At 71.8% G+C, this 229,438-nt stretch carries 201 protein-coding genes, 1 tRNA gene, 2 rRNA genes and 3 pseudogenes; 129 read left to right on the forward strand and 78 right to left on the reverse strand.

The window, feature by feature from the left end; translation table 11 throughout:
* Positions 1–71 precede the first annotated feature (71 nt).
* From RKD23_RS29570 to RKD23_RS29585, 4 genes are all read left to right on the forward strand, one after another.
* Positions 72–3,194 (forward strand): 23S ribosomal RNA (locus tag RKD23_RS29570).
* Positions 3,195–3,298: 104 nt separating this feature from the next.
* Positions 3,299–3,415, forward strand: a 5S ribosomal RNA gene (rrf, locus tag RKD23_RS29575).
* A 181-nt stretch (positions 3,416–3,596) separates the two neighbouring features.
* Positions 3,597–4,826, forward strand: coding sequence for a hypothetical protein (locus tag RKD23_RS29580; RefSeq protein WP_424858361.1), 1,230 nt, complete (start codon positions 3,597–3,599; stop codon positions 4,824–4,826).
* Positions 4,718–5,527, forward strand: coding sequence for a hypothetical protein (locus RKD23_RS29585; RefSeq protein WP_424858362.1), 810 nt, complete (start codon positions 4,718–4,720; stop codon positions 5,525–5,527). Before RKD23_RS29580 ends, RKD23_RS29585 begins: the two co-directional genes overlap by 109 nt.
* An 85-nt stretch (positions 5,528–5,612) precedes the next feature.
* Here RKD23_RS29585 and RKD23_RS29590 read toward each other — a convergent pair whose 3' ends face one another.
* Positions 5,613–6,896 (reverse strand): DUF1015 domain-containing protein, encoded by a 1,284-nt coding sequence (locus tag RKD23_RS29590; protein WP_424856462.1) that lies wholly within the window; start codon positions 6,894–6,896, stop codon positions 5,613–5,615.
* A gap of 82 nt (positions 6,897–6,978) precedes the next feature.
* On the opposite strand from RKD23_RS29590, the gene RKD23_RS29595 reads away from it, so the two are divergent.
* The 4 genes from RKD23_RS29595 (at position 6,979) to RKD23_RS29610 (ending at position 11,149) form a co-directional block, all read left to right on the forward strand.
* Positions 6,979–8,004: an HAD hydrolase-like protein gene (locus tag RKD23_RS29595; protein ID WP_424856463.1), complete on the forward strand. Its 1,026-nt coding sequence runs from the start codon at positions 6,979–6,981 to the stop codon at positions 8,002–8,004.
* A gap of 198 nt (positions 8,005–8,202) precedes the next feature.
* Positions 8,203–9,246, forward strand: coding sequence for a FecCD family ABC transporter permease (locus tag RKD23_RS29600; RefSeq protein ID WP_424856464.1), 1,044 nt, complete (start codon positions 8,203–8,205; stop codon positions 9,244–9,246).
* Positions 9,243–10,304, forward strand: coding sequence for a FecCD family ABC transporter permease (locus RKD23_RS29605; protein ID WP_424856465.1), 1,062 nt, complete (start codon positions 9,243–9,245; stop codon positions 10,302–10,304). Before RKD23_RS29600 ends, RKD23_RS29605 begins: the two co-directional genes overlap by 4 nt.
* Positions 10,301–11,149, forward strand: a complete 849-nt coding sequence (locus RKD23_RS29610) for an ABC transporter ATP-binding protein (RefSeq protein WP_424856466.1) — start codon at positions 10,301–10,303, stop codon at positions 11,147–11,149. Before RKD23_RS29605 ends, RKD23_RS29610 begins: the two co-directional genes overlap by 4 nt.
* Here RKD23_RS29610 and RKD23_RS29615 read toward each other — a convergent pair.
* Positions 11,146–11,493, reverse strand: coding sequence for an SCP2 sterol-binding domain-containing protein (locus RKD23_RS29615; RefSeq protein WP_424856467.1), 348 nt, complete (start codon positions 11,491–11,493; stop codon positions 11,146–11,148). The genes RKD23_RS29610 and RKD23_RS29615 overlap by 4 nt on opposite strands.
* Before the next feature lie 42 nt (positions 11,494–11,535).
* Between RKD23_RS29615 and RKD23_RS29620 the strand changes: the two genes are divergently transcribed.
* From RKD23_RS29620 to RKD23_RS29640, 5 genes are all read left to right on the forward strand, one after another.
* The gene (locus RKD23_RS29620) at positions 11,536–11,820 is read left to right on the forward strand and encodes a hypothetical protein (protein ID WP_424856468.1); all 285 of its coding nucleotides are present in this window, start codon (positions 11,536–11,538) and stop codon (positions 11,818–11,820) included.
* Between the two features lie 7 nt (positions 11,821–11,827).
* A complete protein-coding gene (locus RKD23_RS29625; RefSeq protein WP_424856469.1) occupies positions 11,828–12,643 on the forward strand; it encodes a hemolysin in 816 nt (271 codons plus the stop codon).
* Positions 12,640–13,545, forward strand: coding sequence for an NAD kinase (locus tag RKD23_RS29630; protein ID WP_404042665.1), 906 nt, complete (start codon positions 12,640–12,642; stop codon positions 13,543–13,545). Before RKD23_RS29625 ends, RKD23_RS29630 begins: the two co-directional genes overlap by 4 nt.
* An 83-nt stretch (positions 13,546–13,628) precedes the next feature.
* Positions 13,629–15,350: a DNA repair protein RecN gene (gene recN, locus RKD23_RS29635; protein WP_424858363.1), complete on the forward strand. Its 1,722-nt coding sequence runs from the start codon at positions 13,629–13,631 to the stop codon at positions 15,348–15,350.
* A gap of 138 nt (positions 15,351–15,488) precedes the next feature.
* Positions 15,489–16,619: a glycosyltransferase family 4 protein gene (locus RKD23_RS29640; protein WP_424856470.1), complete on the forward strand. Its 1,131-nt coding sequence runs from the start codon at positions 15,489–15,491 to the stop codon at positions 16,617–16,619.
* Positions 16,620–16,626: 7 nt separating this feature from the next.
* On the opposite strand, the gene RKD23_RS29645 is transcribed toward RKD23_RS29640, so the two are convergent.
* Positions 16,627–18,270, reverse strand: coding sequence for a PucR family transcriptional regulator (locus tag RKD23_RS29645; RefSeq protein ID WP_424856471.1), 1,644 nt, complete (start codon positions 18,268–18,270; stop codon positions 16,627–16,629).
* A gap of 241 nt (positions 18,271–18,511) precedes the next feature.
* Here RKD23_RS29645 and RKD23_RS29650 point away from each other — a divergent pair, with 241 nt between their 5' ends.
* Entirely contained in the window at positions 18,512–20,020 is a 1,509-nt protein-coding gene (locus RKD23_RS29650; RefSeq protein WP_424856472.1) for an APC family permease, read from the forward strand.
* A 44-nt stretch (positions 20,021–20,064) separates the two neighbouring features.
* Positions 20,065–21,657 (forward strand): flavin monoamine oxidase family protein, encoded by a 1,593-nt coding sequence (locus RKD23_RS29655; protein ID WP_424856473.1) that lies wholly within the window; start codon positions 20,065–20,067, stop codon positions 21,655–21,657.
* A gap of 6 nt (positions 21,658–21,663) precedes the next feature.
* Here the strand turns inward: RKD23_RS29655 and RKD23_RS29660 are convergent, their stop codons facing one another.
* Together RKD23_RS29660 and RKD23_RS29665 are read right to left on the reverse strand one after the other, a co-directional pair.
* Complete coding sequence (locus RKD23_RS29660) at positions 21,664–23,046, reverse strand: FAD-binding protein (RefSeq protein WP_424856474.1); 1,383 nt, start codon at positions 23,044–23,046, stop codon at positions 21,664–21,666.
* An 88-nt stretch (positions 23,047–23,134) separates the two neighbouring features.
* On the reverse strand, positions 23,135–24,940 hold the full coding sequence (locus RKD23_RS29665; RefSeq protein ID WP_424858364.1) for a glycoside hydrolase family 15 protein: 1,806 nt from the start codon (positions 24,938–24,940) through the stop codon (positions 23,135–23,137).
* Positions 24,941–25,470: 530 nt separating this feature from the next.
* Between RKD23_RS29665 and RKD23_RS29670 the strand changes: the two genes are divergently transcribed.
* The 17 genes from RKD23_RS29670 to der all read left to right on the forward strand — a co-directional run bounded on the left by RKD23_RS29670 (position 25,471) and on the right by der (position 43,132).
* Complete coding sequence (locus RKD23_RS29670; RefSeq protein ID WP_424856475.1) at positions 25,471–27,120, forward strand: CTP synthase; 1,650 nt, start codon at positions 25,471–25,473, stop codon at positions 27,118–27,120.
* An 81-nt stretch (positions 27,121–27,201) separates the two neighbouring features.
* Positions 27,202–27,828 carry an NUDIX domain-containing protein gene (locus RKD23_RS29675; RefSeq protein ID WP_424856476.1) on the forward strand — a complete coding sequence of 209 codons (627 nt, stop codon included), beginning with the start codon at positions 27,202–27,204 and terminating at the stop codon, positions 27,826–27,828.
* A gap of 220 nt (positions 27,829–28,048) precedes the next feature.
* Complete coding sequence (locus RKD23_RS29680) at positions 28,049–30,106, forward strand: tetratricopeptide repeat protein (RefSeq protein ID WP_424856477.1); 2,058 nt, start codon at positions 28,049–28,051, stop codon at positions 30,104–30,106.
* Between the two features lie 130 nt (positions 30,107–30,236).
* Positions 30,237–31,361 (forward strand): alanine dehydrogenase, encoded by a 1,125-nt coding sequence (ald, locus tag RKD23_RS29685; protein ID WP_424856478.1) that lies wholly within the window; start codon positions 30,237–30,239, stop codon positions 31,359–31,361.
* Between the two features lie 413 nt (positions 31,362–31,774).
* A complete protein-coding gene (locus RKD23_RS29690) occupies positions 31,775–32,911 on the forward strand; it encodes a ParA family protein (protein ID WP_424856479.1) in 1,137 nt (378 codons plus the stop codon).
* Positions 32,896–33,474, forward strand: coding sequence for a hypothetical protein (locus tag RKD23_RS29695; RefSeq protein WP_424856480.1), 579 nt, complete (start codon positions 32,896–32,898; stop codon positions 33,472–33,474). The genes RKD23_RS29690 and RKD23_RS29695 overlap by 16 nt, the downstream gene beginning before the upstream one ends.
* Positions 33,475–33,492: 18 nt before the next feature.
* Positions 33,493–34,449, forward strand: a complete 957-nt coding sequence (locus tag RKD23_RS29700) for a segregation and condensation protein A (protein WP_424856481.1) — start codon at positions 33,493–33,495, stop codon at positions 34,447–34,449.
* Positions 34,446–35,099 (forward strand): SMC-Scp complex subunit ScpB, encoded by a 654-nt coding sequence (gene scpB, locus RKD23_RS29705; protein ID WP_424856482.1) that lies wholly within the window; start codon positions 34,446–34,448, stop codon positions 35,097–35,099. Before RKD23_RS29700 ends, scpB begins: the two co-directional genes overlap by 4 nt.
* On the forward strand, positions 35,099–36,214 hold the full coding sequence (locus RKD23_RS29710) for a pseudouridine synthase (protein ID WP_424856483.1): 1,116 nt from the start codon (positions 35,099–35,101) through the stop codon (positions 36,212–36,214). Before scpB ends, RKD23_RS29710 begins: the two co-directional genes overlap by 1 nt.
* A gap of 64 nt (positions 36,215–36,278) precedes the next feature.
* The gene (locus tag RKD23_RS29715) at positions 36,279–36,998 is read left to right on the forward strand and encodes an NUDIX domain-containing protein (protein ID WP_424858365.1); all 720 of its coding nucleotides are present in this window, start codon (positions 36,279–36,281) and stop codon (positions 36,996–36,998) included.
* Positions 36,995–38,023: an ADP-ribosylglycohydrolase family protein gene (locus RKD23_RS29720; protein WP_424856484.1), complete on the forward strand. Its 1,029-nt coding sequence runs from the start codon at positions 36,995–36,997 to the stop codon at positions 38,021–38,023. Before RKD23_RS29715 ends, RKD23_RS29720 begins: the two co-directional genes overlap by 4 nt.
* Positions 38,024–38,177: 154 nt before the next feature.
* Positions 38,178–38,588 carry a YidB family protein gene (locus RKD23_RS29725; RefSeq protein WP_424856485.1) on the forward strand — a complete coding sequence of 137 codons (411 nt, stop codon included), beginning with the start codon at positions 38,178–38,180 and terminating at the stop codon, positions 38,586–38,588.
* A 94-nt stretch (positions 38,589–38,682) separates the two neighbouring features.
* Positions 38,683–39,045, forward strand: a complete 363-nt coding sequence (gene aroH / locus RKD23_RS29730; protein WP_404042686.1) for a chorismate mutase — start codon at positions 38,683–38,685, stop codon at positions 39,043–39,045.
* The gene (locus RKD23_RS29735) at positions 39,042–40,127 is read left to right on the forward strand and encodes a prephenate dehydrogenase (protein WP_424856486.1); all 1,086 of its coding nucleotides are present in this window, start codon (positions 39,042–39,044) and stop codon (positions 40,125–40,127) included. The genes aroH and RKD23_RS29735 overlap by 4 nt, the downstream gene beginning before the upstream one ends.
* 89 nt (positions 40,128–40,216) lie before the next feature.
* Positions 40,217–40,912 carry a (d)CMP kinase gene (gene cmk / locus RKD23_RS29740; protein ID WP_424856487.1) on the forward strand — a complete coding sequence of 232 codons (696 nt, stop codon included), beginning with the start codon at positions 40,217–40,219 and terminating at the stop codon, positions 40,910–40,912.
* Positions 40,870–41,571, forward strand: coding sequence for a lysophospholipid acyltransferase family protein (locus tag RKD23_RS29745; protein ID WP_424856488.1), 702 nt, complete (start codon positions 40,870–40,872; stop codon positions 41,569–41,571). The genes cmk and RKD23_RS29745 overlap by 43 nt, the downstream gene beginning before the upstream one ends.
* Before the next feature lie 76 nt (positions 41,572–41,647).
* Complete coding sequence (gene der / locus RKD23_RS29750) at positions 41,648–43,132, forward strand: ribosome biogenesis GTPase Der (RefSeq protein ID WP_424856489.1); 1,485 nt, start codon at positions 41,648–41,650, stop codon at positions 43,130–43,132.
* A 52-nt stretch (positions 43,133–43,184) separates the two neighbouring features.
* On the opposite strand, the gene RKD23_RS29755 is transcribed toward der, so the two are convergent.
* Both RKD23_RS29755 and RKD23_RS29760 read right to left on the reverse strand, forming a co-directional pair.
* On the reverse strand, positions 43,185–43,565 hold the full coding sequence (locus RKD23_RS29755; protein WP_424856490.1) for a hypothetical protein: 381 nt from the start codon (positions 43,563–43,565) through the stop codon (positions 43,185–43,187).
* A 124-nt stretch (positions 43,566–43,689) separates the two neighbouring features.
* Positions 43,690–44,472, reverse strand: a complete 783-nt coding sequence (locus tag RKD23_RS29760) for a hypothetical protein (protein WP_424856491.1) — start codon at positions 44,470–44,472, stop codon at positions 43,690–43,692.
* Positions 44,473–44,978: 506 nt separating this feature from the next.
* On the opposite strand from RKD23_RS29760, the gene RKD23_RS29765 reads away from it, so the two are divergent.
* On the forward strand, positions 44,979–45,680 hold the full coding sequence (locus RKD23_RS29765; protein WP_424856493.1) for a transglycosylase family protein: 702 nt from the start codon (positions 44,979–44,981) through the stop codon (positions 45,678–45,680).
* Positions 45,681–45,803: 123 nt separating this feature from the next.
* Positions 45,804–46,442 (forward strand): transglycosylase family protein, encoded by a 639-nt coding sequence (locus RKD23_RS29770; protein WP_424856495.1) that lies wholly within the window; start codon positions 45,804–45,806, stop codon positions 46,440–46,442.
* Here RKD23_RS29770 and RKD23_RS29775 read toward each other — a convergent pair.
* From RKD23_RS29775 to RKD23_RS29785, 3 genes are read right to left on the reverse strand one after another with little or no spacing between them, the layout of a single operon-like run.
* Positions 46,339–47,049: an ATP-binding cassette domain-containing protein gene (locus RKD23_RS29775; protein WP_424856496.1), complete on the reverse strand. Its 711-nt coding sequence runs from the start codon at positions 47,047–47,049 to the stop codon at positions 46,339–46,341. The two genes, RKD23_RS29770 and RKD23_RS29775, sit on opposite strands and share 104 nt — an antisense overlap.
* A complete protein-coding gene (locus tag RKD23_RS29780; RefSeq protein ID WP_424858366.1) occupies positions 47,046–49,826 on the reverse strand; it encodes an ABC transporter permease subunit in 2,781 nt (926 codons plus the stop codon). The genes RKD23_RS29775 and RKD23_RS29780 overlap by 4 nt, the downstream gene beginning before the upstream one ends.
* A complete protein-coding gene (locus RKD23_RS29785; protein WP_424856497.1) occupies positions 49,826–50,275 on the reverse strand; it encodes a hypothetical protein in 450 nt (149 codons plus the stop codon). Before RKD23_RS29785 ends, RKD23_RS29780 begins: the two co-directional genes overlap by 1 nt.
* Positions 50,276–50,404: 129 nt before the next feature.
* Here RKD23_RS29785 and RKD23_RS29790 point away from each other — a divergent pair, with 129 nt between their 5' ends.
* From RKD23_RS29790 to RKD23_RS29800, 3 genes are read left to right on the forward strand one after another with little or no spacing between them, the layout of a single operon-like run.
* The gene (locus RKD23_RS29790) at positions 50,405–50,986 is read left to right on the forward strand and encodes a hypothetical protein (RefSeq protein WP_424856498.1); all 582 of its coding nucleotides are present in this window, start codon (positions 50,405–50,407) and stop codon (positions 50,984–50,986) included.
* Positions 50,955–52,247 (forward strand): ABC transporter substrate-binding protein, encoded by a 1,293-nt coding sequence (locus RKD23_RS29795; protein ID WP_424856499.1) that lies wholly within the window; start codon positions 50,955–50,957, stop codon positions 52,245–52,247. Before RKD23_RS29790 ends, RKD23_RS29795 begins: the two co-directional genes overlap by 32 nt.
* A 15-nt stretch (positions 52,248–52,262) precedes the next feature.
* Positions 52,263–53,306: a helix-turn-helix transcriptional regulator gene (locus RKD23_RS29800; RefSeq protein ID WP_424856500.1), complete on the forward strand. Its 1,044-nt coding sequence runs from the start codon at positions 52,263–52,265 to the stop codon at positions 53,304–53,306.
* Here RKD23_RS29800 and ctaD read toward each other — a convergent pair.
* A pseudogene (gene ctaD / locus RKD23_RS29805) lies at positions 53,194–54,876 on the reverse strand (cytochrome c oxidase subunit I); the annotation flags it as partial. The gene RKD23_RS29800 and the pseudogene ctaD overlap by 113 nt on opposite strands.
* 366 nt (positions 54,877–55,242) lie before the next feature.
* Between ctaD and RKD23_RS29810 the strand changes: the two are divergent.
* Positions 55,243–55,458: an I78 family peptidase inhibitor gene (locus RKD23_RS29810; RefSeq protein ID WP_404042702.1), complete on the forward strand. Its 216-nt coding sequence runs from the start codon at positions 55,243–55,245 to the stop codon at positions 55,456–55,458.
* A 105-nt stretch (positions 55,459–55,563) separates the two neighbouring features.
* On the opposite strand, the gene RKD23_RS29815 is transcribed toward RKD23_RS29810, so the two are convergent.
* Both RKD23_RS29815 and RKD23_RS29820 read right to left on the reverse strand, forming a co-directional pair.
* Entirely contained in the window at positions 55,564–56,598 is a 1,035-nt protein-coding gene (locus RKD23_RS29815; protein WP_424856501.1) for a phosphatase PAP2 family protein, read from the reverse strand.
* Between the two features lie 226 nt (positions 56,599–56,824).
* On the reverse strand, positions 56,825–58,033 hold the full coding sequence (locus RKD23_RS29820; RefSeq protein ID WP_424856502.1) for a mannosyltransferase family protein: 1,209 nt from the start codon (positions 58,031–58,033) through the stop codon (positions 56,825–56,827).
* A gap of 262 nt (positions 58,034–58,295) precedes the next feature.
* On the opposite strand from RKD23_RS29820, the gene RKD23_RS29825 reads away from it, so the two are divergent.
* A complete protein-coding gene (locus RKD23_RS29825; RefSeq protein ID WP_424856503.1) occupies positions 58,296–59,897 on the forward strand; it encodes an MFS transporter in 1,602 nt (533 codons plus the stop codon).
* A gap of 306 nt (positions 59,898–60,203) precedes the next feature.
* Positions 60,204–61,376: an acyl-CoA dehydrogenase family protein gene (locus RKD23_RS29830; RefSeq protein ID WP_424858367.1), complete on the forward strand. Its 1,173-nt coding sequence runs from the start codon at positions 60,204–60,206 to the stop codon at positions 61,374–61,376.
* Positions 61,377–61,430: 54 nt separating this feature from the next.
* Here the strand turns inward: RKD23_RS29830 and RKD23_RS29835 are convergent, their stop codons facing one another.
* A complete protein-coding gene (locus RKD23_RS29835; RefSeq protein ID WP_404042706.1) occupies positions 61,431–61,868 on the reverse strand; it encodes a cell division protein SepF in 438 nt (145 codons plus the stop codon).
* 348 nt (positions 61,869–62,216) lie between these two features.
* Here RKD23_RS29835 and RKD23_RS29840 point away from each other — a divergent pair, with 348 nt between their 5' ends.
* Positions 62,217–63,407, forward strand: a complete 1,191-nt coding sequence (locus RKD23_RS29840) for a DUF5685 family protein (RefSeq protein WP_424856504.1) — start codon at positions 62,217–62,219, stop codon at positions 63,405–63,407.
* A gap of 92 nt (positions 63,408–63,499) precedes the next feature.
* On the opposite strand, the gene RKD23_RS29845 is transcribed toward RKD23_RS29840, so the two are convergent.
* From RKD23_RS29845 to RKD23_RS29880, 8 genes are all read right to left on the reverse strand, one after another.
* Positions 63,500–64,582 carry a S1 family peptidase gene (locus tag RKD23_RS29845; RefSeq protein ID WP_424856505.1) on the reverse strand — a complete coding sequence of 361 codons (1,083 nt, stop codon included), beginning with the start codon at positions 64,580–64,582 and terminating at the stop codon, positions 63,500–63,502.
* Between the two features lie 381 nt (positions 64,583–64,963).
* Entirely contained in the window at positions 64,964–65,866 is a 903-nt protein-coding gene (locus RKD23_RS29850) for a S1 family peptidase (RefSeq protein ID WP_404042709.1), read from the reverse strand.
* A gap of 292 nt (positions 65,867–66,158) precedes the next feature.
* A complete protein-coding gene (locus RKD23_RS29855; RefSeq protein WP_424856506.1) occupies positions 66,159–66,995 on the reverse strand; it encodes a S1 family peptidase in 837 nt (278 codons plus the stop codon).
* Between the two features lie 225 nt (positions 66,996–67,220).
* On the reverse strand, positions 67,221–68,006 hold the full coding sequence (locus RKD23_RS29860) for a DUF1684 domain-containing protein (RefSeq protein WP_424856508.1): 786 nt from the start codon (positions 68,004–68,006) through the stop codon (positions 67,221–67,223).
* Entirely contained in the window at positions 68,003–68,755 is a 753-nt protein-coding gene (locus RKD23_RS29865) for an LLM class flavin-dependent oxidoreductase (RefSeq protein ID WP_424856509.1), read from the reverse strand. The genes RKD23_RS29860 and RKD23_RS29865 overlap by 4 nt, the downstream gene beginning before the upstream one ends.
* Before the next feature lie 2 nt (positions 68,756–68,757).
* The gene (locus RKD23_RS29870) at positions 68,758–69,519 is read right to left on the reverse strand and encodes an amino acid ABC transporter ATP-binding protein (RefSeq protein WP_424856510.1); all 762 of its coding nucleotides are present in this window, start codon (positions 69,517–69,519) and stop codon (positions 68,758–68,760) included.
* Between the two features lie 42 nt (positions 69,520–69,561).
* Positions 69,562–71,316, reverse strand: a complete 1,755-nt coding sequence (locus RKD23_RS29875; RefSeq protein WP_424856511.1) for an FAD/NAD(P)-binding protein — start codon at positions 71,314–71,316, stop codon at positions 69,562–69,564.
* Entirely contained in the window at positions 71,313–72,161 is an 849-nt protein-coding gene (locus tag RKD23_RS29880; protein WP_424856512.1) for an amino acid ABC transporter permease, read from the reverse strand. The genes RKD23_RS29875 and RKD23_RS29880 overlap by 4 nt, the downstream gene beginning before the upstream one ends.
* A gap of 385 nt (positions 72,162–72,546) precedes the next feature.
* On the opposite strand from RKD23_RS29880, the gene RKD23_RS29885 reads away from it, so the two are divergent.
* Positions 72,547–73,476, forward strand: a complete 930-nt coding sequence (locus tag RKD23_RS29885; RefSeq protein ID WP_424856513.1) for an ABC transporter substrate-binding protein — start codon at positions 72,547–72,549, stop codon at positions 73,474–73,476.
* Here RKD23_RS29885 and RKD23_RS29890 read toward each other — a convergent pair.
* Positions 73,466–74,536 (reverse strand): DUF3533 domain-containing protein, encoded by a 1,071-nt coding sequence (locus RKD23_RS29890; protein WP_424856514.1) that lies wholly within the window; start codon positions 74,534–74,536, stop codon positions 73,466–73,468. The two genes, RKD23_RS29885 and RKD23_RS29890, sit on opposite strands and share 11 nt — an antisense overlap.
* A gap of 145 nt (positions 74,537–74,681) precedes the next feature.
* On the opposite strand from RKD23_RS29890, the gene RKD23_RS29895 reads away from it, so the two are divergent.
* Both RKD23_RS29895 and RKD23_RS29900 read left to right on the forward strand, forming a co-directional pair.
* Positions 74,682–78,131 (forward strand): DNA polymerase III subunit alpha, encoded by a 3,450-nt coding sequence (locus RKD23_RS29895; RefSeq protein ID WP_424856515.1) that lies wholly within the window; start codon positions 74,682–74,684, stop codon positions 78,129–78,131.
* Positions 78,128–79,102 (forward strand): DNA polymerase Y family protein, encoded by a 975-nt coding sequence (locus tag RKD23_RS29900; RefSeq protein WP_424856516.1) that lies wholly within the window; start codon positions 78,128–78,130, stop codon positions 79,100–79,102. Before RKD23_RS29895 ends, RKD23_RS29900 begins: the two co-directional genes overlap by 4 nt.
* Before the next feature lie 93 nt (positions 79,103–79,195).
* Here the strand turns inward: RKD23_RS29900 and RKD23_RS29905 are convergent, their stop codons facing one another.
* Complete coding sequence (locus RKD23_RS29905; RefSeq protein WP_424856517.1) at positions 79,196–79,570, reverse strand: cupin domain-containing protein; 375 nt, start codon at positions 79,568–79,570, stop codon at positions 79,196–79,198.
* A 114-nt stretch (positions 79,571–79,684) separates the two neighbouring features.
* On the opposite strand from RKD23_RS29905, the gene RKD23_RS29910 reads away from it, so the two are divergent.
* On the forward strand, positions 79,685–80,131 hold the full coding sequence (locus tag RKD23_RS29910) for a MarR family winged helix-turn-helix transcriptional regulator (protein WP_424856518.1): 447 nt from the start codon (positions 79,685–79,687) through the stop codon (positions 80,129–80,131).
* Positions 80,132–80,283: 152 nt separating this feature from the next.
* Positions 80,284–81,156: an esterase/lipase family protein gene (locus RKD23_RS29915; protein WP_424856519.1), complete on the forward strand. Its 873-nt coding sequence runs from the start codon at positions 80,284–80,286 to the stop codon at positions 81,154–81,156.
* 56 nt (positions 81,157–81,212) lie between these two features.
* Here the strand turns inward: RKD23_RS29915 and RKD23_RS29920 are convergent, their stop codons facing one another.
* Entirely contained in the window at positions 81,213–82,229 is a 1,017-nt protein-coding gene (locus RKD23_RS29920; RefSeq protein WP_424856520.1) for a lytic polysaccharide monooxygenase, read from the reverse strand.
* A gap of 145 nt (positions 82,230–82,374) precedes the next feature.
* Between RKD23_RS29920 and RKD23_RS29925 the strand changes: the two genes are divergently transcribed.
* Positions 82,375–82,815 carry a GNAT family N-acetyltransferase gene (locus tag RKD23_RS29925; RefSeq protein ID WP_424856521.1) on the forward strand — a complete coding sequence of 147 codons (441 nt, stop codon included), beginning with the start codon at positions 82,375–82,377 and terminating at the stop codon, positions 82,813–82,815.
* Positions 82,816–82,822: 7 nt separating this feature from the next.
* Here RKD23_RS29925 and RKD23_RS29930 read toward each other — a convergent pair whose 3' ends face one another.
* On the reverse strand, positions 82,823–82,960 hold the full coding sequence (locus RKD23_RS29930) for a hypothetical protein (RefSeq protein ID WP_424856522.1): 138 nt from the start codon (positions 82,958–82,960) through the stop codon (positions 82,823–82,825).
* Positions 82,961–83,099: 139 nt separating this feature from the next.
* Here RKD23_RS29930 and RKD23_RS29935 point away from each other — a divergent pair, with 139 nt between their 5' ends.
* Positions 83,100–83,714, forward strand: coding sequence for a class I SAM-dependent methyltransferase (locus tag RKD23_RS29935; RefSeq protein ID WP_424856523.1), 615 nt, complete (start codon positions 83,100–83,102; stop codon positions 83,712–83,714).
* Positions 83,715–83,922: 208 nt separating this feature from the next.
* Here RKD23_RS29935 and RKD23_RS29940 read toward each other — a convergent pair whose 3' ends face one another.
* Both RKD23_RS29940 and RKD23_RS29945 read right to left on the reverse strand, forming a co-directional pair.
* Positions 83,923–84,426 (reverse strand): DUF402 domain-containing protein, encoded by a 504-nt coding sequence (locus RKD23_RS29940; protein ID WP_424856524.1) that lies wholly within the window; start codon positions 84,424–84,426, stop codon positions 83,923–83,925.
* Positions 84,407–85,339: an N-acetyltransferase family protein gene (locus RKD23_RS29945; protein ID WP_424856525.1), complete on the reverse strand. Its 933-nt coding sequence runs from the start codon at positions 85,337–85,339 to the stop codon at positions 84,407–84,409. Before RKD23_RS29945 ends, RKD23_RS29940 begins: the two co-directional genes overlap by 20 nt.
* A gap of 107 nt (positions 85,340–85,446) precedes the next feature.
* On the opposite strand from RKD23_RS29945, the gene RKD23_RS29950 reads away from it, so the two are divergent.
* Positions 85,447–85,818, forward strand: a complete 372-nt coding sequence (locus RKD23_RS29950) for a GntR family transcriptional regulator (RefSeq protein ID WP_424856526.1) — start codon at positions 85,447–85,449, stop codon at positions 85,816–85,818.
* Positions 85,819–85,931: 113 nt separating this feature from the next.
* Here RKD23_RS29950 and RKD23_RS29955 read toward each other — a convergent pair whose 3' ends face one another.
* From RKD23_RS29955 to RKD23_RS29970, 4 genes and pseudogenes are all read right to left on the reverse strand, one after another.
* On the reverse strand, positions 85,932–86,684 hold the full coding sequence (locus RKD23_RS29955; protein WP_424856527.1) for a DUF72 domain-containing protein: 753 nt from the start codon (positions 86,682–86,684) through the stop codon (positions 85,932–85,934).
* A 16-nt stretch (positions 86,685–86,700) separates the two neighbouring features.
* Positions 86,701–87,796: pseudogene (locus RKD23_RS29960) on the reverse strand (DUF5925 domain-containing protein).
* A gap of 198 nt (positions 87,797–87,994) precedes the next feature.
* On the reverse strand, positions 87,995–88,441 hold the full coding sequence (locus tag RKD23_RS29965; protein ID WP_424856528.1) for a hypothetical protein: 447 nt from the start codon (positions 88,439–88,441) through the stop codon (positions 87,995–87,997).
* Positions 88,442–88,614: 173 nt separating this feature from the next.
* Positions 88,615–89,823: a S8 family peptidase gene (locus tag RKD23_RS29970; protein ID WP_424856529.1), complete on the reverse strand. Its 1,209-nt coding sequence runs from the start codon at positions 89,821–89,823 to the stop codon at positions 88,615–88,617.
* Between the two features lie 244 nt (positions 89,824–90,067).
* Between RKD23_RS29970 and RKD23_RS29975 the strand changes: the two genes are divergently transcribed.
* A complete protein-coding gene (locus RKD23_RS29975; protein WP_424856530.1) occupies positions 90,068–90,871 on the forward strand; it encodes an SGNH/GDSL hydrolase family protein in 804 nt (267 codons plus the stop codon).
* Between the two features lie 7 nt (positions 90,872–90,878).
* On the opposite strand, the gene RKD23_RS29980 is transcribed toward RKD23_RS29975, so the two are convergent.
* The 4 genes from RKD23_RS29980 to RKD23_RS29995 all read right to left on the reverse strand — a co-directional run bounded on the left by RKD23_RS29980 (position 90,879) and on the right by RKD23_RS29995 (position 97,799).
* Positions 90,879–92,489, reverse strand: a complete 1,611-nt coding sequence (locus tag RKD23_RS29980; protein ID WP_424856531.1) for a protein kinase domain-containing protein — start codon at positions 92,487–92,489, stop codon at positions 90,879–90,881.
* 76 nt (positions 92,490–92,565) lie between these two features.
* Positions 92,566–94,038, reverse strand: coding sequence for a nickel transporter (locus tag RKD23_RS29985; protein WP_424858368.1), 1,473 nt, complete (start codon positions 94,036–94,038; stop codon positions 92,566–92,568).
* A gap of 831 nt (positions 94,039–94,869) precedes the next feature.
* Complete coding sequence (locus RKD23_RS29990) at positions 94,870–96,156, reverse strand: tetratricopeptide repeat protein (protein ID WP_424856532.1); 1,287 nt, start codon at positions 96,154–96,156, stop codon at positions 94,870–94,872.
* A 107-nt stretch (positions 96,157–96,263) separates the two neighbouring features.
* Positions 96,264–97,799, reverse strand: a complete 1,536-nt coding sequence (locus RKD23_RS29995; protein ID WP_424856533.1) for a DUF4331 domain-containing protein — start codon at positions 97,797–97,799, stop codon at positions 96,264–96,266.
* A gap of 227 nt (positions 97,800–98,026) precedes the next feature.
* On the opposite strand from RKD23_RS29995, the gene RKD23_RS30000 reads away from it, so the two are divergent.
* From RKD23_RS30000 to RKD23_RS30010, 3 genes are all read left to right on the forward strand, one after another.
* Positions 98,027–98,569, forward strand: a complete 543-nt coding sequence (locus tag RKD23_RS30000; protein WP_404042747.1) for a sigma-70 family RNA polymerase sigma factor — start codon at positions 98,027–98,029, stop codon at positions 98,567–98,569.
* The gene (locus tag RKD23_RS30005; RefSeq protein WP_424856534.1) at positions 98,566–99,402 is read left to right on the forward strand and encodes an anti-sigma factor; all 837 of its coding nucleotides are present in this window, start codon (positions 98,566–98,568) and stop codon (positions 99,400–99,402) included. The genes RKD23_RS30000 and RKD23_RS30005 overlap by 4 nt, the downstream gene beginning before the upstream one ends.
* A gap of 128 nt (positions 99,403–99,530) precedes the next feature.
* Positions 99,531–99,797 (forward strand): hypothetical protein, encoded by a 267-nt coding sequence (locus RKD23_RS30010; protein WP_424856535.1) that lies wholly within the window; start codon positions 99,531–99,533, stop codon positions 99,795–99,797.
* A 36-nt stretch (positions 99,798–99,833) separates the two neighbouring features.
* Here RKD23_RS30010 and RKD23_RS30015 read toward each other — a convergent pair whose 3' ends face one another.
* The 3 genes from RKD23_RS30015 to RKD23_RS30025 are packed head-to-tail and all read right to left on the reverse strand — an operon-like array spanning position 99,834 to position 102,800.
* Positions 99,834–101,030 carry a CaiB/BaiF CoA transferase family protein gene (locus RKD23_RS30015; protein ID WP_424856536.1) on the reverse strand — a complete coding sequence of 399 codons (1,197 nt, stop codon included), beginning with the start codon at positions 101,028–101,030 and terminating at the stop codon, positions 99,834–99,836.
* Positions 101,031–101,073: 43 nt separating this feature from the next.
* Entirely contained in the window at positions 101,074–101,847 is a 774-nt protein-coding gene (locus RKD23_RS30020; RefSeq protein ID WP_424856537.1) for an ABC transporter permease, read from the reverse strand.
* Complete coding sequence (locus tag RKD23_RS30025; protein WP_424856538.1) at positions 101,844–102,800, reverse strand: ATP-binding cassette domain-containing protein; 957 nt, start codon at positions 102,798–102,800, stop codon at positions 101,844–101,846. The genes RKD23_RS30020 and RKD23_RS30025 overlap by 4 nt, the downstream gene beginning before the upstream one ends.
* A 63-nt stretch (positions 102,801–102,863) precedes the next feature.
* Here RKD23_RS30025 and RKD23_RS30030 point away from each other — a divergent pair, with 63 nt between their 5' ends.
* Entirely contained in the window at positions 102,864–103,577 is a 714-nt protein-coding gene (locus tag RKD23_RS30030; protein ID WP_424856539.1) for a TetR/AcrR family transcriptional regulator, read from the forward strand.
* A 67-nt stretch (positions 103,578–103,644) separates the two neighbouring features.
* Here the strand turns inward: RKD23_RS30030 and RKD23_RS30035 are convergent, their stop codons facing one another.
* From RKD23_RS30035 to hmgA, 3 genes are all read right to left on the reverse strand, one after another.
* On the reverse strand, positions 103,645–104,790 hold the full coding sequence (locus RKD23_RS30035; RefSeq protein WP_424856540.1) for a type ISP restriction/modification enzyme: 1,146 nt from the start codon (positions 104,788–104,790) through the stop codon (positions 103,645–103,647).
* A 33-nt stretch (positions 104,791–104,823) separates the two neighbouring features.
* Complete coding sequence (locus tag RKD23_RS30040) at positions 104,824–105,573, reverse strand: GntR family transcriptional regulator (protein ID WP_424856541.1); 750 nt, start codon at positions 105,571–105,573, stop codon at positions 104,824–104,826.
* 84 nt (positions 105,574–105,657) lie between these two features.
* Positions 105,658–106,971: a homogentisate 1,2-dioxygenase gene (gene hmgA / locus RKD23_RS30045; RefSeq protein ID WP_424856542.1), complete on the reverse strand. Its 1,314-nt coding sequence runs from the start codon at positions 106,969–106,971 to the stop codon at positions 105,658–105,660.
* 179 nt (positions 106,972–107,150) lie between these two features.
* Here hmgA and RKD23_RS30050 point away from each other — a divergent pair, with 179 nt between their 5' ends.
* The 10 genes from RKD23_RS30050 to RKD23_RS30095 all read left to right on the forward strand — a co-directional run bounded on the left by RKD23_RS30050 (position 107,151) and on the right by RKD23_RS30095 (position 120,376).
* A complete protein-coding gene (locus RKD23_RS30050; protein ID WP_424856543.1) occupies positions 107,151–107,783 on the forward strand; it encodes a hypothetical protein in 633 nt (210 codons plus the stop codon).
* Positions 107,780–108,400, forward strand: coding sequence for a TetR family transcriptional regulator (locus RKD23_RS30055; protein ID WP_424856544.1), 621 nt, complete (start codon positions 107,780–107,782; stop codon positions 108,398–108,400). The genes RKD23_RS30050 and RKD23_RS30055 overlap by 4 nt, the downstream gene beginning before the upstream one ends.
* A gap of 111 nt (positions 108,401–108,511) precedes the next feature.
* Complete coding sequence (locus RKD23_RS30060) at positions 108,512–110,749, forward strand: molybdopterin oxidoreductase family protein (protein WP_424856545.1); 2,238 nt, start codon at positions 108,512–108,514, stop codon at positions 110,747–110,749.
* A 140-nt stretch (positions 110,750–110,889) separates the two neighbouring features.
* Positions 110,890–112,281 carry a CitMHS family transporter gene (locus RKD23_RS30065; RefSeq protein ID WP_424856546.1) on the forward strand — a complete coding sequence of 464 codons (1,392 nt, stop codon included), beginning with the start codon at positions 110,890–110,892 and terminating at the stop codon, positions 112,279–112,281.
* A 24-nt stretch (positions 112,282–112,305) separates the two neighbouring features.
* The gene (locus RKD23_RS30070) at positions 112,306–113,556 is read left to right on the forward strand and encodes an MFS transporter (RefSeq protein ID WP_424856547.1); all 1,251 of its coding nucleotides are present in this window, start codon (positions 112,306–112,308) and stop codon (positions 113,554–113,556) included.
* A gap of 111 nt (positions 113,557–113,667) precedes the next feature.
* Positions 113,668–114,291: a hypothetical protein gene (locus RKD23_RS30075; RefSeq protein ID WP_424858369.1), complete on the forward strand. Its 624-nt coding sequence runs from the start codon at positions 113,668–113,670 to the stop codon at positions 114,289–114,291.
* Positions 114,292–115,270: 979 nt separating this feature from the next.
* A complete protein-coding gene (locus RKD23_RS30080; RefSeq protein ID WP_424856548.1) occupies positions 115,271–116,158 on the forward strand; it encodes a class F sortase in 888 nt (295 codons plus the stop codon).
* 173 nt (positions 116,159–116,331) lie between these two features.
* A complete protein-coding gene (locus tag RKD23_RS30085; RefSeq protein ID WP_424856549.1) occupies positions 116,332–117,711 on the forward strand; it encodes an ABC transporter ATP-binding protein in 1,380 nt (459 codons plus the stop codon).
* 179 nt (positions 117,712–117,890) lie between these two features.
* Entirely contained in the window at positions 117,891–119,279 is a 1,389-nt protein-coding gene (locus RKD23_RS30090) for an aldehyde dehydrogenase family protein (RefSeq protein ID WP_424856550.1), read from the forward strand.
* A 14-nt stretch (positions 119,280–119,293) separates the two neighbouring features.
* Positions 119,294–120,376 (forward strand): Zn-dependent alcohol dehydrogenase, encoded by a 1,083-nt coding sequence (locus RKD23_RS30095; RefSeq protein ID WP_424856551.1) that lies wholly within the window; start codon positions 119,294–119,296, stop codon positions 120,374–120,376.
* A 100-nt stretch (positions 120,377–120,476) separates the two neighbouring features.
* Here RKD23_RS30095 and RKD23_RS30100 read toward each other — a convergent pair whose 3' ends face one another.
* From RKD23_RS30100 to RKD23_RS30110, 3 genes are read right to left on the reverse strand one after another with little or no spacing between them, the layout of a single operon-like run.
* Positions 120,477–121,400, reverse strand: coding sequence for a DMT family transporter (locus RKD23_RS30100; RefSeq protein WP_424856552.1), 924 nt, complete (start codon positions 121,398–121,400; stop codon positions 120,477–120,479).
* A complete protein-coding gene (locus RKD23_RS30105; RefSeq protein ID WP_424856553.1) occupies positions 121,397–122,107 on the reverse strand; it encodes an ArsR/SmtB family transcription factor in 711 nt (236 codons plus the stop codon). The genes RKD23_RS30100 and RKD23_RS30105 overlap by 4 nt, the downstream gene beginning before the upstream one ends.
* Positions 122,108–122,150: 43 nt before the next feature.
* Complete coding sequence (locus RKD23_RS30110) at positions 122,151–122,792, reverse strand: TetR/AcrR family transcriptional regulator (protein ID WP_424856554.1); 642 nt, start codon at positions 122,790–122,792, stop codon at positions 122,151–122,153.
* Positions 122,793–122,882: 90 nt separating this feature from the next.
* Here RKD23_RS30110 and RKD23_RS30115 point away from each other — a divergent pair, with 90 nt between their 5' ends.
* The 3 genes from RKD23_RS30115 to RKD23_RS30125 all read left to right on the forward strand — a co-directional run bounded on the left by RKD23_RS30115 (position 122,883) and on the right by RKD23_RS30125 (position 125,071).
* Entirely contained in the window at positions 122,883–124,034 is a 1,152-nt protein-coding gene (locus RKD23_RS30115; RefSeq protein WP_424858370.1) for an acyl-CoA dehydrogenase family protein, read from the forward strand.
* A gap of 70 nt (positions 124,035–124,104) precedes the next feature.
* Entirely contained in the window at positions 124,105–124,350 is a 246-nt protein-coding gene (locus RKD23_RS30120) for a YiaA/YiaB family inner membrane protein (protein ID WP_404042770.1), read from the forward strand.
* A 94-nt stretch (positions 124,351–124,444) separates the two neighbouring features.
* Positions 124,445–125,071 carry a TetR/AcrR family transcriptional regulator gene (locus RKD23_RS30125; protein ID WP_424856555.1) on the forward strand — a complete coding sequence of 209 codons (627 nt, stop codon included), beginning with the start codon at positions 124,445–124,447 and terminating at the stop codon, positions 125,069–125,071.
* A 23-nt stretch (positions 125,072–125,094) separates the two neighbouring features.
* Here the strand turns inward: RKD23_RS30125 and RKD23_RS30130 are convergent, their stop codons facing one another.
* Entirely contained in the window at positions 125,095–125,556 is a 462-nt protein-coding gene (locus RKD23_RS30130) for a MaoC family dehydratase (protein ID WP_404042772.1), read from the reverse strand.
* Positions 125,557–125,690: 134 nt separating this feature from the next.
* On the opposite strand from RKD23_RS30130, the gene soxR reads away from it, so the two are divergent.
* Together soxR and RKD23_RS30140 are read left to right on the forward strand one after the other, a co-directional pair.
* Entirely contained in the window at positions 125,691–126,212 is a 522-nt protein-coding gene (soxR, locus tag RKD23_RS30135; RefSeq protein ID WP_424856556.1) for a redox-sensitive transcriptional activator SoxR, read from the forward strand.
* Positions 126,213–126,587: 375 nt separating this feature from the next.
* Positions 126,588–127,322, forward strand: coding sequence for a hypothetical protein (locus RKD23_RS30140; RefSeq protein ID WP_424856557.1), 735 nt, complete (start codon positions 126,588–126,590; stop codon positions 127,320–127,322).
* Between the two features lie 541 nt (positions 127,323–127,863).
* Here RKD23_RS30140 and RKD23_RS30145 read toward each other — a convergent pair.
* A complete protein-coding gene (locus tag RKD23_RS30145; protein ID WP_424856558.1) occupies positions 127,864–128,466 on the reverse strand; it encodes a hypothetical protein in 603 nt (200 codons plus the stop codon).
* A gap of 268 nt (positions 128,467–128,734) precedes the next feature.
* On the opposite strand from RKD23_RS30145, the gene RKD23_RS30150 reads away from it, so the two are divergent.
* Entirely contained in the window at positions 128,735–131,521 is a 2,787-nt protein-coding gene (locus tag RKD23_RS30150) for a penicillin acylase family protein (RefSeq protein WP_424856559.1), read from the forward strand.
* 229 nt (positions 131,522–131,750) lie between these two features.
* Here RKD23_RS30150 and RKD23_RS30155 read toward each other — a convergent pair whose 3' ends face one another.
* Positions 131,751–133,001, reverse strand: coding sequence for an exo-beta-N-acetylmuramidase NamZ family protein (locus RKD23_RS30155; RefSeq protein ID WP_424856560.1), 1,251 nt, complete (start codon positions 132,999–133,001; stop codon positions 131,751–131,753).
* A gap of 202 nt (positions 133,002–133,203) precedes the next feature.
* On the opposite strand from RKD23_RS30155, the gene RKD23_RS30160 reads away from it, so the two are divergent.
* Together RKD23_RS30160 and RKD23_RS30165 are read left to right on the forward strand one after the other, a co-directional pair.
* Complete coding sequence (locus RKD23_RS30160) at positions 133,204–133,968, forward strand: SDR family oxidoreductase (protein WP_424856561.1); 765 nt, start codon at positions 133,204–133,206, stop codon at positions 133,966–133,968.
* A gap of 85 nt (positions 133,969–134,053) precedes the next feature.
* Positions 134,054–134,647 carry a TetR/AcrR family transcriptional regulator gene (locus tag RKD23_RS30165; RefSeq protein WP_404042779.1) on the forward strand — a complete coding sequence of 198 codons (594 nt, stop codon included), beginning with the start codon at positions 134,054–134,056 and terminating at the stop codon, positions 134,645–134,647.
* A 49-nt stretch (positions 134,648–134,696) separates the two neighbouring features.
* Here the strand turns inward: RKD23_RS30165 and RKD23_RS30170 are convergent, their stop codons facing one another.
* The 6 genes from RKD23_RS30170 to RKD23_RS30195 all read right to left on the reverse strand — a co-directional run bounded on the left by RKD23_RS30170 (position 134,697) and on the right by RKD23_RS30195 (position 139,914).
* Positions 134,697–135,911 (reverse strand): acyl-CoA dehydrogenase, encoded by a 1,215-nt coding sequence (locus tag RKD23_RS30170; protein ID WP_424856562.1) that lies wholly within the window; start codon positions 135,909–135,911, stop codon positions 134,697–134,699.
* 5 nt (positions 135,912–135,916) lie between these two features.
* On the reverse strand, positions 135,917–136,939 hold the full coding sequence (locus RKD23_RS30175) for a phosphotransferase family protein (protein ID WP_424856563.1): 1,023 nt from the start codon (positions 136,937–136,939) through the stop codon (positions 135,917–135,919).
* A gap of 764 nt (positions 136,940–137,703) precedes the next feature.
* Positions 137,704–138,027 (reverse strand): DUF202 domain-containing protein, encoded by a 324-nt coding sequence (locus RKD23_RS30180; RefSeq protein WP_424856564.1) that lies wholly within the window; start codon positions 138,025–138,027, stop codon positions 137,704–137,706.
* Positions 138,024–138,416, reverse strand: coding sequence for a YidH family protein (locus tag RKD23_RS30185; protein WP_424856565.1), 393 nt, complete (start codon positions 138,414–138,416; stop codon positions 138,024–138,026). Before RKD23_RS30185 ends, RKD23_RS30180 begins: the two co-directional genes overlap by 4 nt.
* A 10-nt stretch (positions 138,417–138,426) precedes the next feature.
* The gene (locus tag RKD23_RS30190; protein ID WP_424856566.1) at positions 138,427–138,936 is read right to left on the reverse strand and encodes an NUDIX domain-containing protein; all 510 of its coding nucleotides are present in this window, start codon (positions 138,934–138,936) and stop codon (positions 138,427–138,429) included.
* A gap of 87 nt (positions 138,937–139,023) precedes the next feature.
* On the reverse strand, positions 139,024–139,914 hold the full coding sequence (locus RKD23_RS30195; RefSeq protein WP_424856567.1) for a DMT family transporter: 891 nt from the start codon (positions 139,912–139,914) through the stop codon (positions 139,024–139,026).
* 365 nt (positions 139,915–140,279) lie between these two features.
* Between RKD23_RS30195 and RKD23_RS30200 the strand changes: the two genes are divergently transcribed.
* The 4 genes from RKD23_RS30200 (at position 140,280) to RKD23_RS30215 (ending at position 145,329) form a co-directional block, all read left to right on the forward strand.
* Complete coding sequence (locus RKD23_RS30200) at positions 140,280–141,230, forward strand: hypothetical protein (RefSeq protein WP_424856568.1); 951 nt, start codon at positions 140,280–140,282, stop codon at positions 141,228–141,230.
* 68 nt (positions 141,231–141,298) lie between these two features.
* Positions 141,299–142,843 carry an APC family permease gene (locus RKD23_RS30205; protein ID WP_424856569.1) on the forward strand — a complete coding sequence of 515 codons (1,545 nt, stop codon included), beginning with the start codon at positions 141,299–141,301 and terminating at the stop codon, positions 142,841–142,843.
* A gap of 1,099 nt (positions 142,844–143,942) precedes the next feature.
* Positions 143,943–144,677, forward strand: coding sequence for a molybdopterin-dependent oxidoreductase (locus RKD23_RS30210; RefSeq protein WP_424856570.1), 735 nt, complete (start codon positions 143,943–143,945; stop codon positions 144,675–144,677).
* Positions 144,661–145,329: a cytochrome b/b6 domain-containing protein gene (locus RKD23_RS30215; protein ID WP_424856571.1), complete on the forward strand. Its 669-nt coding sequence runs from the start codon at positions 144,661–144,663 to the stop codon at positions 145,327–145,329. The genes RKD23_RS30210 and RKD23_RS30215 overlap by 17 nt, the downstream gene beginning before the upstream one ends.
* 75 nt (positions 145,330–145,404) lie before the next feature.
* On the opposite strand, the gene RKD23_RS30220 is transcribed toward RKD23_RS30215, so the two are convergent.
* Both RKD23_RS30220 and RKD23_RS30225 read right to left on the reverse strand, forming a co-directional pair.
* A complete protein-coding gene (locus tag RKD23_RS30220) occupies positions 145,405–146,802 on the reverse strand; it encodes a gluconate:H+ symporter (RefSeq protein ID WP_424856572.1) in 1,398 nt (465 codons plus the stop codon).
* Between the two features lie 48 nt (positions 146,803–146,850).
* Positions 146,851–147,369, reverse strand: coding sequence for a gluconokinase (locus RKD23_RS30225; RefSeq protein ID WP_424856573.1), 519 nt, complete (start codon positions 147,367–147,369; stop codon positions 146,851–146,853).
* 149 nt (positions 147,370–147,518) lie between these two features.
* Here RKD23_RS30225 and RKD23_RS30230 point away from each other — a divergent pair, with 149 nt between their 5' ends.
* Positions 147,519–148,220 (forward strand): FadR/GntR family transcriptional regulator, encoded by a 702-nt coding sequence (locus RKD23_RS30230; RefSeq protein ID WP_424856574.1) that lies wholly within the window; start codon positions 147,519–147,521, stop codon positions 148,218–148,220.
* Positions 148,221–148,244: 24 nt separating this feature from the next.
* Here RKD23_RS30230 and RKD23_RS30235 read toward each other — a convergent pair whose 3' ends face one another.
* Both RKD23_RS30235 and RKD23_RS30240 read right to left on the reverse strand, forming a co-directional pair.
* A complete protein-coding gene (locus RKD23_RS30235) occupies positions 148,245–148,619 on the reverse strand; it encodes a YchJ family protein (RefSeq protein ID WP_424856575.1) in 375 nt (124 codons plus the stop codon).
* A 65-nt stretch (positions 148,620–148,684) separates the two neighbouring features.
* Positions 148,685–148,772 (reverse strand) — tRNA-Leu (locus tag RKD23_RS30240).
* A gap of 231 nt (positions 148,773–149,003) precedes the next feature.
* Here RKD23_RS30240 and RKD23_RS30245 point away from each other — a divergent pair.
* From RKD23_RS30245 to RKD23_RS30255, 3 genes are all read left to right on the forward strand, one after another.
* Complete coding sequence (locus RKD23_RS30245; protein ID WP_424856576.1) at positions 149,004–150,329, forward strand: M20/M25/M40 family metallo-hydrolase; 1,326 nt, start codon at positions 149,004–149,006, stop codon at positions 150,327–150,329.
* A gap of 155 nt (positions 150,330–150,484) precedes the next feature.
* On the forward strand, positions 150,485–150,718 hold the full coding sequence (chpH, locus tag RKD23_RS30250; protein ID WP_424856577.1) for a chaplin ChpH: 234 nt from the start codon (positions 150,485–150,487) through the stop codon (positions 150,716–150,718).
* A gap of 126 nt (positions 150,719–150,844) precedes the next feature.
* Positions 150,845–151,660, forward strand: a complete 816-nt coding sequence (locus RKD23_RS30255; RefSeq protein WP_424856578.1) for a chaplin — start codon at positions 150,845–150,847, stop codon at positions 151,658–151,660.
* A 76-nt stretch (positions 151,661–151,736) separates the two neighbouring features.
* On the opposite strand, the gene RKD23_RS30260 is transcribed toward RKD23_RS30255, so the two are convergent.
* On the reverse strand, positions 151,737–151,925 hold the full coding sequence (locus tag RKD23_RS30260) for a DUF5703 family protein (RefSeq protein ID WP_028422893.1): 189 nt from the start codon (positions 151,923–151,925) through the stop codon (positions 151,737–151,739).
* Between the two features lie 47 nt (positions 151,926–151,972).
* Between RKD23_RS30260 and RKD23_RS30265 the strand changes: the two genes are divergently transcribed.
* On the forward strand, positions 151,973–152,761 hold the full coding sequence (locus RKD23_RS30265; protein ID WP_424856579.1) for a hypothetical protein: 789 nt from the start codon (positions 151,973–151,975) through the stop codon (positions 152,759–152,761).
* Positions 152,762–152,851: 90 nt separating this feature from the next.
* Here RKD23_RS30265 and RKD23_RS30270 read toward each other — a convergent pair whose 3' ends face one another.
* Positions 152,852–155,017: a helix-hairpin-helix domain-containing protein gene (locus RKD23_RS30270; protein WP_424856580.1), complete on the reverse strand. Its 2,166-nt coding sequence runs from the start codon at positions 155,015–155,017 to the stop codon at positions 152,852–152,854.
* The gene (locus tag RKD23_RS30275; protein WP_424856581.1) at positions 155,014–156,000 is read right to left on the reverse strand and encodes an aldo/keto reductase; all 987 of its coding nucleotides are present in this window, start codon (positions 155,998–156,000) and stop codon (positions 155,014–155,016) included. The genes RKD23_RS30270 and RKD23_RS30275 overlap by 4 nt, the downstream gene beginning before the upstream one ends.
* A gap of 170 nt (positions 156,001–156,170) precedes the next feature.
* Between RKD23_RS30275 and RKD23_RS30280 the strand changes: the two genes are divergently transcribed.
* Both RKD23_RS30280 and RKD23_RS30285 read left to right on the forward strand, forming a co-directional pair.
* Positions 156,171–157,226, forward strand: coding sequence for an LLM class F420-dependent oxidoreductase (locus RKD23_RS30280; protein ID WP_424856582.1), 1,056 nt, complete (start codon positions 156,171–156,173; stop codon positions 157,224–157,226).
* Positions 157,227–157,468: 242 nt separating this feature from the next.
* Positions 157,469–158,257, forward strand: a complete 789-nt coding sequence (locus RKD23_RS30285; protein ID WP_424856583.1) for a ferritin-like domain-containing protein — start codon at positions 157,469–157,471, stop codon at positions 158,255–158,257.
* A gap of 13 nt (positions 158,258–158,270) precedes the next feature.
* Here the strand turns inward: RKD23_RS30285 and corA are convergent, their stop codons facing one another.
* Positions 158,271–159,266, reverse strand: coding sequence for a magnesium/cobalt transporter CorA (gene corA / locus RKD23_RS30290; protein ID WP_424856584.1), 996 nt, complete (start codon positions 159,264–159,266; stop codon positions 158,271–158,273).
* A gap of 62 nt (positions 159,267–159,328) precedes the next feature.
* Here corA and RKD23_RS30295 point away from each other — a divergent pair, with 62 nt between their 5' ends.
* The 5 genes from RKD23_RS30295 to RKD23_RS30315 all read left to right on the forward strand — a co-directional run bounded on the left by RKD23_RS30295 (position 159,329) and on the right by RKD23_RS30315 (position 163,929).
* On the forward strand, positions 159,329–160,015 hold the full coding sequence (locus RKD23_RS30295; protein WP_424856585.1) for a histidine phosphatase family protein: 687 nt from the start codon (positions 159,329–159,331) through the stop codon (positions 160,013–160,015).
* Between the two features lie 74 nt (positions 160,016–160,089).
* Entirely contained in the window at positions 160,090–160,680 is a 591-nt protein-coding gene (locus RKD23_RS30300) for a DUF3090 domain-containing protein (RefSeq protein WP_424856586.1), read from the forward strand.
* Positions 160,644–161,462 (forward strand): SCO1664 family protein, encoded by an 819-nt coding sequence (locus tag RKD23_RS30305; protein ID WP_424856587.1) that lies wholly within the window; start codon positions 160,644–160,646, stop codon positions 161,460–161,462. Before RKD23_RS30300 ends, RKD23_RS30305 begins: the two co-directional genes overlap by 37 nt.
* Before the next feature lie 92 nt (positions 161,463–161,554).
* Entirely contained in the window at positions 161,555–162,784 is a 1,230-nt protein-coding gene (gene mshC, locus RKD23_RS30310; protein ID WP_424856588.1) for a cysteine--1-D-myo-inosityl 2-amino-2-deoxy-alpha-D-glucopyranoside ligase, read from the forward strand.
* 191 nt (positions 162,785–162,975) lie between these two features.
* Positions 162,976–163,929, forward strand: a complete 954-nt coding sequence (locus RKD23_RS30315) for an SMP-30/gluconolactonase/LRE family protein (RefSeq protein WP_424856589.1) — start codon at positions 162,976–162,978, stop codon at positions 163,927–163,929.
* A gap of 66 nt (positions 163,930–163,995) precedes the next feature.
* Here RKD23_RS30315 and RKD23_RS30320 read toward each other — a convergent pair whose 3' ends face one another.
* A complete protein-coding gene (locus tag RKD23_RS30320; protein WP_424856590.1) occupies positions 163,996–164,970 on the reverse strand; it encodes a PAC2 family protein in 975 nt (324 codons plus the stop codon).
* A gap of 180 nt (positions 164,971–165,150) precedes the next feature.
* Between RKD23_RS30320 and RKD23_RS30325 the strand changes: the two genes are divergently transcribed.
* On the forward strand, positions 165,151–166,035 hold the full coding sequence (locus RKD23_RS30325) for a TIGR03620 family F420-dependent LLM class oxidoreductase (RefSeq protein WP_424856591.1): 885 nt from the start codon (positions 165,151–165,153) through the stop codon (positions 166,033–166,035).
* Positions 166,036–166,146: 111 nt separating this feature from the next.
* Here RKD23_RS30325 and RKD23_RS30330 read toward each other — a convergent pair whose 3' ends face one another.
* The 4 genes from RKD23_RS30330 to RKD23_RS30345 all read right to left on the reverse strand — a co-directional run bounded on the left by RKD23_RS30330 (position 166,147) and on the right by RKD23_RS30345 (position 171,278).
* The gene (locus RKD23_RS30330; protein WP_424856592.1) at positions 166,147–167,763 is read right to left on the reverse strand and encodes an FAD-dependent oxidoreductase; all 1,617 of its coding nucleotides are present in this window, start codon (positions 167,761–167,763) and stop codon (positions 166,147–166,149) included.
* 8 nt (positions 167,764–167,771) lie between these two features.
* Positions 167,772–169,307, reverse strand: coding sequence for a glycerol kinase GlpK (gene glpK / locus RKD23_RS30335; protein WP_424856593.1), 1,536 nt, complete (start codon positions 169,305–169,307; stop codon positions 167,772–167,774).
* A gap of 63 nt (positions 169,308–169,370) precedes the next feature.
* On the reverse strand, positions 169,371–170,165 hold the full coding sequence (locus tag RKD23_RS30340; protein ID WP_424856594.1) for an MIP/aquaporin family protein: 795 nt from the start codon (positions 170,163–170,165) through the stop codon (positions 169,371–169,373).
* 348 nt (positions 170,166–170,513) lie between these two features.
* Positions 170,514–171,278 carry an IclR family transcriptional regulator gene (locus tag RKD23_RS30345; RefSeq protein ID WP_424856595.1) on the reverse strand — a complete coding sequence of 255 codons (765 nt, stop codon included), beginning with the start codon at positions 171,276–171,278 and terminating at the stop codon, positions 170,514–170,516.
* Positions 171,279–171,643: 365 nt separating this feature from the next.
* Here RKD23_RS30345 and metH point away from each other — a divergent pair, with 365 nt between their 5' ends.
* From metH to RKD23_RS30365, 4 genes are all read left to right on the forward strand, one after another.
* The gene (metH, locus tag RKD23_RS30350; protein ID WP_424856596.1) at positions 171,644–175,159 is read left to right on the forward strand and encodes a methionine synthase; all 3,516 of its coding nucleotides are present in this window, start codon (positions 171,644–171,646) and stop codon (positions 175,157–175,159) included.
* 153 nt (positions 175,160–175,312) lie between these two features.
* A complete protein-coding gene (locus RKD23_RS30355) occupies positions 175,313–176,014 on the forward strand; it encodes an HAD family hydrolase (RefSeq protein ID WP_424856597.1) in 702 nt (233 codons plus the stop codon).
* A 435-nt stretch (positions 176,015–176,449) separates the two neighbouring features.
* Positions 176,450–178,054 carry an ABC transporter substrate-binding protein gene (locus tag RKD23_RS30360; protein WP_424856598.1) on the forward strand — a complete coding sequence of 535 codons (1,605 nt, stop codon included), beginning with the start codon at positions 176,450–176,452 and terminating at the stop codon, positions 178,052–178,054.
* A gap of 77 nt (positions 178,055–178,131) precedes the next feature.
* Positions 178,132–179,718 (forward strand): ABC transporter substrate-binding protein, encoded by a 1,587-nt coding sequence (locus tag RKD23_RS30365; protein ID WP_424856599.1) that lies wholly within the window; start codon positions 178,132–178,134, stop codon positions 179,716–179,718.
* Between the two features lie 82 nt (positions 179,719–179,800).
* Here the strand turns inward: RKD23_RS30365 and RKD23_RS30370 are convergent, their stop codons facing one another.
* A complete protein-coding gene (locus RKD23_RS30370) occupies positions 179,801–180,475 on the reverse strand; it encodes a response regulator transcription factor (protein WP_356689794.1) in 675 nt (224 codons plus the stop codon).
* A 14-nt stretch (positions 180,476–180,489) separates the two neighbouring features.
* Complete coding sequence (locus RKD23_RS30375; protein ID WP_424856600.1) at positions 180,490–181,452, reverse strand: RecB family exonuclease; 963 nt, start codon at positions 181,450–181,452, stop codon at positions 180,490–180,492.
* Positions 181,453–182,071: 619 nt separating this feature from the next.
* Between RKD23_RS30375 and RKD23_RS30380 the strand changes: the two genes are divergently transcribed.
* From RKD23_RS30380 to RKD23_RS30390, 3 genes are all read left to right on the forward strand, one after another.
* On the forward strand, positions 182,072–183,670 hold the full coding sequence (locus RKD23_RS30380; protein WP_424858371.1) for a site-2 protease family protein: 1,599 nt from the start codon (positions 182,072–182,074) through the stop codon (positions 183,668–183,670).
* Positions 183,671–183,708: 38 nt separating this feature from the next.
* Positions 183,709–184,611, forward strand: coding sequence for a tRNA (adenine-N1)-methyltransferase (locus RKD23_RS30385; protein WP_424856601.1), 903 nt, complete (start codon positions 183,709–183,711; stop codon positions 184,609–184,611).
* 227 nt (positions 184,612–184,838) lie between these two features.
* Positions 184,839–185,417 carry a hypothetical protein gene (locus RKD23_RS30390; protein WP_424856602.1) on the forward strand — a complete coding sequence of 193 codons (579 nt, stop codon included), beginning with the start codon at positions 184,839–184,841 and terminating at the stop codon, positions 185,415–185,417.
* Positions 185,418–185,475: 58 nt separating this feature from the next.
* Here RKD23_RS30390 and RKD23_RS30395 read toward each other — a convergent pair whose 3' ends face one another.
* The gene (locus RKD23_RS30395) at positions 185,476–185,781 is read right to left on the reverse strand and encodes a ferredoxin (RefSeq protein WP_424856603.1); all 306 of its coding nucleotides are present in this window, start codon (positions 185,779–185,781) and stop codon (positions 185,476–185,478) included.
* A 246-nt stretch (positions 185,782–186,027) separates the two neighbouring features.
* On the opposite strand from RKD23_RS30395, the gene arc reads away from it, so the two are divergent.
* The 6 genes from arc to prcA all read left to right on the forward strand — a co-directional run bounded on the left by arc (position 186,028) and on the right by prcA (position 192,199).
* On the forward strand, positions 186,028–187,794 hold the full coding sequence (arc, locus tag RKD23_RS30400; protein WP_404042860.1) for a proteasome ATPase: 1,767 nt from the start codon (positions 186,028–186,030) through the stop codon (positions 187,792–187,794).
* A gap of 246 nt (positions 187,795–188,040) precedes the next feature.
* Complete coding sequence (gene dop, locus RKD23_RS30405) at positions 188,041–189,552, forward strand: depupylase/deamidase Dop (protein ID WP_404042862.1); 1,512 nt, start codon at positions 188,041–188,043, stop codon at positions 189,550–189,552.
* Between the two features lie 187 nt (positions 189,553–189,739).
* Positions 189,740–189,958 (forward strand): ubiquitin-like protein Pup, encoded by a 219-nt coding sequence (locus tag RKD23_RS30410; protein WP_062154959.1) that lies wholly within the window; start codon positions 189,740–189,742, stop codon positions 189,956–189,958.
* Positions 189,959–190,359: 401 nt separating this feature from the next.
* Positions 190,360–190,593 carry an endonuclease VII domain-containing protein gene (locus RKD23_RS30415; RefSeq protein ID WP_424858372.1) on the forward strand — a complete coding sequence of 78 codons (234 nt, stop codon included), beginning with the start codon at positions 190,360–190,362 and terminating at the stop codon, positions 190,591–190,593.
* Positions 190,545–191,390 (forward strand): proteasome subunit beta, encoded by an 846-nt coding sequence (gene prcB / locus RKD23_RS30420; protein ID WP_424856604.1) that lies wholly within the window; start codon positions 190,545–190,547, stop codon positions 191,388–191,390. The genes RKD23_RS30415 and prcB overlap by 49 nt, the downstream gene beginning before the upstream one ends.
* 59 nt (positions 191,391–191,449) lie before the next feature.
* Entirely contained in the window at positions 191,450–192,199 is a 750-nt protein-coding gene (prcA, locus tag RKD23_RS30425; protein ID WP_424856605.1) for a proteasome subunit alpha, read from the forward strand.
* A gap of 89 nt (positions 192,200–192,288) precedes the next feature.
* On the opposite strand, the gene RKD23_RS30430 is transcribed toward prcA, so the two are convergent.
* Positions 192,289–193,347, reverse strand: a complete 1,059-nt coding sequence (locus tag RKD23_RS30430; RefSeq protein ID WP_424856606.1) for a LacI family DNA-binding transcriptional regulator — start codon at positions 193,345–193,347, stop codon at positions 192,289–192,291.
* Between the two features lie 53 nt (positions 193,348–193,400).
* On the opposite strand from RKD23_RS30430, the gene RKD23_RS30435 reads away from it, so the two are divergent.
* From RKD23_RS30435 to RKD23_RS30510, 16 genes are all read left to right on the forward strand, one after another.
* The gene (locus tag RKD23_RS30435; protein WP_424856607.1) at positions 193,401–194,660 is read left to right on the forward strand and encodes an MFS transporter; all 1,260 of its coding nucleotides are present in this window, start codon (positions 193,401–193,403) and stop codon (positions 194,658–194,660) included.
* A 9-nt stretch (positions 194,661–194,669) separates the two neighbouring features.
* Complete coding sequence (gene pafA / locus RKD23_RS30440; protein WP_194048080.1) at positions 194,670–196,031, forward strand: Pup--protein ligase; 1,362 nt, start codon at positions 194,670–194,672, stop codon at positions 196,029–196,031.
* Between the two features lie 130 nt (positions 196,032–196,161).
* Positions 196,162–197,166: an FKBP-type peptidyl-prolyl cis-trans isomerase gene (locus RKD23_RS30445; protein WP_424856608.1), complete on the forward strand. Its 1,005-nt coding sequence runs from the start codon at positions 196,162–196,164 to the stop codon at positions 197,164–197,166.
* An 89-nt stretch (positions 197,167–197,255) separates the two neighbouring features.
* Complete coding sequence (locus RKD23_RS30450) at positions 197,256–197,627, forward strand: FKBP-type peptidyl-prolyl cis-trans isomerase (protein WP_424856609.1); 372 nt, start codon at positions 197,256–197,258, stop codon at positions 197,625–197,627.
* A gap of 160 nt (positions 197,628–197,787) precedes the next feature.
* Complete coding sequence (locus tag RKD23_RS30455) at positions 197,788–198,789, forward strand: helix-turn-helix transcriptional regulator (RefSeq protein WP_424856610.1); 1,002 nt, start codon at positions 197,788–197,790, stop codon at positions 198,787–198,789.
* A gap of 18 nt (positions 198,790–198,807) precedes the next feature.
* Entirely contained in the window at positions 198,808–199,893 is a 1,086-nt protein-coding gene (locus tag RKD23_RS30460) for a helix-turn-helix transcriptional regulator (RefSeq protein WP_424856611.1), read from the forward strand.
* Positions 199,894–199,922: 29 nt separating this feature from the next.
* A complete protein-coding gene (locus RKD23_RS30465) occupies positions 199,923–200,183 on the forward strand; it encodes a hypothetical protein (protein WP_404042882.1) in 261 nt (86 codons plus the stop codon).
* A 66-nt stretch (positions 200,184–200,249) separates the two neighbouring features.
* On the forward strand, positions 200,250–200,444 hold the full coding sequence (locus RKD23_RS30470; protein ID WP_424856612.1) for a hypothetical protein: 195 nt from the start codon (positions 200,250–200,252) through the stop codon (positions 200,442–200,444).
* Positions 200,445–200,704: 260 nt separating this feature from the next.
* Positions 200,705–200,995, forward strand: coding sequence for a Sec-independent protein translocase subunit TatA (gene tatA / locus RKD23_RS30475; protein ID WP_424856613.1), 291 nt, complete (start codon positions 200,705–200,707; stop codon positions 200,993–200,995).
* A 47-nt stretch (positions 200,996–201,042) separates the two neighbouring features.
* Entirely contained in the window at positions 201,043–201,990 is a 948-nt protein-coding gene (gene tatC / locus RKD23_RS30480) for a twin-arginine translocase subunit TatC (RefSeq protein ID WP_424856614.1), read from the forward strand.
* A 164-nt stretch (positions 201,991–202,154) separates the two neighbouring features.
* A complete protein-coding gene (locus tag RKD23_RS30485) occupies positions 202,155–205,007 on the forward strand; it encodes a DEAD/DEAH box helicase (RefSeq protein ID WP_424856615.1) in 2,853 nt (950 codons plus the stop codon).
* A gap of 351 nt (positions 205,008–205,358) precedes the next feature.
* Entirely contained in the window at positions 205,359–206,996 is a 1,638-nt protein-coding gene (locus RKD23_RS30490) for a sensor histidine kinase (protein WP_424856616.1), read from the forward strand.
* Entirely contained in the window at positions 206,993–207,400 is a 408-nt protein-coding gene (locus RKD23_RS30495; protein ID WP_424856617.1) for a roadblock/LC7 domain-containing protein, read from the forward strand. The genes RKD23_RS30490 and RKD23_RS30495 overlap by 4 nt, the downstream gene beginning before the upstream one ends.
* Positions 207,397–207,801 (forward strand): DUF742 domain-containing protein, encoded by a 405-nt coding sequence (locus RKD23_RS30500; RefSeq protein ID WP_424856618.1) that lies wholly within the window; start codon positions 207,397–207,399, stop codon positions 207,799–207,801. Before RKD23_RS30495 ends, RKD23_RS30500 begins: the two co-directional genes overlap by 4 nt.
* A complete protein-coding gene (locus RKD23_RS30505) occupies positions 207,782–208,402 on the forward strand; it encodes a GTP-binding protein (protein ID WP_424856619.1) in 621 nt (206 codons plus the stop codon). Before RKD23_RS30500 ends, RKD23_RS30505 begins: the two co-directional genes overlap by 20 nt.
* Positions 208,403–208,447: 45 nt before the next feature.
* Positions 208,448–209,938 (forward strand): cytochrome P450, encoded by a 1,491-nt coding sequence (locus RKD23_RS30510; RefSeq protein ID WP_424856620.1) that lies wholly within the window; start codon positions 208,448–208,450, stop codon positions 209,936–209,938.
* On the opposite strand, the gene RKD23_RS30515 is transcribed toward RKD23_RS30510, so the two are convergent.
* Complete coding sequence (locus tag RKD23_RS30515; protein ID WP_424856621.1) at positions 209,932–210,909, reverse strand: RluA family pseudouridine synthase; 978 nt, start codon at positions 210,907–210,909, stop codon at positions 209,932–209,934. The two genes, RKD23_RS30510 and RKD23_RS30515, sit on opposite strands and share 7 nt — an antisense overlap.
* Before the next feature lie 89 nt (positions 210,910–210,998).
* Between RKD23_RS30515 and RKD23_RS30520 the strand changes: the two genes are divergently transcribed.
* Positions 210,999–211,580, forward strand: coding sequence for a GNAT family N-acetyltransferase (locus tag RKD23_RS30520; protein WP_424856622.1), 582 nt, complete (start codon positions 210,999–211,001; stop codon positions 211,578–211,580).
* Positions 211,581–211,650: 70 nt separating this feature from the next.
* On the opposite strand, the gene RKD23_RS30525 is transcribed toward RKD23_RS30520, so the two are convergent.
* Positions 211,651–212,499 carry a siderophore-interacting protein gene (locus RKD23_RS30525; protein ID WP_424856623.1) on the reverse strand — a complete coding sequence of 283 codons (849 nt, stop codon included), beginning with the start codon at positions 212,497–212,499 and terminating at the stop codon, positions 211,651–211,653.
* 97 nt (positions 212,500–212,596) lie between these two features.
* On the reverse strand, positions 212,597–213,526 hold the full coding sequence (locus RKD23_RS30530) for a 5'-3' exonuclease (protein ID WP_424858373.1): 930 nt from the start codon (positions 213,524–213,526) through the stop codon (positions 212,597–212,599).
* Positions 213,527–213,743: 217 nt separating this feature from the next.
* On the opposite strand from RKD23_RS30530, the gene RKD23_RS30535 reads away from it, so the two are divergent.
* From RKD23_RS30535 to RKD23_RS30550, 4 genes are all read left to right on the forward strand, one after another.
* The gene (locus tag RKD23_RS30535) at positions 213,744–214,820 is read left to right on the forward strand and encodes a quaternary amine ABC transporter ATP-binding protein (RefSeq protein ID WP_424856624.1); all 1,077 of its coding nucleotides are present in this window, start codon (positions 213,744–213,746) and stop codon (positions 214,818–214,820) included.
* Positions 214,813–216,618, forward strand: a complete 1,806-nt coding sequence (locus tag RKD23_RS30540; protein ID WP_424856625.1) for an ABC transporter permease/substrate binding protein — start codon at positions 214,813–214,815, stop codon at positions 216,616–216,618. The genes RKD23_RS30535 and RKD23_RS30540 overlap by 8 nt, the downstream gene beginning before the upstream one ends.
* A 428-nt stretch (positions 216,619–217,046) precedes the next feature.
* Positions 217,047–217,619: a helix-turn-helix domain-containing protein gene (locus RKD23_RS30545; protein WP_404042910.1), complete on the forward strand. Its 573-nt coding sequence runs from the start codon at positions 217,047–217,049 to the stop codon at positions 217,617–217,619.
* Complete coding sequence (locus RKD23_RS30550; protein WP_424856626.1) at positions 217,616–218,335, forward strand: helical backbone metal receptor; 720 nt, start codon at positions 217,616–217,618, stop codon at positions 218,333–218,335. The genes RKD23_RS30545 and RKD23_RS30550 overlap by 4 nt, the downstream gene beginning before the upstream one ends.
* Here the strand turns inward: RKD23_RS30550 and RKD23_RS30555 are convergent.
* The gene (locus RKD23_RS30555) at positions 218,262–219,425 is read right to left on the reverse strand and encodes a TDT family transporter (RefSeq protein ID WP_424856627.1); all 1,164 of its coding nucleotides are present in this window, start codon (positions 219,423–219,425) and stop codon (positions 218,262–218,264) included. The two genes, RKD23_RS30550 and RKD23_RS30555, sit on opposite strands and share 74 nt — an antisense overlap.
* A 71-nt stretch (positions 219,426–219,496) precedes the next feature.
* On the opposite strand from RKD23_RS30555, the gene RKD23_RS30560 reads away from it, so the two are divergent.
* Both RKD23_RS30560 and RKD23_RS30565 read left to right on the forward strand, forming a co-directional pair.
* Positions 219,497–220,432, forward strand: a complete 936-nt coding sequence (locus tag RKD23_RS30560; protein ID WP_424856628.1) for a LysR family transcriptional regulator — start codon at positions 219,497–219,499, stop codon at positions 220,430–220,432.
* A gap of 59 nt (positions 220,433–220,491) precedes the next feature.
* Positions 220,492–221,452, forward strand: a pseudogene (locus RKD23_RS30565) (aminoglycoside phosphotransferase family protein).
* On the opposite strand, the gene RKD23_RS30570 reads toward RKD23_RS30565, so the two are convergent.
* Together RKD23_RS30570 and RKD23_RS30575 are read right to left on the reverse strand one after the other, a co-directional pair.
* Positions 221,430–222,119 (reverse strand): gamma-glutamyl-gamma-aminobutyrate hydrolase family protein, encoded by a 690-nt coding sequence (locus tag RKD23_RS30570; protein ID WP_424856629.1) that lies wholly within the window; start codon positions 222,117–222,119, stop codon positions 221,430–221,432. The pseudogene RKD23_RS30565 and the gene RKD23_RS30570 sit on opposite strands and share 23 nt — an antisense overlap.
* A 51-nt stretch (positions 222,120–222,170) precedes the next feature.
* Positions 222,171–222,902 (reverse strand): FadR/GntR family transcriptional regulator, encoded by a 732-nt coding sequence (locus RKD23_RS30575; RefSeq protein ID WP_424856630.1) that lies wholly within the window; start codon positions 222,900–222,902, stop codon positions 222,171–222,173.
* Between the two features lie 86 nt (positions 222,903–222,988).
* On the opposite strand from RKD23_RS30575, the gene RKD23_RS30580 reads away from it, so the two are divergent.
* Genes RKD23_RS30580 through RKD23_RS30595 form a run of 4 tightly spaced genes read left to right on the forward strand, consistent with a single transcriptional unit; the run spans position 222,989 to position 227,459 of the window.
* Positions 222,989–224,347, forward strand: a complete 1,359-nt coding sequence (locus RKD23_RS30580) for a glutamine synthetase family protein (protein ID WP_424856631.1) — start codon at positions 222,989–222,991, stop codon at positions 224,345–224,347.
* A 9-nt stretch (positions 224,348–224,356) separates the two neighbouring features.
* The gene (locus RKD23_RS30585; RefSeq protein WP_424856632.1) at positions 224,357–225,724 is read left to right on the forward strand and encodes an aldehyde dehydrogenase family protein; all 1,368 of its coding nucleotides are present in this window, start codon (positions 224,357–224,359) and stop codon (positions 225,722–225,724) included.
* A complete protein-coding gene (locus RKD23_RS30590; protein ID WP_424856633.1) occupies positions 225,721–226,512 on the forward strand; it encodes a 3-oxoacyl-ACP reductase in 792 nt (263 codons plus the stop codon). The genes RKD23_RS30585 and RKD23_RS30590 overlap by 4 nt, the downstream gene beginning before the upstream one ends.
* A 41-nt stretch (positions 226,513–226,553) precedes the next feature.
* Entirely contained in the window at positions 226,554–227,459 is a 906-nt protein-coding gene (locus tag RKD23_RS30595) for a DUF2510 domain-containing protein (protein ID WP_424858374.1), read from the forward strand.
* A gap of 6 nt (positions 227,460–227,465) precedes the next feature.
* Here the strand turns inward: RKD23_RS30595 and RKD23_RS30600 are convergent, their stop codons facing one another.
* Complete coding sequence (locus RKD23_RS30600; protein WP_424856634.1) at positions 227,466–228,668, reverse strand: amino acid deaminase/aldolase; 1,203 nt, start codon at positions 228,666–228,668, stop codon at positions 227,466–227,468.
* Positions 228,669–229,438: the final 770 nt, after the last annotated feature.

A 229,438-nucleotide genomic window follows, 5' to 3' on the forward strand; every position in this document is an offset into this window, starting at 1 on the left:
CGGGATGTTGTCCCGGGGTGATGGGTGGTTGGTCGTTGTTTGAGAACTGCACAGTGGACGCGAGCATCTGTGGCCAAGTTTTTAAGGGCGCACGGTGGATGCCTTGGCACCAGGAACCGATGAAGGACGTGGGAGGCCACGATAGTCCCCGGGGAGTCGTCAACCAGGCTTTGATCCGGGGGTTTCCGAATGGGGAAACCCGGCAGTCGTCATGGGCTGTCACCCTTGCCTGAACACATAGGGCAAGTGGAGGGAACGAGGGGAAGTGAAACATCTCAGTACCCTCAGGAAGAGAAAACAACCGTGATTCCGGGAGTAGTGGCGAGCGAAACCGGATGAGGCCAAACCTACGACGTGTGAGACCCGGCAGGGGTTGCGTCGTGGGGGTTGTGGGATCTCTCTTCCACGGTCTGCCGGCCGTGGGACGAGTCAGAAACCGTTGATGTAGGCGAAGGACATGCGAAAGGTCCGGCGTAGAGGGTAAGACCCCCGTAGTCGAAACGTCAGCGGCTCGTTTGAGAGACACCCAAGTAGCACGGGGCCCGAGAAATCCCGTGTGAATCTGGCGGGACCACCCGCTAAGCCTAAATATTCCCTGGTGACCGATAGCGGATAGTACCGTGAGGGAATGGTGAAAAGTACCGCGGGAGCGGAGTGAAATAGTACCTGAAACCGTGTGCCTACAAGCCGTGGGAGCGTCGGGCAAGCACTTGTGCTTGCCTCGTGACTGCGTGCCTTTTGAAGAATGAGCCTGCGAGTTTGCGGTGTGTTGCGAGGTTAACCCGGGTGGGGAAGCCGTAGCGAAAGCGAGTCCGAATAGGGCGATTTTAGTAGCACGCTCAAGACCCGAAGCGGAGTGATCTAGCCATGGGCAGGTTGAAGCGGAGGTAAGACTTCGTGGAGGACCGAACCCACCAGGGTTGAAAACCTGGGGGATGACCTGTGGTTAGGGGTGAAAGGCCAATCAAACTCCGTGATAGCTGGTTCTCCCCGAAATGCATTTAGGTGCAGCGTCGTGTGTTTCTTGCCGGAGGTAGAGCACTGGATAGGCGATGGGCCCTACCGGGTTACTGACCTTAGCCAAACTCCGAATGCCGGTAAGTGAGAGCGCGGCAGTGAGACTGTGGGGGATAAGCTCCATGGTCGAGAGGGAAACAGCCCAGAGCATCGACTAAGGCCCCTAAGCGTACGCTAAGTGGGAAAGGATGTGGAGTCGCACAGACAACCAGGAGGTTGGCTTAGAAGCAGCCACCCTTGAAAGAGTGCGTAATAGCTCACTGGTCTAGTGATTCCGCGCCGACAATGTAGCGGGGCTCAAGCGTACCGCCGAAGTCGTGTCATTCCAGCATGTACTCCCAACGGAGGCTGGGATGGGTAGGGGAGCGTCGTCTGCCGGGTGAAGCAGCCGCGGAAGCGAGTTGTGGACGGTTGACGAGTGAGAATGCAGGCATGAGTAGCGATACAAACGTGAGAAACGTTTGCGCCGATTGACTAAGGGTTCCTGGGTCAAGCTGATCTGCCCAGGGTAAGTCGGGACCTAAGGCGAGGCCGACAGGCGTAGTCGATGGATAACCGGTTGATATTCCGGTACCCGCTGTGAAGCGTCAAACATCGAATCCAGTGATGCTAAGGCCGTGAAGCCGCCCTGGAGCCTTCGGGTGAAGGGGAGTGGTGGAGCCGCCGGCCCAAGTTGGTAGTAGGTGAGTGATGGGGTGACGCAGGAAGGTAGTCCATCCCGGGCGGTGGTTGTCCCGGGGTAAGGGTGTAGGACGCAAGGTAGGCAAATCCGCCTTGCACATAGTCTGAGACCTGATGCCGAGCCGATTGTGGTGAAGTGGATGATCCTATGCTGTCGAGAAAAGCCTCTAGCGAGTTTCATGGCGGCCCGTACCCTAAACCGACTCAGGTGGTCAGGTAGAGAATACCGAGGCGTTCGGGTGAACTATGGTTAAGGAACTCGGCAAAATGCCCCCGTAACTTCGGGAGAAGGGGGGCCATGTCTGGTGATCCGTTTTACACGGTGAGCTGGGTGTGGCCGCAGAGACCAGCGAGAAGCGACTGTTTACTAAAAACACAGGTCCGTGCGAAGCCGTAAGGCGATGTATACGGACTGACGCCTGCCCGGTGCTGGAACGTTAAGGGGACCGGTTAGTGACCTTTCGGGGTTGCGAAGCTGAGAACTTAAGCGCCAGTAAACGGCGGTGGTAACTATAACCATCCTAAGGTAGCGAAATTCCTTGTCGGGTAAGTTCCGACCTGCACGAATGGCGTAACGACTTCTCGACTGTCTCAACCATAGGCCCGGTGAAATTGCACTACGAGTAAAGATGCTCGTTTCGCGCAGCAGGACGGAAAGACCCCGGGACCTTTACTACAGTTTGATATTGGTGTTCGGTTCGGCTTGTGTAGGATAGCTGGGAGACTTTGAAGCTCACACGCCAGTGTGGGTGGAGTCGTCGTTGAAATACCAGTCTGGTCGTGCTGGATGTCTAACCTGGGTCCGTGATCCGGATCAGGGACAGTGTCTGATGGGTAGTTTAACTGGGGCGGTTGCCTCCCAAAGGGTAACGGAGGCGCCCAAAGGTTCCCTCAGCCTGGTTGGCAATCAGGTGTTGAGTGTAAGTGCACAAGGGAGCTTGACTGTGAGACCGACGGGTCGAGCAGGGACGAAAGTCGGGACTAGTGATCCGGCGGTGGCTTGTGGAAGCGCCGTCGCTCAACGGATAAAAGGTACCCCGGGGATAACAGGCTGATCTTCCCCAAGAGTCCATATCGACGGGATGGTTTGGCACCTCGATGTCGGCTCGTCGCATCCTGGGGCTGGAGTCGGTCCCAAGGGTTGGGCTGTTCGCCCATTAAAGCGGTACGCGAGCTGGGTTTAGAACGTCGTGAGACAGTTCGGTCCCTATCCGCTGTGCGCGTAGGAGTCTTGAGAAGGGCTGTCCCTAGTACGAGAGGACCGGGACGGACGAACCTCTGGTGTGCCAGTTGTTCTGCCAAGGGCATGGCTGGTTGGCTACGTTCGGGAGGGATAACCGCTGAAAGCATCTAAGCGGGAAGCCTGCTTCGAGATGAGGACTCCCACCCACTTGATGGGGTAAGGCTCCCAGTAGACGACTGGGTTGATAGGCCGGATATGGAAGCACGGTAACGTGTGGAGTTGACCGGTACTAATAGGCCGAGGGCTTGTCCTCAGTTGCTCGCGTCCACTGTGTTAGTTCTGAGGCAACGACTGTTGCCGGCTTTGAGCAGAACTCACAATTACAAAGTGTGCTTGTTCGCTCGAAACCATTAGGGTTTCGGTGGTCATAGCGTAGGGGAAACGCCCGGTTACATTCCGAACCCGGAAGCTAAGCCTTACAGCGCCGATGGTACTGCAGGGGGGACCCTGTGGGAGAGTAGGACGCCGCCGAACAATCTTTGGAAGGACCCCTGGTCCCAGCGTTCAGCTGGGACCAGGGGTCCTTTTGTTTTTACAATGCTTGCAGTACCTAAGACAGGAGTCACCATGTCCACCAACTCTCCCGACGACCGACCGGAGCGCGACCAGCGGCGCCGGGAGGGTGCGGACCGAGGTGACCGCGGGGGCTACCGCGGTGACCGTGGTGACCGCGGCGGGTTCCGTCGCGACGACCGTGGCGACCGTGGTGGGTTCCGCCGCGACGACAGCCGTGGTGACAGCCGTGGAGACAACCGCGGCGGCGGTTACGGCCGTCGTGACGACCGCGGTGGCGACCGAGGTGGCGACCGAGGTGGCTTCCGTCGGGACGACAACCGCGGGGACAGCCGTGGAGACAACCGCGGCGGTGGCTACGGCCGGCGCGACGACCGCCGGGACGACCGGCGTGACGGGGACCGGGGTGGGTTCCGCCCGTCGCACCAGCGTGACGACCGGGACCGTGGGCCGCGTCGTGACGACCGTGACCGGGACCGTGGTGGGTTCCAGCGGCGTGACGACCGCGGGGACCGTCCCGCCTTCCGTCGGGACGACCGCCGCGACGAGCGTCCCGCCTTCCGTCGTGATGACCGGCGCGACGACCGCCGTGACGACCGTCGGGACGACAGCCGTGGTGACAACCGCGGTGGTGGCTACGGCCGTCGTGACGACCGCGGTGGCGACCGTGGTGGCTTCCGTCGGGACGACAGCCGTGGTGACAACCGTGGCGGCGGCTACGGCCGTCGTGACGACCGTGACCGGGACCGCGGTGGGTTCCAGCGGCGTGACGACCGTGGTGAGCGCCCCGCTTTCCGTCGGGACGACCGGCGCGACGACCGCCGTGACGACCGGCGCGATGAGCGTCCTCCCTTCCGCCGTGACGATCGCGGGGACCGTCCTGCCTTCCGTCGGGACGACCGTCGTGACGAGCGTCCCCCCTTCCGCCGGGATGACCGACGCGACGATCGCCGCGATGACCGCCGTGACGATCGGCGTGATGGCGACCGTGGTGGGTTCCGTGGGCGTGACGACCGACGCGACGACCGTCGGGATGACCGGCGTGATGGCGACCGTGGTGGGTTCCGTGGCCGCGGGGGAGACGACCGTGGGGGCCGTGGTGGCTTCCGGGGTCGGGACGACCGTGGTGGGCGGCCCGGCGGTGACCGCGGTGGCTTCCGCGGGCGTGGCGGCGACGACCGACGCGGTGGCGACGACCGGCGTGGCGGGAGCCGGTTCCGTGACGAGCGGGACCGCGATCGCGACCGTGAGCCGATCAAGCGGCTGCCGATCCCCGAGGACGTCACCGGCGAGGAGATCGACAAGGACGTCAAGCAGGAGCTCCAGAGCCTGCCCAAGACGCTCGCGGACGACGTCGCCAGGAACCTGGTGATGGTCGCGCGGCTCATCGACGAGGACCCCGAGGGCGCGTACGGGTACTCCCGTGTGGCGCTGCGGCTGGCGTCGAGGGTCGCGGCCGTGCGTGAGGCGGCCGGGTTCGCGGCGTATGCCAACCAGAAGTACAGCGAGGCCCTCGCCGAGTTCCGGGCCGCGCGGCGGATGACCGGCACCGTGGAGCTGTGGCCGGTCATGGCCGACTGCGAGCGCGGGCTCGGCCGGCCGGAGAAGGCGCTGGACATGGCCGGTGCCCCCGAGGTGAACAAGCTCGACAAGGCCGGCCAGGTGGAGATGCGCCTCGTCGCGGCCGGTGCACGGCGGGACATGGACCAGATCGACGCGGCGATCGTGACGCTGCAGAGCCCGGAGCTGGCCTCCAACTCCGTCCAGCCCTGGACCGCGCGGCTGCGGTACGCCTATGCCGACGCGCTGCTGGCCGCCGGTCGTGAGGGCGAGGCGCGGGAGTGGTTCGCGAAGGCCGTGGAGGCCGACCGCGACGGCAGCACCGACGCGTCGGACCGGCTGGCGGAGCTGGACGGTGTCGAGTTCGTCGACGCGCTCGACGAGAGTGGTGCGGACGAGGCCGTGAGCAGCGCCGCCCCCGAGGCCGAGGAGAAGCAGGCCGAGGCCGAGGAGAAGAAGCCCGTCGTCGAGGCCGATGACGAGATCGTCGACGAGGCCCGCGACGAGGACTGACCTCGGCTGAGCGTCGTACACGAAGGGCGGGATCCCGAGATCGGGGTCCCGCCCTTTTCGTATGCCCTGTGTGCTTCGTACGACGTCAGATGTCGAGTGCCCGCAGGACCAGACCCGAGGCGGGCTTCGGGCCGAAGGACGTCGACTTGCGGGGCATCGTGACACCCTGGCGGGCAAGGTCGCGGACGACGTCCTCGCGGACGGGGTGCATGAGGACGGCCGTGCTGCCGGCGCGTTCGGCCTTGGCGACCGTGGCCGCCGTGTCGTGGATGTAGGCGATGCGGGCCGGGTCGTCCTCGGGGATGTGCCACAGGTGGGCGAGGAGCGTGGAGTGCAGGACCGTCGCGTCGAGGGTGCGCCAGGCGGCGGGGCGGTCGGCGGGGACCGTGCGGTCCAGCAGTGCCGGGTCCGGGCGGTCGATCAGGTGGAAGGCGCCGTCGCCGGCGAGCAGGAAGGCGTTGCCCTCGCAGGCCGCGTCCGCCAGGGTCTCCAATGCCCCGGGCAGGGGCAGGTCGAGGCGGCGTACGCGGAAGTGGCCGTCGAGCGCGGTCAGGGCGTCGGAGACCGGGAGGCCGTGCAGGAGGCGGTGGATGGCGCGGACCCGTAGCGGGTAGCGGGCGGTGTCGACCAGGAGGACCAGGCCGAGGTCCCAGGGGCTGGGGGAGGGGTGCTCGGCGCGCAGCCGGCGGTAGGTGGCCCAGCGGTGGTGGCCGTCGGCGATGAGGGCCTGGTGGTGGGCCAGGTCGTGCTGGACGAGGGCCAGGTCGGCCGGATCGGTGACGGACCACAGGCGGTGGCAGTAGCCGTCCTCGGTGGTGGTGGACAGCAGCGGGGGCTGTTCGGCGGTGCGCTCGATGACCTCGGCCGCCGAACCGTTGCCGCGGTAAGTCAGCAGCAGGGGTTCGAGGTTGGCCCAGGTGGCGCGCATCAGCGCGGCGCGGTCGGCGACGACGTGCGGCATGACGTCCTCGTGGGGCAGCACGATGCCCTCGGACGGGTCGGAGACGCGCAGGTTGCCGATCAGGCCGCGCTGGAGCATGCCGTCGGCGTGGCGCTGCTCGTACACGTACAGGGCGGGGTCGGGATCGGCGGTCAGGACGCCCTCGGCGAGCCAGCGGCGCAGGGTGTCGGCGGCCTGCTCGGTGCGGGCGCCGACGGTGCCGGCCTGGGGGAGGATCAGCCGGACGATGTTGTGCGGGTCCGCGTCCTGGAGGTGGTGCACCCCGTCGGGGCGTACGACGACGTCGTACGGCGGGGAGGTGACGGCGGCCAGACTGCCGACCCGGTCGGGGTCGTAGCGCAGGCCTCGGAACGGGGTGAGTTCCAGGCCTCGGGGCGCCGTTGCTTCCGAGTGACCTGCAGTGTTCATCAGGGCATCGTACGTGTCGGACGGGTGTCAGTGGCATGGGGGATGATCGGGGGAAAGGCGAGCGGACGAGGAGCGATGCGGAATGAGCCGGAGTGTCAGGACGAGGCCCGAGGGCAGTGGGCAGGCCCTGAGCGAGGCGTACGACACGGCGCTGCTCGACCTGGACGGGGTGGTGTACGCGGGCGGGAGCGCGATCGTGCACGCCGTGGAGTCGCTGGCGGTCGCCCGGGAGGGCGGGATGCGTCTGGCGTACGTCACCAACAACGCGCTGCGGACGCCGGACACCGTGGCCGGGCATCTGACCGAGCTGGGGATACCGACGGGCGCGGACGACGTCATCACCTCGGCGCAGGCGGTCGCGCGGCTGATCAGTGAGCAGGTGCCGGCGGGGTCGCGCGTGCTGGTGATCGGCGGCGAGGGGCTGCGGGTCGCGCTGCGGGAGCGGGGGCTCACGCCTGTGGAGAGCGCCGATGACGATCCGGCGGCCGTGGTGCAGGGCTATGGCGGGCCCGAGTTGGCGTGGGGGCGGTTCGCCGAGGCGTCGTACGCCGTGGCGCGCGGGGTGCCGTGGTTCGCGTCCAACACCGATCTGACGATTCCCAGCGGTCGGGGCATCGCGCCGGGGAACGGGGCGGCGGTGGAGGTCGTGCGGATAGCGACCGGGGCCGAGCCGCAGGTGGCGGGCAAGCCGCTGCCTCCGATGCACCGGGAGACCATTCTGCGCACGGGTGCCGAGCGGCCGCTGGTCGTCGGGGACCGGCTGGACACCGACATCGAGGGCGCGTTCAACGGCGAGGTGGACTCGCTGCTGGTGCTGACCGGCGTGACGGACGGGGCCCAGCTGCTGGCGGCGCCGCCGCAGCACCGGCCGACGTACGTCGACGCCGATCTGCGGGGGATGCTCACCGGGCAGCCGGAGGTCGTCGAGGCGGGCGGCGGCTTCCGGTGCGGGGGGTGGACCGCGACGGCTGGTGCCGAGCTGGAGCTGGAGGGTGACGGGGAGGCGTTGGACGGGCTGCGGGCTCTGTGCGCGGCGGCGTGGACGGCGGCCGGGGAAGGCTCCTGCGCACTGGACGGGGGCAAGGCGCTGGCACGGCTGGGGCTCTGAGGAGCGGTCAGAGGACGGGCGCCGAGCGGTCATCGGTGCGGTCAGTGGACGGGTGCCGAGCGGTCATCGGTGCGGTCGGAGGACGGGCGCCGAGCGGTCATCGGTGCGGTCAGAGGGCGTGTGCCGGGCGTCCGTCGGTGCGCGCGTGGGCATGGACGGGCATCGTCCAGGATGGGAGGGTAGGCTAACCTAACCTCCGTGTTGGTCGACAGTCCTCCAGAACCGCGCGCGGAAACCGCCTCCGCGCCCCCCGACCGCCGTGCGATACGCGCCGCCGGGCTTCTCGTCTCCGTCCTGATCCTGGCGTGCGTCGCGGTGGCGAGCCTTGCGATCGGGGCCAAGGAGCTGTCCCTGGGGCAGGTCTGGCACGGCCTGTTCCAGGCGTCCGGGACCTACGGTGACGTCGTTGTCGACGAGAGGCTGGCGCGGACGCTGCTCGGGCTGCTCGCCGGGGCCGCGCTGGGACTGGCCGGGGCCGTGCTGCAGGCGCTCACCCGCAATCCGCTGGCCGACCCCGGACTGCTCGGCATCAACGCCGGTGCGTCCGCGGCGGTGGTCACCGCGATCACCTTCCTCGGGGTGACGAGCCTGCAGGGCTATGTGTGGTTCGCGTTCTTCGGGGCCGCGGCGGTGGGGGTGCTGGTCTGGTTCCTCGGCGGCAGCCGGGGCGCCACGCCGGTGCGGCTCGCGCTCGCCGGCACCGCGCTCAGCGCGGCCCTGTACGGCTATCTCCAGGCCGTGATGATCGTCGACGAGGCGGCGCTGGGCAAGATGCGCTTCTGGACGGTCGGTTCGCTGAGCTCGGCGACCGACGAGACCATCACCCAGGTGCTGCCCTTCATCGCCGCCGGCGTGCTGCTCGCCCTCGGTCTGGCCCGCCCGCTGAACGCCATGGCCATGGGCGACGACACTGCCAAGGCCCTCGGCGCCCACCTGGGCCGCACCCGGGCGCTGTCGATGCTCGCCGCGACCATGCTGTGCGGGGCCGCGACGGCCGCCTGCGGGCCGATCGTCTTCGTCGGCCTGATGGTGCCGCACGTCGTGCGCTCCTTCACCGGCCCCGACCTGCGCTGGATCCTGCCGTACGCGGCGGTCCTGTCGCCCGTGCTGCTGCTCGGCGCCGATGTCGTCGGCCGTCTCGTGGCCCGGCCCGCCGAGCTCCAGGTCGGCATCGTCACCGCGATCGTCGGCGGCCCGGTCTTCATCTTTCTCGTACGACGGCGGAGGACGGCCCAGCTGTGAGTACCGCAGTGAAGAACCCGCGCGGCACCACACGGGCCCTGCGCACCCCCGGCGGGCTGTCCGTCCGCGTCGATGTGCGCGCGTTCGTCGTCGTCGTGCTGCTGCTGGCGGCCGCGCTGACCGCGAGCGTCCTGCTGATCGGCACGGGCGACTTCCCCATCTCCGCCGGGGACGTCGTCAAGACGCTGGCCGGGAACGGCAATGCGGGCCAGGAGTTCATCGTCAACCAGCTGCGGCTGCCGCGGGTTCTGGTCGGCCTGCTGGTCGGCGCCTCGCTCGGGCTCGGCGGGGCGCTGTTCCAGGCCGTGTCCCGCAACCCGCTGGGCAGCCCGGACGTGCTCGGACTCGGCCAAGGCGCGACGGCCGGCGCGCTCGTGGTGATCGTCCTGATGTCCGGCAGCGCCGGACAGGTCGCGGCCGGCGCGCTCGTCGGCGGCCTGGTCACCGGCCTCGCCATCTATCTGCTCGCCTGGAAGCGGGGCGTGCACGGCTACCGGCTGGTCCTGGTCGGCATCGGCGTCTCGGCCATCGCCACCGCCGTCAACGGCTATCTGCTCACCAAGGCCGACCTGGTCGACGCCTCCCGGGCGATCTTCTGGATGACCGGATCGCTCAGCGGCCGCGACTGGGAGCAGGTGGAGCCGCTGCTGTGGCTGTGCGCCGTACTCGTGCCGCTGATTCTCGCCAACGCGCGCGGGCTCCGGATGATGGAGATGGGTGACGACGTGTCCAACGCGCTCGGGGTGCGTGTCGAGCGGGTGCGGATGCTGCTGATGGTGGCCGCCGTGCTGCTCACCGCGTCCGCGACCGCCGCGGCCGGACCGGTCAGCTTCGTCGCGCTGACCGCGCCGCAGCTCGCCCGGCGCCTGACCCGCTCCCCGGGCCCGAACCTGCTGGCGTCCCTGTGCATGGGAGCCGCCCTGCTGGTCACCGCCGACTGGGGCTCGCAGCGGCTGTTCGGCGCCGACCAGCTGCCGGTGGGCGTGGTCACCGGTGTGCTCGGCGGCGTGTACCTGCTGTGGCTGCTGGTCACCGAGCGCCGGGCGGGGCGGATATGACGCCGGGGATGCGCAAGGCCGCGTACGAGAACACTTCGAGGAGCACTGTGAATCGCCTGTCCGCCGAGAACGTCACCCTCGCCTACGACCAGCGCGTCATCGCCGAGCGGCTGTCGGTGGAGATCCCCGACAACTCCTTCACGGTGATCGTCGGCCCGAACGCCTGCGGCAAGTCGACGCTGCTGCGGGCGCTGTCGCGGATGCTCAAGCCGACCCAGGGCCGGGTGCTGCTGGACGGGCAGGTCATCCAGTCGATGCCGGCGAAGAAGGTCGCGCGCACCCTCGGCCTGCTGCCCCAGTCGTCCGTGGCGCCCGACGGCATCACGGTCGCCGACCTGGTGGGCCGGGGCCGCTACCCGCACCAGGGCATCCTGCGGCAGTGGTCGGCCGAGGACGAGCGGATCGTCCAGGAGTCCATGGCGCACACCGGGGTCGCCGAGCTGGCCGACCGGTACGTCGACGAGCTGTCCGGCGGCCAGCGACAGCGCGTGTGGATCGCCATGGCGCTCGCCCAGCAGACGCCGCTGCTGCTGCTCGACGAGCCGACGACCTACCTCGACATCCAGCACCAGATCGACGTCCTCGACCTGTGCGCCGAGCTGCACGAGACGCAGGGCCGCACCCTGGTCGCCGTACTGCACGACCTCAACCACGCGGCCCGGTACGCCACGCATCTGATCGCCCTGAAGGGCGGCGAGGTCATCGCGCAGGGCGCCCCGAACGACGTCGTCACCGCCGAGCTGGTCGAGGAGGTCTTCTCCCTGCGCTGCCAGGTCATCGACGACCCGGAGACGGGCACACCTCTGGTGGTGCCGGCCGCGCGCAAGGCACGCGCCAGGGCTTAGAGGAGCTTCCTGAGCAGCAGCAGGTCGCGCACTCCCGCGTGCAGCTTGACCCGGCCCGAGCCCCACGCCCTGGCGAAGTGCAGCTCGCCGTCGACCAGGGCGACCAGGTCGTCGCCGGTCATGGCCAGCCGGATCTGGGCCTTGTCCGCGGGCGGGCCCTGGAGGGTGTCCCGGACGTGGATACGGCCGTCCGACATCCGGCCCACGAAGGTGGTGTCCAGGTCGGTGATGTGGCAGCTCACCGAGCGGTCCAGCGCGGCGGCCGCGCGGACGTCGCCCTCGGCGCTGCCCATGTGCTCCGAGAGCTTCTCGAGTGCGGCACGGCACTCCTCGATCGTCGCCATCGTCACCGACGGTACCGCAGCGATTCGGGGTAGCGTCGGGGCATGAACGACGCTGTTCCGGAGCCGGAGCTCGCTGACAGGGAGCCGGACCTCACTGAGGAGGACCCCTCCGCCCCGGCCCCCCTCGACGTCCCGCGCACCCCCACCGGCAACGCCGAGGTCGACGCGCAGCTGCAGCGGCTGGCCGACGCCGACCACCTCGCCACGGACGGACATCTTCAGGTGTACGAGGATGTACACCAGGGGCTGCGTGACGCGCTCACCGCGCTCGACGCCCGCCCGGGACCTCCGGCGCCCCCGTCGTCGTACCACCAGAGCAGGAGCTGAACCGAACGTGGCAGGAGTCGCACGCCGCCGTCTCGACGCCGAGTTGGTCCGCCGGAAGCTGGCGCGCTCGCGCGAGCACGCCAGCCAGCTGATCGCCGCGGGGCGGGTGACCGTCGGCAAGACCGTCGCGACCAAGCCGGCCACCCAGGTGGAGACGGCGGCGGCGATCGTCGTGCAGAGCGACGACAACGATCCCGAGTACGTGTCCCGGGGCGGGCACAAGCTCGCCGGGGCGCTGGAGGCCTTCGTGCCGCAGGGCCTGGTCGTCGAGGGCCGCCGGGCCCTGGACGCGGGCGCCTCCACCGGCGGCTTCACCGATGTGCTGCTGCGCGCCGGTGCCGCGCACGTCGTCGCCGTCGACGTCGGCTACGGGCAGCTCGCCTGGTCTCTGCAGAGCGATGAACGCGTCACCGTCAAGGACCGTACGAACGTACGCGAGTTGACGCTCGAGGCGATCGACGGAGAGCCGGTGGACCTTGTCGTGGGAGACCTGTCCTTCATTCCGCTCGGACTGGTGCTGCCCGCCCTCGTGAAGTGCGTGCGGGCGGACGCCGATCTGGTGATGATGGTCAAGCCGCAGTTCGAGGTGGGGAAGGAGCGGCTGGGCAGCGGGGGTGTCGTACGGAGTCCGCAGCTGCGGGCGGAGGCCGTGCGGGGCGTGGCCGAGAAGGCGTGGGAGCTGGGGCTCGGGGTGAAGGGCGTGACCGCCAGTCCGCTGCCCGGTCCTTCGGGGAACGTCGAGTACTTTCTGTGGCTGCGGGCCGGTGCCCCCGAACTGGACCCGGCCGATGTTGACCGTGCAGTGGCGGAGGGGCCGCGTTGACACCGAATCGAGCTCGTACTGTTTTCCTGCTGGCCCACACCGGGCGGCCGGCAGCCATCCGCAGCGCCGAGCTCGTGGTCAAGGGGCTGCTGCGGTCCGGGATCGGCGTACGGGTACTGGAGTACGAGGCACGCGATCTGCCGCTGCCGGACGAGGTGCAGCTGGTCAAGGAGGCGACACCGCAGTGCCTCGACGGGTGCGAGCTGCTGATCGTCCTCGGCGGTGACGGCACCCTGCTGCGCGGGGCGGAGTTCGCGCGGGCGTCCGGCGTGCCGATGCTCGGCGTCAACCTCGGGCGGGTCGGCTTCCTGGCGGAGGCCGAGCGGGACGACCTCGACAAGGTCGTCGACCGGGTGGTGTCGCGGTCGTACGAGGTCGAGGAGCGGATGACCGTCGATGTCGTCGTGCACAGCAACGGCGACATCGTGCACACCGACTGGGCGCTGAACGAGGCGGCCGTGCAGAAGGCCGGCGCGGAGAAGCTGCTCGAGGTCGTGCTGGAGATCGACGGGCGGCCGGTGACGGGGTTCGGGTGCGACGGGATCGTGCTGTCCACGCCGACCGGGTCGACCGCTTATGCCTTCTCCGCCGGGGGGCCTGTGGTGTGGCCCGAGGTGGAGGCGCTGCTGATGGTGCCGATCTCCGCGCATGCGCTGTTCGCGAAGCCGTTGGTGACCTCGCCGGATTCTGTGCTTGCTGTGGAGGTTCTGCCGCATATCCCGCCGGGGGTTCTGTGGTGTGACGGGCGGCGGACGGTCGAGTTGCCTCCGGGGGCTCGGGTGGAGGTGCGGAGGGGGGCTGTGCCGGTGCGGCTGGCCCGGCTGCATCACGCTTCGTTCACGGATCGGCTGGTGGCGAAGTTCGCGTTGCCCGTTTCCGGGTGGCGGGGGGCGCCTCACTAGCGGGGCGCTTAGCTCGGTCGGGTGACAGGGCGCCTCGCACAGAGCACTCCAGACCTCGTAAGGTCTTCACCGTGCTGGAAGAGATGCGGATACGGTCGCTCGGCGTCATCGACGACGCGGTTGTCGAGCTGTCGCCCGGGTTCACTGCCGTCACCGGTGAGACGGGTGCGGGCAAGACCATGGTGGTCACGAGCCTGGGGCTGTTGCTGGGCGGGCGGGCGGATCCGGCGCTGGTGCGGATCGGGGCCGAGAAGGCGGTCGTGGAGGGGCGGATCGCGCTGGACGCGGACGCCGCCGTGGCCGTGCGGGCCGAGGAGGCAGGCGCCGACCTCGACGACGGGGCGCTGCTGATCAGCCGTACCGTTTCGGCCGAGGGGCGCTCGCGGGCGCATCTCGGCGGGCGCAGCGTGCCTGTGGGCCTGCTGGCCGAGCTGGCCGACGAGCTGGTGGCCGTGCACGGGCAGACCGATCAGCAGGGGCTGCTGAAGCTGTCCCGGCAGCGGCAGGCGCTCGACCGGTACGCGGGGGACGCGGTCGCTGTGCCGCTTGCCAAGTACGCCGAGGCCTACCGCCGGCTGCGGGCCGTCTCCGCCGAGCTGGAGGAGATCGTCACGCGCGCGCGTGAGCGGGCGCAGGAAGCCGACCTGTTGCGCTACGGCCTCGACGAGATCGCGGGCGTGGAGCCGCGGGCCGGTGAGGACACGGAGCTGGCCGAGGAGGCGGAGCGGCTGGGGCACGCCGAGGCGCTGGCGTCCGCCGCCACGGCCGCGCACGCCGCTCTGGCGGGCAACCCTGAGGACCCGGAGGGTGTCGACGCCAGCACGCTGGTGGCGGGCGCGTACCGGGCGCTGGAGGCCGTACGGTCGCACGACCCGGCGCTGGGGGCGCTCGCCGACCGGATCGGGGAGATCGGGATTCTGCTGGGCGATGTGGCCGGGGAGCTGGCCGGGTACGCCGACGATCTGGACGCCGATCCGCTGCGGCTGGCCGCGGTGGAGGAGCGGCGGGCGGCGCTGACCGGGCTGACCCGGAAGTACGGCGAGAACATCACCGCCGTGCTGGCGTGGGCCGAGCAGAGTGCCGCGCGGCTGACCGAGCTGGACGGCGACGACGAGCGGATCGGGGAGCTGACCGCCGAGCGGGACGCGCTGCGCGTCGAACTGGGCGGGCTGGCGCAGGCGCTGACGGACGCGCGCACGGAGGCCGCCGAACGGTTCGCGGCCGCGGTGACGGCGGAGCTGGCCTCGCTGGCCATGCCGCACGCGCGGGTGTCCTTCGACATCCGGCAGACCGAGGACCCGGAGGGCGTGGAGGTCGGCGGGCGTACCGTCGCCTACGGGCCGGCCGGTGCCGACGAGGTCGAGCTGCTGCTGGCCCCGCACCCGGGGGCGCCAGCGCGGCCCATCGCCAAGGGCGCGTCGGGCGGTGAGCTGTCGCGCGTGATGCTGGCCGTGGAGGTCGTGTTCGCGGGGACGGACCCGGTGCCGACGTATCTCTTCGACGAGGTGGACGCCGGTGTCGGCGGCAAGGCGGCCGTGGAGATCGGGCGGCGGCTGGCGAAGCTGGCCCGGACCGCGCAGGTCGTGGTCGTCACCCATCTGCCGCAGGTGGCCGCGTTCGCCGACCGGCAGCTGCTGGTGGAGAAGACCGATGACGGGTCGGTGACCCGGTCCGGTGTGAAGGTGCTGGAGGGCGAGGACCGGGTCCGGGAGCTGTCGCGGATGCTGGCCGGGCAGGAGGACTCGGAGACGGCCCGGGCGCATGCCGAGGAGCTTCTGGCCACGGCTCGGGCGGATGCCGGGTAGACCTCGGTCGTTCACCCGTGTGGGTGAGGTTCCGGGGGGTCTCGGCCTGGGTTCCTGACGTCGCCGTCCCCGGAACACCCGTACGTCCTGGCATCCTTGGCCGTGTCTGTCCGTCCCCGAATCAGGAGCCCCGGCCACGTGAGCCACGTGAGCAGCCAGTCAGCGCCCGGACAGTCGCCGCTTCGCACCGTGCAGGTGCTCGGTGGCGGCAACGCCCGCAGCAGCGCGCATGTGCGGTCCCTGGCGTCCGGGCTCGTCGCGAGGGGCGTGCGTGTCACGGTGTGCGCCCCCTTCGAGGCCGCTCACACCTACGACTTCGCCGGGGCCGGCGCCGACCATGTGCACATCCCGCGCAGCAGCGACCCGGCGTCCGTGGCCGCGCTGCGGGCGGCCTGCGCGGATGCCGACCTGGTGCACGCGCACGGGCTGCACGCCTCGTTCCGGGCGGTGCTCGCGCTCAGCGGGCGGCGCACCCCGCTGGTGGTGACCTGGCACGGGCGGGCGCAGGCCGAGGGGGCGCGCGCGCACTTCCTGCGTCTGCTCGAGCGGCGGGTGGTGAAGACCGCTTCGGTGGTGCTCGGCACGACCTCAGACCTGGTGGACCGGGCCCGCTCGACCGGCGCCCGGGACGCCCGCCTGGCCGCGGTCGCGCTGTCCGGGCGGCGTACGGTGGTCGACCGCGACGAGTCGCACCGGCCCAAGCTGCGGGCCGAACTCGGCGCGACGGGGCGGCCGTTGCTGCTCGCGGTCGGCTCCCTGGACCGGCACCGCGGTTACGAGGTGCTGCTGGACGCGGCCCGCGCCTGGCGCACGCTGGACCCGGTGCCGCTGGTGGTCATCGCCGGCGAGGGCCCGCTGCGCCCGCTGCTGCAGGGGCGGATCGAGAGCGAGGGGCTCGCGGTGCGGCTGCTGGGCCGCCGCGACGACGTGCCCGAACTGCTCGCGGCCGCCGATGTGGCGCTGCTGCCGAGCAGTTGGGAGTCGCGCTCGGTGTTCGCCGAGGAGGCCCTGCACGCGCGTGTGCCGCTCGTCGCCACCGACGTCGGCGGCCTCCCCGACCTCGTCGGTGACGCGGCCGAACTCGTGCCCTACGGCGACGCGCACGCCCTCGACCGGACCGTCACCGGCCTCCTCGCCGACCCCGAGCGCCGCGAGGAGCTGCGGGAGCGGGGCGTACGGCAGGCGGCGACCTGGCCGACGGAGGACGAGACGGTGGCGCAAGTGCTCAGTGTGTACGACGAGTTGACGCAGGCGAGGCCGCTGATCTGAGGTCGCCCTAGCCCACGTGCCGCCTTGCTCTCAGGGCCAGGCTCAGCGCCAGCACCGTCTGCGGGTCGTCGAGGTCGGTGCCCAGCAGCTCGCCGATGCGGGCGAGGCGGTTGTAGAGGGTCTGCCGGTTGAGGTGCAGCTCGCGGGCGGTCTCCGCCTTGCGGCCCGCGTGGGCGAGGTAGGTCTCCAGGGTGGGCAGCAGCGGAGGCTTGGAGCGGCGGTCGTGGTCGTGGAGGGGGCCGATGGCCCGCTCCACGAAGGCGGCCAGGTCGGGATGGTCGCGCAGCCGCCACAGCAGCAGGTCGATGTCTAGGCGGCGGGCGTCGTACCAGGGCCGGTCGGCGAGGCCCTGCGCGGCGGCGGCGGTCTCCGCCGCGTGCCGCAGCCCCGCGGAGGCCGCCGCCCAGCCGCCGGCGACTCCGACGACGACCACCGGAGGCCGGGCCCCGGGGCGTTGCATCCCGGCCCGCTCCACGCCCGCCCGCAGCGCCGCCGCCACCCGGTCGGCGACCGCGGCCCGCTCCGATTCGGTGCGCAGCCCCAGCAGCAGCGGCACCCGGCCCTCCACCGGACGTACGCCCAGCAGCACCGGCACCCCCACCGAGGCCAGCTCCTCGGCGACCGCGCGCGCCAGCACGGCCCAGCCGCCGCCGGGGGACAAGCCGTCGCCGAGCCGCATCACGACGGGCAGCAGCGGTCCGGTGCCGGGCTTGAAGCCGAGGACGCGGGCCTGCGCGGGGGCGTCCTCGGCGGCGATCCGGCCCTCGGCGAGGTCGGTGAGGAAGTCGCCGCGTCCGCGCGCGGCCAGTTCCTCCTCCTGTCGGGCCTGCATCAGCACCACGGCCAGTATCCCGGCGGCCCGTTCGGCGGCGATCCGGTGCACCGGCGCGAGCGGCGCGCGCACCGGCAGCAGGACCAGCCGGGCGCGTACGGATCCGGTGCCGGGGCCGCCGCCGGGCACGTCCACCAGCACCGAACCGGCGGGCGGCGGCGTGTCCTTGTGCTGGCCGCGCAGCCCCTCCCACACCTGGAGCGGATCGGCGCCCTCGGGCCCGGCCCCGGCGGCGTACAGCAGACGGCCGTCGTAGGTCTCCAGGAAGACGGGGTTGTCGCCGAAGTCGGCCAGGATGCCGAGGACCTGGGGCACTCCGCCGCCGCCGAGGAGGGCCTGGGTGCAGCGGCGGTGCACCTCCTCGGCGCGTTGCAGCAGGGCGTAGTGGCCGTTGACGATCTCGGTGTGGACCTCCTCCGTGACCGTCACGAAGGGCACCTCGCGGTGCAGTTGGACCAGCGGAAGCCCTGCCGCGCGGGCCGTCTCGATCAGGGTGGCGGGCAACCGGCTGAAGCGCGGGCCGAGTTCGACGACGAGGGCGGCGATGCCCCGCTCGGCCAGTGTCCGCACGAACGCGCGCTGTTCGGCGGGGCGCGTGCCGAGGCCGTAGCCGGTGGTCAGCAGCAGTTCGCCGCCCTTGAGGAGGGAGGCGATGTTCGGCACCTCGCCGGCGTGCACCCACCGCACGGTCCGCTGCAGCCGGTCGGCGCCCGCGAGGACCTCGGGCAGACCGCTGCGCAGTCCGGGCAGCTCCAGCGCCCGCTGGACGGTGATGCCCGCGCCCTGGGTGTCGAATCGGTGGTCCGTGCGGCTTTCCATGCAGCGGACGCTACCCGCGCGCGCGTTCCGACGACATCTCCGCGCGGTTACGGCGACGATCACCGCGCCCCGCCGGTCGGCAATGCGTCGCCCCCGGCGCCCAATTGCACGACCGCGTGTCTGTTGTGGCGTGCGTCACCATGACGAAACACTGTCGCATCCGCAGGGAGACCCCTGTGTGATCTTCGGATTTCGTTGTGGCAGCACGCTGAGTATGCAGAAAATGAGGAGAGGGGCGGGAATGGCAGAAACTCCCACGCGAGAGGTCCATCGGCTCAAGGCGAATTCCGTGGGCCTGGTGGGTGTCGTCTTCATGGCGGTGGCGACCGCCGCGCCGATCACCGCCATGACCGGCAACCTGCCCATCGCGGTCGGCTTCGGCAACGGCACGGGCGCCCCGGCCGGCTATCTCTTCGCCACGCTCGTGCTGACGGTGTTCGCCGTCGGCTATGTCGCCATGGCCCGCCGCATCACCGCCGCGGGCGCCTTCTACGGCTACATCTCGCACGGCCTCGGCCGCATCGCCGGCATGGCGTCGGGGATGCTGGCCGTGCTGGCGTACATCGTGTTCGAGGCGTCCATCGTGGGCGTCTTCGCCTACTTCACCAAGACCACCGTGCACGACCAGCTCGGCGTAGACCTGCCCTGGGTGCTCTACGCGGCCGCGATGCTGCTGGTCACCGCGGTGCTGGCGTTCTTCGACATCAACCTCACCGCCAAGGCGCTCGGCGTGATGCTGATCGCCGAGATCGCCGTGCTCTTCGCCGTCGCCACCGCCGTACTGCTGCAAGGAGGCGGCCCCGACGGCATCCCCGTCGAGCCGATCAACCCCAAGAACGCCTTCACGGGCGCCTCCGCGGGTCTCGGGCTGTTCTTCGCCTTCTGGTCGTGGGTCGGCTTCGAGTCGACCGCGATGTACGGCGAGGAGTCCCGCGACCCCAAGCGGGTCATCCCGCGCGCCACTCTCATCTCGGTGGTCGGCGTCGGCCTCTTCTACATCTACGTCTCCTGGATGACCATCGCCGGCAACGGCCTGGACGGCGCGGTCAAGGTCTCCTCGGGCACGAGCCCCCTCGACCTGTTCTTCGACCCCGCGCACGCCTTCATCGGCGCCTGGGCGGTCGACGCCTTCCAGTGGCTGCTGATCACCGGCTCGTTCGCCTGCGGGATGGCCTTCCACCAGTGCGCGGCCCGCTATCTGTACGCCATCGGCCGCGAGGGCTTCCTGCACCCCGCGCTCGGCCGCACCCACCCCAAGCACGGGTCGCCGTACATCGCCTCCTTCGTGCAGTCCTGCATCGCGGTCGCGCTCGTCGTGGGCTTCTGGCTGAGCGGCCAGGACCCCTACATCCACCTGTACACGCTGCTGGCGATCCTCGGCACGATGGCGATCCTCATCGTGCAGACCCTGTGCTCCTTCGCCGTCATCGGCTACTTCCGCCGCAACCACCCCGAGGACCGGCACTGGTTCCGCACGTTCACCGCCCCGCTGCTCGGCGGGATCGGCATGACGGCGGTGGTGGTGCTGCTGGTGATCAACATGGACACCGCGGCCGGTGCGGCGGCCGACTCCTTCTTCTTCAAGGCCATCCCGTGGATCGTCGGCCTTGTCTTCTTCGGCGGCCTCGGCCTCGGCCTGTATCTGCGGGCCCGGCGGCCGGAGCGCTACGAGATCATCGGCCGGATCGTCCTGGAGGACGCGGCCGAACGCACGGACGACGACGTCACGGAGGCCCACGCCAACGCCTGACGAGTGCCCAGGAAGCCCACACCCCACGTCCGAGGAGCAGTCCTGTGTCCCGTACGCACTCCATGCACCTCCTGCGTTCCCTCGCCGCCGACCACGCGGCCGCCCGGCACCTCGGGGTGCCCGTCGCCGAGGCCCGGATGCGCCGTCGGTCGGTCCTGAAGGGGGCCGCGGCCCTCGCCGCTACCGCCACGGTGACGGCCGCGCCGCCCGCCGCGGCCGCGGCAAAGCCCCGTATCGCGGTCGTCGGCGCCGGTATCGCCGGACTGACCGCCGCCCTGACCCTGCACGACGCCGGTTACGCCTGCACCCTGTACGAGGCCCACCCCGACCGGGTCGGCGGCCGTATGTTCAGCCAGCGCGACCACTGGGCCTGGGGCCAGACCTCCGAGATCGGCGGCGAGCTGATCGACACCAGCCACAAGAAGATGCTGGAACTGTGCCGCCGCTTCTCCCTGCCCGTCGAGGACTTCCTCGGCGGCGGCCCCAACGGGGCCGAGGAAGTCCTGTGGTTCAACGGCACGTACTACCCGCGCGAACAGGCCGACGAGGACTTCAAGGCCGTCTACCAGGCCCTGCACCGCGATCTGCTGGAGGCCGGGGAGGTCAAGTGGAACCAGACCACACCCACCGGCACCGCACTCGACAACATGACCCTGTACGACTGGATCGAGTCACGCGTGCCGGGCGGCCACGCCTCCCCGCTGGGCCGGTGGTTCGACGTCGCCTACAACGTCGAGTACGGCGCCGACACCACCGACCAGTCCTCGCTGGCCCTGGTGCTGCTGATGGGCTACCAGACCAATCCCGGCAACTTCAACATCTGGGGCCTGTCCAACGAGCGCTACCACGTCGTCGGCGGCAACGACCGACTCCCGCACGCCATCGCCGACTTCCTGCCCGACGGCACCGTCCGTCACGGCTGGTCGCTGAACGCGGTGCGGGCCAACAGCGACGGCACCCAGACGCTCACCTTCACCGAATCGGGCGTCACCCGTACGGTGACCGCCGATCACACCGTCCTGTGCGTGCCGCTGCCGGTCCTGAAGCAACTCGACCTGAGCCGGGCCGGGTTCGACCCCCGGATGACCAGCCTGATCCGTGACGCCCGGATGGGGTACTGCACCAAGCTCAACATGCAGTTCTCCAGCCGCCCCTGGCGCGGCACCGGCGCGTGGCCGGGCGTCTCGGCGGGCGACTGCTTCACCGACAGCCGCGTCCAGCAGACCTGGGACACCACCAAGGTCCAGCCCGGCACCGGCGGCATCCTCATCCAGTACCACGGCGGCACCCGCGCCAAGTCCCTCGCCCCGGCAGGGCCGTTCAGCTTCGAGAGCGACCCGTACGTGGCGAAGCTGGCATCCACCTACACCAGGGACATCGACGCCTTCTTCCCCGGCACCTCGGCCGCCTTCACCGGCCGCGCCCAGCTGTCGGCGTGGCACCTCAACCCGTACGCCCAGGGCGCCTACTCCTACTGGCCGGTGGGCTACCTCCACCGCTACGCCGGCTACGAGGGCACCCCGCAGGGCAACATCCACATCGGCGGCGAGCACTGCTCCTACGACTTCCAGGGCTTCATGGAGGGCGGCGCCACCGAGGGCGAGCGTGCCGCGCGGGAGGTGATCGCCGCCGTCTGACCGGCTCTACGCCGGCTTGATGTTGTGGTTGAAGCGGAAGACGTTGTCCGGGTCGTACCTCCGCTTCAGCTCGCCCAGCCGCCGGGCGTTGTCGGCGCCGACCCCGGCCACCACCCGGTCGGCGCCCTCGTCGCCGATGAAGTTGAGATACACCGCCCCGGTGCTCCAGGGGCGGGCGTCGGCGCGTACGTCACGCACCCACTGGACGGCCCGCTCGTCGTCCGCCGGGTCCTCCCACAGCCCGAAGGGATGCACGCCCCAGGGCGCGTCCCGGTAGGGCACCGGATACTCGTGCGGCCCCTCGGCGATCGCGCCGCCCAGCGGGAACAGCGCGTGCATGCTGCCGGTCGGCACGGGCATGGACGCGGCCCGTGCGCAGTAGAGGTCCAGGTAGGCGTCCGGAGCGCCGGTCAGGTACTCCGCCGACCAGTAGTTACGGAACCCCGGCGGGTCGTCGATCATGCACTGGACATCGGCGTACGGCATCGCCCCGACGATCTCCGACTCGTGCGGCAGCGCCAGCAGCGGCTCGGCGATCTTGCGCATGTCGGCCTCGGTCCCGGCGTACGTCAGAAGGACGCCGCACAGCAGCGTGCCGACCAGGCGCGGGGGGACGAACTCCTCGGGCGGGCCGGTGAAGTAGATCAGGGCGCCGCTCGCCTCGTTCGGGCCGGCGGCGATCACATCGCGGTAGGTGCGTGCCGCCTCGGGGCCGTTCTCCGGCAGGTACAGCAGCAGGGCGATGGCGAAGTCGGGCAGTTCGTGCAGCCTCAGCGTGAGCGCGGTGGCCACACCGAAGTTGCCGCCGCCACCGTGCAGGCCCCAGAACAGCTCCGGGTTCTCGTCGGCGCTCGCCCGGACCCGCTCGCCGTCGGCGGTGACCAGTTCCACGCCCAGCAGGTTGTCGACCGCGAGCCCGCACCAGCGGTCCAGCCAGCCGCTGCCGCCGCCCAGCACGAACCCGCCGACTCCGGTGGTGGAGGCCCTGCCGCCGGTGGTGGCCAGGTGGTAGGGCTCGGTGGCGCGGTCCAGGTCGCTCATCGTGGCCCCGCCCGCGACCCGTACCGCCTCCGCGCCGGGATGGACGGTGACCGCCCGCATATGGCGCAGGTCCACCACCAGGCCGTTGTCGTTGAGCGCCGAGCCCGCCACGCTGTGGCCGCCGCCGCGCACGGCGATGTTCAGGTCCAGCTCCCGACCGAAGCGGACGGCCCGCACGACGTCGTCCTCGTCCACGCACTGCGCGATCACGGCCGGCCGTTTGTCGACCATCGAGTTGAACACGACCCGGGCCTCGTCGTAGCCCGGGTCGCCGGGGGCGAACACATCGCCCGACAGATCCTCGCGCAGCGCGGAGAGGGCCGCGCCCGCCTTCGAGAGGGAAGCCATGGCCGCCCCCTTTCCAGGAAGGGGGATTGATGCGTTTCCAGCCTAGGCGTGCGCGGCCTGCCCGGCGCGGCCGGTGAGGGGGGTTTGTTCAGCCGCCGTAGGCGCCCGAGGCGGTCAGCCGAAGCGCGGTGTCGATCAGCGGGACGTGGCTGAAGGCCTGCGGGAAGTTGCCGACCTGGCGCTGCAGACGCGGGTCCCACTCCTCGGCCAGCAGACCGAGGTCGTTGCGCAGCTCCAGCAGCTTCTCGAACAGCTGGCGGGCCTCGTCGACCCGGCCGATCATCGCCAGGTCGTCCGCCATCCAGAACGAGCACGCGAGGAACGCGCCCTCGTCGCCGGGCAGGCCGTCGACGCCCTCCGACTCGCCCTCGGTGGGGTAGCGCAGGATGAAGCCGTCCGGGGTGGACAGCTCGCGCTGGATCGCCTCGATCGTGCCGATGACGCGCTTGTCGTCCGGGGGCAGGAAGCCCATCTGCGGGATCAGCAGCAGACTCGCGTCCAGCTCCTTGGAGCCGTAGGACTGCGTGAAGGTGTTGCGCTCCTTGTCGTAGCCCTTCTCGCACACCTCGCGGTGGATGTCGTCGCGCAGTTCCTTCCAGCGCTCCAGCGGGCCGTCGGCGTCACCGGACTCGATCAGCTTGATCGTGCGGTCGACGGCGACCCACGCCATCACCTTGGAGTGCACGAAGTGCCGGCGCGGACCGCGCACCTCCCAGATGCCCTCGTCCGGCTCCTGCCAGTGCTTCTCCAGATAGCTGATCAGCTTCAGCTGGAGCAGCGAGGCGTAGTCGTTGCGCGCCAGACCCGTCATGTGGGCCAGGTGCAGGGCCTCGGTGACCTCGCCGTACACATCCAGCTGGAGCTGGTGCGCGGCGCCGTTGCCGACGCGGACCGGGGCGGAGTTCTCGTAGCCCGGCAGCCAGTCCAGCTCGGCCTCGCCCAGCTCGCGCTCACCGGCGATGCCGTACATGATCTGCAGGTTCTCCGGGTCGCCCGCGACCGCGCGCAGCAGCCACTCGCGCCAGGCGCGGGCCTCCTCGCGGTAGCCGGTGCGCAGCAGCGAGGACAGGGTGATCGCCGCGTCCCTGAGCCAGGTGTAGCGGTAGTCCCAGTTGCGCACGCCGCCGATGTCCTCCGGCAGGGAGGTCGTGGGCGCGGCGACGATGCCGCCGGTGGGGGCGTACGTCAGCGCCTTCAGCGTGATCAGGGAGCGGACCACTGGCTCGCGGTAGGGCCCGTGGTACGTGCAGTGCTCGACCCAGTCGCGCCAGAAGTCCTCGGTCGCCGTCAGCGACTGCTCCGGCTCCGGCAGCGGCGGCGCCTCCTTGTGCGAGGGCTGCCAGGAGATCGTGAACGCGATCCGGTCACCGGGAGCCACCGTGAAGTCGGAGTACGTGGTCAGCGAGTGGCCGTATGTCTCGGCCTCTGTGTCGAACCACACGGAGTCCGGGCCGGCGACGGCGACCGTGCGCTCGTCGTCGTGCTTGTGCACCCAGGGCACCACCCGGCCGTAGCTGAAGCGCATCCGCAGGGCCGACTGCATCGGCACCCGGCCGGAGACGCCCTCGACGATCCGGATCAGCTGCGGGGCGCCGTCACGCGGGGGCATGAAATCGGTCACCCGGACGGTGCCGCGCACGGTGTCCCACTCCGACTCCAGGATGAGCGAGTCACCGCGATAGGTGCGCCGGTCCGCGACGGGTGGCGCGGTGTCGGGGGCGTGCGCCGGTCCGATGCGCCAGAAGCCGTGCTCCTCGGTGCCCAGCAGACCGGCGAAGATGGCGTGCGAGTCGAAGCGGGGCAGGCACAGCCAGTCCACTGTGCCATCCCGGCAGACCAGGGCGGCGGTCTGCATGTCTCCGATGAGTGCGTAGTCTTCGATGCGCCCGGCCACGTGCAACTCCAGTCGAACGGCCACGTCACCCCATGTAGGGGCGGTCGCTGGTGCGGTCAAGGGGTCGTTGTAATGCGTCGATGAGCCGTGAGGCAGGACCGTCTCCCCGCCAGGGAAACGGCCGACGATTCTCTGCTCAACGAACTGACGAGCTCTTGTTGTTCCGGGGGGTACGGGCGTGGGTGGTGCCGTTTTTCCGGCCGGCTCGACAGCCAATGTCCGAGCAGGATACGACGCGCCCGGATGATCTGCGTGCGCCTCCGGGCAACCGGGCTGGGCCGAACGAGTGAGCCGCGGGTGAGCCTCGCGCGAGCGGCGTCGTCGCAGTTCGGACGGGTGTCCGGGCGTGTGCGGAGCGTGGCCGGAAGCCATGGGGTCGAGGCGCTGATACGCTGGTAGCCCGTGGACCGGTGGGCGTCCTTTCCCAGGACAACGCACCCCCGAACCGCAGCGACGGCACCCCCGGAGACCTCCGGCCCGGCAGCCGCACCGCACCTCCAGACAGCGACCACGGGAGCCCCCTCTTGGCCATGACGCCCAAATCCACGACGACCAAGCACATCTTCGTCACCGGGGGTGTCGCCTCCTCTCTCGGCAAGGGTCTGACGGCCTCCAGCCTGGGCATGCTGCTCAAGGCCCGGGGCCTGCGCGTCGTGATGCAGAAGCTCGACCCGTACCTGAACGTCGACCCGGGCACGATGAACCCGTTCCAGCACGGTGAGGTCTTCGTCACCAACGACGGTGCCGAGACCGACCTGGACATCGGCCACTACGAGCGCTTCCTCGACCGCGACCTGGACGGCTCCGCCAACGTCACCACGGGTCAGGTCTACAACACGGTGATCGCCAAGGAGCGCCGCGGCGAGTACCTGGGCGACACCGTCCAGGTCATCCCGCACATCACCAACGAGATCAAGCACCGCATCCGCCGCATGGCGACCGACGAGGTCGACGTCGTCATCACCGAGGTCGGCGGCACGGTCGGTGACATCGAGTCGCTGCCGTTCCTGGAGACCGTCCGCCAGGTCCGCCACGAGGTCGGCCGCGACAACGTCTTCGTGGTGCACATCTCGCTGCTGCCCTACATCGGCCCCTCCGGCGAGCTGAAGACCAAGCCGACCCAGCACTCGGTCGCCGCCCTGCGCAACATCGGCATCCAGCCCGACGCGATCGTGCTGCGCTGCGACCGCGAGGTGCCGACCGCGATCAAGCGCAAGATCTCGCTGATGTGCGACGTCGACGAGGCGGCCGTGGTGGCCTGCCCCGACGCGCGCTCCATCTACGACATCCCGAAGACCGTCCACGGCGAGGGCCTGGACGCCTACGCCGTGCGCAAGCTGGACCTGCCGTTCCGTGACGTGGACTGGACGACCTGGGACGACCTGCTCGACCGCGTCCACAAGCCCGAGCACGAGGTCACCCTCGCCCTCGTCGGCAAGTACATCGACCTGCCCGACGCCTACCTGTCGGTGACCGAGGCACTGCGCGCCGGCGGCTTCGCCAACCGCACCCGCGTCAAGATCAAGTGGGTCACCTCCGACGACTGCAAGACCCCGGCCGGTGCCCAGGCGCAGCTCTCCGACGTCGACGGCATCTGCATCCCCGGCGGCTTCGGCGACCGCGGTGTGCAGGGCAAGGTCGGCGCGATCCGCTACGCCCGCGAGAACAAGATCCCGCTGCTCGGCCTCTGCCTCGGCCTGCAGTGCATCGTGATCGAGGCCGCGCGTCACCTGGCCGACATCCCGGACGCCAACTCCACCGAGTTCGACCCGGCCACCGCCCACCCGGTCATCTCCACCATGGCCGAGCAGATGGACATCGTCGCCGGTGAGGGCGACATGGGCGGCACCATGCGCCTCGGCATGTACCCGGCCAAGCTGGCCGAGGGCTCGATCGTGCGCGAGGTCTACGACGGCAAGGAGTACGTCGAGGAGCGGCACCGCCACCGCTACGAGGTCAACAACGCCTACCGCGCGGAGCTGGAGAAGAAGGCGGGCATCCAGTTCTCCGGCACCTCCCCGGACGGCAAGCTGGTCGAGTACGTCGAGTACCCGCGTGAGGTCCACCCCTACCTGGTCGCCACGCAGGCGCACCCGGAGCTGCGCTCGCGCCCGACGCGGCCGCACCCGCTGTTCGCCGGGCTGGTGAAGGCAGCGGTCGAGCGGAAGACTGCTGAGTAACACACCGGTTGTACGGTTGCCGGGGTGCGTTCCTTCAACGGGACGCACCCCGGTTTCGTTTCCGCAGTTGAAAGGTCTGGCATGACGATCAAGGACACCCCCGCGGAGTGGGAGATCCGGGGCTCGGAGACGCCCTTCCGGGGCAACAAGACCTCCGTGCGCACGGATGAGGTGGTCATGCCCGACGGGACCGTGGTGCGGCGGGACTACCAGGTGCATCCCGGGTCCGTGGCCGTGCTCGCGCTCGACGAGCAGGACCGGGTGGTCGTGCTGCGCCAGTACCGGCATCCCGTACGGCAGAAGCTGTGGGAGATCCCGGCCGGGCTGCTGGACGTGCCCGGGGAGAACCCGCTGCACGCCGCCCAGCGGGAGCTGTACGAGGAGGCGCACGTCAAGGCGGAGACCTGGCGGGTGCTGGCCGATGTGTACACCACGCCCGGGGGGTGTGACGAGGCGGTCCGTATCTTCCTCGCCCGTGATCTTTCCGAGGCCGAGGGGGAGCGGTTCGAGGCGGAGCACGAGGAGATCGACCTGGAGCTGGATCGGGTGCCCTTGGCTGAGCTGGTGAGGGGCGTGCTGGCGGGGGAGCTGCACAACAACTGCCTGGTGGTGGGGGTGCTGTCGCTGGTCGCTGCTCGGCAGGGTGAGGGCTTGGATGCGCTGCGTCCTGCGGATGCGCCTTGGGAAGCGCGGCCGTTCGAGGTCTGATCGCCGTTGGGCCGAGGGTCGTCGGTTCTGGCTGCCGCGCCGTTGTCGCGCAGTTCCCCGCGCCCCTAAAACCACACTGTCCGTTGATCCGATCGGGGAGTCCTTCTCTGCGTCGGCCTGCCTCCTGCCCGGGATGTTGCAGAGCGTGAACTAGGCTCTGGAAACGCCCTGACCGGAGTCCCGGCGGGCCTGGGCGCGTGGTGGGACGGGAGTGTGGCCCGTGACGGATCAGGTGGTGGACACGGACGCGTCCGTCCTCGTCGAGGAGGGCCGGTTCCTTGGACGCACCCGGGAGTTGAAGGACCTGTGCGCCGACATCGGGCGGGCCGGTCTGGACACGCTCTCGGGGCGCAAGGCCCCCCGCGCGCGGGTGCTGTTGATCGCCGGGCGGCCCGGGTCGGGGCGGACCGCTCTCGCCGAGGAACTGGTGCGGCAGGTTGCGGACCGTTACGAGGACGGGGTGCTGCGGGCCCGGCTGAGCGAGCCCGACGGCACGCCCGTTCCGGTCGAGCGGGTGGCGCGGGAGCTGCTCACTGCCCTGGAGGTGCCGGTGCCGCCGGGGGCCGACGAGGACGAGGTGGCCCAGGTCCTGCGCGAGGCCCTCGCCGAGCGCAGGATGCTGATGCTGCTCGACGACGCCGCCGATGCCGGGCAGGTCGACGCGCTGCTGCCGGAGGCCCCGCAGTGTCTGGTCGTCGCGGTGTCCGGGGGGCCGCTGACCGGCATCTCGGACGTGCGGCCCTGCACGCTGGGCGGGCTGGACACCAAGTCGGCCGTGGAGCTGCTGTCCCGGCACACCGGCTCGGTGCGGATCACCGTCGATCCACGGGCCGCCGAGGGGCTGGTCGAGGAGTGCCAGGCGCAGCCGGCCGCGCTGCGGCTGGCCGGAGGCTGGCTCGCCGCCCGGCCGAAGGCCGCTGTCGCGGACCTCGCCAAGCATCTGCACGCCGAGGGCGATGACGCCGCCACCCCGCTCGCCCGGGTGTTCCGGCTCGCCTACACCTCGCTGCCCGCCCCGGCCGCCCGGATACTGCGACTGCTCTCCCTCGCCCCGGCCGGACTGGTCGACCCGCACACCGCCTCCGCGCTGGCCGGCTGCTCGGTCAGCGGCGCCCGGACCACGCTGGACGACTTCGTCGCGCTCGGTCTGCTGCACGCCGTGGACTCGCCGCTGCCGCAGTACGAGGTGCCGGCCTGTCTGCATCCGATGCTGAAGGCGCTCGCCGAGTCGCAGGACCGCCCCGCCGAGATCCAGCTGGCCCGCGCCCGGATGCTGGAGCGGACCGTACGGCTGCTGCAGTCCTGCCGGGCGATCACCGAGACCGACAGCCCGCAGGCCCGCGAGAAGCTGCTCGGCATGCCCCGCTCGCTGCGCTTCCCCAACCCTCGGGCGGCCGCCGAGTGGCTGCGCCTGCGCAGGCCCGCCCTGCTGGCCTCGGCGCGCCTCGTGGTCGCCGACGGAGAGCTGGACACCCTCGCCCGCCGGCTGCTGTCCCAGCTGGTGCGGGCCATGGTCGCGCACTGGGGCACCCAGGCGGCGGCCGCCGACCTGTACGGCGTGCACGGCCTGGTGCTGGACGTGGCTGAGCGGCGCGGGCTGCACCGCGAGCGGGCCGCCGCGCTGCTGAACCTGGCCGACCTGGACGCGCGGACCGGGCGGACAACCGAGGCTCTGGTGCGATATCGGACAGCTTTGGACGCCGGACGCAGAGCAAATGACCCGTACGCCACCGCTCGCGCAATGGAATCCGTAGGTGGTGCCCACCTGGAGCTCGGGGACTACGACCGGGCCGCCGACTGGTTCGGGCGGGCGCTGGCCCAGCGGCTGGCCCGTGAGGAGCGCGCGGACGCGGCCCGGCTGTACGGCCGTATCGCCACGGCGCACACCTACGCGGGCCGCTACGGGGAGGCGCTCAGGAGCTGGCGGGCGGCGATCGCCGGGTACCGCAAGGAGGGCGATGTCGCCGCCCAGGCACGGGCGTTGAGCGAGCTGGCCCGGGTGCAGGAGTACGCCGGGCGGCCCGAGGAGAGCCTGCGCACCTGCCAGGAGGCGGTGGAGTGGGCGCGGCGCGCGGAGGACGTACGGCTGCAGGCCGCGCTGCACCTGCGGACGGCCGACACCCTGGAGCACCTCGGGGACCCGGTGGCCGCCGCACTGCACCGCAGCACGGCCGAGCGCATGCTGGGGGAGGAGCTCCAGGAGGGCGATACCCCAGAGATCCTTTCGGAACAAGACGCTAACGCCTGCGAAATCCGCAGTGCATCCGCTGAAGATTGATGCAATGAAAGGCTAGACAGCGGGAACACCTTCATTAGACTGGCTCTGCCGCACGTTCTCCTGCGGTGTCTCCCGGTGTGCCCGTGGGTAGCCGGTATGTCGTGTTAATACCCCCTCTGAGCCAAGGACCGTGATCGACGTGAAGGTCGGCATCCCCCGCGAGGTCAAGAACAACGAGTTCCGGGTGGCCATCACCCCCGCCGGTGTGCACGAGCTGGTGCGCAACGGTCACCAGGTCGTCATCGAGCGGGGCGCCGGCCTCGGCTCCTCGATCCCGGACAGCGAGTACATCGCCGCCGGCGCCGAGATCCTGGACACCGCCGACGAGGTGTGGGCCACCGCCGACCTGCTGCTGAAGGTCAAGGAGCCCATCGCGGAGGAGTACCACCGCCTCCGCAAGGACCAGACGCTCTTCACCTACCTGCACCTGGCCGCCTCCAAGGAGTGCACGGACGCCCTGCTGGAGTCCGGCACCACGGCCATCGCCTACGAGACCGTCGAGCTGCCCAGCCGCGCGCTGCCGCTGCTGGCCCCGATGTCCGAGGTCGCGGGCCGTCTCGCCCCGCAGGTCGGCGCCTACCACCTGATGCGCTCGGCCGGCGGCCGCGGCGTGCTGCCCGGCGGTGTCCCGGGTGTCGTCCCGGCCAAGGCCGTCGTCATCGGCGGTGGCGTCTCCGGCTGGAACGCCGCGCAGATCGCCATCGGCATGGGCTTCGACGTGACCCTGCTCGACCGCGACATCAACAAGCTGCGCGAGGCCGACAAGATCTTCGGCACGAAGGTCAAGGCCGTCATGTCCAACGCCTTCGAGCTGGAGAAGGCCGTCCTGGACGCCGACCTCGTCATCGGTGCCGTCCTCATCCCGGGCGCCAAGGCCCCGAAGCTCGTCACCAACGAGCTCGTGTCCCGCATGAAGCCGGGAAGTGTCCTTGTCGACATCGCGATCGACCAGGGCGGCTGCTTCGAGGACTCGCGTCCGACGACCCACGCCGAGCCGACCTTCCAGGTCCACAACTCGGTCTTCTACTGCGTCGCCAACATGCCGGGCGCGGTGCCCAACACCTCCACCTACGCGCTCACCAACGCCACGCTGCCGTACATCGTGTCGCTGGCCAACAACGGCTGGGTCGAGGCGCTGCGCCGCGACGCCGCGCTCGCCAAGGGTCTGAACACCCATGACGGCAAGGTCGTTTACAAGGAGGTCGCCGAGGCCCACGGACTGGAGCACGTCGAGCTGGAGACCCTGCTCGGCTGACCTGCCGGCCGACGCGCTCGGCTAAGTCACCTTTTCGTAAAGGCGATACGTCAACAAGACGCGTCAACCACACGCACCCGGCCGGACCTTGCCCGACAAGGTCCGGCCGGATGTGTGTATGGTCACTTTGCGACTCTAGGTCAACTCGCCTCGAACGTAACCCTTGAACCGATTCGCACACCGGTGAAACCTGCTGTGCGACGGCCGTACGCCCTTGACAGAGGGATGTTTCATTGCCGACACATCCTGCCGGGTCCGGCGGATTGTGTTGCTGCGGACCACCGACACGCCATAGAGTCGCCAACCGTCGGCATGGTGCCACGCTGACCTTGTCTAGAAGTTTCCTGGTCACCAAGGAGGTAAGACGACTTGTGAATGAGTCGACATTTTCTCCCGGGGGTGGTCAACCAGGAATGCCTACGCGGGGCCAGGGCTCCACGGGGCTCGAGGCTGTCGGCTCCGTCGCTGTCCGAACCTTCGCAGCCCACCAGAGCCAGACCAGCCCCCACACGGCTCTGTCAGCACACCAGAGCATGGATGGCCATCACGTGAACGCCATGGCCGGCGACGGAAGTGGCGCGCCCCACAACCACTTCGCCGACTACGACGAACTGCCCGAGGGGCACTTCTACGACCCCGACGCCGAATACGAGCCGGACCCGGAGTACGCGGCCACGCTCGCACCCGACGCTGCCCGTCAGCGCCGGGAGCGCATCGGCCCGACCGGACGCCCGCTGCCGTACTTCCCGATCCCGGGCCCGCTGACCGATCACGGACCCGCCAAGATCATCGCGATGTGCAACCAGAAGGGCGGCGTCGGCAAGACCACGTCGACCATCAACCTGGGTGCCGCGCTCGCGGAGTACGGCCGCCGCGTGCTGCTCGTGGACTTCGACCCGCAGGGCGCGCTGTCGGTGGGTCTCGGCGTCAACCCGATGGAGCTCGACCTCACGGTCTACAACCTGCTCATGGAGCGGGGCATGTCGGCCGACGAGGTGCTCCTGAAGACGGCGGTCCCCAACATGGACCTGCTGCCCTCCAACATCGACCTGTCGGCCGCCGAGGTCCAGCTGGTCTCCGAGGTCGCGCGCGAGTCAACGCTGCAGCGGGCGCTCAAGCCGCTGATGGACGACTACGACTACATCGTGATCGACTGTCAGCCCTCGCTGGGCCTGCTCACGGTCAACGCGCTGACGGCCGCCCACAAGGTGATCGTCCCGCTGGAGTGCGAGTTCTTCGCGCTGCGCGGTGTCGCGCTGCTGACCGAGACCATCGAGAAGGTCCAGGAGCGGCTCAACCCGGAGCTGGAGCTCGACGGGATCCTCGCCACGATGTACGACTCGCGCACCGTGCACAGCCGTGAGGTGCTCGCGCGGGTCGTCGAGGCGTTCGACGACCACGTCTACCACACGGTCATCGGGCGCACGGTCCGCTTCCCGGAGACCACGGTCGCCGGTGAGCCGATCACCACGTACGCCTCCAACTCCGTCGGCGCCGCCGCCTACCGTCAGCTCGCCAGGGAGGTGCTCGCCCGGTGTCACGCCGAGTGAGTCTGCCGGGGGCCGACGAACTCTTCCGTACGACAGGCGGGATGGCGCTCCAGCCGTCCACTCCACGGCGGCCCGCGAACGGCGAGGCCCGGGTGCCGGCTCCCGCGGGGGAGAGCGACCCCGCTGCCGCCGCCGCGGAGGACGCGCCGCAGTCGGTGCCCGTACAGGGCGGCGACGGCGACGGGGCGGAGCATGTCGCGGCCGACGCGGAGCCGGCGGACGCCGGGGAGTCCCGCAGCCGGGCCGAGCGCTCGGCGCGGCGGCAGGCGACGCAGGAAGGTTCTGCCGCGGCTGCCGCCGGTGACGCCGCCGCTCCGCGCAAGCGGGGGCGGTCGGGCACCCGGCGGCCCAGCGGCCGCGAGCGGCACGACGAGAAGATCACCGTCTACGTGTCCGCCGAGGAACTCATGGATCTGGAGCACGCCCGTCTTGTGCTCCGCGGTGAGCACGGGCTGGCCGTCGACCGCGGGCGGATCGTCCGCGAGGCCGTCGCCGTAGTGCTCGCCGATCTGGAGACCCGCGGGGACGCCAGCATCCTCGTACGCCGGCTGCGGGGACGGTAGGGGTAGCCTGCGAGGGCTATGACCTCGAACGACGTTCCCCGCGGCCGTCGGCGCGCGCTGGGGCGCGGGCCGGGGGCCACGCCCGAGCCCGGACCGGAGGAGCCCACCGCTGCCGTCGAGGAGAGTGCGGCTGCTGTCGACGAGCCCACCGATTCCGTCGAGGACGACGGCGTCTTCAAGGTGCGACTCGCCAACTTCGAGGGACCCTTCGATCTGCTGCTCCAGCTGATCTCCCGGCACAAGCTGGACGTCACCGAGGTCGCGCTGTCCAAGGTCACCGACGAGTTCATGGCGCACATCCGGGCGATGGGCCCGGACTGGGACCTGGACCGCACGACCGAGTTCCTCGTCGTCGCCGCCACCCTGCTCGACCTCAAGGCGGCCCGGCTGCTGCCCGCCGCCGAGGTGGAGGACGAGGCCGACCTGGCGCTGCTGGAGGCGCGGGACCTGCTCTTCGCGCGGCTGTTGCAGTACCGGGCGTACAAACAGATCGCGCAGATCTTCGACCAGCGGCACGCCGAGGAGGCCCGGCGCCACCCGCGGACCGTCGGCCTGGAGCCGCAGCTCGCCGACCTGCTGCCCGAGGTCGTCATCAGCATCGGCGCGGAAGGGTTCGCCAGGCTCGCCGTGAAGGCGATGCAGCCCAAGCCCAAGCCGCAGGTGTACGTCGACCACATCCACGCGCCGCTGGTGAGCGTGCAGGAGCAGGCCGGGATCGTCGTCGCGCGGCTCAGGGAGCTGGGCGAGGCCAGCTTCCGGGCGCTGGTGGACGACACCGACGACACCCTGACCGTCGTAGCGCGGTTTCTGGCGCTGCTGGAGCTGTACCGGGAGAAGGCCGTCGCGCTGGAGCAGGAGGCGGCCCTCGGGGAGCTGCTGGTGCGCTGGACCGGCGGGGACGGGGACGAGACGCCGCGGGTGACCGACGAGTTCGACCGGCCGCCCGAGGAGCCGAAGGAGGAGAGCAAGCCGTGAGCGAGCCGACCGCGGAGGTCCCGACGGGGCCGCAGCCCGTCGCCGACCTCGACCTGAAACCGGCCCTGGAGGCCGTCCTGATGGTCGTGGACGAGCCCGCGAGCGAGGAGCACCTCGCGAAGATCCTCGAGCGGCCCCGGCGGAGCATCGCCGACGCGCTGCGCGAGCTGGCCGACGAGTACGTCCGGCAGGGCCGCGGCTTCGAACTGCGGTACGTGGCGGGCGGCTGGCGGTTCTACACCCGGCCCGAGTACGCCGCGGCCGTGGAGAAGCTCGTGCTGGAGGGGCAGACCGCCCGGCTCACCCAGGCGGCGCTGGAGACCCTCGCCGTCGTGGCGTACCGGCAGCCGGTCAGCCGCAGCAGGGTCTCCGCGGTGCGCGGAGTCAACTGCGACGGCGTGATGCGCACCCTCCTGCAGCGCGGTCTGGTCGAGGAGGCGGGCACGGAACCCGAAACAGGTGCGATCCTGTACGTGACGACGAACTACTTCCTGGAGCGGATGGGCCTGCGTGGTCTGGACGAGCTCCCGGAGCTCGCGCCCTTCCTCCCCGAGGCGGAGGCGATCGAGGCCGAGACGCTGGAAGGGGTCCCGTCGTTCGATCCGGACGCCCCGGATTCCGAGGACGCAGACGACAAGACGGAACTTTGATGCGAAGCAGCAGCGGCAGGAACAGCAGCGGAAACAACGGCGGGAGCCGTGGTGGCAACAGCGGCGGCCGCGGCGGGAGCAGCGGTGGCCGCGGTAACTACCGCGGCGCCGGTGGCAACCGCGACGACAAGCAGGGCGGCCGTCCGAAGAAGCCGCGCCCGGAGGAGCGGCGTTACGACGTGGGCCCCGGCGCCACCCAGGACGGCCCGAAGTCGGGCCGCGGCCCCTCGGCCCGCGGTGGCGCCAAGGGCGGTCCGAAGAGGCCCCAGCAGCGGGGCCGCAGCGTGCCGGCCACGTCCCGCGAGTACGAGACGCGGGCCGAGGAGCGCAACCGCGAGCGGTACGCGGGCAAGAAGGACGTCAAGCTGCCCAAGACCTTCCCCGGCGCCGAGCAGGAGGGCGAGCGGCTGCAGAAGGTCCTCGCGCGCGCGGGCTACGGCTCCCGGCGTGCCTGTGAGGAGCTGATCGACGAGGCCCGGGTCGAGGTCAACGGGCAGATCGTCACCGAGCAGGGCCTCAGGGTCGACCCGGAGAAGGACGAGATCAAGGTCGACGGCCTCACGGTCGCGACGCAGTCGTACCAGTTCTTCTCGCTGAACAAGCCCGCCGGTGTCGTCTCCACGATGGAGGACCCCGAGGGCCGCCAGTGCCTCGGCGACTACGTCACCAACCGTGAGACGCGGCTCTTCCACGTCGGCCGGCTCGACACCGAGACCGAGGGCGTCATCCTGCTCACCAACCACGGCGAGCTGGCCCACCGGCTGACCCACCCGAAGTACGGCGTGAAGAAGACCTACCTCGCGCACATCGTCGGCCCGATCCCGCGCGACCTGGGCAAGCAGCTCAAGGACGGCATCCAGCTGGAGGACGGCTACGCCCGCGCGGACCACTTCCGGGTCGTGGAGCAGACCGGCAAGAACTACCTGGTCGAGGTGACCCTGCACGAGGGCCGCAAGCACATCGTGCGCCGCATGCTCGCCGAGGCCGGCTTCCCGGTCGACAAGCTGGTGCGGGTCTCCTTCGGCCCGATCACCCTGGGCGACCAGAAGTCGGGCTGGCTGCGGCGGCTGTCCAACACCGAGGTCGGGATGCTGATGAAGGAAGTCGACCTCTAAGTCGTTTGCCCTCGGCCACCACCCCCTTTTATAGTCGGAGTGACTATTAAAGGGGGTGGTCGTCGTGGAGGGCTACGACAAGTACGCGTTCGAGCCGTTCGCCGTGACTGTCGACCTCGCGGTCCTGACGATCCGCGCCGGCGCCCTGCACGTCCTGCTCGTCGAGCGCGGACAGGAGCCGTACGCCGGCCGCTGGGCGCTGCCCGGCGGCTTTCTGCTGCCCGAGGAGTCGGCGGAGACCGCGGCCCGGCGGGAGCTGGCCGAGGAGACCGGGCTCGCGGACGTGTCCGGGCTGCACCTGGAGCAACTGCGCACCTACAGCGAACCCGGCCGTGACCCCCGTATGCGGGTCGTGTCGGTCGCGTTCACCGCGCTGCTGCCCGACGCGCCCGAGCCGCGCGGCGGCGGGGACGCGGCGCAGGCCCGCTGGGTGCCGTACGGCACGGCCGGGCCGCTCGCCTTCGACCACGACCGCATCCTGGCCGACGCCCACGACCGGGTCGGCGCCCAGCTGGAGCACGGGGCCGTCGCGACCGCGTTCTGCCCGTCCGAGTTCACCCTCGGCGAGCTCCAGCAGGTCTACGAGACCGTCTGGGGCACCGCGCTGGACCGGCCCAACTTCCGCCGCAAGGTGCTCGCCGCCCCCGGCTTCGTCGAGCCGGTACCGGGCGCGGCCCGGCTGACCGGAGGGCGGGGGAAACCGGCCGCCCTCTATCGCGCGGGCCCCGCGACCGCGCTGCATCCGCCTCTGCTCCGACCGTCCCGGGAAGGACGTCCCGCATGACCACGTACGAGAGGAAGCACGCCGCCACGGGGGCCCTGCTGGGGCTCGCGCTCGGGGACGCGCTCGGGTTCCCCACCGAGTTCAACGACGTCCCCTCGATCCTGGCCAAGTGCGGACCCTGGCGGGAGATGGAGCTGCCGACTCCCGCTTTCGTCACCGACGACACCCAGATGACCCTCGCCCTCGGCCGCGGGCTGCGCACCGCCATGGACCGCGGTTACCTCGCGCCCAAGCGGCTGGAGCGGCTGGAGCGGCCGGTGCGCGAGGAGTTCGTGGACTGGTACCAGTCGCCCGAGAACAACCGGGCGCCCGGCAACACCTGCCTGGTCGCCTGCGACCTGCTCAAGGCCGAGGGCCGGGTCTGGCAGGACGCCAGCCAGATCCACTCCAAGGGCTGCGGCGCCAACATGCGGGTCGCGCCGATCGGGCTCGCCCCCGGCCTGAGCGACGAGCAGCGCGCGGGCGCCGCCCAGCTCCAGGCGGCCCTCACCCACGGGCATCCGACCGCGCTCGCCGCGTCCGACCTCACCGCGCACGCCGTACGACTCCTCGCACAGGGCGCCGAGCCGACCGGGCTGGTCGGGCTGCTGCGGTCGTACGCACTGGACAACCGCACCCGGTATCACCACACCTGGCTGGGCGACCTGTGGACCCGGTCCCAGGACCCGAGCCCGGAGCACTTCATCGCGCACGGGTGGGACGACTGCCTCGCCGTGCTGGAGCGGCTCCAGGACGCGCTGCGCCACCCCTCGCCGGAGACGGACCCGTGCCTGGCCACCGGGGAGGGCTGGATCGCCGAGGAGGCGCTGGCGAGCGGGCTGCTGTGCTTCCTGCTCTTCGTCGACGAGCCGCTCACCGCGCTGCGCCGGGCCGCCTGCTCCTCCGGCGACTCCGACTCCATCGCCTGCCTGGCGGGCGCCTTCGCGGGGGCGTACCACGGGGCGGGGGCGTGGCCCGACGCGTGGGCGGACCGGATCGAGTACCACGGGGAGCTGGTGGCGCTGGGCGCGCTGTGGGATGCGTGAGTGAGGTCCGTAGGGGCTGAGCACGGCTGCCTTCTGCGGGCTGTCTTGGGCTGGTCGCGCAGTTCCCCGCGCCCCTTGAGGCGTTCCGGTGGCGGGGCGTCTGTATGCGGGTGACAGTGGCCCGGACGGGTCGGTTGCGCGGGAAGGCGGCACCATGACGGGCAAGGACCTCGACATCGGCGATCTGCTCGGCGGCATCCTCGGCGGGCGGGGCGGTACGGGCAGCGGTGGGCTGCTGGTGGGTGCCCTGCTGTCCACGCTCGGCGGCAAGGGAGGCAACCCCCTCGGCGGGCTGCTGGAGAAGCTTCAGGACGCGGGGCTGGGCGAGCAGGCGGGGTCCTGGGTCGGCAACGGTGACAACCTGTCCGTGACCGGCGACCAGCTGCGGCAGGCCCTCGGCGACGACACCCTCGGCAGCGTCGCCCGTGAGGCCGGTGTCACCCCGGACCAGGCGGCGGTCGACCTGGCCCAGGCGCTGCCCCCGGTGGTCGACAGGCTCACCCCCGAGGGCCGGGTGCCGCAGGCGGCCTCGCTGGAGGAGCTGATCCGGCGGCAGTCGCTGTGACGCCGTCTCAGGGGGCGGGCGGCGCGCGCCGCCCCTTCCCGCGCTGACTAGGCTGGTCGGGCGAAACAGCCGTACAGCAGCAAGGAGCAGTGCCGTGGCGGTACGAGCGGTCCGGGGGGCCGTGCAGTTGGAGCGGGACGAGGCCGGCCACATGGAGGAGCAGGTCTCGGCCCTGCTCACGGCCGTCCTGGAGCGCAACGGCCTGACCGCCGAGGACCTGATCAGCATCTGGTTCACGGCCACGCCCGACCTGCACAGCGACTTCCCGGCGGTCGCCGCCCGCAAGCTCGGCATCGTCGACGTGCCGCTGATCTGCGCCCAGGAGCTCGACATCGAGGGCGCCATGCCCCGCGTCGTCCGCGTGCTCGCGCACATCGAATCCGACCAGCCCCGCGCCGACATCGCACACGTCTACCTCGGTGCGGCGGCCGCCCTGCGCAAGGACATCGCCCAGTGAGGACCGCACTCGTCATCGGAACCGGGCTGATCGGCACCTCGGCCGCCCTGGCCCTCGCCCAGCGCGGTGTCGTCGTGCACCTCGCCGACCACGACCCCGAGCAGGCCCGCACCGCCGCCGCGCTCGGCGCCGGGACGGACGAGGCGCCCGAGGGGCCCGTCGACCTCGCGATCGTCGCCGCCCCGCCCGCCCATGTCGCCGGGGTCCTCGCGGACGCCATCCGGCGGGGCGTGGCCCGCGCCTACCTGGACGTGGCCAGCGTCAAGGGCGGACCGCGCCGCGAGCTGGAGGCGCTCGGCCTGGACCTCACGCCGTACATCGGCACGCACCCGATGTCCGGCCGCGAGAAGTCCGGCCCGCTCGCCGCCACCGGTGACCTCTTCGAGGGCCGCCCCTGGGTGCTCACCCCGACCCGGGACACCGACACCGAGGTGCTCAACCTCGCCCTGGAGCTGGTCTCGCACTGCCGGGCCGTCCCGGTCGTCATGGACGCCGACGCCCACGACCGTGCCGTGGCCCTCGTCTCCCACATGCCCCACCTGGTCTCCAGCATGGTCGCCGCCCGGCTGGAGAACGCCGAGGAGGCCGCCGTACGGCTGTGCGGGCAGGGCATCCGCGATGTGACGCGGATCGCCGCCTCCGACCCGCGGATGTGGATCGACATCCTCTCCGCGAACCCCGGGCCGGTCGCCGACCTGCTCGCGGACGTCTCCGCCGACCTCGACGAGACGGTCCGGGCCCTGCGCGCCCTGCAGTCCTCCGACGAGGACAAGCGGCGCGAGGGTGCGGCCGGCATCGAGGACGTGCTGCGGCGCGGCAACGCCGGGCAGGTCCGGGTCCCGGGCAAGCACGGCTCGGCGCCGCGGGTCTACGAGACCGTCGTCGTGCTCATCGACGACCAGCCCGGACAGCTGGCCCGGATCTTCGCCGACGCCGGACGGGCCGGGGTCAACATCGAGGACGTGCGCATCGAGCACGCCACCGGGCAGCAGGCCGGTCTGGTGCAGCTCATGGTCGAGCCGAAGGCCGCGCCCGTGCTCACCGCGGCGCTGCGCGAGCGGGGCTGGTCCATCCGGCAGTAAGGACCCCTCCTGCGGGCCGGTAACCTTGTGCGGGGCGCCCTCGCGTCCCGCACCCCACTCGCCACACCGCACCAGGAAGGTGTCCCTCCGTGGAAAACGGCGCCGCCCAGACTGTGTCGCCCGTGATCGTCGCCATCGACGGTCCCTCCGGCACGGGCAAGTCGAGCACGTCGAAGGCCGTCGCCGCGCAGCTCGGCCTGAGCTACCTGGACACCGGCGCCCAGTACCGGGCGATCACCTGGTGGATGGTGAACAACGGCATCGACATCGAGGACCCCACGGCGATCGCCGCGGTCGCGGGCAAGGCGGAGATCGTCTCCGGCACGGACCCCGACAAGCCGACGATCACCGTCGACGGCTACGACGTCTCCGGGCCGATCCGCACCCAGGAGGTCACCTCCAAGGTCAGCGCGGTCAGCGCGGTGCCCGAGGTGCGCGCCCGGATCACCGAGCTGCAGCGCTCCATCGCGGCCTCGGCGGAGTACGGCATCGTCGTCGAGGGCCGGGACATCGGCACGACCGTGCTGCCCGACGCCGACCTCAAGATCTTCCTGACCGCCTCGCCGGAGGCCCGCGCCGCCCGCCGCAGCGGTGAGCTGAAGGGCGCCGACGTGCACTCCACCCGCGAGGCGCTGCTCAAGCGGGACGCGGCCGACTCCAGCCGCAAGACCTCGCCGCTGGCCAAGGCGGACGACGCGGTCGAGGTCGACACCACCGACCTCACCCTGCAGCAGGTCATCGAGTGCGTCGTCACCCTCGTCGAGGAGAAGCGGGCCGGCAAGTGAGTCTCCCTTCGCAGGAGGGCCTGCCGTCGGAGCGGGGCGCCGAGGTCGGGCGCCGGATCGGCGTCGGCCTGATGTACGGGCTGTTCAGACCGAGGGTGCTGGGCTCCTGGAAGGTGCCCGCGACCGGGCCGGTGATCTTCGCGATCAACCACTCCCACAACCTCGACGGCCCGATGGTCATGGGCGTGGCGCCCCGGCCGACGCACTTCCTGATCAAGAAGGAGGCGTTCGTCGGCCCGCTGGACCCGTTCCTGACCGGGATCGGCCAGCTGAAGGTGGACCGCTCGGGCGCCGACCGCAAGGCGATCAGCCGGGCGCTGGGTGTGCTGGACGGCGGCGGCGTCCTCGGGATCTTCCCCGAGGGCACCCGCGGCGAGGGCGACTTCGCCTCGCTGCGCGCCGGGCTCGCCTACTTCGCGGTCCGCAGCGGGGCGCCGATCGTCCCGGTCGCGGTCCTGGGAAGCTCCGAGCGGCGCGGACGGTTGATAAAGGGGCTGCCCCCGCTGCGCAGCCGCATCGACGTCGTCTTCGGCGACCCGTTCGAGGCGGGCGACGGTTCGGGGCGGCGCACGCGCACGGCGCTGGACGAGGCGACCGAACGTATCCAGAAGCAGCTCACGCTCCACCTGGAAAACGCCAGGCGCCTGACCGGGCGCTGAGCGACACTGAGTAGTGGATCACCCCGAAGCGGGGCAATCCACCGATCACCACGATGAACGACGAGGTACGGACTTCATGAACGACCAGATCCAGCCCGGCGGCTCGGACCACTTCGAGCACGACCACGGGGCGCTCGGCGACGCCGAGTACGCGGAGTTCATGGAGCTCGCCGTGGAAGAGGGCTTCGACCTCGAGGACGTCGAGGGTGCCATCGAGGCGGCCGGGCACGGCCCGCTGCCGGTGCTCGCCGTCGTCGGCCGCCCCAATGTCGGCAAGTCGACCCTGGTGAACCGCATCATCGGCCGCCGCGAGGCCGTCGTCGAGGACAAGCCCGGTGTCACCCGCGACCGCGTCACCTACGAGGCCGAGTGGGCGGGCCGCCGCTTCAAGGTCGTCGACACCGGCGGCTGGGAGCAGGACGTCGCCGGCATCGACGCCTCGGTGGCCGCGCAGGCCGAGTTCGCGATCGAGGCGGCCGACGCGGTCGTCTTCGTCGTCGACGCCAAGGTCGGCGCCACCGACACCGACGAGGCGGTCGTACGGCTGCTGCGCAAGGCCGGCAAGCCCGTGGTGCTGTGCGCCAACAAGGTCGACGGCCCGAGCGGCGAGGCCGACGCCTCCTACCTGTGGTCCCTCGGCCTCGGCGAGCCGCACCCCGTCTCCGCGCTGCACGGCCGCGGCACCGGCGACATGCTGGACGCCGTCCTGGAGGCGCTGCCCGAGGCGCCCGAGACGAGCTTCGGCGGCGCCGGACTCGGCGGCCCGCGCCGTATCGCCCTCATCGGCCGCCCGAACGTCGGCAAGTCCTCGCTGCTGAACAAGGTGGCGGGCGAGGAGCGCGTCGTCGTCAACGAACTCGCGGGCACCACCCGTGACCCGGTCGACGAGCTGATCGAACTCGGCGGCGTCACCTGGAAGTTCGTCGACACGGCCGGTATCCGCAAGCGCGTCCACCTCCAGCAGGGCGCCGACTACTACGCCTCGCTGCGCACCGCGGCCGCCGTCGAGAAGGCCGAGGTGGCGGTCATCCTGATCGACGCCTCGGAGTCCATCTCGGTGCAGGACCAGCGCATCGTGACCATGGCCGTGGAGGCCGGGCGCGCGATCGTGCTGGCCTTCAACAAGTGGGACACCCTCGACGAGGAGCGCCGCTACTACCTGGAGCGGGAGATCGAGACCGAGCTCGGCCAGATCGCCTGGGCGCCCCGGGTGAACGTCTCGGCGCGCACCGGCCGGCACATGGAGAAGCTGGTCCCGGCGATCGAGACGGCCCTCGCGGGCTGGGAGACGCGTGTGCCGACCGGCCGCCTGAACGCCTTCCTCGGTGAGCTGGTCGCGGCCCACCCGCACCCGATCCGGGGCGGCAAGCAGCCGCGCATCCTCTTCGGCACTCAGGCCGGCACCAAGCCGCCGCGGTTCGTCCTCTTCGCCTCCGGCTTCATCGAGGCCGGCTATCGCCGCTTCATCGAGCGCCGTCTGCGCGAGGAGTTCGCCTTCGAGGGCACCCCGATCCACATCTCGGTGCGGGTGCGCGAGAAGCGCGGCCAGAAGAAGAAGTAGACAGCTGACGAAAAGGGGCGGCCCCTTCAGGGGCCGCCCCTTTTCGTTTCCGTCAGTTCCCGCGCGCCCCCGGCGGCAGCCCGGCCGGCACATGCGTCATCGTGCCGTGCTGCCCCAGCTGCCCGATCCGCTGCCACTGGGACTGCTGCTGCCCCGTGCCGCTGCGTGCGCTGCTCGCCCCCGCGCTGTAGGCGCTGTACGAGCCGCCGTACGACCCGCTGTACGCCCCCGGGTGCCGCGTGCCGAACGCCGTGAACCCCAGCTCCTCCTCCCCGCTGCGGTCACCCGGCAGCGAGCGGAACGTCTTGACGTACTCGGCGTACAGCTTGTCGTAGATCGGCGTGGCCGAGGGGCCACCCTGCGGCTCATGACTCGCTCGTGCAGAAGGGATGGGCGGGGGGACCTGGCGGCGGGGGACGTCGTATGAGTGCACGTAACTCCAAACGACGGGACACCCTCAAGGGATGCGCCCCAAAGGGGCGCGGGGAACGGCGCGACAAGCCACGACGAACCCGCAGCCGCCGAACAACAGGAAGCATCACCTCAGTAGGCGAGCCTCACGTCCCGGCCAGAGGCAACGCGGCAGCGACCAGCTTCCCGTTCGCCGCCGCCTTGTCCAGCGCGTCCCGCAGCAGATCCTCACGCGGCTGACGCCCGATGGACCCCACCGGCGCAGCGAACATGAGCACCTGCTGGTGCTTGTTGGCCGCGGTCCGCCACCCCTCCGTCACCTGCAACGGCTGATGCGCCTGCCACCAGGCCACCGGCTGCCCGCCGTTCGGCCCCGGCTGGAGCACCGCGTGCAGCTGGCCCATCGCCAGCAGAACCGACCAGCCGTGCTGCACCGGCGGCGTCGTGGTCAGCTCGGTGAGCGGCATGAACCCCTGCTCGATGAGCAGCGGCAGGAAGTCGTCCCCGACCGCGGTCGAGCCGGGCCGTACGATCGGACCGGTCGGCTCGACGACCAGCGCAGGGTGCAACTCCCCGGCGATCAGCACGAGTCCGCTGGTCACCCCGAGCACGGCCTGCTCGGGCACGACCTTCTCCGGGTCCAGGTCGACGGTGTCACCGCTGATCGACCGTACGGCACCGCGCAGTTGCTCCTCGGTGACCTGGACGACCTGCGAGGGCAGGCAGCTGGCGTGGGCGAAGGCGAGGACGGCGGTCTCGTCCCCGACGAACAGGACGGTGCTGGTGCGCTCGTGCTCGGAGTCGCCCGGGGTGCGGCAGGACGTGCAGTCGTAACTGCCGGGGGCGTTGTCTCCGGCGAGCAGCCGGTCTGCTTCTTCGTCGCCGATCTCGGCGCGTACCTCGTCGCTGAGGTCGAGCATGCGCGGCACGGGTGGCTCCCTAGAGATGCGGTGTGGTGAGGCCGGGCGGCCTCATGAAGGACACAACGGGCCAGCTGTGGCGGGAGTCACGCTGCTCCACGAACGGAATCGCACCGTCCGACGCGCAGGGTCACCTGCCGCACGGAATCGGCCACTCAATGTCAAGTAATCGGAAGTCAAAGGAACTTGATCGGGTGAGGTGGGTCACAGACGGTCAGGTGTGGTCGGTCGACAAATCGGGATATCCGCGAAACAAGCGGGTCATGCCAATGAGTTGATACCGGCGGTAACCCTGAACTGGCCTGGACCGACGGGCAGTTGGTTGATGTGAACTCGCCACGCTCCGTACATTCATCGGCCGTGTGCAACGAGCACCGCTCGGGCAAGTCCGCCGACCGCACAGGACCAGCTTTGCGTACGACCCCTCGGCGGACGGGGCGGAGCACGCGGAACGCGCCGATGCGCGGGAGCGTGCCCCGCTCTGGGGGACCCCGGGTCCGTAGAGAGGGATGCTCATGTCCGAATGTGCCGATACCACCACGCACGCCACCTCCTCCTCCCGTAAGGCGCGTACGACGGCGGCTCTCGCCGGGGCGGCCCTGCTCGCCCCGCTCGGCCTGCTGGCCGCGACCGGCGACGCCCATGCGGCGGACAGTGGCGTGTGGGACCGCATCGCCCAGTGCGAGAGCGGCGGAAACTGGCACATCAACACCGGGAACGGCTACTACGGCGGGCTGCAGTTCTCCGCCGGCACCTGGCGCGCCTACGGCGGCACCGCCTACGCCCCGACCGCGGACGGGGCCAGCCGCGAGCAGCAGATCGCCGTGGCCACCAAGGTCCAGCAGTCCCAGGGCTGGGGCGCCTGGCCGACCTGTTCGGCACGCGCCGGCGCGTACGGCGGCGCGCCGGCGGCCCCCGCGACGGGCGGGACGTCGAACACGCAGAGCAGCTCCGGCAGTCGGAGCAGCTCCAGCACGCAGAGCAGCCCGAGCACCCCCGAGGCGGCCCCCGCCGCGCCCGCCCAGGCGCCGGCGCGCACCTCCGGCCACACCGACCGCAGCTCCTCGCGCGGGGACTACACCGTCCGCCAGGGCGACACGCTCAGCGCCATCGCCGCCCGCAACGGCACCAGCTGGCAGGCGCTGTACGCCGCCAACAAGGCCGTCATCGGCGGCGATCCCGACCTGATCGTGCCGGGCCTGCGGCTCGACGTCTGACCCCTGCCCGCCCGGCCTTCTCTCGGCTACGAGGCCCCGCCCGGTCCGCCGACCGGGTGGGGCCGCTCGCGTGTCCGGCGCGGCCGGCCCGGCGGGGCGGGGCCCGCTGCCTAGCGTGGTTCGATGCCCGTCCCACGCCGTGTCCCGCTCGCCGCCCTCGCCGCGGCGCTCCTGACCGCTTTCGCTCCCGCGGGCGCGCACGCCGCGCCCCCGCCGCCCTCGCCCGGGGTCGCCACCACGCGTGTGCCGTACGCCTGCGCCCAGGACGAGTGGCCCTGGGGATGTATCGCCGAGTGCGAGAGCAGCGGGCGCTGGCACGTCAACACCGGCAACGGCTTCTACGGCGGACTGCAGTTCTGGCAGCCCACCTGGGTGGACTACGGCGGTCTGAAGTACGCGGCCCGCGCGGACCTCGCCACCCGCGCCGAGCAGATCGCGGTGGCCCGCAAGGTGCTGGCGCTGCAGGGCTGGGAGGCCTGGCCGGTGTGTTCCCGGCGCTACGGGCTGGCGGGCCGCATGCACACCGTGGAACGCGGCGACACGCTCTCCTCGATCGCCCGCACATACGGCGTCAAGGACGGCTGGCGAGGCATGTACGCGGCCAACAAAAAGGCGCTGGGCGACCGTCCGGACCTGCTGCGCATCGGCATGCTGCTGGTCATCCCGAAGGGCTCGACCCGGACGCCGGACCTGGCCGACCACGCCCCGGCGGTGTTCGGGCCGCCGCTTCCCCCCGTTCCCACTCGGAGGCCTCTCCGCTGAACGCGACCGCGCCCCGGCGCAGTTCGTGCACGAACACCGTCCTGGTGTGCAACGCGGGCGGCAGTCGCTGCTCGGCGACGACCACGCACGCGTCGAGCCCCGCCAGCAGCTCGTACGTACGGGCCGCGACCTGCGGCGCCATGCCCTGCGCGGGCTCGTCGAGCAGCAGCACGCGCGCGGGGGACAGCAGGGCGCGGGCGACCGCGAGCATCCGCTGCTCACCGCCGGACAGCGTGCCCGCGCGCCGGTCGAGGAGCGGGGCGAGCTGCGGGTAGGCCTCCAGGGCGGGGCCGTGGGCGCGGGCGGCGAGCTCCAGGTTCTCGCGGACCGTCAGCGAGCCGAACACCGCCTGCCGTTCGGGGACCAGGCGCAGCCCACGGCGTGCCCGCCGGTGCGCGGGCAGCCGGGTCACGTCGACGCCGTCCCATACGACCGCCCCGCCCGACAGCGGCACGGTTCCGGCCAGCGCCCGCAGCACCGTCGTACGGCCGGAGCCGTTGCGGCCGAGCAGGACGGTCAGGCCGGGGGAGGGGGCGGTCAGGGTGACGCCGTGCAGGGCCTCCAGCGGGCCGTAGTGCACGCGCGCGTGACGCAGGGCGAGGGTCATGCGCCCACCTCGCGCGCGTGCAGGACGCTTTCCGGCGGCCCCGTCGCGACGATCCGGCCGGCCGCCATCACATGGACGACGTCCGCGAGCCCCGCGACCAGGTCGAGGTCGTGCTCCACCACGAGCAGCGCGGTGCCGTCGGCGGCCAGGGCCGCGAGGATGCGGCTCAGCGCGGCGACCTCGGCGGAGTCCAGGCCGGCGGCGGGTTCGTCGAGCAGCAGCACCCGGGGATCGCCCGCGAGGGCACGGGCGAGTTCTACGCGCCTGAGGGTGCCGGTGGGCAGCCCGGCGGCGGGAAGGTCGCCCAGGGGGCCGAGCCCGAAGAGGGACAGGGCCCGGTCGGTCGCGCCCGCGCCGCCACGGCCCTGCTCGGCGCCGACCTGGACGTTCTCGCGGACCGTCATCGAGGGGAACACCGCGAGCTGCTGGAAGCCGCGGGCCACGCCGAGACGGGTGCGGGTGTGCGAGGGGAGGGCGGTGATGTCCCGGCCGTCCAGCAGGACACGCCCCTGGCTGGGCCGCAGCGTGCCGGCGAGACAGTCGAACAGGGTGCTCTTGCCTGCGCCGTTGGGGCCTACGACGGCGGTGACCTGCCCGGCGGCCGCGGTCAGGTTGACGCCGTCGAGCGCGGTGAAGCGGCCGTAGCGCGCGTGCAGGTCGTGGGTGGTGAGGACGGTGTTCCCACTCGCACCACCGGTGTGGCGTTCGCGGGCGGGTGCGGGTGGCCCTTGCGGGGGCTGAGCGCCGCCGGCGGCTTTCGCGTGCGTGCCGGCGGGCGATGGGGTGGCTGTCGCGGGCGTGCCGTGTGCGGGGCCCAGGGGTGGTGCGGTGGCGTTCAGGGGTCGTGCGGCGGTTTTCCCGGGCATGGCGCCACCCGGGCCCGAGGGGCGCCCGACGGCCCTTCGGGGCATGCCGTGTGCCACAGCCTCACGGAGGCGGTCCCGAACCCTCTCCCCGGACGGGGAGAGCCGCCCCGGTCGGCTCAGCCTCAGCCGAGACCCCGCAAGCCTCAGTGCCTCGAACACGCCGCCCGGGAAACGCCCCACCAGTACCGCGAGGACGCCGATCACAGCCGCTGCCACGCCGCCGCGGGTGCCTGCGTCGAGGCCGACGAGGAGGGCCGCGGCGGCGAGGGCGCCGAGGGTGCTCTCGGCGCCGAGGACGACGACCGCGGCGAACCACAGGAGGCCGCGGACGGGGTCGTAGGCGCTGGGGTCGAAGGCCCGCAGGCCCATGCCGAGCAGGCCACCGCCCAAGGCGGCCAGGGCGGCGCCCGCGACGAAGGCGAGCAGCTTCAGGGACGGTACGGGCACGCCCGCGGCCTGGGCGCCCGCCTCGTGGTCCCGCATGGCCGCGAGGGCGCGCCCGGTGCGGCCCCTGCGCAGGGCGTGCACCGACAGCAGCGCGGCCACGAGGAGCAGCAGCTCCAGGACGTAGTACGCGCGGTCCCCCTCGAAGCCGGCCGGGCGGCCCAGGGACAGCCCGTGCGTGGCGTACGGCTGGGCGAAGACGAAGCGGCTCACCCCGACGCCCACCGCGAAGGTGGCCAGCGCGAGCGCGAGGCCGTGGCGGCGGATCGCGGGCCGACCCGTGAGCAGGCCCAGCGGCGCGACCAGGAGCACGGCCGCCGCCAGCGCGGCCAGCTCCGGCAGCCGCGGCAGACCCGGGAAACGCCCTGCCGCGAGCAGCGCGGTGAACAGGGCGCCCAGACCGGCGTACGCCGCCTGGCCCAGGGAGATCTGGCCGCCGCGGCCGGTCACCACCACCAGCGACAGCAGCACCACCGCGAGCGCCGGCACCTGCACCGAGGTGTGCAGGTCCGAGCCCGCGAAGCCCAGCGGCAGCAGGAACAGCACGACGGCCACCGGCCAGGCACCCGGCGGCGTCGGGACCCGGGCCGTCGCCGTACGCGGCAGCGCGTCCCGCGCGCCGATCCCGGGCAGGACCAGGGCGGCGACCAGCAGCGCCACCACGAACAGGTTGGCGCCGACCGCCTGGAGCAGCGGCTCGCCCCAGCCGGAAGGGTGCAGCCGGGTCAGCTGGCTCTGCGCCACCCCGATGCCCAGCGCCACCACGACCGCCACCGGCAGGCTCCGCATCCGCGCGGCCACCGCGACCGCCATCACCTCCATCACCAGCAGCGGCAGGCCGTACGGGTCGAGGCGGACGTACGGCGCCAGCAGGACGCCCGTCAGGCCCGCGGTGAACGACCCGAACGCCCAGCCCGCCGCCGCGACCCGGTCGGCGTCGATGCCGGCAAGGACGGCGAGCCCCCGGTCGTCCACGACCGCGCGCAGCTCCCGTCCGAACCGCGTCCAGCGGGTCACCGCCCCCACCCCGGCCGCGAGCACGGCCACCACCGCGAGCTGCCCCCACGGGTCCGCCGACACCAGCTCGGGCGCGTCGTCCCGCGCGCCCTGCCCCCACAGCAGTGCCGCCCCGCCCACCAGCAGCACGAACACCCCGAGGGACGCCACCAGCGTCTGCGCCGGACCGCTGTCGAGGACCGACAGCGGCCGGAACACGAACCGCTCCAGGACCACCCCGATGCCCGGCGCCAGCACCAGCAGCGTCACCAGGGCCCCCAGCCACAGCGGCCACTGCCAGCCGACCACCGTCTGCCGCAGCGCGTACGCGCAGACCATCGCGATGGCGCCGTGCGCGAGGTTCAGCACGCCCGTCGCGCGGTACGTCACCACCAGCCCGATGCCGGTGAGCGCGGCCGCGGCGCCGACGGACAGACCCGCCAGGGTGAGGTCGTAGGTGAGCGAGGACATCAGGTGTCCGGCTCGCACACCGGGCAGGGGGCCAGTTCGCCGCGCCCGCGCTCGTCCACCGGCACGGCCCCCGCCTTGCCCGCCACCAGCGGGCAGTCCGCCCGGTGCACCAGGGTGCCGCCCGGGACCGTCACCAGCTCCGGCGCGACCGGGCGGGCCCCCGCCCCCGGCTCCTCCTCGGCCGGCTCGTCCGCCACCAGCAGCGCGTACAGCTCCTCCACGCGCGCGGCCGCGATCGCGTCCCGGCCGTGGGCCAGCAGCACGGCGGCCGCGACGATCAGGGCGGCTCCGGGGATCGTGCAGGAGGCGAGATACGGCAGCTGGCGTTCGGCGAACCGTTCGCCGGAGACGCCGTACCAGCCGATGACGCACAGCACCGCCCCGGCCGCGAGGGCGGCCCAGCCGGCCCACAGGACGGGGTGCGGGGTGCCCGCTCGTGACGTCCTCATCCTCGGCCTCCACACGTCCTGCGTCGGCGATCTGTCCAAGGCGGCCAATGGCTTGCACTATGCCTTGTGTCAGCTGACCCTGAAAGAACCGGGCGCGCACGCCCGGACCGACACCCGGTGGTGAGCCAGATGGTTCTCGGGAGCGACCTCATCAGGTGGGGCAGGCCACGACGGCGAGGCACCGCGCTGGCGGCCGCGCTGCTGCTGTTCCTGGCCCCGGCCCTCGCGGCGTGCAGCGACGACGAGGGCGGCGGCAGCCAGAGCGCGACCCCCGTGCCGACGCTCGACACCCCCACCGTGATCCCGTCCGTCAGCGAGCCCGAGGCCCAGCCGCGCCCGTCCGACCCGAAGGCGGCCGAGGCCGAGATCAGGGCCAACTGGCAGAAGTTCTTCGACCCGAAGACCCCGCTGAAGGACAAGCAGGCCGTCCTGGAGAACGGCGAGCAGATGGCCCCGGTCCTCCAGGCGTTCAACGGCGACGAACGCGGCGGAAAGGTCGGCGCGCAGGTCGAGAAGGTCGTCTTCACGTCGCCGACCGGCGCGAACGTGACGTACACCCTCACCCTGTCGGGGCAGACCGCGCTGCCCAACGCCTCCGGGACCGCGGTCGAGCAGGACGGCACCTGGAAGGTCTCCGTCAACACCCTGTGCGCGCTGGTGCAGCTGAGCCGGACCGGCAGTGCCTCCCAGTCGCCGATCCCGGGCTGCTGAGGCCGCCGTCGCGGCGCTGCTGACGCTCCTGGCCGCGGCCTGCGGCAGCCGGCTCCCGGAGAGCGACTTCGAGCACCGCGACCGGGGCACCTCCACCACGGCCGCGGCGCCGATCCGGGTCGGCGTCATCACCAGCGCCACCAGCCCGGTCGGCGGCACCGCCTTCACCGGCCCGCGCGACGGCGCCAAGGCCTTCTTCGACCGGCTGAACGCGCGCGGGGGCATCGACGGCCGCCGCGTCGAGGTGCGGGAGTGCGACGACGGCGGCAGCGGCGTCGGCAACAACGAGTGCGTGCACCGGCTGATCGACGAGGACCGGGTCGTCGCCCTGGTCGCCACCACCGCCCTCGACTACGCGGGCGCCTCCCGCGTCTCCCACGCGCGCGTGCCCGACATCGGCGGCCAGCCCATCGGCGCCGCCTACGACACCTGGCCGCACCTGTACGGCATCTACGGCAGCCTCGCGCCCCGCGACGGCACCCCGGGCTGGGACGGGCGGCTGTACGGCGGCACCGAGGTCTACCGCTACTTCAAGCGCGAGCACGGCGCGCGCACCGCCGCCGTCGTGTCGTACAACCAGGCCTCCTCCGCCGCCTACGCCCGGCTGATCGAACGGGGCCTGAAGGCCGAGGGCTACCGGGTCGTCACCGAGCAGGTCGACTTCGCGCTGCCCAACTTCCGTGCCGTCGCCGCCGATCTGAAGGAGCAGGGCGCCGACCTGGTCTTCGACGCCATCGACAGCCATGGCAACGCCCGACTGTGCGCGGCCCTGGACGACGTGGGCGCCCACCTGACCGCCAAGGTCACCAACGTGCAGAACTGGACCTCCACCGTCGCCGAGGACTACAAAGACGCGCCCCGCTGCCGCAACGCCCTGTGGGCGACCGGGTCCAGCCGCAACTTCGAGGACACGCACCAGGAAGCCGTACGGGAGTTCCGTGAGGCCACGGAAGGCCTCGACACGCATTCGCAGTGGCAGTTGGAGGGCTGGGCCGCCGCGAAGTGGTTCACGGACGCGGCCCGCGCCTGCGCGGAGAAAGGCATCACGCGCGCGTGCGTGGACGGCTTCATGCAGCGCAGCAGCGGCTACACCGCCGGCGGGCTGCTCCTGCCCGTGTCGTACGAGCGTCTCACCGAGCCGCCGAGGACCCGCCGGACCTGTCTGTCGGTCGCGCGCTGGCGGGACGGCGAGGGCTGGGTGTCCCAGGGGGACATGGACCGCACCTGCTTCCGGGTGCCGCAACTGCCGTACGAGCCCTGATGGACACTGTTGACCATGCTGGAGACCTCCGCCCGACTGCTGCGTCTGCTCTCGCTCCTCCAGGCCCACCGCGAGTGGTCCGGCCCCGAGCTGGCCGAACGGCTCGGCGTCACACCGCGGACCGTGCGCCGGGACGTGGACCGGCTGCGTGAGCTGGGCTACCCGGTGCACGCCAGCCCCGGCACCGGCGGCGGCTACCAGCTCGGGGTCGGCGCCGAACTGCCGCCGCTGCTCCTGGACGACGACGAGGCCGTCGCCGTGGCGGTCGGCCTGCGCACCGCCGCCGGGCAGGGCGTCGAGGGCATCGGCGAGTCCTCGGTGCGCGCGTTGGCCAAGCTGGAGCAGGTGCTCCCGCACCGGCTGCGCCGCCGGGTGAGCGCCCTGAACAGCTTCACCGTGCCGATGTTCCGGGACACCCGCCCCGACGCCGTCGACCCCGCGCTCCTGACCGAGCTGGCGGGCCTGTGCCGGGACGCCGAGCGGCTGCGCTTCGCGTACGAGGACCACGAGGGCGCCGCCACCCGCCGTACGGTCGAGCCGCACCGGCTGGTGTGCTCCGAGCGGCGCTGGTACCTGGTCGCCTGGGACCTGGACCGGGCGGACTGGCGCACCTTCCGCGTCGACCGCATCACGCCCAGGCCGCCGCACGGGCCCCGCTTCACCCCGCGCGAGCCGCCCGCCGACGACCTCGCCGCGTACGTCTCCCGGGGCGTCTCCACGCGCGTGTACGCCGCGCAGGCGGTGGTCCGGCTGCTGGTGCCCCTCGAGGAGGCGGCCCAGCACGTCTCGCCGTCGGCCGGGACGCTGGAAGCCGAGACCGAGCACACCTGCATCCTGCGCGCGGGCGCCGGGAGCCTCGACGTGATGGTGGTCCACGTGATGATGCTGGGCGTGGAGTTCGAGGTGCTGGAGCCGGCCGGCCTCACCGACGCGATCAGGAGGGGAAGGGACCTTTTGAGCCGTGCTCTTGAACGGGGTGACGCTGCTCCAGCGCCGCGTACTCCGGGTGATGCAGATCGAACGCCGGCGAGTCCGAGCGGACCCGGGGCAGCGTCGTGAAGTTGTGCCGCGGCGGCGGGCAGGAGGTCGCCCACTCCAGGGAACGGCCGTAGCCCCAGGGGTCGTCGACCTCGACCTTCGCGCCGTACTTCGCGGTCTTCCATACGTTGTAGAGGAACGGCAGCGTCGACAGGCCCAGCAGCAGCGAGCCGATGGTGGAGACGGTGTTCAGTGCGGTGAAGCCGTCCGCGGCGAGATAGTCCGGATAGCGGCGCGGCATGCCCTCCGCGCCCAGCCAGTGCTGCACCAGGAACGTGGTGTGGAAACCCACGAACAGCGTCCAGAACTGGATCTTTCCCAGCCGCTCGTCGAGCATCTTCCCGGTGAACTTGGGCCACCAGAAGAAGAACCCGCCGAAGATCGCGAAGACGACCGTGCCGAAGACGACGTAGTGGAAGTGCGCCACCACGAAGTACGAGTCGGTGACATGGAAGTCCATCGGCGGCGACGCCAGGATCACCCCGGTCAGCCCGCCGAACAGGAACGTCACCAGGAAGCCGGTCGCCCACAGCATCGGGGTCTCGAAGGACAGCGAGCCGCGCAGCATGGTGCCGGTCCAGTTGAAGAACTTCACGCCCGTCGGCACGGCGATCAGGAAGCTCATGAAGGAGAAGAACGGCAGCAGCACCGCGCCTGTGGCGAACATGTGGTGCGCCCACACCACCACCGAGAGACCGGTGATCGTCATCGTCGCGCCGACCAGGGCCGTGTAGCCGAAGATCGGCTTGCGGCTGAAGACCGGGATGATCTCGGTGATGATGCCGAAGAACGGCAGCGCGATGATGTACACCTCGGGATGTCCGAAGAACCAGAACAGGTGCTGCCACAGCAGCGATCCGCCGTTGGCGGCGTCGAAGACATGGCTGCCGAACCGCCGGTCGGCCTCCAGACACAGCAGCGCGGCCGCCAGCACCGGGAACGCCATCAGGATCAGGATCGACGTGAACAGCGTGTTCCAGGTGAAGATCGGCATCCGGAACATCGTCATGCCGGGTGCGCGCATCCCGATGATGGTGGCGAGGAAGTTCACCGCGCCGAGGATCGTGCCGAAGCCGGCCAGTGCGAGGCCCATGATCCACAGGTCGGGGCCGACACCGGGCGAGCGCTCCCAGCTGTTGAGCGGCGCATAGGCGAACCAGCCGAACGCCGCAGGGCCGTCGGGTGTCAGCAGCGACCCGAGCACGATCAGGCCGCCGAACAGGAACAGCCAGTACGAGAACATGTTCAGCCGCGGGAACGCCACGTCCGGGGCGCCGATCTGCAGCGGCATCAGCTCGTTGGCGAACCCGGCGAAGCTCGGCGTCGCGAACAGCAGCAGCATGATCGTGCCGTGCAGGGTGAACAGCTGGTTGAACTCCTGGTTCGTCATCAGCTGCAGACCCGGCCGGGCCAGTTCGGCGCGCATCAGCAGCGCCATCACCCCGCCGGCGAGGAAGAACAGGAACGACGTGATCAGATACAGATGGCCGATCTTCTTGTGGTCGGTCGTGGTCAGCCAGTCGACGATCAGCCGACCGCGCCGCCTGCGCCGTACGGATTCCGCCGTCGCCTGCACGGTCTGCGTCCCCATGACTCGCTCGCCCCTTCGCCTCGTCGCGCCCCGGGCCCGCCCGTCATGATGCTCGCTCCGGTGCGGGCTCCGACAGGGGGCGTACGCGCTCCCTGCCGAAAACGGAATGGAATGGGCCCCGCCCGCGGGACGGTCCTCCGGGCACTTGGGGCACTTTCCGCCGGGTAATTCCGAGGGCTGCGAAGACACGCGGGAATTGCGTTCGAATACCTGCGGAAGGCGTACGGAACCCCCCGTCCGTGTGACGGAGTTCGGACCAAACCCTTGTAGTGATCTTGTGACAGAAGCGTGACCGAGGAGGGACCGGCTACCCGGCGTGTCCGCTTCCGCCTTTCGTGGCCGGGGCTTTGCGCCTAGCGTGGCGGCATGGCACCGATACCGAAACCCGCCGCCGAACCCCACGACGACCCGGACGCCTACGTCGGCCTCGACGCCGCCGGTGCGGAGCGCCTCGCGCGCGAGCGGGGCTGGTCGACCGTCCGCTCGCTGCCGCCGGGGGCGATCATCACGATGGAGTACCGCCAGGGGCGGCTCAACTTCGAGGTCCGCGGCGGCCGGGTGGCCCGCGCCTGGAAGGGCTGACCGGCACGGAGAACGCCGAAGGCCCCGGTTCCCGTCAGGGACAACCGGGGCCTTCGCGATGCGGGGCGCGGTGTGCGTACCGTGCGCCCCGCAGTCCTGGGGCCGTCAGCCGCCGGTCAGCGGGCGGGCCGGTGAGCCGGCGCCGCGCGGGACGCGGTCGGAGTGCGGCGGGCGGCGGCTGCCGGTCGGGGTGACCGGCGTGCGCTCCGAGCGGACCGTGTGCGGGCCGGGGGCCAGGTACACGGGGTTGCGCGGGGTGTGGGCGGTCGCCGACGGGATCGTCTCGCGCACCGGCGTGGCGTCGCCGTCGTCCTCGCCGGACCGGACCGAGGCGAGCACCGGGGCGGGCGCGGGGACGGGGACCGGGCCGGTGCGGCGGGCGGTCCACCGGTCGCGCAGGTCCAGCAGGAACGACTCGGCGCGGGAGATCAGCGGCTCGAACCACGGCAGGGCCAGCAGGACCAGCAGACCCGCGGCCCAGCCCAGCAGGACGTCGCTGAGCCAGTGCGTACCGAGGTAGACCGTGGTCAGGCCGACGCTGAGGGACAGCACGGCCGACAGCGCAGACAGCCAGCGCCGGGTCCAGGGCGTGGAGGCCAGATAGGCGAGGATGCCCCAGGTGACGACCGCGTTCGCGGTGTGACCCGAGGGAAATATGTCGCTTCCGGCTTCGAGCCAGTGCCACATCTCGTTGGAGCCGACCTCGGTCGCGTAGTGCGGACCCGAGCGGCCGAGGCCGTACTTCACGGCGCCCACCGTGATGTTCAGCAGCAGTACGGCCATGCCGAAGGCGAGCAGCGGGCGCAGGGTGCGCTGCCGCCAGGAGCGCCAGCCGAGCCAGGCCGAGACCATCACGGCCGTCGGGCCGCGCTGGCCGAGGACCACCCAGTAGTCCAGGAACGCGTGGATCTCCGGCCACTGCTGGTACGGCCGGAAGAGCATGGCCTGCCAGTCGATCCGGACCAGCCAGGTCGTGGCCGCGACGGCGAGCACGATCGCTGCGTAGAAGGCCAGGGTCGCGCCGAAGAGCACCACACGGTGCCGCGTCATCCGCGGCACGTCGAGGACGGGCCGTTCGGGCTCGCGGTCCAGTCTGGCGAAGATCCGGTCGAGCCGGGTCGGCTTTGGTTCGGTACGCACTCAATCGACGTTACAGCGAGTGAGGGACTCATCTCGCGGAAGCGCAGGCTTCGTAATGACGATGTGATGTGGGATTCCTCTCAGGGGACGGTTTATTTCCACGGATTCCCTAATCGTGTGGGCCGCTTCCCTTCAATTCCTTTGATCATTCCGGTAACCGGTTTTGCGGTGCTTCCGAATTCGTTCACCAGGGCATGGTGCGGAATTCACCGGGAGTGCTGGGCCGTCACGGTGGACCGGAGCCGTTCAGCCAGAACGCCCCGTACACCGCCGAGGCCACCGCGACGGCCGTCAGCACCGCCGCCGACCTGCGCGGCCGCGCCCGCGCGAGGGCCAGGGCGAGCGGCAGCAGCAGCGGGAAGGCGGGCATCAGCAGCCGCGGTTTCGAGCCGAAGTAACTCGACGCGCACAGCGCGAGGGCCGTGACCACCCCCGCGTACACCAGCAGCGGCAGCGGCTGGCCCTGCCGTACGCAGACGACATACAGCCAGAGCACCAGGCCCACCCCGGCGATCAGGGCGAGGCCCGCGAGGGCGCCCGGAACCGACGTGAACTTGTCGGCGACGAAACGGGCGAAGGCGTAGCCGCCGTCGAAGCCGTTGCGCCAGCCCGCCTGGACGTCGAGATAACCGAACACGCCCTTGCCGGTGCGCCGGCCGACCCACAGCACGTAACCGGCGGCGCCCAGGGGCGCGAGGAGCAGAGCGAGGGCGCGCCGCCCCGCATGAGCGCCGGGCGTCGCACCCCCGCTTCCGGTACCTACGAAAGAGGTACGGCGCTCTCGTACGAGGCTCGCGAGGCCGGCCGCCCACACCGCCGCGACCACCGCGAGCCCGACCGGCCGGGTCAGTCCGGCCAGCGCGGCCAGCGTGCCCGCGGTGAGCCAGCGGCCGGTCAGCACGGCGTACAGCGACCAGGCGGCCAGGGCGGTGAACAGCGACTCGCTGTACGCCATCGACTGCACGATCCCGACCGGCAGCACCGCCCACACCAAGGCCGCGCACACCCCGGCCCGGCGGCCGTACACCTGGTCGGCGACCGCGAAGATCCCCCAGGCCGCGGCGAGCGAGGCCAGCAGGGACACCACCAGTCCGGCGTCGGCGTACGACAGCGGGCTCACCGCGTGCAGCCCCCGCTCCAGCCAAGGCAGCAGCGGGAAGAACGCCAGGTTGGAGTGGATGTCGCCGTTCGGCAGCCGCACCTCGTAGCCGTAGCCCAGCTCGGCCACACGCGTGTACCAGAGCGAGTCCCAGCGGGCGGTCAGCAGGGTGTGCGCGCTCTTGTCGCGCGCGGCGCTCCACGCGACCAGCGCGACCAGGCCCAGGGCGCGCACGGCGGCGTACCCGAGGAGGGCCGGGGCCGCCCGGCGCAGGGCCGAGGAGGCGCGGCCGAGGGCCGAGGAGGCCGGTGCCACACGCGTCTCAAGATCGGTCACGGGCTCGATTATCCGGTGTGTCCGCGACTGTCCCGACCGCGCTGACGTGGAACGGGGCATGCGGAGTGGCGTACGCCACATGGGTTCCGGGACACGGTGAGAGTTCCGCCACGCGACCGACGCGCGAACTCGCGTACGCTGACGGCTCACTCGCGTATCCGTTGCGCGGGCCGGAGCCGCCGCTCAAGCTCCGGCCGTCGGCACGGGGAGTCCCCACCCTGAGAGCCCGCCGAACGCGAGGGGACATCTGGGAGGTACGTACATGTCCGGGACGACCACGGCTGCCCAACGCGCGCGCCGTCGGGTGGCCGGGGCCGGTGCCAACCGCTGGGTCGTCCTGGTGGTCCTCTGCGTCAGCCTGCTGCTCGTCGCGGTCGACGCGACCGTGCTGCACGTGGCGGTGCCCGCCGTCACCGAGGACCTTCAGCCCGGCGCGATAGAGCTGCTCTGGATCGTCGACACCTACCCCTTGGTCTGCGCCTCGCTGCTGATCCTGTTCGGCACGCTCGGCGACCGCGTCGGCCGCAGACGCATCCTTCTTCTCGGCTACGCCCTCTTCGGCGTCGCCTCCGCGCTCGCCGCCTTCGCGCAGGATCCGCAGGTGCTGATCTTCGCGCGGGCGCTGCTCGGGGTCGGCGGCGCGATGATCATGCCGGCCACGCTGTCCATCCTGCGGCAGGTCTTCCCCGACCGGCGCGAGCGGGCGCTGGCCATCGGCATCTGGAGCGCGGTGGCCGCGGTCGGCGCGGCGGTCGGACCGCTGCTCGGCGGCTTTCTGCTGGAGCACTTCTGGTGGGGGTCGGTGTTCCTGGTGAACATCCCCCTGATGCTGGTCAGCCTGCCGGTCGGGCGGTTGCTGCTGCCCGAGTCGACGGGCGACGGGAACGGTCCCTGGGACGTGGTGGGCGCGCTGATGGCGGCCGCCGGCCTGTTCGGCACGGTGCTCGGCGTGAAGCGCCTCGGCGGCGGCGAGTCCGCGGGCAGCGTGTTCACCTTCGTGCCGCTGGTGGTGGGCGTGGTGCTGCTGGTGCTCTTCGTACGGCGGCAGCGGCGGCGGGCGCACCCTCTGGTGGACCTGCGGATGTTCGCGCGGCCGGCGTTCAGTACGTCGGTGGGGTGCATCGTCCTCGCGATGCTCGCGCTGGTCGGTCTGGAGCTGATCGCGGCGCAGTATCTCCAGCTGGTGCTGGGGCTCTCGCCGCTGGAGACCGGGCTGCGGCTGCTGCCGCTGACCATCGCGGCGATGGCGGCGGGCCTCTTCGGGGCGCGGATGCTGCGGCGGTTCGGGCCGCGGCGGATGGTGTGCGCCGGGTTCTGCCTGACCGCGGCGGCCGTGGTGCTGCTGACGGCGATGGGGAGCCAGGACGACACCGGGCTGCTGCTCGCCGGGTTCGTGCTGCTCGGGTTCGGGCTGGAGACGACCCTGTTCGGGGCGTACGAGTCGATGCTGAGCGAGGCGCCGGTGGAGCAGGCCGGCGGGGCCGCGGCGATCGGCGAGACCTCGTACCAGCTCGGGGCGGGCATCGGGATCGCGCTGCTCGGGACCGTGATGAACGCCGCCTACGCTCCTGGAGTGGCCTCCGTTCCCGGTGTGCCGGCGTCGGCGTCGGTGTCGGCGGGGCATTCGCTGGGGGAGGCGTACGCGGTGGCGGGGCGGCTGGGCGGGGAAGCGGGTGTCGCTCTGCGCCGGGTGGCCCGGGACTCCTTCGTGCACGGGCTGCATGTGACCCTGCTGGTCAGCGCGGGTCTGCTGTTGATGGGCGCCGCGATGGCGCTGCGCTTGCCGCGCGTCATGCAGTGCGAGGCCGTGGACGTTGAGTTGCCCGCACCTCGAGGCGTCGCGGAGTCCAGGGTGTCTGCCTGACCTTCTCCCACCCACGCACCGCCCGTCACCAGTCGGCCAAGAGGCCGGACCTTCCCGTGGGGCGCACCCACCGCCGGCGGCTGCCGCGCCGTGGGCTGTCTCTCGCGGGCTCTGCCGCCGTCGGGCTGATCTCTCCCTTCCTTGGTCCTTTCGGTGTCTGGCCCCTGGCCGTTCCGTCGGGGTGCTGTGGTTCTTTTCGCCGTCCGGGCAGGGTGGACGTCGTGTGTGGGGCGTCGTAGCGTCTGGGCGTCGAGTTTGTTAGCGGTGCTAGTTTCCTGTGTCGGAAGGTGAACCGTGTCTGCGAAGTTGCCCCCCTTTGACCCCGCCGATCCGCTGGGGATCGACGATCTGCTGGAGCCCGAGGACGTCGCGGTACGGGAGACCGTGCGGCGGTGGGCGGGGGAGCGGGTGCTGCCGTACGTCGCCGAGTGGTACGAGAAGGGGGAGCTGCCGCAGATCCGGGAACTCGCCCGGGAGCTGGGCGGCATCGGGGCGCTCGGGATGTCGCTGGAGGGCTACGGCTGTGCCGGGGCCTCGGCCGTGCAGTACGGGCTGGCCTGTCTGGAGCTGGAGGCCGCCGACTCGGGCATCCGGTCGCTGGTGTCGGTGCAGGGCTCCCTCGCCATGTACGCCATCCACCGGTTCGGCAGTGAGGAGCAGAAGCAGACCTGGCTGCCGCGCATGGCCGCCGGTGAGGTGATCGGCTGCTTCGGGCTCACCGAGCCGGACATCGGCTCCGACCCCGCCGCCATGCGCACGTACGCCAAGCGCGACGGCGGCGACTGGGTGCTCACCGGACGCAAGATGTGGATCACCAACGGCTCCGTCGCCGGGGTCGCGGTCGTGTGGGCGCAGACCGAGGACGGGATCCGCGGGTTCGTCGTGCCCACCGACACCCCCGGCTTCTCCGCGCCCGAGATCAAGCACAAGTGGTCGCTGCGGGCGTCCGTGACCAGCGAACTGGTCATGGACGAGGTACGGCTGCCCGCCGACGCCGTACTTCCGGAGGTCACCGGCCTGCGCGGGCCGCTGAGTTGTCTGTCCCACGCGCGCTACGGCATCGTCTGGGGCGCGATGGGAGCCGCGCGGTCCTGCTTCGAGACCGCTGTCGACTACGCGAAGTCGCGGGAGCAGTTCGGTCGGCCCATCGGCGGGTTCCAGCTCACCCAGGCCAAGCTCGCCGACATGGCGGTCGAACTGCACAAGGGGATTCTGCTCGCCCACCACCTGGGGCGACGCATGGACGCCGGCCGCCTGCGTCCCGAGCAGGTCAGCTTCGGCAAGCTCAACAACGTACGAGAAGCGATCGAGATCTGCCGTACGGCACGGACGATCCTCGGTGCCAACGGGATCTCCCTCGAATACCCCGTCATGCGGCACGCGACCAACCTCGAGTCGGTGCTCACCTACGAGGGCACCGTCGAGATGCACCAGCTCGTGCTGGGCAAGGCGCTCACCGGGCTGGACGCCTTCCGGTGAGGCGGTGACGCGCTGAACCCCGAGCGGGGGCAGGGCCGGTGGAGCGGCCCTGCCTCAGCTCTGGTTGAAGAAGCCGTCGGTGCGGTGCGCCGCCGGCTCGCCGTTGATGATCTCCGTGTTCGCGGGGGTCAGCAGGAACACCCGGGTGGACACGCGCTCGATGGAGCCGCGCAGCCCGAAGATCAGGCCGGCCGCGAAGTCGACGACGCGCTTGGCGTCGGCCGGCTCCATGGCCGTGAGGTTCATGATCACCGGGACGCCGTCCCGGAACAGCTCGCCGATGGCGCGGGCGTCCCGGAAGCTGTCCGGGGTGACCGTGCCGATCCGGCGGCCCTTCTCCTCGGCCGTGTCCGTGGCCACCTTCACCCGCGGGTCCGTGACCCAGGCGTCTGCGGAGTCGTTCCCCTCGTAGGTGTCGTCGTCGTAATAGCGCTCGTCATCGTTGTCGTCGACGAGGCCGAGCCACGCACTCGCCTTGCGCACCGATCCCATGGACGCCTCCTCTCACAGCGGTCTTCTTCTTCTGTCCTGCCATCCCTATGGTCATCCATGATGCGGACGGCGCGCCAAGTGGATAGACGCCGCGCGGGGGGTTTGTGACGGTACTGGTGCACAGCCGATCCGTCGAGAGCCCTGGTGTCCCAAGGGTCGTGACGCGTATGGCTGCTGACTGTGAGTGAAATATGATTCTTCACGGCACACGAGTGACAGACGGTGCGTACGGGTGAAAACGACTCTCCTGGGGAGGGTCCTACGACATGACGATCGGCCGATACGATCGAGCCACTCGGCTCGTTGTCGACGCCGCGTCAAAGGTCGCACGCATCACGGGGGATCGTCGTGTTCGGAATCGTCAGGCCGTGCCGCCATCGTCTCGGTGAACGGCTCAAGACCCAGTGGATGGCCCACTTGTGCGGGCTCTGCCTGGCGCTGCGCCGGGACCATGGGCAGTTCGCCCGGATCGTCACCAATTACGACGGTTTGCTCATCTCTGTCCTGACGGAGGCTCAGGCGCCGCGCGCGCAGGCCGAGGGCTGGCGCCGTACGGCCGGACCCTGCCCGTTGCGCGGGATGCGCACGGCGTCGGTGGCCCGGGGCGAGGGCGCCCGGCTCGCGGCCGCCGTCTCGCTGGTGCTCGCCTCCGCCAAGGTCCGCGACCACATGGCCGACGGGGACGGACTGCTCGCCCGCGCCCCGGTCGCGGTCGCCGCACGCCGGGTCGCCGAGAGCTGGGGCCGCGCCGGAGCGCGCAGCGGTTCCGCCGTCGGCTTCGACACCGGGGTGCTGGTCGAGGCCGTGGACCGGCAGCTCGGCCTGGAGGCCCTCGCCGGGCCCGGTACGCCGATCCTCACCGTCACCGAGCCCACCGAGACCGCCACCGCGGCCGCCTTCGCCCACACCGCCGTCCTCGCCGGCCGGCCCGGCAACGCCGTGCCGCTCGCCGAGGCGGGCCGGCTCTTCGGCCGGCTCGCGCATCTGCTGGACGCCGTGGAGGACCAGGCCGCCGACGCGCAGTCAGGGGCCTGGAACCCGCTCACCGCGACCGGGACCGCGCTGACCGAGGCCCGGCGCCTGGCCGACGACGCCGTGCACGGCATACGTCTGGCCCTGCGCGAGGTGGAGTTCACCGACGGCAAGCTGGCGCACCGGCTGCTGGTGCACGAGCTGCCCGCCGCCGTTGACCGCGCCTTCGGCACGGCCTCCTGCGCCCACGGCCCCTCCTTGTACGGCCCGCCGCCGTCGGGGCCGTACGGGCCGCCCGGCGGCCCCGGTGCGCCGCTGCCGCCCCAGCCGCCCCACCGCGACCGGCGCGGGCTGCTCGCCGGGTGCGCGGTGTGGATGGGGCTCGCCTGCACGTGCCAGATGTGCTGCGGGACGTACGAGGACCCCTGGACGCGGGAGCGGCGCGAGGCGCTGTGCAGCAACTGCGACTGCTCCGGGTGCGGGGACTGCTGCAACTGCTGCAGCTGCTGCGGCGAGGACGGCGGCTGCTGCGACGGCTGCGACTGCGGGTGCGACTGCGGCTGCTGAGGACCGGCGCGCCGGTGCGGGGGCCCGTGGAACGCCGAAGTCCCGCCCCTCGCGCGCGGGGCGGGACCTCGGACTCAGGTCGTGCGGGTGGTTCAGCCGATCTCGGTGCCGGTCGCCGAGAGGGCCTCGGTCACCGGCTGGAAGAAGGTCTCGCCGCCGGAGGTGCAGTCACCGCTGCCGCCGGAGGTGAGGCCGACGGCCTTGTCGCCGGAGAAGAGCGAACCGCCGCTGTCGCCGGGCTCGGCGCACACGTCGGTCTGGATCAGGCCGTTGACGATGTCGCCGTTGCCGTAGTTGACGGTGGCGTCCAGGCCGGTGACCTTGCCGGAGTGGACCTGGGTGGTGGAGCCGCTGCGGGTGACCTCCATGCCGACGGTGGCCTCGGCGGCGCCGGTGATCGCCTGCGCGGAGCCGTTGTAGAGGTTCACCTCGCTCGGGTGGTCCACCTCGGCGGTGTACTTCACCAGGCCGTAGTCGTCGCCGGGGAACTTGGACGTCTCGTTGGTGCCGATCTCGTTGCCGGACGAGTCCGACCAGGTGGTGATGGACTCGGTGCAGTGCCCCGCGGTCAGGAAGTACGGCTCGCCGCCCTTGACCACGTTGAAGCCGAGCGAGCAGCGGCCGCTGCCGTCGGTGATGGCGTCGCCGCCGGCGATGAAGGGCTTGAACTCACCCTTCGAGCGCTGGAGTTCGGCCGTCTGCCCGAGCCCCTTCACGACCTCGGTGAGCTTCGCCCACTCGGCGTCGGAGACGGTGCGGTCGGCGGTGACGACGACCTTGTTGGTGGTCGGGTCGGTGACCCAGGCCGTGCCCGGGATCGTGGCGTCCTGCGTGAGGGTGGTGCGGGCGCTTCTCAGCTCGGCGAGGGAGTTCTCGACGATCCGCGCCTTGGCCCCGGCCTCCTCGACCGTCTGGGCGGCGGCCGCGTCGAGGACGTTCACGACCAGGTTCTTCGCCTGTGCGTCGTAGTACGTGCCCGCCGCGTCGGCGCCGAGGTCCTGGCCGAGCAGTGAGGCGAGCTTTCCGGCCGCGGGCGCCGAGAGGGTCTTCGGCTGGGCGGTGTCGGGGGTTTCGCTCGCGTTCGCACTCTGGAAAGTGACGCCCGCGGCCACCAGTGCGGCGATACCCGCACCTGCCGCGGCGGCCCGCCGCCTGGGTATGCGTCGGTGCTTCAACTCGTGTCCTCCTGTGGGGGGTCGGTTCCGCAGGTTGTGGGGACCTGACGGACCGGAAGGCTTGGTTGACGGGCGCCTACTCTTCCGAACCTCACAGGGAGCACACAAGGTCGACTTCAGGACGCGCGTACAGCGGTGTCGAACGCTCCCGCGCACACAGCCGTTCGCTCGCACCCTTGGGAATTCGCACTGCAAATACTACGAGCGAGTAACCGCTAGGCGGAGCGTGACATCCGGCCGTGGCTCGAATTCGACGCTCCGGCAGCCGGGATCAGTCGGATCGGTCGGGATCAGTAGGGGCGGGCAAGAGCGAGCCCCCGCACGCGGGTTGCGTGCGGGGGCTCACAGGAAGAGGTGCGGGTGCGGGCGTTCGCCTCAGCCTTAGAAGACGCTCACGCCGTACGCGCTCAGCGCCTCCGTCACCGGCTGGAAGAACGTCGTGCCGCCGGAGCTGCAGTCACCGCTGCCGCCGGAGGTCAGGCCGTAGGCGATGCCGCTGTTGGAGTACAGCGGGCCGCCGGAGTCGCCCGGCTCGGCGCAGACCGTGGTCTGGATCATGCCGTAGACGATGTCGCCGCCGCCGTAGTTGACGGTCGCGTTGAGGGCGGTGACCCGGCCGCTGTGCGTGCCCGTGGTGGAGCCGCGGCGGTAGACCGTGGTGCCCACGCTCGGCGTCGCGGCGCTGGTGATGTCCACGCTGCCGACCGTGCCCGACTTGGTGACGGACGTGTTCGTGTAGCGCACGAGCCCGTAGTCGTTGGTCGGGAAGCTGGAGCCGGCCGTGGAGCCGAGCACCGTGGTGCGCGAGGAGTTGGAGTACCAGGTGCCCGCGCCGTCGGTGCAGTGGCCCGCGGTCAGGAAGTAGTACGTGCTGCCGCTGCGGACGTTGAAGCCCAGGGAGCAGCGCCAGCTGCTCGCGTAGATGGCGTCGCCGCCGGAGATCAGCTTGTTGAACGTGCCGGGCGTGCGCTTGACGCTGATCGCGCCGGCGTTGGCACCGGCCTGCCGCTTGATCTTCGCGAGCTCGGCCTGGGAGACCGTGCTGTCGACGGTCAGCAGCAGCTTGTGGTTCTTGGCGTCGACGGCCCACGCGGTGCCCGGCACATCGGCCTTGAGCACGGCGTTGCCCGCCTGGTTGAGCTGTGCGGCGCTGTACGTGGTGACGTCGGAGGCGTTCGCGCTGGGGATCGCGATCGCGGCCGCGGCCACGAGACCGGTCGTCACGGCGGTCAGCCGGGTCCGTCTCGAGATACCGCTGCGGGGGGTGGTGCGCTTGATCCTCACTTTTCGTTCCTCCACAAAGGAAGTCGGGGGCCCGCGTGGGGTCGGGGCCCGTGAGGCGCAGTCGGGGGCAGGTCCCGGATCCCGGGTATGCCGTGCTCCTGACAAGCGCTGTGGGGGAGTATTCGGCCGCACGGCCGAGCGGCGCAAGGGCGCCTTTCGGCCGTGCGGCTTTCAACTGTCCGCCGATCCACGCGCGTCCATCAGGTTCGACGCGGACGAACCGGACGTTCGGTGGAGCGGGAATGCGAGGGAGCGGGAATGCGAGGGTCGACCAGGACGCCCCGGTCCGGGCTCAGTAGATGCTGACGCGGTACGCGCTCAGCGCCTCGGGCACCGGCTGGTAGAAGGTCGTGCCGCCGGACCGGCAGTCGCCGCTGCCGCCGGAGGTGATGCCGAGCGCCTTGGTGCCGTCGTAGAGCGGACCGCCGGAGTCGCCGGGCTCGGCGCAGACCGTGGTCTGGATCATCCCGTGCACGGTGCCGCCGCCCTGGTAGCGCACGGTCACATTGAGGGCGGTGACGGTCCCGCCGTGGGTGCCGGTGGTGGAGCCGGTGCGCTTGACGCTCTCGCCGACGTACGCGTTGGCGGCGCTGTACCCGCCGGAGTGGCTGAGGCCGGTGTTGTCGTAGCGGACCAGGGCGTAGTCGTTGCCGGGGAAGTCGGCGCCGACGGTCGGGCCGATCAGGGTGCGGTGGGCGGAGTCGGTGTACCAGGTCTTGACCGACTTGCCGCAGTGACCTGCGGTGAGGAAGTAGTACGTGCCGCCGCTGACCACGTTGAAGCCGAGCGAACAGCGGTAGCCGCCGCCGTAGATGGCGTCTCCGGCGGACAGCAGCGGGCGGATGACGCCGGGGGTGCGCCTGACCTCGACCGCGTCGGCGGCCTTCTCGATGCGGGCGATCTCGGCCGCGGAGACGGTGCTGTCCGCGGTGACGACGACCTGTCCGGACGCCCGGTCGGTGTACCAGGCGGTGCCGCCCGGTGCGGCCGCGGCCACGGCACTCGCGGCCCGGGCGAGTTCGGCCGCGTCGTCGGCCGGAGCGGACGCGCCCGCGCTGGGCAGCCCGGCCAGGGTGGCGGCGACGAGTCCTGCGGCGACGGCGAGCAGTCGGATGCGCTGGGTTCTCACTGATCCTCCTCGTGGGAGCGGAAGGCCCCGGCAGGGTCGGGGGCCCGTGAGACGCTGTGGGGGTGGCGTGGCTCCTGACATGCGCCGCAGGGGAGAATGCCCGCCGACCGGCTCGCGCACAAGACCACCCGCAGAGGCGTCCGGCGGACGAACCCGTTTGCCGTACACACGCCACACGCGCCGACGGTACGGCCGCCGGCGCGCGTGTCGTTCGAGAAGCGGAGCTCAGACCAGGTTGCGCTCTCCCGCCTCCACGGCCACGTCCAAGGTGTTGCCCGGGGGTGGGAAGGGGCAGATGAAGTGGTCGGCGAAGGCGCACGGCGGCAGCAGCGCGCGGTTGAGGTCGACCGTCGTACGGCCCTCGGCGTCCGGCGCGGCGGGCCGCAGGAACCGGAAGCGGTAGCTGCTCACCCCGCTGGTGGCGTCGGCGAACACCGCCCACAGCGAGCCGTCCGCCTCGACGCTCACCTGGAGCGTGAACTCCTGCCCGTCCAGGGCGAACGACAGGTCACCGCCGAGCCCGAGCCCGCGCTCGCGCCCGTCCGCGTTCGCCACCCGCACCGTCCGGTCGGCGCCGTACGGCGTGAAACGCCCGGGCACCGCCCAGCGCGGGTCGTACGGCGTGGCCTCGATGCCCTGGAAGGCGCGGCGCGCCTCGGAGGCCGGGTCGAAGTCCCGTATGCCCCATATCCCTTCGCGCACCAGCACCACCAGGCGCCGCTCGCCGAGGGCAACCCGGGACGCGGCCGCCGGGCCGGAGTCGGCCGTGAGGCGCGCCTCGCCGGTGAAGGGCGCCCCGTCGAGGGTCAGCCCGTCCTCGGCGGCGGCGGTCAGCACCACCGCGTCCCCGTCGGCGCGCCAGAGCCCGGGAATGGCCGGAAGTCGACCGTCCGGATAGTCCTCCAGCCAGTGCGTGCCGGTCAGGGCGAGCGGCCCGTGAGGCGCCGACACCGTCTCCACACGGCGCTCGTGCCACTGCTTCCACTCGTCGAATGCGTCCGTCGTCGTCATGTGATCAACCTTTCCATGGAGTGCGACACGCTGGGCGCGGGATACGGCAGCCCCAGATGCTCGCGGAGCGTGCCGCCCGGGTAGAAGGTGCGGAACAGGCCGCGGTGCTGGAGCAGGGCGACCGTGCCGTTGACGAACCGCTCCAGATCGCTGCGCGGTTCGACCGGGGTGACATGGAAGCCGTCGGTGACGCCCTCGGCGTGCCAGCGTGCGATCAGCTCGGCCAGGTCGACGGGGCCGCCGCGGTAGAGGGGCCCGTGCGCGGTGTGCCGGGGGCCGCCCCCGCCGTGGCCGGGCTCGGCCGCGTGCTCGCCGCCGCCCAGGTCGATCCGCAGGCTCGCCAGCACGCGCACCGCGTCGGGATCACGCCCGGCCGCGGCCACCTCCCGGCGCAGCTCCTCGCGTACGGCCCCCGCCTGCGCCCGCCCGGCGGCCCGCACCAGCACCACGTCGGCGTACCGGACGGCGAGCCGTAAGTCGGCCTGGTCGAAGGTGACTTCGGCGACCCGCACGGCCGCGTCCGCCGTACGGCCGGACAGGCCCGGTCCCTCGACCCGTACGCCCGCCCGGCCGTGCGCCGGCCCCGGGACGGCGTCGCTGACCAGCCCGATCCGGGAGGTGAGCGCGAGCAGGCTGAGCGGGTCGTCGCCGGCGAGCGTCACGAAGTCGAGCCCGCCGCGCTCGGCGAGCAGGACCGCGTCCGGGCCGGGGTCGCCGTCGAGACCGGCGGCCAGATGCAACAGCCCCATGGTCACAGCACCTTCGACAGGAAGGCCCGGGTGCGTTCGTGCCGCGGCGCGTCGAGCACCTCACCCGGCGGGCCCTGTTCGACGATCCGCCCGGCGTCCATGAACACCACCGTGTCGGCGACCTCCCGGGCGAACCCGATCTCGTGCGTCACGACGATCATGGTGGTGCCCTGCCGGGCCAGCTCCTTGATGACGTCGAGGACCTCGCCGACGAGCTCGGGGTCGAGCGCGGAGGTCGGCTCGTCGAACAGCAGCAGCTTCGGCTCGAGGGCGAGCGCCCGGGCGATGGCCACCCGCTGCTGCTGTCCGCCGGACAACTGGCGCGGATAGACGTCGGCCTTGTCGGCGAGGCCCACCCGCTCCAGCAGCCCGCGCCCGGCCAGGACGGCGTCCTTGCGGGACCGCTTCAGCACCGACACCGGCGCCTCGACAACGTTCTCCAGCGCGGTGAGGTGCGGGAAGAGGTGGAAGTTCTGGAAGACGAAACCGATCCGGGTGCGCTGCCTCAGCACCTCGCGCTCGGGCAGTTCGTGCAGCCGGTTCCCCGCGCGGCGGTAGCCGATCAGCGCCCCGTCGACGCTGATCGCGCCTCGGTCCACCTTCTCCAGGTGGTTGATCGTGCGCAGCAGCGTGGACTTGCCCGAGCCGGAGGGGCCGAGGATCACCGTGACCTGCCCGGCGCCCACCGTGAGGTCGATGCCCTTGAGGACCTCCAGGGAGCCGAAGCTCTTGTGGACGGATCTGATGTCGACCATGACGGTCATCGCATGCATCCTTTGATTCCTGTGTGGGGGAAGTGACGTGGCCTACGCGGCGGCCCGGCCCGCGAGGTCCGCGAGGAAGGCCAGCGCCGCTCGCGCGGTGGCGTCGTTCTGCCGGAAGGCGGGGCCGCCGGTGCGCGGCCGGGTGAACGCGCCCGAGCCGCGGGCGTCGGTGTGCGGCCCGAGCGCGAACCGCCGCGGGTGCGGGCGCCCGGCGCGGTCCAGGACCCGCCCGTCGGCGGGGTCGACGGCCAGCAGCCCGTCCGGGGTGGCGGCGGCCCCGTCGGCGTACAGCTGCCGCAGCAGCGAATCCCGGGCCCGCTCCACGGTCGGCTGCGGCAGCCGCGCCTCGACCAGCGCACGGGCCTCGGTCCGCACTCCGGGCGCGGTCGGGCTGGACGCGCGGAACACCCCGTCCTCGGCGGCCACGGCCATGTCCGCGCCGACGAACCGCAGCACCCCGGCCCGTGACAGCGCGAGCATCTGCCGCAGTCGGGGCCCGGGCGGCCCGGAGGCGAGGTAGCTGAAGAACCCGTGCCACCAGCCGCCGATGTCGCCGAGCCGCACGAGCTGCCCGTAGACGGAGAGCAGGGCGAGGAAGACCGCCAAGTCGGGGCTGTGCTGCGGGTCATGACGTCTGGTCTGGTCACGCTCGATGTAGTCCCGTAGCCCCTCCTGGAGCGCCTCCCGCGAGGCGTACCGCACCCCGTCCAGCGGCCGGTCGAGGGCCGCCAGGTCCAGCCGGTCGGCCGGGTCGGGCACGGCGGACGCCACCAGCGCCGCCCGCTCGGCGGGGTCGGCGACGGCGTACTTCGCCTCGAAGTCGGGCCAGGGCAGGGCGGTGCGCCCGGGATGGGCGGTGAACAGCCGGTGGTAGTGCGCGAAGCCCAGCTCCTTCTCCACCAGCGGCCACACGTTCCGCCCGAAGTCGAACTCATCGGGCCGGGCGAGCAGTCGGTCGATCTCGGCCGGGCCCAGGAAACGCGGCAGCGGCGGGCGTTCGCCCGTCCAGTCGTAGCCGATCTTCGCGTGGTACGGCACTCCGCGCCGCGACCCGACGTACAGCACGGGCTCCTGCCCCGACGGCACATAGGTGTCGCCCTCGTGGCGTCCGCCGCGGCCCTCGGTGAGCAGCACCATCAGGTCCACGAAGGCCAGTCCGAAGCCGCGCACCAGGACGGGTTCACCGGCTTTCAACGCGGACAGGTCGCTGTCGGCGGTGAAGTCGGGCGGGAGGTGCACCAGCCCATGGGCCTTCGCGTACGCGGCCAACTCGCGCTGTTCGTCGTCGAGTTCGGCGTCGAGGTGGCCGAGCGTCAGGACGACGAGGTCGGCCGGGAGAGGCCGCGGACGGCCCTCCAACCACACCTGCTGGCGTCCCGCGTGCGAGCCGGTCACCCGCAGGGCGCGCCGCGGATGGTGATGAACCCGGATCCGCGGGGGCAGTCGCTCCACCGTACGGTCGTACACCCAGCGCAGATAGGCGCCCTGGAGCCGCCGGCCGGTGAAGGTGCGGCCCTCGATGCCGGCCCACTCGTGCAGAGTGGGCCCCGCGTGCACGGGCCCGGCCATGGTCACCGTGTCGTCGGTGAACAGGGTGACGTCCTCGGCGTGGGAGTTCATCCACAGCAGCGGCGACTGGGCCTCGCGCCAGATGCGGCCGGCGCCCGGCGGATGCGGATCGACGAGATGGATGTCCAGAGCCTGGGCGGCGTACAGCTCGGGCGCGTTGGCGGCGATCCGCTCCAGCAGACCGGTCCCCCGCGGACCGGCCCCGACGATCACCAGCGACGGCCTCATCGGGAGGTCTCCGAGCCGCGCGCGTAGTGCTTCTCGACGTAGTACTGGCCGATGGTCAGCACCGAGGTGACCACGGTGTACCAGAGGGTGGCGACCATCAGGAGCGGGATCACCTGGTAGGTGCGGTGGTAGATCAGCTGCACCGAGAACAGCAGGTCGCTGACCGCGATGACGCTGACGATGGAGGTGCCCTTCAGGGTGCCGATCAGCATGTTCCCGGCCGGCGGGACGATGGAGCGCATCGCCTGCGGCAGCACGATCCGCCGCCACCGCCGCCACCGGCTCAGACCCAGCGCCTGGGCGGCCTCGATCTGCCCGCGGTCGACGGAGAGGATGCCGCCGCGCACCACCTCGGCGGCGTACGCGGCCTCGTGCAGGGTCAGTCCGACGATCGCGACGGTGACCGGGCCGAGCAGGTCGACGGTCCGCACGCCGAGGACTTGCGGATACAGCGCCCCGATGTTGAACCACAGCAGCAGCTGCACCAGGATCGGGATCGACCGGAACAGCCAGACGTAGCCCCAACTCACCGCTCTCAGCACGGGGTTGGCGGACAACCGGAACGCGGCGAGCAGGGTGCCGAGGGCGAAGCCCAGCACCATGACGACCGCGGTCAGCCAGAGGGTGAGCCACAGTCCGCGCAGCACCGAGGCGGAGGTGAACCAGCGGGCGACGACGTCCCAGTGGAACGCGTCGTTGCGCAGAACGGAGTTGACGGCGAGGCCCAGCAGGGCGAGGACGACGACGGCCGCGGCCCACTGCCCGTACCGGCGTTGCGGCACGATCCGCGGTACGTCGGTGTCCTGGGGTATGTCAGGGGCTTTGGCGAGGGTGTCGGAAGACATGGGAAGGCTCCATGGCGCGATGGACGGATGCCTTCACACAGCGGGCGCGGGTCAGCCCCGCACCTCACGGCCGAGCCCCTCAGCAGGGCCGTTCGTCGAGATTACGGTCCCGATTCCCTTTCCTGTCAAGGGTGTCCAGAGTGTGAGCGGTACGTCTCACCGTGGTTGACGCGGCATCGGCGACCTGTTCCACTTGGCCCATGCATCCGCAGCAGTGGCTGGTCACGCGCTCCCACATCGACTTCGGTCGCGTGTGGTCCTGTTCTTGTTGAGCCGACCCCCTGCCTGCCCTGCCTGATCAGGGTCTCCACCCACGCCTTCACACGCGCACTCTCCCCTCGCCCTGCGCTTCTTCCGCCTTCGCTCCTGTAGGAGACCGCACATCATGCGTCGTACGACCGTGCGCGCCCACGCACGCCATTTCGCCCCGTTCGCCCTGATCACCTCGGCGGCCCTGCTGCTCACCGCATGCGGTGCGGACACCCCGGACCAGGGCCAGGACCACGTTCCCGCCGGGGACGTCGTCTCGGACATCGCGGTGGACCCGGCCGCCGCGAAACTCCTCCCCCCGGACGTCAAGAGCCTCACGGTGGCCGTGAGTGTCGGCGGCACCCCGCCCGGCACCACCTACCTGGACGACGGAAAGACCCTCACCGGCCAGGACGTCGACTTCACCAAGGCCGTCGCCCATGTCCTCGGCATCGAACTGAAGACCGAACAGGCCGGCTTCGAGGCGATCCTGCCCGCCCTGGACAGCGGCAAGTACGACTTCGGCGCCAGCAATTTCGGAGTGACCGACGAACGGCGCGAGACCATCGACTTCGTCACCTACATCAACGACGGCCAGGGCTTCGCCACGCGTGAGGACAGCGACTTGTCGAAGGTCACCGACCTGCGGCAACTGTGCGGCCTGAACGTGGCCACCGGCGCCGGCACCACCTTCGAGGCCACGCTGGAGGAGAACAGACACCTCTGCACGGACGCCGGTGAGAAGCCGTACAAGATCCAGACCTACAACGAGGCCGGCGCCATCTGGTCCTCCCTCCAACAGGGCCGCAGCGACGTGGTGATGTCCACCATCAACGGCCTGCGCTACGCCGTGGCCCACCAGGAGGGCCTGAAGTTCCTCAACGAGTTCCACCGCCTCGACGTCGGCTTCGCCTTCAAGAAGGGCACCAAGCTGGCGCCCGCCTTCCGGGCGGCGGTGAACAAGCTGATCGAGGACGGCACTTACGACAAGATCCTCAAGAAGTGGGGCACGACGGACTCGGCGATCACGAGGTCGGAGATCTCCCCGCCGGAGCTCAGGAGCTGACCTCGCCCGCCCGCGCCATGCTGCCGTCCGGGCCCGCACCGACGGGACCCGGTTCGGTGGCGCGGCGCCGGCGCAGGGCCGCGGCGAGCATCGTGACGACGATGCCGGCGAGGGCCCAGGCGCCCAGGACCAGCAGGGACGCGGTGGTGTCGTTGCCGCGGAAGTAGGCGATCGAGCGCGCGGCCCAGGTGCCCGCGCCCGGGGGCAGGGCCGGGCCGATGGCGTTCCAGAAGGGCGGGAGCATCGGCAGCGGGAAGGCGCCGCCCGCGCTCGGGTTGCCCGCGATGACCACGAGGAGGATCGCCAGGCCGATGCCGACGACGCCGAAGACGCCCTGGAGGGCGAGGGTGGCGGCGCCGACGGCGAAGGTGATCAGGGCGCCGAGCCACCACAGGGCGACCACGCCGCCGGGCAGGGCGTCCAGGATCGGCCCGACGATGACCGCGCCGCCGAGGCCGCCCACGATCGAGACCAGGGCCATCACCCCGAGCCTGATCGCCGCTCTCGTGGGGTTGGCCGGGCGGGCGCCGGTGCTGATCGCCAGGATCGAGGCGCAGAGATAGCCGCCCACGCACCAGCCGACCACCAGATAGAAGGAGGACAGACCGTCGAAGTCCTGCGGTGAGGCCGGGGCCACGTCGACCGTGCGGACCGCGCGGTTCTGGGTCTTCTCCAGGGCGGCGGTGAGGTTCTCCAGGGCGGTGGCGAGCACCGTGCCGCCGCCCGAGGCGACCAGGAGGGTGTCGGTGGTGCCGGCCGGGTTCACCACCAGGGCGCCGTCGATGTCCCGGTGCATGATCTGCTTCCGGGCCGTCGCCTCGTCCGCCACCGCACGCGGGTCCAGCGGCGAGCCGGGCAGCTGCTCCAGCCTGGCCACCGCCTGCCCGGCCGCCGCCCGCGGCGCCACCACCCCGAAGGGCACGTCCTTGGGCTTCGGATCGTGCAGCGCCCCCACATAGGAGGCGATGAACAGCAGCTGGAGGGCGATCACGCCGATCACCAGCAGCGTGGCCCGCGGCGTGACGGCGTCCCTCACCTCGGACAGGGTGCTCTGTGTCATGTCCCCAACGCTCCCGGGTGACGGCCGTTTGCGCAGGTGGGAGGCGCCCGAACGGCTGTCGTACATACGTTCGGGTTTTGGTCTATGGTGGGGGTGAGCAGGTTGGGAACGAATGTTCGACAGCGGTCGACAGCAGGAGGTGCGGATGCCGGGGTTCACGCATCTGCACACCGTCTCCGGGTTCTCCCTGCGCTACGGCGCCTCCCACCCGGAGCGGCTGGCCGAGCGTGCCTCGGAGCGGGGCATGGACGCCCTCGCCCTCACCGACCGCGACACCCTCGCCGGTACGGTCCGGTTCGCCAAGGCCTGCGTCAGGGCCGGCATCCGCCCCCTGTTCGGGGCCGACCTGGCGGTCGCCCGGCCCGAGACGGCCGCGCACGACGACTCCGTACGACGGGAGCGGCGGCGCACCCCCGTGCGCGGCGGCGCCTTCGTCGACGAGTCCGCCCCCCGCGTCACCTTCCTCGCCCGGGACGGCGCCCGCGGCTGGGCCGACCTGTGCCGGCTCGTCAGCGCCGCCCACACCGCCCCGGACACACCCCTGCTGACCTGGGCCGACAACCACGCCGACGGCCTCACCGTACTGCTCGGCCCCGACTCCGACGTCGGCCGCGCCCTCGCCGCGGGCCGCCCCGACCGCGCGGCCGTGCTGCTCGGCCCCTGGCGGGAGGTGTACGGCGACGCCCTGCGCCTGGAGGCCGTCTGGCACGGCCGCGAGGGCACCGGGCCCGGCTCCCTGCGGCTGGCCGCGCGCACCGTGGGCCTCGCCGCCGAGCAGGGGGTGCGGCCGGTCCTCAGCAACGCCGTGCGGTACGCCGACCCCGGCCTGGGCCCGGTCGCCGACGTGCTGGACGCCGCCCGCCGGCTGGTGCCCATCGACCCGGCCAAGGAGCTGGACTCCGGCGAGGCCTGGCTGAAGGACGCCGGGGCCATGCTGCACGCGGCCGAGCGGATCGTGGAGGCCGCGGGCTTCCGCCGGGACACGGCCCACCGGCTGCTGGAGCAGACCGCGGCCACGGCCGCCGAGTGCCTCGTCGACCCCGAGGACCACCTCGGCATGGGCAGCGTCCACTTCCCCGAACCGCACCTCGTCGGCGCGGGCCGCCGCACCGCCCAGCGGGCGCTCGCCTCCCGGGCTGCGGCCGGCATGGTGCTGCACGGCTACGCCGGCCGCCGGGAGTACTGGGAGCGGATGCACCACGAGCTGGACATCATCGCCCACCACGGCTTCGCTTCCTATTTCCTGACGGTCGCTCAGGTGGTGGACGACGTACGGGACATGGGCATCCGGGTCGCCGCGCGCGGCTCCGGTGCCGGGTCCCTCGTCAACCACCTCCTCGGCATCGCGCACGCCGACCCCGTCGAACACGGGCTGCTCATGGAGCGCTTCCTGTCCAAGGAGCGGCTGGTGCTGCCCGACATCGACATCGACGTGGAGTCCGCGCGCCGCCTGGAGGTCTACCGGGCGATCATCGGCCGCTTCGGCACCGAGCGGGTCGCCACCGTCGCCATGCCCGAGACCTACCGGGTGCGGCACGCCGTCCGGGACGTCGGCGCGGCCCTGTCCATGGACCCCGCCGAGATCGACCGGATCGCCAAGTCCTTCCCGCACATCCGCGCCCGCGACGCCCGCGCGGCCCTCGACGAACTGCCCGAGCTGAGGCAACTGGCCGGGGAGCGGGAGAAGTACGGCAGGCTGTGGGAGCTGGTCGAGGCGCTCGACGCGCTGCCGCGCGGGGTCGCCATGCACCCGTGCGGGGTGCTGCTGTCCGACGCCTCCCTGCTGACCCGTACGCCGGTCATGCCGACCAGCGGCGAGGGCTTTCCCATGTCCCAGTTCGACAAGGACGACGTGGAGGACCTCGGGCTGCTCAAGCTGGACGTGCTCGGTGTGCGGATGCAGTCGGCGATGGCGCACGCGGTCGCCGAGGTGGAGCGGGCCACGGGCACCAGGGTCGACCTGGACGCGGTGCCGCCGGGCGATCCGGCGACGTACCGGCTGATCCGGTCCACCGAGACGCTGGGCTGCTTCCAGATCGAGTCGCCGGGCCAGCGCGATCTGGTGGGGCGCCTGCAGCCTTCGACTTTTCATGACCTCGTGGTCGATATCTCGCTCTTCCGGCCCGGGCCGGTCGCCGCCGACATGGTGCGGCCGTTCATCGCGGCCCGGCACGGACGGGCGCCGGTGCGCTATCCGCACCCGGACCTTGAGGAGCCGCTGCGCGACACCTACGGGGTCGTCGTCTTCCACGAGCAGATCATCGACATCGTGGCGATCATGACCGGCTGCGGGCGCGGCGAGGCCGACCGGGTGCGGCGCGGGCTGTCCGACCCGGAGTCGCAGGGGCGGATCAAGGTGTGGTTCGCCCAGCACGCGGCGGCGCGCGGCTATGACGCGGAAACGATTCAGCGTACCTGGGAGATCATCGAGGCCTTCGGTTCCTACGGCTTCTGCAAGGCGCACGCGGTCGCCTTCGCCGTGCCGACCTATCAGTCGGCCTGGCTGAAGGCCCATCACCCGGCCGCCTTCTATGCCGGGCTGCTCACCCACGACCCCGGGATGTACCCCAAGCGGCTGCTGCTGGCGGACGCGCGGCGGCGCGGGGTGCCGGTGCTGCCGCTGGATGTGAACAAGTCGGGCGTTGCCCACCGTATCGAACTGGTGTCCGATGGCTGGGGTCTGCGGCTCGCCCTGTCCGATGTGCACGGCATCAGCGAGGCCGAGGCCGCCCGGATCGCCGACGGGCAGCCCTACGCCTCCCTGCTGGACTTCTGGGAGCGGGCCCGCCCGAGCCGCCCGGTGGCCGGACGGCTCGCGCAGGTCGGCGCGTTGGACTCCTTCGGCGCCAACCGGCGTGATCTGCAACTGCACTTGACCGAGCTGCACCGGGGCGCCCGTAGCAGAGGAGGAGCTCAACTGCCGCTGGCCGGAGGGCGCAAGACCGCGCCCGCCGGGCTGCCCGACCTGTCCGACGCCGAGAAGCTCAGCGCCGAGCTCGGTGTGCTCTCCATGGACGCCTCGCGCAACCTCATGGACGACCACCGCGCCTTCCTCGACGAGCTGGGCGTGGTCTCCGCGCGCCGGCTGCGCGAGGCCCGGCACGGCGAGACCGTGCTGGTCGCAGGAGCCAAGGCGGCCACCCAGACGCCGCCGATCCGGTCCGGCAAGCGGGTCATCTTCTCCACCCTCGACGACGGCACCGGCCTGGTCGACCTGGCCTTCTTCGACGACTCCCACGACGCCTGCGCCCACACCGTCTTCCACTCGTGGCTGCTGCTGGTGCGGGGGGTGGTGCAGCGGCGCGGGCCGCGCAGCCTCAGCGTGGTGGGCTCCGCCGCCTGGAACCTCGCCGAGCTGGTCGAACTGCGCGCCGAGGGCGGCCTCGACGAGGTCGCGGCCCGGCTGGCCGAGCCGGTGCCCGAGGCGGGTTCCGGGACGAGTGAGGGGGACCCGACCGGTGGGCGGCGTATCCATCTGCCGACCGGTTACGAGATGCATCCGTGGGCCGATCTGCGGCCCGCGGGGCAGGAGGCCTCACAAGGGCCTGCTGCGGCAAGGAAGTTGTGGCACCAGAGCCCTGGGAGTGCGGGATGACCATCCTCTGCGTACGTTTCCGGCTGCCGCCGATGTACGAGGCGGCCCTGCCGGGGCTGCTCGGACTGCTCGAGGAGTTCACGCCGGTCGTCGAGGCGCTGCCGCCGGACGGGGCACTGGCCGATCTGGGCGGCGCCGAACGCTACTTCGGGCGCAGCGCCGTCGAACTGGCCTCGGTGATCCGGGTGCGGGCGCTCGCGCTGCACGGCGTCGACTGTGTGATCGGCGCCGGGCCGAGCCCGATGCTCGCCCGTATGGCGCTGCGCGCGGCCCGGCCCGGGGTGACGTACGCGGTGCCCGAGGACGCGGACGCGATCCGGGAGTTCCTCGCCGGTCAGCCCGTCCTCGCGCTGCCCGGCGTGGGTCCGGCCACCGCCCGCACCCTGGACGAGTACGGTCTCGACACCCTCGGCCGGGTCGCCGGCGCGCCGCTGTCCACGCTGCAGCGTCTGGTCGGTGCCCGGGTGGGGCGTGAGCTGCACGAGAAGGCGAACGGGGTCGACCGTGGGCGGGTCGTCCCGAACGCCGTCTCACGCTCTCTCGCCGCCGAACGGCCGTTCTCCCGCGACGAGTTGGATCCCGACCGGCATCGGCGTGCGCTGCTGGCGGCCGCGGAGGAGCTCGGCGCCCGGCTGCGTGCCGTCGGCAAGGTGTGCCGCACGCTGACCCTCACCGTGCGGTACGCCGACCGGTCGGCCACCTCGCGGAGTTGCACGTTGAAGGAGGCGACCGCGCATTCGGCCGAGCTGACTCGGGTGGCTTACGGCATGTACGAGGCGCTGGGTCTTCAGCGGGCTCGGGTGCGGGCGGTCTCCTTGCGGGCGGAGGGGCTCGCGCCTGCCGAACAGGCCTCTCATCAGCTCATGTTCGATCCTGTGGACGAGAAGGTCCGGCGTATCGAGGAGGTCGCGGATCGGGCTCGGGCGAAGTTCGGGCCGCGGGCTGTGATGCCGGGGTCGTTGGCGGCGTAGCGCTTCGCCGTTCGCCGTGGGTGGGCCTGTTTGTCTTGCGGGTGCCCGCGCCGTCGTGGCTTGTCGCGCAGTTCCCCGCGCCCCCGAAAAAGCCTAGTTGGCCCAAGGGGGAGTGATGACTGTGCCGTCGGTCATCGTCGCCTCCAGGCCGATGGACGTCGTGACCCAGGTGATCGCCGTGTGGGCCGTCGGGTTCTCCACGGCCAGCGTCGCCCCGGGGTTGATGATCACGGTGTCACCCGCGGTGACGCGCTCGGTGACGTCGTCGAGGGTGATCAGCAGGTCGCCGATCAGCAGATGGAAGATCTCCTCGCGGTTGACGGTGTGGGCGGGGGCCTTCGTCCCCGCCGGGATCTCGCCGCGCCAGGCGCACAGCTCCTTGCTGCCGCTGAGCGGGGTGGCGTACGAGACGAAACGGGCGCCGTGGATCTCGTGGGTGACGGCGTCGGACGAACGGATCACGGGCAAGGGGAAACCTCCGGTCGGATGCGTAAGGGTGGCGCAAGGATGGTCAAGCGGCTTGACCATATGGATGATGGTCAAGGAGATTGACCAATACGTCAAGGGTGTTTCAATGACGGCGTGCAGAACTCCGACGCCATGGCCCTGTCCGTCGCCCTGCTCGCCGTCGCCGGTGAGCTGACCCAGCGCATCAACGACGGGGTCGTGGCGCGCGGCTTCGAGGGGATGCGGCCCGCGCACGGGTTCGCGTTCGTCCGGCTCGCACCCGACGGGGCGACGGTCACCGACCTAGCCGCACATCTCGGGGTGACCAAGCAGGCCGCGAGCCAGCTGGTCGACGAGATCGTGCGCAAGGGGTACGCCGAGCGGCGGCCGCATCCCGGGGACGCGCGGGCTCGCCTGATCGTGCTCACCGAGCGGGGGTGGGCGTGCACGCGTGCCGCCGAGGAGTCCGCCGCCGAGGTGGTGCGGGCCTGGGCCGGAGTGCTCGGCGAGGAGGAGCTGCGGGGGCTGTACGGCCGGCTGGCGCGGATCGCACCTCAAGGGCCCATTCGGCCCGTCTGGTGACGGCGTGTCGGTTAGCGCTGGAAGTTTTTACTGACGCGTAACTTCCATCTTTGACTACTCGTCCGTAACTTGACGAGTGAACAGCATCCCGTGATCCGGATCACAGGGCGTAAGGCAGTCGCCATTCCCTTGAGCCGCGAGGAGATCACCCGATGCTGCCCTGGAAACGCCTGCTCAGATCCCTCTCAGCCGTGCTGCTGACCGCAGCCGTCGCCACCGTTCCCGCTGCGACCGCCGCGACCGCCGCTCATGCCGAGAGCGCCACCAGCAGCGGCTGGAACGACTGGACCTGCAAGCCGTCCGCCGCCCACCCCCGGCCCGTCGTGCTGGTCCACGGCACGTTCGGCAACTCCGTCGACAACTGGCTCGGCCTCGCGCCCTATCTGACCGCGCGCGGCTACTGCGTCTTCTCCCTCGACTACGGCCAGTTGCCCGGCGTCCCGTTCTTCCACGGGCTCGGCCCGATCGACAAGTCCGCCGAGCAGCTCGACGCGTTCGTCGACCGGGTGCTCGACACCACCGGCGCCGCCGAGGCCGACCTCGTCGGTCACTCGCAGGGCGGCATGATGCCCCGCTACTACCTCAAGTTCCTGGGCGGGGCCGCCGAGGTGAACGCCCTGATCGGCATCGCGCCCGACAACCACGGCACCACCCTGAACGGCCTGACCAAGCTGCTGCCCTACTTCCCCGGCGCCGAGGACCTGTTGTCCATGGCCACCCCCGGGCTCGCCGACCAGGTCGCGGGGTCCGCCTTCCTGACCAAGCTCAACCAGGGCGGCGACACCGTGCCCGGCGTCCGCTACACCGTCATCGCCACCAAGTACGACGAGGTGGTCACGCCGTACAGCAGCGGCTGGCTGGAAGGTCCGAACGTACGCAATGTGCTGCTGCAGGACCTGTGTCCGCTGGACCTGTCCGAGCACCTGGCCATCGGGCTGCTCGACCGGATCACCTTCCACGAGGTGGCGGCCGCGCTCGACCCGGCACACGCCACCCCGTCCACCTGCGCGTCCGTGTTCAGTTGACGTGCGCCGGGGCCCGACCGGCCTGAGCCGCCGGTGGGGCCCCGGAAACCGGTCGGTCAGCGACCGTGCCGGGCACCGCTCGCCGAGCGCCGCCGGGCCGCGGTGAACAGCACCGCCGAGCCCAGCGCGAGGGTGGCCGCGCCGCCCATCGCGAGATACGCCGTGCGGGCGTCGCCGCCGGTCTCCGCGAGGTTCTGTCCGGCCGAAGCGGCCTTGGGCCGGTTGCCGCCGGCGTCCTGCGCAGCGGCGGGCTCGGCCGAGGTGTGCGCGTCCCCGTCGCCGTGGCCGTGGTTCTCCACCGTCGACTTTCCGGCGCCGTCCTCGATCTGCTCCTCGGAGGGCGCGGAGGCGGTCGGTGCGGGGGCGGTGGGGGCGGCCGAGTCGTTCGGGTCTGCCGGGGTTTCCTGTGTGGTGCCTCCGAAGTCGACGTCCGAGCAGGAGTAGAACGCCTCCGGGCTGTCCGAGCGCTGCCACACCGCGTACAGCACATGGCGGCCCGAACGCTCCGGCAGCGTGCCGGAGAAGGTGTAGAAGCCGCCCTGCGCGGCCGGGTTCGTGGCCGTCGCCACCGGGTTCGCCAGGTCCAGGTCACTCCAGGCCAGCGGCTTCGCCGGGTCGTGCCCCGCCTTCGTCAGATACACCTTGAAGGTGCCCCGGTGCGGGGCCGTCACCCGGTACTTGAACGTGTACGACCCCGCGCCGACGCTCGTCGCCGGCCAGTCCGCGCGGGCCAGGTCCAGGCCCTTGAACTCCTCGCTGTTCGCGCTGCACAGCTTGCCGTCGGGTATCAGCTCCTGGTGCCGGCCGGCCGCGTCGCCGATGCGGATGCCGTTCCAGTCGTACAGCGCCTGGGTGCCGCCCGCGGCGACGGCCGCCTTGCACGCCGCGGACCTCGGGCTCTCCGGCCCCTCCGCGTAACACTGCGACACCCGGCTGACCGGGTCGCCCATCGAGCCGTGCGCGACCGCGGGCGCGGCGGCCAGCGCGGTCAGGGCGAGCGGGGCGACACCGAGGGCGGTGACGGTGGCGGCGGCCTTGGCCTTCAGGCGTGCGGGCTTCGCGGATACGGGCATCGCGGATCTCCTCTAAGGTGGGGGCGGCGATCAGAAGCTAGCCGCACCGCGCCGCGAAATCGCCTGTTGAGAGGCGCTTTTGGAGATCCTTATGGTGCCTTTAAGGGAGTGCTCAGACTGCGATCAGGTCGGTAGCGTGCGCGCCATGACGCACGACGAGATCCGGCCCGCCGCGGCCGCCGACGCCGCGGCCGTGAAGGCCGTCACCGACGCCGCCTACCACCACTACATCGCACGCATCGGCGTGGTGCCGCAGCCCATGGAGGCGGACCACGCGGCGGACGTGGCCGCGGGGCGGGTGTTCGTCACCGGCGAGCCGGTCGTCGGGCTGGACGCGTACGACGACCATCTGTTCCTCGACAGCATCGCCGTCCACCCCGACGCCGCCGGACAGGGCGTGGGAGGACGGCTGCTGCGGTTCGTCGACGCACGCGCGCGTGCGCTGGGTCTGCCCGAGATCAGGCTCTACACGAACGCGATGATGTGGGAGAACCAGAAGATCTACCCGAAGTACGGGTACGAAGTCGTCGAGCGGCGGGTGGACGGGCCCTACGACCGGATCCACTACCGCAGGCGTCTGGACTGAGCGGGTCTCATGGGGCCTCCGGCCACCAGACGCGTGCGATGTCTTTTCGGACCTCGGGCCGCTCCGCGGGCAGGGTCTCGGCCTCCTCGCGGATCCGGCGGGAGTTCGGCTTCTTGAGGGGCTTCTGCACGGTCGCTCGGCGCATGGCTGCCTCCTTGAGTGCCTACCGTGTTCCGCGTTCTCACGGAGGTAGACGCTTTCGGTGAGAGTTCCTCATCGGGGCCGGTCTGTCAGTGGCGCCCGTCACCATCCGGACTGTCAGTGGCTGCTGACACTCTGGGGTCATGAATGACGACCGTGACCGCGCGAACGCGCCGCGTGTGGACTGGGACGCCGAGGCCGCGTCCTTCGACGACGACCCCGACCACGGCCTGCGGGACCCGGAGGTGCGCCGGGCCTGGGCCGGGCGGCTGCGCGGCTGGCTGCCCGAGGAACCCGGCGAGCTGCTCGACCTCGGCTGCGGCACCGGCAGCCTGTCGCTGCTCGCCGCCGAGCAGGGACACCGGGTGACCGGCGTCGACAGCTCCCCGGCCATGGTCGCCCGCGCCCGCGCCAAACTCGCCGGGCGTGACGCGGTGTTCCTGGTCGGTGACGCTGCCGCACCACCGGTCGGGGACCGGCGCTACGACGTCGTGCTCGTACGGCACGTGCTGTGGGCCCTGCCCGACCCCGGCCGCGCCCTGCGCCACTGGCGGGGGCTGCTGCGGCCGGGCGGCCGGCTGGTGCTGGTCGAGGGGGTGTGGGGGACCCTCACACCGGTCGGCATATCCGCCGACACGCTCACCGCCCTCCTCGCGCCGCTCGCCGCGCAGGTCCGTGTGGAGCGGCTGTCGCAGGACGCGGTGCTGTGGGGGAGGGCGGTGACGGACGAGCGGTACGCGGTGGTGGCGACGGCCTGAGCGGCCTCCGGCCGGCAGCGGCGGTCCCGAGCGCCTCGGGCGGGCAGTGACGGTCCGAGACGCCTCAGGCGGCAGTGATGGTCCGAGCGCCTCGGGCTGGCAGTGACAGTCCGAGACGCCTCACGCCGGCACCGACGGTCCGAGACGCCTCACGCCGGTACCGACGGTCCGAGACGCCTCACGCCGGCAGCGACGGCCTGAGACCGCCTCAGGCCAGCAGCGACTCCAGTCCGCCCTCGACGGTGGCGAACGCCTCCAGCTCGTCGAGGGCGGCCACCGCCGCGGCCGCGGCCTCCGGGTCCCGCTCGGCCAGACCGCTCTCGGCGAACTCGTCCTCGTCCAGGCGGCGTACGTCCGTGCCGTCGGCCGAGCGCCACAGGTCCAGGTCGAGATCCTCGACGACCAGCTCGTCGCCGGACAGCGTGGCCGGGCGGGTGATGTCGCAGTACCAGCCCTTCAGGGCACCTTGCGCGTCACGGACCTCCTTGACCGAGTACCAGCGGTCGCGCCAGTAGTGCTCGGTGAACACATCGCCGGGCTCGAAGCGTACGAAGCCGAAGTCGCGCACGCCCTCACCCGCCCAGGCCGCTCTGACGGAGACGCGGGTGCCGTCGTCGGACAGCAGCGTCGCCGCGTAGCGGATCTTCGTCCGGCCGGCCTTGAGGAGGACCACGTCCACCTCGCGTGCCGGTTCAGCCGAGTTCACGGACATGGCGCACCTCCGTCGCACAGACCTCGTACCCGAACCACTTGTTGATCGCCAGCATCGGCCCGTTGCCGGTGTCGTTGCCGGTGAACGCCTCCGTGTACCCGGCGGCGCGGGCGCGATGCAGGGAGTGGTTCTTGGCGAGCTTGGCCAGGCCCCGGCCGCGGTGGGCGCGGGCCGTGCCGGTCATGCCGCTGCCGTAGTGGCGGGAGCCGTCCGTGCGGGCCGCGGTGAAGGCGGCCGGACGGCCGTCGACGAGCGCCACGACGGTCAGCTCCAGGTCGGTGAGCGGGTGCCGCCACGTCTCCTCGAGCCAGGCCTCGTAGTCCGTCAACTCCGCTCCCGCGTCGCTCGGTTCGTCCGCGGTCGTCTCCGCGTCCAGCGCGAACAGGGGGCGCGGGTCGGCCGCGAAGTCGGCGCCCGTGCGCAGCTCGACGCCGGGCGGCGGGTCCTGCAGCGGCGGCAGGGTGCCGTGCGCGAGGTCCAGGCGCTGGAAGTGCGCGGAGCGGCTCGCGCGGTAGCCGTGCGCCTCGGCGAAGGCGCGGTTGCCGGGCGCGTCCAGGACCCAGGACAGCAGCCGGGTCGCGCCCTGCGCCGCCAGGTACTCCTCGGCGGCGCGGACCAGCAGCGTCCCCGCGCCGCGGTGGGTGCGCTCCGGGTGCACGTACACGTTGACGAAGGCCTGGCCCGGCTCGGGGGCCTCGTGGATGAGCCCCACCTGCGCCGAGCCGATGATCTCGCCGTCGGTGTCCTCGGCGACGAGCGGCCGGTAGCGGGCGTCCGGATGGAAGTGGGCCAGGTCGTAGGCGAGGGAGTCCGCGGTGATGAGGTGGAACGGCAGGGCGTGGTACCGGACGGCCGCGAAGCCCTCCAGGTCGGCACGGACGTCCGGCCGGATCTCGCGCACGATGACTGTCATGGGGCCGCACGTTACGTGCGCGGCGCACCTGTGTGCCGCTCATTTTCCGGGCCGCGCGCGAGGTCCGGCCGGTGCGGGAGGGCCGCCCCGTGCGGGACAATCGGCCTGTGACCTTGAAGATCCACATCGATGACAGCGCCGTACCGCCGTACGAGCAGGTGCGGGCGCAGATCTCCGAGCAGGCGCGGTCGGGGGTGCTGCCGGTGGGGTACCGGCTGCCGACTGTGCGGGGGCTCGCCGAGTCGCTGGGCCTCGCCGCGAACACCGTCGCCAAGGCCTACCGCGTGCTGGAGGGCGACGGGGTGATCGAGACGCGGGGCCGCAACGGCACGTTCGTCGCCGCGGCGGAGTCGGCCGCGTCCAGGGAACTGGCCTCGGAGGGCCGGACCTACGCGGAGCGGGCACGGCGGCTCGGCGTACCGGAGGAGGAGGCGCTGTCCGCGGTACGCGACGCCCTGCGGGCGGCCTACAGGGAGTAGAGCCTGACGGCGGCCTACGGGGAGTAGGGCCTGACGGCGGCCTACCGGGAGTAGAGCCCGGCGGCGGCCTACGGGGACCAGAGCCCGGCGCGGCAGGCAGAACAGCCCGGCGGTCACGGGGTGCGGGTCACCGTGCGGTCCAGTCGTCTCGCCGTCCTCGCGAACACCTTCGCGTCCTCCACCGCGGCCCCGTTGGGGTCGTTGTTGAAGTACACGTACACGTCCTCGGCGTCCGGCCAGGTGTGCGCGATCCGGTCGGCCCAGGTCTGCAGCGACTGTCTGCCGTAGCGCGGCCAGTCCTTCGCGCGCCCCTGATGGAAGCGCATGTACCCCCAGTCCGCCGTGCGCCACAGCGGAGCCACCGGCCGGGCGCGGACGTCGGCCCAGCACAGGGCGGCGCGCCGGGCCTGGAGAATCTCGCGCACCTCGGGCGTCCACCAGGAGTCGTGGCGTGGTTCGACCGCGACGCGGACCGAGGCCGGGAAGCAGGCCAGGCAGGCGTCGAGCAGGGCGGGGTCGGCCTTCAGGGTCGGCGGCAGTTGCAGCAGGACGGGGCCCAGCCGGTCGCCCAGCCCGGCCGCGTGGGTCAGTAGGCGGTCGACCGGCTCCGCGGGTTCCTTCAGCCGCTTGATGTGGGTGAGATAGCGGCTGGCCTTCACCGCGACCACGAAGTCCGGCGGGACGCGGTCGCGCCAGGCCTCGAAGGTCTCCCGGGACGGCAGCCGGTAGAAGGCGTTGTTGATCTCGACGGTGGCGAAATGGGCCGTGTACTCCTCCAGCCACCGCCGCACGGGCACGTCGGCCGGGTAGAGGAGGCCGCGCCAGTCCTTGTACTGCCAGCCCGACGTGCCGACGTACCAGGTCATGCCTCCATGAAAGCACTCACAGGTACAGGCCCGCGTCCGCGCCCTCCCGCGGCTCCGGCAGCGCGGTCGGGGACGCGCCCCGGCGCAGCGCGTACAGCTCGGCCAGGCTCGCCCCCTCGCGGCCGACGCCCTCCTCGGTGCCCAGCCAGGTCACCGACTCCTCGCGGGTCAGCCGGCCGACCTCGATGCGGGCCAGACAGCGGCCGGGCCGGACGACGGCGGGGTGCAGTCGCTCCAGGTCCTCGTTTGTGGTGACGCCCACCAGGACGTTGCGGCCCTGGCCGAGCAGGCCGTCGGTGAGGTTCAGCAGCCGGGACAGGGCCTGGCCCGCGGTGTGCTTGGCCTCGCCGCGGATCAGTTCGTCGCAGTCCTCCAGGAGCAGCAGCCGCCAGCGGCCCTTGCCGGTGGAGTCGTCCTCGCCGATCGCGATGTCCATGAGGTAGCCGACGTCGGAGAACAGCCGCTCGGGGTCGAGGACGCAGTCGACCTGGCACCAGTCGCGCCAGGACCGGGCGAGGGTGCGCAGCGCGGAGGTCTTGCCGGTGCCGGGCGGGCCGTGCAGGAGCAGCAGCCGGCCCGCGATGTCCTCCGGGGTCGTCTTCATCAGCCGGTCCATCGCGTCCGCCACCGGCGCGGTGTAGTTGGGGCGGACCTCGTCCCAGGTGCCCGCGGAGATCTGCCGGGTGGTGCGGTGCGGGCCGCGCCGGGGGGAGACGTACCAGAACCCCATCGTCACGTTCTCCGGCTGCGGTTCGGGCTCGTCCTCCGCGCCGTCGGTGGCCTTGTCCAGGATCTCGGCGGCCAGTTCGGCGTCTGGTCGCGGTGACGGTGACGTCGGCGCCGCGGTTCCAGCGGGAGATCAGCAGCGTCCAGCCGTCGCCCTCGGCGAGGGTCGCGCTGCGGTCGTCGTCGCGGGCCACGCGCAGCACCCGGGCGCCGGCGGGCAGCAGGGTCGCGCCGGACCGTACGCGGTCGATGTTCGCGGCGTGCGCGAACGGCTGCTCGCCCGTCGCGAAACGGCCGAGGAACAGCGCGTCGACGACGTCGGACGGGGAGTCGGAGTCGTCGACGTTGAGCCGGATCGGCAGGGCGTCCTGCGGGTGAGCTGACATGTCGCCATGATCTGCCACAACTGCCCGGTGTGCACCCGGTTTCCACCTGGTGGGTGCGCTGTCGGAGTAACCCTCGACGGGGAGACACGGGGCGGAACGCGGGGCATGGCGAGGGCGCCGCGCCGCGCCGCGCGGACGTACGGCACGTACGGGATGCCTTCGACTACCGGAACTCCGCCTGCACGGCGGATGACCACGTCATATGCCCCGTCGGCGCGCCCCGCGCCCGCGCAGCCGCCACAGCGGGACCGGCAGGAGCAGCAGGGCGCTGATCGCGGCGACGGCCACGATCCCGCCGCGCACCGACCACTGGTGCAGGGCCAGCAGGGTCTGGGCGACCAGTATGTCGAGGACGATCGCGCCGCCGAGGGCGGCGATCGCACGGCCCAGCGGATCGAGCGCGCGCAGCAGCCGGGCGAGGGCCAGGGCCGGTGCGGCGAGCAGGAAGAACAGGGTGAAGGGGCCGCGCAGCGGCGAGGTGGAGTCGGCCAGCGCGAGCAGCGTCCCGGTCCCCGCGGCGGCCGTGGCGGCGCCCACGAGCAGCACGAGCAGATCGCTCCCCGGTCCTGGTCCTGCCCCGGGTCCCGCCCGCTCGATGTCGGACGACGGCCACGTGCGGTCTCGCTTGTCAGAAAGGGGCTGCATGGGCGACGTTCCCCCCGAAGCGTCGGATGCCGGGCTTCAATGTCGCGCAGCCCGGAGCCGGGCGTCAAGACGCGCGGGACCCGTCGGCCCGGTTGCGCTCCCGGACCTGCGCGTGTTCCCCGAAGGCAGTGGGGGCCCCGGGGAACACGCAGGTCACAGCCGTCTCGCGGGTGTCACGGGACGATCTTCAGCAGCCGGTTGGGCGAACCGCTCCCGGGGCTGGTGACCTTGCCGGTGGTGGCGCCGTTCACCAGCGCCGTGGCGACCTGGGCCGGGGTGGCCGAGGTGTGGTTCGCGAGGTACACGGCCGCCGCGCCCGCGACGTGCGGGGTCGCCATCGAGGTGCCGGAGATGGTGTTGGTGGCGGTGTCGGAGGTGTTCCAGCCGGCCGTGATGGAGGAGCCGGGCGCAAACACGTCCAGCACCGAGCCGTAGTTGGAGTAGCTCGCGCGGGCGTCCGTGTTGGTCGTGGCGCCGACGGTGAGGGCCTCCGTGACGCGGGCCGGGGAGAAGGAGGAGGCGTTGGAGTTGCTGTTGCCCGCCGCGACCGCGTAGGTCACGCCGCCGGCTATGGAGTTGCGTACGGCCGTGTCGAGCGCGGTGGACACGCCGCCGCCCAGCGACAGGTTGGCGACGGAGGGGCCGCTGTGGTTCGCCGTCACCCAGTCGATGCCGGCGACGACGCCCGCGGTGGTGCCCGAGCCGCTGTTGTTCAGCACCCGCACCGCCACGATCCGCGCCCGCTTGGCGACACCGTACGTCGACCCCGCGATGGTGGTGGCCACGTGCGTGCCGTGGCCGTTGCCGTCGGAGGCGGTGGTGTCGCCGTCGACGGCGTCGTAGCCGTAGGAGGCCCGGCCGCTGATCTGGGCGTGGGTGATGCGCACCCCGGTGTCGATGACGTACGCCGTCACGCCGCTGCCCGCGGAGTCCGGGTAGGTGTAGGTGCCGGACAGCGGCAGGGACGTCTGGTCGATCCGGTCCAGGCCCCAAGGGGCGCCGCTCTGCGTGGTGTCGGCGGCCCGCACGACCCGGTCCTGTTCCACCGAGGCCACCGACGGGTCGGCCGCGAGCCGTCGTGCCTCGGCGGCGGAGAGGGTGGCGGCGTAGCCGTCGAGCGCGGCGCGGTACGTCCGCTTCACCGTGCCGCCGTACTTCTTGATCAGGCCTCTGCCGGAGGCCGAGGACGCCGTGAAGCCCGCGTCCTTCTTGAGCGTGACGATGTAGCTGTCCTTGACGGCGTCGGGCGAGCCGGCCGCCAGGACTCTGCCCTCGGCCGGGGCGGCCTGGGCGGGGAGGGCGGTCGACGCGCCGACGAGCGCCGCTGTCGCCAGACCGGTGAGGGCGGCGAGCCGGACCTTGTTGCTCCGCAGTCGTGCCATGACGAGGGAGTCCTCCTGCGTGGGGGGCGTGTTGTCGCTCACTCAGAAGCGTCGGCCAACAACCCAGTCGGGACAAGGGAGTTGACGGCATGTCAACGAACCTGACATGAGCACGCAATCGAACAGGTGGCGAAGTCTCCTCGAACTACTGAAAAGTCATCACCTTTCTTGGCATGGACACTTCCCGTCAACACGCGTAGTTGCTACGACAGTCATGGCAGAGATCCTGCTAAAGGGAGGTTGCATGAGACGTTCCCGAATTGTCGTCTTCGTCAGCTCGGTACTCCTCGCCGTCGGCACCGCCCTCACCGGGGCCGCCGCGGCGCAGGCGGCCGAGACCGCCGCCACCTCGTACGTGGCGCTCGGCGACTCCTACTCCTCCGGCGTCGGCACCGGCAGCTACATCAGCTCCAGTGGCGACTGCAAGCGCAGCACCAAGGCGTACCCGTACCTGTGGGCCGCCGCCAACTCGCCCTCGTCCTTCAGCTTCAACGCCTGCTCGGGCGCCCGCACGGACGACGTCCTCTCCGGCCAGCTCGGCCCGCTGAACTCCGGCACCGGTCTGGTCTCGATCAGCGTCGGCGGCAACGACGCCGGATTCGCCGACGTGATGACGACGTGTGTGCTCTCGTCCGACAGCGGCTGCATCGACCGCATCAACACCGCGAGGGCGTACGTCGACTCCACGCTGCCCGGCAAGCTCGACAGCGTGTACTCGGCGATCCGCACCCGTGCCCCCTCTGCACGGGTCGTCGTGCTCGGCTACCCGCGCTTCTACAAGCTGGGCACCACCTGCCTCGGCCTGTCGGAGACCAAGCGTTCCGCCATCAACGCCGCCTCCGACCATCTGAACAGCGCCATCGCCACCCGCGCCGCCGCACACGGCTTCGTCTTCGGCGACGTCCGCACCACCTTCACCGGCCATGAGCTCTGCTCCGGCAGCGCCTGGCTGAACAGCGTCAACTGGCTGAACATCGGCGAGTCCTACCACCCGACGGTCAACGGCCAGTCGGGCGGCTACCTGCCGGTCCTGAACAGCAACGACTGAGCCGTCATCAGGAAGGTGTCGCAGTAGGGGAGGCCCCGCCCGTCGGGGTCTCCCGCACACACGTCACCGAGAACGGCACGGAGTTGGACGAGGCCTCCACCGGCCCGCGCACCTCGACGCCGAGCGCGTCACGGTACGTGCCCTCCTCCGCGTACGTCGTCAGGACCACCGTGTCCCGCCCGGAGCGCGGGCCGCCCTCGGGCAGCGACAGCGTCTTCCAGCCGTCGCCCAGGACCTCACCCTTCACCGTCACCCAGCGGTAGTCCACCTGCGCCGGCAGCCGCCCCACCGTGAACGTCGCCGTGAACGCGGGCGCCTCCGTCTCCGCGGGCGGGCAGGTGCCCGAGTAGTCCGTCCGGGTGCCCACCACGTTCACCCGCACCGACTGCGGCGGCGGCGTGCTCGACGGGCTCGCGCTGCTCGTGCTCGGCGTGGGCGACGGCTCGTCGGTGTGCGACGGTTCGCGCGTCTCGCTCGGCGTCGGTGTCGGCGTCGGGGTCGGGGTGACGGCCGTCCGGCTCCGCGCACCGCCCCCCGCCGTCCCGCCGCCGTCGTCCTCCCGGTTCAGCAGGGCGTACGTCAGTCCCGCGAGCGCCAGCGCCAGCACGACCAGGCCCGCGACCAGCGCCAGGGCGGCCCGCCGGTTGCCGCGCCGGGACTCCTCCTCCGGCACGGGCGTCGTCGCCGTGCCCGCCGCGACGGGGTACACCGGCGTCGGCCGCTCGTCCTGCGGATGCCCCACGACCGTCGGGGCGAAGGGATCCGCCCCTACGACGCCCGCGCGCGGGGCGCCCCCGGCGCCCACGAGCCGCAGCTCCCGCTCCGCCTGCTCGGCCGACAGCCGCTCAGCCGGGTCCTTGCGCAGCAGCCCCGCGATCACCGGCGCGAGTGGCCCGGCCCGGTGCGGCGGCGGCAGTTCGTCGTCCACGATCGCGCGCAGCGTGCTCAGCGGCGTGTCCTGACGGAACGGAGAGTGCCCCTCGACCGCCGCGTACAGCAGCACCCCCAGCGACCACAGGTCCGACGCCGGGCCCGGCGTACGGCCCAGCGCCCGCTCCGGCGCCAGGAACTCCGGCGACCCGACGACCTCACCGGTCATGGTCAGCGCGGAACTGCCCTCGACCATGGCGATCCCGAAGTCGGTCAGCACCACCCGGCCGTCGTTCGCCAGCAGCACGTTGCCCGGCTTCACGTCCCGGTGCAGCACCCCCACCTCGTGCGCGGCGTGCAGCGCGGACAGCACCTCCGCCCCGATCCGCGCCGCTCGCTGTGGCGGCAACGGGCCCTCGGCGTCGAGGAGTTCGCCGAGGGTGATGCCCCGGATCAGCTCCATCACGATCCAGGGGCGGCCCTCCTGCGTCACCACGTCGTACACCGTCACCACATTGCGGTTGGCCACCCGGGCCGCCGCCCACGCCTCACGCTCCAGCCGCGCGTACAGCCGCTCCACGTCGACGGCCGGCAGTCCGGCGGGCGCGCGCACCTCCTTGACCGCGACCTCCCGGCGCAGCACCTCGTCGAGGGCCCGCCAGACCGTCCCCATCCCGCCCTCGCCGAGCGGGGACAGCAGCCGGTAGCGGCCCGCGATCACGCGCTCACCGCCCGGTGATCCAGACACGGGCACCTCCTCGTCGCAGCCGCGGGCGCCATGCCCCGTCCGATCCGGTCCCGTCTGATTTCTCCCCAAAAGTAGCTCAGCCGAATGCGGATGCCGCCCCCTTGAGCAGCAATCCGGCCCCGAGCAGCACCACCACCCCGGCCGACACCAGCGGCAGCGCCCCACGGGCCGCCACCACGAGCGGCCGCGCGGTCCAACGCGGCCGCCGCTCCAGCGCCCGTACGGCCCGCCCGCCGAGCCGTACGACGGCGAACCCGGCCGCGGTGAGGGTCAGCGCGAGCCCCGCCCCGTAGGCGACGACCAGCAGCAGCCCGAACCACGCGTGCCCGAGCGCGGCCGCGCCGACCAGCACGACGACCGCCGACGGACTGGGCACGAGCCCACCGGCGAAGCCGAGGAGGAGGGTTCCGCGGAGGGTGGGGGCGGTGTGGGTGTGTCCATGGTGCTGATGGTGATGGTGATGGTGATGGGGGTGCTGATGCCCGTGGTGATGGTGATGGTGATGCTCATGGTCGTGCGCACCCACGAGAACCGGGATGCGCTCCGGCGCTGCCTGAGCCTGACGCAGGGGCCGCCGAGCCCGCCACGCCTTGCGTACGAGGCTCAGCCCCGCCCCCGTCACCAGTGCGCCGCTCGCCAGGCCCAGCCAGGTGATCACCGACGGCGTGGCCGCGGAGCCGGCCGTGACGAGGAGGCCGAGGGCGATCACGCCGAGGGTGTGGGTGACGGTCACGGACGCGGCGAGGGGCAGGACGTCCCGCAGTCGGGCCCGCCCGCCACGGGCCGCCGCCGACGCGGCCATCAGCGTCTTTCCGTGGCCCGGCGCGAGCGCGTGCAGCGCGCCGAGACCGACGGCGACGAACAGAGCGAGCACCCCGAAGCCGAACGTGAGGTCCTGCCGCGCGACCAGGGAGTCCAGCGCGCGGGTGAACCGGTCGGCCCCGCGCGGCAGCACGGACGCGGCCGGAGGCGGCCCCTCCTGCGTCAGGGCCGGACCGCCGGGCCGGACGGACAGCGAGGCGGTGGAGGTGTCGGCAGGGGAGGACAGCAACTCATCGGGGTAGTCAGCCAGTTCACCGGAGACCGACGCACGCGGTACGTCCGACGCCGTGAGGGTCATCCGGTCGCCCCGCGCGGTCACCTCCCGCCACCCCGGCCCGGACGAGGCCCCCGCCGCCCGGAAACCGACGCGGAAGGGCGTGCCCTCCGGCAGCGGCGCCCTGAGCCGGCACTCCACCCGAAGCGTGTTCAGCCCCGCCTGCCCGGGCAGCACCCGCGCGTCACTCCCCGCCACGGCGAGGGCGACCCTACGGCCGTCCACCTCCACCTCACTGTCCCGCGCAGCCCGCACACACCGCCCCCGGGCCCACCCCGCCAGACCGCCCGCCCTCGCCATCTCCGGCCGGGCCTGGGTCGCCGGGATCTCCGCCAGGTCCTCGACATGTCCGACCCGCAGCTCGCCGGGGGCCGCGACGAGTCCGTCGTAGCGGTTCACGGTGAAGTTCCCGAGCGGGTGCGCGCTCGCGGTGCCGGAGGGCAGGAGGGCCAGCGCACAGGCCGCGGTGAGGGTGGCGACGGCGGTGGCGAGGGCGCGGGGGAGGGGGCTGGGTCTGCGGCGGGAGGCTTCTGGGGTGGCTTCCGTGCCGCGGGGGGTGCGGCGGGGCACCTCTCGGGCGGCGCCCGTGTCGCGGGGGGTCTCGCTGCCGCGGGGGGTCTCCGGGCCCGGGCCTGTGCCGCGGTGGGTTTCCGCGGTTGCTCCCGTGCCGCGGCGGAGCACCGGGTCGACGGCCGTGCCGTGGGGGGTTTGGGGGGCGGCCCCGGGGCCGTGGGGGGTCTCCGGGTCCGGGCCCGTGGCGTGGCGGAGGGCCGGGTCGGTGTCCGTGCCGGGGGTGGTTTCGGGGGCGGTGTCCGTGTCGCGGGGGATCTCGGGGCCCGGGCCTGTGCCGCGGTGGGTTACCGCGGTTGCTCCCGTGCCGCAGCGCAGCACCGGGTCGCCGGCCGTGCGTTGGGGGGGTTTGGGGGGCGGCACCCGGGCCGTGGAGGGTCTCCGGGTCCGGGCCCGTGTCGCGGGGGAGTACCGGGTCGGTGTCCGTGCCGCGGGGGGTCTCCGGGTCCGGGCCCGTGCCGCGGGGGGTTCGGGGGGCGGTGCCTGTGCCTTGGGGGGTCTCCGGGTCCGGGCCCGTGGCGTGGCGGAGGGCCGGGTCGCCGGCCGTGCCGGGGGTGGTTTCGGGGGCGGCGCCCGTGCTGCGGCGGGTCTCCGGCCCCGGGTCCGTGCCGCGGAGGGTGCCCGCGGTTGCTCCCGTGCCGTGGCGGAGCACTGGGTCGGTGTCCGTGCCCGGGCGGAAGCAGGGGCGGTGGTCGTGGTGAAGGTGGTACAGGGTCATCGGGATGCCTCCAGTGCCTCACGGGCCTCGCGGGCGCCGAGCGGTGAGAAGGCGGGGTTCAGCTTCAGGGCCGCCGTCAGGTGGGCGCGGCCCTCACGCGCATGACCCGTGGCCAGTTCGATCACGCCCCGGTGGTGGAGGAAGGCGGCGTTGCGGTAGCCGGTGGCCGTGGCGCGGCGGGTGTACGGCAGGGCCTCGGTGTCGCGGCCGTTGACGTGCAGCGCCCAGGCGAGGGCGTCCGCCGTGTGCACGGTGTGGCGGCGGGCCCATTCGGCGCGGGCCGCGCGCAGGGCGGCGGCCCGGTCCCCGTGGTCGGCCTCGGCGAGGGCGGTGTCGAGATCGACGTCGACCCCGCCCGCCCGCGCGAGGGCCGTCCAGGCATCCACCAGGGCGTACTGCTCCCTCGCCCGGGCCCGGTCGCTCCGCGCCTCGTACAGCTCGCCCAGCGCGACGAGCGGACCCGGCAGCGGGGCCCTGGCGACGACCTGCTCCAGCCCCCGCACCGCGGCAGCCCCCTCACCCTTCGCGGCCTGGGCACGGGCCCGCCCCTCCAGCGCCGGGAGGTAGCCGTCGTCGGCGGCCAGGGCCCGCCCGTAATGCCGTAGGGCGCTGTCGTACTGCCCCTGGTTCCAGGCCAGTTGCCCCAACTGTGTGGCGACGTACGCGACGTCCCCCGGCGAGGTCGCCCCGTGCAGGGCCTGCTCCAGCACCCGGCGCGCCGTGCGCACATCCCCACGCAGCTCCCGCACATAGGCGTACCGCGTGAACACCGGTATGCCGGGCCGCCGTTCATCGGCCGTGTCGGCGGCCCGCGCGGCCTCGGCGTACCGGCCGAGCTCGACGAGCGCGTCGATACGCGTGCACAGGGCCCGCTCGCTGTACGGGTTCCGCTTCAGCGCCCGGTCCGCGTCGGCCAGCGCCTTCGCGAAGTCGTGCCGCGCGGCGGCGAGCGCGGCCCGCCCGGCGAGTGCCTGGTCGTTGCCGGGCGCCAGCCTCAGCGACCGCTCCAGCGCGTCCCCGGCCTTCGGGTAGAGCGACGGGTCGCCACCGACCCTGGCCTGCTCGACGTAGGTCAGACCGAGGGTGGCCCATCCGCCGAAGTCCCTTGGCTGCGCCCGCAGATGCGCCTGAAGCGCACCGACCCCCACCGCCCGTGGTGCCACGGCGACATCGACATCCCGCGACTCCCGTACCGAGCCGAGAGCGACGGACCCGGCGGTGAGGGCGACGGCCAGCAGAACGGCAGAGAGCCCGAGCTGAACCTTGTTGGTGTTCGAGGACAACGCCTCTCCTCTGTGAGATGGGTCGAGGTATCTCAGGGGCGCGGGGAACTGCGCGACCGGCCCCCCCACGGCCCGCAGCGGAAGTACGACCACAAGCCCCACGGCGCTCAGTACGCCCGCCCCCTCACCCGCCGCCACCACACGAGCCCGCCCCCGATCAGCAGAATCCCCACAGCCCCCGCACCGGCGGACGCGGCGATGAGGGTGGTGTCGGCCGAGCCGCCGGAGGCACCCGCGGGCTGAAGCGCGTCGCCGATCTGGTTCCGGACATCGGCCCCACCCGACACCCCCTTGGCCAGCGCCCCCCGAGACCCCTCGGTCGGCAGCGCCACATACGGGAACGCCTTCTCGAACGCCTTGTCGTTCTTGTCGACCGCGTCCCCCAAGTCGTTCTTCTGACCGAGCAGTTCACCCTCGACGACCTGCAGCGAGGCATCGATCACGTCGTCGGTGAGCCGGCGCCCGTTGGGGAAGCCGGCCTTGTCGCCGTCGAGGACGCCCAGCCGCTTGGGGCTGTGGGCGGGCGGGATCGACGTGTTGAGGCGCAGCACCTCGGCGGGCCGCACGTGCGGCGGCTGGTTGAGCCCGTCGACTCCCTTGAGGAAGACGTCGACGAGGTCGTTGCGCGGCTCGGCCGGCGCCTTGATCTTGTAGATCGCCTCGATGAGCTTGGGGAGTTCGGGGTTGGTGACGTTCTTGAGGAACTGACCGTCGTCCCAGGGCGCGCTCGCGTTGAACTTGTCCTTGTCGCCGACCGGGTTGACGACCTCGTTGACGAGCGGGTTGCCCAGCCGGGAGACCTGCATGAAGTGGCCCTGGGCGTTCTTGCGCTGGGTCGTCGACCAGATGCCGACGACCGGCTGGTGCCCGGACTGCCGGATCATGTGGTTCGGCACCTGAAGGGCGATGGAGTTGACGTTGTAGCCCTTGAGGGTGTCGTTGCCGACCTCGGAGAGGTTCCCGCCGTAGAGCAGGTCGAAGACGCGCAGGTCCAGGAAGAACGGGTCGTCGGCCTGTCCGGCGAACGACGTGGAGCCGCCCGCGAGTTGGTGCACGGCCTGGGTGCGCAGCTTGGCGTAGTCGGGCATGGACGCCTTGCCGACGTTCGACGGGGCGACGGGCACGTCGTCGGCGATCTTCGTGCGGGACATCGCGTGCTGGTTCTTCAGCCGCAGCAGCTCGATGTCGTACGTCTGCGTGATGTTGAGGTCCGGGTCGTGGAGGCTGTCCACGGGGCCGGTGTTGTAGAGGAAGGTCCGCTTGTTCTTCACATGGGTGGCGAAGGTGAAGCGGTAGAGCAGATCGCCCTGGGCGTCGCCGTCGTTGTCGATGTGGATGTCGTACTGGGCGTCGTCGGCGAAGGGGAAGAAGTTCGGTCCGCCGGCGGGTTCCTCGAACGGGATCCAGTTGGCGATGATGGTGGTCGTGTCCGGCTTGTCCGGGCTGACGAACGCGTACACGTCCGTGTTGTCGTACTGCGGCTGCCCCGAGATCAGCGGAGCCTCCCTGTGACTTGAGGCGGAGGCCGCCCGCGGTTCCAGCGCGGTCGCACCGGCGGCCGCGAGCCCCCCGGCGGCCAGCGCGCCACATATGAGGGTCGTGAGGCCCTTGCGCCCGGACCCGTTCCTGGAGATAGCTGTCATGCCGTCCGTCCTCCGTGCCGACTTCTCTGACGCCGGGGGATTCGGAGCGGGGTGCGGGGCGGATTGGTGGATCGCGAGAACTTCTTCCGGGACCGTGCGAACTTCTTTCGGGGGCCGCGCGACCCGCGTTTTCGCCGCCGTGATCCGTATCCCCTCCGGAGGTGTGTGCGGTGCGGATGCCTGGTGTGGCGGGTCGGGGCGGGTGCCGGCGGCGAGAGGGGGACCGGATGCGGGCGGAGGAACTGCTGCTGAGCGTCGCGAGAGGCGATCAGCGGGCCTTCGAGGAGTTGTACGCGGTGGTGGCCGGGCCGGTGTTCGGGCTGGTCCGGCGGGTGGTGCGGGACCCGGCGCAGTCGGAGGAGGTGGCGCAGGAGGTGCTGCTCGAACTCTGGCGCTCCGCCGCCCGGTTCGACCCCGGGCGGGGCAGCGCCCTGGCGTGGGTGCTCACCCTCGCCCACCGCCGCGCCGTGGACCGGGTGCGCAGCGCCCGCGCGGCCGGTGAGCGCGAGCAGCGCGAGGCCCTGCGCTCCGGCGGGCCCGCCTTCGACCAGGTCGCCGAGGAGGTGGAGGCGGGCCTGGAGCGCGAGTGGGTGCGCCGCTGCCTGGACCGGCTGACCGCGCTGCAACGCCAGTCCGTCACCCTCGCCTACTACGACGGCTACACCTACCGCGAGGTCGCCGAGCGCCTCGGACTGCCCCTCGGTACGGTCAAGACGCGCATGCGTGACGGCCTGACCCGCCTGCGCGACTGCCTGGGAGGCGCGGCATGAGCCTGTTCCGTCGTGAGGACCCGCACTCGCTCGCGGCCCCTTACGCGCTCGACGCCCTCGACGCCGAGGAGCGGCGGCGGTTCGAGAGGCATCTGGCGGGCTGCGACCGCTGCACGGCCGAGGTGCGGGACCTCACCGAGGACGCGGTCCGGCTCGCCTGGTCCACGGCTGCCGCGCCGCCCGCCGCGCTGCGCGACCGGGTCCTGGCCGCCGTACGGACGACCGCGCAGGAGGCCGCGGGGCACGGCGGGAGTCCGGAGCGCGGCGGGCGGTCGGCGGGGTCGCGGCGGAGCGGGCGGCTGCCCGCTCATGTCTGGGGCACTCAGCCGCTGCCGCGACGCTCCCGTGCGCCCCGGACGCGCCCGCTGCTGGTGCCGTTCGCCACCGTGACGGCCGCCGCCGCGCTCGTCGTGGCCGCGCTGTTCGGCGTCCAGGCCGACCGCAGTCAGGACCGTCTCGCCGCCGAGCGCGACCGGGCACGTGAGATCGCCCACGTTCTGGCCGCTCCCGACGTGCGGACGGCCGTCACGAGGGACGCCGGCGGCCGCAGTATCGGAGTGATCGCTTCCGCATCCGAGGGGCGTGCGGTGGTGACGCTGAGCGGATACGGCGAGCCGCCGGGCGACCGCGTGCACCAGCTCTGGCTCATGCGCCCCGGTGCGCGGCCCCGCTCCCTGGGCCTGTTCGAGCGCGACACGCCCTTGGTCGCGGGCGGCCTCCAGCGCTCCTCGACCTCACTCGCTGTAACCGTCGAACCGGACGGAGGCTCACCACAGCCCACTGGACAGCCGGTTGTCCAACTCGCCCTGGAATCGGTTGGATTCGGAGAGTGACCGCCGAGGCGTCGTCAACCCCCTTACGGGGAAGGTGAATCCTGTGACCGCGATACACGCATGCCCCGTGAGGGCGATAGGGTTACCCTGCCCGTGGGCCGGGTGGACTCGTACGGGTGGGGAGTGACATGGAACAGATAACTGTGCGCAGGGCGAGGGTCCCTGCGATCACCTGCGGGAGCAGCGCGACCAGCTCGCGTCTCGACCGCCATCTCTCGGTGCTGGGCGGCCCCGCCGTACCGCAGCAGAAGACGGCCGAGGCGACCCTGCTGATGCGTGAGCTGACCGCCCGTGAGCCCGACCGCCACCGCAGCAGCCGTCTGACGCGGGTCAGCCGCGTCTCGCTGTTCGCGCCGCTGCGCCGACTGCGCCGCACGCTGTTCGGCGGTCACTGAGCAGTCCCACCCCGGGGTGATCCCCGGGGCTCACGCTCAGGCCGCGACACCGTCCCGGCGCAGCGCTGCGATCTCGTCGTCCGTCATCCCCACGGCGCGCAGCACTGCCCCGGTGTGCTGCCCGAGCGCGGGTACGTCCCCCATGCGCGCCTCGCCTCCACCCGGCAGCGTGATCGGCGGCAGCAACGCCCGCAGCGGGCCCACCGGCGAACCCACCCGACGCCACCGCCCCCGCGCCGCCAGCTGCGGATGCTCCGCGACCTCGGAAACTTCCCTCAATCGCGCGCAGGCGATGCCCGCCGCCTCCAGGCGGGCCATCGCCTCGTCGCCGGACAGCGCCCCCAGCGCCTTCGCCACAGCGGCGTCGGTGCGCTCCCGGTGGGCCACCCGCGCCGCGTTCGTCGCGAAGTCCGGGTCCGTGCCCAACTCCGGGCGTCCTAGAACCTGTTCGGCCAGCCGCTGCCACTCCCGGTCGTTCTGCACCGACAGCAGCACCCGCCCGCCGTCGGCCGTCGCATAGGCGTCGTACGGGGCGATGACGGCGTGCGCGAGGCCGGTGCGCGCCGGGGGAGTGCCGTCGTGCATCGCATGGTGCAGCGGATGGCCCATCCACTCCGCCAGCGCGTCCAGCATGGACACCTCCACCGGCCCGCCCCGCCCGGTCGTGCCACGCCGCACCAGCGCCGCGAGCACCCCCGAGAAGGCGTACATGGCCGCCGCGATGTCGGCCGCCGGGATGCCCGCCTTCACCGGCTGCTCCGGCGTCCCGGTCACCGACACCAGCCCCGCCTCGCACTGCACGAGCATGTCGTACGCCCGCTTCTCGGCGTACGGCCCCGACGGCCCGTAACCGGAGATGTCCACGGCGATCAGCCGCGGGTGCGCGGCACACAGCGTCGCCGCGTCCAGACCCAGCCGGGCCGCCGCGCCCTGTGCGAGGTTCTGCACGAACACGTCCGCCTCGGCGACCAGTCGCCGTACGACGTCCAGGCCGCGCGGGTCCTTCAGGTCCAGCGCGACCGACTCCTTGCCGCGGTTGCACCACACGAAGTGCGAGGCGAGGCCCCGCGCCGCGGTGTCGTAGCCGCGGGCGAAGTCGCCGCCGTCGACCCGCTCCACCTTGATCACCCGGGCGCCGAGGTCGGCGAGCTGGCGGGTGGCGAAGGGGGCCGCGACGGCCTGTTCGACGGCGACGACGGTGATGCCGTCCAGGGGGAGGGGGAGTCGGTCCATGGTGTGGATCATCACCCGCGGCGGACGGCCCTGTCAGCACCGGTCAGTGTGAGAACCGGCGCACCGCGAGCGGCGCGCACACCGCGATCAGCACCGCGCACCAGGCCAGCGACCCGGCGACCGGGTGCGCCACCGGCCAGGCGGCCCCCTCGGGCACGGGCGCGTTGCCGAACAGGTCGCGCAGGGCGGTGGTCACCGCGCTGATCGGGTTCCACTCGGCGAGCGTGCGCAGCCAGCCGGGCATGCCGTCGACGGGGATGTACGCGCTGGACAGCAGAGGCAGCACGAAGGTCATGCTGGCCAGCTGCCCGCCGGTCTCCTCGTCCCGGGTCAGCATGCCCAGCAGGATGCCGACCCAGGTGGAGGCGAACCGGAAGAGCAGCAGCAGCCCCAGCGCCCCGGCCGCCTCCAGGGCCGAGCCCTCGATCCGCCAGCCCACCGCGAGCCCGACCAGCAGCAGCGGCACCGTGCCGGCCGCGGTGACCACCAGGTCGGCCGCCGCCTGCCCCAGCGGCACCGCCGCGCGGCTCACCGGCATGGTGCGGAAGCGGTCCATCACGCCGCGGTGCGTGTCCTGCGCCGCCTGGAGCATGCCGGTGGTGATGCCGCCCGCGGCCGTCGCGACCAGCAGACCCGGCACCAGGAAGGATCGGTAGGCCTCGCCGGGCATCGCGACCGCGCTGCCGAAGACGTACCCGAAGAACAGCAGCATCGTGATCGGGGCGGTCTGGGTGAGTACCACCAGGCCCGGGTTGTTGCGGATGCGCCGCAGCTGCCGGCCCAGCATCGCCGTGCCGTCGTACGCCAACGCGCTCATGCCGCACGCTCCTTGAGGTCCACAGGGTCGCCCGTCAGCCGGAGGAAGACGTCGTCGAGAGTGGGCGGCCGGATGCTCGCGTCCAGCAACGGCACGCCCGCCGCGTCGAGTTCACGCACCAGACGCGGCAGCGTGAGGGTGGTGTCGCGGGTGACCGCGCCGACGGCCCGCCGGTCGTGGTCCAGCGTCGGCCGGCCGCCGGTGAGCCGGTCCAGCACCGCGGCGGCCTCCGCCATCGCCTCAGGACCGGTCACCACGGCCTCGGCGTACGCCCCGACGACGGACTTCAGCTCCTCGGGCGACCCGGTGTGCGCGACCCGCCCCCGCTCGATCAGCACGATGTCGTCGGCGAGCCGGTCCGCCTCCTCCAGGTACTGCGTGGTGAGCAGCACGGTCGTGCCCTCGGCCGCCAGCTCGCGCACCTCCTCCCAGATCCGGCCGCGGCTCGCCGGGTCGAGGCCCGTCGTCGGCTCGTCGAGGAACAGCACCTCGGGACGCCGTACGAGACTCGCCGCGAGGTCGAGCCTGCGGCGCATGCCGCCCGAGTACGTGCTCGCCGCCCGGTCGGCGGCCTCGGCCAGGCCGAACCGCTCCAGCAGCTCGTCGGCCACCGCGTTCGGACCGCGCACCCGGTGCAGCCGGGCGAACAGGCGGAGGTTCTCGCGGCCGGTGAGGTCGCCGTCGACCGAGGCGTACTGCCCGGTGACGCCGATGCGGGCCCGTACCTCGGCCGCCTCCCGCACCAGGTCGTGCCCGGCCACCCGGGCCGAGCCGGAGTCCGGGCGCAGCAGCGTGGTCAGCAGCCGTACGGCCGTCGTCTTGCCCGCGCCGTTGGGGCCGAGGACCCCGCAGACCGTCCCCTGCGCGACGGCCAGATCGAGCCCGCGCAGGGCGTGGACCGCGCCGAAGCGCTTCTCCAGACCTTCACTAAGTACAGCGTACGTAGAAGTCATGGCCGCACCATAGCGCACTACGTACGGCGTACGTAACTACGATGGTGGGCGAGGTGATGACCGATGGCGGGCCGAGCGGCCGAACCGCATGTGATCTGGACCCGGCCCGAGCGCACGGGCCGGGGGCCGAAGCCCGCGTACACCCGCGCCGACATCGCCGCGGCGGCGGTGCGGATCGCCGACGCCGAGGGGCTGGACGCGGTGTCCATGCGACGGGTCGCCGCCGAGCTGGGCTGCGGGACGATGTCGCTGTACAACTACGTGCCGCGCAAGGAAGACCTCTTCGAGCTGATGATGGACACGGCGGCGGGTGAGCATGCGCTGCTGGAGCCGACGGGGGACTGGCGGGCGGACATGCTGCGCATGGCGCGGCAGGGGCGGGCGTTGGTGCACCGGCATCCGTGGATGGTGCGGCTGATTTCGGGCGTCTACGGGTTCTCGCCGAACTCGCTGCGCTTTCTGGAGTGGTGCCTGACCTGCCTCGACCCGCTGGACGCGCCCTACGGCACGAAGGTCGAGCTGATCGCCATGGTGAACGGGGTCGTGGCGACGTCGGTCGCCAACGAGCTGGCCGTCGCCGAGCGGGCACGGACGCTGCCCTGGTCGGAAGAGCAGGAGAACGCGGTGCGCTCCGCTTATGTCGGCGGGCAGTTGGCGAGTGGGGCGTTTCCTCGGCTGGCGGCGGCGGTTGCTGAGGGCGGGGCCGAGCCGGTTGATCTGGAGGCCGTTTTCGAGCGGCTGGTGGGGCGGGTGCTGGACGCCTATGCGCCGCGCTGAGCTGTGCCGTCGTGCGAGTGCGGGTCCGTTGTGGTCGCTCGCGCAGTTCCCCGCGCCCCTGGGTTGCCTATACCAAGGTGAACTGACCCCCCGGGCCTTCCTCCTCATGGTCCAGGACCGAGGCCGGTTTGCGAGTCGAGGGCGGGAGCGGCAGTACGCCTGCCTCCCGTAGGTCCTTCGTTGTGATGGCCGGCTTCGGCTCGGGGCGCTGAATCTCCGCCAGCAGCGCCAGTACGGTGATCAGCTCCAGGAGTTCCGACGTCCAGGTCTGGGGCCAGGCCGAAGGGCGGACGGCGTCCAGGGTGCCGGGCGTCGGATCCGCGGTCCGGGACGCGAACCAGGACTCCAGGACGCGCACGCCCTCCGCCTCGAAGTCCCACGCCTCGGGCGGCACGGGCGAGATGCGGCCCTCGTCGAGAGCCAGGGCCTCGTCGTCACGGTCGTAGGCGAGGGACAGCGGGCGGGACGGCAGTGGTGCGCGGACGTACGGGCGGCGGCCGCCCGGCAGTTTGGGGCGTTCCCCGTCGGGGCGCAGCAGCCAGAGCAGGCGGTGGCCCGTGCGCACGCCCCGCTCCCAGGCGTCGGGGTCGTCCGGCAGGGGGACGGTGAGGTCGGGGCGGGCCGCGGCCATGATCCAGGCGAGCATGTCCTCCGGCGGGACCGGCACCCCCAGGCGGGCCGCCAGATGAGCCGTCAGGCCCGGGGCGAGGTTCGGTTCCTCGGCGCCGGGGCGGCGGTACAGCGGGCGGACGCGGCCGCGGCGCGTGAAGGGCAGCAGGGAGGTGGCCAGCAGGGGCAGGCCGGGGGTGTCGGGGGTCTCCACGACGAAGATCTGGCGTCCGTCCGCGACCCGCCACAGCTCCGGGCGGGCCGCGTCGAGCAGCCGGTGGTCGGGGATCAGCCACTGCTCGTCGAAGGGCGCGTGCAGGACGCGGACCGGCTCGGGGCAGGGCCCGGACGCGCGCGCCAGCTTCTCCGTGCCGCCGTGCCGGCCCGGCAGTTGCCCGACGGCCGTGTGCAGCGAGCGGGAGCGGGTCGGGGCGAACAGGGCCTCGCGGTCCGGGCCCTCGGCCTTGAGCAGCGTCGCCCAGCGGGACCTCAGCGCGGCCGGGTCCGGCGCCACCGGCCAGGTGCGGCCCGGCCGCGGCGGTGCGACGGACCACGGCATGAGGTCCGCGAGCGGCGGAGCGTCGTCGTGCGTCACGCCCGGCATGGTACGACGCGCTCGGTGGACCTCATGTATGAGTCAGTGCGCTTCGAGCGTGACCGTGAAGGAGAAGCGGTCGCCCCTGTAGTGGATCACCGCCACGTCCAGCACCCGGCCCTCGGTGTCGTAGGTGATGCCCGTGTAATGCAGGATCGGGCTGAGCAGCGGGACGTTGAGCAGCCGGGCCGTCTCCGGGTCCGCGAGGCGGGCCTCCACCGTGTCGGTGATCCGGCTGATGTCCGCCTTGACCACGTCCCGCAGCACCTTGGTCATCGGCCAGCGCGCCAGATCGGCCGGATCGATACGGTCGGCCAGCTCGGGACGGACGTAGTTGCGGGCGTGGTTGGTCGGCTCACCGGTCTTCTCGTCGCTGCGCAGCCGGTGGTACGTCGCCACTTCGGCCAGCTCCGGGAAGTGCTCGGCGAGTTCGGCCGGCGGGGCGGCCCGGCCGTGGTCCAGCAGCTCGGCGGCCATGCCGGACTGCTGGGCCACGATCGCGTCGACCGAGCCCAGCAGCCGCACCGGGGCGCCCCGCTTGACGCCCGGCTCGATGAACGTGCCCCGGCGGCGGTGCCGGCTGATCAGGCCCTCGTCCTCCAGCTCCTTCAGCGCCTGCCGCATGGTCAGCACACTCACGCCGTAGTGCCCGGCCAACTGCTCCTCGGTGGGCAGCCGCAGCGGGTCCTGCGGCGAGCGGCCGAGTATCGAGGCGCGCAGCGACTGCGACACCTGGTACCACAGCGGCAGCTTGCGGTTCAGGACGATGGAGTCCGGGGCGAAGGAGGTCACGGGGCCATCCGTACCCTTTCGGGAATCTTCCGTGCAACCGGTTGACCGCTCGGAGCCGGGAAGTGCTCGGAGCCGGCGGAGTGCTCAGAGCGGACGGAAGTGCCGCTCCAGGCCCTGCCACACGTCGTCGTAGCGCTCCTGGAGGTGCTCGGCGCGGGCCGCGTGCGGGGTGAGGATGACCGGCCAGCGGGTCTCGAACATGAACGCCAGACCGTCGTCGATCCGCTGCGGCTTCAGCTCCGCCGCACTCGCCTTGTCGAACGTCTCCCGGTCCGGTCCGTGCGCCGACATCATGTTGTGCAGCGAGCCGCCGCCCGGCACGAAACCTTCCGCCTTCGCGTCGTACGCGCCCTCGATCAGGCCCATGTACTCGCTCATCACATTGCGGTGGAAGTACGGCGGCCGGAACGTGTCCTCGCCCACCAGCCAGCGCGGCGCGAACACCACGAAGTCGACACCCGCCAGGCCCGGCGTGTCCGACGGCGAGGTCAGCACCGTGAAGATCGACGGGTCCGGGTGGTCGTAGGAGATCGTGCCGATGACGTTGAAGCGGCGCAGGTCGTAGACGTACGGCACGTAGTTGCCGTGCCAGGCGACGACGTCCAGCGGCGAGTGGTCGTACGTCGCCTTCCAGAGGTTGCCGCAGAACTTGTTCACCACCTCCACCGGGCCCTCGACGTCCTCGTACGCGGCGACGGGCGCGTGGAAGTCCCGGGCGTTGGCCAGGCCGTTGGCGCCGATCGGGCCGAGGTCGGGCAGCCGGAAGGCGGCGCCGTAGTTCTCGCAGACGTAGCCGCGGGCCGACTCGTCGAGCAGTTCCACGCGGAAGCGGACGCCGCGCGGGATCAGGGCGACATGGCCCGGCTCGGCGTGCAGCAGGCCGAACTCCGTGCGCAGCAGCAGCCCGCCGTGCTCGGGGACGATCAGCAGCTCCCCGTCGGCGTCGCTGAACACCCGGTCCATCGAGGCGTTGGCGTGGTACAGGTGCACGGCCATGCCGGCGCGCTGCGTCACATCGCCGTTGCCGCCGAGCGTCCACAGGCCCGCCAGGAAGTCGGTGCCCTCAGCGGGCTCCGGCAGCGGGTTCCAGCGCAGCCGGTTGGGGTCCGGGACGGTCTGCGTGAACGGGCCGGTGCGCAGGGTGCCGTTGCCGGTGCGGGTGAAGGCCGGGTGCGCGGCCGACGGGTGGATCCGGTACAGCCACGAGCGGCGGTTGTGCGCCCGCGGCTCGGTGAACGCCGTCCCGCTGAGCTGCTCCGCGTAGAGGCCGAGCGGTGCCCGCTGCGGCGAGTTGCGCCCCTGTGGCAGTGCGCCCGGGACGGCCTCGGAGCTGTGCTCGTTGCCGAAACCCGAGAGATACGACAGCCCCTCGGCGGTCTTCCGCGCTTCCGCGCTCATGCTCGCTTCTCCCTGCCGTCCGTATGCGTGGGTACTCATTCCTATGGTTCACCGTAGGATTCGCTCGGGGTGGGCGCAAGAGGGCCGCGTGATCTCGCCGCGTCCTCCTCTGTGGGGAGGACGAGAACCAGACTTCAGGGGGATTCGAGGTGTCGGACCGGTGTTCTACGCTCACGGCCATGTCGTGGACGCGCAGACCCTTTGCCGCGCTCGCGGTCTGTGTCCTGCTGCTGACCGGATCCGCGGGCTGTGGCACCAGTGACGCCGGGGAGGGCAAGAACGGTGACTCGCCTTCACCGGTGGGCCAGGTGCTCGAGAGCCAGGACGAGCAGGGGCGCCCCTATCGCCAGGTGGACGAGGAGGACGCCCCCGACGTCGGCATCGAGGTGCAGCCGGACAGCGGCGGCAGCTGGGACGTCCGCCTGGCCCTGAGCAACTTCCGCTTCTCGCCGCCCGGAGCCCCCGAGCAGGCGGCCGCCGGCCGCGGTTACGTCCGCCTCTACCTGGACGGCCGGCCCCTCGCCGAGCTGCGCGACCCCGACCACCGCCTCGCGGCCCGCCTGGTGACGCGCGGCACGCACCAGGTCACCGCACGCCTCTACGCCGACGACGGCACGGTGTGGGCCGTGGACGGGCAGCCGGTGGAGTGCACGGCGGACATCACGGCGTCGGGGGAGGAGTCGGCACCGGCGGCGTCCTCCCCGTGGGGCACCCCCTCGCGGTCCACGCCGTCCTCCGGCGTGAGTACACCCCAGGTCTCCCTCCGTATGAAGGGGCGTGGTTCACCCGACCCCGGCGGAAGGGCATCATGAAGTCCGTGTCCCACGCGACCTCGCTCCGCCGTGCCCCCGTGCAGCGGCGCAGTGCCGAACGGCTGACCCGGATCCTGGACGCCTGCGCCGACCTCCTCGACGAGGTCGGCTACGACGCCCTGAGCACCCGCGCGGTGGCGCTGCGCGCGGGCGTCCCCATCGGCTCGGTCTACCGCTTCTTCGGCAACAAACGGGCGATGGCCGACGCCCTCGCCCAGCGCAACCTGGAGCGGTTCACCGAACGCGTCCGCGAGCGCCTTCAGTCCATCGCGGGCGGCGGCGACTGGCGCGCGGCCGTGGACGCCGTGCTCGACGAGTACCTGGCCATGAAGCGCACCGCGCCCGGCTTCTCGCTCGTCGACTTCGGCAACCAGATCCCGGTCGGCTCCCGCGACGCCGAACCCAACCACCGCGTCGCCGAGCGGCTCACCGAGCTGCTCGCCGTCTTCCTGTCCCGGGAGCCCGACGAGGACATGCGGCGCAGCTTCCTGATCGCCGTGGAGACCGCCGACACCCTCGTCCACCTGGCCTTCCGGGTGGACCCCGAGGGCGACGAGCGGATCATCGCGGAGATGCGGCAGCTGCTGCGCGGCTATCTGGCCCGGCTGCTGGACTGACCTGGCGGGACCGAGTCCCGCCGTCACACCCCTCCCCTCCATGCCTACCGGTCGGTATGCTCGGCGTCCTGCCTGTGCGCCACCGCTGCCGCGACCCTTCCGGGAGGACCCGTGCCCCGCACCGCCCTGCGAATCTGCCCCCTGTGCGAGGCCACCTGCGGGCTGACCCTCACGATCGACGGAACCCGGGTCACCGGGGCCCGCGGCGACCGCGAGGACGTCTTCAGCCGTGGCTTCATCTGCCCCAAGGGCGCCTCCTTCGGCGCCGTGGACGGCGACCCCGACCGGCTGCGCGGCCCGCTCGTGCGCCGGGACGGCGAACTCGTCGAGGCCACCTGGGAGGAGGCCTTCGACGCGGTCGCCGCCGGACTGCGCCCGGTCGTCGAACGCCACGGCCCGCACGCGGTCGGCATCGTGCTCGGCAACCCCAACGTCCACACCATGGCCGGCGCCCTCTACCCGCCCGTCCTGCTGGCCGCCCTCGGCACCCGCAGCCTGTTCACCGCCTCCACGGTCGACCAGATGCCCAAGCACGTCTCCAGCGGCCTCCTCTTCGGCGACGCGAACGCCATTCCCGTCCCCGACCTGGACCACACCGACCACCTCCTGCTGATCGGCGCCAACCCCCTGGAGTCCAACGGCAGTCTGTGCACCGCCCCCGACTTCCCCGGCAAGCTCAAGGCCCTCAAGGCCCGCGGCGGCACCCTCACGGTCGTCGACCCGCGCACCACCCGCACGGCCAAGCTGGCCGACCGGCACCTCGCCATCCGGCCCGGCACGGACGCGCTGCTGCTCGCGGCGATGGCGTACGTCCTCTTCGAGGAAGACCTCACCGACCTGGGCGTACTCGGGCAGCATGTGCAGGACCTCGCCGAACTCCGGGACGCCGTACGCGACTTCACCCCCGAGTCGGTCGCCGAGGCCTGTGACATCGAGGCCCCGGTCATCCGCACCCTCGCCCGCGAACTCGCCGCCGCCCCCACCGCCGCCGTCTACGCCCGCATCGGCAGCTGCACCGTCGCCCACGGCACCCTGGCCAGCTGGCTCGTGGACGTCCTCAACATCCTCACCGGCAACCTCGACCGCCCCGGCGGCGCCCTCTTCCCGCAGGCCGCCACCGACAAGACGCCCCGGCCCGCCGGACCCGGCCGCGGTTTCGCGCTCGGCCGCTGGCACTCCCGCGTGAGCGGACACCCCGAGGCGAAGGGCGAGTTGCCGCTGTCCGCGCTCGCCGAGGAGATCGACACCGCGACCGAGGACGGCGAGCCGGTCCGCGCGCTGATCGCCGTCGCCGCGAACCCGGTGCTGTCCGCGCCCGACGGCGACCGCCTCGACAAGGCCCTGGACTCCCTGGACTTCATGGTCAGCGTCGACCCCTACCTCAACGAGACCTCCCGGCACGCCCACGTCGTCCTGCCGCCGCCCCCGCCCGCCCAGAGCCCGCACCACGACTTCGCCTTCAACACCCTCGCCGTGCGCAACCAGGTCCGCTACACCCGCCCCGCCGTCCCGCTGGAGGACGGCCGCATGGCCGAGACCGAGATCCTCGCCCGGCTGACCCTCGCCGCGACCGGCATGCACGGCGCCGACCCGGCCGCCGTGGACACCATGGTCATCGACCAGACCCTCGCCAAGGCGGTCCGCGAGCCCCACTCGCCCGTCCACGGCCGCGACCCGCAGGAGCTGGCCGCCCGGCTCACCGGCGACACCGGCCCCGAACGCCGGCTCGACCTGATGCTGCGCCTCGGCCCCTACGGCGACGGCTTCGGCGTACGACCGGACGGACTGACCCTGGCCAGGCTCCTCGACCACCCGCACGGCATCGACCTCGGCCCCCTCCAGCCGCGCCTGCCCCAGCCGCTGAAGACCGTCAGCGGCAAGGTCGAGCTGCTGCCCGGCCCGATCGCCGCCGACCTGCCTCGGCTGAAGCAGGCCATGGCCGAACGCCCCGCGGGCCTGCTCCTGGTCGGCCGCCGCCATCTGCGCTCCAACAACAGCTGGATGCACAACGTCCCCGCCCTCACCGGCGGCTCCAACCGCTGCACCCTCCACCTGCACCCCGAGGACGCCGAACGGCTCGGCGTCCGCGACGGGACGGATGTACGGGTGAAGGGCGCCGGGGGAGAGGTGACCGTCCCCGTCGAGGTCACGGACGCCGTACGTCAGGGCGTCGTCAGCCTCCCGCACGGCTGGGGCCACGACCGCCCCGGCACCCGCCTCGGCCACGCCGCCAAGGACCCCGGCGTCAACGTCAACCAGCTCCTCGACGGCCGCCTGCTCGACCCGCTGTCGGGCAACGCCGTCCTCAACGGAGTGCCGGTCCAGGTGTCCGCCCTGGCGTCCCTGTGAGCAGCGCAAAGCTGTGACCAGCAGTTTTGCGCTTATTGCTCGCACGTCAACGTCTTGTTAACGCCGCTTGACGGCACCTAACGTCACTGCCACCGCCGGCCCTGGTGGGATGTTCAAGGGCGAACGTTAGGTATCCACTCATGCTGACCATCCTCGGCTTCGCCATGATCGCGACCTTCCTGGTCCTGATCATGCTGAAGAAGATGTCGCCCATCGCGGCGCTCGTGCTGATCCCAGCGCTCTTCTGCGTGTTCGTCGGCAAGGGCGCCGAGCTGGGCGACTACGTCATCGACGGCGTCTCCAGCCTCGCGCCCACCGCCGCGATGCTCATGTTCGCGATCGTCTACTTCGGTGTGATGATCGACGTCGGCCTCTTCGACCCGATCGTGCGGGCCATCCTCAAGTTCGCCAAGGCCGATCCGATGCGCATCGTCGTCGGTACCGCCCTGCTCGCGGCGATCGTCTCGCTCGACGGCGACGGCTCCACCACCTTCATGATCACCGTCTCGGCGATGTACCCGCTGTACAAGCGCCTGAAGATGAGCCTGGTCGTCATGACCGGTGTCGCCGCGATGGCCAACGGCGTGATGAACACCCTGCCCTGGGGCGGCCCCACCGCCCGCGCGGCCACCGCCCTGAAGGTCGACGCCAGCGACATCTTCGTGCCCATGATCCCGGCGCTCGCCGTCGGCCTGCTCTTCGTGATCGTCCTCTCGTACGTCCTCGGCCTGCGCGAGCGCAAGCGGCTCGGCGTGCTGACGCTGGACGAGGTGCTGGAGGAGGAGACGGTGCTGGTGGGTGCGGGCTCCGGTGCCGGCGGCGCTTCGAAGGTGACCGGCGGCACGGGCTCCGGCGTCCTTGGTGCGGACGCCTCCGACGAGGACGACGACTTCAAGGGCCTGGACCCGAACCGCCCCACCCTGCGCCCCAAGCTGCTGTGGTTCAACGCGCTGCTGACGGTCACCCTGCTCACCGCCATGATCATGGAGTGGCTGCCGATCCCGGTGCTGTTCCTGCTCGGCGCCGCGCTCGCGCTCACCGTCAACTTCCCGCGCATCCCCGAGCAGAAGGCCCGGCTGGCCGCCCACGCCGACAACGTCCTGAACGTCTCCGGCATGGTCTTCGCCGCCGCCGTCTTCACCGGCGTCCTGCAGGGCACCGGCATGGTCGACCACATGGCCAAGTGGATGGTGGACGTCATCCCCGCCGGCATGGGCCCGCACATGGCCCTGGTCACCGGTCTGCTGAGCCTGCCGCTGACGTACTTCATGTCCAACGACGGCTTCTACTTCGGTGTCCTGCCGGTCCTCGCCGAGGCGGGCGCGGCGCACGGCGTGACCCCGCTGGAGATGGCCCGCGCCTCGCTCGTCGGCCAGCCGCTGCACATGTCCAGCCCGCTCGTCCCGGCCGTGTACGTCCTGGTCGGCATGGCGAAGGTGGAGTTCGGCGACCACACCCGGTTCGTGGTCAAGTGGGCCGCCGCGACCTGCCTGGTGATCCTCGCCGCCGGTCTGCTCTTCGGCATCATCTGACACATCCTGGGGAGGGATCCGACCATGAGGCCCGGTAAGGACCGCGGCTGGCTGCTCCGCCTCGTCATCGCCTTCGGCTTCGCCCAGGGGGCGGTGTCGATGGCCCGGCCCGCCGTGTCCTACCGGGCCCTGGCGCTGGGCGCGGACGAGACCGCGGTCGGTGTGATCGCCGGCGTCTACGCCCTGCTGCCGCTGTTCGCCGCCGTCCCGCTGGGCCGCCGCACCGACCACGGCCGCTGCGCGCCCCTGCTGCCGGTCGGCGTGGTGCTGATCTCCGGCGGCTGCGCGCTCAGCGGCCTGGCCGGGTCGCTGTGGACGATGGCGGTGTGGAGCGGGGTGATGGGCCTCGGTCATCTCTCGTTCGTCATCGGCGCCCAGTCGCTGGTCGCCCGCCAGTCCGCCCCGCACGAACAGGACCGCAACTTCGGCCACTTCACCATCGGCGCCTCCCTCGGCCAGCTGATCGGCCCGGTCGCGGCCGGCGCGCTGATCGGCGGCCCCGACATGGCGGGCAGCAGCGCGCTCGCCCTGCTGGTCGCGGGTGCGGGCGCGGCCGCCGCGTTCACCTCGCTGTGGCGCATCGAGCACCGCCGTACGACGCCCAAGTCCCGCGCCGGGCAAGGCGTCCCCGTGCACCGCATCCTGCGCACCAGGGGGGTGCCGGCCGGCATCCTCATCAGCCTCTCCGTGCTGTCCGCGACCGACATCCTCACCGCCTACCTGCCGGTGGTCGGCGAGCACCGGGGCATCGCCCCCTCGGTGATCGGTCTGCTGCTCAGCCTGCGCGCGGCGGCCACGATCGCCTGCCGGCTGGTGCTGACGCCCCTGCTGCGGCTGCTGGGCCGTCGCGCGCTGCTGATGGTGACGTGCCTGCTGGCGGCGGCGCTGTGCGCGGGCGTCGCCCTTCCGGTGCCGGTGTGGGCGCTGGCCGTGATGCTGGCCGCGCTGGGCTTCTGCCTCGGCGTCGGCCAGCCGCTGTCCATGACGACGGTCGTGCAGGCCGCCCCGGACGGCGCCCGCTCCACCGCCCTCGCCCTGCGCCTGACCGGCAACCGCCTGGGCCAGGTCGCCGCGCCCGCCGCGGCGGGCCTGATCGCCGGGGTCGCGGGGGTGGCCGCGCCGTTCGTGATGCTCGGCGTGTTGCTGCTGCTCTCCTCGGGCGTCGCCCTGCGCGCACCGGCGAAGCCCGCCGAGGAGGCCTCGGGTGAGGCCGCCGGTGAGGTCGCCGAACCCCGTCGGACCGGGGTGTCCTTGGGCCGGAAGGGCGACAACTGACGGGTCGTAGGGCGCGGGTCCCGCTCTTCCCGGCGGAGATGTGACAAAGAGTCAGAACACGAGTGATTCGTACGACAATCAGTCTGACTCGGAGGATGTCGCATGCCCACCCTGCCCACCACGTGTCTGCCACGCCGCGCCCGAACGCGCACCGCCGCCCTCGCGGCCCTGACCCTCGCCGGGAGCGGCCTCGCCGGAGCGATCCCCGCCGTCGCCCAGCCCGGCGACAACGGGGACGTCAAGATCCACGCGGTGGGCACGCCCTTCACCGACCAGCGCAACGAGCCGAACGTCTGCGACTTCTACCTGGCGGCCTTCAACTTCGACCCGGGCGAGAGGGTCACCTGGACCATCAAGACCCAGCCGCCGATCCCGGGCGGGGCGCAGCTGCCCAACGCGGTTTACCCCGACAACACGATCACCATCGACGCGAACGGCATGGCCCAGAGCATCCCGCTCGGCCTGCCCAACGGGCAGTACAAGCTCACCTGGCGGACCAACCAGGGCAATGGAGCGGGCAAGTTCAAGGTGTTCAAGGTCTCCTGCCCGGTGTCCAAGCCCACCGCGCCCCCGACCGGACCTGGCGTCCCGCCGCACGGCGGCCCGCCCGCCGGCGGTGGTGGGCTCGCCCGTGACGCCGCCTTCGCTCCGGTCGCCGGTGCCGCCACCGTGGGCCTCGCCGCGGTCGGCGGGGTGATGTGGTTCCGGCTCCGTCGTCGCCCGCATGGCGCGTAGGCGCATCCGCAGGCCCTGGTACCGGACGCGCGCCTACCGTCTGACGAGGACGGTCGTGATGGCGGTCTCGCTGGTGGCGGGCGGCGTCTGGTGGGCTCAGGGCGAGGAGCCCGGCGGGGCGGTCGACACCGCCCGGCCGGGCTCCCCGGCCCTGTCCGCCACCGGCGACCACACCGACGCACGCGGGGCACCACGAGACGGCACCCGGAACCCCGAGAACCAGGCCCGGGACCACCGGGCCCCCCACTCCCGCGAGGCCGGGAAGCGCGACCCGCACCGCGGGGGTGAGCGGGTGAGGGGGGCAGGGGAACGGAGTGCACGGGGCGCCGGGAAGCGGGATGCGCGGGGCGCACGGAGGCTGGATGCGCGTGGTGCCGGGCAGTTGGACGCGCGTTGTGTCGGGAAGCCGGATGCGCGTGGTGCCCTGACGTCGGATGCGGGTGGCGCCCGGAAGGCCGATGTGCGGGGTGCCGGGAAGTCAGATGCGCGTGGCACTGGGACGGCGGATGCGCGTGGCGTCCGGACGTCGGATGCGCAGGGTGCCGGGAAGTCGGATGCGCGTGGCGCACGGAGGCCGGACCCGCGTGGCGCCGTGACGTCGGACGCGCGCAGCGCCCGGAAGGCCGATGCGCTTGGTGGCGGGCAGTCGGACGCGCGTGGTGCCGGGAGGCCGGATGCGCCTGGCGCTGGGGCGTCGGATGCGCGCGGTGCAGGGAAGTCGGATGCGCGTGGTGCAGGGAAGTCGGATGCGCGTGGCGCACGGAGGCCGGACCCGCGTGGCGCCGTGACGTCGGACGCGCGCAGCGCCCGGAAGGCCAATGCGCTTGGTGGCGGGCAATCGGATGCGCGTGGCGCCGTGACGTCGGACGCGCGCAGCGCCCGGAAGGCCGATGCGCGTGGTGCCGGGAGGTCGGATGCGCGCGGTGCAGGGAAGTCGAATGCGCGTGGCGTCGGGAAGCCGGGCCTGCGTGGCGCCCTCATGTCGGACGCGCGTGGCGCCCGGAAGGCCGATGCGCGTGGTGCCGGGAAGCCGCACCTGCGTGGCGCCGGGAAGCCGGACCCGCGTGGCGCCCTCACGCCGGACGCGCCTGGCGCCCAGAAGTCCGATCCGCGCGGCGCCCGGAAGGCCGATCGGTGTGATGCCGCGAAGTCGGATGCACATGGTGCCCGGAAGCCGCATGCGCGCGACGCCGGAAACCCGCATGCCCGCGACGCCGGAAACCCACAAGCGCGCGGCACCGGAAACCCACAAGCGCACGACACCAGAAACCCGCACGCCCGCGACGCCCGCAAGCCCACCCCGCACCGCTCGGCGCAGCCGGACCCGAAGCCGTCCCCGCGCCCCTCGGGGCCCCGGAAGGCTTCCCCCGCCGCGCCCGCGCTCCGCCCCCTGCCGCGCTCCCGCGCGACCCGCCTCACCATCGACTACATCGGTGTGGACGCCCCGGTCATGAGCCTGCACCTGGACAGCCGGCGGCAGCTGCCCGCGCCGCCCGAGGACGAGGCCAACCTGGTCGGCTGGTACGCGGACGGCCCGTCGCCCGGGGAGCAGGGCACCGCCGTGGCCGTCGGGCACCTCGACACCGACACCGGCCCCGCGGTCTTCGCCGGCCTCACCGAACTGAAGCGCGGCCGCCTGATCGAGGTGAAGCGCGCCGACGGCCGTACCGCCGTCTACTCGGTCGACGCCATCCGGTCGTACGAGAAGGACCGGTTCCCCAACCGGGAGGTGTACGGCGCCCGGGGCCGCCCCGAACTGCGGCTGATCACCTGCGGCGGCAACTACGACCGCAGGAACGGCTATTCGGGCAATGTCGTCGTCTTCGCCCACCTCGTCGAGACCCGCGCTGCCGCCGGCCGTCGCTGAATTCGGCCGTCCGCTTTCTCACCTGGTGGACCATCGCGTCCGATCCTGCCCGATCTCTTCCCCCGGCCGCGCCGGTTCCGTTAACTTCCGGGACCCACAGGCCCCGTACGACCCGCACGGGGCGTCCGACCGCGGAGCACCAGCGCCCGAATGAGCCCCCGGGGGCACCCCTCATGACACGCGCCATCTCCCTGCACGACGTCAGCAAGAGCTACACCAAGGGCACCCGTGTGGTGGACCGGCTGACACTGGACATCGCCTCCGGCGAGTTCCTCGTCCTGCTCGGCCCCTCCGGCTGCGGCAAGTCGACGGTCCTGCGCATGATCGCCGGCCTGGAGGAGATCGACGAGGGGAGCCTGCTGCTGGACGGCGAGCATGCCAACGACCTGCCGCCGGCGGGCCGGGACATGGCGATGGTCTTCCAGAACTTCGCGCTCTACCCGAACATGACCAGCCGCGACAACATCGGCTTCCCGCTGCGCATCGAGTCCCCCGGCGCGGACCCCCGCCCGCGGGTGGACGCCACCGCCCGCATGCTGGGCATCGAGGACCTCCTCGACCGCTTCCCCCGCCAGCTCTCGGGCGGCGAACGGCAGCGGGTCGCCATGGGCCGCGCGGTCGCCCGCCACCCCTCCGCCTTCCTGATGGACGAGCCGCTGTCCAACCTGGACGCCAAGCTCCGCAACCACCTGCGCGCGGAGATCGCCCGGCTCACCCGGGAGCTGGGCGCCACCACGATCTACGTCACCCACGACCAGGCCGAGGCCATGTCGCTCGGCGACCGGGTCGCCGTGATGCGCGGCGGCGTCCTGCAACAGGTGGGGACGCCCCGCGAGGTCTACGCCCTGCCCCGCAACGTGTTCGTCGCCGCCTTCATCGGCACGCCCCGCATCAACCTCCTGCGCGGCCTGGTGCGGGCCCCGATCGGCGGGGCGATGACCATCAGCCTCGGCAAGCAGTACCTGCGGCTGCCCGAACCCCTGTCCCTGGACCACCAGATGCTGCGCGTGCAGCAGGGCCGCGAGGTCATCGTGGGCCTGCGCTCGGAGGCCCTCCGCTTCGCCGAGCCCTCGGCCGCCCGGCCCGGCGAGGTGCCGCTGGTCGGCCTGGTCGAGCATGTGGAGTTCCAGGGCCACGAGGTGCTCGTCCACGTCAACACCGGCTCCAGCCCCGCCGTCGTACCGGACCTGGAGGCCCCGCGCCCGGTCCGCCGCACCCGGCGCCGCCGCGAGGGCGCCACGGTGGTGGACCGGCTGCGCCGCGAGGGCGGCACGGTCGTGGACCGGCTCCGGGAGCGGGCGGGCGCGCTGCGGGCGGGCCCGGTCGTGGTGCTGGACGAGCCCGCGGACCGGCGGCCCGAGTCCGCCGAACCCTTCGCGGCTCCCCAGGGCCGTATCCCCGGCGACCTCATCGTCCGCACCACCCCCGACCTCCACCTGCGGTACGGCATGCAGGTGCCGCTCCTGGTCGACCTGGCCCACCTGTTCGTCTTCGACCAGGACGGCGAGCGCATCTGCCCGGCCCCGGCCCGCCTGCCGGGCCTGGCGGAGTGAGGCGGACGCGCGGCCGACCGGGCCCATCTCACATCGGCGCGGCGCCCCAGGTGGCGTAGCCTCTCGCCGGGATGCCTCCGGCGCGGGCGTGGCCTCACCGCCGGGTGCCTCTGGCGCGGGAAAACTATCGCCGCTAGTTTGGCTTCCCGGATGTCGCCGCGATCTCGGGAGGTAGGCCGATGAAGGCCCAGGACGGCATGTACATCGACGGCGCCTGGCGCCCCGCCGCGGGCCAGGGCGTGATCGACGTGGTGAACCCGGCGGACGAGCAGATCGTCGCCCGGGTCCCCGCGGGAGACGCCGAGGACGTGGACACCGCCGTACGGGCGGCCCGCGCGGCCCTGCCCGGCTGGGCGGCCACGCCCCCGGCCGCCCGCGCCGAACGGCTCGCCGCGCTGCGGGACATACTGATCGCCCGCAAGGACGAGATCGCCGAGACCGTCACCGCCGAGCTGGGCTCGCCGCTGGCCTTCTCGCAGAACGTCCACGTCGGCGCCCCGATCGCCGTCGCGAGTTCGTACGCCGAGCTGGCGGCGACGTACGCCTTCGAGGAGAAGGTCGGCAACTCGACCGTCCTCCAGGAGCCGGTCGGTGTGGTCGCCGCGATCACGCCCTGGAACTACCCGCTGCACCAGATCGTCGCCAAGGTGGCCCCCGCCCTCGCGGCCGGCTGCACGGTCGTCCTCAAGCCCGCCGAGGACACCCCGCTGACCGCCCAGCTGTTCGCCGAGGCGGTCCATGAAGCGGGCGTCCCCGCGGGTGTGTTCAACCTCGTCACCGGCCTCGGCCCGGTCGCCGGCCAGGCCCTCGCCGAGCACCCGGACGTCGACCTGGTCTCCTTCACCGGCTCCACGGCCGTCGGCCGGCGCATCGGCGCCCTCGCCGGCGGCGCCGTGAAGCGGGTCGCCCTGGAGCTGGGCGGCAAGTCCGCCAACGTGATCCTCCCCAGCGCCGACCTCGCCAAGGCCGTCAACGTCGGCGTCGCCAACGTCATGTCCAACTCCGGCCAGACGTGCAGCGCCTGGACCCGCATGCTCGTCCACACCTCCCGCTACGAGGAGGCCGTCGAGCTGGCCGCGGCCGCCGCCGTCAAGTACGGCGACCGCATCGGCCCGCTCGTGAACGCCAAGCAGCAGGAGCGGGTGCGCGGTTACATCGACAAGGGCGTCGCCGAGGGTGCGCGCCTGGTCGCGGGTGGCTCCGAACCCCCGCGCGAGCAGGGCTTCTTCGTCAGCCCGACCGTCTTCGCCGATGTCACCGAGGACATGACCATCGCCCAGGAGGAGATCTTCGGCCCGGTCCTGTCGATCATCCGCTACGAGGACGAGGCGGACGCCCTGCGCATCGCCAACGGCACCATCTACGGCCTGGCCGGCGCCGTCTGGGCCGGTGACGAGGCCGAGGCGGTCGCCTTCGCCCGCCGCATGGACACCGGCCAGGTCGACATCAACGGCGGCCGCTTCAACCCGCTCGCCCCCTTCGGCGGCTACAAGCAGTCCGGCGTCGGCCGTGAGCTCGGCGCACACGGCCTCGCCGAGTACCTCCAGACCAAGTCACTGCAGTTCTAGGAGAGTTGCCCGTCATGGCCGTCCGTGCCGCCGTACTGCCCGCCGTCGGTGCTCCGCTGGAGATCACCGACATCGACCTCCCGGACCCCGGCCCCGGCCAGGTCCGCGTCCGCCTCGCCGCCGCCGGTGTCTGCCACTCCGACCTGTCCCTGACCAACGGCACCATGCGCGTCCCCGTCCCCGCCGTCCTCGGCCACGAGGGTGCCGGCACGGTCGTCGCCGTCGGCGAGGGCGTCACCCATGTCGCGCCCGGCGACGGCGTCGTCCTGAACTGGGCCCCGTCCTGCGGCGCCTGTCACGCCTGCACGCTCGGCGAGGTCTGGCTCTGCGCCAATGCCCTCAACGGCGTCGCCGACGTCTACGCCCGTACCGCCGACGGCACCGACCTGCATCCCGGCCTGAACGTCGCCGCGTTCGCCGAGGAGACCGTCGTCCGCGCCGCCTGCGCCCTGCCCGCACCCGCCGGCATCCCGCTCACCGACGCGGCCCTCCTCGGCTGCGCGGTCCTCACCGGCTACGGCGCCGTCCGGCACTCCGCCCAGGTGCGCGAGGGCGAGACGGTCGCGGTCTTCGGGGTCGGGGGAGTGGGCCTGGCCGCCCTCCAGGCCGCCCGGATCGCCGGCGCGTCGAAGATCATCGCGGTCGACGTGTCCCCGGCCAAGGAGGAACTGGCCCGCGCCGCGGGCGCCACCGACTACGTCGTCGCCTCCGAGGAGACCCCGCGCGCCGTCCGCGCCCTCACCGCCAAGCAGGGCGTGGACGTGGCCGTCGAGTGCGTCGGCCGCGCGGTCACCATCCGCGCCGCCTGGGAGTCCACCCGCCGCGGCGGCCGCACCACCGTCGTCGGCATCGGCGGCAAGGACCAGCAGGTCACCTTCAACGCCCTGGAGATCTTCCACTGGGGCCGCACCCTGTCCGGCTGCGTCTACGGCAACACCGACCCGGCCCGCGACCTCCCGGTCCTCGCCGAGCACGTCCGCGAGGGGCGCCTGGACCTGTCGTCACTGGTGACCGAGCGGATCACCCTCGACGGCATCCCGGCGGCCTTCGACAACATGCTCGCGGGCAAGGGCGGCCGCGCCCTGGTCGTCTTCTGATCCGCGACGCCCCGCACCCCGGCCTCGTAACGACGCCGGGGTGCCGGGCGTACCAGCCCGGCGAGGGTGCCGGGATGTCGGGCGAACCCGGGACCCGTGGTCACACCGTGGCGTCGGCGCTCTGAGGCCGGGGCTCCGGCGCCGCGGCCCGTGGCCGGGAGCGCGACACCGCCACGCCCGCCAGACACAGCGCGCCGCCCGCCAGCGTGAGCGCCCCCGGCACCTCGCCGAGCGCCGCCCACGCCATCACGACGACCAGCGCGGGCACGGCGTACGTGGTCGCCCCCATCCGTCCGGCGCTCGTCCGGGCGAGGGCGTAGGCCCAGGTGGTGAAGGCGAGCGCGGTCGGGAACACGCCCAGATAGACCATGTTGAGGGTGGCCCGCAGCGGCGCCTCGCCCGCCTCCCGCACCAACTGCCCCGCGAACGGCAGGCACATCACCGCCCCGACGGCACACCCGAACGTCGTCACCTGCAGCGCGCTCGCCCGCCCCAGGGCCGGCTTCTGCGCGACCACGCCGGCCGCGTACCCGACCGCGGCGAGCAGGCACAGCACCACCCCGAGGACCGAGGACCCACCGCTGCCCGACATCGAAAGACCGACGGCCACCGCCCCGGCGAACGACACGGCCATCCCCGCCACCAGCCGCGGCGGCATCGCGTCCCCGAGCACCTTGGAGGCCAGCAGGGCGATGAGGATCGGCCCGATGTTCACCACCAGCGCGGCCGTCCCGGCGTCCACCTGCTGCTCGGCCCAGTTGAGGGCGACCATGTAGAACCCGAACCACAGCACCCCGGACAGGGCGATGCCCCGCCAGGCACTCCGCGGCGGCAGCCCCTCCCGCCGTACGGCACACAGGACGCCGAGGACGAGCACCCCGGCGAGCAGCCGCCCGAGCGCGAGCGCGCCGGGGGAGTAGGCCGCTCCCGCGCTGCGGATGGACACGAAGGCCGACGCCCACAGCACGACGGTGACACACGCGGCACCGGCCGCCAGAAGTTCACCGCGACGCAGTCGCTTCACCGAAGAATCCCGCTTTCCACTCCGAGCAGGTCGCAGAACGCCCGCTCACCCTCGTCGGTCACTTTCACGGCGCGCGCGGACCCGATCCGCACGCACCACCCCGCCGCCAGCGCGTGCCGGCACAGCGCCGCCCCGGCCACCCCGGCGAGGTGGGGCCGGCGCTCGGTCCAGTCGAGGCACCCCCGCGCGAGCGGCCGCCGCCCGCCCCGGTCCAGGGCGATGCCGGCCGCGTCGAACCACGCGAGCCCGGCGTCGGTGAGCGCGAACCCGGCGTCCTGGCGCAGCAGTCCGCGGGAGGTGAACGCGTCGGTGAGCGCGATGCCGAGCCGCCCGGCGAAGTGGTCGTAGCAGGTACGGCCGCGCGCCATGGCCGAGCCTGCGCCCGCCTCCCGCAGACCACGCGGCCGCGCCTTCGCCCCGGCGTCCACCCGAGCGGCGAGATCCTCCACCAGCTGCGCGACCTCGGTCGACGCCAGCCGTACATACCGATGGCGCCCCTGACGCTCCTGCGCGAGCAGCCCGCCGGCGACCAGCTTCCCCAGATGCTCACTCACCGTGGACGCGGCGACGCCCGCATGCCGCGCCAGCTCGCCCGCCGTCCAGGCCCGCCCGTCCAACAGCGCCAGCAGACACGCGGCCCGGGTCTCGTCGGCGATCAGCGCGGCGAACGCGGCGAGCCCGGCCGCCTGCGGATCTTTGATGCTCATGGGCCCAGCATGCGACAGGAACGCTTCGGCCCCCACCGAAATATCAGACGGCCCCCGCCACCTGCTCGTACTGCCGCTCCAGCCCGTCGAGCAGCGCGGTCAGTCCCGTCTCGAAGGCCCGCTCGTCGATCTTCTCCTGGAGCTCGGAGAGCAGATGGGCCTGCCCGAGGTGGGGGTAGTCGGCGGGGTCGTAGGCGCTCTCGTCGTCCACGAAGCCGCCCGCGAAGGAGCCGAGCGCGGAGCCCATGATGAAGTACCGCATCAGCGCCCCGATGGAGGTGGCCTGCGGCGGCGGCCAGCCCGCCTCGACCATCGCGCCGTAGACCGCGTCGGCGAGCCGCAGCGCGGCCGGGCGGCGGCCGGGGCCGCGGGCGAGGACCGGGACGATGTTGGGGTGGTCGCGCAGGGCGGCCCGGTAGGAGACGGCCCAGTCGTGCAGCGCGGTCCGCCAGTTCCGGCCGTCCTCGAACATCGACAGGTCGACCTGGGCGCTCACCGAGTCGGCGACGGCCTCCAGGATCTCGTCCTTGGTCCGGAAGTGGTTGTAGAGCGAGGGCCCGCTCACCCCCAGCTCCGCGGCCAGCCGGCGCGTGGAGACGGCCGCCAGGCCCTCCGTGTCGACGAGTTCCCGCGCCGCGTCGACGATGCGGTCGGTGCTCAGCAGGGGCTTGCGCGGTCGGGCCATGGCGCACATAGTAGGGCTGCACCAGGAAACTAGCGGTGCTAATTTAAATGTGCAGCTTTCAAGGTCCTTTCTCTGTGGGGTGATCGCGTGGTGAACCTGGCGCTCAGCGAGGAGCAGACCGCCGTCAGGCAGCTGGCCCGGGACTTCGTGGAGCGCGAGATCGCCCCGCACGTGGTCGCCTGGGACCGCGCCGAGGAGGTCGACCGCGGCATCGTGAAGAAGCTCGGCGAGGTCGGCTTCCTCGGCCTGACCATCGACGAGGAGTACGGCGGCTCCGGCGGCGACCACCTCGCGTACTGCCTGGTCACCGAGGAGCTGGGCCGCGGCGACTCCTCCGTGCGCGGCATCGTCTCCGTCTCCCTGGGCCTGGCCGCCAAGACGATCGCCGCGTGGGGGACCGAGGAGCAGAAACGTCACTGGCTGCCGGGGCTGACCTCCGGCGAGTACGTCGGCTGCTTCGGCCTGACCGAACCGGGCACCGGCTCCGACGCCGGCAACCTCACCACCCGCGCGGTCCGCGACGGCGGCGACTACGTCATCAACGGCACCAAGATGTTCATCACCAACGGCACCTGGGCCGACGTCGTCGTGCTGTTCGCCCGCTCCACCGACGCCCCCGGCCACAAGGGCGTGACCGCCTTCCTCGTCCCCACCGACACCCCCGGCCTGACCCGCCGTACGGTCCACGGCAAGCTCGGCCTGCGCGGCCAGGCCACCGCCGAACTCGTCCTCGAGGACGTCCGCGTGCCCGCCTCCGCGATGCTCGGCGAGGAGGGCAAGGGCTTCTCCGTCGCCATGTCGGCGCTCGCCAAGGGCCGGATGTCGGTGGCGGCCGGCTGCGTCGGCATCGCCCAGGCCGCCCTGGACGCGGCCGTGCGCTACGCCCAGGAGCGCGAGCAGTTCGGCAAGCCCATCGCCCAGCACCAGCTGGTGCAGGAGCTGATCAGCGACATCGCCCTCGACGTCGACGCGGCCCGGCTGCTGACCTGGCGGGTCGCCGACCTGATCGACCGCGGGCAGCCCTTCGCCGTGGAGTCCTCCAAGGCCAAGCTGTTCGCCTCCGAGGCCGCCGTACGCGCCGCCAACAACGCCCTGCAGGTCTTCGGCGGCTACGGCTACATCGACGAGTACCCGGCCGGCAAACTCCTGCGCGACGCACGGGTGATGACCCTCTACGAAGGCACCAGCCAGATCCAGAAGCTGCTCATCGGCCGTGCGCTGACGGGGGTTTCGGCGTTCTGAGGCGTTCTGAGTACCGGCCTGAGTAGTTGAGCGGATGTGGCGCGGGCCACGGTGGCCGATGCTCGTGCCCATGAGTGACACAGCGGACAAGCCGCAGAACACAGCCGCCTTCTACGGCCAGGCCGTCGCCTCCTTCGCCGTCGCCATGGCCGCCACCGCCGTCGGCATCTTCAAGCTGGAGGCCGACGCCTGGGTGCGGGCCTTCCTGGCGATCGCCGTGCTGTACCTCGTCACCTCCGCCTTCACCCTGGCCAAGGTGATCCGGGACCGGCAGGATGCCGAGCGCCGGTCCTACCATCCGCTCGAGCGGCTCTGAATCCGTTCGGCGCAGCGTCGACCGGCTGCTCTAAGCGCCCGCTCACCCACAGGGGTATGGTGGTGTCCCTGTCAGCGAGAGGGGCGAACCAGCGATGAGTACGGCGGAGGAGACGACCGGCGGCGAGCCGCAGGCGTGGGACGAGGTCACGCCCGACGCGGCCCGGCGACTGCTCGTGGCCGCGGTGGAGGCCTTCGCCGAGCGCGGTTATCACGCCACGACCACCCGCGACATCGCCGGCCGCGCGGGCATGAGCCCGGCCGCGCTCTACATCCACTACAAGACCAAGGAAGAGCTGCTCCACCGGATCAGCCGGATCGGCCACGAGAAGGCCCTGGAGATCCTGCGCACCGCGTCCGGCCGTGAGGGCACCGCCACCGAGCGGCTCGCCGACGCCGTCAGCTCCTTCGTCCGCTGGCACGCGGGCGGCCGTACGACCGCCCGGGTCGTGCAGTACGAACTGGACTCGCTCGGCCCCGACGCGCGCGCCGAGATCCTCGCCCTGCGCCGCCAGGTCGACGGCGAGGTGCGCGGCATCATCCAGGACGGTGTGACGTCCGGCGAGTTCGACGTGCTCGACGTCCACGGCACCACCCTCGCCGTGCTCTCCCTGTGCATCGACGTGGCCCGCTGGTTCAACGTGGACGGCCCGCGCACCCCCGACGAGGTCGGCGCGCTGTACGCCGACCTCGTGCTGCGGATGGTGGGCGCGGGCAAGTAGGGCCCCGCCAGGGGTGGTCCCGCTCAGAGGTAGTAGCGGGCCACCGACTCGGCCACGCACACCGGCTTGTCGCCGCCCTCGCGCTCCACGACGAAGGCGGTGGTCACCTGCACGCCGCCCGCGACGTCCTCGACGCCACTGATCGTCGCGGTGGCGCGCAGCCGGGAGCCGACCGGAACGGGCGCGGGGAAACGGACCTTGTTGGTGCCGTAGTTGACGCCCATCTTCACGCCCTCGACGCCGATCAGCTGCGGCCCGAACAGCGGCAGCAGCGACAGCGTGAGGTAGCCGTGCGCGATGGTCGTGCCGAACGGGCCCGCGGCGGCCTTCTCCGGATCGACGTGGATCCACTGGTGGTCGCCGGTGGCCTCGGCGAACTGATCGATCCGCTTCTGGTCGATCTCGACCCAGTCGGTGTACCCGAGCTGTTCGCCCACCGCCGCCTTCAGCTCCTCGACGGACGTGAAGATCCTCGGCTCTGCCATGTCGTCCCCGGCCTTCCCTGTGCATCACACGGTCACCATGTCTAAGCAACTGCTTAGCATGGTGGTGTCGGGGGCGCCTGTCAACGGACGGTCCGCCTCCTGGGCACCCGGGAGTTCTCTGTAGGCTTCGAGGGGTGCCCCAGATTCCCGAGAAGATCCACGAGCTCACGGTCGGCCAGCTCGCCGCGCGCAGCGGCGCCGCCGTCTCCGCCCTGCACTTCTACGAGTCCAAGGGCCTGATCAGCAGCCGCCGCACCGCGGGCAACCAGCGCCGTTACACCCGTGACGCGCTGCGCCGCGTCGCCTTCGTCCGGGCCGCCCAGCGGGTCGGCATCCCGCTGGCCACGATCAGGGACGCCCTCGCCGAACTCCCCGAGGAACGCACCCCCACCCGCGAGGACTGGGCGCGGCTGTCCGAGGCCTGGCGCTCCGAGCTGGACGAGCGGATCACGCAGCTCAACCGGCTGCGCGACCATCTCACCGACTGCATCGGCTGCGGCTGTCTCTCCCTGGACACCTGCGCCCTGTCCAACCCCGACGACGCCTTCGGCGACCGCCTCACCGGCTCCCGCCTGATGTCCGAACGCCCCGGCGGCCCCCGCCCCCGCCGCTCCGAGCCGGCGCGTGCGACCGCACAGCAGGACCAGTGCTGCTAGGAGCCCGTCTCACCGGGAATCGCCCCGCCCGGCGTCGACCGCGGCGGGGCGCGCCCCTCGGGGTAGTCCTGGGCTCGGCCCCGCAGACCTCGCCGTTTCGCCGGCTCCGGCTGATGTCGGAATGCCCGGGCGGGCCCTGACGCCCGCTGCTCCGAGGTAGCGCGTATGACCGCACAGCAGGACCAGTGCTGCTAGGAACCCGTTTCGTCCGGAGTCACCCCGCCCGGCAATGACCGTGGCGGGGCGCAGCCCCCGCGGTGGTCCTCGGCTCCGCCCCGGCGGCCTCACCGCTGGCGAGGTACCCGACAGGCTGGTAGCGTCGCGATCTTCGGCCGGCCACGGGTCGCGCACGGAGTCCTGACGGGACGAATCCCGATGACCTCAGCCGCCCTCGCCAGGGCCCTCGCCGACATCGACGCGGTCTTCCACGGCTTCGCCAACCCCCAGGAGAGCGGCTGCGGCTACTGCCACGGCGAGAACGAGATCGCGTACCTGCGCACGCCCTCCGTGCCGCTGCCCCTGGACTCGCTGGGCATGTTCCTCTTCGAGGTGCCCGACCACTTCGACGACCACGCGACGGCGATGCGCAGGCTTCTTCCGCAGGGCGCGCGGGCGATGGCCGAGGGCAGTCTCTCCGCCCTCGCCCTGGGCGGCCACGGAATGACCCGCGTGCGGTGGCGCTCGTGGCCGGCCGAGCAGGTGGCCGCCGTGGACGCGTTCCTGCACGCCTGGTGGCAGGACTCCGTGGCCACGCCCGAACCGCCGTACGGCATCGAGGACGTCTTCGACACCTGCGTCACGATCGCCCGCACCGTCATGCCCTTCCTGGACGCCTGGCCCCACGGCCCGGTCCCCGACGCCCACTTGGCGCGCTGCGCCGACCTCTGGCTCTACGAACTCCTCTCCGACTGCTCCCCCTTCTCCTGGTGGTACGACGACACCGCCGAGCGCGGCCTCACCGACCTGCGTGCCTGGCTGTCCGGCCCCGGTGCCGCCCGCCTGCGCGCCCAGGGCGAGCCGGACCTCGCCACCCGCGCCGAACTACTCGTCCTGCCGTACGACGAGCGCTGGGCCCACCCGTACTGGGAGACCGTCCCGGTCCCGGACTGAGCGCGAACGCCCCTCGGCCGGTTGAGCGACCGCCGAGCGACGGGATGGACGCGGACGCCCCCGCGGGCCCCTGTCCGCACCCTCAACTCCTGCCCGCAGGCTCGCGGCAGCGGTGCCCTCCACCTCCGGCGGCCCCGTGGCTGAGAGGGCGCCCCTCGGTCGCCTGGGCGACGGTCCGAGCGCGGGTGCCCCCCGTGGGCCTTCGGCCACACCCCTCAGCTCATCCGTTGCCCCCGTGGCCGTGGTGACCGTGCTCCGGGTCACACCTCGCCGCCACTGGCCGCGCGAGCGCCCCTCGGTCGAAGGAGCGACCGCCTGAGCCCGGGCGCCCCCGTGGGCTCTGGCCGCACCCCAAGCTCCCCCGTTGTCACCCCGTCGCGGCGACCGTGCTCCCCCGTCGCCACCCGTGGCCGCGGTGACCGTGCTCCCCCGTTGCCACCCCGTGGTCGCGGTGACCCTGCTCTCGACCCCCGGTCGCGCCCCGCGGGCCCGCCCCCGTTGCCCCCGTAGCCGTGCCCGGCCTCGGTCGGCCCGGCTGGTCTCAGGCCGACACCAGCAGGCGTCCCCGCATCGCGCCGGCCAGCGCCTCAGGGGTCAGCACGGGCCGGGGGACGAGGATGCCGCACTCCACGCAGACCGGGCCGGAGGACGGCTCGTGGGACAGGCCGTCCTTCCACACCAGTCGCTCGCCGTCGCACACCGGGCACGAGACCCCCGGTTCGCGCTCCAGCGCGGCGATCAGCCGCCGGAGCACCTCGGCGAGCGGCTCGCGCGGGTGGACGCGCGGGTCGTCGCACCAGGCGACACCGAAACCGCCCCAGGTCAGCCGGTGCCAGTCGTCCACGCTGCCCGGCCGGCGCAGCCCGTCGTGCTTCTCCTTCTTGCGGCGCTCGGCGAAGTCGACCTCATAGGCCAGCCACACCGACCGCGCCTCCTCCAGCTCCTCCAGCGCGGCCACGAGCCGCGCCGGGTCGGGGGACCTGTCCTCCGGACCGAAACCGGCCCGGAGGCACAGATGGTCCCAGGTCGCCCTGTGTCCGTAGGGTGCGAACCGCTCAAGGCACTTACGCAGCGAGTAGCGCCGTAGCGCCAGATCGCACCGCGGATCGCGCACCTGTCTCGCGAGACTCCGGAATCCGGCCATCGCCCTGCACCTCCGTCACACCTGCACCTGTACTTCGGTCACTTCGGCGTCGTCGTACGGGCCGCCGTACGGGCCGTCGTACGAACGTCTCCGAATAGACGTGTGCACACCCCGTTCGGCTCCCTTCGAAACCCGCTCCGACTCCGCCTTGTCGCAATCACGACCCCCGTCCGGCTCCACCCGGCTCGTAAATCTGACGCATGTTCATCTTCGAACCCGGGGATACCGCCGGTAACGTCCGGCCCCCGTCCCGTCGGTAGGAGCAGCCATGCCACGGCTCACCCCACGCAACCTGCTCGACAGAATGAGAACTCCCGGCGCCCTCCCCGGGTTCCTGAAGACGGCATCCGTATGCACTCTCATTGCCGGTCTTTTGTCTCCGCTCGCCCCGGCGGCCGCCGCCCCCACGGCTGAGGCCGCCGCCGCCGACCATTGCGGCGGACACTGCTCGGACATCCTGCCGCCCGGCCAGAACGGCAACGCCACCCTCGCCCAGATCCTGCTCAACCAGGCCTTCGGCAGCATGCCCGCGCACGCCTCCGACCAGCTCGGCCCCTACGCCAAGCTCGCCACCGGCTACCCCGCCCTCACCGAGGCGACCCTCAGCACCTTCTTCAACGACGCGTCCTTCGGCGTCCCCGCCGACCAGGTCGCCTCCACCGTCCGGCCCGCAGGACGCACCGACGTCACGATCGTCCGCGACAAGAAGACCGGCGTCCCGCACATCACCGGCACCACCCGCTACGGCACCGAGTTCGGTGCCGGGTACGCGGCGGCCGAGGACCGGCTTTGGCTGATGGACGTCTTCCGGCACGTCGGACGCGGCCAGTTGACCTCCTTCGCGGGCGGCGCCCCCGCCAACCAGGGCCTGGAGCAGGAGTTCTGGCGCAATGCCCCCTACACCGAGGCCGAACTCCAGGCCCAGATCGACGACGCCGTCGCCCGCAACGGCGAGCGCGGCCGCCAGGCCATGGCCGACGTGACCGCCTACATCGACGGCGTCAACGCCTATATCGACGCCTCCGACAGCGGCCGCTACTTCCCCGGCGAGTACGTCCTGACCGGCCACAAGGACTCGGTCACCAACGCCGGCACCATCGAGCACTTCAAGCCCACCGACCTGGTCGCCCTGGCCTCCGTCATCGGCGCCCTGTTCGGCTCGGGAGGCGGCGGCGAGGTGAACAACGCCCTGTCCCTGCTCGCCGCCCAGCAACGCTACGGCGTCGCCGAGGGCACCGAGGTGTGGGAGTCGTTCCGGATGCGCAACGACCCCGAGGCCGTGCTCACCGTCCACGACGGCAGCTTCCCCTACGCCGGCCGGCTCACCACCCCGCAGGGCCGCGCACTGCCCGACGCCGGCTCCGTGGTCCGCGAGCCCCTCGTGTACGACCGCACCGGCAGCGCGTCCGGCAGCAGCGCCGCGAACGCCTCCACGAACGCCGCACGGGAGGCCGTCAGCTCTGCCCGGCGCGGCATGTCCAACGCCCTTGTCGTCAGCGGCGAGCACACCGCCGGCGGACACCCCATCGCCGTGTTCGGCCCTCAGACCGGCTACTTCGCACCCCAGTTGCTGATGCTGCAGGAGATCCAGGGCCCGGGCCTGAGCGCCCGCGGCGCCTCCTTCGCGGGCCTGAGCATGTACGTCGAACTGGGCCGCGGCCAGGACTACGCCTGGAGCGCCACCACCTCGGGCCAGGACATCATCGACACCTACGCCGTCGAGCTGTGCCAGGACGACCACCACTACCTCTACCGCGGCACCTGCACCCCGATGGAGAAGGTCGAGCGCAAGAACGCCTGGCAGCCCACCACCGCCGACAGCACCCCGGCCGGTTCGTACACCATGCGGGTCTGGCGCACGAAGTACGGCCCTGTCGAGTACCGCGCGACCGTGGGCGGCAAGAAAGTCGCCTACACCACCCTGCGCACCTCCTTCCTGCACGAGGCCGACTCCATCATCGGCTTCCAGATGCTGAACGATCCGGGCCACGTGAAAGATCCCGCCTCGTTCCAAAGCGCGGTGCAGCACATCAACTACACGTTCAACTGGTTCTACGCCGACTCCGAGCACACCGCGTACTACAACAGCGGCGACAACCCCGTACGGGCCACGGACGTGGACGCCGAGTTCCCCGTCTGGGCACGCCAGGCCTACGAGTGGCAGGGCTGGGACCCGACGGCCAACACCGCCACCTACACCCCGGCCTCCGCCCATCCCAACTCGGTCGACCAGGACTACTACATCTCCTGGAACAACAAGCAGGCCGAGGGATACGCGGCCGCGCCCTGGGGCGAGGGCTCCGTGCACCGCGGCGACCTCCTCGACGACCGGGTCCGGCGGCTGGTCGCCGCGGGCGGCGTGACCCGTACCGCACTGGTGAAGGCGATGGCCGAGGCCGCACTCACCGACCTGCGCGCCGAGGACGTCCTGCCCGGCCTGCTCGAAGCGATCACCAGCACGCCGGTGTCCGACCCGGCGGCCGCCGCGGCCGTCACCAAGCTCCAGGCGTGGCTGTCGGCGGGCGGCCGGCGCACGGAGACCTCGGCGGGCTCGAAGACGTACGCGCACGCCGAGGCGATCCGCATCCTCGACGCCTGGTGGCCGCTGCTGGTGAAGGCCGAGTTCGCACCCGGCCTGGGCGCCGAGCTGTACACCGCCATGACCGCCAACCTGCCCGTCGACGAGTCACCCTCCGCCGCCCACGGGCCGACCGGCGCCCACGCGGGAAGCTCCTTCCAGTACGGCTGGTGGAGCTATGTCGACAAGGACATCCGCGCGGTCCTGGACAAGCCGGTCACGGGACCCCTGGCACGCGAGTACTGCGGCGGCGGCAGCCTCGGCACCTGCCGGGACGCGCTCCTGACCACCCTCAAGGAGGCGGCAGGCCGGACGGCGGCCCAGGTCTACCCCGGCGACGACCAGTGCGCTGCCGGCGACCAGTGGTGCGCCGACGCGATCGTCCACCGCACGCTCGGCGGCATCAAACACGGCAAGATCGGCTGGCAGAACCGCCCGACGTACCAGCAGGTCGTCGAGTTCACGTCCCACCGCTGACCCCGACCGCACACCCCTGAACGCCCGGCGATGGGCCGCCACCGGCCGCGACCCGCCGCCGGGCGGCGGGCCGGGTGGCGGATCGGGTGCCCGCCGGCCGGCGGCCGCGTGCTGGGTGGGTGGCCGGGTGTGCCCGCTGCGCGGCCACGGCCGTGCGGGTCGTCGGGTGGGCCCGCCGGCCAGCCACATGACCGTGCGGTCACCCGATTCGGCCCGGCGCCCCGTCACGTCAGCGGTACAGCAGATACTCCTGCCGCACCCGCCGGAACGCCGCGAGTTCCTCCTGCCAGCCCGCCACCACCTCGTCGACGCCCGCGCCCGAGTCGATCGCGGTGCGCACCCAGGTGGACCCGGTGAGCTTGTCGATCCAGTTGTCGGCGCGCCAGGCGAAGCCGCTCCAGGCCCGCTTGGCGGTCACCAGCAGCGCGATCCCGGTGCGGACGGGGTCGTAGGCCGCGCGGTCGTGGACGTGGATCTGCACGCCGCCGACGGTCCTGCCCTGGAACTTGGAGAAGGTGGGCGCGAAGTACGCCTCCCGGAACCGCACGCCCGGCAGGGCGAGTTCGTTCGCGGCGGCGGCCCAGCGCCCGTCCAGGCCCTCCGCGCCGAGCAGTTCGAACGGCCGGGTCGTGCCGCGCCCCTCGGAGAGGTTGGTGCCCTCGAACAGGCACGTCCCCGAGTACACCAGCGCGGTGTCGGGCGTCGGCATGTTGGGGCTCGGCGGCACCCAGGGCAGGCCGGAGTCGTCGTGGAACTCCGTGCGCCGCCAGCCGGTCGTCCGCACGGTCTCCAGCGGCACGGGCGCGGTGAGGAACTCGCCGTTGAACAGCAGCGCCAGCTCCGCCACCGTCATCCCGTGCGCCTGCGAGATCGGCTGCCGTCCGACGAACGTCGCGAACTCCTTGTGCAGCACGGGCCCTTCGGCGGACCGCCCGCTCACCGGATTGGGTCGGTCCAGGACGACGAACCGTTTCCCCGCGAGCCGGGCCGCGTCCATGCAGTCGTAGAGCGTCCAGATGTACGTGTAGAAGCGCGCGCCCACGTCCTGGATGTCGAAGACGACCGTGTCCACGCCGGAGGCGGTGAAGACGTCGGCCAGCGGCTGTCCGCTCTTGAGGTAGGTGTCGTAGACCGGCAGCCCGGTCGCGGGGTCGTCGTAGCGGCCCTCGGAGCCGCCGGCCTGGGCGGTGCCGCGGAAGCCGTGCTCGGGGCCGAAGACGGCCGTGACGTTCACGCGCGTGTCGGCGTGCATGACGTCGACGATGTGGCGTGCGTCCCGGGTGATCCCGGTCGGGTTGGTGACGACGCCGACCTTCTGCCCGTCCAGCAGGGCGTAGCCGTCCGCGGCCAGCCGCTCGAACCCGGTCCGCAGCCGCCGTCCGCCGCCGGGCGGAGCCGCCGCGGCGGGGGTGGTCGTCGCCGCCGTCGTCGCGGCGACCGCGGCCGTCGTGGCGAGCAGGCTTCGTCGGGACAGCTTCATGCGGCGACCTCCGTGATTCCAGCGGGTGTCATGCCCACGCACGCTAGCGCGGGCCCGGCCCGCGGGGAACGAGGCGGACCGCAGGCGTCCCGCGGAAGCCGCCCTTTCCTCACGACATACCGACTGGTTAGTCTGTCGCTGCGCAGAGCCGCGTGCCGCAGTCGGGGTGTCGCCATGTCGACGCCGTTGCATAAGGAGACCGATGGTGGAAGCCGTGCAGGATGCCCGAGTGGTCGTCACCGGGGCGGGAGGCGGCATCGGAGCCGCGCTCGCCCGCCGCTTCGCCGCCGAGGGCGCCCGGGTCGTCGTCAACGACCTCGACGCCGCCAAGGCCGAGGCCGTGGCCGCGGAGATCGGCGGCATCGCGGTGCCCGGCGACGCCTCCGCGATCGTCGAGGACGCCCGTGACGCCCTCGGCGGCACCGTCGACGTCTACTGCGCCAACGCCGGGGTCGGCTCGGGCGGTTCCGAGGCCGCGAGCGAGGACGTGTGGGCGCTCGCCTGGGACGTCAACGTCATGGCCCACGTCCGCGCGGCCCGCGCCCTGCTCCCGGACTGGCTCGAGCGCGGCGAGGGCCGTTTCGTCTCCACCGTCTCCGCCGCGGGCCTCCTCACCATGATCGGCGCCGCCCCCTACAGCGTCACCAAGCACGGGGCCTACGCCTTCGCCGAGTGGCTCTCGCTGACCTACCGCCACCGAGGTCTGAAGGTCCACGCCATCTGCCCCCAGGGCGTGCGTACCGACATGCTCGACGCCACCGGCAGCGCAGGCGACCTGGTGCTCGTGCCGACCGCGATCGAACCGGACGACGTGGCCGAGGCCCTGTTCAAGGGCATGGCGGACAACCGCTTCCTGATCCTGCCGCACCCCGAGGCGGCGGGCTACTACCAGGCCCGGGCCGCGGACCCCGACCGCTGGCTGGGCGGGATGAACAAGGTCCAGCGGGCATGGGAGTCCGGCTCCTGAGCGGTCCGTGGGAAGATCTCCCGTCAGGAACCGCTTCCCGCCCCAGGCAAACCGGGAAGCAACGAACGGAAGGGCAGGTGGCGCAGTGGCCAGGACGACGGACGGGGACGGCACGCCTGTGCCGCAGCGGCTCCTGGCCGCCGCCACCCGCCTCTTCGCCGAGCAGGGGTACGACCGCACCTCCGTCCAGGAGATCGTGGAGGCGGCCGGCGTCACCAAGGGCGCGCTCTACCACTACTTCGGCTCCAAGGACGACCTCCTGCACGAGGTGTACGCGCGCGTGCTGCGCCTCCAGCAGGAACGCCTCGACTTCTTCGCCAACGCCGACGAGCCGGTCGACAAGCGCCTGCGGGGCGCCGCGGCCGACGTCGTCGTCACGACGATCGAGAACCTCGACGACGCGTCGATCTTCTTCCGGTCGATGCACCACCTCAGCCCGGAGAAGAACAAGCAGGTGCGCTCCGAGCGCCGGCGCTACCACGAACGCTTCCGCGCGCTGATCGAGGAGGGCCAGCAGGCGGGCGTCTTCTCCAAGGCCACCCCGGCCGACCTGGTGGTCGACTACCACTTCGGCTCCGTCCACCACCTGTCCACGTGGTACCGCCCGGACGGCCCGATGACCCCGCAGGAGGTCGCCGACCACCTTGCCGACCTGCTGCTGCGCGCACTGCGCCCGTGAATCCGTAAGGGGCGGCCACCATGGGTGGCCGCCCCTTACGCGTGTCCCTCTACAGGTACTTCTTCAGCTCCCGCCGCGCCAGCGACCGCTGGTGCACCTCGTCGGGACCGTCGGCGATCATCAGCGTCCGTGCGGCCGCGTACAGCTCGGCCAGCGGGAAGTCCTGGCTCACGCCGCCCGCGCCGTGCAGCTGGATCGCCCGGTCGAGGATGTCCACCACCGCGCGCGGGGTGGCGATCTTGATGGACTGGATCTCGGTGTGGGCGCCCCGGTTGCCGACCGTGTCCATCAGCCAGGCCGTCTTCAGCACGAGCAGCCGCAGCTGCTCCACGGTCACGCGCGCGTCCGCGATCCAGTTGTGCACCACGCCCTGCTGGGCCAGCGCCTTGCCGAACGCCGTGCGCGACACGGCCCGCCGGCACATCAGCTCGATCGCGCGCTCCGCCATGCCGATCAGTCGCATGCAGTGGTGGATACGGCCCGGACCGAGGCGGGCCTGCGCGATGGCGAAGCCGCCGCCCTCCTCGCCGATCAGGTTCGACACCGGCACGCGCGCGTGGTCGAAGATCACCTCGGCGTGACCGCCGTGGGAGTGGTCCTCGTAGCCGAAGACCTGCATGGCCCGCTTGACGGTGACACCGGGGGTGTCGCGCGGGACGAGCACCATGGACTGCTGGCGGCGGATGTCCGCCCCGTCCGGGTCCGTCTTGCCCATCACGATGAAGATCTTGCAGTTCGGGTCCATCGCCCCGGAGATGTACCACTTGCGGCCGGTGATGACGTACTCGTCGCCGTCCCGTTCGATGTGGGTGGTGATGTTGGTGGCGTCCGAGGAGGCCACCTCCGGCTCGGTCATCGCGAACGCCGAGCGGATCTCACCGGCCAGCAGCGGCTCCAGCCACTGCTTCTTCTGCCGGTCGTCACCGAACTGGTGCAGCACCTCCATGTTGCCGGTGTCCGGAGCGGAGCAGTTCAGCGCGACCGGCGCGAGCTGCGGGGAGCGGCCCGTGATCTCCGCCAGCGGCGCGTACTGCAGGTTGGTCAGCCCTGCCCCGTACTCGGAGTCCGGCAGGAACAGGTTCCACAGCCCCTGCCTGCGCGCCTCGGCCTTCAGCTCCTCCACCACGGCCGGGGTGTCCCACGGCGAGGCGAGCGCGGCGCGCTGCTCCTCGGCCACCGCCTCGGCCGGATACACGTACTCGTCCATGAAGGCCAGCAGCCTGGCGCGCAGCTCCTCCGTGCGCGCGTCGAACGCGAAGTCCATGTCCGTCAGCCTTCCTGAAGAGTGGTCAGACCGTGCTCGATGAAGACCGGCACCAGATCGCCGATGCGGTCGAAGCCGCGGCCGACCGTCTGGCCCAGCGTGTAGCGGTAGTGGATGCCCTCCAGGATCACGGCGAGCTTGAACCAGGCGAACGCCGTGTACCAGGCGACGCCCGAGACGTCCCGGCCCGAGCGGGCGGCGTACCGCTCGATCAGCTCGGCGGGGGAGGGGTGCCCGGCGGCCGCGGCGGTGGTGCTCACGGGCGAGTCGGGCAGGTTCAGGGGCTCGCTGTACATCACCAGCAGCCCGAGGTCGGTCAGCGGATCGCCGAGGGTCGACATCTCCCAGTCGAGGATCGCCTTGATCGAGTCGTCCTCACCGATCAGGACGTTGTCCAGCCGGTAGTCGCCGTGCACCACGGTCGGTACGGGGGAGCGCGGCAGCTCCCTGCCGAGCGCGGCGTGCAGCTCGTCGATGCCGGCGAGGTCGCGGTTGCGGGAGGCGTCCAGCTGCTTGCCCCAGCGGCGCAGCTGCCGGTCCAGGAACCCCTCGGGCCGCCCGAAGTCGCCGAGCCCCACCGCCTCCGGGTCGACGGCGTGCAGCTCGACCAGCGTGTCCACCAGCGACAGCACCGCGTCCCGGGTCCGCTCGGGGCCCAGCGGCGCGAGCTGGTCGGCCGTGCGGTACGGGGTCCCGGCCACGAACTCCATGACGTAGAACGAGGCCCCCAGCACGTCCTCGTCCTCGCACAGCAGCACCGGCGCGGGCACCGGCACGTTCGTCGGGTGCAGGGCGCTGATCACCCGGTGCTCGCGCTTCATGTCGTGCGCGGTGGCCAGCACATGCCCGAGCGGGGGCCGGCGTACGACCCACTTCGCCGAGCCGTCGGACACCTCGTACGTCAGATTCGACCGCCCGCCCTCGATCAGCCGGCCGGTCAGCGGCCCCTGCACGAGCCCGGGCCGCTCGCGGTCGAGCAGTCCGCGCAGCCGGTCGAGGTCGAGCCCTGGCGGGTGGTCGGATGCCATCGTCGCTCCTACGTGCGTGTGAACAGGATGCGACTCATGATGCCGACCGGTCGGTATGTCGTCCAGTGGGGCGGGCCAACGTGATCGGGGCCACGATAGGCCGCGGCGCGGCGGGGGAGTAGTACGGCGGGGCCGGAGGGCGTGTTTCCCGCCGCGCCCGGGCGCGCCGCCACACCGGCGTGCCCGCCACGGCCGCCGTCCGCCGCGTCCGGCCACGGCCGCCACGGCCCGCCGTGCCCGCCACGGCCGTCGTCCGCCGCGTCCGGCCACGGCCGCCGTCCGTCCTGCCGCGGTCTGCCACGGCCGCGGTGCTTGGGCGCTCCGGCCGCGCTCCGCCGCGCCAGCCGCAGCCGCCGCGCCCGCCAACGTCCCGCCGTGCCCGCCACGGCGGGCGTGCTCCGGCGTGCCTGCCCCGGCCGTCGTGCTCCGCCGTGCCCGCCACGGCCGCCGTGCTCCGGCGCGTCCGCCGCGCCGCCACGTCCTGCCGCGGTCTGCCACGGCCGCGGTGCTCGGGCGCTCCGGCCGAGCTCCGCCGCGCCGGCCACAGCCGCCGCGCCCGCCATGGCCGCCCACGTCCCCCCTTGCCCGCCACGTCCCCCCCCGTGCCCGCCGCGTCCCCCCGTGCCCGCCGCGTCCCCCCGTGCCCGCCACGTCCCGGCGCGCCCGCCACGGCCGCCGTGCTCCGGTGCGTCCGCCACCCCACCGCGCTCCGCCGTGTCCCGCCGTGCCCGCCGTGCTCAGGGCGCGCCCACCATGGCCGCTCCTCAGAACACCAGCGTCGTTGCGCAGACCGCCAGCGCCATCGTGCACAGGGTCGCAGCCGTGGCCTGGTGGGCGGTGAGGGTGTGGGGGCGGCCGCCAGGGGTGCTCAGGGTGCGGATGCGGTGGTGGGCGACCAGGAGGAAGCCCAGCCACAGGAGGCAGCACAGGGCGCAGGTGAGGGCCGATGCGGTGGAGAGGCCGCCGCGGAGGGTGCTGCGTACGGCGAGCACGGCGGCGACCGTGCAGGCCAGCGTCGTGCGCCGCCAGGCCAGTCGGGTGCGCTCGGGCTGGAGTCCCGGATCGCGTTCGTCGGCCGGTCCGCTCACCCCTCCCACCCGATGAACACCACGACCACCATCGCGAGGGCCACGACCGCCACGACCAGGCTCAGCAGCGCCGGGAAGCGTGACGTGGGAAGGTCCTCGCCCCGACGCATGGCCCGCTCGCAGCGCACCCAGTGGTTCACCGCCCGCAGGGAGGACAGCACGCCTGCCGCGAGCAGCGCGAGTGCGAGGCCGACGCGCCAGCCCCATCTGAGGTCCGGCAGGAACTGGTCCACCGCGAAGCCGCCGCCGATCAGCGCGAGCGCGGTGCGCAGCCAGGCCAGGAAGGTGCGCTCGTTGGCCAGTGAGAAGCGGTAGTCGGGGGTGTCGCCCTCCGCCCGGATGCGGTCGGGCGCGAACCATATCCGGACGTTCCGTACGAGTTCACTCACGTGAGTGACCCTATCCGGCGCGGTGGGCCACGAGCCGCTCGTACGCCGCCAGCCCGTCCGGGACCCACTCCCACTCGGGCAGCCGGGTCCGCAGCTCGTCCTCCGTGACGAACGCGTGCCAGGCGACCTCCTCGGTCTGCGGCTGCACCGGGAGCGCGCAGCGGACCTCGTAGACGGCCGACCACCAGCTGTTTCCGGCGCCGTCGTCGTAGAGGAACTTGAAGAGGAAGTCGGGCTTCGGCAGTCCGCTCACGCCCAGCTCCTCCTCCGCCTCGCGCAGGGCCGCGGCGTCGTAGGTCTCGCCCGCGCCCACGACTCCGCCGACGAACATGTCGTACAGCGAGGGGAAGACCAGCTTCGTCGCCGTCCGCCGGTGGACGAAGATCCGGCCCTCGGCGTCTCTGGCCTGGATGAACACGCAGCGGTGCCGAAGGCCTCGGGTGTAGACCTCGCCGCGGGGGAGCTGCCCGATGATCTGGTCGTGCTCGTCCACCACGTCGAGGATTTCGTCTGCGCTCATGGCGGCATCCAATCAGGACAGCGGCCCGAGCCCGCCGTCAGGCCCGTTGCGGAACGGCCTCACCCGGCACGGCGGCGCCGCCCGCCGTCAGGCCCGCTGCAGCGCGGCCTCGCCCGGCACGGCGGCGCCCTTCGGCATCGCCGGATGCATCCCCAGCAGGACGATGCCCGTGACCACGGCGGCGAGGCCCGCGGCCTCCCAGGCCAGGGCGCCCGTGTCGGTGCGCAGGCGGTCGCCGAGGAAGCCGACGCCGCAGATGATGCCGGCCAGGGGCTGGGCGGCGGTCAGGGCGGGCAGGGAGGCGCGCAGGGACGCCGTCTCGAAGGCGCTCTGGACCAGCAGCAGCCCGGTGACGCCGAGCAGCAGGACGGCGTACGGCTGCCAGCCGGTCAGCAGCTCGGCGAAGCCGCCGGCCGAGAAGCGCTCCCCGCTGACCCGGGTGAGGGCGTCCTGGACGCCGTAGAGCAGTCCGGCGGCCAGGGCCAGCAGCATCGGCGCGGAACACAGCCGGGTGCGCCTGGCGTACGCGGTGAGGAGCAGGGCGAGGCCGACCATCGCGCCGATGATCAGCCAGGGCCGTAGCGGGTCGGCGACGGCGGTGCCGCCGCGGGGTTCGCCGGCCACGATGAACGCGGTCACCCCGCCCGCGAGCAGCGCGAGGCCCGCCCACCCCTGGCGCCCGAGCGGCTGCCGGGAGCTGCGCCGGGACAGGGCGAGGGCGAAGAGCAGGTTGGTCGCCAGCAGCGGCTCCACGAAGGAGATCTCGCCCTGGCCGAGGGCGACCGCGCCGAGCGCCATGCCGACGACCATCAGCCCGATCCCGCCCAGCCAGCGCGGCATCCGCATCAGGTCGAGCAGCAGCCTGGGGGAGAGGAAGTCGCCGAGCGGCGCCCGCTGGGCGGCCTGCTGCTGGAGGACGAACCCGAAGCCCAGACAGCAGGCGGCACCGACGGCGAGAAGCAGAACCAGAACCGACACGCTGCCGTACCTCGGTAGAAAACCCGGGAGACGGAGTGCTCCCGGACAGCCCATGGTCCGTCGACGCACCCAGGTGCGCTATGGCGTACGTCACATGGTGGTCTTCGATGGAATCCGTCGGAATTCACCCGCCGTGTGGCCTCACATGCCACAACTGTCCCTTCTGTTTCAGGAGTTGACAGGTGTCACCTTGCCGGCGCCACTTGACGATGAGTATTGGCTCCAGGTTGGCTGTGCGTGATCGGTCGATGACGGCACTGATGTAGTGTTCCGTAAATCGACATATCGCACCAATGTCGGACATTCCGCATAGTCAGACATTTCGCATTGTCGTCGCACCACCGTCTTCAGGAAGTTCCCCCTCGGTGTCACCACCCCCGCCTCCTCTGGGCCGCGGTCGCAAGCGCTCGGCACAGACCTTCGACGCGGCACTCGACGACACCGACCTCGTGGCCGCGCGGGCCGCGCTCGCCCAGGGCCGCTGGCAGGCCGCGCGCTCGCTGCTCGCCCACACGGGGGACGACTGGGACCGCCGGGGCCACCGCGTCACCGTGCTGGCGATGGAGAAGTACAGCGCCGCCTGGGCGCGCGAGTGGCGGCTCGCCGAACCCGAGTCCGCGGACGCCTCCGTCCTGCTCGCCCTGTCCCTGGTGCACCGTGTCCTGCACGACAAGGAGAAGCCCGACCGCGCCCGCGAGGCCTGCCGGGCCGCCGCCGGGCTCGTACCGGCCGACCCGACCCCCTGGCTCGGCCTGCTGATGCTGGAGCGCGACCAGGGCGGCGACCAGGAGGCGGGGCGCGTCTTCGACGAGGTCCGCCACCGCCACCCCGAGCACCACCACGCCCACCACCTGATGGTCGCCCTGCTCGCCGAGGTCCGCGCGGAGGACGGCCCGGACCCGCTGCACGAGGTCTACGACTTCGCCAACTGGGCCGCCGAACAGGCACCCGCCGACTCCCCGCTCGCCATGCTCCCGGTCGTCGCGCACGCCGAGCGCTACCGCGTGCTCGCCGCCGCCGGCCACGAGAGCGCCGACCCGGTCGCCTCCGGCCACTGGGTGGGCCGCCGCGCCCGGCAGGTGATGAAGGCCGCCTTCGACTGGTGGCTGGAGTGGGAGCACGAGGACCATCCGCGCCGGATGATCGACCTCAACTTCCTGGCCCACGCCAAGTCCTGCGAGGGCCGGGGCGCCGAGGCGGCCGCGCTGTTCCACCGCATCGGCGAGCACATCACCCCGCAGCCGTGGTCCTACCCGGACCGCGACCCGTACGCCGCCTTCCGCGCCGCGCGCGCCAGCGCGCTCGGCACGGGCTGAACCACCCCGGACACCCCCACGGACCGGTCCCCCGAACAGTCCCCATGGTCCCCGAAAGGACGCCCCCGATGACAACGGGCAGTTCGAGAACCACCGCCCCCGGCAGCGCCGACGGCATCAACACCTTCAAGGGGCAGGAACGCGCCCTGCGCGCCGACCGCCTCGGCACGGGCGGACTGCTGTTGTCCGTCCTCGCCGCGACCGCCCCCCTCATGGTCGTCGCGGGTGTCATGCCCACGGCATTCGCGGTGATGGGCATCGTCGGCCAGCCGCTGCTCTTCGTCGTCCTCGGCGTGACGCTGGTGCTGTTCAGCGTCGGCTACGCCGAGATGAGCCGGCACGTCCACAACGCCGGCGCCTTCTACGCCTACATCTCGCGCGGCCTCGGCGGCACCGCCGGCGCGGGCGCCTCCTTCGTCGCCCTCGTCTCCTACAGCGCCCTCCAGGTCGGCATCTACGGCATCTTCGGCTTCGAGGTCTCCGGCCTGCTCGCCACCTACGCCGAGGTCGAGGTGGCCTGGTGGATACCCGCGCTGCTCGCGGTCGCGGTCGTCGGCGCGCTCGGCTGGCTGAAGATCGACGTCAACGCACGCCTGCTGGGCGTTCTGCTGCTGATCGAACTGGCCCTCGTCGTCATCTTCGACATCGCCGCGGTCGGCGACCCCGGCGCCGAGGGCCTGTCCCTGCACGCCTTCAACCCCGACACCCTCACCGGGGCGGGTGTGGGCACCGCGCTGTGCTTCTGCATCGCCGCGTTCACCGGCTTCGAGCAGGCCCCCGTCTACGCCGAGGAGACCAGCCGCCCGCACGTCCTCGTCCCCCGGGTGATGTTCCTCGCCGTCGGCTTCGTCGCCGTCTTCTTCGCCCTCAGCTCCTGGGCGCTGACGGTCGCCGCCGGCCCGTCGCAGATCGTCCCCACGGCTCAGGAGCAGAGCGCCGGACTGCTGTTCTTCCTCAGCGAGTCCCGGCTCGGCGGCACCTTCACCGACGTCATGCACGTGCTGTTCGTGACCGGCATGTTCGCGGCGCTGCTCAGCTTCCACAACGTCGTCGCCCGCTACGCCTTCGCCATGGGCCGCGAGGGCCTCCTTCCGGCCGCCTTCGGCCGCACCACCGGCAGCAGCGGCGCGCCCGGCACCGGCTCCCTGCTCCAGACGGTGATCTCCCTGCTGGTCGTGGCCGGCTTCGCGCTCGCCGACGACGCTCCGGTCGGCGACCCGACCGCGCCCGTCCTGCACCTGTTCACCTGGGGCGGCAACATGGGCGCGCTCGGCGTGATCCTGCTGATGGCGACGGCCTCCTTCTCCGTCGTCGCCTTCTTCGTCCGCCGCGGCGCCGCGGCCGCCCAGGCCTGGCGCCTGGCCGCCTCGACCGTGGCCGGCCTGGCCCTGCTGGTGATCGCCGTCTACACCATCAAGGACATCGACGTCCTGATCGGCGCCGGCCCCAGCTCCTCCCTGAGCTGGATCCTGCCCGGCATCATCGTCCTCGCCCTCGTCGCCGGCCTCACCCACGGTCTCCTCCTGCGCTCCCGCGCCCCCGAGGCCCACGCCCGCATCGGCCTGGGCAACGAGGCCTTCCAACTGGAGAAGGCAGCCGGCTCCACCGACTGACCCGCCACGCACGCGGGCCTGCCCGGCCGGAACGCCCTCGCGCTCCTGTTTTTACGGGGCTGCCGGGGGCGCCGGCCGGGAGGTGGGCCTTCTCTAGGCGGGACCTTGAGCCCGGCGCCCGGGGCTCGCCGGCATCCGGTCAGGCTGAGACCCCGCACGCGGAGCCGACTTCCGCCCGAGCGGGGTCTTCCCGGGGCGGGACCTTGAGCCCGGCGCCCGGGGCCCGCCGGCACCCGGTCGGGCTGAGACCCCGCTCGCGGAGCCGACTTCTGCCCGAGCGGGGTCTTCCCGGGGCGGGGCCTTGAGCCCGGCGTCCGGGGCTCGTCGGCATCCGGTCGGGCTGAGATCCCGCACGCTGAGCCGACTTCTGCCCGAGCGGGGTCTTCCCGGGGCGGGCCTGGGCCCTGAGCCCAGCGCCCGGGGCTCGCCGGCATCCGGTCGGGCTGAGACCCCGCACGCGGAGCCGACTTCCGCCCGAGCGGGGTCTTCCCGGGGCGGGGCCTTGAGCCCGGCGTCCGGGGCTCGTCGGCATCCGGCCGGGCTGAGACCCCGCCCGCGGAGCCGACTTCCGCCCGAGCGGGGTCTTCCCGGGGCGGGACCTTGAGCCCGGCGCCCGGAGCCCGCCGGCACCCGGCCGGACCGAGACCCCGCCCGCAGGAGCCGAGCTCCGCCCGCGCCTGTCGACTCGTGCACGTCGGGCCCGCTGCCTCATCCCCAGGCGGCCCGGCTTCCGCCTGAGCCTGTCGGCTCCGGCCTGAGCTGCTGTCTGCCCCCGGCCCGGGGCCAGCTTCCGCCCGGGCCCGTCGGCCCTCTGCCTGAGGCTGTTGGTTTCCGCCCAGGCGCGGCGGCACTCGCGGTCGTCACCCCCGAGGGACGTCGTCGGCCAGGCCCTTCGCCCGGTCCCGCCGTATTACGCCCCACCCCGCCGACTCCCGCCCGCCCCCGCTGCCCTCTGCCCCGGGCCGGCCCCGTTTCCGCCAGAGCCCGTAGCGCCGGCAACGCAGCCCACCCCCGGTCCCGCCCCGCCGACTGATTACGGAACCCTGACGGGCACCCCGACCCCCTGGTCCCGCCACCGCGCGGGTGCTCGAATGAGGGTGTGAACCCAGAACGCCCCGAACCCGAGGAGCCGGTCGGCAGGCCCATAGGGCGTCGTGTCCTTCTGGGCACGCTCGGCCTGGGGGCCCTCGGCGTCGTCGCCGCGCCTCCGCTGCAGCGCGGCCTGGAGGCCTTCCTCGGCAGCGCGGCCGACAAGGACCCGACCGGCCTGAGCCGCCTGCTGCCCAACGGCGGCGGCTTCCGCTACTACTCGGTCGTCTCCTCCGTCCCCCGCAAGTCCCCCCGGGACTACCGCCTCCGGATCGACGGCCTGGTCGACCGCCCCGCCACTTACACCCTGTCCGACCTCAGAGCCATGCCCCAGACCCGCCTCGTACGGGACGTACAGTGCGTCACTGGCTGGCGGGTGCCCGGCACGCCGTTCGAAGGGGTGCGCCTGTCGCGGCTGCTGGACGCCGCCGGGGTACGCGATCAGGCCCGGGCCGTGCGCTTCACCTGCTTCGACGGGGCGTACTCCGAGAGCCTCACCCTCGACCAGGCCCGCCGCTCCGACGTCCTGATCGCCCTGCGCATGCAGGACGAGGACCTCGGCCACGCGCACGGCGGCCCCGTCCGCCTCTATGTCGCGCCCATGTACTTCTACAAGTCCGCCAAGTGGCTCTCGGGTATTACGCTCACCGACCGCGTCCGCCCCGGCTACTGGGAAGAACGCGGATACGACGTCGACGCATGGGTCGGCCGCTCGAACGGACGCGACGATGACCCTACGACCTGACCCCCTGCGGCCTGACCCCCAACGACCTGACCCTCCGCGCCCCGACACGCGCACCCCGGACACCCGGCTGCGGCGCTTCACCCCGGCCGAACGCTGGGTCCACCGCACCACGGCCGCGCTGATGGGCATCTGCGTGCTGACGGCGGCCTGTCTCTACATCCCCGAGCTCGCCCAGCTCGTGGGCCGCCGCGAACTGGTGGTCCGGGTCCACGAGTGGGCCGGCCTCGCCCTGCCCCTGCCCGTCCTGTCCGGTCTCGCCTCCCGTGCCTTCCGCGCCGACCTGCGCTTCCTCAACCGCTTCGGCCCGCACGACCGCGTCTGGCTGCGCGCCGCCCTGCGCCGCGACAAGCGGCCCGCGTCCCGCCCCGCGGGCAAGTTCAACGCCGGCCAGAAGGTCTACGCCGCCTGGATCGCCGGAGCCACCCTGGTGATGCTCGGCACCGGCCTGCTGATGTGGTTCACCCACCTCACTCCGCTGCGCTGGCGCACCAGCGCCACCTTCGTCCACGACTGGCTCGCCCTGACGGTCGGCGTCGTCCTCGCGGGCCACATCGGCATGGCCCTCGCCGACCCGGAGGCCCGCCGCGGCCTGCGCACGGGCCGGGTGAGCCGGGAGTGGGCGGACCGCGAACACCCGCTGTGGCGGCCCTGACCGGGACACACGTAGGCCGCCGGACCCCGATCGAGGAGTCCGGCGGCCTTCGTACGGTCGTACGGCCGGAGCCGGCTATATGACCAGCGACAGCAGCAGCACCACACCACCGGCGACCACGGAGATGATCGTCTCCATCAGCGACCAGGTCTTGATGGTCTGCCCGACCTTCAGGCCGAAGTACTCCTTCACCAGCCAGAAGCCGGCGTCGTTGACATGGCTGAAGAAGAGGGAGCCGGCGCCGATGGCCAGGACCAGCAGGGCCGTGTGCGTCGTCGACATGTCGGCCGCGAGCGGGGCCACCAGGCCGGCCGCCGAAACGGTCGCCACGGTCGCCGAGCCGGTCGCGAGCCGGATCGCCACGGCGATCAGCCAGGCCAGCAGCAGGGCCGGGATCGACCAGTCCTCGGAGATCTCCAGGACCATCTGCCCGACACCGGAGTCGATCAGCGTCTGCTTGAAGCCACCGCCCGCCCCGACGATCAGCAGGATGCCCGCGATGGGCGCGAGTCCCTTCTCGACGGTCCCCGACAGTCGCTCCTTGGTGAACCCGGCGGGCCGGCCCAGCGTGAAGAACCCGAGCAGCACCGCCGCCAGCAGCGCGATCAGCGGCGAGCCGACCACGTCGAAGACGCGCTGCACGGTCTTCTCCGGGTCGTCCACCACGATGTCGACCAGCGCCTTGGACAGCATCAGCACGACCGGCAGCAGGATCGTCGCCAGCGTGGCACCGAAGCCCGGACGCCGCTCCAGCTCCTCCGAGGCGCGCTGCGGGATCATCCGGTCCGGCGCGGGCACGTCCACCCAGCGCGCGGCGACCTTGGAGAACAGCGGACCGGCGATGATCACGGTCGGGATCGCGACGAGCACACCGAGCGCCAGCGTCACACCGAGGTTGGCCTGCACGGCGTCGATCGCGACCAGCGGGCCGGGGTGCGGCGGCACCAGGCCGTGCATCACTGACAGACCGGCCAGCGCCGGGATGCCGATCCGCATCAGCGAGTAGTTGCCGCGCTTGGCGACCATCAGCACGACCGGGATCAGCAGGACGACGCCGACCTCGAAGAACAGCGGCAGACCGATCACGGAGGCGATCAGCACCATCGCCCACGGCATCGACCGCCCGCCCGCCTTGGCGAGGATCGTGTCGACGATCTGGTCGGCGCCGCCGGAGTCGGCGAGCAGCTTGCCGAGGACCGCGCCCAGCGCGATCAGCACGCCCACACCGGCCACGGTCGAGCCGAGCCCGGTGGTGAAGCTGGCGATCGCCTTGTCGAGCGGCGCCCCGGCGAACGCGCCCAGCGCCAGCGACCCCACGGTCAGCGCCAGGAAGGCATGAAGCTTGAACTTGGTGATGAGCAGGACGATGACGGCGATGCCCGCCAGCACGGCGACGCCCAGCTGGGCGTGCCCGGCCGAGGTGATGGGCTCGACGGTGTCCGCTGCCAGCATCTCGACGCTGAGTCTGGTCACGGGGATTCCCTTGCAGGTACGGGGGACGGGGGAGGGGTGGTGCGGGAGTTACAGCGCCGGATCGGGGAGGGCGCTCAGCGCGTGCGCGGCACGCTCGGTGATCTCCTCCGGGGATCCGGAGACGTCGACGGCCACGCCGGCCTCGTCCGCCTCGAGCGGCTGGAGCGTGGCGAACTGCGAGTCGAGCAGCGCGGTCGGCATGAAGTGCCCCTGCCGGTGCGACATGCGGTCCAGGATCAGCGCGCGGTCGCCCGTGAGGTGGACGAACACGATGTCCGGGGCGGCCGCCCGCAGCCGGTCGCGGTACGACCGCTTCAGCGCGGAGCTGCTGACGACACCGCCGAGCCCGGCCCGGCCGTGCGCCCAGGTTCCGATGGCGTCGAGCCAGGGCCACCTGTCGTCGTCGTCCAGCGGGACACCGGCCGACATCTTGGCGATGTTGGCCTGCGGATGGAAGTCGTCGCCCTCGGCATAGGGGACGCCGAGCCGGGCGGCGAGCAGGGGACCGATCGTGGTCTTGCCCGTTCCGGCGACGCCCATCACCACGACGACGTGGGGGGTACGCATCACTGCCTCGCTGTCTTCTTCGACATGCGACGTCGACCTCCGACGTCTGACGTCGCCCTACTGAAACCTATTAGGTACGACGAATTCAAGAAGCTGTGATGAATAAGTCTGACTTTTTATGTCCGTAGCGGCCCCCGTACCCTGAGTGCATGACCACACCGGGCCGCGGGCTGCACGGCCGTGTACTGGACACCCTCGGGCCCGAGATCACCGCGGGCGACTACCCGCCGGGCAGCGTGCTGCGCACCGACGAACTGGCCCAGCGCTTCGACGTCTCCCGCTCGGTGATGCGCGAGGCGGTGCGCGTCCTGGAGTCGATGCACCTGGTGGAGTCCCGCCGAAGGGTGGGCGTGACCGTGCTCCCCGAGTGCGAGTGGAACGTCTACGACCCGCAGGTCATCCGCTGGCGCCTGGCCGGCGCCGACCGCCCGCGCCAGCTGCGCTCGCTCACGGTCCTGCGCTCCGCCGTGGAACCCGTCGCCGCCGGGCTGGCCGCCCGCCACGCCACCGCCGAACAGTGCGCCGAGCTCACCGAGTGCGCCCTCGGCATGGTCGCCCACTCACGCGGCCACAAGCTGGAGGGCTATCTGTTCCACGACATCGCCTTCCACCGCGCGATCCTCACGGCCTCCGGCAACGAGATGTTCGCCCGGCTCGGCGATGTGGTCGCCGAGGTCCTGGCCGGCCGCACCCATCACGACGTGATGTTCGAGGACCCCGACCCCGCGGCCGTCACCCTGCACGTCCGGGTCGCCGAGGCCGTCCGCGCCCGCGACGCCGCCCGCGCCGAGGAACTCACCCGCCAGATCACGGTCGGCGCCCTCCAGGAACTGGACATCCTGGCGCCGTAGAAGACCGCCCTGAGGCGGAGGGCTCTACTCCAGGAAGTCCCCGTCGACGTACACCCACGCCCCGTCCACCCGCTCGAACCGGCTGCGCTCATGCAGCGAGCCGCCTCGGTACGACGCCCGGAAGGTGACCGTGCCGGTGGTGTGGAAGGCCGAGCCGGCGGACGTCTGAAGGATCTCCAGCCCGGTCCACCGCATGGCCGGGTCGAGGTCGAGGCGCGCCGGGCGCGTGCGCGGATGCCAGGTCCGCAGCAGATAGCCCGTGTCCTGCCGCACGAAGGCGCTGTAGCGCGACCGCATCAGGGCCTCGGCGGTCGGCGCGGCCGCCGCACCCGCGTGGAAACGCCCGCAGCAGGCGTCGTACGACTCGGGCAGCCCGCACGGGCACGCACGCGTGGTCATCGCCGAAGTCCTCCGCAAAAGCATCCGACAAAAGCAGAAGACCCCTGGTCAACAGGGGTCTCAGCTGGTGTCCGAGGGGGGACTTGAACCCCCACGCCCGATAAAGGGCACTAGCACCTCAAGCTAGCGCGTCTGCCATTCCGCCACCCGGACAAGGTGTCTGTCGTGCGGGGTTTCCCCCGCGGCGACGTCGTAAACATTACCAGGCTTTCGAGGGTGCCCGATCACAGCCGGCCGTGAGCGCCCTCACGGCCCGCGCCGGCCCATGCCGCGTGAACGGCGTGTGTCGGGCCGGGACCGGTCTTGGGGCGGGGCCCGGCGGGGTGGAGGATGAGGGAGACCACCAGCAGTGGACCACCAGCAGTGACAGCGGGAGGAACCAGCGTGAGCCAGACGGGCACGGCCGGCGGCGTCACCGGCCAGGACGAGGTCGTCGACCTCTGCCGCGAGCTGATCCGGATCGACACCAGCAACTACGGCGACCACTCCGGCCCCGGCGAGCGCAAGGCGGCCGAGTACGTCGCCGAGAAGCTCGCGGAGGTGGGCCTCGAACCGCAGATCATCGAGTCCCACAAGGGGCGCGCCTCCACGGTCGCCCGGATCGAGGGCGAGGACCCGTCCCGGCCGGCCCTGCTCATCCACGGCCACACCGACGTCGTCCCGGCCAACGCGGACGACTGGACCCACCACCCCTTCTCCGGCGAGGTCGCCGACGGCTGCGTGTGGGGCCGCGGCGCCGTCGACATGAAGGACATGGACGCGATGACCCTCGCGGTCGTCCGCGACCGGATGCGCAGCGGCCGCAAGCCCCCGCGCGACATCGTCCTCGCCTTCCTCGCCGACGAGGAGGCGGGCGGCACCTACGGCGCCCGCTACCTCGTCGACAAGCACCCCGGCCTGTTCGAGGGCGTCACCGAGGCGATCGGCGAGGTCGGCGGCTTCTCCTTCACCGTCAACGAGAAGCTGCGCCTCTACCTGGTCGAGACCGCCCAGAAGGGCATGCACTGGATGCGGCTCACCGTGGACGGCACCGCCGGACACGGCTCGATGACCAACGACGACAACGCCATCACCGAGCTGTGCGAGGCCGTCGGCCGGCTCGGCCGGCACACCTGGCCGGTGCGGGTCACCAAGACCGTACGGTCCTTCCTGGACGAGCTCTCCGACGCGCTCGGCACCGAGCTCGACCCCGAGAACATGGACGAGACCCTCGCCAAGCTCGGCGGCATCGCCAAGATGGTCGGCGCCACGCTCAGGAACTCGGCCGCCCCGACCATGCTCGGCGCCGGCTACAAGGTCAACGTCATCCCCGGCCAGGCCACCGCGCATGTCGACGGCCGCTTCCTGCCCGGCTACGAGGAGGAGTTCCTCGCCGACCTGGACCGCATCCTCGGCCCCCGGGTCAAGCGCGAGGACGTGCACGGCGACAAGGCGCTGGAGACCGACTTCGACGGCAAGCTCGTCGACGCCATGCAGACCGCCCTCGGCGCGGAGGACCCGATCGCCCGGGCCGTGCCCTACATGCTCTCCGGCGGCACCGACGCCAAGTCCTTCGACGACCTCGGCATCCGCTGCTTCGGCTTCGCGCCGCTCCAGCTGCCGCCGGAGCTGGACTTCGCCGGCATGTTCCACGGCGTGGACGAGCGGGTGCCGGTGGAGGGCCTGAAGTTCGGCGTACGGGTGCTCGACCGGTTCCTCGACGCGTCCTGAAATCGCCCACTGAAACGACACTTCAACCCTCGTACGCGCGTGCGTAGTTGACCGAGAAGAGTGAATGCGCTCATCAGGTCGTAGCCCTAATCGGCGCTCCTCGTTACTGGTGTTGCGATCCGCGGCTTGGATCGCTTTGCCAACAAGGAGGAATAATGATCAAGAAGGTCGTCGCTGCTGCGGCTGCCACTGGTGGGCTGGTTCTCGCGGGTGCGGGCCTGGCCGTTGCCGACTCGGGTGCCCAGGGTGCCGCCGTGCACTCCCCGGGTGTCGCGTCCGGCAACGTCGTTCAGGTTCCGGTGCACATCCCCGTGAACGTCTGCGGCAACACGGTCTCGGTGATCGGTCTGCTGAACCCCGCCTTCGGCAACACCTGCGTCAACGACTGACGCCCACCAACTGAGGGGCGTCCCCACCCCGTCGGCCCCGGAGCGCGCGCCATGCGCTCCGGGGCCGACCGGTCTTTGCCGCGTTTTTTCACGAAAGCGTCTTTCACGAAAGGCAGGGATCAATACATGCGACAGGCCACCCGTAAAGGCCTCCTGACCATGGCGGCGGCCACCGGCGTGATCGCCGCCGCGGGCGGCGCCGCGCACGCCGCCTCCGGCGCGAGCGGCTCCGCCTCCAACTCGCCCGGCGTGCTCTCCGGCAACTCGGTGCAGGCGCCGGTGTCCGCGCCGGTGAACGTCTGCGGCAACACCGTCGACGTCGTCGGCGCGCTCAACCCGGCCATGGGCAACTCGTGCACCAACAACAGCGGTACGTCCGGCGACTCGGGTGACTCCGGTGGCTACGGCGACTCCGGTGGCTACGGCGACTCGAGTGGGTCGAGTGGCTCCGGTGACACGGGAGCCGACGGCAGCACCAGCGACTCCCCGGGCGTCGCGTCCGGCAACCACGTCCAGGCGCCCGTCGAGGCCCCGGTCAACGTCTGCGGCAACAGCGTCGACGTCGTCGGCGCCCTCAACCCGGCCATGGGCAACGACTGCGGCTCCGACCATGGAACGCGGCCCGGCCCGCCGGACGACGACAACGGCTACGGAACGCCGCCGGGACCGGGCAAGCCCGGCGTCCCGGAGGACCGGAACATCCCGCCCGCCCCGCCGTCGCCGGACCACCGCCCGCCGGCCGCCCCCCACGACGACTCGTCCGTCCACGGCCACCGGACACCGGGCACCGACCGGTCCGTGTCCCACCCGGCGGCACACACCGGCGGCACGGAACTCGCCTCCACCGGCATGGACCTGCCCGTCGGTGCGGCCGCGGCGCTCGGGGCCGGGGCCGTGCTCGGCGGCGCCGTCCTGTACCGCAGGGCGCGCAGGTCGGCGTAACACACGTCACATCCCTCATGACGGAGCGGGCCCCCGCAACTGCGGGGCCCGCTCCGTTTCCGCCGTCTTCGGGCGCTCACCAGGTGGCGCGCACCTGGCGGATGATCCTGCGCCGCAACCGCACCCTGCGGCTGCCGTCACGCATCAGACTCAGGCGGTACAACTCCCAGTGTCCGTACTCGGCATGGTCCGTCAGCAGACGTGTCGCCTCCTTGCGGGAGACCCCGCGCGGTACGTACACGTCGACAAATTCGTATTCCGGCATCGCATCTATTGTGCGGGCTGGGGCCCGGTACGGATAGCGTCTGCACTATGTCTGATGCTGCGCAGCCCACCGCTGCCGAGGTACGCGCCGCCGCCGAGGCGGTCAAGACCGCGCTCGACCGCCACCTGGCCGCGGTCGAACGCCGGTCGGGGGACGAGGACCCGGCCGTCTACGAGGCGTTCAACCAGCTTGCCGCGGCCGCAGAGGCGTACGACGAACTGCTCTACGACCGCTACGACGAGGTCACGCCCTTCGAGATCCCCGGCGCCGACTCCACCCCGCCCTACACGGGCCCGGAGGAGCCGAACGCGCTCAGCGTGCTGATCCGCCGCGACTACGCCGTGGTGGAGCCGCAGCGGCTGCTGGCCCAGGCCGAGCGGGTCGAGGCGGCCGAGTACGACGACGCGGACGCGGCGGGTACGGTGCACGGCGCGCTGGGCATCCTGTTCGGCGAGTACGAGCCGGACGAGATCGCCACCCGGCACAAGGAGTTCGGCCTGGAGGAGGGCGACTCCACGCTGTGGGTGATCGCCGCCGACGAACCGGCCGAGCCGGGCGAGTGGCTGGAGACGCCGTTCGACCACGTCGACCCCCAGCGGGTGGTCTGCCGCTTCGACGTCAGCGCGGTATTCGACGACGAGACCGACGACGACCTGGACGACGATCTGGAGGTCGTGGACGAGGTCGACGAGCCGGAAGAGGCCGACGAAGAGGACATCGACGAGGCCGACGCCGACTCCGACGTCGACTCCGACGAAGACGTGGACGAGGCCGACGACTACGGGTACGACTCCGAGCCCGACGACGAGCTGGAGCGGCTGGAAGCGGACCGCTGAGAGAAGCTGAGACAGCTGGGACAAGGGCGGCGGCGGTCGCGGGGACATCCCCCGCGGCCGCCGCCGCTGTCGTGCTCCGTCCGGGCGGGCTCAGTCCTGCGCGGCCTGCGGAGTCAGCAGCACCGGCAGCCGGGTCGTGCGCGCCTTCGCCGGCACCTCCGCGACCGCCCGCGGCAGCGCCTGCTCCACCCCGTGGACCACGGACAGATGCCGCTCGGCCCGGCCGAACGCCGTGTACACCCACGGCCGGTTCAGCGCCTGCGCCGCGTCCCCGGGCAGCACCACGACCGCCGCGGGCCAGCGGCCGCCGACCGCCTGGTGCGCGGTCAGCGCCCACCCGTGCCGTACGGTCTGCTCCACCCGCTCCTTCGGTACGACGACGGCCTCGCCCGCGCACGACAGGTGCAGCCCGTCGGCGTCGGCCTTGACCACCTGGCCGGGCAGCGTGCGGCCCGGGGCGGGGGAGTAGGCGACCCGGTCGCCGGGGTCGAAGCCGCCGAACCGGCCGGGGCCGGGGTTGAGCCGCTCCTTGAGTGCCGCGTTGAGCACGCGGGTGCCCGCGGCACCGCCGTGGCCCGGCGTGATCACCACGGTCTGCTCGGCGGGCACACCGATCGCCCGAGGCACCGAGTCCGCGACGAGCTGCACGGTCCGGTGCACGGCCTCGCCCGCGTCCCGCACGGGCACGATGACGATCTCCTTGCCGGGCGCGTCCACCTGCCCCAGCTCGCCGATGCCGATGCCGGAGACCAGCTCGCCCAGCGGGCCCGGGTCGGGCCGGCGCGAGGCGACCTGCGGGCAGATACGCGCGGCGAGCAGATCGGCGAACACCCGGCCCGGCCCCGCGGACCACAGCACGGCCGGGTCCCCGGCCAGCACCAGCCGGGCCCCGTCCGGCAGCGACTCGACGAGCAGCGCCGCCGTCTCCACGTCCAGCTGCGGCGCGTCGAGCACGACCAGCAGGTCCAGGTCAAGCGCCCCGTCGGAGTCCCGCCCCGGCCCCTCGGCGCCGGACAGCAGCCCGGCGACGGTGGCGGTGCCCGGCCCCTCCGGGGCATCCAGCAGAGCGGCGAAGCGGGCCCGGCCCACGGGGCTGTGGGTGGCCGCCCAGGCGCGCAGGCCCAGGGTGTGCGCGGTGTGCAGCAGGGCCGCCGGTTCGGCGAGGGAGGCGTCGGCGCCGGTGTGCAGGACCAGGCCGTGCGCCGCGACCGCGCGGATCAGCTCGGCGGCGGACCCTTGCGCGGAGGCGGCGGCGCTCTGCCAGTCCTCGGCCGAACCGCCCTGCTCGGGCGTCGAGTTGATCAGCCGGGCCAGGCCGTCGGCGAGGCTCTCCTCCGCGAGCGCGTACCGCTCGAGACCGACGAGGACCCGCACCGGGCGGCTCTCCTCGGCCTCCTCCTCGTCCTCGGCCGCAGGCGTGCCCGGCCCGTCCAGGGCGTCCTGGAAGGCCAGCGCCTCGCCCTCCGCGAGAGCGCCCTGCACGGCCGCGTCCGGGTCGGGCACGCCCCGCTGCCCCAGGGCCGCGACAAGCGTGGGCAGCTCCAGGGCGGTGTGCCCGGCGAGCGCGGCCTGCTCCAGCAGCCAGCCCGTCAGGGCCCGGCCGCGCCGCTCGTCGTCCGGCCCGCACTCCGCGCCGAGCAGCGCGCGCGCGAACCCGTCGGCCTGCTCGGGCCGCACCCCGGCGACCCCGAGCAGCTGCCAGGGGTCCTCGCGCAGCCGCTCCTCGGCGCCCTCGCCCAGCGCGGCCGCGACCTGCGCGGCGAGGGCCTCCGGCGCACCGCCCTCGCGCAGCACGCCCTGCACGGCCGCGACGGCCTCCGGGGCAGGGGTCGTGGAGCCGGGCTCGGGCGCGGCCGGCACCGGCTGGGGACGTCGTACCGGCTCGGGAGTCGCCGGGCGGCGCGGGGGCTCGGGCGTGCCGAACACGGTCGCCGGGGGCTTGGCCCCGCCCTCCACCGCGCGCACGGCGGCGAGCAGTTCGGCGGCCTTCCCGCTCAGCTTCGCCCCGCTGTCGACGGGACCCTGCTTCTCGGCCTTGCGCCGCTCGATCCGCTCCCGCTCCAGCCGCTGCGCGACCAACTCGGCCTCGGCCTCGGACAGCTCACCGGCGCCCTCGGCGCCCTCGGCGGCCTCCTTGGAGCCGTCCTCGGCAGCCTCCGTGGCGTCCGGGGCCTCCGTGGCCCCGTCGGCCCCCTCCACCGCGGCGGGCGGTGTCTCCGGCCCGGCGTTCTCGGTGGTCTCCGGCTCCGTGCTCACAGCGTGCTCCAGTCGTGATCGGGATAGCGGTGCACGGGCGCCGACACATCGTCGAGCGCCCGGCAGATCTCGTCAGGAAGACTAAGCGCCTCCACTGACAATGCCGCCGTGAGCTGCTGCGCGTTGCGCGCGCCGACGATCGGCGCGGCCACCCCGGGCCGGTCGCGCACCCAGGCGAGGGCCACCTGGAGCGGGGTCACCGCAAGGCCGTCCGCGGCCGTGCTCACCGCGTCCACGATCCGGCTCGCGGTGTCGTCGAGGTAGGGCTCCACAAAAGGCGCGAAGTGCTCCGAGGCGCCCCGTGAGTCCGGCGGCATCGCCTCGCCCCGGTACTTCCCGGTCAGCACCCCGCGTCCCAGCGGCGAGGACGGCAGCAGCCCGATGCCGAGGTCCAGCGCGGCAGGCAGCACCTCGCGCTCCACGCCGCGCTGGAGCAGGGAGTACTCCATCTGCGTGCTGGCCAGCCGGGTCCGCACCCCCGGCGCCGCCAGCTGCCAGGTCGCCGCCTTGGCGAGCTGCCAGCCGCAGAAGTTGGACACGCCCGCGTACCGGGCCCGACCGCTGCTGACAGCCAGGTCGAGCGCCTGGAGGGTCTCCTCCAGCGGGGTCGTGGGGTCGAAGGCGTGCACATGCCAGATGTCGACGTGGTCGGTGCCGAGCCGGGCCAGCGAGGCGTCCAGCGCGGCGAGCAGATGGCCGCGCGAGCCGTCGAAGCGGCGGTCGGGGTCCGGCACGCTGCCGGCCTTGGTGGAGATGACCAGATCCCGCCGTGGGATCAGCCCTTCTATGAGCCGCCCGAGGACGTACTCGGCCTCTCCGTCGCCGTAGACGTCCGCGGTGTCGACGAGGGTCCCGCCCGCATCCCAGAACGTCTTCAAGAGGTCCGCCGCGTCATGCTCGTCGGTGTCCCGGCCCCAGGTCAGGGTGCCGAGACCGATACGGGACACACGCAGGCCGGTGCGGCCGAGATGCCTCTGCTCCATGGACGCCGAGAGTACTGGCCGGAACCCGCCGTGTGGGGGCCTGTGGACAACCGTTTCCGATGATCGCAACACTGCCTTCGAAGGGGCCCGCGACACCCCTGCCCCGCGCCGCGGCCCGTGGGCTACTGTCTGCGGAACAGAGACGTTACTGATCAGTAAGGGGATCTGGCATGCAGCTCGGGATCAACCTCGGCTACTGGGGTGCCGGAATGGACTCCGACAACCTCGCCGTCGCGCAGGAGGCCGACCGGCTCGGCTACGCCGTCTGCTGGGCCGCGGAGGCCTACGGCTCGGACGCCGCGACCGTGCTGACCTGGGTCGCAGCCCAGACCGAGCGCATCGACGTCGGCTCGGCCATCTTCCAGATCCCGGCCCGCCAGCCCGCGATGACCGCGATGACCGCCGCCACCCTCGACTCGCTCTCCGGCGGCCGCTTCCGCCTCGGCCTCGGCGTCTCCGGACCGCAGGTCTCCGAGGGCTGGTACGGCGTCAAGTTCGACAAGCCGCTGGCACGCACGCGTGAGTACGTCGAGATCGTCCGCAAGGCCATGACCCGCGAGCGCCTGTCCTACGAGGGCGAGCACTGGACCCTGCCGCTGCCCGACGGCCCCGGCAAGCCGATCAAGCTGACCGTGCACCCGCAGCGCGAGCACATCCCGCTGTACATCGCCGCGATCGGCCCGAAGAACCTGGAGCAGACCGGCGAGATCGCCGACGGCGCCCTGCTGATCTTCCCCTCCGCCGAGCACCTGGAGGAGACCGCGATCAAGCACCTGCGCGCGGGACGCGAGAAGGCCGGCAAGACCCTCGACGGATTCGACATCTGCCCGACCCTGCCCCTCGCCCTCGGCGAGGACAAGGACGTCCCGCTGCTGGCCGACTTCTTCCGCCCCTACACCGCGCTCTACGTCGGCGGCATGGGCAGCCGCAAGCAGAACTTCTACAACCAGCTCGCCCGGCGCATGGGCTACGAGCAGGCCGCCACCGAGATCCAGGACAAGTACCTCGCCGGCGACAAGCAGGGCGCCGCGGCCGCCGTACCGCACGAACTGATCGACCGCACCACCCTGCTGGGCTCCGTCGACCGCATCGCCGACCGGATGAAGGCCTACGCCGCCGCCGGTGTCACCACCCTCACCGTGACCCCCGCGGGCTTCACCCTGGACGACCGCCTGGCCGCGCTGCGCGCCGGCGTCGAGGCCATGGAGCGCGCCGGGCTGGCGTGAGCCACCGGCATCGGCGGGAGGGGGAGTTTCAGCGGCCGTGGTGGGGGCTCGGGGGTCTTCCCCGCCACGGCCGTCATCCAGCACAACGCGCCGGACCGGGCCCGGGTTACGCACCGGGCACGTCCTCCTTTTGGCGGAGTCGCCCGACACAACTGTTGCGGCCCTTGCGGCACGGCACTTGACTCGTTCTTCGCGGACCCTGCGGAACCCGCGCATCCCGCGGAGAGCGAGAGGTGCCTCAGATGCTTTCGGCCAAGAGTCTTTTCCAGGAGATCCTCGACAACGACGAGTCCTTCCGGCTGTTCTGCTCCATCGCCGCCAGCGGGGAGTCGCAAGGAGGCTGGGAGAACGCCCGGATCGCCGCGCTGGTCCCCGCGAGCGAACGCGGCCTCGCCCCCAAGATCACCCGGCACGGCGCCGACGAGGACAAACACGGCCGGATCTTCAACGCCCTGCTGAAGAAGCGCGGCCTCGAACCCGTCCCCGTGCCGCCCGAGACGGACTACACGATGCTCCTGGAGCGCCACGGCATCGGCCTGGCCCACGACAAGCTCAAGGGCGACGAACCGCTCACCGTGCAGGACATCGTCACCTACCTCGCCCACAGCCGGGTCACCGAGCAGCGCGCCTCCGAGCAGATGGAACTGCTGCGCAGACACTTCGCCGACCACCCCGACATCGGCCGCGCGGTGAAGATGATCTCGAGCGACGAGGACAACCACCTCGCCTACTGCCACGAGGAACTCCTGCGCTTCGCCCGCGCCGGCCACGGCCACGCCATCCAGCGCACCCTGCGCGAGAGCGCGCTCGCCGAGATCCGCATCTACCGCGACGTCAGCCTCGCCGTCATGGCCCACATGGGCCGCCTCCTCGGCTGGTCCAGGGCCAGGTCGGCCGTCCTCGCGGCCGGCATCCACGCCGTGTACGCCTGGGAGCGGTTCGCGGGCTGGCGCCGCATGGTCCGTCTGAAGACCCCCGAACGCCGCGACGCGCTGGGCGGACCGGCCACCCCCGCGCCCGAGTTCGCGTGAGAGTTCGCGTGAGTCAGAGCCAGTCGCGGCTCTTGAACAGCCGGTACAGCAGCACCTCCAGGGCGGCCATGAGCCCGATCAGCGCCGGATACGACCACACCCAGTGCAGCTCGGGCATGTGGTCGAAGTTCATGCCGTAGATCCCCGCCAGCATCGTCGGGACCGCGGCCATGGCCGCCCACGCCGAGATCTTCCGCATGTCGTCGTTCTGCCGGACGCTCGTCTGCGCCAGATGCGCCGACAGGATGTCCGACACCAGCCGGTCCAGGCCCTCCACCGACTCGTTCACGCGCGTCAGATGGTCGCTCACGTCCTGGAAGTACGGCCGCGCCTTGGCGTCCACGAACGGCACCGCCACACCGAAGGCGCCGGTGCCCGCGAGCCTGGCCAGCGGCAGCGTCAGCGGGCCGGTCGCCCGGCGGAACTCCAGCACCTGCCGCTTGAAGGTGTAGATCCGCGACGCCGTGTGCCGCGACCCGCCGCGCTCCGGCGAGAACACCTCCGCCTCCAGCTCCTCCAGGTCCGTCTGCAGCTCGTCCGCGACCTCCAGATAGTGGTCGACGGTCGCGTCGGTGATCGCGTACAGCACCGCCGTAGGACCCTTGGCCAGCATCTCCGGCTCGTCCTCCAGACGTCGTCGTACGGCCTTCAGCGGGGCGCCCTCGCCATGACGGACCGTGACCACGAAGGAGTCACCGAGGAAGATCATCACCTCGCCCGAGGAGACGGTGTCGCCCTCCGGCTCGTAGACGACCGGTTTCAGCACCATGAACAGCGAGTCCTCGTACACCTCCAGCTTCGGGCGCTGGTGTGCCTTCAAAGCGTCCTCGACCGCCAGCGGATGCAGCGCGAACTCCTCGCTGACCAGGTCGAACTCGTCCGGTGACGGCTCGTGCAGACCGATCCACACGAACCCGCCGGCCGCGCGCGCCGTATCCAGCGCGTCGGACAGGTCCGACGGTCCCTCGGTCCGCCTCCCGTCGTGATAGACGGCGCAGTCGACGATCACGGAGCGAATTCTCCCCTCGGACGCCCGCCACCGCACCCGTTCATATGCCTACCCTGGTCGGCATGCCCACGCTGCTTCTGGTCCGGCACGGACGCTCCACCGCCAACACCGCGGGACTGCTCGCCGGCTGGACGCCCGGCGTCGCCCTCGACGAGCGCGGCCTCGCACAGGCCGCCGCGCTGCCCGGACGGCTCGCCGACCTCCCGATCCGCGAGATCGTCACCAGCCCCCTGCAACGCTGCCGGGAGACGATCCAGCCGCTGCTCGACGCCCGCCCCGACGTCACCGTCCACGAGGACGAGCGCATCGGCGAGGCCCACTACGGCGACTGGTCGGGCCGCAAGCTCGCCGAACTCATGGACGAACCCCTCATGCAGGTCGTCCAGGCCCACCCCTCCGCCGCCGCCTTCCCCGGCGGCGAGTCCATGCGCGCCATGCAGACCCGCGCCGCCGAAGCCGTACGGGAATGGAACGCGCGCGTGGAGCGCGACCACGGCGACGACGCCGTCTACCTCATGTGTTCGCACGGCGACATCATCAAGTCGCTCGTGGCGGAAGCACTCGGACTTCATCTCGACCTCTTCCAGCGGATCTCCGTCGAACCGTGTTCCATCACCGCGATCCGCTACACCCGCCTGCGGCCGTTTCTCGTCCGCCTCGGGGACACCGGCGACTTCGCCTCCCTGGTGCCGCGCGAGGAGCCCCCGAACGACCAGGCGACCGTCGGGGGCGGTGCGGGCGCACCGTGATCGTCGGCCGCAGTAGGGTGAATCCACCGCAACTGCGCCGCGATTGCCCCTCTTCACGATTCTTGGAGCTGGACGTGTCCCGTCAGGTGTTCCTCTACGACCCCCCGGACCGCTTCGTGGCCGGTACGGTCGGACTGCCCGGGCGCCGTACGTTCTTCCTCCAGGCCACCGCCGGCTCCCGGGTGACCAGCGTGGCCCTGGAGAAGACCCAGGTCGCCGCGCTCGCCGAACGGATGGACGAGCTGCTGGACGAGGTCGTACGCCGCACCGGAGGCAGCGCGGCCGTCCCCGCCGTCGCCCCCGCCGAGATCTCCGACACCGCCCCCCTGGACACCCCCGTCGAGGAGGAGTTCCGGGTCGGCACCATGGCCCTCGCCTGGGACGGCGAGGAACAGCGCATGATCGTCGAGGCACAGGCCCTCGTGGAGCTCGACGCCGACACCGAGGAGGACCTCGCCGAGGCGGAGGAGAGACTTCTGCAGGACGAGGAGAACGGACCCCCGATGCTGCGGGTCCGGCTCACCGGGGCGCAGGCCCGCGCCTTCGCCAAGCGCGCCCTGGACGTCGTCAACGCCGGCCGGCCGCCCTGCCCGTTGTGCAGCCTGCCGCTCGACCCGGAGGGACACGTATGTCCGCGCCAGAACGGATACCGCCGCGGAGCATGACACCGGCGGACCTGCTCGCCGAGGGCGAGCTGACCGTACGCGGACGCCTGCGCGAGGCCTCCAACGCGGCGCTCTACTGCACCCTGGCCCACGAAGGTCAGGAAATCACCTGCATCTACAAACCCGTCGCCGGGGAACGCCCCCTGTGGGACTTCCCCGACGGCACCCTCGCCCAGCGCGAGCTGGCCGCCTACGAGGTCTCGGAGGCGACCGGCTGGCAGCTGGTCCCGCCCACCGTGCTGCGCGACGGCCCCTACGGCGAGGGCATGGTCCAGCTGTGGATCGAGGCGACGGCCGACGCCGAGCTGCTCGCCCTGGTCGACGGCGAGGAGCCCGAGCCCGGCTGGAAGGCCATCGGGTTCGCCGAGGTGGGGGAGGGACAGACCGCGCTGCTCGTGCACGCCGACGACGAGCGGCTGCGGCGGCTCGCCGTGCTCGACGCGGTGATCAACAACGCCGACCGCAAGGGCGGCCATCTGCTGCCCGCCGCGGACGGCCGCCTGTACGGCATCGACCACGGCGTCTCCTTCCACGCCGAGAACAAGCTGCGCACCCTGCTGTGGGGCTGGGCGGGCGAGCCGCTGCCCGAGGAGGCGGTGGCCGTCCTGAAGGGGCTCAAGGAGTCCCTGCTGCCCGGCGGCACCCTCGCCGAGCGCCTCGCCCCGCTGATCACCCCCGCCGAGACCGACGCCACACGCGCGCGTGTCGAGGCGCTGCTGGCCTCCGGAAAACACCCCGAACCCAGTGGGGAGTGGCCCGCGATCCCCTGGCCACCCGTGTGAGCACACCGAGCGGCAGAACACAAGAGCGCCTTCCCGGCCAACCGGCGTCCTCCGGTTCGTATCCGGAACTCCAGTCCGGTTAGGCTCGACACATGCATGCCTGGCCCGCTTCCGAGGTCCCCGCCCTGCCTGGTCAGGGCCGCGACCTGAGGATCCACGACACCGCGACCGGTGGGCTCGTCACCCTCGAGCCCGGTCCCGTCGCCCGCCTCTACGTCTGCGGCATCACGCCGTACGACGCCACCCACATGGGGCACGCGGCGACCTACAACGCGTTCGACCTCGTCCAGCGCGTCTGGCTGGACACCAAGCGGCAGGTTCACTACGTCCAGAACGTGACCGACGTCGACGACCCGCTCCTGGAGCGGGCCAAGCGTGACGACATCGACTGGGTCGCCCTGGCGGAGAAGGAGACCGCCCTCTTCCGCGAGGACATGACCGCGCTGCGGATGCTCCCGCCGCAGCACTACATAGGCGCCGTCGAGGCGATACCCGGCATCGTGCCGCTCGTCGAGCGGCTGCGGGACATGGGCGCCGCCTACGAGCTCGAAGGCGACATCTACTTCTCCGTCGAGGCCGACCCGCGCTTCGGGCAGGTCTCGAACCTCGACGCCGCCGCCATGCGGCTGCTGTCCGCCGAGCGGGGCGGCGACCCCGACCGGCCCGGCAAGAAGAACCCGCTCGACCCGATGCTGTGGATGGCCGCCCGCGAGGGCGAGCCCAGCTGGGACGGCGCCACCCTCGGCCCCGGCCGGCCCGGCTGGCACATCGAGTGCGTCGCCATCGCCCTCGACCACCTCGGCATGGGCTTCGACGTCCAGGGCGGCGGCTCCGACCTCGCCTTCCCGCACCACGAGATGGGCGCCTCGCACGCCCAGGTGCTCACCGGCGAGTTCCCCATGGCCAAGGCGTACGTCCACGCCGGCATGGTCGCCCTGCACGGCGAGAAGATGTCGAAGTCCAAGGGCAACCTGGTCTTCGTCTCCGCGCTGCGCCGCGAGGGCGTCGACCCCGCCGCCATCCGCCTCGCCCTGCTCGCCCACCACTACCGCGCCGACTGGGAGTGGACCGACCAGGTCCTCAGGGACGCCCTGGACCGGCTCGGCCGCTGGCGCGCGGCCGTCTCCCGGCCGGACGGCCCGGCCGCCGAGGCGCTCGTCGACGAGATCCGCGAGGCCCTCGCGAACGACCTCGACGCCCCGGCCGCGCTCGCCGCGGTCGACCGCTGGGTCGCCCGCCAGGAGTCCGAGGGCGGCACCGACATCGGCGCGCCCGGTGTCGCCTCGCGCGCGGTGGACGCGCTGCTGGGCGTGGCTCTGTAGAGCGCCGTAGAGCAAGGCGAAGGGCACTTCCCCCCGCACATCCGGGGAGTAAGTGCCCTTCGCCATGGCTGTGTTGACAAATCGTCATGACCGCTGGGGCTGTGCGCCGGGCCGTCATGTGATGGGGTGAGCGCGTCCGACGATCACGCGGCTCGGCCCGCTCGGCCGGCCCCTCCGGGTAAGGACGCACCGTGGACTTCGCTTCACCGACACGCAGACACTTACTCACCGCCACCGCGGCCCTCTCGGCCGCCGCCCTCGCCGGCGGCACCGCCCACGCGGCCGCGGCACCCCGGCACCCCTGGCCCGAGCAGTTCCCGCTGCCGAACGGCTGGCAGCCCGAGGGCATCGCCATCGGCCCCGGCCCGTACGCCTACTTCGGCTCCCTCGGGCACGCCGACCTCTACCGGGTCCATCTCCCCACCGGCCGCGGCACCCGCGTGCGCACCGGCCTCGACGAGACGCACCCCACCGTCGGACTCAAGAGCGACCGCTACGGCCGGCTCTTCCTGGCGGGCGGCCCCAGCGGCGAGCTGCGCACGGTCGACGCCCGCACCGGCGAGGTGGAGCGGATCGTCCCGGTGGGCGGCTCTTTCGTCAACGACGTGATCCTCACCCCGGGCGCCGCCTGGTTCACCGACTCCTTCACCGACGCGCTGTACCGGCTCGAACTGGGCGCGCGCAACGAGCCCGGCGAGGCCCGCACCGTACGGCTCGGCGGGGACTGGGTGCAGGGCGACGACTTCACCGCCAACGGCATCGAGCGCACCCCCGACGGCAGCGCCCTGCTCGTGGTGAACGCCTTCGCCGGCGGCGGCACACTGATGCGCGTCGACCCGCGCACCGGCGTGGCCCGCGCGGTCGACCTCGGCGGTGCGCTCCTGCCCAACGGCGACGGCCTGCTGCTGCTCGGCCGCACCCTCTACGTCGTCCAGCAGTGGCAGAACGCCGTCGACGTCTTCCGCCTGAACTCCGCCGGCACCCGGGGCTCGCTGATCACCCGCATCCAGGACCCGGCCCGCTTCCGCATCCCGACGACGGCCGCGGCCTGGGGCGACCGCATCTACCTGCCCAACGCCCGCTTCGACGTCGAGGAGCCCACCTCCGACACCGACTACGACGTCGTGGCGGTGGACCGGGTGTGACACGACGAAGAGGGGCGGTGCGCCACGCACCGCCCCTCCTCGTCATGCAGTCATGCAGTCATGCCCTCAGTCCTCCGACGCTTCCCCGTCGTCCGCGCCCGGCTTGGGCGGCTTCGGCGGCCGGTTGCGGTCCCCGCCGGAGCTGTCCCGCCGGTACGGCGAGCCCTCGCCGTCCGTGGCGTGCCCGCCCGCCGTGCCGCCGCCGTCCCGGCGCCGCAGATAGCGCTCGAACTCCCGGGCGATGGCCTCGCCCGACGCCTCCGGCAGCTCCGCGGTGTCCCGCGCCTCCTCCAGCGTCTGCACGTACTCGGCGACCTCGGTGTCCTCGGCGGCCAGCTGGTCCACGCCGACCTGCCAGGCGCGCGCGTCCTCGGGCAGCTCGCCCAGCGGGATACGCACGTCGATCAGGTCCTCCAGGCGGTTGAGCAGCGCCAGCGTCGCCTTCGGGTTCGGCGGCTGCGACACATAGTGCGGTACGGCCGCCCACAGCGACACCGCCGGGACGCCCGCGTGCGTGCACGCCTCCTGCAGGACACCGACGATGCCCGTCGGGCCCTCGTACTTGGTCTCCTCCAGGTTCATCCGGCGGGCCAGGTCCGCGTCGGACGTGGTCCCGCTGATGGGGACCGGGCGGGTGTGCGGGGTGTCGCCGAGCAGGGCGCCCAGGACGACCACCAGCTCCACGCCCAGCTCGTGCGCGAACCCGAGCAGTTCGTTGCAGAACGACCGCCAGCGCATCGACGGTTCGATGCCACGCACCAGCACCAGATCGCGCGGCTTGTCCCCGCCGACCCGGACGACCGACAGTCTCGTCGTAGGCCAGGTGATCTTGCGTACGCCGTTGTCCATGAACACCGTGGGGCGGTTCACCTGGAAGTCGTAGTAGTCCTCGGCGTCCAGCGCCGCGAACACCTCACCCTTCCACTCCCTCTCCAGATGCGCGACCGCGGTGGAGGCGGCGTCGCCGGCATCGTTCCAGCCCTCGAACGCGGCCACCATGACCGGGTCGATCAGCTCGGGAACCCCCTCGAGCTCGATCACCCAGTGCCTCCTTCCGACGTGCCCTCGCTTGACGTCCCAACCTTACGGCGTTCGGCGCGGGCGCCCGCAGCCCCCTTGCGCGGGGGAGTGAACGGATCACTGCCCCGTTCGCCACCCCGGAACACCCCGAACGATCACAGGGGGCCGGTACGCCGGCACGGTCCTGCGATATTTGGACGCATGGCGACGATCGACGGACTGAACCCGGGCACCTTCGGCATCTACACCTTCGACTTCGAACACCAACCGGCCGCGCGGATCGGCGAGTCGGCGCGGGAACTGGAGCAACTGGGCTGGCGCGCCCTGTGGTTCCCCGAAGTGGGCGGCCGTGAAGCACTCTCCCTCGCCGACCGGCTCCTCTCCGCCACCGAGCGCCTGACCGTGATCAACGGCATCGCGCAGATCTGGGCCCGCGACGCCCGCACCGCCCAGGGCGGGGCGCTGCTGCTGGCCGACGCCTTCCCGGACCGGCACGTCCTCGGTCTCGGCTTCGGCGGCACGCCCCACGCCGGCGTCAAGCCGCTGGCCGCGATGGCCGCCTACCTCGACGACATGGACGCCCTCCAGCCGCCCGCCACCGCGCCCCTGAAGTCCCCGGTACGCCGGCTGCTGGCCGCGTACGGCCCCAAGATGCTCGGCCTCGCCCGCGACCGCACGGCAGGCGCCCACACCTACCACGTCAACGTGGCCCACACCGCCGAGGCCCGCGAGATCCTCGGCCCCGACGCCTTCCTCGGCGTCGAGCACGCCGTGCTGCTGGAGACCGACGCCGACCGGGCCCGCGCGATCGCCCGCGAGCACCTGGTGCCGTACCTCGACACCCCGTACAACCTCGCCAAGTTCCGCCGCCTCGGCTACACCGAGGAGGAACTCGCCCACGGCGGAAGCGACCGCCTCGTCGACGACCTCGTCCTGTGGGGCGAGCCGGAGAGCGTCGCCGCCCGGCTGCGCGGCCACTTGGACGCGGGCGCCGACCATGTCGCCGTCCAGGTGATCGGCACCGCGCCCGGCGAGTCCTCGATGCCGTCCTGGAGGCGGCTCGGCGAGGTCCTGCTCGACGGTTGAGGCGGCAGGCGAAAGGGGCGGCTCCTGTGCGGGGAGCCGCCCCTCTCACGTGCGTAGGACCGTCCGGCCGTCGTTCCTGTCGGCCCTACTTCTCGCCGAGCGAGCCGTGACCTACTTCTTGTCGAGCAGGTCCTGGACCTTCCCCCGCACCTCGTCCGTGGCCAGGCCGCGGATCGTCAGGGTGGTGCGGCGGCGCAGCACGTCGTCCGTGGTCTCGGCCCACTCGTTGTCACGGGCCCAGGCGACCTGCGCCCAGATCTCCGGCGCGTCCGGGTGGACGCGCTCGGCCAGCTCGGGGTTGTCGTTGGCCAGCCGGGCGATGTCGAAGGCCAGCGAGCCGTAGTGCGTCGCCAGGTGCCGGGCGGTGTCCGCCGCCATGCGCGGGCCGGGCGCCGGGCCGTCGGTCAGCAGACGGTGGGCGACCGCGCGCGGGTTGGCGACACCCGGCAGCGGCAGCTTCTTCGGCAGCGAGGAGATCGGCTCGAAGTCCTCGCCCAGCGGGTGACCCGGCAGCGCCTCGAGCTTCTGCATCACCGTACGGCCGATGTGGCGGAAGGTCGTCCACTTGCCGCCCGCGACGGACAGCATGCCGCCCTTGCCCTCGGTCACCACCGTCTCGCGCTTGGCCTTCGCGGTGTCGCCGGGGCCGCCCGGCAGCACCCGCAGACCGGCGAACGCGTACGTGATCAGGTCACGGTCGAGCTGCTGGTCGCGGATGGAGAACGCGGCCTCGTCGAGTATCTGGGCCGTGTCCTTCTCGGTGACCGCGACGTCAGCCGGGTCGCCCTCGTACTCCTCGTCGGTCGTGCCGAGCAGCAGCATGTCCTCCCAGGGGAGGGCGAAGGTGATGCGGTACTTGTCGATCGGGGTGGCCAGCGCGGCCTTCCAGGGGGAGGTGCGCTTCAGGACCAGATGCGCGCCCTTGGACAGGCGGATGGAGGGCGCCGCGTTCGGGTCCTCCATCTTGCGCAGGTGGTCCACCCAGGGGCCGGTCGCGTTGAGCACCAGCCGGGCGCTGACGCCGAACTCGTCGCCGGACAGCCGGTCGCGCAGCTCGGCACCGGTGACCCGGCCCTTGGTGAAGCGCAGGCCGGTGACCTCGGCGTGGTTGAGGACGACCGCGCCCGCCTCGACGGCCGCGCGGACCGTCATCAGCGCCATGCGCGCGTCGTTCATCTGGTCGTCGCCGTACACGGCCACGGCCTTGAGGTTGTCGGTGCGCAGCTCGGGCACGTCCTGCGCCGCCTTCGCGGGCGACAGCAGGTGGCCCACGCCGTCACCGAACGCGGAGAGCGCGGAGTAGGCGAAGACGCCCGCCCCGAGCTTCGCCGCGCCGTGCGGCCCGCCCTTGTACACGGGGAGGTAGAACGTGAGCGGGTTCGCCAGGTGGGGGGCCACCTGACGGGAGACCGCACGGCGCTCGAAGTGGTTCTCCGCCACCAGCTTCACCGCGCCGGTCTGCAGGTAGCGCAGGCCCCCGTGGAGGAGCTTGGAGGAGGCGGAGGAGGTGGCGCCGGCCCAGTCGCCGGCGTCGACCAGAGCCACCCTGAGACCGGACTGCGCGGCGTGCCAGGCCGTGGAGATGCCCAGGATGCCGCCGCCGATGACGAGAAGGTCGTACGACGCCTTGGAGAGCTGCTCCCGGGTCTCGGCGCGGCTCGGGTTCGAGCCGGACGCCGGGTGCGTGCCCAGGGCAGGTACGGACTGCAGGGTGGACTGCGTGGTCATGGGGTTTCTTACTCCTCGTCCTCGATCCAGCCCATGGTCCGCTCGACGGCCTTGAGCCAGGTCTTGTACTCACGGTCGCGGGTCTCCGCGTCCATGCGGGGGGTCCACTCGGCGGCCCGGCGCCAGTTGGCGCGCAGGTCGTCGGTGCTGGTCCAGAAGCCGACGGCGAGACCGGCGGCGTAGGCGGCGCCGAGGCAGGTGGTCTCGGCGACCATCGGGCGCACCACGGGGGCGTCCAGGAAGTCCGAGAGCGTCTGCATCAGCAGGTTGTTGGAGGTCATGCCGCCGTCGACCTTCAGGGCCGACAGCTCGACGCCGGAGTCCTTCGTCATGGCGTCGGTGATCTCACGGGTCTGCCAGGCCGTGGCCTCCAGGACGGCACGCGCCAGGTGCGCCTTGGTGACGTACCGGGTCAGGCCGGCGATGACACCGCGGGCGTCGGAGCGCCAGTGCGGGGCGAACAGGCCGGAGAAGGCCGGCACGAAGTAGGCGCCGCCGTTGTCCTCGACCGTGAGCGCGAGCGTCTCGATCTCGGCCGCGGTGGAGATCAGGCCCATCTGGTCGCGCATCCACTGCACCAGCGAACCGGTGACGGCGATCGAACCCTCCAGGGCGTAGACCGGCTGCTCGTCGCCGATCCGGTAGCCGACCGTGGTCAGCAGGCCCGAGTAGGAGTTGATGATCTTCTCGCCGGTGTTCATCAGCATGAACGTGCCGGTGCCGTAGGTGGACTTCGCCTCGCCCTCGGAGAAGCAGGTCTGGCCGAACAGGGCCGCCTGCTGGTCGCCGAGCGCGGAGGCGACCGGGATGCCGCCGAGCAGGTCGCCGAGCTTGCCGCCGGTGACCTCGCCGTAGACCTCGGCGGAGGAGCGGATCTCGGGCAGCATCGCCAGCGGCACGCCGATGGACTCGGCGATCTTGTCGTCCCACTCCAGCGTGTGGAGGTTCATCAGCATGGTGCGGGAGGCGTTGGTGACGTCGGTGTAGTGCTTGCCGCCGTTGACACCGCCGGTCAGGTTCCAGATGACCCAGGTGTCCATGGTGCCGAAGAGGATGTCCCCGGCCTCGGCGCGCTCGCGCAGGCCCTCGACGTTGTCCAGCAGCCAGCGGGCCTTGGGGCCGGCGAAGTACGACGCCAGCGGCAGACCGGTCTCGCGGCGGAAGCGGTCCTGGCCGACGTTGCGGCCGAGCTCCCGGCACAGGGCGTCGGTGCGGGTGTCCTGCCACACGATGGCGTTGTGGACGGGCTCACCGGTGTTCTTGTCCCACAGCACGGTGGTCTCGCGCTGGTTGGTGATGCCGATGGCCTTGATGTCGTCGCGGGTGATGCCGGCCTTCTGGACGGCTCCGGCGACGACCTCCTGGACGTTGGTCCAGATCTCGTTGGCGTCGTGCTCGACCCAGCCCGGCTTCGGGAAGATCTGCTCGTGCTCCTTCTGGTCGACGGAGACGATACGGCCGTCCCGGTCGAAGACGATGCAGCGGCTGGAGGTCGTGCCCTGGTCGATGGCGGCGATGAAGGGGCCGGCGTGGGCGTCGGTCACTGTGTGCTCCTGGAGGTCCTTGGGTTACGGGGCTGTACGTACGGCGCGTATGCCTAGGTCTGGTTAAACGAAAGCGACCTTGTAGATACCCGCGGCGATCGCCGCGCCGATCAGCGGACCGACGACGGGGATCCAGGCGTAGCCCCAGTCGGAGCCGCCCTTGTTGGGCAGGGGCAGAAGGGCGTGCACGATACGCGGGCCGAGGTCACGGGCCGGGTTGATCGCGTAGCCGGTCGGACCGCCGAGCGACAGACCGATGGAGACGACCACCAGGGCGGTGATCAGCGCGCCCAGGATGCCCAGGCCGTTGCCGTTGTCGTTCAGGCCCTGCGTGAGGACGGCGAGCACCAGCACGATCGTGCCGATGATCTCGGTGGCGAGGTTCTGCACCGCGTTCCGGATCTCCGGACCGGTGGAGAAGACACCCAGGACCGGACCGGCGCCCGTCTCCTGGGCCTCGACGGCCTTGGTGGCGGTTTCCTGCGCACCGGGACCGCCGACGATCTCCTTGTCGGTCAGGTGGGCGTGGAACTGGCCGTAGTACGCGACCCAGACCAGAGCCGCGCCGATCATGGCACCGAGCACCTGGCCGCCCCAGTAGGTGGCGACGTTGCTCCAGTCGTTGTCCTTGATCGCGAGTGCGAGCGTGACCGCCGGATTGAGGTGCGCGCCGGACAGCGGCGCCGAGGTGTAGACCGCCGTCAGCACGGCGAAGCCCCACCCGAAGGTGATGGCGAGCCAGCCGGCGTTGCGGGCCTTGGAGGCCTTCAGCGTCACGGCGGCGCAGACGCCACCGCCGAGCAGGATGAGTATGGCGGTACCGATGGTCTCGCCGATGAAGATGTCGGAGCTGGACACCCGCGACTCCTTTGTCCTTCGTCCAGGGGAAGCAGACCCCGAGTCCCTTCGGGGGTGCTGCGCCCTCGGGGGTGAGAGCTTGCCGGTCCCTTGGCGTTGTCACACTCTAGCGCGTATTGCCGGTAGGTGTTCGACAATGCCGACCGATGGACGGGAGTCTTGCTTCGGCGTAACGCGCACGTCAAGAGTTCTGTTATCGAAAGCACGATCGTTATTGATCGACTCGACTTATCGCCGATGCGTCCGTGCCTGTACAGCTTCGGGCTTTATGCCCACCTTGCATTGGGTTTCAGGGTAGGCCGAAGGCCGGAACGCCGTCGTGGCGTCCCGGCCGGGTGAGGCAGTTGCTCAGAAGCGTCCGGCGCCCAGATCCCGCGACACCGCGCGGGCACAGTCGCGCACGGCCGCGATGAGTTCGGGGCGCACCTCGCCGTCGCGGCCCAGCCGCTCCACGGCGCCCGTGATGCCCACGGCGCCCACCGGCATGCGCCGGCGGTCGTGGATCGGCGCGGCGATGGACGCCACGCCCTCCCAGGTCTCCTCCACGTCCGCCGCGTAGCCGCGCGCACGTGTGATGTCGAGGATGTGCTCGAAGGCCTCCGGCTCGCACACCGTGCGGTCCGTGAAGGCCTTGCGGTCCGCCTCCATCGCCTCGCTGTGCGCCACCGGGTCGTACGCCGACAGCACCTTGCCCAGCGCCGTGGAGTGCAGGGGCTGCATGGCCCCGATCTCCAGCACTTGACGGCTGTCGTCCGGGCGGAAGACGTGGTGCACGATCAGCACGCCCTGCTGGTGCAGCACGCCCAGATACACGCTCTCGCCGCTGGAGCGGGCCAGGTCGTCCGTCCACACCAGGGCCCGCGCGCGCAGCTCGTGCACATCCAGGTAGGTGGTGCCCAGGCGCAGCAGCTCCGCGCCCAGCTGATAGCGGCCCGAGGCCTCGTCCTGCTCGACGAACCCCTCCTGCTGCAGCGTGCGCAGAATGCCGTGCGCGGTGCCCTTGGCGAGGCCCAGCGAGGAGGCGATGTCCGACAGGCCCAGCCGTCGCTCGCCGCCCCCGAGCAGGCGCAGCATCGCCGCCGCCCGCTCCAGCGACTGGATGTTCCGTGCCATCGCCGTCCTGCCTCCGTCCCCTTCGACCGTCGAGCCGTGGCACCATGCCGCTGTTCGACACGATCCACTGTTCGGCAATGTCGAACACTACCGGTCGATGCCGACCCTGCGCTAATGGTCGTCCGAGGCCGGTCGCCTTTCGGTCACCGCTCGTTCGCCACATCATGGGTCACGTGCCCACCGGCACGGACCCCGCCGCCTGCTCGTCCGGGTGGTGGACGCCCCTGACCACAGGCGCGGGGTCCCGGCTACCCTGACGGCGTGCGCCCTCTCGGGGAAGCCCCCACGGGCTTCACCGCTAAGACCTGCAAGGCCTGGTCCTAGGGGCGCAAAGCCGACAGCCGTCGCATCCGAGGGAGCCCTTCATGGCCTCTGTGCCGCCGACCCCTTCCGCCGACAGCCGGACCCGCGCGTCCGCGCTCCGCCAGGCGCTCGCCACCCGTGTGGTGGTCGCCGACGGAGCCATGGGCACGATGCTCCAGGCCCAGGACCCGTCCCTGGAGGACTTCCAGCAGCTGGAAGGCTGCAACGAGGTCCTCAACGTCACCCGGCCCGACATCGTGGCCTCCGTGCACGAGGCGTACTTCGACGCCGGCGTGGACTGCGTGGAGACCAACACCTTCGGCGCCAACCTCAGCGCCCTCGGCGAGTACGACATCGCCGACCGCGTCGCCGAGCTGTCCGAGGCCGGCGCCCGCATCGCCCGCGAGACCGCCGACGCCTACGCCGCCCGCGACGGCCGGCAGCGCTGGGTGCTGGGCTCCATGGGCCCGGGCACCAAGCTGCCCACCCTCGGCCACACCACCTTCACCGCGATCCGCGACGCCTATCAGCAGAACGCCGAGGGACTCCTCGCCGGCGGCGCCGACGCCCTGCTGGTGGAGACCACCCAGGACCTGCTCCAGACCAAGGCCTCCGTCATCGCCGCCCGCCGCGCGATGGAGACGGCCGGCTACGACGTGCCGCTCATCGTCTCCGTCACCGTCGAGACCACCGGCACCATGCTGCTCGGCTCCGAGATCGGCGCCGCCCTGACGGCCCTGGAGCCGCTCGGCATCGACATGATCGGCCTGAACTGCGCCACCGGCCCCGCCGAGATGAGCGAGCACCTGCGCTACCTCGCCCGGACCGCCCGCATCCCGCTGTCCTGCATGCCCAACGCCGGCCTGCCCGTGCTCACCGCCGACGGCGCCCACTACCCGCTGACCGCGCCCGAGCTCGCCGACGCGCAGGAGAACTTCGTCCGCGACTACGGCCTGTCCCTGGTCGGCGGCTGCTGCGGCACCACGCCCGAGCATCTGCGCCAGGTGGTGGAGCGGGTCCGCGAGCTGACCCCGGCCGAGCGCAGCCCCCGCCCCGAGCCCGGCGCCGCCTCGCTGTACCAGACCGTGCCCTTCCGCCAGGACACCTCCTACCTGGCCATCGGCGAGCGCACCAACGCCAACGGCTCCAAGAAGTTCCGCGACGCCATGCTCGAGGCCCGCTGGGACGACTGCGTGGAGATGGCGCGCGAGCAGATCCGCGAGGGCGCGCACATGCTCGACCTGTGCGTGGACTACGTCGGCCGCGACGGCGTCGCCGACATGGAGGAGCTGGCCGGCCGCTTCGCCACCGCCTCCACCCTGCCGATCGTGCTGGACTCCACCGAGGTCGACGTCATCGAGGCGGGCCTGCAGAAGCTCGGCGGCCGCGCGGTGATCAACTCGGTGAACTACGAGGACGGCGACGGCCCCGAGTCCCGCTTCGCCCGCGTCACCCGCCTCGCCCAGGAGCACGGCGCCGCGCTGATCGCGCTGACCATCGACGAGGAGGGCCAGGCCCGCACCGCCGAGAAGAAGGTCGAGATCGCCGAACGGCTCATCGACGACCTCACCGGCAACTGGGGCATCCGTGAGGAGGACATCCTCGTCGACTGCCTCACCTTCACCATCTGCACCGGCCAGGAGGAGTCCCGCCGCGACGGCATCGCCACCATCGAGGGCATCCGCGAGCTCAAGCGCCGCCACCCGGAGGTACAGACCACCCTCGGCCTGTCCAACATCTCCTTCGGCCTCAACCCGGCCGCCCGCATCCTGCTCAACTCCGTCTTCCTCGACGAGTGCGTCAAGGCGGGCCTGGACTCGGCGATCGTGCACGCCTCCAAGATCCTGCCCATCGCCCGCTTCGACGAGGAGCAGGTGCAGACCGCCCTCGACCTGATCCACGACCGCCGCAGCGAGGGCTACGACCCGCTGCAGAAGCTCATGCAGCTCTTCGAGGGCGCCACCGCCAAGTCCCTCAAGGCCGGCAAGGCCGAGGAACTGGCCGCGCTGCCGCTGGACGAGCGCCTCAAGCGGCGCATCATCGACGGCGAGAAGAACGGCCTGGAGGCCGACCTCGACGCCGCCCTCGAAACCCGCCCGGCCCTGGACATCGTCAACGAGACCCTCCTCGACGGCATGAAGGTCGTCGGCGAGCTGTTCGGCTCCGGCCAGATGCAGCTGCCGTTCGTGCTCCAGTCCGCCGAGGTGATGAAGACGGCCGTCGCCCACCTCGAACCGCACATGGAGAAGACCGACGAGGCCGGCAAGGGCACCATCGTCCTCGCCACCGTCCGCGGCGACGTCCACGACATCGGCAAGAACCTCGTCGACATCATCCTGTCCAACAACGGCTACAACGTCGTCAACCTCGGCATCAAGCAGCCGGTCTCCGCGATCCTGGACGCCGCCGAGGAGCACCGGGCCGACGTCATCGGCATGTCCGGTCTCCTGGTGAAGTCCACCGTGATCATGAAGGAGAACCTGGAGGAGCTCAACGCCCGCGGCCTCGCGGCGAACTACCCCGTCATCCTCGGCGGCGCAGCGCTCACCCGCGCCTACGTCGAGCAGGACCTGCACGAGATCTACGAGGGCGAAGTCCGCTACGCCCGCGACGCGTTCGAGGGCCTGCGGCTGATGGACGCCCTCATCGGCGTCAAGCGGGGCGTGCCCGGCGCCAAGCTGCCCGAGCTCAAGCAGCGCCGGGTGCGGGCGGCGGCCGGCGCCGTGGTCGAGGAACGCCCGGAGGAGGGCCACGTCCGCTCCGACGTGGCCACCGACAACCCGGTCCCGACCCCGCCGTTCTTCGGCACCCGCGTCGTCAAGGGCATCCAGCTCAAGGAGTACGCGTCCTGGCTGGACGAGGGCGCCCTGTTCAAGGGCCAGTGGGGCCTGAAGCAGGCCCGCACCGGCGAGGGACCGACGTACGAGGAGCTCGTCGAGACCGAGGGACGTCCGCGGCTGCGCGGCCTGCTGGACCGGCTGCAGACCGAGAACCTCCTCGAAGCGGCCGTCGTCTACGGCTACTTCCCGTGCGTGTCCAAGGACGACGACCTGATCATCCTGGACGAGCAGGGCAACGAGCGCACCCGCTTCACCTTCCCCCGCCAGCGGCGCGGCCGGCGTCTGTGTCTGGCCGACTTCTTCCGCCCGGAGGAGTCCGGCGAGACGGACGTCGTCGGGCTCCAGGTCGTCACTGTCGGCTCCCGCATCGGCGAGGAGACCGCCCGCCTCTTCGAGTCCAACTCCTACCGCGACTACCTCGAACTGCACGGCCTGTCCGTGCAGTTGGCCGAGGCACTCGCCGAGTACTGGCACGCGCGCGTGCGTTCCGAGCTCGGCTTCGCGGGGGAGGACCCCGCCGAGATCGAGGGCATGTTCGAGCTGAAGTACCGCGGCGCCCGCTTCTCCCTCGGCTACGGCGCCTGCCCGGACCTGGAGGACCGCGCGAAGATCGCCGGCCTGCTGGAGCCCGAGCGCATCGGTGTGCAGCTGTCCGAGGAGTTCCAGCTGCACCCTGAGCAGTCCACGGACGCGATCGTGATCCACCACCCGGAGGCGAAGTACTTCAACGCCCGCTGAGGCGGCTGAGACGCAGCTCGCCGGGCGGCGTGCCCTGGCGCACGACTTTTAAACGAGGCGCTCGCGCCGCACGCGACGTACACTGGTCGGTCCACTGCAGGCCGGTTCCCCGCGCGGGAACCGGCCTGCTGGGCCCTGAAGGAGGTACGCCGGATGACCACCACGGTCCCCGCACTCGGCACCCGTACGGCCGAGGGCTCCGCCCTGCAGGCCGTGCTCCTCGACATGGACGGCACTCTCGTGGACACCGAGGGTTTCTGGTGGGACGTCGAGGTGGAGGTGTTCGCCGCTCTCGGCCACACCCTCGACGACTCCTGGCGGCATGTCGTGGTCGGCGGCCCCATGAGCCGCAGCGCGGGGTTCCTCATCGAGGCCACCGGCGCGGACATCACCCTCGCCGAACTGACCGTCCTGCTCAACGAGGGCTTCGAGGACCGCATCGAGCGCGCCCTGCCGCTGATGCCCGGCGCCGCCCGGCTGCTGGCCGAACTGGCCGCGCACGACGTCCCGACGGCCCTGGTCTCCGCCTCCCACCGGCGCATCATCGACCGTGTGCTCACCTCGCTCGGCCCCCAGCACTTCCGGCTCACCGTCGCCGGCGACGAGGTGCCGCGCACCAAGCCGCACCCCGACCCGTATCTGTTCGCGGCCGCCGGACTCGGCGTCGATCCGGCCAGATGCGCCGTCGTCGAGGACACCGCGACCGGCGTCGCCGCCGCCGAGGCGGCCGGCTGCCAGGTGGTGGCCGTGCCCTCCGTGGCGCCCATCGCCCCGGCCGCCCGGCGGACCGTCGTGACCTCTCTCGAAGAGGTCGACCTGGCATTTCTGCGCGGCCTGATGACACAAATGGTCTGAGCGTTCACCGGACGTGCGGACGCCATTCGCACGCGTTTTCTTTCCGAGTCGCACGCGAGCGCGGATTAAACCGGAGACGGCCCGGGCGGGGGCGAATTCCACCGGGTGTGAACGAGGTTGGCGATGTGAGGTTCCCCACGCCGCAGGGCCTCGACACGAGCGCCGACGTGTGCCATCTGCCCCTTTTTCCGAAGCATGGGCGTGCCCTTGTGTCCGGATTGGGGGGACGCTGTACCCAAACCTTCCACTGTCGGGTTTTCGGTGTGTCCACGCCCGGTTTCAGAGCGTGATGGAACCTCAACTCCGGTGGCTGTGAACCCCGGAGCGGGCGCCCATTAATCTCGTCGCGAGAACATCACCCCCCTCCCCGTGGTCTCGCGGCGCCACCCCTGCTTGCGTGATACACGGACCTGACAGCAGTGGAGAAACCCGAGCATGAACCGCAAGACTTTGGTGCTGCCGGCCGTCATCGGCCTGCTCGCGCCGGTACTCGCCGCCTGCGGCGGGGCCGACGGCGGGAGCGACGGCGGCGGCGCGATCGCCGTCGGCACCACGGACCGGTTCATCGCCACCGCGGACGCCCCCGCCCCCCTGGACCCGGCCTACGCCTACGACGTCGGCAGCTGGAACATCCTGCGCCAGACCGTGCAGACCCTGATGATCCAGCCCCGCGGCGAGGGCGAGCCCGTCCCCGAGGCCGCCGAGAGCTGCACCTTCACGGACACCGGCAACGAGCGCTACGTCTGCAAGCTGCGCGAGGGCCTGAAGTTCGCCGACGGCAACCCGGTCACCGCCAAGGACGTCAAGTTCTCCATCGACCGGGCCCTGGCCATCAAGGCCGACTCCGGCGTCTCCGCGCTGCTGTCCACCATCGACACCGTCGAGGCGCAGGGCGAGCGCGAGGTCGTCTTCCACCTGAAGACCGCCGACGCCACCTTCCCCTACAAGCTGTCGACCCCCGTCGCGGGCATCGTCAACCCCGCCGACTACGACAAGGGCAAGCTGCGCGACGGGTTCGAGGTCAGCGGCTCCGGCCCGTACAAGCTCGAGGCCAAGGTCGAGAACGACGAGATGGTCTCCGCCGTGTTCACCAAGAACGCCGAGTACAAGGGCGCTCTGACGGTGAACAACGACAAGGCCGAGATCCGCTCCTTCAAGGACGCCGACGCCATGGACGCCGCCCTGCAGGACGGCGACATCGACGTCATGAGCCGCACCCTGACGCCCGAGCAGATCAAGAAGCTCTCCATCGACCCGGGCGAGAACGTCGAACTCATCGACATGCCCGGCCTGGAGATCCGCTACCTCGCCTTCAACACCGACGCCCCCGGCGTCAAGGACAAGGCCGTACGCCAGGCCATGGCCCAGGTCGTCAACCGCAGCGAACTGGTCTCCAAGGTCTACGGCTCCCAGGCCGAGCCCCTCTACTCGCTCGTCCCGGCCACCATCACCGGCCACTCCAACTCGTTCTTCAACGAGTACGGCGACCCCAGCACCGACAAGGCCGAGTCCCTGCTGGCCAAGGCGGACGTCACCACCCCGGTGAAGCTGACGCTGCACTACACCACCGACCACTACGGTGCCGCCACCAAGCAGGAGTTCGAGGTACTGCAGAAGCAGCTCAACGCCAGCGGCCTGTTCGACGTCACCATCAAGGGCACCCCCTGGGACAGCTTCGTCCCCGCCCAGCGCAAGGGCTCCTACGAGGTCTGGGGCATGGGCTGGTTCCCCGACTTCCCCGACGCCGACAACTACCTCGCGCCGTTCCTCGACGACGACAACTTCCTCAAGTCGCCGTACGCCAACAGCGTCATCCGCAACACCCTCATCCCCGCATCCCGCCGCGAGCCCGACCGGGGCTCGGCCGCGACGAGCCTGACCGAGATCCAGGACATCGTCGCCGAGGACGTCCCCGTCCTGCCGCTGTGGCAGGGCAAGCAGTACGTCGCCGCCCGTGACGACATCACCGGCACCGCGTACGTCCTCAACTCCTCCTCCACCCTTCAGCTCTGGGAACTCGGCCGCGGTGTGAGCGGCTGACGCTTCCGCGTCCTCCGGGGGGCCCGGGACGGCGCACCCCGGGCTTCTTCTCGAGAACGACGACAAGGCACACGCACGTGAACATGCGCAACCAGTGGCCGGTCCTGCCCATCGTGGCGGGACTGGCCTCCGGCCTGCTGACCGGCTGCGGCACGGAGACCGGCGACTCCGGCGGAACCGGCTCCAGCGTGGTCATGGGGATGTCCGACGACGTCCTCGCCACCGACCCGGCATCGGGCTACGACCCCGGCTCGTGGCTGCTGTTCAACAACGTCTTCCAGTCCCTGCTCAGCTTCCCCAAGGGCGGCACCGTGCCCGAGCCGGAGGCCGCCGAACAGTGCGGCTTCTCCGACACCCAGGCCACGGTCTACGAGTGCACCCTCAAGGACGGCCTGAAGTTCAGCAACGGCGACCCGCTCACGTCGGAGGACGTCAAGTTCTCCTTCGACCGCATGCTGAAGATCAACGACGACGCCGGCCCCGCGATCATGTTCCCCATGCTGGACAAGGTCGAGACCCCGGACGACAAGACCGTCGTCTTCAAGCTGAAGGTCCCCGACGCCACCTTCCCCAGCAAGATCGCCTCCGGCGCCGGCTCCATCGTCAACCACCGCGACTACGACGCCGACGGCCTGCGCGAGGACGGCGAGGCCAGCGGCTCCGGCCCCTACAAGCTGGACTCCTTCAGCGACGACGAGGCCGTCTTCTCCGTCAACGAGAACTACAAGGGCACCGCCGAGATCCAGAACTCCGGCGTCACCCTCAAGTTCTTCCACGGCGACCAGACCGCCCTCAAGCAGGCCCTGCAGGAGGGCGACGTCGACATCGCCTACCGAGGCCTGAGCGCCGCCGACATCGCCGACATCGAGGCCAAGTCCGACGGCACCGGCACCGAGGTCGTCGAGGGCAGCAGCGCCGAGGTCCAGCACCTCGTCTTCAACATGGACGACCCCGTCGCCGGGCAGCTCCCCGTCCGCAAGGCCATCGCCCACCTCCTCGACCGCGACGCCCTCATCAGCGACGTCTACGAGGGCACCGCCACCCCCCTCTACTCGATCATCCCGGCGGGCATCGACGGCCACAACACCGCCTTCTTCGACACCTACGGCGGCCGCCCCTCCAAGGAACAGGCCAAGTCCGTACTGCGCGAGGCCGGCATCACCGACAAGGTGCAGCTCACCCTCTGGTCCACGCCCTCCCGCTACGGCCCCGCCACCGACCAGGAACTCAAGGCGATCGCCGGACAGCTCAACGACAGCGGCCTGTTCGACGCCGACGTCAAGTCCGTGGCGTTCGACCAGTACGAGAAGGACATCGCCGCCGGCAAGTACGGCGTCTACGTCAAGGGCTGGGTGCCCGACTACCCCGACGCCGACAACTTCACCGCCCCGTTCTTCGGCAAGGGCAACGTCCTCGGCAACAACTACACCAACAAGACCATCACCGGCACCCTCATCCCGCGCACCGCGGGCGAGAGCAACCGCGCCGCCACCGACAACGACTTCGACGCACTCCAGCAGATCGTCGCCGACGAGATCCCCGTCCTGCCCGTCTGGCAGGCCAAGCAGTACGCCGTCGTCGCCGACGGCGTCTACGGCCTGGAGTACTGCCTCGACGCCTCGACCGTCTTCCGCTTCTGGGAGATCAGCAAGAGCAAGGACTGACGGGACCGCCGGGCCTGACGGGCCTGCCGTACGCACGCCGAAGGGCGCCTTCCCGGCGGGGAAGGCGCCCTTCGCGCGTGTGCTATTGCTGTGCGCCGGGGCGCACCAGCCCGCTCTCGTACGCGTACACCGCCGCCTGCACCCGGTCGCGCAGCCCCAGCTTGGTCAGCACATGGCCCACATGCGTCTTGACCGTCGTCTCGCTCACGAACAGATCCGCGGCGATCTCCGCGTTCGACAGCCCGCGGGCCACCAGCTTCAGCACCTCCACCTCACGCTCGGTCAGCGTGTGCAGCGTGTCCGGAACCGGCTCGTCGCCCGAGGGCAGATGCGTGGCGTACTTGTCGAGCAGCCGGCGCGTGATGCTCGGCGCGAGCATCGCCTCACCGGCCGCCACCACGCGAATGGCCTGCACCAGCTCATTGGCCGGGGCGTCCTTCAGCAGGAACCCGCTGGCGCCCGCCCGCAGCGCCTCCACCACGTACTCGTCGAGATCGAACGTCGTCAGCACCAGCACCTTCGCCGGGCCGTCCCGGCCGGGACCGGTGATCTGCCGCGTCGCCTCCACCCCGTCCATCCGCGGCATGCGGATGTCCATCAGAACCACATCGGGCTGCAGGGCCCGCACCTGATCGAGCGCCTGCAGACCGTCACCGGCCTCACCGACGACCGCGATGTCCTGCTCCGCCTCCAGGATCATCCGGAAGCCCGTACGCAGCAGGGGCTGGTCGTCGACCAGTAGGACGCGGATGGCCACGTGAGTCTCCTTCGCTAGTCCGGCCCCATTCTGCCCTGCTCGCCCACCGCCGACTCGGGCGCCCTCAACGGCGGTTCGACCGGAACCGCCACCGTCACCGCCAGCGGATAGGGCGGGGGAGTGCCGCCGAACTCCGGACAGTGCGCCTGGTGGTCGCACCAGCCGCACAGCTTCGTGGGCCGCGGCCGCCAGTCGCCCGTCTCCGTCGCCTGCCGGATCGCCTCCCACAGCGCCAGCAGCTTGCGCTCCACGCGCTCAAGATCCGCCGGCACCGGGTCGTACGTCAGCACGTCACCGCTGCCGAGATACACCAGCTGCAGCCGGCGCGGGATCACCTGCTTCAGCCGCCAGACGACCAGCGCGTAGAACTTCATCTGGAACAGCGCACCCTCGGCGTACTCCGGCCGGGGCGCCTTGCCCGTCTTGTAGTCGACGATCCGCACCTCGCCGGTCGGCGCCACGTCCACCCGGTCGATGATCCCGCGCAACCGCAGCCCGGACTCCAGCTCGGCCTCGACGAACAGCTCACGCTCGGCGGGCTCCAGCCGGGTCGGGTCCTCCAGCGTGAACCACCGCTCCACGAGCCGCTCCGCCTCACCCAGCCAGCGCGCGAGCCGCTCGCCCTCCGGGTCGTCCGCGAACAGCTCCACGACCTCCGGGCGCGACTCCCGCAGCCGGTCCCACTGGCCGGGGATCAACGACTTGGCGCGCGGCGGTGTCCGCTCACCCGCCGGAGCGTCGAACAGCCGCTCCAGCACCGCATGCACCAGGGTCCCCCTGGTCGCCGCCTCGCTCGGCTTCTCCGGCAGCCGGTCGATCACCCGGAACCGGTACAGCAGCGGGCACTGCATGAAGTCACTGGCCCGCGAGGGCGACAGCGAGACCGGCGCTATGGCCGTCCCGGCCGGGACGGAGTCCACGGACTCCCCGGACGGTGTGGTCACGGCCTGCGCTGCGCTCTCGGTGCTGGTCTCCATGCCCCAAGACCTTACGGCCCACCACTGACAGTCACCCAGCCGCAGGGGTGCCGGGGCGGAACGCGACGGGCAGGCCGCATACCATCGACCCGAGACCCTTCCGCCCGGCAGGCGCGGAGGACGCTTCGAACGAGGGGACACCGTGGACCAGAGCGGCGGGAGCGGCCAGCCGCGGCCGGACGACAAGGACCCGGCCGAGCACCAGCCAGCCCACAGGACCCCGCCCTCGGCCGACCCAGCCCCCGAAGAGCCCCCGGCGGCGACCGGCACGCCCAGCCCCGACGCCCCCCGCACCCCGGCCGAGCCCGACCTCTCGAAGAACACGCCCCGATCGGCGGGCGACGTACAGAGCGGGACGGCCCCCACCGAGGACACCGCACCTGCCGCGCCCGGCGGCGAGACCGCGCCTTCCGCACCTGGCGACGGCACGGTGCCTGCCGTTCCCTCCGCGCCTGGCGGTGAGACCGCATCCGACGCGCTTGACGACGGCACCGCGCCTCCCGCCTCCGGCGACGGCACTTCGTCCGCTGTCCCCTCTGCGTCTGGCGGTGAGACCGCATCCGGCGCCTCCGGCAACAGCACTGCGCCCTCGGCCTCCGGTGACGGCGCTGCGGCCGCTGTGCCCTCAGTGCGCGGCGGCAACGCCGCACCCACTGCGCCCGGCGGTGACACCGCGCCTTCCGCCTCTGGTGACGGCACTGCGTCCGCCGCCCCCTCCGCGCCTGGTGGTGAGACCGTATCCGGCGCCTCTGGCGATGGCACCGCGCCTTCCGCCTCCGGTGACCGCACTGCCCCCTCCGCGCCTGGTGGCGAGACCGTATCCGGCGCCTCTGGCGATGGCACCGCGCCTTCCGCCTCCGGTGACCGCACTGCCCCCTCCGCGTCCGGTGGCGAGACCGTATCCGGCGCCTCCCGCGACGGCACTGCGTCCCCCACCCCCGGCGACCGCCCCGCCCCCACCGGCGACACCACACCCCCCACCCGCACCACCCCCGGCCACGGCCCCCGCACGGAGGCACACAGCCACCACGACCCCGCCCCCGGCAAGGGGCGCCCCGCGCAACGGGAACCCGGCGGGGGCATCCTGATGGGCCGGCCCTTCGGCGTGCCCGTCTACGTCGCGCCCAGCTGGTTCCTCGTCGCCGCGCTGATCACGTGGGTGTTCGGCGGCCAGCTCGACCGGGTCCTGCCCGAACTGGGGGCCGCCCGCTACCTGGTGTCCCTCTTCTTCGCGGTCGCCTTCTACGCCTCGGTCCTCGTCCACGAGCTCGCCCACACCGTCGCCGCGATCCGCTTCAAGCTCCCGGTCCGCCGCATCCAGCTCCAGTTCTTCGGCGGCGTCTCCGAGATCGAGAAGGAGGCCGAGACACCGGGCCGCGAGTTCGTCCTCGCCTTCGTCGGCCCGCTGCTCTCCCTCGTCCTGGCCGGCCTCTTCTACGCCGCCATGCAGACCGTCGAACCCGGCACCGTCCCCGGCGTCCTGCTCGCCGGCCTGATGATCTCCAACCTCATCGTGGCCGCGTTCAACCTCCTGCCCGGCCTCCCCCTCGACGGCGGCCGCATGCTGCGCGCCGTCGTATGGAAGCTCACCGGCAAACCCATGAGCGGCACCATCGCCGCCGCCTGGTTCGGCCGCGCCCTCGCCGTCGCCGTACTGATCGGCCTGCCGCTGCTCACCCAGTCCGGCGCCCTCGGCTCCGACGCCGTCGACAACGTCGGCATGGACACCGTCATGGACGCCCTGCTCGCCGCCATCCTCGCCGCGATCATCTGGACCGGCGCCGGCAACAGCCTGCGCGTCGCCCGCCTGCGCGAGCACCTGCCCGAACTGCGCGCCCGCACCCTCACCCGGCGCGCCGTACCCGTGCAGACCGACACCCCCCTGTCCGAGGCGCTGCGCCAGGCCAACGCCGCCGGCGCCCGCGCCCTGGTCGTCGTCGACGCCGACGGCCACCCCCTCTCCCTCGTCCGCGAGGCCGCCATCGTCGGCGTACCCGAACACCGCCGCCCCTGGGTCCCGGTCAGTGGACTCGCCCAGGACCTCACCGACGGCATGCGCGTCTCCGCCGAGCTCGCGGGGGAGGAACTCCTGGAGGTGCTGCGGGCCACCCCCGCCACCGAGTACCTCGTCGTCGAGGACACCGGCGAGATCTACGGCGTCCTGTCCGCCGCCGACGTCGAGCGCGCCTTCGTCAAGGCCATGGCCCGCCCCAGCTAGTGGTCTGCGGCCCCCGCAAACCCCGGTAGGCTGGTCACATGTCCGAACCGACCGGTGCCGCCCGCAGGCGCGGGCCCTTCAAGGTCGGGGACCAGGTACAGCTGACCGACCCCAAGGGCCGCCACTACACGTTCACGCTCGAAGCCGGGAAGAACTTCCACACCCACAAGGGCAGCTTCCCGCACGACGAACTGATCGGCGCTCCCGAGGGCAGCGTTGTCCGCACCACCGGAAACGTCGCCTACCTCGCGCTGCGCCCCCTGCTCCCCGACTACGTCCTGTCCATGCCCCGCGGGGCAGCCGTCGTCTACCCGAAGGACGCGGGGCAGATCCTCGCCTTCGCCGACATCTTCACCGGCGCACGCGTCGTCGAGGCCGGCGTCGGCTCCGGCTCGCTCAGCAGCTTCCTGCTGCGCGCCATCGGCGACGACGGCATGCTGCACTCCTACGAGCGCCGCGAGGACTTCGCCGAGATCGCCAAGCAGAACGTGGAGCGCTACTTCGGCGGCCCGCACCCCGCCTGGCAGCTCACCGTCGGCGACCTCCAGGACAACCTGTCCGACACCGACGTCGACCGCGTCATCCTCGACATGCTCGCCCCCTGGGAGTGCCTGGAGGCCGTCTCCAAGGCGCTCGTCCCCGGCGGCATCCTGTGCTGCTACGTCGCGACCACCACCCAGCTCGCCCGGACCGTCGAGTCCATCCGCGAGATCGGCTGCTTCAACGAGCCGACCGCCTGGGAGACGATGATCCGCAACTGGCACATCGAGGGCCTCGCCGTCCGCCCGGACCACCGGATGATCGGCCACACCGGCTTCCTCCTCACCGCCCGCCGCCTCGCCGACGGCGTCGAGCCGCCCATGCGCCGACGCCGCCCCGCCAAGGGCGCCTACGGCGAGGACTACTCCGGCCCCAACGCCGACGGAGGCATCGGCCGCTGACGCGGCCCGCCACACCGTCCAACGCCGCCGCGCCGTGGTGGAGTTCCCGTACACCAGCGGGAACTCCACCACGGCGCTTCGTCGTTCACACCGGGCATTGACACCGTGCCAGGCCCACCCAGCGGTCCCGCGTGACAACCGGCACCCCGCCGTTCCCCCGCGCTGTGACGTGTGGCACCATGCAGGCCACCCCCCCACCGGCACAGCCCTCACGGGAGACACTCCTAGTGCAGCAATCCGCCGTCCCGGAACTGGCACACACGCACACCCACCCGATCCACTGGCTCGCCACCGCGACCGCCGTCGCCGGAGTCGTGGCCCTCTCCTCCGTGCTCCAGCCCGAGTCGGCGACCGCCGCCCAGGCACCCGGCACCGCACCCAAGTCCGCCCCGGCCGCCGCCGCGCCCCCCGCCACCACCGGCGTCGACTTCCCCCTGGACTGCGGCCCGGTGAAGCTCGTCGTCGCCAAGAAGGCGACCGGAGACCTCGACGGGGACGGCCGGCCCGAGACCGTCGCCGTCGTCCACTGCGACGCCGGAATGAGCACCCCGCCCGACGGCGTCTACGTCCTCACGCAGGGCGCCGGCGCCCCCCACGCGCGCGTGGTCGCCACACTCGTCGACCCCAAGGACCGCACCAAGGTCACCGACCTCGCCGTACGCTCCGGCACAGTCCGCGCGAGCCTGCTCGGCTACTCCACGCCGGACGTGCCCACCTGCTGCCCCGACGTCACCGACAACGCGAAGTGGCAGTGGAAGAACGGAGCGTTCGTCCGCTCGACACCCTCCGAGGCACGCAGCGTCTGACACCGGCCACCGGCAGGTGTGAGAAATCAGACATTGGTGACAAGCCGTGAAGGTGCGGTCACCCGGCGTCCGGACCGAACACCTCGACCCTGTCCGAAACGCGCCGCACATGGATGCACTCGCCCGGACACTCCTTCGCCGAGTCCACCACATCCGCCAGCAGCGGCAACGGCACCGGCGTGGTCGCCCCCTGCTCCTGCAACAGCTCGTCCTGCGGGCTCTTCACATACGCCAGACCGTCGATGTCCAGCTCGAACACCTCGGGCGCGTACTGCACACAGATGCCGTCGCCGGTGCACAGGTCCTGGTCGATCCAGACCTCCAGCGCCTCGCCGGCGACTGCGGCGTCCTGCTGCACGGTCATCTCTCCTGCCATTTTCGTTCGCCGGACCTTTCGGGAACCTTCCAGGCCCTGACGGGTGTTGAACACCTTGACCCTACCTCCGCCCGCTTCCCCACCCGCTTGTGTGGGTATCCCCCTGGCGTGAGGGAGAGCGCAAGGGTGAAGATCGGACACACCCCGACAGTCTTTGTGATCTAGGGGTTTCAATCGACACCCGCCCAGGTAGGGTCTGGAAGCGTCCAGCTCCCCTTGGAGGAGGTGAGGACCGTGGCAGCCCACGACGACGACATGAACCGCGGCATCCGCCCGGGACGAGGGTCCGAAGACCCGGCCGGGCAGATCGCCTACCTTGAGCAGGAGATCGCCGTCCTGCGACGCAAGCTCGCCGACTCTCCGCGACACACGAGGATTCTCGAAGAGCGGATCGTCGAGCTGCAGACCAACCTGGCCGGCGTGTCCGCCCAGAACGAGCGACTCGCGAACACCCTGCGCGAGGCCCGCGACCAGATCGTGGCCCTCAAGGAAGAAGTCGACCGGCTCGCCCAGCCACCGGCCGGCTTCGGAGTCTTCCTGGAGGCCAACGAGGACGGCACCGCCGACATCTTCACCGGCGGCCGCAAACTCCGGGTCAACGTGAGCCCGAGCGTCGAACTCGACGACCTCCGGCGCGGCCAGGAAGTCATGCTCAACGAAGCACTCAACGTGGTCGAAGCCATGGAGTTCGAGCGCGTCGGGGACATCGTCACCCTCAAGGAGATCCTCGAGGACGGCGAACGCGCCCTGGTGCTCGGGCACACCGACGAGGAACGGGTGGTACGGCTCGCCGAGCCGCTGCTGGACGTCACCATCCGCCCCGGCGACGCCCTGCTGCTCGAACCCCGCTCCGGCTACGTCTACGAGATCGTCCCCAAGAGCGAGGTCGAAGAACTCGTCCTCGAAGAAGTCCCCGACATCGGCTACGAGCAGATCGGCGGCCTCGGCAACCAGATCGAGGCCATCCGCGACGCGGTCGAACTGCCCTACCTCTACCCCGACCTCTTCAAGGAGCACGAACTGCGGCCGCCCAAGGGCGTCCTGCTGTACGGGCCCCCCGGATGCGGAAAGACGCTCATCGCCAAGGCCGTCGCCAACTCGCTGGCCAAAAAGGTCGCCGAGGTCACCGGCCAGGCCGCCGGCAAGAGCTTCTTCCTCAACATCAAGGGCCCCGAGCTCCTCAACAAGTACGTCGGAGAAACCGAGCGCCAGATCCGGCTCGTCTTCCAGCGAGCCCGCGAGAAGGCCTCCGAAGGCACCCCCGTCATCGTCTTCTTCGACGAGATGGAGTCCCTCTTCCGCACCCGCGGCTCCGGCGTCAGCTCGGACGTGGAGAACACCATCGTCCCGCAGCTCCTCGCCGAGATCGACGGCGTGGAAGGCCTGCAGAACGTGGTCGTCATCGGCGCCTCCAACCGCGAGGACATGATCGACCCCGCCATCCTGCGGCCCGGCCGACTCGACGTGAAGATCAAGATCGAGCGCCCCGACGCCGAAGCCGCCAAGGACATCTTCGGCAAGTACCTGACCGAGCGCCTCCCGCTGCACGCCGACGACCTCGGCGAACACGGCGGCGACAAGACCACCACCGTCCAGAGCATGATCCAGACGGCAGTGGAACACATGTACGCCGAATCCGAGGAAAACCGCTTCCTCGAGGTCACCTACGCCAACGGCGACAAGGAAGTCCTCTACTTCAAGGACTTCAACTCCGGCGCCATGATCGAAAACATCGTGGGCCGCGCCAAGAAGATGGCGATCAAGGAATTCCTCGACAACAACCAGAAGGGCCTCCGCGTCTCCCACCTCCTCCAGGCCTGCGTGGACGAGTTCAAGGAGAACGAGGACCTGCCCAACACCACCAACCCCGACGACTGGGCCCGCATCTCCGGAAAGAAGGGCGAGCGGATCGTCTACATCCGCACCCTCATCACCGGAAAGCAGGGCGCCGACACCGGACGCTCCATCGACACGGTGGCCAACACCGGACAGTACCTGTAAAAAACAGGGCGGCTGCGGGTGCCCTCCACCGGGTACCCGCAGCCGACTGTTTTCCGGGCTGAATTTTGGGCACGGCCGGACCAAGGCAATGACGCAAATGATCTCCACACCAGCGCAGAGCCGTTCTAGGCTCTTCGGTACCGCCGAGTCGCGCAGTGCGGGGACGGGCACCGCACACGCAACCCAGCGCCAGCGGTATCTGAGCGGCGCCCACGACCGAGGACGCCGCCGGGCAAGGAGGGCCGCATGACCGTACGGCGAGTAATGGGCATCGAGACGGAGTACGGCATCTCCGTCCCCGGCCACCCCAACGCCAATGCCATGCTCACCTCGTCCCAGATCGTCAACGCCTACGCGGCGGCGATGCACCGGGCCCGCCGGGCCCGCTGGGACTTCGAGGAGGAGAACCCGCTCCGCGACGCGCGGGGCTTCGACCTCGCCCGCGAGGCCGCCGACTCCAGCCAGCTCACCGACGAGGACATCGGCCTGGCCAACGTCATCCTCACCAACGGCGCACGGCTCTACGTCGACCACGCCCACCCCGAATACAGCGCCCCCGAGGTCACCAACCCCCGCGACGCCGTCCTGTGGGACAAAGCCGGCGAACGCATCATGGCCGAAGCCGCCGAACGCGCAGCCCAGCTCCCCGGCGCCCAGCCCATCCACCTCTACAAGAACAACACCGACAACAAAGGCGCCTCCTACGGCACGCACGAGAACTACCTGATGAAGCGGGAAACCCCCTTCTCGGACATCGTGCGCCACCTCACCCCCTTCTTCGTCTCCCGCCAGGTCTTCGCCGGAGCAGGCCGCGTCGGCATCGGCCAGGACGGCCACGAACACGGCTTCCAGCTCAGCCAGCGCGCCGACTACTTCGAAGTCGAAGTCGGCCTGGAGACGACCCTCAAGCGCCCCATCATCAACACCCGCGACGAACCCCACGCCGACGCCGAGAAATACCGCCGCCTCCACGTGATCATCGGCGACGCCAACCTCTCCGAGATCTCGACCTACCTGAAACTGGGCACGACCGCCCTCGTCCTGTCCATGATCGAAGACGGCTTCATCGCCGTCGACCTCGCCGTCGACCAGCCCGTACGCACCCTCCACCAGGTCAGCCACGACCCCTCCCTGAAGCGGCTCGTCACTCTGCGCAGCGGCCGCACCCTAACCGCCGTACAACTTCAGATGGAGTACTACGAGCTGGCGCGCAAATACATCGAGGAACGCTACGGCGCCGACGCCGACGAGCAGACCAAGGACGTCCTGGCCCGCTGGGAGGACACCCTCACACGCCTGGAGAACGACCCCATGAGCCTCGCCGGCGAACTCGACTGGGTCGCCAAGCGCGAGGTCATGGAGGGCTACCGGCGCCGCGACAACCTCGACTGGGACGCCGCCCGCCTGCACCTCGTCGACCTCCAGTACGCCGACGTACGCGCCGAGAAGGGCCTCTACAACCGCCTCGTCGCCCGCGGCCGCATGAAGCGGCTCCTCGACGAGCAGGACGTCGAGCGGGCCAAGTCCACGCCCCCCGAGGACACCCGCGCCTACTTCCGCGGCCGCTGCCTGGAGCAGTACGCCGACGACGTCGCTGCCGCCTCCTGGGACTCGGTCATCTTCGACCTCCCCGGCCGCGACTCCCTCCAGCGCGTCCCAACCCTGGAACCGCTACGCGGAACGCGAAATCACGTCAAGGAGCTCCTGGACCGCTGCCGCACCGCGGAAGACCTGGTCAGGGTGCTCTCGGGCGGCTGAACGGGTACTCGGACCGTCCCGGGCGCGAGGGTGGAAAACCCGCCGTCCGGGAATCATCGAGGTGGCCCTCGTACGTTCTTCGAACTACAGGGCCGATGTCAGACCCGGCTAGTAGGGTCTGATCATCACCGATCGGCAGGAAAGCCGACCTGTCGACCATGTCGGGCAACTGAGCGGGGTGAAGGTTATGGCAACCAAGGACACCGGCGGCGGCCAGCAGAAGGCCACGCGCTCCACCGAGGAAGTCGAGGAGCAGGCGGCGGAAGCCCAGGCTTCGGAGGACCTCAAGGAGCGCCACGAGAAGCTGAGCGACGACGTGGACTCGGTCCTCGACGAAATCGATGACGTACTCGAGGAGAACGCAGAGGACTTCGTGAGGTCCTTCGTTCAGAAGGGTGGCCAGTAGGTCGCTTTTGCCTTCGATTCAAAGGTCGACGGGGTGGGGCGGTGGCAGGTGGCTCGGAAGTGAAGCGCTGTGCGCGGTGCGGCATGACCAAGCCGCGCGCGGCCTTCGCCCGTAAGCGTACGAACCTCGATGGCCTTCAGCATCGCTGTCGCAATTGCGCTGCCGACTCCGACAGGCGGCGGCAACAGGCCATGGGGAGGACGCTCCCGCCGCGTGACGCTGTGCCACCTGGTCACAAGCATTGCCAGGGTTGCGGAGAGGTCAAGCCGCACTCCGAATGGGAGCGCAATGGGTCCTCGTCGGACAGCTGGGCTAGCTCCTGCCGTCCTTGCCGGGCGGAGCGCAACCAGATCAGCTACTTCAAGGTCAAGTACGGCCTCACCAAGGGCGAGCGCGACGAGATGGTCGCGTCTCAAGGTGGTGTCTGCTGCATCTGTCTGTCGGCTCCTGCCGTGCATGTGGATCACTGCCACAAGACGGGTAGGGTCCGTGGCGTACTGTGCTTCAACTGCAATTCGGCCATCGGCAAGTTGGGAGACGATCCCGACGCCGTACGTAGGGCCGCTGCCTACCTGGAAGGAATCGCGTGGAAGCCAACACTCGTAGCACCGGGCGTCTACCAGCTGCCTTCCTGACGCCAGGATCCTCCTCGTTCATGGACTTCCTCTCCGAGCACCAGCCGGAGCTGCTGCCGGGGAAGCGGCAACTGCCGCCGACGCAGGGCGTGATCGAGGCGCCGCATGGGACGACGATCGTCGCCGTGGCCTTCCCCGGGGGCGTGGTGCTGGCCGGTGACCGGCGGGCGACCATGGGGAATGTGATCGCTCAGCGGGACATCGAGAAGGTGTTCCCGGCGGACGAGTACTCGGCCGTCGGTATCGCCGGCACGGCCGGTCTCGCCGTGGAGATGGTGAAGCTGTTCCAGCTGGAGCTGGAGCACTTCGAGAAGGTCGAGGGCGCTCAGCTGTCGCTGGAGGGCAAGGCGAACCGGCTGTCGACGATGATCCGGTCGAACCTGGGCATGGCGATGCAGGGGCTGGCGGTCGTGCCGCTCTTCGCGGGGTACGACCTGGACCGTGCCAAGGGTCGGATCTTCTCCTACGACGTGACGGGTGGCCGTTCCGAGGAGCAGGGCTACGCCGCCACCGGCTCGGGCTCGATCTTCGCGCGGGGTGCGATGAAGAAGCTCTTCCGGGACGACCTGACCGAGGAGCAGGCGACCACGCTGGTCGTGCAGGCGCTGTACGACGCGGCTGACGACGACTCGGCGACCGGTGGTCCCGATGTCGCGCGCCGGATCTACCCGATCATCACCGTGATCACCGAGGACGGCTTCCGCCGGCTCACCGAGGACGAGGCCTCGCAGATCGCACGCGCCGTGCTGGAGCGCCGGCTGGAGCAGCCGGACGGTCCGCGGGCCGCGTTGCTGTAGCGGGCCGCTGCTTGTTGCAAGGTGATCCAGTGATTTCGACAGAAAGGGACGGATAACCGGTGTCGACGCCGTTCTATGTCTCACCTCAGCAGGCCATGGCCGACCGGGCGGAGTACGCCCGTAAGGGCATCGCGCGGGGCCGCAGCCTGGTCGTGCTGCAGTTTGCCGACGGCATCGTGTTCGTCGGCGAGAACCCGTCCCGTGCGCTGCACAAGTTCAGCGAGATCTATGACCGGATCGGCTTCGCGGCCGCCGGTAAGTACAACGAGTACGAGAACCTGCGCATCGGCGGTGTGCGGTACGCGGATCTGCGGGGTTACACCTATGACCGTGGTGACGTGACCGCGCGTGGCCTGGCGAATGTGTACGCGCAGACGCTGGGCACGATCTTCTCCAGTGTGGGGGAGAAGCCGTACGAGGTGGAGCTGGTGGTGGCCGAGGTCGGCGAGACGCCGGAGTCGGACCAGATCTACCGGTTGCCGCACGATGGTTCGATCGTGGACGAGCACGGCTCGGTGGCGGTCGGCGGCAATGCCGAGCTGATCAGCAACTACCTGGACCAGCGCCACCGTGATGGCATGACCCTTGCGGAGGCCCTGAGGCTGGCGGTGCAGGCCCTGTCGCGGGAGTCGAACGGCACGCAGCGTGAGATCCCGGCGGAGCGGCTGGAGGTGGCGGTGCTGGACCGTACGCGGCCGCAGAAGCGGAAGTTCAGGCGGATCCAGGGCCGTCAGCTGGAGCGTCTGCTGGCGCAGCAGGAGGGTGCGGCGGCGGAGGTGGCCGAGGAGGGTTCCTCCGAGGAGGACTGAGTCCGGCCCTGCCGACATTGCACTGTGGAAGCCCCGCGCCTCGTTTCCGGCGCGGGGCTTCCGGCGTCTCGGTGGCGTCCCGGCGGCTCTCAGGAGGCTGGTGGAGGCGCTGTGGAGCCCCGTACGACGAGTTCGACGGGGATGTCGCCCGCGTCCGGTGTGCGGCCTTCCAGGACGGCCAGGAGGGCCTGCATGCCGCGTTCGCCGAAGAGCTCGGCGTCGAGGCGGACGGTGGTGAGTTCGGGGTCGATGGCGGTGGCGAGGCCGAGGTCGTCGATGCCGGTGACGGAGAGGTCGTCGGGGATGCGCAGGCCGAGGCGGCGGGCGGCTTTGTAGGTGCCGGCGGCGAGGAGGTCGTCGTCGCACAGGACGGCGGTGGGGCGGGGGCCGGGTCCGGTGAGGGCGGCTTCGGCGGCGGTGACGGCGCTGTCGATGGCGAGGGGGGCGCGGGCGGTCCGTACGGTGGTTCCGGGCCGGTCGGCGAGGTGTGCGGCGAGTTCCTGGGCGCGGATCTCGAAGGTCCAGGAGGGGACGTCGGCGGCGAGGTGCAGGAAGTGGTGGTGGCCGAGGTCGAGGAGGTGGTCGGTGGCTTGGCGGATGCCGTCGGCGATGTCGAGGTTGACGGTCGCGGCGCCGTGGCTGCCTTCGGGGTCGCTGTCGAGCATGACGAGGGGGAGCTGGTCGCCGCGGATGGGGGTGAGGGCGTCGGCGGCCATGGAGGAGGCGATGACGCCGTCGAGGGCGGCCTGGGCGGAGGCGAAGGGGTCGCGGGCGGGGCCGATGCCTTCGGGGGAGGGGTAGAGGACGACTCCGAAGCCGCTTTCGGCGGCCACGCGCGCGGCGCCGGTGTAGACGCCGGCGAAGAATTCGGTGGTGAGGGCGGGGACGACGAGCAGGACGGTGCGGGTGTGGCCGAGGCGGAGGTTGCGGGCGGCGAGGTTGGGCCGGTAGCCGAGTTCCTGGGCGGCTTGGCGTACGCGTTCGGCGGTGGTTTCGGAGACGCGGCCGCGCCATTTGTCGCCGAGGACGAGTGAGACGGCGGCCTGGGAGACGCCGGCGGCCTGGGCGACGTCCCGGCTGGTGGGGCGTGTACGGCCGTGTGCCACCGTGAGCCTTCTCTTTCGTCTGGACTCGTGAACAGCGCACATGGTACGTATGACAGACGACGTTATACGTAAAACCTCAGCCGGAAGGGCGGATCATGGCCGCGGGATACCTGGAGATCCTCAGGGCGAAGCACGCCACCCGGCTGCTGGTGGGCACGCTGGTGGGCCGGCTGCCCAACGCCACGGCGGCGATCGCGATCGTGCTGTTCGTGCGTGCCGAGGGTGGCACCTACAGCCTCGCGGGCGCCCTGGCGGCGGTCTACGGCGTGGCGAACGCCGTGGGCCAGCCGGTGCTGGGCCGTCTGGTCGACCTGTACGGGCAGCCGCGTGTGCAGCTGCCCGCGGCGCTGGCGTCGGCCCTCGCGATGACCGCGTTCGCGTTCACCGGCACGGACCTGCTGGGTCTGTCGTACGCGGCCGTGGCCTTCGCGGGTCTGTTCACTCCGCCGCTGGAGGGCGGGCTTCGGGCTCTGTGGCCGTCGGTGCTGCGGCGTGAGGAGCAGGTGCACACGGCGTACGCGATGGACGCGGTGGCGCAGGAGGTGATGTTCACCGTCGGCCCGCTGCTGGTGACCCTGTGTGTGTCGTTGTGGTCGGCGCAGGCCGCGGTGGTGGTGCTGAGCGTCCTCGGGGTGCTCGGCGCGCTGTCGGTGGTGGTGTCGGCGCCCTCGCGCGCGTGGCGCTCGGCCCCGCGGGAGGCGCACTGGCTGGGTGCCCTGCGCTCGCCGGGTTTGGTGGCGCTGCTCGCGGCGTTCCTGTTCATCGGGATGGCGCTGGGGTCGATCACGGTGGCCGCGGTGCCGTACGCCGACGAGCACGGCGGGGACGCGGTGTACGGCTGGATGATGGCGGCGCTGGGGCTGGGCGCGCTGGTGGGCGGCACGGTGTACGGGGCGCGGCAGTGGGCGGGCGCGGCCGAGCGGCGACTGCGGGTGCTGGTGGCGTTTCTGGCGGTGTGTTACCTGCCGCTGACGTCGATGCCCGGTGCCGTCGCGATGGTGGCGCTGACCGCGCTGGCGGGCGTGTTCCTGGCGCCGGCCATCGCGTGCGCGTTCGTCATCGTCGACCGGCATGCGCCGAGCGGCACGGTGACGGAGGCGTTCTCCTGGCTGGTGACGACGTTCACGGTCGGCGCGTCGGTGGGAACGGGCCTGGCCGGGCCGGTCGTCGAGGCGGGTGGGGCGGTGTGGGGTTTCGTGGTGCCGGGTGCGGCGGGTGCGGTGTCGTGGCTGGTGCTGGCGGCCACCGGGCGGGTCCTCGCAGCTCCCGTCCGGGGTGCGGTCGTTGCGGCTTCATCGGAAAATGATCCAAATCGTGCCGTCGAACCCCGTTTCAGCTCGGGGGATCGGGCGTAATGTTCAGTCATGGACCGCCGCATTTTCGGGCTGGAGAACGAGTACGGCGTCACGTGCACGTTCAGGGGACAGCGCCGTCTGTCGCCTGACGAGGTGGCGCGGTACCTCTTCCGCCGTGTCGTGTCATGGGGCCGCAGCAGCAATGTCTTTCTGCGGAACGGCGCCCGCCTCTATCTCGATGTCGGGTCACATCCGGAATACGCGACACCCGAATGTGACAACGTGACCGAGCTGGTCACTCACGACAAGGCCGGCGAGCGCATTCTCGAGGGACTCCTGGTGGACGCGGAACGACGCCTGCACGAGGAGGGAATCGCAGGCGACGTCTACCTGTTCAAGAACAACACCGACTCGGCCGGCAACTCCTACGGGTGCCATGAGAACTATCTGGTGGCCCGGCACGGGGAGTTCTCCCGGCTCGCGGACATTCTGATCCCGTTCCTGGTGACGAGGCAGCTGCTGTGCGGTGCGGGCAAGGTGCTGCAGACGCCGCGCGGTGCGGTGTACTGCGTCAGCCAGCGCGCGGAGCACATCTGGGAGGGTGTGTCCTCGGCGACGACCCGTTCGAGGCCGATCATCAACACGCGTGACGAGCCGCACGCGGACGCGGAGCGCTATCGCCGGCTGCATGTCATCGTCGGCGACTCGAACATGTCCGAGACGACCATGCTGCTGAAGGTCGGCGCGACCGACCTGGTGCTGCGCATGATCGAGGCGGGCACGGTGATGCGGGATCTGACCCTGGAGAACCCGATCCGGGCGATCCGCGAGGTCAGCCATGACATCACCGGGCGGCGCAAGGTGCGCCTGGCCAGTGGTCGGGAGGCGTCCGCGCTGGAGGTGCAGCGCGAGTACTACGAGAAGGCCGTGGACTTCTGTGAGCGGCGCGGCATCCGTACCGGCACGGTGGAGCAGGTGCTGGAGCTGTGGGGCCGCACCCTGGACGCGATCGAGACCGAGGACCTCGACCGGATCGGCACCGAGATCGACTGGGTGATGAAGTACAAGCTCATCGAGCGTTACCGGGCCAAGCACAACATGACGATGTCGCATCCGCGCGTGGCGCAGATAGACCTCGCCTACCACGACATCCACCGCCGTCGTGGCCTGTACTACCTGCTGGAGAAGAAGGGTCAAGCGGCCCGGATCTGCAACGACTTGAAGATCTTCGAGGGCAAGTCGGTTCCGCCGCAGACCACTCGGGCGCGGCTGCGCGGCGATTTCATCCGCCGGGCGCAGGAGCAGCGCCGTGATTTCACGGTCGACTGGGTGCACTTGAAGCTGAACGACCAGGCGCAGCGCACGGTGTTGTGCAAGGACCCGTTCCGTTCGGTGGACGACCGGGTGGAGAAGCTGATCGCCGGAATGTGAGCGAGGTGTTCCGGGTCTGTGCCGGAACGCAACACGGGCGCCGTACGTTTCTCGTACGGCGCCCTTCTCACGCCGTAGAGTTGCGCGCACGTCCATCCGACCAAGATCGACCGATTACGAGGCCCCCACCGTGCGCCGACGCTCCCTCATCCTTGCCGCCGTCCCCGCAGGACTGGTCACGCTCGCCGGTTGCGGCGACGAGAAGTCCGACTCGAGCAAGGCCAGCGACAGTGCGTCGCCGACGGCGCCCGAGTCGTCCGCCGCGCCGGCGCCGAAGATCGTGGAGGGTCCGCTGCCGGCGATCACGGCGGGTGTGAAGTTCGGCGAGAAGCCGACGGTCGCCAAGGGCAGTGGGCAGCCGTCGAAGGACCTGGCGGTGAAGACGCTCATCGCGGGCGGCGGCCGGACGGTCGCGGAGAACGACTATGTGCAGGCCCACTACCTCGGCCAGGTCTGGGACACCGCGAAGGTGTTCGACAACTCCTACGACCGCAAGACGCCGCTGATCATCCAGCTGGCGCAGGGCAGCATCATCGACGGCTGGCGTTACGGCCTGGCCGGCAAGAAGGTCGGCAGCCGTGTCGAGATGGCGGTGCCTCCGGCCCAGGGCTACGGCTCGCAGGGCAATGCGCAGGCGGGCATCAAGGGCACGGACACGCTGGTGTTCGTGGTCGACCTGAAGGCGACGTTCAACGGCACGAGCTCCGCCAAGGGCACCGAGGTCGCGCAGGAGAACAAGGACCTGCCCAAGGTGGGGACGAACACCGACGGCAAGGCCCCGTCCATCGAGATCCCCAAGGCCGACCCGCCGAAGAAGCTCGTGGCGAACTACATCATCGAGGGGGACGGCGAGGAGGTCGCCGCGGACAGCACGGTGCTGGTGCAGTACAAGGGCGTGCAGTGGGACGGCGGCAAGGAGTTCGACTCGACGTACAGCCGCAAGTCGCTGACGTCGTTCTCGCTGCAGCAGGTCGTCAAGGGCTGGTCGCAGGGGCTGACGGGCAAGAAGGTCGGCAGCCGGGTGCTCGTCGTGATCCCGCCGGAGCTGGGTTACGGCGACAACCCGCCGCAGGGCAGCGGTATCGAGAAGGGTGCCACGCTGGTGTTCACGGTGGACATCCTCGCCAAGATGTGACGCCGTGCCGACCCGGTCGCGGGCGGCGCGTGCCTGGGGATGAAAGACTGTGCGCGTTGCCTTTTCGTACACATGCAGGAGCTAGTGACGTGAACATCGACAAGCCCGAGATCGACTTCCCTGAGGGCGAGCCGCCGGCGGACCTCGAGATCAAGGACATCTGGGAGGGTGACGGCGAGGTCGCGAAGGCGGGTCAGACCGTCACCGTGCACTACGTCGGTGTCTCTTTCAGCACGGGCGAGGAGTTCGACGCCAGCTGGAACCGCGGTGCGCCGTTCCGCTTCCCGCTGGGTGGCGGCCGTGTCATCAAGGGCTGGGACCAGGGTGTGCAGGGCATGAAGGTCGGCGGGCGTCGTCAGCTGACCATCCCGGCCCACCTCGCCTACGGCGACCAGAGCCCGACTCCGGCCATCAAGCCCGGTGAGACGCTGATCTTCGTGGTCGACCTTCTCGGGGTCTGATCACACAGGGTCTGATCACTTGGGGTCCGATCGTCGTACGACCGGACCCGATCACCTGGGGTCCATGCCTGTCCGGGCATGGGCCCTCGGCTTTTGCCAGGGGACCGCGGAGCGGTACGGTCATCGGTCGGAAGCACCATAGGGAAGGCGAAGGGCATCGATGGCCATTGCCAAGGCCGAGCGGCTGATGAACCTGGCGTTGTGTCTGCTCGGGACGCGGCGGCCGCTCAGCAAGCGTGAGCTGAGGGAATCCATCGAGGCCTACGTCGAGGCCTTCGGGCCCGGCCAGGGTGCGGCCTTCCGGCCGGAGAGCGGGGCGGCCGGGAGCGACGACTCCTTCAACCGCATGTTCGAGCGGGACAAGGACGATCTGCGCGAGCTGGGCCTGGTCATCGAGACGGTCGAGAACCTGGACGGCGAGGTCGGGTACATGGCCCGCCGTGACTCCAACCGGCTGCCGCCGATCACCCTGGACGCCGAGGAGGCCGCGGCTCTCGGGCTCGCCGCCAAGGTGTGGCAGCAGGCGCGGCTGGCCGGTGCGGCCAGCGGGGCCCTGCAGAAGCTGCGGGCCGCGGGGCTGCCCGAGGACGTCGACCCGTACGAGGCGCATGGCGCGCTGGAGCCGCGTATCCCGGTGCACGAGGCCGCCTTCGAGCCGCTGATGCTGGCGTGCCGCGACCGTCGCCCGGTCGTCTTCGACTACCGCAAGGCGACCGCCGCCCACCCCGAGACCCGGCAGGTCGAGCCGTGGGCGCTGGAGTGCTGGCGCGGGCACTGGTACCTGGCCGGCTTCGACCGAGACCGGGGAGCCGAGCGGGTGTTCCGGCTGTCGCGGATCACCGGCAAGGTGCGCAGCCGCAGCGCCGCCTTCACCGCGCCCGTGCCGGACGTCGTCACGGTCCGGGAGACCGTCGCGAGCTGGGCGGGGGAGACCGCCGACCGCAGCGCGCGGATCCGGCTGCGGTCCGGCGCCGGTTACCCCCTTCGGGCGAAGGCCACCGTGGTGCGGGAACTCGGCGGCGGCTGGGACGAGTTGGAGATTCCGTACGGCCATGGGCTGGACGCCTGGCTGGTGGAGTTCGGGCCGGACGTGGTGGTGCTGGAGCCCGCCGAGCTGCGGGCCGATGTCGTGGACCGGCTGCGTGCCGTGGCCAAGGGCTGAGGGGGAGCGGGCAACAACGTGGCAGGCAAACCGGTCAGGCCCACGAACGCCATCGACCAGACCCGGCGGATGCTGTCGCTGGTGACCTATCTGCGCGAGCGCCCCGGCGCGCGCGTGGAGGACGTCGCCCGTGCCTTCGGCATCACCGAGGACGAGCTGGTCTCCGACCTCGACGTGCTGCCGATGTGCGGGACCAGCTTCCGCGGCGGAGATCTGCTCGACATCGACACCGACGGCGAGCGCATCTGGTGGCACAACCCGGCCGCGCTCGGCGCCGAGGCGGCCGAGCCGCTGCGGCTGGCCGCCGACGAGGCGACCGCGCTGCTGGTGGCCGCGCGGGCCGTGGCCACGCTGCCGGGGCTGCGCGAGAGCGACCGGCAGGCGCTGCTGCGGGCCACCGCCAAGGTGGAGACGGCCGCGGGTGAGGCCGCCGGGGCGAGCTCGCGTCTCTCGGTCACCTTCGAGTCCGAGGGCGGTGTCTTCGCGGACGTCGACCGGGCCATCTCCGAGCGGCGCCGGCTGTGGATCCGCTACTACTCCCCGGCGCGCGACGAGGTCACCGAGCGGGAGATCGACCCCATCCGGCTGGTCAGCGTCGGCCACACCTATGTCGAGGCGTGGTGCCGCCGCTCCGAGGCGCGCCGCACCTTCCGGCTCGACCGGGTCGCCGAGATCAGGATCCTCGACGAGCCGTCCGCGCCGCCGGAGATCGAGCTGCGCGACCTGTCCGAGGCGCTGGTGCAGCCCGCCGCCGAGGACCCGGAGGTCGTCATCGAGGTGGGGCCCGGCGGGCGCTGGGTCGCCGAGTACTACCCGCACGACAGCGCCGAGGAGCTGCCCGACGGCGGCCTGCGCATCACCCTGCGCACGCCCGACCCGGCCTCCCTCAAGCGCCTGGCGCTGCGGCTGGGCGCCGACGGCCGCATCGTCGCCCCGAGCGACCTGGCCGACACCGCCCGCCGGGCGGCCCGCGACGCGCTCGCGGCGTACGACGGCCTGGAAGCGCAGGGGAACGGTGTGCCCGGTGCGGCCCCGGGCGGACCGGTCGGTGCGTGCGTCGAGGGCTGCGGTGGGCAGGGCGACAGGCGGGAGCAGGGGCTTTGAGCGAGTCGATGCCGTCCGGGGGGCGGGGCATGTCGGTGGCCTCCGCGTTCGCGGGGATGAGAGGTGTGGCGCCCGTGGTGTTCCGGGCGGGCTGCCCGGACTGCCGGGGCCGCTTCGAGCTCGCCGCCGGTGCCCTGCGCCTGGCCATCGGCGCCTCCAGCCGCACCACCTTCTACTCCTTCACCTGCCCCGACTGCGGCGCGTCGGTGCGCAAGCCCGCGGGGGAGCGGATCGTGGAGCTGCTCACCGGGGGCGGCGTACGGACCCTGCGGCTGCATTCCACGGTCTAGGTCGGCTGCAGGCCACGGTGTAGGTCGGCTGCCTTCCTGGCCGCGGGACCGTCTAGGCTCGGCGTCATGTTCTGGCCGATGTTCGCGGTTGCCGTGGGTTTTCTTGGTCTCGCCGTCCTCGGCGTGTTCGCCGTGCGGGTGTTCCTGGAGGCGCAGCGCCTCGGCAGGCAGGTCACGGAGGCCGCCCGGCGCATCAACAGAGCGGCCGAGGATCTGGAGCGCGCGGCGGTCAGCACGGCCCGAGCCGTGGACTCGCTGTGAGAGGCGCCGGACAGCGCCGCTGACTGTGCGCTCTCGGCGTGTTTCGGGCGGTATCGCCCTGTCAACTTGCCGGGAGCGACAGGTACGCTGCTGATCGCGGCCCGCTGAACGAGGCCCGGACCGCGAACCGGGAGTACGCACGGGGATTGCCTGAGGTTCACCCCCGGGCGTTACGATCGCTGGCGGCACGATCGTTCGGACACCTGTCCGACCGGTCGGACAGTGTCCCATCAATTCGCCTCGGTGAGAAGGTAAAACATATGTTCGGCGGAAAGATCGGCCCGCTCGAGATCACCCTGATCCTCGTCATCATCCTGCTGCTGTTCGGCGCCAAGAAGCTGCCGGACATGGCTCGCTCGCTCGGCAAGTCCGCGCGCATCCTCAAGAGTGAGGCGAAGGCGATGAAGGAGGACGGCAAGGCCGCCGCCCCGGCCGACCCGCCGAACCCGGGCGACGACCAGGCCCCCGCTCAGCGCGTCATCCAGGCTGCTCCCGGCGATGTGACCAGCTCCCGGCCGGTCAACGAGCCGACGGACACCACCAAGCGCTGACGCAGGGCCGGTGACCTCCGGCCCGCCGTAGGAGATGGGAACGTGGGTTGCTGAAGCCTGCCCGCAACAAGGAGAAGGATCCCGAGGGGCGGATGCCCCTCGCGGAACACCTGCGTGAGCTCCGCAACCGGCTCGCGAAGGCCGTGCTGGCCATCATCGTCGTCACCGTCGTGGCCGCCTTCTTCTACAACGACATCATCGACTTCTTCACCAAGCCGGTCCTGGACTCCGTCGGCTGCCCGGACTCGTTCTCGGAGCTGGCGAAGCAGAAGGGCGACAGCCCCTGCGCCCAGATCACGATCAACGGCCTGCTCGCGCCCTTCACCCTCGCGCTGAAGGTGTCGCTCATGGCCGGCGTCGTCCTCGCCTCGCCGGTGTGGCTCTACCAGCTGTGGGCGTTCGTCGCGCCCGGTCTGCACCGGCACGAGAAGAAGTACGCGTACGCGTTCGTCGCCACCGGCGTCCCGCTGTTCTTCGCCGGCGCCTACTTCGCCTACTCCGTGCTGCCCACCACCGCGAACGTCCTGATCGAGTTCACGCCGTTCGGCGTGGACAACCTGCTGCCGCTGGACGACCTGCTCGACCTCGTCACCCGCATGGTGATCGTCTTCGGTCTGTCCTTCGAGCTGCCGCTGCTGCTGGTGATGCTGAACTTCACCGGGGCGATCACCGGCAAGCGCATGCTCGGCTGGTGGCGCGGCATGATCCTCGGCATCACGGTCTTCGCGGCCATCGCCACGCCGAGCACCGACCCGCTGTCCATGCTGGCGCTCGCCGGGCCGATCTGGGTGCTCTACTTCGCCGCTGTGATCGTCGCGCTCGTCAACGACCGGCGCAGGCTCCGCCGCGAGGCCCTCGGCCCCGCCGACGACGAGGCCTCCGACCTGGACCTCACGCCCGACGACATCGGCGACATCGAGCCCGTCACCGCGAGCCGGGCCCTGCCCGAGCAGACGAGCACGGACCGGGTCAACGGTTACGACGACGCGACCTGACCACCCCGGGGCCGCCTGAGCGTCCCCTCTGCCTCACCCCCACCGCGGGCCGCGGCCGGGGCGCCCACCCGGCGCCGCCGGCCGCTCGCCGTTGCGGGTGCCTTCACCGGCCGAACGGCCGTGAGCTGCACGGATCCCCGGCCCGCGGGAAGCAGATCGGGATAATGATCGTCCTGTTGTCAGTGCGGAACGGTACGCTCGAAAGCACGATGACAGAGGACCTCTCACCGGCCCAGCGGTACGCGGCAGCCCGCAAGCGCGCTGCCGAGCAGGCCACCGCGCTCGCGTCCTTCCGCGAGATGTACGACTTCGGCCTCGACCCCTTCCAGATAGAGGCCTGCCAGGCACTCGAAGCGGGCAAGGGCGTCCTGGTGGCCGCGCCGACCGGCTCGGGCAAGACGATCGTGGGCGAGTTCGCCGTCCACCTCGCCCTGCTCCAGGGCAAGAAGTGCTTCTACACGACACCCATCAAGGCGCTGTCGAACCAGAAGTACTCCGACCTGTGCCGCCGCTACGGCACCGACAAGGTCGGCCTGCTCACCGGCGACAACAGCGTGAACTCCGACGCCCCGGTGGTCGTCATGACCACCGAGGTCCTGCGGAACATGCTGTACGCAGGCTCGCAGACCCTCCTCGGCCTCGGCTACGTGGTCATGGACGAGGTGCACTACCTCTCCGACCGCTTCCGCGGAGCCGTCTGGGAAGAGGTGATCATCCACCTGCCCGAGTCCGTGACCCTGGTGTCACTGTCCGCGACCGTGTCCAACGCCGAGGAGTTCGGCGACTGGCTCGACACCGTCCGCGGCGACACCGAGGTGATCGTCTCCGAGCACCGGCCCGTGCCGCTGTTCCAGCACGTGCTCGCCGGGCGCCGGATGTACGACCTGTTCGAGGAGGGCGAGGGCCAGCGCAGAGCCGTCAACCCCGACCTCACCCGCATGGCCAGGATGGAGGCCAGCCGGCCCTCCTACCCGGACCGCCGGCGCGGCCGCGCCATGCGCGAGGCCGACCGGGAGCGGGAGCGGCGCCAGCGCTCCAGGATCTGGACGCCGAGCCGCCCCGAGGTCATCGAGCGCCTCGACGCCGAGGGGCTGCTGCCCGCGATCACCTTCATCTTCAGCCGCGCCGCGTGCGAGGCCGCCGTACAGCAGTGCCTGTACGCCGGACTGCGGCTGAACGACGACGAGGCGCGGGTCAAGGTCCGGGCCCTGGTCGAGGAGCGCACCGCCTCCATCCCGACCGAGGACCTGCACGTCCTCGGCTACTACGAGTGGCTGGAGGGCCTGGAGCGCGGCATCGCCGCCCATCACGCGGGCATGCTGCCGACCTTCAAGGAGGTCGTCGAGGAACTGTTCGTGCGCGGCCTGGTCAAGGCCGTCTTCGCCACGGAGACCCTCGCGCTGGGCATCAACATGCCCGCGCGGTCCGTGGTCCTGGAGAAGCTCGTCAAGTGGAACGGCGAGCAGCACGCCGACATCACCCCCGGCGAGTACACCCAGCTCACCGGCCGGGCGGGCCGGCGCGGCATCGACATCGAGGGCCACGCGGTGGTGCTGTGGCAGCGCGGCATGAACCCCGAGCAGCTCGCGGGACTCGCGGGCACCCGCACCTATCCGCTGCGCTCCAGCTTCAAGCCGTCGTACAACATGGCGGTCAACCTGGTCGAGCAGTTCGGGCGGCACCGCTCGCGCGAGCTGCTGGAGACGTCCTTCGCGCAGTTCCAGGCCGACAAGTCGGTCGTCGGGATCTCGCGGCAGGTGCAGCGCAACGAAGAGGGCCTGGAGGGCTACAAGGCCTCCATGACCTGCCACCTCGGCGACTTCGAGGAGTACGCGCGCCTCAGGCGTGAGCTGAAGGACCGCGAGACCGAGCTGGCCCGGCAGGGCGCGTCGCAGCGGCGCGCGGAGGCGGCCGTGGCGCTGGAGCGGCTCAAGCCGGGTGACGTGATCCATGTGCCGACCGGCAAGTACGCGGGCCTGGCGCTGGTCCTCGACCCGGGGCTGCCGGCCGGGCGGTCCAACGGCCATCGCGGCTTCGACCACCACGACGGCCCGCGCCCGCTGGTGCTGACCGCCGAGCGGCAGGTCAAGCGGCTGGCGTCGATCGACTTCCCGGTGCCGGTGGAGGCGCTGGAGCGGATGCGGATCCCCAAGTCCTTCAACCCGCGCTCCCCGCAGTCGCGCCGGGACCTGGCCAGCGCGCTGCGCAGCAAGGCCGGGCACATCGTGCCGGACCGGCACCGCAGAGGGCGTTCGCAGGCGGCCGACGACCGCGAGATCGCCCGGCTGCGCGCCGCGCTGCGCGCCCACCCCTGCCATGGGTGCAACGACCGTGAGGACCATGCGCGTTGGGCCGAGCGCTACCACCGGCTGCTGCGGGACACCTCGCAGCTGGAGCGGCGCATCGAGGGCCGTACGAACACCATCGCCCGGACCTTCGACCGGATCGTGGCGCTGCTGACCGAGCTGGACTACCTGCGCGACGACGAGGTCACCGAGCACGGGCGGCGGCTGGCCCGGCTGTACGGCGAACTCGACCTGCTGGCCAGCGAATGCCTGCGGGCCGGCGTCTGGGAGGGCCTGAGCCCGGCGGAGCTGGCGGCCTGTGTGTCGGCGCTGGTGTACGAGGCCCGGGTCAGTGACGACGCGCTCGCGCCCAAGCTGCCGTCCGGCAAGGCCAAGGCCGCGCTGGGGGAGATGGTGCGCATCTGGGGGCGCCTGGACGCGCTGGAGGAGGACTTCCGCATCACCCAGACCGAGGGGGTCGGACAGCGGGAGCCGGACCTCGGCTTCGCCTGGGCCGCGTACATGTGGGCCTCCGACAAGGGGCTCGACGAGGTGCTGCGCGAGGCGGAGATGCCGGCCGGTGACTTCGTGCGGTGGTGCAAGCAGGTCATCGATGTGCTGGGGCAGATCCAGGCGGCCGCCTCTCCCGAGGGGTCCACCGTGCCCAGGGCTGCCCGTAAGGCTGTTGACGCGTTGTTGCGGGGGGTTGTCGCCTACTCGTCCGTGGGCTGATCTTTCGTCGGCGGGCGCGGCGGATCTGTGGCTGGTCGCGCCCGCGCGGCGGAGCCGCAGATCGACACAGCCCCGCGCCTCTGAGCACGCACCCCGGGACCTCATTCACTCGTTACGGTGAGTTACTTTCGCATGCCTACACGTCGCTACTCTCCGTGTGCGAGCGTGGTCTCAGCGTGCAAATGGGGCCGAGCGTACTCCTGTTGCGGGGGCATTTCAGGTGCTTGCCGAATATGACACGGCGATGATCCGGTCGGACTAAGCTCGCCCGCAGCGCGCCGAGTTGAGATGAATCGCGCGCTTGTTCCCCTATATGCCTTAGATCCCGACAGTTCCCTGACGAGGGCCCACATGGTGAGTGTCCAATCCCCTCCCGTACGCCGCGAACTCCCCTTCACTCGCGTGCTGTTGCTCCCCGCGATAGTCATGGCCGCGGCGACCGGCGCCGCTGTGGCACTCGTCGCGCAGCCGGCGCAGAACGCGGTGGCCGTGTGCGGTGGCGTCGCCACCCTGCTGGTGATCCTCACCGGCGCCGAGGCCGCGCGCCGCGGCCGTGTGCTGCGCGACCTGCGTGCCGAGCACGCCCGTCACACCGCGTATCTGGAGCGGCGGATCGCCGCCCACGACGAGCGGATGATCCGCCTCGGCCAGGAGGTCGTGCCCGCCGCGCTGGGCCGGATGAGCACCGGCCACTCGCCCGGAGAGGTCATGCGCGACCTGGGCCTCATCGATCCCTCCTACCGGGACCTGGCCGAGGCCGAGCGCCAGCTGGTCCACTACCTCCTGCGGATCGTCGACCACGAGGAAGCCCTGCGCGACTCCGCCCAGCGGTCCTTCGTGAGCATCGCCCGCCGCGTCCAGGCGATCATCCACCAACAGGCCGCCGAACTGCGGGAGATGGAGGAGGACCACGGCCGCAACCCCGAGGTCTTCGACGACCTGCTGCGCATCGACCACGGCAACGCACTGATCGGCCGGCTCGCCGACTCCATCGGCGTCCTCGGCGGCGGCCGCCCGAGCCGTCAGTGGCCCAAGCCCGTCGCCCTCTACAGCGTGCTGCGCGGCGCCATGTCCCGCATCCTGGAGTACCGGCGGATCTCCCTGGACAACATCGCCAAGGTCAACATCCGGGGCACCGCCGTCGAACCGGTCATCCACGCCTGCGCCGAGCTGCTCGACAACGCCACCCGCTACTCACCGCCGCAGACCAAGGTCCACGTCACCGCCTTCGAGGTGCAGACCGGCGTCGCCATCGAGATCGAGGACGGCGGTGTCAGCCTCAGCGAGGAGGCCCGCGCCCGCGCCGAGGGCATGCTGGAGCGCGCCAAGGCCGGTGTCGACCTCCAGGAGCTCGGTGACAGCCCGCGCCTCGGCCTCGCCGTCGTCGGCCGACTGTGCACCCAGTTCAACATGCAGGTGTCACTGCGCAATTCGGCGTACGGCGGTGTCCGGGCCGTGCTGATCGTGCCCAGCGACATGATGACCACCGAGCCCGGCGTCGGACTCGCCCACGGCATCGGCGCCACCGCCCTGCCGCAGACGGTCGACGCGCTCGAAGGCCCCAAGCGCCCGCCCAAGAAGCGCCGCCCCACCAGCCCGCGCATCCCGGCCGCGGTCTCCATGGAGGACGAGATCCCGGAGGTCACCGAGTGGACCGCGGGCGGTCTGCCGCAGCGTCGCAGCCGGGTCAAGATCCCGATCAGCCAGCGGATCGCCGAGCAGTACGCCGCCGAGGCCGCCATCCGCGAAGGGCGCGACCCCGGCCCGCAGTGGGCCGACCTGAAGGCCGAGCTGGAGCGGCAGGCACCGGCCAAGAGGGAAGACAAACCCGCACCCGGCCTGGCCTTCGAGGCCTTCTGGGAGGGCCTGAAGAAGGTCGCCCCGCCCGGTGAACACCCCACCGCGTTCACCCGCAACCCCACCGCATACATCCATCTGATCGAGGACTCGGCCCCCAGCGAGGCCGACGACGAGGGGGACCTCAAGTGATCCAGCAGCGAGCGAACTTCGACTGGATGCTCAAGGAACTCGCCGACGGCGTACCGGGCATCGCCATGATCGTGGTGCTCTCCGCCGACGGACTGCGTATCGCCCGGCACGGCGGCGACCCCGACACCGCAGACCGGGTCGCCGCGGCCTGCGCGGGACTGCAGAGCCTGGCGAACGCGGTCGCCCAGGAGATCCCCACCAGCGAGGGCGAGATGAACATGGTCCTCATCGAGATGGACCGCGGCTACTTCTACATGATGGCCGCAGGCCCCAACGCCTACCTCGCCGTCCTGGCCGACATGATCTGCGAGCCCGGCATGATGAGCAACCGCATGCGCGACCTCGTCGTCCGCATCGGCGCTCATCTGACGAGTCCGCCCCGGCGCAACGGGCAGACCGTATGACGCCTCCGCAACGCCAGAGGCGCACCCCCGTCCAGCCCCCTGCCCCGCCCCCGCAGGCGGCCGGGCAGGAGGGCGACCGCCCCAACCCCGAACGGCTCTTCGTCATCGGCGGCGTCGACGGCTCACGCGCGGAGATGGACCTCGTCACGCTGATCGTGGCGCGTGCCGAGCCGTCGCCGTCGACCACCCCGGAACAGGCCGCGGTACTGCGGCTGTGTTCCGCCCCGCTGTCCGTGGCCGAGCTGTCGGCCTACCTCAGTCTGCCGTTCAGCGCGATGACCGTCCTGCTCACGGAGATGCTGGCGGCCGAACTGGTCACGGCGCGCGCCCCGATCACCCGTCAGGCGCTCCCCGACCGTTCCCTCCTCGAAGCGGTGATGCATGGACTTCAAAAGCTCTGACACCGTCCCCGGTCCACGCACCGAGGACCATCTGCCGCACACGGCCCAGGCCGCGGCGAAGATCGTGATCGTGGGCGGCTTCGGAGTCGGCAAGACGACCATGGTCGGCTCGGTCAGCGAGATCAGACCGCTGACCACCGAGGAGACCATGACGCAGGCCGGCGTCGGCGTCGACGACAACTACGGCTCCGAGACCAAGACCGCCACCACCGTGGCCATGGACTTCGGCCGTATCAGCATCACCGACCAACTGGTCCTCTACCTCTTCGGCACCCCGGGCCAGGAGCGCTTCTGGTTCCTGTGGAACGGCCTGTTCGAAGGGGCGCTGGGCGCGGTCGTGCTGGTCGACACCCGCAGGCTGGAGGTCAGCTTCGACGTCATGGGGCGGCTGGAGGAACGCGGCGTGCCCTTCGTGGTGGCCGTCAACTCCTTCCCGGACGCGCCCCGTTACCCCCTCGAGGACCTGCGCACCGCCCTCGACCTGACCGACGAGATCCCGATCATGGAGATCGACGCACGGCGTCGTGCCTCCAGCCGGGACGCCCTGATGACCCTGGTGCGCTTCCTGCACTCCATCGCCCTGAGCCGCGCGCTCACCTGAAAACCCCGACACCGGATCTGATCCACCAGCCTCGGAGCCTCCACAGTGACGCCTGAACCCTTCTCATCGACCGGAACGGACGACCCGACCCTCGCCCCGCCCCCCGGCTGCCCGGCGCACGGCACCGGCCCCGGAGGCCGGCACCGGCTGTACGGCCCCGAGGCGGTGGACCTGGGCGAGCTGTACGAGAAGCTGCGGGCCGAGCACGGGCCCGTGGCGCCCGCGCTGCTCCATGACGACGTGCCGATCTGGGTGGTCCTCGGTCACACCGAGAACCTGCACATGGTGCGCACCCCCTCGCAGTTCACCCGTGACAGCCGCATCTGGACCCCGCTGATCGAGGGCCGGGTCAAGCCCGACCACCCGCTGATGCCGCACATCGCCTGGCAGCCGATCTGCTCCCACGCCGAGGGCGACGAGCATCTGCGGCTGCGTGCCGCGGTCACCGGCGCCATGTCGACGATCGACCACCGGGGCCTGCGCCGGCACATCAACCGCTACACCCAGCGGCTGGTCAACCGCTTCTGCGAGCAGGGCAGCGCCGACCTCGTCGGCCAGTTCGCCGAGCATCTGCCGATGGCCGTGATGTGCGAGGTCCTCGGCATGCCGGAGGAGTACAACGACCGGATCGTGCAGTCCGCCCGGGACGCCCTCAAGGGCACCGAGACGGCGATCGCCAGCAACGCCTACGTCATGGAGGCGCTCGGCCGGCTCACCACCCGCCGTCGCGCGCACCCCGAGGAGGACTTCACCAGCCACCTCATCATGCACCCCGCGCGACTGACCGACGACGAGGTCCGCGAACACCTGCGGGTGGTCCTCTACGCCGCCTACGAGGCCACCGTCAACCTGCTGTCCAACGCGCTGCGCATGGTGCTGCTCGACCCGCGCTTCCGTGCCCAGCTCAACGGCGGGCAGATGACGGTGCCCGAGGCGGTCGAGCAGTCTCTGTGGGACGAGCCGCCGTTCAGCACGGTCTTCGCCTACTTCGCCAAGCAGGACACCGAGTTGGGCGGGCAGCGCATCCGGCGCGGCGACGGCCTGCTCTTCGCACCGGCCCCCGGCAATGTCGACCCCCGGGTCCGGCCCGACCTGGCGGTCAACATGCAGGGCAACCGCTCGCACCTCTCCTTCGGCGGCGGCCCGCACGAGTGCCCGGGTCAGGACATCGGCCGTGCCATCGCCGACGTCGGCGTCGACGCGCTGCTGATGCGCCTGCCGGACGTGGAACTCGACTGCGACGAGGAGGACTTGCGCTGGACCGAGTCCATCGCCTCCCGGCATCTGGTGTCGCTGCCGGTGCAGTTCGCTCCACGGGCGCAGCAGGACGTGAAGGAGAAGCCGTCGATCCGGCCGGTCCCGCAGCAGCGGCCCGCCTGGCAGATCAGCACGCCGGCCCCGCAGCCGGTCGCGCAGCCGGCCCCGCCCGTGCAGCCCGAGCCGCAGCCGCCGGCCCCCGCCGAGGCCCCCGTTCCGGCACCGGCCGGACGCCCCGGGGCGTGGCAGCGGTTCCTGCGGTGGTGGCGGGGCTACTGAGCCTTCGTACGACTGGGCGTCCACTCGCCAGCCCAGTCGTCGTACGACGTCCACGCCTCCAGCTCTCGCCCGCTCCTGAAGCGGTGGGCCGTCCCCGTGATCGGGTCGGTGAACTCCAGGACGCGGGCGAGGAGTTGCAGCGGACGGCGGAAGTCGTCGGCCGGTACGGGCGGCAGAGGTGAGGGGTAGAGGGGGTCGCCGAGGATCGGCAGGCCCAGCGTGTTCATGTGCACGCGCAGCTGGTGGGTCTGCCCGGTGGTGGGAGTCAGCCGGTACCGGGCGGTCCCGTCGGGCCGGTGCTCGGGTGTCTCGATCCGGGTGACGGCGTTCGGCTCGCCCTCGACCTCGTACGCGGCGAGCACCCCGCGCTCCTTCACGATCCGGCTGCGCACGGTGCGCGGGAGAGCGAGCCCGGGATCGTACGGGGCCACGGCCTCGTACTCCTTGTGCACCCGGCGGTCGCCGAACAGCGTCTGGTAGGCGCCGCGCTCCTCGGGCCGTACGGTGAACAGCACCAGCCCGGCCGTGAGCCGGTCCAGCCGGTGTGCCGCGCTCAGCGCGGGGATGCCCAGGTCGCGCCGGAGCCGGGCGAGTGCGGTCTCGGTGATGTGGGAGCCGCGCGGGGTGGTGGCCAGGAAGTGCGGCTTGTCGGCGACGACGATGTGCTCGTCGCGGTACACGACCTCCAGCGGGAACGGCACCGGCACCTCGTGCGGCAGCTCGCGGTGGAACCACACGTACAGGCCGGGTACGTACGCCGTGTCCGCGGTCACCGGGCGTCCGTCCGCGCCGACGATCAGCCCCGCGTCCAGCATCCGCTCGACGACCCCGGCGCCCGCACCGGACAGCCGCTCCACGAGATGCTCGCCGACCGTGGCCCAGGTGCCCTCGCCCGGCAGGCGCACGCGCACCGGGTCGATCCCGTCGCGCTGGGGCAGCGGGGAGGGCGGGGGAGGGGTGCGGCGTCTCATCGCAGGCAAGGGTACGTCGCGGCCGCGACCGGCCTTCGGCGCCGTAAAACCTGTTGGGCCCGTTCAGGCGCCTTGGCAGGATGCGGGCCATGCCCTATCTGACCGGTCCTGTCCTGCCCGACGGCACCTTCGCGGGCGCCCCGCAGCCCGTGATCCCCACCGGTGACGGTCTGCTGCTGCGCCCCTGGCGGGCGTCGGACGCGCCCGGGGTGTACGCCGCCTTCCAGGACCCGTTGATGCACCGCTGGCATCTGCGCGCGGCCGACTCCGAGGACGAGGTGCGCGGCTGGATCGAGGAGTGGCAGGGGGAGTGGGCGACCGAGCGCAGCGCCCAGTGGGCCGTCGTGGACGCCGGGGACGACCGGCTGCTCGGGCGGGTGGCGCTGCACCACATCGACCAGGTCGACGGTCAGGGCGAGGTCGGCTACTGGACGGTCGCCGCGGCCCGGGGCCAGGGGGTCGCCGCCCGGGCGACCTCGGCCCTCGCCCGGTGGGCGCTGGAGGAGGCCGGCTTCCATCGTCTGGAGCTCACCCACGCCCTGGGGAACGAGGCTTCCTGCCGGGTCGCCGCCAAGTGCGGGTTCGCGCTGGAGGGCACCAAGCGCGGGGCGGTGCTCTACACCGACGGCTGGCAGGACGTGCATCTGCACGCGCGCGTGCAGGGCGACTGAGGGCGCGGGCGGCGGGGGGCTCGAGCCGCCTGCGGCGGGGGCTCAAGCCGCTTGGCTTGCGGCGGGCGGCTCACGCCGCCGGGGCCTTGCCCTCCTGCTCCTGCTCGATGCGGGCGTTCCACTCGCGCTTGGAGGCCTGCCAGCCGTCCTCGTTGTGGCCGAGGCGCCAGTAGCCGGAGATCGACAGGTCCTCGCGGGGGATGCCGCGCTCGACCCGCAGCAGACGCCGCAGCTCCTTCACGCAGCTCGCCTCGCCGTGCACGAAGGCGTGCACCCGGCCCTCGGGCCACTGAAGGGCGCGCACCGCCTCGACCAGGGCCTCGCCGACGCGCCGGTCGCCGCGGTGCAGCCAGACGACCTCCGCGGCACAGTCGATCTTCACTTCCTCCTCGGGGCCGGAGACCTCGACGAAGCAGCGCACGTCGGCGTCGTCGGGCAGCGTCTCCAGGGCGGCCGCGATCGCGGGCAGCGCGCTCTCGTCACCGGCGAGCAGATGCCAGTCGGCCTGTGTGTCGGGGGCGTAGGCGCCGCCGGGGCCCATGAAACGGACGGTCTCGCCCGGCTGGACACGGGTCGCCCAGGGGCCGGCCAGGCCCTCGTCGCCGTGGACCACGAAGTCCAGCGTCAGCTCGCGCGTCTGCGGGTCCCAGATACGCACGGTGTACGTCCGGGTCACCGGCCACTGTTCGCGCGGGAACTCGGCGCGGATGCGCTCCAGGTCGAACGGCTCGGGATAGCTCACGCCGTCGGACGGCGGGAACAGCAGCTTGACGTAGTGGTCGGTGTGGGCACCCACCGTGAAGTCGGCCAGGCCGTCGCCGCCGAGCACCACGCGCTGCATGTGCGGGGTGAGCCGCTCGGTGCGGACGACCTGCGCGGTGTGGGGCTTCCGCGCCGTGCGGGCCGGACGTTCTGCCATGGCGGCCTCCCTGCGATCCATGCTTAGGCATACCTAAGTTAGCACTACCCTCAGAGCATGTGCGCGGAACGAGTGCCCACATGAGCACCACAGGCGATTACCCGCCCAAGGTCAGCAACAGCCGGTGCAGGGAGTTGCCCAGTCCCCAGCGCGCTCCCAGCTCGGCCACCGCCGCGGGGTCGCGCGGGGTGCGCGGCAGGAGCGTGTCCACGTCCGGCAGCGGCACGTCGTGAGCGACCTTCACCACCTTCGGGGCGACGGCGACATACGGCCGCGCCTCGGTCAGCCGCTTGCGCTGCGAGGGCGTGAGCTTCGCCCTCGGGTCGTCCACCGCGGCCATGATCCCGGCCAGGTCGCCGAACTCGGCCAGCAGCTTCGCGGCCGTCTTCTCGCCGATGCCGGGCACCCCGGGCAGTCCGTCGCTCGGGTCGCCGCGCAGCAGGGCCAGGTCCGCGTACCCGGGGCCGTCGACGCCGTACTTCTCGCGCAGCACCGCCTCGTCGGTGAGCTGGAGCATGCCGACGCCCTTGAGCGGATACAGCACCCGCACCCCGCGCGTGTCGTCGACCAGCTGGTAGAGGTCGCGGTCGCCGGTGACGATGTCGACCGGGCCCTTGGCGTGCGCGGTGAACGTGCCGATCACGTCGTCCGCCTCGTAGCCCGCGACACCCACCCGGGCGATGCCGATCGCGTCCAGGACCTCCTCGATCACCGGCACCTGAGGCGACAGGGTGTCCGGCACCACCTCCTCGTCCGGCCCGACCGCGTGCTCCTCGGCGACCCGGTGCGCCTTGTACGAGGGGATCAGGTCGACCCGCCACTGCGGCCGCCAGTCGGCGTCCATGCAGGCCACCAGCTCGTCCGGGCGGTGGTCCCGCACCAGGCGGTCGATGAACTCCAGCAGCCCGCGCACGGCGTTCACCGGCGTGCCGTCCGGGGCCTTCACGGACTCCGGGACGCCGAAGTAGGCGCGGAAGTAGAGCGAGGCGGTGTCGAGGAGCATCAGTCGTCCGGTCACGCCTCGCATCATGCCGCACACCACTGACAACCACGCGTCATGCCGCACACCACCGACAACCACGCGCCGGAACGTGTTGCGCCCTGCGCCTGTGCCGTGACCTGCCCCACTTGTGCGTTTGTGGCCCACGGCTGCGGGCAGGCGCCGCCACGGAGCGACGTCGGCCGTCCACCCCCTCAGGCGGCCGCTCGCTCCGTTTCCATTGCCCCCGAGACAAGAGGTTCGCGTGTCAGCCAGGCTAGAGGCCGATCATCTCTACAAGGTGTTCGGCAGACGACAGGACGAGGCGGTCGAGCGGCTCCGCAAGGGAGCCGACCGGGAGGAACTGCGCGCAGACGGCACCACCGCAGCCGTGATCGACGCCTCCTTCACGGTGGACAAGGGCCGGATCTTCGTCGTCATGGGCCTGTCCGGCTCCGGCAAGTCCACCCTGCTGCGGATGCTCAACGGCCTGCTGGAGCCGACCGCCGGGCAGGTCCGCTTCGACGGCCAGGACCTGACCGCGCTCGGCGCACGTGAGCTGCGCGAGGTCCGCTCGAAGAAGATCAGCATGGTCTTCCAGCACTTCGCGCTGTTTCCGCACCGCAGCGTCCTGGACAACGCCGCCTACGGCCTCGCCGTGCAGGGGGTGCCCCGCGCGGAGCGCGAGAAGCGCGCCGCCGAGGCCCTCGAACTGTGCGGCCTCGCCGGCTGGGAGAAGTCCTGGCCGGACGAGCTGTCCGGCGGCATGCAGCAGCGGGTGGGCCTGGCCCGCGCGCTGGCCACCGACGCCGACCTGCTGCTGATGGACGAGTCCTTCAGCGCGCTGGACCCGCTGATCCGCCGTGACATGCAGGACCAGCTGCTCACCCTCCAGCGCACCCTGAAGAAGACCATCGTCTTCATCACCCACGACCTCAACGAGGCCATGCGCCTGGGCGACCGTATCGCCGTCATGCGCGACGGCCGCATCGTGCAGAACGGCACCGCCGAGGACATCCTGCTGCGCCCGGCGAACGACTACGTCGCCTCCTTCATCAAGGACGTCGACCGCTCCCGCGTGCTGACCGCGGGCGCGGTGATGGACACCTCGGTGACCGGCGAGGCCCCCGCGTGCGGCTGTGAGACCGCCACCCGCGAGACGCCGTTCGCGGAGCTCTGCGCGATCAGCGCCCGTCTGTCGCACCGCGTGTCGGTGGTGGACGAGGCGAACCACGTCATCGGTGTGGTGCCGCGGCAGCGGCTGCTCGCCTTCCTCGGCGACGAGAGCGCCGACCCCGCGCCCTGCGACAACCCGGACGGGAAGGTGGCCGCCCGTGCCTAGGCTTCAGCTCGGTGACTGGGTCGACTCCGGTGTCGACTGGCTCGTCACGCATCTGTCCTGGCTCTTCGACGCCGTCAAGACGGTCGTCGAGGGCATGTACGACGGCATCGACGCCGTCCTGACCGCGCCCCAGCCGCTGCTGCTTGCGGGCATCCTCGCGGTGCTCGCCTGGTGGCTGCGGGGCCTGGCCGCGGGGGTGCTGTCCTTCGCGGGGTTCGCGCTGATCGACTCGCTCGACCTTTGGGACAAGGCGATGTCGACGCTGTCCCTGGTGCTGGTCGCCACCGTGATCGCCCTGGTGATCTCCATCCCGCTGGGCATCTGGGCGGCCCGCTCCAAGGCCGTCAGCGCGGCCGTGCGGCCCGTCCTGGACCTGCTCCAGACGATGCCGTCGATGGTGCTGCTGATCCCGGCGATCCTGTTCTTCGGCATGGGCGTGCCCGCCGGTGTCGTCGCCACCCTGATCTTCGCGCTCGCCCCGGGCGTGCGGATGACCGAGCTCGGCATCCGCCAGGTCGACGCGGAGCTGGTGGAGGCGGCCGAGGCCTTCGGCACCACGCCCCGTGACACGCTCCTGCGGGTCCAGCTGCCGCTCGCCCTGCCGACGATCATGGCGGGCGTCAACCAGGTGATCATGCTGGGCCTGTCGATGGTCGTCATCGCCGGCATGGTCGGCACCGGCGGCCTCGGCGGCGCCGTCAACGAGGCCATCGGCCAGCTCGACATCGGCCTCGGCTTCGAGGCGGGCCTCGGCATCGTCGTCCTCGCGATCTACCTGGACCGCGTCACCGGCGCGCTGGGCACGCAGCTGTCCCCGCTGGGCCGCCGCGCCGCCGCGAAGGTCCGCCGCACCCCCCTGACCTACCGGCTGCGCCCCACCGTCGCGGTGATCGGCGTCGTCGTCCTCGCCCTGGTGGCCGGCGGCATGAACGTCTTCGGGTCGAACGCCGGCACCGCCGAGGCCTCCGCCACGGACGTCGGCAAGGGCCGCGAGGTCAAGATCGGCTACATCCCGTGGGACGAGGGCATCGCCTCAACCTACCTGTGGAAGGAGCTGCTGGAGCGCCGCGGCTTCGAGGTCACCACCACCCAGTACGCCGCCGGGCCGCTGTACACGGGCCTGGCCACGGGCCAGATCGACTTCCAGACGGACTCCTGGCTGCCGGTCACCCACGCCGAGTACTGGAAGAAGTACGGCAAGCAGCTCGACGACCTCGGTAAGTGGTACGGCCCCACCTCCCTGGAGCTGTCCGTCCCGTCGTACATGAAGGACGTCAACACGCTCGCCGACCTGAAGCGGCACGCCGCCGACTTCGACGGCAAGATCGTCGGCATCGAGCCCAGCGCCGGAATGATGGGCCTGCTCAAGGACAAGGTGCTGAAGGAGTACGGGCTCGAGGGCTCCTACGACGTCGTCGACGGCTCCACCCCGGCGATGCTGGCCCAGCTGAAGCGGGCGTACGCCAAGAAGGAGCCGGTCGTCGTCACGCTGTGGTCGCCGCACTGGGCGTACAGCGACTACGACCTGAAGAAGCTGAAGGACCCCAAGGGCGCCTGGGGCGCGGGCGACGGCGTGCACACGCTGGCCCGCGACGGCTTCGCCGCCGACAACCCCGAGGTCGGCCGCTGGCTGAAGGACTTCTCGATGACCGAGCGGCAGCTCACGGATCTGGAGTCGCGGATCCAGAAGGCCGGCAAGGGCCAGGAGCAGCAGGCCGTGCGCGACTGGCTGCAGGACAACCCCGCACTGGTGGACCAGTGGGCACCGGTCGCCGGGGACGCCGACCGGGCGTCCTGACCCCCCATGAACGGGCGGCCGGGTGACCTGACGGACCCGGCCGCCGGACAGAGGGGCGGGCCACCGTACGACTTCCCCTTCGTACGGCGGTCCGCCCCTCCTCTTCGCCCCGCGACGGCCACCGTAAGAATCCGGCCAACCACGCAGAGCCACGCACGGGCCTGTGAACGGCTCCCGAGCGGCCCGGAGTTCGAGACGGGCCTCCTTCGGGAACTCGGGAACAGACGGAGACGCCGGTGCATTGAACCCGGAACGATGCCTGTGGGCTGGCGTGAAGTATGAGGTCGGACCTCAGACAATGTGTCGTCGATGTGACGGCCGCCTGCAACGGTTTGCCGAACATGCGTAGGGTGCAGAGAACCCAAGAGAATGCACCGCAAGCAGCGCGTCCCTGACCCGACCGACGAGCGAAGGAGGGAGCCGGAGCGATGGGCGACCACAAAGAGCAGCCTCTGCGCGTGGGCGCGGCCGTGCGGCGCCGCCGCCGTGCGCTGGAGCTCACCCTCGCCGTCGTGGCCGAGCGCAGCGGCCTGTCGGTGCCCTTCCTGAGCCAGATCGAGAACGACCGGGCGCGGCCCAGCACCAGCTCCCTGGAGAAGGTCGCCGACGCCCTGCGCACCACGGCCGTCGAGCTGCTCGCCGCCGCCGATCCGGCGTGCAGCGTCGACGTCGTGCGCGCCGAGGACCCCGATCCGGGGCCCGAGCCGCTGATGCGCTCCCTGGTGCGCGGCCACCATCAGATGCACGCCTCGGAGTTCACCGGCGGCCATGAGACGGGCCGTGAGTTCCAGTACCGCAACGACCAGTTGATGTACGTCGCCGACGGCGGCGTCGAGATCGAGGCGGAGGGCCGCGCCTACCGCCTGGGCCGCGGCGACACCCTCTACCTGACCGGCGGAGTCCGCCACCGCTGGCGCGCCACCGTGCCGGAGACCCGCGTCCTCGTGGTCGCCGTCGCGGAGCACATCGACGCCTTCGAGGACCGGCAAGGCCCCAGGTGAGGGTCGTCTCCCTGGTGCCGTCGCTGACGGAGGCCGTGGCCGAGTCACTGCCCGGTGTGCTGGTCGGCGCGACCGACTGGTGCGTCCGTCCGGCGGGCCTGGAGGTCGCCCGCGTCGGTGGCACCAAGAACCCGAAGGTCGAGAAGATCCTCGCCCTCGGCCCCGACCTGGTGGTCGCCAACGAGGAGGAGAACCGCACGCCCGACCTGGACGCCCTGCGCGAGGCGGGCGTGGAGGTGCTGGTCACCGAGGTGCGGGACGTGCCGCAGGCGTTCGCCGAGCTGGAGCGGGTGCTGCACGCCTGCGGCGCCGCGGCCCGGCCGCGCTGGCTGGACGAGGCGGAGGCCGCCTGGGCGGCGCCGGTCGGCCTGTCCCGTCGTACGACCGCCGTGGTGCCGATCTGGCGGCGGCCCTGGATGGTGCTGGGCCGCGACACCTTCGCCGGTGACGTGCTGGCCCGCCTCGGTGTCGACCACCTGTACGCGGGGCACGCCGAGCGCTATCCGCGCGTCCCGCTGGAGGAGCTGACGGCCGCCGCGCCCGACCTGGTCGTCCTGCCCGACGAGCCCTACCGCTTCACCGCCGACGACGGCCCCGAGGCGTTCCCCGGGCTGCCGTGCGCGCTCGTCGACGGCCGGCACCTCACGTGGTACGGGCCGTCACTGGCCGAGGCGCCGCGGGTGCTGGGCGCGGCCCTGCGAGCAGCGCTCCGCTGACCAGACCCCGTACGGTCCCGAAGGCCGCGAGCGCGACAGCGGTCAGCAGCACGGCGTACAGGGCGACCGCCAGGGCGTCGTAGGCGAGCAGTCCCGTGTGCCGGGCCAGGGACGCGGTGCCGGTGACGCAGGTGCCCACCGGGAAGGTGAAGGCCCACCAGGTCATCGCGAAGCCCATGCCGTGCCGCCGGGCCCGCACCACGTGCACCGTGGCGAGCCCCAGCCACAGCAGCGCGAAACCCATCACCGGGACGCCGTGCAGGACGGCGAGGATGCCGAACCCGTCGGCGTACGGGGCGGGCAGCACGCCCGGCGCTACACCGGCGAAGTTGCCCGCGGCGGTGGTGGACTGGCCCAGCGGGCCGAGCACCAGGAACAGCGTGGGGGTCAGCGCGAGCGGCAGCGGGCCACGGGTGATCAGGCGGGTGAACACCAGCGGCAGCATCACCAGCGTGGCCAGCAGGCTCAGCCCGAACAGCGCGAAACAGCCCAGCAGCAGCGTCGCCCGGGCCTGCCCCGGCGGCAGATGCGGCACCAGCAGCGGCCCCTGCGCCGCGGACACCATCGGCGCCACCAGCGGCAGCAGCCACACGGGCGTGGCCTGCTCCGGCGTCACCCGGTGCCGTACGGCCATCAGGTACGGGACCGTCACGGCCGCGGCCAGCGCGGTGGCCGTACCGGCGGTGAACAGCACGACGTCCAGCGCGAGCGCGGCCCGCGGCCCGATCCAGTCCCGCCCGACCGCCAGCGCGCCACCACCGACCGACAGCAGGGCCATCGCCACACAGCCGTAGAACGGAGCCGTCGCCGGGTCCAGCAGATGCGCGCGGGCCTGGTCGCGGTGGTGGCGCCAGTGCTGGGCGCGCCCGCCGAGCAGCACCAGCAGCATCGCCAGGGAGAGCGCCCAGACGGCCGCGCACAGCGGGCGCAGGCCGGGGAGATGGACCGGCAGCGCGGTGCCGGCGGTGGCGACGATGGCGGTCCCCATGACGGTGGCGTACCAGTTGGGCCCGAGGTGGCGGACGGCGGCGGCGCGGGGACGGCGGGGGTCGGCGGGCGGGGCGGAGAGCGGCTGGGCGGCGGTGACCATGATCCCCAGGATCTCCCCGCCCCGGGGCCACCACCAGGGACTATGTCTCTATGAGGACATAAGGTGGGGTTATGAGCAGCGTGGATGGGCGGGACGGGGACATACGGCCGGGCGGCGGTTCGCTCGCGCACCGGGTGCCGGATCTGGGGGCGCTGGAGCTGCTGCTGGCCGTCGCCCGGCTGGGCAGCCTGGGTGCGGCGGCCCGCGAGGTCGGCATCACCCAGCCCGCCGCGAGCAGCCGCATCCGCTCCATGGAACGTCAGTTGGGCGTGGCTCTGGTCGACCGTTCACCGCGCGGCTCCCGGCTCACGGACGCGGGCGCGCTGGTGACCGACTGGGCGCGCCGGGTGGTGGAGGCGGCGGAGGCCTTCGACGCGGGCACGCAGGCGCTGCGGGACCGGCGCGACTCGCGGCTGCGGGTCGCCGCCAGCATGACCATCGCCGAGTATCTGCTGCCGGGCTGGCTGCTCGCGCTGCGCGCCCAGCGGCCGGACACGGCCGTGTCCCTGCTCGCGGGCAACTCCGCCGCGGTCGCCGAACGGCTGCTCGCCGACGAGGCCGACCTCGGCTTCGTCGAGGGCCTGTCGGTCCCCGCGGGCCTGGACGCGGCCGTCATAGCCCATGACCACCTGATCGTCGTCACCGCACCGGGCCACCCCTGGGCCCGCCGCCGACGCCCCCTGGCGGCGGACGAACTCGCCGCCACGCCCCTGATCCTGCGCGAGGAGGGCTCCGGCACCCGGCAGGTCCTCGACGCCGCCCTCGGTGGCCTCGCCCGCCCCCTGATCGAGCTGTCCTCCACCACCGCCGTGAAGGCGGCCGCGGTGGGCGGCGCGGGCCCCGCCGTCCTCTCCGAGCTCGCCGTCGGCGAGGAACTCGCCATGCGCCGCCTCGTCCGCGTGCCCCTGGACGGCGTCACCCTGGAACGCTCCCTGCGCGCGGTGTGGCCGACGGGACACCGGCCCACGGGGCCGGCGCGGGACCTGCTGTCGCTGACGCGGGGGTAGGGCCCCTTCGCGCGAAAACGCTTGGCTTCCCTGGGCGCGGGCCCGGCACCATGGCCCCCATGACCACCACCGCCCCACCCGCCTCCGGCTCCCGGCTCCCGTGGCAGGCGCTTCCCGACGTCGTGCGGGACGCCGTCGCGGAGATGACCGGCGGGCCGGTCGTGGAGGCCGTCACCCAGTCCGGCGGGTTCTCGCCCGGTGTGGCCGCGCGGGTGCGGACGGCCGGTGGGCGGCGGGCTTTTGTGAAGGCCGTCAGCTCCGAGTCCAACCCGTACAGCCCGGCCATGCACCGAGCCGAGGCCCGCAACGCCGCCGCGCTCCCGCCGCAGGTGCCCGCGCCGCGGCTGCTGGGGGCGTACGACGACGGCACCTGGGTCGCTCTGGTCTTCGAGGACGTGGCCGGGCGGCAGCCGCACGTGCCCTGGCGGGCGGCGGAGTTGCGCGGGGTGCTGGACGCCGTGGCCCGGCTGGCCCGCGCGCTCACCCCGTGTCCCCTGGACGCCCGGCCCGCCGCCGAGGCGCTCGCCCGCAACTTCGCCGGCTGGCAGGACCTGCGCGACGGCGCCGAGGGCGAGGTGGCGGACCGGCTGGGCGCCTGGACCGCCGCCCGGCTGGACCGGCTGGCCGAGCTGGCCGGACCCTGGGCGCAGGCCGTCGCCGGTGACACGCTCGCCCATGGCGATCTGCGCGCCGACAACATGCTGCTGACCGAGGACGGCCGGGTCGTCTTCGTCGACTGGCCGCACGTCGTGCGCGCCGCGCCCTGGTTCGACCTGCTGGTCATGCTGCCGTGCGTGCGCGGGCAAGGAGGCCCGGACCCGCAGGAGGTGTTCACCCGCCACGAGCTGGGCGCGGGCGCCGACCCGGACGCCGTCACCGCCGCGCTCGCGGCCCTCGCCGGCTACTTCCTGCGGCACTCCCTGCTGCCCCCCGCCGCCCGGCATCCCCACCCTGCGCGCCTTCCAGCGGGCGCAGGGCGAGGCCGCCCTGGAGTGGCTCAGGACGCGGCTGCCGCTGTGACCAGGGCCCGCATCACCCGCGGGTCCTCGCCCATCTCCGGGTGCCACTGCACCCCGAGCACCCAGTGCGGACCCGGCAGCTCGACCGCCTCCACGGTGCCGTCGGCGGCGTGCGCGCAGGGGACAAGACCGGTGCCGAGACGGTCCAGCGCCTGGTGGTGATAGGTCGGTACGGCGGTCTCCTCGGCGACGATCGCGGCGTACCGCGTGCCCGGGACCGGCTTGACCGGGTGCCGGCCGAAGACCCCGGGGGCCTCGGTGTGGCCGTCGAGGTGCTGGACGAGGGTGCCGCCGACGGCGATGTTCAGCAGCTGCATGCCGCGGCAGATGCCCAGCAGGGGAGTGCCGGCGGCCAGGGCGGCGTCGATCAGGGCGAGTTCCCAGGTGTCACGGGCGTGCGCGGGCGGGCCCGTGCGCGGGTCGCGCTCGGCGCCGTAGCGGGCCGGGTCGACGTCCGGCCCACCCGCGATCACCAGCCCGTCGAGGCGGGCGACGGCCTCGGGTGCATGCTCCGGCGCGTCCGGGGGCAGCATCGCGGCGAGCCCGCCCGCCTGCTGGACCATCCGGGGATACCCGGCCGGGACCAGCGCCGCCGCCAGATCCCACACGCCCCAGCGCGCACTGGACTCCAGATACGTGCTGATCCCGATGAGCGGCCTGTCCGCCATGTGCCCTCCCGCGCCTCAATGGACTGTCCGCATACCTTTATCCCGGGGCCGTCAGGTCAGGAAACCCCGCAGCAGCGCCGCCGTGCCCGCGCAGTGCTCCCGCATGATCTCCCGCGCCCCGTCCGCGTCCCCGTCGAGGACCGCCTCCACCAGAGCGGTGTGCTGGCGCTGGGAGTGCTCCAGGTTGCGCACCAGCAGCGGGATGCAGTCGAGCAGGTCGTTCACCGTGGCCCGTACGGCCGCGTACTGGGCGGTGAGCGTGGCGGAACCGGACAGTTCGGCCAGGGTGAGGTGCAGGAGGGTGTCCGCGCGCCGGTAGTCGTCGAGCGGCGCGTCCTGCGTGCGCTCCAGCGCCTCGCGCAGCCGCCCGCCCTGCTCGTCCGTCAGCCCGTGCGCCGCGCACAGCCCCGCCGCGCCCACCTCCAGCACCTCCCGGAAACGCAGCACGTCCTCCACGTCGACCCCGGCCACCCGCCTGCGCAGCTCGTCCTCACCCGGGCTCGCCGTGCGCGACAGCACGAACGTTCCGCCGTACCGCCCCCGCCGGGACTCCACCAGCCCCTGCTCCTGAAGCACCTTGAGCACCTCCCGCAGCGTCACCCGGCTGATCCCCAGCCGCTCCGCCAGCTCCCGCTCCGCCGGCAACCGGCCCCCGTCGGGGACCAGCCCGAGCCGGACGACCTGGAGGATCTGCTCCAGGGCCTCCTCGAAGCCGTTGCCCGCCCGGACGGGGCGCAGCACCGGCGTCAGCCGGTCACCCGCGTCGGCCGCCTCTTCCGCCATCTCGCCGTGCCCCCTTCCCAAGCAATGGTTCTCAGCAATACCTTATGGCTCCCGGCTGACCGAAGAAGCCTTAAGGAGGCTTTCCCGTGGCAGACCGCACACCGCCGCTCGGCATCGAGGAACTGCACGCCCTCGTCGCCGGCGGTGAGATCGACACCGTCGTCCTGGCCTTCCCCGACATGCAAGGACGGCTCCAGGGCAAGCGGTTCGCCGCGCGTTTCTTCCTCGACGAGGTCCTCCACCACGGCACCGAGGGGTGCAACTACCTCCTCGCCGTGGACACCGACATGAACACCGTCGACGGCTACGCCATGTCCTCCTGGGAGCGCGGCTACGGAGACTTCGCCTTCCACCCGGACCTCGCCACCCTGCGCCGCATCCCCTGGCACCCCGGCACGGCCCTGCTGATCGCCGACCTCGCCTGGGAGGACGGCACCCCGGTGGCCGCCGCGCCGCGGCAGATCCTGCGCCGCCAGCTGGAGCGGCTCGCCGAGCACGGCTGGACCGCCCAGGTCGGCACCGAGCTGGAGTTCATCGTCTTCAAGGACACCTACGAGGCGGCCTGGGACGCGAACTACCGCGGCCTGACCCCCGCCAACCAGTACAACGTCGACTACTCCATCCTCGGCACCGGCCGCATCGAACCCCTCCTTCGCCGGCTGCGCAACGACATGGCCGGGGCCGGCCTCACCGTCGAGTCCGCCAAGGGCGAGTGCAACCCCGGCCAGCACGAGATCGCCTTCCGCTACGACGAGGCCCTCGTCACCTGCGACCAGCACGCCCTGTACAAGACCGGCGCCAAGGAGATCGCCGCGCAGGAGGGCGTGTCGATCACCTTCATGGCCAAGTACAACGAGCGCGAGGGCAACTCCTGCCACATCCACCTCTCGCTCACCGACGCCGACGGCACCAATGTGATGGCCGGGCCCGACGGCATGTCCGACGTCATGCGCCACTTCCTCGCCGGGCAGCTCGCCGCCCTGCGCGACTTCTCCCTCCTCTACGCGCCCAACATCAACTCGTACAAGCGCTTCCAGCCCGGCTCCTTCGCCCCCACCGCCGTCGCCTGGGGCCACGACAACCGCACCTGCGCGCTCAGGGTCGTCGGCCACGGCCGCTCCCTGCGCTTCGAGAACCGCCTGCCCGGCGGCGACGTCAACCCGCACCTCGCCGTCGCCGGACTCGTCGCGGCGGGGCTGTACGGCGTCGAGCACAAGCTGGAGCTGCCCGAGCCCTGTGCGGGCAACGCCTACACCGCCGGCTACGAGCACGTCCCCACCACCCTGCGCGAGGCCGCCGAGCTCTGGGAGAACAGCCCCATCGCCCGGGCCGCCTTCGGCGACGAGGTCGTCGCGCACTACCGCAACATGGCGCGCGTCGAGCTGGAGGCCTTCGACGCCGCGGTCACCGACTGGGAGCTGCGCCGCTCCTTCGAACGCATGTGAGGCACCGACTTGTCCGAGCAGCTCCAGGTACTGAACCCGGCCACCGAAGAAGTCCTCGCGACCGTGCCCGCCGCCGACGCGGCCGACGTGGACCGGGCCGTCGTACGGGCCACGCGCGCACAGTCGGCGTGGGCCGCGCTCGCCCCCGGCGACCGGGCCCGGCTGCTGCGCCGGTTCGCCGCGGTCGTCGACGAACACCTCGAGGAACTGGCCCAGCTGGAGGTCCGCGAGGCCGGGCACACCCTCGGCAACGCCCGCTGGGAGGCGGGCAACGTCCGTGACCTGCTGGACTACGCGGCCGGGGGAGTGGAGCGGCTGACGGGCCGGCAGATCCCGGTCGCGGGCGGCCTGGACGTCACGATCCTCGAACCGCTCGGCGTGGTGGGCGTCATCGCGCCCTGGAACTTCCCGATGCCGATCGCCGCCTGGGGGACCGCCCCGGCCCTGGCGGCCGGCAACGCGGTGCTCCTCAAGCCCGCCGAGACGACCCCGCTGACCGCCCTGCGCCTGGCCGAACTGGCTCTGGAGGCCGGACTGCCGGAGGGCCTGTTCCAGGTGCTGCCCGGCCACGGACCCGTCACCGGGAACGCCCTCGTCGAGCACCCCGGCGTCGCGAAGATCGTCTTCACGGGGTCAACGGCCGTGGGCAAACAGGTGTGGGCGAAGGGCGCGGCCCAGCTCAAGCGCGTCACGCTCGAACTCGGCGGCAAGAGCCCCAACATCGTCTTCGCCGACGCCGACCTGAAGGCCGCCGTCGACCCCTTCTCCTTCCTCGACAACTCCGGCCAGGACTGCTGCGCCCGCACCCGCATCCTCGTCCAGGAGTCCGTCCACGACGAGGTGCGCGAGCTGCTCGCCGACGCCCTCGCCGCCGTCGTCGTAGGCGATCCGGCCGACGAGAAGACGCAGATGGGCCCGCTGATCTCCCGGCAACAGCTGGACCGCGTACGGTCGTTCGTGCCCGACGACGCCCCCGGCCTGCGCGGCAGCGCGCCCGACGGGCCCGGGTTCTGGTTCCCGCCGACCGTGCTCACCGGCGAGCGCCCCGACTCCCTCGCCGCCCGCGAGGAGATCTTCGGCCCCGTCGCCGTCCTGCTGCCGTTCACCGACGAGGAGGACGCGATCCGCCTCGCCAACGACACCCCGTACGGCCTGTCCGGCTCGCTCTGGACCCGGGACATCGGCCGCGCCCTGCGGGTCGCCGGGGCCGTCCGGGCCGGCAACCTGTCCGTCAACTCCCACTCCAGCGTCCGCTACTGGACCCCGTTCGGCGGCTTCAAGCAGTCCGGCGTCGGACGCGAGCTGGGCCCGGACGCCCTGACCGCCTTCACCGAGACCAAGAACGTCTTCATCAGCACGGAGGGCCCCGCACAGTGACCTCATCGACCGAAGAGACCGTCTGCCGCCGCCTGGTCGGCCGTACCGCCGTCATCACCGGAGCCGGCAGCGGCATCGGACTCGCCACCGCCCGCCGTCTCGCCTCCGAGGGTGCCCACGTCGTCTGCGGCGACGTCGACGAGGCCCGCGGCAAGGCGGCCGCCGAGGAGGTCGGCGGGCTGTTCGTCAAGGTCGACGTCACCGACCCCGAGCAGGTCGAGGCGCTGTTCAAGGCGGCGTACGACACCTACGGCAGCGTCGACATCGCCTTCAACAACGCCGGCATCTCCCCGCCCGACGACGACTCGATCCTGGAGACGGGCCTGGAAGCCTGGAAGCGCGTCCAGGAGGTCAACCTCACCTCCGTCTACCTGTGCTGCAAGGCCGCGCTGCCCTACATGCGGCGCCAGGGCAAGGGCTCCATCATCAACACGGCGTCCTTCGTGGCGCGGATGGGCGCGGCCACCTCGCAGATCTCCTACACCGCCTCCAAGGGCGGCGTGCTCGCCATGTCCCGCGAACTGGGCGTGCAGTTCGCCCGCGAGGGCATCCGGGTGAACGCCCTGTGCCCCGGCCCGGTCAACACGCCCCTCCTCCAGGAGCTGTTCGCCAAGGACCCCGAGCGGGCCGCGCGCCGCCTGGTGCACATCCCGCTCGGCCGGTTCGCCGAGGCCGAGGAGATCGCCGCCGCGGTGGCCTTCCTGGCCAGCGACGACTCCTCCTTCGTCAACGCCACCGACTTCCTCGTCGACGGCGGTATCTCGGGGGCCTACGTCACCCCGCTGTAGGCCCCCGCCCCAGCCCGTTCGCCTAGAGTGCCGCTGTGAGCATGACACCACCGCCCGGCTGGTACCCCGACCCGCACGCCCCGCATCTGGAGCGCTGGTGGGACGGCACGGCCTGGACCGAGCACCGGCGCGCCCCCGAGACGGCGGGGCCGCCGGTGCCCGTCCCCGTGCCCGCCGGCGGTGGCTCGGGGCGCGCCAAGGCGGTCGCGCTGACCGTGGCCGGGGCGGTCCTGGTCGCCGCGATCACCACCGGCGCGATCGTGCTCAGCGGCGGCAGCGACGACGTCGACACTCCGGCAGACCCCTCACCGACCACGTACTACACGGCCGCTCCGCCCTCCCCGACGACCGAGGAGCCCGACCCGGTCGAGGAGGAGGACCCGTCCGTCGTCGTGGACGAGCTCAACGGCATCACCTTCCCGCTGCCCGCGGGCTGGGTCCTGCCGGAGTACGTCACCGACCACTCCGTCGTGATGACCACGGACGGCACCTACGACTGCCCCGGCGACTGGGGCAGATGCCTGCACGGCCAGGTCAGCTCACGCACGGTCAGCTCGGACGGCGAGACGCCCGAGGCCCTCGCCAAGGCCGACATAGCGGACGCTGCCGAGGAGGCCTACGGCCGCAACCGGCTGGACCGGCGGCCCTTCGGCGGCATCACCTCCCACCGGCAGGTCGCGGCCGGACAGGTCGCGGTGGCCGGGCGCGCCGGCTACTACGTGCGCTGGCGCGTGCACACGGCCGAGGGACCCGGCGGCTACGTGCAGTCGCTGGCCTTCCCCTCGACCGTCGGCATCGGCTCGCCGGTCGTCGTCCGCTTCGTCTTCGACGCCGGCGACGACGGCCCGCCCCTCGGCGACATGGACCTGATCACCGACGGCATCCGGCCCGTCGGCGACGCGGACACGGGCGGGGGCGTGGGCAGCAGTGTGGGCCCCACCGACTGAGACGCGCTAGAGGAAGGTGCGCCCCTCACCTCGATACGTCGGCACGGTCGCCGTCACCCGGTCGCCCTCCACCAGATGCAGCGTCTCGAACCGCTCGCACAGCTCGCCCGCCTTCGCGTGCCGGAACCACACCTTGTCGCCGATCAGCAGATCGTCCGCCGGTGAGCCCAGCAGCGGCGTCTGCACCTCGCCGGGCCCCTCCTGGGGGTCGTACCGCAGCCCTTCGGGCAGGTAGGGCACCGGCAGCCGGTCGGGCCCGGCCGCACCGGAGGCCGGATAGCCACCCCCGAGCACGGTCACCACTCCCACCCCCGGCCGGCGCACGACCGGCTGGGCGAACAGAGCGGCCGGACGTCCGCTGAAGGACGTGTAGTTGTCGAACAACCGCGGCACATACAGACCCGACCCGGCCGCGATCTCGGTGACCGCGTCCTCCGCGGCGGTGTGCTGCACACTGCCGGTGCCGCCGCCGTTGACGAACTCCAGGCCCGGCACCACCGCGCGCACCGCCCGTACCGCGGCCGCCCGCCGCTCGGCCAGCTCCTGGCGCGCGGTGGCCTGCATCAGCCGGATCGCCCGCGACCTCAGCGGCCGGCCGGCCACCGCGTCGCCGACGCCCGCGACATGACCCTCGTACGCCATGATCCCGACGACCTCGAAACCGGGGCGCCGGGTCACCGCGCGGGCCAGGTCGGCGAGTTGGGCGGGGGAGTGGCACGGGGAGCGCAGGGCGCCGACGCGCACGCGCCCGCCGAGCAGGCGCAGTGACGTGTCCAACTCCAGGCAGACCCGGACCACTTCACGCCCGCCGGAGCGCGCCGCGTCGATCAGGTCGAGCTGCGCCGGGTCGTCGACCATGACGGTCACCGCGGCGGCCAGCTTCGGGTCGGCGGCCAGTTCGGCGAAACCGGCCCGGTCGGCCGACGGGTAGGCCAGCAGCACGTCGTCGAACCCGGAGCGGGCCAGCCACAGCGACTCGGCGAGCGTGTACGACATGATCCCCGCGAAGCCGTCCCTGGCCAGGACCCGTTCCAGCAGGGCCCGGCAGCGTACGGACTTGCTGGCGACCCGGATCGGCTTGCCGGCCGCGCGGCGGACGAGGTCGTCCGCGTTGGCGTCGAAGGCCTCCAGATCCACGATCGCGACGGGGGCGTCGAGATGGGCGGTGGCCCGGTCGTAACGGGCCCGGTCGGCGGCGCGCGCAGTCATGAACGCAGCCTGCCAGACAGGATTACCGCAGGGTAGGGGGACGATCCGGGCAGATGCCTCCGGCTCGTGGACCGGTTCCCCCTCGGGCCCCGGCAAGCCGTAGAGTGACGCGCACGTACGGGCACCGGTACGCACGAGGAAACGCCGGCACGGCACGAGGGAACGGGGGGTGCATGAGCACCGAAGCGCAGCGCGCCCCGGTTCCCCCACGTCCCACGGCCCCTCCCAAGCCCACCACCCCGCCCCCACCCCCGGAACCCCCCGCTCCACCCACACCCCCCACCCGTGGCGAACGCGAACACCCACACCCGACACCCTCGGCCCCGCCCGTGAACACCCCCTTCGGCGGCCCTCGGCCGCGCACGGCGGTTCCCGCCCCCTCGGCCCCGGACCGCAGCGCCGCGTCGGCCTCCGGTCCGGCCGCGGACCGAGGCGGGGACGGCGTCTTCGGTGGCTCCCGTCAGGGCACGGCGGTTCCCGCCCCGTCGGCCTCGGACCGCAGCACTGCGACGGCCTCCGGTCCGGCCGCTGGCCGAACTGGGGACGGCGTCTTCGGCGGCCCACGCCAGGGCGCGGCTGCTCCCGCCCCCTCGGCCCCGGACCGCAGCGCCGCGTCGGCCTCCGGCCCGGCCGTGGACCGAAGCGGGGACTCCCGTCAGGGCACCGCGGCACTCACCCCCTCCGCCCCGGATCGCGGCACCGCCCCGCCCCCCGGCCGCCCCCCGGTGAACCGTGCCCGCGCGGAATCCGGTGTCTCCGCCGCGAACCGT

The organism is Streptomyces sp. SAI-170, assembly GCF_049739565.1.
Classification (GTDB): Bacteria; Actinomycetota; Actinomycetes; order Streptomycetales; family Streptomycetaceae; genus Streptomyces.

Bases quoted from the DNA above. Each gene is read 5' to 3' on its own strand.
- RKD23_RS29590 (WP_424856462.1), bottom strand. From the start codon at position 6,896: ATGAACACTGCAGGTCACTCGGAAGCAACGGCGCCCCGAGGCCTGGAA.
- RKD23_RS29595 (WP_424856463.1), top strand. From the start codon at position 6,979: ATGAGCCGGAGTGTCAGGACGAGGCCCGAGGGCAGTGGGCAGGCCCTG.
- RKD23_RS29610 (WP_424856466.1), top strand. From the start codon at position 10,301: ATGACGCCGGGGATGCGCAAGGCCGCGTACGAGAACACTTCGAGGAGC.
- RKD23_RS29615 (WP_424856467.1), bottom strand. From the start codon at position 11,493: ATGGCGACGATCGAGGAGTGCCGTGCCGCACTCGAGAAGCTCTCGGAG.
- RKD23_RS29620 (WP_424856468.1), top strand. From the start codon at position 11,536: ATGAACGACGCTGTTCCGGAGCCGGAGCTCGCTGACAGGGAGCCGGAC.
- recN (WP_424858363.1), top strand. From the start codon at position 13,629: ATGCGGATACGGTCGCTCGGCGTCATCGACGACGCGGTTGTCGAGCTG.
- RKD23_RS29645 (WP_424856471.1), bottom strand. From the start codon at position 18,270: ATGGAAAGCCGCACGGACCACCGATTCGACACCCAGGGCGCGGGCATC.
- RKD23_RS29650 (WP_424856472.1), top strand. From the start codon at position 18,512: ATGGCAGAAACTCCCACGCGAGAGGTCCATCGGCTCAAGGCGAATTCC.
- RKD23_RS29660 (WP_424856474.1), bottom strand. From the start codon at position 23,046: ATGGCTTCCCTCTCGAAGGCGGGCGCGGCCCTCTCCGCGCTGCGCGAG.
- RKD23_RS29670 (WP_424856475.1), top strand. From the start codon at position 25,471: ATGACGCCCAAATCCACGACGACCAAGCACATCTTCGTCACCGGGGGT.
- RKD23_RS29675 (WP_424856476.1), top strand. From the start codon at position 27,202: ATGACGATCAAGGACACCCCCGCGGAGTGGGAGATCCGGGGCTCGGAG.
- RKD23_RS29690 (WP_424856479.1), top strand. From the start codon at position 31,775: ATGCCTACGCGGGGCCAGGGCTCCACGGGGCTCGAGGCTGTCGGCTCC.
- RKD23_RS29700 (WP_424856481.1), top strand. From the start codon at position 33,493: ATGACCTCGAACGACGTTCCCCGCGGCCGTCGGCGCGCGCTGGGGCGC.
- RKD23_RS29710 (WP_424856483.1), top strand. From the start codon at position 35,099: ATGCGAAGCAGCAGCGGCAGGAACAGCAGCGGAAACAACGGCGGGAGC.
- RKD23_RS29720 (WP_424856484.1), top strand. From the start codon at position 36,995: ATGACCACGTACGAGAGGAAGCACGCCGCCACGGGGGCCCTGCTGGGG.
- RKD23_RS29725 (WP_424856485.1), top strand. From the start codon at position 38,178: ATGACGGGCAAGGACCTCGACATCGGCGATCTGCTCGGCGGCATCCTC.
- der (WP_424856489.1), top strand. From the start codon at position 41,648: ATGAACGACCAGATCCAGCCCGGCGGCTCGGACCACTTCGAGCACGAC.
- RKD23_RS29765 (WP_424856493.1), top strand. From the start codon at position 44,979: ATGTCCGAATGTGCCGATACCACCACGCACGCCACCTCCTCCTCCCGT.
- RKD23_RS29770 (WP_424856495.1), top strand. From the start codon at position 45,804: ATGCCCGTCCCACGCCGTGTCCCGCTCGCCGCCCTCGCCGCGGCGCTC.
- RKD23_RS29775 (WP_424856496.1), bottom strand. From the start codon at position 47,049: ATGACCCTCGCCCTGCGTCACGCGCGCGTGCACTACGGCCCGCTGGAG.
- RKD23_RS29780 (WP_424858366.1), bottom strand. From the start codon at position 49,826: ATGTCCTCGCTCACCTACGACCTCACCCTGGCGGGTCTGTCCGTCGGC.
- RKD23_RS29785 (WP_424856497.1), bottom strand. From the start codon at position 50,275: ATGAGGACGTCACGAGCGGGCACCCCGCACCCCGTCCTGTGGGCCGGC.
- RKD23_RS29790 (WP_424856498.1), top strand. From the start codon at position 50,405: ATGGTTCTCGGGAGCGACCTCATCAGGTGGGGCAGGCCACGACGGCGA.
- RKD23_RS29800 (WP_424856500.1), top strand. From the start codon at position 52,263: ATGCTGGAGACCTCCGCCCGACTGCTGCGTCTGCTCTCGCTCCTCCAG.
- RKD23_RS29810 (WP_404042702.1), top strand. From the start codon at position 55,243: ATGGCACCGATACCGAAACCCGCCGCCGAACCCCACGACGACCCGGAC.
- RKD23_RS29825 (WP_424856503.1), top strand. From the start codon at position 58,296: ATGTCCGGGACGACCACGGCTGCCCAACGCGCGCGCCGTCGGGTGGCC.
- RKD23_RS29835 (WP_404042706.1), bottom strand. From the start codon at position 61,868: ATGGGATCGGTGCGCAAGGCGAGTGCGTGGCTCGGCCTCGTCGACGAC.
- RKD23_RS29860 (WP_424856508.1), bottom strand. From the start codon at position 68,006: ATGACGACGACGGACGCATTCGACGAGTGGAAGCAGTGGCACGAGCGC.
- RKD23_RS29865 (WP_424856509.1), bottom strand. From the start codon at position 68,755: ATGGGGCTGTTGCATCTGGCCGCCGGTCTCGACGGCGACCCCGGCCCG.
- RKD23_RS29870 (WP_424856510.1), bottom strand. From the start codon at position 69,519: ATGACCGTCATGGTCGACATCAGATCCGTCCACAAGAGCTTCGGCTCC.
- RKD23_RS29875 (WP_424856511.1), bottom strand. From the start codon at position 71,316: ATGAGGCCGTCGCTGGTGATCGTCGGGGCCGGTCCGCGGGGGACCGGT.
- RKD23_RS29880 (WP_424856512.1), bottom strand. From the start codon at position 72,161: ATGTCTTCCGACACCCTCGCCAAAGCCCCTGACATACCCCAGGACACC.
- RKD23_RS29885 (WP_424856513.1), top strand. From the start codon at position 72,547: ATGCGTCGTACGACCGTGCGCGCCCACGCACGCCATTTCGCCCCGTTC.
- RKD23_RS29890 (WP_424856514.1), bottom strand. From the start codon at position 74,536: ATGACACAGAGCACCCTGTCCGAGGTGAGGGACGCCGTCACGCCGCGG.
- RKD23_RS29895 (WP_424856515.1), top strand. From the start codon at position 74,682: ATGCCGGGGTTCACGCATCTGCACACCGTCTCCGGGTTCTCCCTGCGC.
- RKD23_RS29900 (WP_424856516.1), top strand. From the start codon at position 78,128: ATGACCATCCTCTGCGTACGTTTCCGGCTGCCGCCGATGTACGAGGCG.
- RKD23_RS29915 (WP_424856519.1), top strand. From the start codon at position 80,284: ATGCTGCCCTGGAAACGCCTGCTCAGATCCCTCTCAGCCGTGCTGCTG.
- RKD23_RS29920 (WP_424856520.1), bottom strand. From the start codon at position 82,229: ATGCCCGTATCCGCGAAGCCCGCACGCCTGAAGGCCAAGGCCGCCGCC.
- RKD23_RS29925 (WP_424856521.1), top strand. From the start codon at position 82,375: ATGACGCACGACGAGATCCGGCCCGCCGCGGCCGCCGACGCCGCGGCC.
- RKD23_RS29930 (WP_424856522.1), bottom strand. From the start codon at position 82,960: ATGCGCCGAGCGACCGTGCAGAAGCCCCTCAAGAAGCCGAACTCCCGC.
- RKD23_RS29935 (WP_424856523.1), top strand. From the start codon at position 83,100: ATGAATGACGACCGTGACCGCGCGAACGCGCCGCGTGTGGACTGGGAC.
- RKD23_RS29940 (WP_424856524.1), bottom strand. From the start codon at position 84,426: ATGTCCGTGAACTCGGCTGAACCGGCACGCGAGGTGGACGTGGTCCTC.
- RKD23_RS29945 (WP_424856525.1), bottom strand. From the start codon at position 85,339: ATGACAGTCATCGTGCGCGAGATCCGGCCGGACGTCCGTGCCGACCTG.
- RKD23_RS29955 (WP_424856527.1), bottom strand. From the start codon at position 86,684: ATGACCTGGTACGTCGGCACGTCGGGCTGGCAGTACAAGGACTGGCGC.
- RKD23_RS29965 (WP_424856528.1), bottom strand. From the start codon at position 88,441: ATGCAGCCCCTTTCTGACAAGCGAGACCGCACGTGGCCGTCGTCCGAC.
- RKD23_RS29970 (WP_424856529.1), bottom strand. From the start codon at position 89,823: ATGGCACGACTGCGGAGCAACAAGGTCCGGCTCGCCGCCCTCACCGGT.
- RKD23_RS29975 (WP_424856530.1), top strand. From the start codon at position 90,068: ATGAGACGTTCCCGAATTGTCGTCTTCGTCAGCTCGGTACTCCTCGCC.
- RKD23_RS29995 (WP_424856533.1), bottom strand. From the start codon at position 97,799: ATGACAGCTATCTCCAGGAACGGGTCCGGGCGCAAGGGCCTCACGACC.
- RKD23_RS30000 (WP_404042747.1), top strand. From the start codon at position 98,027: ATGCGGGCGGAGGAACTGCTGCTGAGCGTCGCGAGAGGCGATCAGCGG.
- RKD23_RS30005 (WP_424856534.1), top strand. From the start codon at position 98,566: ATGAGCCTGTTCCGTCGTGAGGACCCGCACTCGCTCGCGGCCCCTTAC.
- RKD23_RS30010 (WP_424856535.1), top strand. From the start codon at position 99,531: ATGGAACAGATAACTGTGCGCAGGGCGAGGGTCCCTGCGATCACCTGC.
- RKD23_RS30015 (WP_424856536.1), bottom strand. From the start codon at position 101,030: ATGGACCGACTCCCCCTCCCCCTGGACGGCATCACCGTCGTCGCCGTC.
- RKD23_RS30020 (WP_424856537.1), bottom strand. From the start codon at position 101,847: ATGAGCGCGTTGGCGTACGACGGCACGGCGATGCTGGGCCGGCAGCTG.
- RKD23_RS30025 (WP_424856538.1), bottom strand. From the start codon at position 102,800: ATGACTTCTACGTACGCTGTACTTAGTGAAGGTCTGGAGAAGCGCTTC.
- RKD23_RS30030 (WP_424856539.1), top strand. From the start codon at position 102,864: ATGGCGGGCCGAGCGGCCGAACCGCATGTGATCTGGACCCGGCCCGAG.
- RKD23_RS30035 (WP_424856540.1), bottom strand. From the start codon at position 104,790: ATGCCGGGCGTGACGCACGACGACGCTCCGCCGCTCGCGGACCTCATG.
- hmgA (WP_424856542.1), bottom strand. From the start codon at position 106,971: ATGAGCGCGGAAGCGCGGAAGACCGCCGAGGGGCTGTCGTATCTCTCG.
- RKD23_RS30050 (WP_424856543.1), top strand. From the start codon at position 107,151: ATGTCGTGGACGCGCAGACCCTTTGCCGCGCTCGCGGTCTGTGTCCTG.
- RKD23_RS30055 (WP_424856544.1), top strand. From the start codon at position 107,780: ATGAAGTCCGTGTCCCACGCGACCTCGCTCCGCCGTGCCCCCGTGCAG.
- RKD23_RS30065 (WP_424856546.1), top strand. From the start codon at position 110,890: ATGCTGACCATCCTCGGCTTCGCCATGATCGCGACCTTCCTGGTCCTG.
- RKD23_RS30070 (WP_424856547.1), top strand. From the start codon at position 112,306: ATGAGGCCCGGTAAGGACCGCGGCTGGCTGCTCCGCCTCGTCATCGCC.
- RKD23_RS30080 (WP_424856548.1), top strand. From the start codon at position 115,271: ATGTCGGACGCGCGTGGCGCCCGGAAGGCCGATGCGCGTGGTGCCGGG.
- RKD23_RS30085 (WP_424856549.1), top strand. From the start codon at position 116,332: ATGACACGCGCCATCTCCCTGCACGACGTCAGCAAGAGCTACACCAAG.
- RKD23_RS30090 (WP_424856550.1), top strand. From the start codon at position 117,891: ATGAAGGCCCAGGACGGCATGTACATCGACGGCGCCTGGCGCCCCGCC.
- RKD23_RS30095 (WP_424856551.1), top strand. From the start codon at position 119,294: ATGGCCGTCCGTGCCGCCGTACTGCCCGCCGTCGGTGCTCCGCTGGAG.
- RKD23_RS30105 (WP_424856553.1), bottom strand. From the start codon at position 122,107: ATGAGCATCAAAGATCCGCAGGCGGCCGGGCTCGCCGCGTTCGCCGCG.
- RKD23_RS30110 (WP_424856554.1), bottom strand. From the start codon at position 122,792: ATGGCCCGACCGCGCAAGCCCCTGCTGAGCACCGACCGCATCGTCGAC.
- RKD23_RS30120 (WP_404042770.1), top strand. From the start codon at position 124,105: ATGAGTGACACAGCGGACAAGCCGCAGAACACAGCCGCCTTCTACGGC.
- RKD23_RS30125 (WP_424856555.1), top strand. From the start codon at position 124,445: ATGAGTACGGCGGAGGAGACGACCGGCGGCGAGCCGCAGGCGTGGGAC.
- RKD23_RS30130 (WP_404042772.1), bottom strand. From the start codon at position 125,556: ATGGCAGAGCCGAGGATCTTCACGTCCGTCGAGGAGCTGAAGGCGGCG.
- RKD23_RS30140 (WP_424856557.1), top strand. From the start codon at position 126,588: ATGACCTCAGCCGCCCTCGCCAGGGCCCTCGCCGACATCGACGCGGTC.
- RKD23_RS30145 (WP_424856558.1), bottom strand. From the start codon at position 128,466: ATGGCCGGATTCCGGAGTCTCGCGAGACAGGTGCGCGATCCGCGGTGC.
- RKD23_RS30150 (WP_424856559.1), top strand. From the start codon at position 128,735: ATGCCACGGCTCACCCCACGCAACCTGCTCGACAGAATGAGAACTCCC.
- RKD23_RS30155 (WP_424856560.1), bottom strand. From the start codon at position 133,001: ATGAAGCTGTCCCGACGAAGCCTGCTCGCCACGACGGCCGCGGTCGCC.
- RKD23_RS30160 (WP_424856561.1), top strand. From the start codon at position 133,204: ATGGTGGAAGCCGTGCAGGATGCCCGAGTGGTCGTCACCGGGGCGGGA.
- RKD23_RS30170 (WP_424856562.1), bottom strand. From the start codon at position 135,911: ATGGACTTCGCGTTCGACGCGCGCACGGAGGAGCTGCGCGCCAGGCTG.
- RKD23_RS30175 (WP_424856563.1), bottom strand. From the start codon at position 136,939: ATGGCATCCGACCACCCGCCAGGGCTCGACCTCGACCGGCTGCGCGGA.
- RKD23_RS30190 (WP_424856566.1), bottom strand. From the start codon at position 138,936: ATGAGCGCAGACGAAATCCTCGACGTGGTGGACGAGCACGACCAGATC.
- RKD23_RS30205 (WP_424856569.1), top strand. From the start codon at position 141,299: ATGACAACGGGCAGTTCGAGAACCACCGCCCCCGGCAGCGCCGACGGC.
- RKD23_RS30215 (WP_424856571.1), top strand. From the start codon at position 144,661: ATGACCCTACGACCTGACCCCCTGCGGCCTGACCCCCAACGACCTGAC.
- RKD23_RS30225 (WP_424856573.1), bottom strand. From the start codon at position 147,369: ATGCGTACCCCCCACGTCGTCGTGGTGATGGGCGTCGCCGGAACGGGC.
- RKD23_RS30230 (WP_424856574.1), top strand. From the start codon at position 147,519: ATGACCACACCGGGCCGCGGGCTGCACGGCCGTGTACTGGACACCCTC.
- RKD23_RS30235 (WP_424856575.1), bottom strand. From the start codon at position 148,619: ATGACCACGCGTGCGTGCCCGTGCGGGCTGCCCGAGTCGTACGACGCC.
- chpH (WP_424856577.1), top strand. From the start codon at position 150,485: ATGATCAAGAAGGTCGTCGCTGCTGCGGCTGCCACTGGTGGGCTGGTT.
- RKD23_RS30255 (WP_424856578.1), top strand. From the start codon at position 150,845: ATGCGACAGGCCACCCGTAAAGGCCTCCTGACCATGGCGGCGGCCACC.
- RKD23_RS30260 (WP_028422893.1), bottom strand. From the start codon at position 151,925: ATGCCGGAATACGAATTTGTCGACGTGTACGTACCGCGCGGGGTCTCC.
- RKD23_RS30265 (WP_424856579.1), top strand. From the start codon at position 151,973: ATGTCTGATGCTGCGCAGCCCACCGCTGCCGAGGTACGCGCCGCCGCC.
- RKD23_RS30275 (WP_424856581.1), bottom strand. From the start codon at position 156,000: ATGGAGCAGAGGCATCTCGGCCGCACCGGCCTGCGTGTGTCCCGTATC.
- RKD23_RS30280 (WP_424856582.1), top strand. From the start codon at position 156,171: ATGCAGCTCGGGATCAACCTCGGCTACTGGGGTGCCGGAATGGACTCC.
- RKD23_RS30285 (WP_424856583.1), top strand. From the start codon at position 157,469: ATGCTTTCGGCCAAGAGTCTTTTCCAGGAGATCCTCGACAACGACGAG.
- RKD23_RS30295 (WP_424856585.1), top strand. From the start codon at position 159,329: ATGCCCACGCTGCTTCTGGTCCGGCACGGACGCTCCACCGCCAACACC.
- RKD23_RS30305 (WP_424856587.1), top strand. From the start codon at position 160,644: ATGTCCGCGCCAGAACGGATACCGCCGCGGAGCATGACACCGGCGGAC.
- mshC (WP_424856588.1), top strand. From the start codon at position 161,555: ATGCATGCCTGGCCCGCTTCCGAGGTCCCCGCCCTGCCTGGTCAGGGC.
- RKD23_RS30325 (WP_424856591.1), top strand. From the start codon at position 165,151: ATGGCGACGATCGACGGACTGAACCCGGGCACCTTCGGCATCTACACC.
- RKD23_RS30330 (WP_424856592.1), bottom strand. From the start codon at position 167,763: ATGACCACGCAGTCCACCCTGCAGTCCGTACCTGCCCTGGGCACGCAC.
- RKD23_RS30345 (WP_424856595.1), bottom strand. From the start codon at position 171,278: ATGGCACGGAACATCCAGTCGCTGGAGCGGGCGGCGGCGATGCTGCGC.
- metH (WP_424856596.1), top strand. From the start codon at position 171,644: ATGGCCTCTGTGCCGCCGACCCCTTCCGCCGACAGCCGGACCCGCGCG.
- RKD23_RS30355 (WP_424856597.1), top strand. From the start codon at position 175,313: ATGACCACCACGGTCCCCGCACTCGGCACCCGTACGGCCGAGGGCTCC.
- RKD23_RS30360 (WP_424856598.1), top strand. From the start codon at position 176,450: ATGAACCGCAAGACTTTGGTGCTGCCGGCCGTCATCGGCCTGCTCGCG.
- RKD23_RS30375 (WP_424856600.1), bottom strand. From the start codon at position 181,452: ATGGAGACCAGCACCGAGAGCGCAGCGCAGGCCGTGACCACACCGTCC.
- RKD23_RS30385 (WP_424856601.1), top strand. From the start codon at position 183,709: ATGTCCGAACCGACCGGTGCCGCCCGCAGGCGCGGGCCCTTCAAGGTC.
- RKD23_RS30395 (WP_424856603.1), bottom strand. From the start codon at position 185,781: ATGACCGTGCAGCAGGACGCCGCAGTCGCCGGCGAGGCGCTGGAGGTC.
- dop (WP_404042862.1), top strand. From the start codon at position 188,041: ATGACCGTACGGCGAGTAATGGGCATCGAGACGGAGTACGGCATCTCC.
- RKD23_RS30410 (WP_062154959.1), top strand. From the start codon at position 189,740: ATGGCAACCAAGGACACCGGCGGCGGCCAGCAGAAGGCCACGCGCTCC.
- RKD23_RS30415 (WP_424858372.1), top strand. From the start codon at position 190,360: ATGGTCGCGTCTCAAGGTGGTGTCTGCTGCATCTGTCTGTCGGCTCCT.
- RKD23_RS30430 (WP_424856606.1), bottom strand. From the start codon at position 193,347: ATGTGCGCTGTTCACGAGTCCAGACGAAAGAGAAGGCTCACGGTGGCA.
- RKD23_RS30435 (WP_424856607.1), top strand. From the start codon at position 193,401: ATGGCCGCGGGATACCTGGAGATCCTCAGGGCGAAGCACGCCACCCGG.
- pafA (WP_194048080.1), top strand. From the start codon at position 194,670: ATGGACCGCCGCATTTTCGGGCTGGAGAACGAGTACGGCGTCACGTGC.
- RKD23_RS30455 (WP_424856610.1), top strand. From the start codon at position 197,788: ATGGCCATTGCCAAGGCCGAGCGGCTGATGAACCTGGCGTTGTGTCTG.
- RKD23_RS30465 (WP_404042882.1), top strand. From the start codon at position 199,923: ATGTCGGTGGCCTCCGCGTTCGCGGGGATGAGAGGTGTGGCGCCCGTG.
- RKD23_RS30470 (WP_424856612.1), top strand. From the start codon at position 200,250: ATGTTCTGGCCGATGTTCGCGGTTGCCGTGGGTTTTCTTGGTCTCGCC.
- tatA (WP_424856613.1), top strand. From the start codon at position 200,705: ATGTTCGGCGGAAAGATCGGCCCGCTCGAGATCACCCTGATCCTCGTC.
- RKD23_RS30485 (WP_424856615.1), top strand. From the start codon at position 202,155: ATGATCGTCCTGTTGTCAGTGCGGAACGGTACGCTCGAAAGCACGATG.
- RKD23_RS30490 (WP_424856616.1), top strand. From the start codon at position 205,359: ATGGTGAGTGTCCAATCCCCTCCCGTACGCCGCGAACTCCCCTTCACT.
- RKD23_RS30500 (WP_424856618.1), top strand. From the start codon at position 207,397: ATGACGCCTCCGCAACGCCAGAGGCGCACCCCCGTCCAGCCCCCTGCC.
- RKD23_RS30505 (WP_424856619.1), top strand. From the start codon at position 207,782: ATGGACTTCAAAAGCTCTGACACCGTCCCCGGTCCACGCACCGAGGAC.
- RKD23_RS30515 (WP_424856621.1), bottom strand. From the start codon at position 210,909: ATGAGACGCCGCACCCCTCCCCCGCCCTCCCCGCTGCCCCAGCGCGAC.
- RKD23_RS30520 (WP_424856622.1), top strand. From the start codon at position 210,999: ATGCCCTATCTGACCGGTCCTGTCCTGCCCGACGGCACCTTCGCGGGC.
- RKD23_RS30525 (WP_424856623.1), bottom strand. From the start codon at position 212,499: ATGGCAGAACGTCCGGCCCGCACGGCGCGGAAGCCCCACACCGCGCAG.
- RKD23_RS30530 (WP_424858373.1), bottom strand. From the start codon at position 213,526: ATGCGAGGCGTGACCGGACGACTGATGCTCCTCGACACCGCCTCGCTC.
- RKD23_RS30545 (WP_404042910.1), top strand. From the start codon at position 217,047: ATGGGCGACCACAAAGAGCAGCCTCTGCGCGTGGGCGCGGCCGTGCGG.
- RKD23_RS30555 (WP_424856627.1), bottom strand. From the start codon at position 219,425: ATGGTCACCGCCGCCCAGCCGCTCTCCGCCCCGCCCGCCGACCCCCGC.
- RKD23_RS30560 (WP_424856628.1), top strand. From the start codon at position 219,497: ATGAGCAGCGTGGATGGGCGGGACGGGGACATACGGCCGGGCGGCGGT.
- RKD23_RS30570 (WP_424856629.1), bottom strand. From the start codon at position 222,119: ATGGCGGACAGGCCGCTCATCGGGATCAGCACGTATCTGGAGTCCAGT.
- RKD23_RS30575 (WP_424856630.1), bottom strand. From the start codon at position 222,902: ATGGCGGAAGAGGCGGCCGACGCGGGTGACCGGCTGACGCCGGTGCTG.
- RKD23_RS30595 (WP_424858374.1), top strand. From the start codon at position 226,554: ATGACACCACCGCCCGGCTGGTACCCCGACCCGCACGCCCCGCATCTG.
- RKD23_RS30600 (WP_424856634.1), bottom strand. From the start codon at position 228,668: ATGACTGCGCGCGCCGCCGACCGGGCCCGTTACGACCGGGCCACCGCC.